Source organism: Streptomyces sp. CB02056 (assembly GCF_001905545.1).
Taxonomy (GTDB): domain Bacteria; phylum Actinomycetota; class Actinomycetes; order Streptomycetales; family Streptomycetaceae; genus Kitasatospora.
This window is the reverse complement of sequence record NZ_LIPD01000005.1, coordinates 54810-248539: the sequence shown is the minus strand read 5'-3', so window position 1 is coordinate 248539 and position 193730 is coordinate 54810. Positions and strand designations below refer to the sequence as shown.

Genomic DNA, 193730 nt, shown 5'->3' with positions numbered 1-193730 from the left:
TCCCCCGGGCAGCGCGGTGTCCACGGAGTGCCGTCAGGCCGAGCCGTTCGGACGGCCCCGGGGGCGGGGCTCAGCGGGCGAGGACCGGGTCGAGTGGCGCGACCACGTGCGTGTGCGTGTTCGTGCTCGCGTTCGTGCCCGGGTGCGGGTTCTTGAAGCACTGGTCCGAGACCGTGGCCCCCTTCGGGTAGTGGCAGGCCGTCAGCAGGAGGCCGCCGCGCACCCCGCCCACGTAGCCGAGCTCCACCGGTTCGGCGGGCGTCGGATCCTTGGTCGGCTTGTTCAGGAGATCGGTACGGAAACCGTGCGCGGTGTCCAGGAGCTGGTAGACCCAGCCGCCCGCCTTGGCCTCGCTGACCAGCTCCTCCGCGTCCGACTTCGCGCGGAACCCCGGGACGGCCGCGCCGACGGCCAGGGCCTCCCAGCCGTGCTCCAGCACCGACGGCGTCGGCTTGTTCAGGACGTGCTCCTTGAACAGGCCCAGCCACGGAGCCGTCCCGACCCGCGGCTTGAGGCCCTCCCGGAAGGCGTCCTCACCCTGGAAGGGGTTCAGCGTGTCGGTTCCCACCGCCCAGGCGATCCCCTCCTCCGAGACCCACGGCAGGGCCCCGGCGTCCTGGGTGGGCCACAGGCGGGCCCAGTCGATCGTGACCGCCGCGACGTCCTGCGGCTTGTCGGCGCCCGAGGGGTCGTAGTGCGGGTTCGACTGGCACGCGCCCCCGTCCCTGGGGCAGGCGTCCTTGATGAACCGCGACTTGATGCCGCCCGGGAAGGTGATCTCCTGCTCGCCGCGGTACAGGCCGAACATGGTGGTGTACGTGCCGGACGCCTCCTGGTCGATTCCCCAGGGTGCGTGGACCTCGTAGATCCAGGCGCCGAAATCCACTGCCACACTCTGGTCCCGTGAGGCGCCCGAGAACACGGTCTCGGGCGTCGAACGGTCGACCTGGCTGACCCAGTTGTACTGGCGCTGGTCCTCGGATGTCTTCTCCCCCTGTGGTCGCAGCCCGTCGGCGAAGATGACCTCGGGGGTCCGGTTGGACCCCCGCCAGAGGACGTCCTGGTCCGAACGCCAGGTCAGTTTCGGTCGTGTCTCTTTCACCGGTGCGTCGGGATCGGCCGTGGTGTTCTTCCACTGGGTGTACCAGTCGTCGGCGAGCGGGGCGGGTACGGCCGGCAGCGGCTGGGCGGGGGCGCTGTGGGCCTGTGCCGGAACCGGTGTCCACCCGGCGGCCACCGCGACGACGACGGCCGCGACGACCTGGGCGATGCGACGGCCGGTGATGGTTGCTGCCATGTGCGGGCATCCTTTCGTTCGGGAGGCGTTGATCGGGAAGGTGGAGCCTCCGGACCGAATGGTGTGAAGACGCCGGGCGCGCCAATCCCGGCCGCCCGGCGCACCCTCCTTTCCGGGCACCCCGTACGGGCCACCCGGCGCACCGGGAGCCGGTCCCGACGGCGCGGCGGTATCCGTCGCCGGATGCGCGACCCGGTTCGAGGCGCCACCGGAGCGTGGTGCGAGCGGGGGCCGGGTACTACGGTCTCACCGGGTTGTCGCTGTGATGGAGGGCATCGCACATGCGCCTGCTGTTTTGGTCAACGGCCTCGGCCTGTACGGGTGTTGCGGTCGCGCTCGCGCTGTGGGCGGTGCTCGGGGACGCCGCCGGGGCCGAGCGGGCGAGCGCCGTCGTCGGGGCGGTCGTCGGACTCGCCGGGCTCGTCGCCTCGGTGTACGCGCTGCGGCGTAGCGGGCAGGACGACGACGGCGCCGTCCGGGCCGGCGGACGCGGTGCCGTCGCCGCCGGGGGGAGCGTGACGGGCAACGCGATCGGCGCCGACAGCAGGGTCACGGGGACGCTGGCGGCCCCGCGCGGGGTGTCCGGGCCGGGGCGGGCCGTGTCGGCCGAGGGCGAGGGAGCGGTGGCCGCGGGGGGCGATGTCGCCGGGAACGCGCTGGGCGAGGGCGGCGAGGTGGCCGGCTGATGCCGGGGTCGCGCTTCCGGCGGCGCAGGCCGCAGGACCCGGGAGAGCCGGAGCGGCCGGCCGAGCACGTGGAGGTGCGGGGCGGCGGGGTCGGTGCCGGGGCCGACGTCGCCGGCAACGCCATCGGCCCGCGCAGCTCGGTGACGAACAACTTCAACTACTACGGGCCGGCGGAGTCCGACGCCCACCCCGGCGCCCCGGCGTCGTCGGGCACCGCGCCGCTGCCCGACACCGCCCCTGACGAGCGCCGCTACCAGGTGTTCGTGAGCTCGACCAGCCTGGACCTGAAGCAGCACCGCGAGGCCGTCATCGACGAGCTGGTCAAGGAGGGGTACATCCCCTCCGGCATGGAACTGTTCGACGCGCGGGCGGAGGGCGCCTGGGAGGTCGTCGAGCGGGTGATCAACGACTGCGACTACCTCGTCCTCATCCTCGGAGCGCGGTACGGGGACGTCGGCGCGGGGACCGTCAGCTTCACGGAACGGGAGTACGACCACGCCCGCTCGCTGGACAAGCCCATCCTGGTGTTCGTCCACGCCGACCCCGTCGAACTGCACACGGACAGCTGGCAGCCGACGCCGGAGGACGCGCAGCGGCTGGCCGTCTTCCGCGAGAAGGTGCGGCGCGAGCGGCTCTGGAGGTCCTGGCGCACCGTCGCTGACCTGCGCAACGACGTCACCAGGGCGCTGCGGCTGGCGGTCCGGCACACTCCCCAGCCCGGCTGGGTCAAGGGCAATTCGATCGCGCACACCTTCTCCGCCGAATGGCAGAACCTGGTGGCCCCGGGGACGCAGATCGGTGTGGCCCGGATCAGCGTGGACGGGCAGGCCGGCAACGCCCTGAGCGAGAACCTCGGGAAGGCCTCGTCGATCGGGATCATGTCCACCAGCGGAAAGCGGCTGATCGAGATCCAGACGCCCTACCTGACGAAGGCGCTCGCGGCCGGCTCCCGGATCCGCGTCCTGGTGCCGACGCCCGACGGGCAGTTCCTCGCCGACGTCGACGAGTCCGAGTCGCTGTGGGACCAGCGCTCGCCGATCGCGGCCGAGGTGCGCGAGGTGGAGGCCCGGCTGCGGTCGATCGTGCGCGAGGCCGGGGCGCGCAGCACGGCCGCCGGATCGATCGAGATCGGGTTCTTCACCACGCACCTGCGGTCCACGATGATTCTCTGCGACCGGACCTGGGGATGGGTCACGCTGACCCTGCCGCCGGCGCGGGCCCCGGAGACCCCGTCCCTGGAACTGCGCGGGACGCGGGACTTCGGTCTGATCGACGCCTGCTGGAAGCACTTCGACCGGACCTGGGCCATCGTCGAGGAGCGCGGCGAAGTGAGGACGATATCGTGAGGCGGTCTGCGATGGACTTACGTGACACGGCGGCCCTGTCCCCTGCTACAGCGGGGCGGTGGCGCGAGCGGCTCTCCACGGCCCAGGCCTTCATGCGGGCCCGGCGCCACCTGCCGGGCGTGCTGATCGAGGTGGCCGCCCAGCACCCGCTGGCCGACCGGGCCGTGCCGGGCGAGGAGTTCGAGGCCCGGCTGCGGCGCGGCCACGAGCTCTACCGGGGCTACCTGGAGGCCGGGCGGCCGGTGGAGGTCTACGTGCCCGGCAGCCGCCACCGGCACCTCGGGGTGGAGGACGAGAACAGCCTCAGCCGGGCCGGCGGGGAGTTCCTGGAGAAGCTCGGCGTGCCGGCCCCGGCCGTGCGCGGCGACGACCTCAACGAGCGGTACAAGGGCGAGGCCGGCGTCTACGGCTCCGCCGACGAGTGCTTCGTCGCCGCCTCGTACTTCAGGGACGGGGAGTTCGGCACGCTCGTCTCGGTCTGCTCGCCGGCCCAGATGATGCGCAAGACCCTGCACTACCTGCAGTTCGGGGTCTACCCGCTGACCCACACGGCGCCGACGCCGGAGGGCTTCCACGACTTCCTCTACGAACTCCTGGTCGCCGTGCCCGAGGTCATGGGCACCGACGACACGCTCCAGGACCCCGGCTCGGACGGCGCCGAGCGCCTGCGCTCCGACCGCCGCCCCTCGGCGGGCTGACGTCCGTCGACGGCGGAGCGGGCGGCTGGAGCTGCGGGCTCCGGCCGCCCGTCCGCCGGTGGGGTCAGTCGGGGCCGGTGGTGAGGAGGAGGTCGCTGACGCGGTCGGGGCCGGAGGTGACGGTGACCCGGTAGAGGCCCGGGCGGGGGAGGGTGACGGCGGCGACCAGGGTCACGTCGCTGAGGAGCAGCCGGGGTGTGGCGACGGTCGCCCCGGTGGCCTCGTCGGTGATGCGGCAGGCGGCGTCGTCCGGTGACGCGCCGTGCACCATGAGCGGCCAGGGCTGGCCCGGGACGGTCGTCTCGGGAAGGGACAGGCCGAGGCCCGGGCGCTGGAGGGCGTGGCTGACCGGGCGGGGCCGCACGGCGGCCGGCCGCCGGTCGGTCAGGACGGACCGGACGAGCTCCAGGACGTGCGGATCGGAGCAGAGGGTGCCGTGTCGGCCGGACACGAACAGCACGGCGTTCGAGGCGGAGGGCGCGGCGGCGTCGCGCGGGACGAGGCCGTCCCCGCCGCGGTCCCAGCGGACGGCCTCACCGGACTCGCTCCGGTACGGGCGGCCGTCGTCGTGGGCGCGCGGTGCCGTCAGCACCGGTTCGAGGCCGTCCCCGGCCAACCGCAGGCCCTGCACGGTCGGTTGGCCGATGCCGACCACGGCGCGGGTGCGGGGGAGGAAGGCCGCGCGGGACTCCGCCGCCCGCGCCGCCATGGCGGCGGCGGCGAGCTCCGGATCGCCGCCGAGGCGGCGGACATCGTCGAGGTCCAGCCGGCGCAGCGCGTCGTCGGTCTCGACGCAGCGGAAGGTCGGCAGCAGGTCGTACACCCCCGGCAGGGAGGCGGCCAGCCCGGACAGCGGGCGCGGGAGAAACCGGCGGCGGCCGCCCAGCATCTCGGCGACCGCGGGGGTGCCGTGGAAGGGCGTGGCGATGGTGACCAGGTCGCGGGTGAGCGCCGCCAGCCGGGAATCGGCCGCCAGCGCCGCCCGGGCGACGAGTCCGCCGGTGGAGTGGGCGACGAAGACCAGCCGGGGTTCCTCGTCGGGCACCCCCGCCCGACGGCGGTGCGGGCTCGCGCGCCAGGCCGCCAGGTGGCGGTGGGCGGCCTCGGCCAGCAGACGCGCGTTCACCTCGGCGGAGAGCCGCCAGTCGTAGGGGAACGGCAGGACGGCGTCCTCGTGGAGGACGGTGGCGTGCAGGGCGTCCAGCAGGGGCTGGTAGGTCTCCAGGCCGCCGAGCGCCGAGAGCCAGGCCGGGGCGCGCAGCAGGCCGTCGGGGCGCAGGCGGCCGGTCCGGCCCGCCCGCTCGTCGGGGGTGAGGCGCAGCGAGGAGTCGTCGGTGAGGCTCAGCCGGAGGAGGGTGGTGGGTCTGAGGTCGCCCCAGACGTGCCGGCCGGTCTCGGTGTCGAGGAGCGAACTGCCCATGTGGCCGGGGAGGAGGACGACGGCGTCGTGGGTGGTGTCGCGGGCGGGGGCGGAGGGAGCGGCGAAGTCCACCTCGTGCCGGAGGTTCTCCACCACGGCGTTGTTCAGGGCCTCGGCGTGCTTGCCTCCCGCGCCGAGGTAGGTGTTGATGGCATCGCCGAAGTCCACGCTGGTGAGTGCGGGGCCCGAGGGTTCGGTGTCGGCGTCGTCCGTGGGGATTGAGACGTTGACGCCGGTGGCCCGGGTGAAGTCCTGGAGCTCCTCCGGGGTGAGGGATTCGAGCAGGGCGGCGTCGCCGCCGTCGGATAGGCCGACGCCGGACTGCCGGGCGGTGAGAGCGATCAACTCGGGCGCTTCGTCACCGACTTCGGCGGCAATGAGCCGGATGAGTTCAGGATCCTGAGCGACGTCGTGCAGGTTCAGGTCGTCGACGAGCGCGAGTGCGCGGACGCGCAGCTGCCGGGCGTCAAGTGAGTCGAGGGAACCGCCATCCCTGTGCAGACGCAGGTGGGTCACAATGATCCCGAGAGTGATCATTGTGTTCTGAATGACGTCTGCCGCCCGCAGGGCCTGGTTGAGTAGATCATGGGCCGAGCTGAAGTCTCCACGACTCATGGCACTGTGGGCACGCAGCGTGAGTACCGCTGCTGCGGTGACCGGAGTGGGGTCGGCGGCGAGGATGTCGTCTGACAAGGCGTCCACCTCGTCCCAGCGGTGCAGGATGGCAAGGGCCCTGATGCGCAAGCCGGAGGACCGGATGTGAGGTCGTTCCCGGAGGAGTGCCAACACCTCCTCCGGGCGGTCGTCCACGAGGAGCTGGTCTCCGGCCCGCACCGCCTGCCGGAGCCAGGTCAGGTCGTCGGCCTGCGCCCGGAGTTCCGCAGGGGCGATGTTCCCCATCCGCTCGGCGAGGTAGACCTGCGAACAGGGCGGCAGCTCGTCGTTGGCCGGCTCCAGCAGCCGGCCCGCCTCCTCCTCCCACCGGGCGTCCAGGGTCGCGGTCGGTTCGCCGAGGGCGAGCCGGTGGTACAGCTCCTCGACCCGGTCGCCGGCGTCCTCGTAGTGGGCGGCCGCCCGCCGGTGGATCAGCTCCACGACCCCGGCGTGGTCGCGGCGGAGCAGTGGCAGCATGACGGCGCGCACGTCGGCCCGGTGGAGGACCGCGTCCTGCCCCGGTACCTCCTCGACGAGGGAGACCTCGTCCCGGAAGCGGTGGAACAGGCCCCACGCGCGCTCCTCGTCCACGGCGCCGAGCCCGCACGGTTCGGCCAGGACGTGGCGGATGACCTCCGGCGTGACCTTCCGGACGATCAGGCCGGGGCTGGCGATGCGGCGCAGGTCCGGGTCCTCCAGGTGGTCGAGGATGCGCCGGTACAGCACGCCCTGGACGGTCTCGGCCTCCAGTTTCCGCCGGAGCTGGTCGTGCAGCGCCGGGTCCCGCAGGGCGTCGGCCTCGCGGCGGAGCAGGGCGGCGGCCAGCTTGAGGTTGAGCGGGCTCCGGCCGACGGTGTCGGTGACCAGGTCGAGGTCCTCGTCGGTGCGCCCGGCGAGTTCGGCGACCTGGCGGCGCAGGTATCGGCGGGCCGTCGGCGGGTCGAAGCCTTCCAGCGGGAGGGAACGGAAGCGGGGGTCGTCGACGGGCGCGCGGCCGGCGGCGATGACGCGCAGGTTCGGGCAGCTCCACCGCAGGTCGTCCAGGGCCTGTAGCAGGCGGCGCTGGGCGTACTGGCCGCGACGCTGGACCCGCTCGAAGGTGTCGAGGACGAGCAGCGGCGCCCGGCCGCCGTGGTCGGTCCCGAAGGCCGCCAGGAAGGTGCCGACCCGGTGGAGCAGCACGTCGGTGTCGTGGCGGCGTGAGGTCCGGCGCCCGGAGGAGGAGCTGCGGTCCCGCTCCGATCGGAGGTCGGCGGCGACGGTGCGGCGGAGGGAGTGCTCCAGGGTGTCGGCCCGCTCGCGCATGGCCGGTGCCAGCAGGGCGACCTGGCGGACGGCTTCGGCCAGGACGGTGAGCGGGCGTTCCGGCGCCAGCTCGGGACGCTCGAAGGTCAGGTAGACGTGGGCGACCGACTCCGCTCCGGCGCGGTCCAGGAGGAAGCGCGACAGCAGGGTGGACTTGCCGACGCCGCCCGGCCCGTGCACCAGGAGCCAGGGGGAGTAGCCGTTCTTGGCGTCGACGTAGTCGGTCAGCGTGCCGAGTTCGTCCTCCCGCCCGGTGAAGCTCTCGTCGGCGAGGGCTTGGAGCGGCTGCAGCAGCCGGGCCCGCTTGAGGTGGTGCTGCACCTCGTCGCCGGACGGCAGGTCGAGTCCGTGGTCGGCGAGGGCGGCCCGGGCGCGGGGGGCGTCGCGGAACCAGCCGACCACGGTGAGGGCCGCGTACAGTTCGTCGAAGTCCTGTGCCTCCAGCGGAGGGTTCCGCGCGGCGAGGAACCGTTCGGCCCAGTCGCGTGCGGCGTCGCCCTCCGTACGGGGTGCGGTGGCGAGGGTGGCCAGCAGGCGTTCCGGGCGGCCCAGGGTCTCGATGGTGTGGCTGCGGACCTCGGGGGTGAGCCGCCAGCGGCGGCCGTCCCGGGTGGTGACCCGTTCGCAGTCCTGGGTGAGGAAGTCCCGCAGGAGCGCGCCGGGTTCGGCCGCGTCCGCGCCCGGGGTGGTCGCCGCCAGGCTCTCGGCGGTGAACGCGCCCAGCAGGACGGTCCGTTCACGGTAGACGGCGTCGGGCATCGGGGCGAGGGTCTCGGTCACCGTCGTCAACATCCCTGGTAGAGGCTTCGGCCGAGGCCGGCGGCCGTGTGCTGGATCGCGGTGGTCAGGGGGAGCGGGCCGTCGGGGAGGCAGCCGTCGTGGCCGGTCTCGCTCAGCACCTTGGCGGCGAGGCCGCGGGCCGTGTCGGCGTCGATCGGGCGGCCGGCTTCCGCCGCGACCGTCCGGAAGAAGTCGTGGAGGTCCTCGATGCCGATCGGGCCCAGCTGTTCCCGGGCGGTGTACCCCTCGACGTCCGGCGGCAGCCAGCCGTCGTAGGCGAGCAGCACGATCCGCAGCCGGTCCGCCATCTCCTCCTCGACCACCGCCTGCACCAGCCGGACGACGGCGCGCAGGGCGGGTTCGGTGAAGCGGACGGACTCCGAGTCGTCGAAGACGAGCCAGTGCCGGGGCTGCGCCGGGACGGACCGCCGCTCCTCCCGCATCCGGCCCCTGAGCTGGCTGACCAGCCGGTCGGCCTGCTGGTCCTCGGAGGAGTGGTGGTCGATCCGCACGCTCCACTCCCGGAACTCGTCGTTGAGGAAGCCGGTGAGTTCGGCCACCCGGACCGGCTCGGTGTACTCGCTCATCCGGATCCGGCAGGGGTGGATCCCCTGGCTCGCGAGCACGTGGTGGATGAGGAACCAGGTGAAGGTCCGGCCGGTCCGCGGACCGCCTTCGACGGTGAGCACGCGGTGGCCGCGGTCGAGGACCATCTCCCGCAGCCGGGAGCGGAGGGACGTCCGGTCGAAGAAGGCGCGCTGCCGGTCGTTGATCAGCCCGTGGCCGAACGGGTCGGTGGTCTGTTCGGCGGGTCGCGAGGTGCGCTGCTCGGCGAGCAGGTACGCGAACACCGGTGAGGCGGCCCGGGAGTTCGGGTCCTCGGCGACGACCTCGACGAGCCTGCGCAGCCGTCCGGTCGCCGCGGCCTTCTCGACGATGTCCGGCCAGACGTCGAGCATCGCCCCCTGCCAGGCGATCTCGGCCTCGGCGATGCCGGCGCGGGCGACGACCTGCCGGGCCGGCTGCGGGAGGCCGTACGTGTACATGAGGGCCCTGAGCAGTTCCGCGGCTCTGGGGTCCTCGTTCGGGAACGCGTGCAGGTCCAGCAGTGCCACCGGCTCACCTCACCCCGGCGGCGGCCAGGCCCTCGGCCACCCGCTCGACCCGGAGGCCCTCGTTGCGGAACTCCGAGGCGCTGAGCCGCTGCCCGATGCGGACGTGGCCCCGGTGCAGGGCGACCAGCCGCCAGCGCTCGTCGAAGACGGGGGCGCCGGAGGAGCCGTACTCGGTGTCCGTCCAGTACTGCACGACCTGCTCGTCCACGTGCCGGACGACGTTGTGCCGGGCGGCGAGCTTCTTCACCAGGCCGTGCGGGTGCTGGATGATGCAGACCCGGTCGCCCTCGGCGACGGTGGCCCGGTCGGGGATCGGCACCACCAGGGCGTCCTCGGGCAGGGGCTCGGCGGCGCGGACCACGGCCCAGTCGCCCTCGGGCCGGCCGACGGCGGTGGCGGGGTCGCAGCGGACGGTGCGGTACCTGAGCTCCCGCCCGTCGAGGTCCTGCTCGTAGCCGAACCAGGCCTCGACCGCCTCGGCGGGCCGGCCGTCGGAGTACAGGACGTGGTGGTTGGTCAGCAGGAGGTCGGGCCCGATCCGGAAGGCGGTGCCGTAGCAGGACTGGCCGTCGGCGTGGGTGACCAGCAGGCGGCAGACGGCGGTGGCGAGTTCGGCGCCGCGGCGCAGGAACGCGACGTCCTGGAACCCGGAGGCGCGGAAGATCTGGCGTTCCAGCTCGTCCGGGTCCCGGAAGGCGGCCCAGGTGCCCGCCGGAAGCTCCGGTTCGGGGGCGGGGAGTACGGGCCGGGCGGCGAGCAGTTCGCGGATGCGGGCGGCGAGTGCCTGGTCGGGGCCCGCGGCGATCCGGTCGAGCAGGGGGCGGAGCTTCTCCTGTTTCCGGGCGACGGTGATGAGGTCGAACCAGACGAGGGACATCGGCTGGTCCCAGTTGACCTCGGCCGGGGCGATGCCCGCCTGCTGGGCCAGCTCCAGCACCGGGTTGACCCGGAAGTGGACGGAGGCGAGCAGGTCGCGGAGTTCGACGGCGCCGGGGTCGGTCCACCGGAAGGGGTAGCTGTCCAGGAAGTGGGTCGTTCGCGGTGCGGGGTTCGTCGTCACCATGCCCTGTGTGCTCGCTCGTCGGAGAGGGGGAAGTCGTGCTGCGAGGATCGTTACGGCTGGAAGGCCCAGTACGCGCCGTCCGGGTGCGGGACCCGGGCCAGCCCGTAGCGCTGGGACGGCCGGTGGCCGTGGCGCAGCAGCCCGTACAGGTCGGAGAGGACGGACCGGTGGTCGCCCGGGTAGGAGTGGCCCGTCAGGCCGGTGTCGAGCTCGGAGACGTCGACGGTGTCCAGGCCGGGCGCGACCACCACGCCCGGGCCGGCCTGGCCCGCCCGGGGGTGTTCGGCGAGGAGGCGGGAGGCGGCGAGCGCGCGGTCGTTGGCGGAGACGTAGAGGGTGCAGCCGCGCGCCTGGTTGACGATCCGGGGCACGAGCTGGCGGAACACCTCGGCGTCGACGTCGGGCGCGGTGAAGACGACCTGCCCGAGCCGGCCCGCGCCCTCGGGGAGCGCGGTGGTGTCCAGGTCGGCCAGCGCGTCGACGACCACCCGGTTGCCCATGCTGTGGGCGACGACGTGCAGTTCGTCGACGCCGGTGTCCGTCAGCACGTGCCGCAGGAACTCCTGGAAGTACGGGACGGCCCGGCGGGCGGCGTTGCCGTCGGCCGCGTAGTCGGTGACGGAGGCCTTGGACGGCCAGCTGTACAGCATGGGGAGGCCGGTGAAGTTCAGGTCGTAGGCGATCTGGGCGGCGCGGACGGCGGCGTCGGCGAAGGAGACGTTGTAGCCGTGGACGAACACCAGTGCCGATCGGGGGGTTTCGCCGTCCCCGGGGAGGTGGTGGCCATGGGCCCGCTCGGCGAACCCGGCGGCGGTGAGCGGGCTGACGTCGCCGAGCTGGGTGTCCCGGGCCGGGTTGGTGCGGAACCGCAGCCGCCACCAGCGGGGCTTCTCGACGGTGCCGATGCGGTGGTCGTCGGGGACGTTCACCAGGGCTTCCCCGTACGACAGTTGGCCGCGGTCGCCGCCGTAGGCCGCGCTGGTGCCGCTCCCGCCGGCCGGCGCGCGGTCGGTGGCGTAGAGGACGGGGACGAGCAGCGAGCGCAGCGCCGTGCCCCAGGAGGGCGGGGGAGCGTCCGGGCCGAAACGCTCCTGGCCTTCGACGAGCGCGTCGAACGCGGCGACGAGGAGGTCGCCCAGGGGCGGGTAGGCCTCGAAGGCGGCGGCCACCGCCTGGGCGGCCTCCTCGACGGGATCGGCCCCGTCGGCCCCTTCGGTCCCGGCTGACGGCACACCGCCGCGCGCGCTCTCCAGGGCGCGCAGCGCCACCAGGACCTCCGCCTCCAGGCGCTCGCGCTCGGCCTCGGACAGGCTGTCGGGCACCCTCGGCCAGACCCGGGCGACGGCCGGCTCCAGCACCTCCCACATGTCCACCATCGTCCCCCACCTGGCTTGTTCACGACGTACCCGACGGCGTGACAACGCGACAACACGTGTCGAACCGGATCGCTCGCATCATAGGTCGTGGAGGGCCGCGCGCGGGCGGTTCGCCCAGGTCCGGTGCCGGATCGGGCCACTGTCACGAACGCGTACCGGGGAGGATCTGAGGATGTATCAGAAATCGGAGCACGCCTGACGGTTGACAGGGCCGCGTGTTAGCTTCCGATCGTGTCCCCATCAACTCCGCTCCCGCTCCCGCTGGCCTTCGACACCGCCGGCCTCGAACCGCTCGACGAGGGCCGGTGGTTCGTCCCGGACACCTGGAACGACGTGGTGGTGCTGAGCGTGCGCGAGGCGCTGCCGCCCGCCCCCGTCTGGCTGGACGGGATCGAGGCGCTGCGGGTGACCCTGGCGCGCGGCCACGCCGCGGCCGGCGGCTCGCTGCTGGAGGCGGCGGCGGTGTCGCTGGGCGGTGTTCCGGCGCTCTACACCCTGGTGTCCGAACGACTGCCCGGCTCCCGCACCGGCTTCCGGTTCCGGGGCTCGTTCCTGCTCGCCAGGTCGACCGTCACCGCCGTGCTGACCGGCCAGTTCCAGGAGTCGGGCGTCACCGGCGTCCGCGAGTCGATGGTGCGCCTCAGGCTCGACCCGGCGGGGACGGACAGCGGCGGCCACCCGTACGACCCGGAGCTGCCGTACGAGCGCAGCCACGCCGCCGACTGGGACCCGATGTTCCCGAGGCACGCCCTCTCGCTGGCCCGGGCCTGGGCCCGGACGGTGTGCCGGACGGCCGTGGTGGCACCGGCGTTCGCCGCGCTGCCGCCGTACCGGGCCGCCTGAGGTGTCCGGACCGGCCGTCGGGGTTCCGGCGCCCTGGTCGGTCGGCGAGGTGGTCGCCGACCAGTACCGGGTGCTGCGGGTGCACACCGAGGGCGGCATGGGCGTGGTCTACCGGGTGCGGCACCTGGAGTGGGGCGTCGACCTGGCGGTGAAGTGCCCGCGCCCCGAGCTGTTCGGCACGCCGGAGCAGCAGGAGCGGTTCGTCCGCGAGGCCGAGACCTGGGTGTCGCTCGGCCTGCACCCGCACGTCTGCGGCTGCCACTACGTCCGCGTCCTGGACGGGCTGCCACGGGTCTTCGCCGAGTACCTGCCGGGCGGCAGCCTGCGGGAGTGGATCGACGACCGGCGGCTCTACGCGGGCGGCCCCGCCGAGTCCACGGCCCGCATCCTGCGCCTGGCGGTGGAGACCGCCTGGGGGCTGCGGCACGCGCACGGACGCGGCCTGGTGCACCAGGACGTCAAGCCCGCCAACGTCCTGCTGGACCTGGACGGCACCGCCAAGGTCACCGACTTCGGGCTGGCCCAGGCGCGGGCCACGGGCGGTGAACGGGTGTCCGGCGGCGGGATGACCATGGCGTACGCCTCGCCGGAGCAGGCCAGGCGCGAACCGCTGGACCACCGCACCGACCTGTACAGCTTCGCGGTCTCGGTGGTGGAGATGTTCACCGGCGAGGTGACCTGGCTGATGGGCCCGGTGGTCGGCGAGGCGCTGGCCTCCTACCGGTCGGGTGGCGGTCGCGGGTTCACGCCCGGCTCGACCTGGCGTCCGGAAGGGGACGGCCCGCCGCCGCTGCCGGAGCCGGTCGCCGAGCTGCTGGCCCGCTGCCTGCGCGAGCGGCCGGCCGACCGGCCCGCCTCGATGGCCGAGGTGGCCGACGAACTCGCCGACATCCACCACCGGTTGACGGGCCGGGCGATCGACCGCGGAGAGCCGCGCGAGGCCGAGCTGCGCGCCGACGAGCTCAACAACCGGGCCGTCTCGATGCTGGACCTGGGCCGCGTGCCGGAGGCCGAAGCCGCCTTCGGCGCGGCCCTCGCGGCCGACCCGCGCCACCCGGAGGCCACCTACAACTCCGGGCTGATGCACTGGCGGCAGGGCGGACTCACCGACGAGGACCTGCTCGCCGCCCTGGACGCGGCCAGGGCGGACGGCGGCGCCGCGCGGCTGGGGCCGCTGATCGACGCGGTGCAGCGCGAGCGCGGCGCCGTCGGCCCCGCCGCCGAGCCGACCACCTGGACCGTGCCCTGGTACGAGTACGAGCGCTGGACGGATTCGCCCTGGGACGGTGGCCGGACCCGGCGGGCGGCACCCGACATCGAGATCCGGCCCACCCCCGACGGCCGGCTCGCGCTCACGGCCTGCGACGGCGCCGTGAAGCTCTGGGAGGTGGCCACCGGCCGGTGCCTGCGGGAGCTGGACGAGCTGCGGCACACGGTGGACCTCGACGCCGAGGCACGGCGGGCCGTGGGCGTCGGCTCCGACGGCCTGGTCCGGCTGTTCGACCTCGGCGACGGCCGCTGCCTGCGGGTCTTCACCCCGTACTACCGGTCCGGCAGCACCACCGTCCGCTCGCTGCGGCTGCTCGCCGAGGCGGGCCTGGTGGTCGGCGGCACCAGCGACGGAACGGTCCTGGGCTGGGAGCTGACGACCGGCCGGGCCCGCTTCATCCTGGACGGCTTCTCGGGCGGCACCGTAGAGGCGACCGCGGACGGCCGGCTGCTGGTCTTCGACGGCCCCGAGGGAGTGGTCGCGGTGCGCGATCCAGCTGGCGCCGGTGAACAGACCCCGCTGCTGGAACGCCGCTACGCGCACGAACCGTGCTGTCTCAGCCGGGACGGCCGCACCGTGGCCGCCGCCGTCGGCGACGGGCTCCGGGTGCACGGCCCGGGCCCCGACGCGGAGATCGCCGCCGGCCACGGAGCCGGGCACCGCCTCGCCCTGAGCCCCGACGGGCGGCTGCTGGCCGGCGGGGGCCTGGACGGCGCGGTCCGCCTCTGGGAGCCGGACACCGGCCGGTGCCTGCGCACCTTCCGCGGGCACCGGGGCCACGTCGACGCCGTGGTGTTCCTGGCCGACGGCAGGCACCTGCTCTCCGCCGGGCGGGACGGCACCGCCCGACGCTGGCCGCTGCCCGAGCCCCACCCGGCCGCGGCCCGGCTCAGCCGCCCCCGTCGGCACGCCGAACTGGACGACCTGAGCAGCCGGCTGGCCGCGCTGGTCGAGCGGGCCGGGCGGGAGCACGCGGCCGGCCGCTGCGCCGCCGCCCTCGACCTGCTCATCCGCGCCCGGGCCCTGCCCGGCCACGAGCGCGATCCCCGGGTGCTGACCGCCTGGCAGGAGCTGGCCCGCGACCGGCGGGTGACCCGCACCGGACTGCGGGCGGCCTGGCCCGCCCGGGTGCTGTACGACGGCGCCTGGGGCGCGCCGGCCCTGGCACCGGACGGCCGGACGGTGGCCGTCCGGGTGTCCGGGGGCATCCAGCTGCTCGCTGCGGAGACCGGTGAGCGCGGGCCGCTGATCGAGGGCCTGTCGCGGGTGCACGGCAGGCTCCGCTTCACCGGTGACGGCCGGACGGTGCTGTTCGCGGGCGGCGACGGGACCCTGGGCTCCTGGTCCGCGGCGACCGGTGCCCGCCTCAGCTCGGCCCGGCTCGCCCTGGGCGCGGGGACGGCCTCGTTCACCGCGGACGGGCGGTTCGTCCTGGCCCGTGGCGCCGACGACGGGATCCGGCTGTTCGAGACGGCCACCGGCGCCTGCCGCCAGACCCTGGAAGGCGACCACGGCCGGGGGCCCAACCTCTGGGGGCCCGCGCTCTGGCTCTCCCCCCACGGGCGCACCGCCGTCACCGCGGGCCCGAAGCACTCCATCGGGCTCTGGGACGTCCCCACCGGCCGCCGCCTGCGGGAGTTCCACGGCCACACCGCCACCGTGACCGAGCTGCTGGTCGACGCCGACCGCGGACTGCTGCTCTCCGGCTGCGGCCAGGACCGCGCGATCCGCGTCTGGGACCTGCGCACCGGGGCCTGTCTGCGGGTCCTCGACGACCAGCCGGACGGCACCGGGGCGCTCCGGCTGAGCCCGGACGGGCGGTTCGTGCTGTCGCTCGGCAAGGACGACGGCGCGCTGCGGGTCTGGGAGCTCGGCACCGGCCGCTGCCTGCGGGTGCTGGCCGGCCGTCCGGCCGGCTTCTCCGGGGTCGAACCGGGCCCGGACGGCGGCTCGGCGGTGTGCGTCCGCGGTGACGGTTCCGTTCAACTCTGGTGCCTGGACTGGGAGCTGGCGGTCCGTCGGCAATCATGACGGGAGCGTCGAGGAGAGAGGGGAGGCCGTCGTGTGGTTCGGCCGTAAGCGCAACAAGAAGGCGTCCGAGAAGGCGTCCGAGAAGGCGTCCGCGAAGGCGTCCGGGAAGGCCGGGAGCGACCTGGCGCCGCTGACCCGGGCGATCATGGAGCTGAGCGGCGACCCGGGGCTGGACAGCCGGGTCGCCCGGCAGGAACGGCAGGCCCGGTCCGGCGATGCCGAGGCCCTGATCCGTCTGGGGGCCCGGCTGCTCGACGAGGGCCGTGACGCCGAGGCCGAGCAGCAGTTCCGCCGCGCCGCCGAGCTCGGCGAACCGCTGGCCATGCACAACCTGTCCGTGGTGCTGGGGAAGGCCGGCCGGGCCGCCGAGGCCGCGTCCTGGCAGCAGCGCGCCGCCGAACTCGACTGCGCTCCCGCCATGGTCGGCGCCGGCTTCCGCGCCGTCGACGAGAACCGCCTGGCCGACGCCGAGCGGTGGTTCCGCGGAGCGGCGGAACAGGGCGAGGACCAGCCCGCGTACATCCTGGGCGTGCTGCTGTCCGAGGCGGGCCGCACCGCCGAGGCCGAGCGGTGGCTGCGGGCCGCCGCCGACAAGAAGAACGCGGAGGCGATGTACTCGCTGGCGTACCTGGTGCAGGGGGCCGGACGCGAACCCGAGGCCGAGCTCTGGTACCGGAGGGCCGCCGACGAGGGGCACCCGCAGGCGATGAACAACCTGGGCACCGTCCTGCGCTACAGCGACCGGGTGGCCGAGGCCCAGGAGTGGTTCCGTCGCTCGGCGGAGGCGGGCGAGCCGATGGGCATGCTCAACCTCGGCGAACTGCTGGAGGCCGGCTCGCCCGAGCGGGCCGCCGAGTGGTACCGGCAGGCCGCCCGACGGGGATCGGCGAAGGCGCAGAGGCATCTGACGCGCATGGCGGAGCAGGGCCCGGGGCGGCCCGCATGAGCGAGGCCACGGTCGTCCTGCACCAGGTGGGCGGTCCCGGCACCGGCGACGAGCACGTCTTCACCGAGCGCACCACCTGCCTGCTCGGCCGTGCCGCCGAGTGCATGCCGCGGCTGCCGGACGACGAGCGCCACCGCACCGTCTCCCGGCACCACTGCCTGCTCGACATCAACCCGCCCGACATCCGGATCCGCGACTTCGGCAGCCTCAACGGGACGTACGTCAACGGGAGGAAGATCGGTCAGCGCGCCCGGAACCAGAGCCCGGAGGAGGGCGCGGCACTCGACCTCCCCGAGCACGACCTGGCCGACGGCGACGAGATCCGGATCGGCGACACCGTCTTCCGGGTCGGCCGGTCCGCCCCCACCCTGCGCCTGCGACCGGCCCGCTGCGCCGCCTGCGGCCGGGACACGGCGGACGAGGCCGACGGCCGGGACGGCAGCTACGTCTGCGCGACCTGCCGGGCCGAGCCCGGCATGGTGCTGCGGCAACTGCTCGCGCTGGCCCGCCAGGGCGGCGGGGCGGTCGCCTCGCTCGCGGACTACGAGCTGTCGGCCCAGCTCGGCCGCGGCGGGATGGGCACCGTCCACCTGGCCCGCCACCGGGGGACCGGTCGGGAGGTGGCACTGAAACTGATGCTGCCCAAGGTGGCGGCCAGCACCCGGGCGCGGGCCCTGTTCCTGCGCGAGGTCGCCGTCACCCGCACCCTGCACCACCCGAACATCGTCACCCTGCACGAGGTCGGGTTCGCCGGCGGCACCTTCTTCTTCACCCTCGAGTACTGCCGCGGCGGCAGCGTGGAGGACCTGCTGGGCCGACGCGGCGGGCGACTGCCGGCGGACGAGGCAGTACCGCTCGCCCTCCAGGCGCTGGCCGGACTGGCCCACGCCCACGCGGCCGGCGTGGTCCACCGCGACCTCAGCCCGGGCAACCTGCTGCTCGACCACGGGCCGGACGGCCGACCGGTGACGAAGGTGGCGGACTTCGGCCTGGCCAAGGCCTTCGACCAGGCGGGCCTCAGCGGCCTGACCCGCACCGGCACCACGGCCGGCAAGCCCTCCTGCATGCCCCGCCAACAGATCGTCAACTTCCGCTACGCCACCCCGGAGGTCGACGTCTGGGGGCTGGCCGCCTGCCTCTACAGGATGCTGACCGGCCGCTACCCCCGCCCGTTCCCGCCCGGCACCGACCCATGGCAGGTCGTCCTGCAGACCCCGGCCACCCCGCTGCGGGAGGTGGCGCCGCACCTCCCGCGCCGCCTCGCCGAGGTGGTCGACCAGGCCCTGCGGGAGCAGCCGGCGATCGGCTTCCCGGACGCCGCCGCCTTCGCGGCCGCGCTCCGGGAGGCGCTCTGACCGGCCCGCCCCCGACACCCGGGGCGGCCGCCGGGCGCGCTACCGCTCGTAGACCATCTCGGGGAAGCGCGGCGACGGGCCGTCCAGGAGGTGGTCGTCGTGGCCGCGCAGCCAGCGGTCGAAGAACGACGCGACGTACGAGCGGGTGGCCAGCACCGCGCGGTCCGGGGGAACGTCGCCGACGGCGCCGGTCAGGTCCGTCCCGCTGATCGCGCCCTGGCGGGCGAGCTGGGGCAGCAGGGACTGCGCGTCGGTGTAGGAGCCGTGGCGGGAGCCGGTGAGGGTCACGTCGGCGTGCCAGCCGGTGCTGTGCCGCCACAGGGCGTCCCAGCCGGGCTGCCGGTGGTAGCTGCCGGATTCGGGGTCCTGGGTGCCCATGAGCAGGAAGGGCCGGGTGAGGCCGTCCTCGGCGGCGGTGGGCAGGGGCAGCTGGACCCCGGAGCCGTCCGGGTTGGAGAAGTGCAGCTGGCCGTCGAGGTTGACGCCGGCCTTGAGGCGCGGATCGTCGTGCATGGTCTGGAGGGCCGCGGAGCCGCCGCCGGAGTGGCCGACCATGCCGATCCGGTCGAGGTCGAGGGAGGCGGCGAGGCCGGCCGGCAGCCGCTCGTCGTGGCGCAGCCCGTCGAGCCGGTCCAGGACGGAGCGGGTGTCGTCGACCCGGCTCTGCAGCATCCTGCGCAGGAGGGCGCTCATGTCGAGGCCGGGCTGGGCCAGCAGCGCGGGGAAGACGGAGGTGGCGAGGTCCCCGTCGGGGAAGGCGACCTCGGAGGCCTCGTAGGTGTGGTCGACGGTGACGACGACGTAGCCGCGCGAGGCGAGGTCCTCCACCAGGCCGGTGCCCCAGGTGCGCGGGTCCCCGAAGCCCGCCGAGTACAGCACGACGGGCCGCTTGCCACCGGGGAGGGCGGGCGCGTCGGCGCGGGCGTGGGTGCGGATGCCCGCCCAGTCGGTGCGGCCGGGCTCGAACCGGTAGTCGCTCTGGCCGACGCTCCCGGCGCTGCCGAAGTGCTCGGCGGCGGCGGGGACCATGTACGGCGCGCGGTCGTCGCCGGTGGCGGCCCGGGTGGTCGGGTACCAGAGGCTGATCATCAGCTTGCGGTGCTGCCCGGGCTTCCAGGGATCGTCCCGGCGGTCGTCCGTGAGCTGCAGGGACGTCGTGCCGACCGGGTACGGCCCGGTGGGCTGCGGCAGCCAGGCCCTGGCCTGCTGCCCGGCGCCCGGCCCCGGCGCCGCCACCGCGCCCGGCGCGCCGACCACGCCCAACGTCACCGTCGCCGCCAGCAGCACCGCCGCCACGGCCCGTCCTCGCCCGCTCATCGTGGTCTCCCCCTCGTTCGGTTTCCGTCGTCGCTTTCGACACGGGCGACGGTACGGGCGAGGCGGGGCGGACGCCGTCATACAGGGGTGCCAAGTCCGCTGTGCTACCCCGGTATGACGGTTTCCGGTGCCACCGGTACGTCCAGCCCCTCGGGTCGGGTACCCCTTACCGGCTGAGGATCGCCTTGACCTTGTCGGCGACCTGCGTCGCCTGGATGTCGCGGCCCTTCTCATTGGGGTGCAGATACCACGGGAGCGTCGTGTCGCCGAGCTTGACCAGGGAGGGCTCCAGCAGGCCGCCGATGCCCCGGTCGGCGCCGTCGCACGCCGTGTTGCCGCCGGTGTGGGCGTAGAGGTCCACGAAGTCGGCGCCGCCCTCGGCATCGGCGACGGCCTTCTTCATGACGTCGTCCAGCCGCTTCTGGATCTGGTCCAGGACCGGCAGGGCGTCCTGCGGGATGTCGGCGAACGGCAGCTCGGTCTGACCGGGGGCCGCGGTCAGGCACTTGGCGGTGTCCGCGGGCACGAGCCTGGGGTAGCCGACCAGGACGCGCTTCGCGTCGGGGGAGAAGTAGCCGATGCGGTCGAGCAGTTCCTCCAGCTCCCACCCGACTTCCTCGAACTGCCGGTCCAGCCACTGCTTTCCGTCTCCGGACGTGAAGAACTCGCCGCACGTCGCGGCCGGCACGTCCTCGTCCACCGGTGTTCCCGGCAGCAGGACCCCCTCATTGCCGCGGAGCTTGGCGGAACACTGCTTCAGGATGCGGTTGAAGCCCACCGTGTTGCCGCCCAGGCTGCCCACGACCAACTGGGTGTCGGGTTTGAGCGCGTCCTGCTGCGGCGGGACCTCGCCGAGGTTGAAGGGCAGCTCCTGCTTCTCCCAGAAGTGACGGACGAGGGCCCCTCCGCAGGAGACGTCCGACTGGACGTCGAGCGTGACGCCCTTGTCCGCGAGGAGCCGGGTGGCGACGGCGGGGTAGTTCTCCTTCGCCTGGAAGCAGAAGACCTGTGGGCTGTCCTCGTGGTTCAGGGGGGCGATGCCGTAGTTGGCGGTGTAGGAGTCGCCGAAGAAGACGGTCGGTACGGGGACGGCGGACGCCGCGCCGGCGCTGCCCGCCGGACCGGCGAGCGCCAGGCAGCTGCCCAGCGCGGCCGCGGCGGCGACCAGCCGCCGTACCACTGGAGTTCCCGTCGTCTTGCGCGTGGCCGAAGGCATGGCTGTGCCCTTTCATCGGAGCCGAGGTGAAGGAAACGGAACGATCCGTATTCATTCACATGCGGAGCGCGATGGTCCGGTGGATGCCGGCCGCAACCGGGTGTGTTCCCGCATCACCCCCTGGCGTGCGTCCGTCGAGCCTGGTCAACCAGGGGAGGCGCGGTCGACGGGTCCGAAGGCGATCGTCACCCGGACGGCGGAACCCGCCGGCCGCCACCCGGGCGGGGCGTCAGGCGGGGCGGCCGGTGACCTCGGAGACCGTGCCGTTGCCCGTCCCTGACGCCGTGCGGGGGAGGCGTACGGTGAACACCGAGCCGGTGCCGGGGGTGCTGGCCGCGTGGACGTCGCCGCCGTGGAGTTCGGCGAGTTTGCGGACGATGGCGAGGCCGAGGCCGCTGCCGCCGCTCTGGCGGTTGCGGGACTTCTCGGCCCGCCAGAACCGTTCGAAGACCAGCGGCAGGTCCGCCGGGGCGATGCCGTTGCCGGTGTCGGCGACCTCGATGAGCAGGGCGTCGGCCTCCGGACGGGTCCGCAGGGTGACGGTGCCGCCCGCCGGGGTGTGGCGGACGGCGTTGGCCACCAGGTTGCCGACCATCTGGCGCAGGCGTACCGGGTCGGCGGACAGCTCGTACTCGGCCGTGGCGGTGTCCGTGTCGACGACCAGGGTCACGCCCGACGCCTGCGCCAGGGCGCCGTGCGCGGTGGCGGCCTGGGTGAGCAGGTCCTCGGCGTCCACGGGCTCGCGGTGCAGGGCGAGTTCGCCGGCGTCGGCGGCGGCGAGGTCCCGCAGGTCGTCGATCAGGTGCTGGAGCAGCAGGGCCTCCTCCAGCAGCGAACTCGTCAGGGCGCCGTCGGCGGTGACGACGCCGTCCTCGACGGCCTCCAGCCAGCCGCGGATGTTGCTCAGCGGGGTCCGCAGCTCGTGCGCGATGTCGCCCACCATCGCGCGGCGCAGCTCCTCCAGCTGTTCGCGGCGCTCCGCCATGGCGTTGAAGGCGGCGGCGAGTCCGGCGATCTCGTCCCGGCCGGTCGCGGTCACCCGGGCGGAGAGGTCCCCGTCGGCCATCCGCCGGGCGGCCCGGGTGAGGGCGTTCAGCGGCCGGGAGAGCCGCAGGCCGACCGCCGTGGTGATCGCCACGGTGACGGCCAGCACCAGCGCGGCGACCTCGACGACCCGGCCGCGGTGGGGCGCGGACAGGACGGGGGCGGGCTCCGCCGTGCCGGAGGGCGCGCCGACGAACAGCAGCACGGGCGGAGCCACGTACCGGACGAGCTGCTGGCGACGGGAGTTGGCGAGGCAGGCGGAGACCACCTGCTCCTGCTCCCGGTCGAGGGACGGGGTCCATCGCAGGGACAGGGACAGCTGGACGGGCCGGATCCGCTGGCGCTCCAGGCAGGCGTTGACCAGCCCGGTGAGGTCGGCGAGAGCGGCGCTCTCGGTTTGGGTCGGCGCTTCCAGCACCTGCGGCGAGGCGCAGCGCGCGCCGGGGGCCTGGCCGCCGGGGACGTTCACCACGGGGTGCCCGGCGGCGTCGTCGGTGACGGTCGCCTCGACGCCCAGGGCCGACCGCAGGCAGTCGGCCCGGGTCCGGGCGGCCTCCTCCATGGCGGCGCGCTCGGCGGCCGTCATCCGGAACGGGCCCACGGCGCGGGCGTCGATCCGGTCGGCGGGGGCGTCGGGCAGCATGGCGAGGTCGACCGAGAGCGGGTCGACGGTGGTGGTGGGCGTACGGGGCAGGGTCGTTCGGCCGGCGGCGGTGTCCGGGGCGGCGGTGTCCGGGGCGGCGGTGGCCGAGGGGGCCGCGGCGGGTGTGGCCGCCGCCGAGTCGATGACCGGCTCGAAGCGCGGCGTGGCCAGCAGGATGCGCTGCCCGGTGTCGGCCGCGAGCCTCCGGACGGTCGGCTCCGCGCCCGTCCAGTCCGGGTGGGTCGCGGCGTAGCCGAGCAGTTCGTGGTAGATCCGGACCTGGTCCGCGAGGACCTGGTGCTGCTCCTGCCGGATCGCGCCCGTCGTGGTGCGGGCCGTCAGCCAGGCCGTCGCGCCGATGGAGCAGAGGGAGACCAGGGCGGAGAGGGCGAGCAGCCGGAGCAGCAGCGTCCGGCGGGGAGGGGCGTCACGACGCACCGTGCGGCTCCTCGGCGAGCTTGTAGCCGATGCCGTAGACCGTCAGGAGCCGGGTGGGGCGCCGTGGTTGGGGCTCGATCTTGCGGCGCAGGTTCATCACGTGGGTGTCGACGGTCCGGGTGGTGATGTACCGGTCGATGCCGTGCAGGTGCTCCAGCAGCTGGGCACGGGTGAAGACCCGGCCGGGCTGGGCGGCCAGCACCTCCAGCAGCCGGAACTCGCCGGGGGTGCAGCTGACGGGCCGTCCGTCGGCGGTGATCTCGTGGCGCAGCGGGTCGACGGTGAGGGCCCCGGTGGTCAGCACGCTCGGCGGCGGCGGGGCCGGCGTGGCCGGGGGCGTGGCGGAGTCCAGGGGCAGGGACTGGGGGAGGGGTCGGGAGCCGCGGCGCAGCAGGGCGCGGACCCGGGCGACGAGTTCCCGGGGGCTGTACGGCTTGGTGAGGTAGTCGTCGGCGCCGAGGTCGAGGCCGAGCAGCAGGTCCTCCTCGGCGGTGCGGGCGGTCAGCATCAGCACCGGGACGGCGGATTCGACGCGCAGGGCGCGGCAGACGTCGAGCCCGTCCATGACGGGCATCATCACGTCGAGGACCAGGAGCTGGGTCGGGCCTCGGCGGGCCTCCTCCAGCGCGGAGCGGCCGTCGTGGACGACGACGACGTGATGACCCTCCCGCTCCAGGTACAGCCGGACCAGGTCCGCCTGCTTGGGATCGTCCTCGGCAACCACGACGTGTGCGCACATGACCATGATCGTAAAGCGCCTTCGGAAGGCACCCCCCACCGGTTCGGGACGGCCTCCCGACAAGTTCCTGACATCTCCGGACCAGGGTGGGGGAATCCGCCGGGGCACGTGCCCCGGACCCTGCTGCGAAAGGCGCCCGCCTGATGCCCTCTTCCCGTCCGGTGTCCCTCACCGCCCGCGCCCTCGGGGCGGCCCTGCTGCTCTCCACCGTCCCCGCCGTCGCGGCGACGGCCGCCACCCAGGGGCCGTCCCCCGTCGCGTCCGCCGCCGCGCCGACCGTCACGGCGGCGGAGGTGATGCCGCACCTCCAGGCCCTGCAACGGATCGCGGACCACAACGGCGGCAACCGCGCGCACGGCACCCGGGGGTACGCGGAGTCGGTGGCGTACGTGAAGCGGGCGCTGGACCGGGCCGGCTTCCAGACGCAGCTGCGCCGCTTCTCCCACGACGGCAAGGACGGCTACAACCTGGTCGCCGACTGGCCGGGCGGCGACCCGAACCACGTGCTGCTCTCCGGCGCCCACCTGGACAGCGTCCCGATGGGCCCGGGGATCAACGACAACGGCTCCGGCTCGGCGGCCGTCCTGACCACCGCCCTCCAGGTCGCCAAGGCCGGGCTGAAGCCCGAGCGGCACCTGCGCTTCGCCTGGTGGGGAGCCGAGGAGGCGGGGCTGGTCGGCTCGGCGGACTACGTCAAGAACCTGTCCGCCGACGACCGCAAGGCCATCGATCTGTACCTCAACCTCGACCAGGCGGGCAGCAAGAACCTCCAGCAGTACCTCGTGGTGAAGGACGAGAAGAACGGCGGGGCCGCGGCCTTCAAGGCCTTCGAGAACTGGTTCGGCAGCCGGGGCTTCGCCACCTTCGACATCCCGCTGGACAGCTCCGACACCGAGTCGTTCGGGAAGGCCGGCATCCCGACGTCCGGCTTCAGCAGCGGCGTCTCGGACTGCCTCCACAGCGCGTGCGACGACCTCGCCAACGTCGACCCCGCGACGCAGGCGACCAGCACCAACGCGCTGATCGGCGTGGTGTGGCAGTACGCCACCGCCTCCGCCACGGCGCGACCCTGACCACCCGTCGTCTCCAGGAGCCACAGATGCGCGCACCACTGAGCCACCACCGCCGCAAGGCCGCCACCCTGGTCGCGGCCGCCACCGCCCTCGGCGTCGCCCTGACCGCCGTCCCCGCGGGAGCGGCCGGCATCGGGGACCCGTACTTCCCCGAGGACGGCAACACCGGCTACGACGTGGCGAACTACGACGTCCGGATCGCCTACGACCCGGCGCACCCCGACCGGTTGGACGGCGACACCACCGTCACCGCCCGGGCCCTGCGCCCCCTCGACCGCCTCTCCCTGGACCTGAAGGGCTTCCAGGTCGCCTCGGTCACCGTGAACGGCGCCCCGGCCAGGTCGTTCTCCCGCTCCGGCGAGCACAAGCTGGACATCGAGCCCGCCCGCCGGGTGGCCGGCGGCGCCACCTTCGCCGTACGGGTCGTGTACGCGGGCAAGCCCGACCCCGAGGGCTGGCACCAGCTGGTGTCCGGCGGCGTCAACGCGATGGGCGAGCCGCACGGCGCGACCTCCTGGTTCCCGTCCAACGACCACCCGTCCGACAAGGCCACCTTCTCGCTCACCGCGACCGTCCCCGACGGCTGGACGGCCATCGGCAACGGCCGGCCCGGCCCGACCACCGGCAAGGACGGCTCGACGACCTTCCGCTGGCGCGAGGACAAGCCGATGGCGACGTACCTCAGCACCGTCGCCATCGACAGGTTCACCGTCCACCGCTCGGAACTGGCCGACGGGACACCGGTCATCACCGCCTACGGCCCGGACGTGCCGATCGACGACGTGGCCAAGGCGACCGAGGCCCAGCAGCCGGAGATCATCGCCTTCCTGGCCTCCAGGTTCGGCCCGTACCCGTTCTCCTCCGCGGGCGCCATCGTCCGCAGCTGGACCAAGGAGTCGGGTACCGGCGCGCCGGACCTGGAGACCCAGAGCCGGCCCACCTACACCAACTACTTCTGGGACGCCGCGGCGGTCCACGAGATCTCCCACCAGTGGTTCGGCGACAGCGTCTCGTTCACCGACTGGCGCGACGGCTGCATCGCCGAATGCGTCGCCCAGTACGCCAACCAGCTGTGGGACGAACACCAGGGCAGCGACCTCGACACCGGCTTCTACGCCCCCACCGTCCAGGAGAACCGGAACAAGCCGGAGTTCTGGTCCACCAAGCTGTACGACCCGGGCCAGGGCAAGGAACTCGCCCCGGCCCTCTACTTCAAGGGCTCGCTGATGATGCACGCCCTGCGGCGCACCGTCGGGGACGACGCGTTCTTCGGCACCCTCAAGCGCTGGACCGCCGACCACGCCTACGGCAACGCCTCCTTCCCCCAGTTCGAGGCCCTCGCCGCGAAGGTCTCCGGCAAGGACCTCAAGGGCTTCTTCGACGCCTGGGCCCACGGCACGACGATCCCCCCGCAGCAGTACCTCTACCCGGGCACCCTGGCCCCGCTGGCCGGCCGGTAGGAGCCCGCTGACGACCGTGCCCGCGGAGGGGCTGTCCCGCTCGGGGACAGCCCCTCCCGCGTTGCGCGGCAGCCTGCTCCGGGCCGTCGGCGACGCCGAGGCCGGCACCCTCACGAGCATGGCTCCCTCGTTCGGGTGAAGTCGATCGAACACTCCTCTGCGGCCGAACGTAGTAGGGCATACCGCGGGTGACGGCGATGCCGGGTGCGTCAACTCCCGTGCGTGTCCGCGATGTCGTCGCGGGAGAGGGGAGTGGCTCATGGCGGTGCAGGACGGGCGGGGCGGGCGAGCGGTGTTCGGGGCGTCGGCCGGTCGGTCGCGCCGGATCGCGGGCTGGCGCTCGGTGGCGGTCACCAGCGCGTTGACGCTCGCCGGGGTTTCGTTGGGCCTGCCGGCGCCGGAGGCGGCCGCGGCCTCGGGCCAGCAGAGCTTCACGCGCTCCGGAAGGTTCACCGTGCCCGCGGGCGTCACCCAGGTCACGGCCTACGCGTGGGGTCCGGGCGGGGCGGGCGGGGCGGGCGGCGGCGGTGCCGGTGGCGGAGGGGGCGGTGGCGGAGGGGGCCTGTCCCTCGCCACGAACGACCGGGCCGGCGGCGGTGGCGGCGGAGGAGGGGCGGGAGGGGCCGGCGGGGGCGGTGGTGGTGGGGGCGCCGCGGGTTTCTACGTTCAGTGCACGCTCACCGTCAATCCGGGTTCCGTTCTGGAAATCGTGGTGGGGAAGTCGCGGGCGGTCGGCTCTCCCGGCAGGGGCGGAGCGGGCGGGCCGGGCGGGGCGACCGGCGGAACCCTGGGAAGCGGCGATGCGGGCGTCGCGGGCGCGTCGGGCGGCAGCGTGCCCGCTGTCACGACGGCCCGAGGCGAGTCGACGTACCTCGTACGGCCCAGCGACAGTCCTCTCTTTCCCGCTGTCGCCGCCGCGTACGGAACCCCGGGCGGCACCGCCAAGGCGGGTGTTGGGGCACGCGGTGGTACAGGGGGAGGTTCCGGTCGTGGTGGTAAACCCGCCGGGCTGGGAGGCCTGGGCGGGGGCGGAGGGCTGGGCGGCACCGCGGGGCCCGGCGGGTCGGGCGCCGGCGGGGCTCCCGTGTCGGGCGGCGCGCGCTGCGCGGGAAGCGATGTCCGGACGGTCGCCCCCGGAAAGGGGGCCCCGGGAACAGCCGGCTTGGCGGGGCAGCCCGGTGTCACCGGGGGGCCCGGCGCCATCAGGCACGGCGGCAAGGGAGAGATCGGTGGCGCCGCTGGTGGGGGCGGTGCCGGCGGCCAGGGGTCCGCCGCCGTCACCGGCGGTGTTCCCCTGCCTCCCGGGCTGAGTGCCGGCGGTGCGGGCGGCACCGGCGGTGCGGGAGGCCGGGGCGGGGGCGGAGGCGACGGCGACACCCCCGGAGGGAAAAGCGCCTTCCCCGGCGCTTCCGGGGCGCCGGGTGCCGCCGGGCAGAAAGGCGAACTCGGTGGAGGGGGCTATCTCGTCCTCAGCTGGTGACCCCGGACGGCCCGCGCACCGGGATCGCCGGTGACGGTCGCGCCGGGAAGGACGGTGCCGTCGAGGAGGCGGAGCCGGCCCGGCTTCGTCACAGGGCGGTCAGGGTGAGGGTGGTGGGGCCGCTGGCCCCGGTGATGGTGCCGCCGCCGACCGGGCACAGCTCCGGGTTGGTTCCGGTGAGGTCGGCGGCGTCCACGACCTTCACGGCGGTGTCGCCCGTGTACCGGCCCGCGCTGACGGTGCCCGTGTAGGTCGCGGCGGTGCCGGTGTCCTCCACGGAGGTCCAGTGCACGGTGCTGGTGCTCCGGTCGCTCCAGGTGATGGTCTCGTCGAAGGGGTTGAGCGTGTGGATCAGGTTGACGCAGGTCTCGCCCGGCTCGTCGGCCGTGGTCGCGCTCGTCCCGGGAAGGCCCGTCTCGCACGTCGCGTAGGAGTTCTGGGACGTGACGCTGATGTCCTGCGGCTGGTTGGTCAGCGCGGGCGTGAACTCGCTGGTGAACGTGCCTTCGCACTGCACGTCCACCACGCCCTGGGCGTGGGCCGGTGCACCGGCCGGGAGCAGCAGGAGTCCACAGGCCAGCGCCATGGCCCCGGCCAGGCGGCGGGGCAGCGGGAATCGGGACGGAACGGTGTTCATCGAGCCTCCAGGGGAGAGCGATCGGTCGGGGCTTGGCCGTCCGACCGGTGCGAGGGTGGTGATCGGTGCGGGTGCGCGGGGGGATCCGGTGCTCCGGTCGGCTTCCGGTGACGGGGGGCCATGAGCACCGCCGCCCCGCGCCACGCGCGTGACTGATCGTGTACTCACCGTGTGTGCCTACTGGCCGCCGCGCAAGCCCGGACGGCCGGTCGGATGCCGTTCACGAGGCGGGTTCGGGTCAGGCGGGTGGGCTGTTTTCTGCCACATTGGTCTCTACCATTGCCCCGAATCCGGGATTCCGGAAGGCTCGCCGCCGAGCGCCGGGAAGCGGACTCCGGCGTTCTCGCCCGAGGGAGGATCCACCGAGATGGCATTGCGCACAGCGGTTTCCACCATGGCCCTGGCCGGACTGCTGACGGTTGCGGGCGGCCTGGCGGCCGCTCCCGCCGCCCAGGCGTCCACGACGAGGACGACCGGATACACCTACATCGGCATGTACCCGAGCGGCGCCGCGTGCGACGCCGCCGGCCGGGCCTACGTGGCCCGCGGGGAGGCGGTCAGCTACTTCTGCGACGTGGCCCCGACCACGGCCCGGCTCTCGGTCTGGTTCTACTGAGACCGCCTGCCGGGTGCCGTACGGGGTCCGGGGTGACGTCCGCTGCGGCGGGTGTCCGGCGGTGTGACTCCGGCTGAACCGGCAGGTCCGGGTGAGCAGTCGGGGGCGTTCGCGGCGGAGTTCTTCGCTCCGCCGCGGCGCTCGACCTCCGGCGGTGGGCCCGCCGCCGGAGCGGCAGCCGTACCCCCTGGCCGTTTGCCTGTTCGGGTGGCCTTTTACCATCGTGTCGGATTCTCCGACGGACGGTGCCGCCCGCTCGGCCGCTGCGGCCGGGGGCTCGCCGTCCGACACCCACACGGCACCACGACTCCACCGCAGACGCTGGAGTCGTGCATCTAGGAGGAACGTTCATGCAAGCCCGGAAGATCGGCGCGGTCGCCGCGACAGCGGTGGCAGTCCTGGCGGCCCGCGACCTCGTCCAGAAGAGGCACGCGCTCCTCCGGAACTTCCCGGTGGTCGGCCACGCCCGCTACCTCCTGGAGACGATCGGGCCGGAGCTGCGGCAGTACATCGTGACCTCCAACGAGGAGGAGCGCCCCTTCAGCCGTGACCAGCGCACCTGGATCTACGCGTCGGCGAAGGAGGAGAACAACTACTTCGGCTTCGGCACCGAGGTCGACGTCGAGCACGTCCAGGGGCACGCCTACCTGAAGCAGCGCACCTTCGCCGGTGCTCTCCCCGACGCCCACGACCCGCAGGCACCGCTGCCCTCGGCCAAGGTGCTGGGCGGGCCGCGCGGCCGCGCCAAGGCCTTCCGGCCGGCCAGCGTGGTGAACATCTCGGCGATGAGCTTCGGCTCGCTCTCCGGCGCGGCCGTCACGGCGCTCAACAAGGGGGCGGCGCTGGCGGGCACGATGCACAACACCGGCGAGGGCGGCCTCTCGCCGTACCACCGCAACGGCGGTGACCTCGTCCTCCAGCTGGGGACGGCGTACTTCGGCTGCCGCGACGAGAACGGCGCCTTCAACCTCGACAAGCTCAAGGAGGTCGTCGCCGGGGCCCCGGTCAAGGCGATAGAGATCAAGCTCTCCCAGGGCGCCAAGCCGGGGCTGGGCGGCATGCTGCCGGGCGCGAAGGTGACCCCGGAGATCGCCGGGATCCGCGGCATCCCGGTCGGCCAGGACTGCGCCTCCCCGTCGCGGCACACCGCGTTCGGCGACGTCGACTCGATGCTGGACTTCGTCGAGCTGATCGCCACCGAGACCGGCCTGCCGGTCGGGGTCAAGAGCGCGGTGGGGGAGCTGGGCTTCTGGCAGGAGCTCGCCACGCTGATGGCCCGCGGCGACCGCGGGGTCGACTTCGTGACGGTCGACGGCGGCGAGGGCGGCACCGGCGCGGCGCCGCGGATGTTCGCCGACTCGGTGTCGCTGCCGTTCCGGATGGGCTTCTCCCGGGTCTACGGCACCTTCGCCGAGCTGGGGCTGACCGACGACCTGACCTTCATCGGCTCCGGCAAGCTCGGCCTGCCCGAGAACGCCGCGGTCGCCTTCGCCCTGGGCGCCGACATGATCAACGTGGCCCGGGAGGCGATGCTGTCGATCGGCTGCATCCAGGCGCAGAAGTGCCACACCGACAAGTGCCCCACCGGCATCGCGACCCAGAACGCGTGGCTCGCCCGCGGCCTGGACCCGACGTCGAAGGCCGACCGGGCCGCCGCCTACCTGCGCACCCTGCGCAAGGAGCTGCTGAAGGTCTCGTCGGCCGTCGGCGTCGCCCACCCGGCGCTCATCACCGCCGACGACATCGAGATCCTGAACGGCGACTACGAGGCCCGCACCCTGGCCGGCGTGTACGGCTACAAGGAGGGCTGGGGCGAGCTCGGCCCGGAGCTGGCCGAGGAGATCACGGCGCTGATGACCGCCGGGCCGACCGTCTGACCGACCCCCGTCGCCCGCCCGGTCAGGGGACCGACGGCCGCCCTACCGGCGGCGCCGGTCGGTCGGCCGGGCGGGCGAAGTGGTGCTGGAGGCGGGCGTGGCGGAACTGGTAGACCGCGCCGGCCTTGCGCAGGACGCCCCGCTGATGGGCGTCCTCCAGGAAGGTCATCGCCGCCGGGGGCAGGTGTCCGGTCAGCGGCAGCCAGATCCGTGCGAGGACCGTCCACTGGCCCCACGCCGTCAGGCTGAGCGCGATGCCGAGCCCGCCCCCGAGGGCGGTGAGGACCCCGAATCTGAGCCCGTCCGCGACGTTCCACACGAGGCCGATTCCCCACAGGGAGCTGTCGAGGAACTCGACGGTCAGCCTGCCCCCGAGCCCGACCACGACTCCGAGCGGTGGTGCGAGCATGAGCCACTGCAGGAGCAGGGTCCTGCGGTTCAGGGCCAGCAGGTCGCGGGGGTCGGGTGCCGACTCGATGGCGACGGGGGCTTCGCACCAGGCCATCAGCCCGCCCGCGAGCGCGCCCGCGAGGCCGAACAGGAACCCGTAGAGCGGTGCGTTCACCAGCCCGACCCGGAGCCATGCCGGGTGCCCCGAGAGGAGGGCACTGGCGAGCGCGGTCAGGAGCGCGATCCCGGGCCCGACGGCCAGGCCCGCCGCGAGCCCGATCCCGGCCCGCGCGAGGATCTCGGGACCGGACCTGGCCGCCAACCTCCCTGCTCCGCCGAGGCGGAACCGGATGCGCGACGGCTCCAGCGCCCCGCCCCGGAAGACGTACCCGATCCCGTGCACGAGGGCGAAGACCACGGCGGAGGGGAGAGCGTTGACCAGGGCGTCCACGACCATGGTGACGAACCCGTCCACGAGACTGGGCCCGAGGCCCTGCGCCGACCCGATCTCGACCAGGGCGGCGGTGATCCCGTCGAAGGGCCCGATGAGGACCGCGACGCACACCCCGGTCACCAGCCCGGTGAGGAGCATGCGCGGCACCAGCCGCATGGTGGTGCCCAGTTCCCACCACGCGAGGTCGGGCGTACGCCGCTGTTCGAGGTGCCGGGCGAGGAAGCGGAGCCACCGGGACACCCGCTCCGGATCCCGGCGCCGGTTCTCCCCGGGCCACCTGCGTGCCGCCTTCCGGCCGAGGAGGGGCGGCGGCGGAGGACCGGTGGGGTAGACCGACGGGACCAGGGAGTCCAGCAGGTGGCTCTCGACCGTCCCGGCGGTGGGGAAGCGCTCCCGGTCGGCGAGCTCCCCGGGGTCCCGGCCCGAGGCCGGGCGCCGGTAGGCGGTGCGGCGCAGCCACAGCATCAGCGGAACCGTCAGGACCTCGGCCGCGGGGCAGGGCGGGTCCCCGGTCAGCGTGTCGGTGAGCGGGCGCCAGCGGTCCTCGTGCTCGCGTGTGGCGGTCCTGAGCAGGTACCGCGAGACCTCCTCGGCGGTCAGCGGTTCGGCCTCGACCACGGCGGCCTCGCCGAGCACGGCCTTGCCACGGGCAGCTGCGGCGAAGTCACCGGTCCGGCAGGTCAGGACCAGGGGATCGCCGTCCTGGAGCGCGGAGTCGAGTGCCGCCAGCGCCTCCGGCCGCTCGGCGACGGGCAGCTCGTCCAGGCCGTCGAGTACGGGCAGGACGCGTTGATCGCGGCGGAGGGCGCCGACCGTCTCCGGGTCCAGCTGGGGGTACTCGTGCAGCAACTGCCGTTCCAGCCACGTGTACAGGTGCTCCGCCCGTGGCCGCCAGGAGGCGAGCGGCAGCAGGACGGGCACGGGATCCCGGTCCTCCATCCGCAGCAGCAGCTCGATGACCAGCAGCACGGCCAGGCTGGTCTTTCCGCTGCCCGCCCCGCCCAGCACGACCAGCCTGCGCTGTGGCAGGCGCCGGAACGTCTCGACGAAGGACGCCAGGTCCGTGGCGTCGCCGTCGACGGGGGCTCCCGGCGGAGGGGAGCGGTCACCGGCCTCTCCGGGGTACCGGGCGCGCCAGCGGACGGGGATCCGCTCCGACCCGTGCAGGCCGCGCAGACGGGCCTCCTGCCGCCACTGCGCCAGCACCACTTTCCCCAGCGTCTCCGCTGCCGCCTCCACCGGGTCGGGGGAGAGTACCGAGAAGTAGTTGTTCTGGACGTTGTGGTGGCCCACCACCACGCCGGCCGGGCCGTGGATGACGATGGCCGGCTCATCGTCCGACGGCTGCGCATCGGTCACGGGGAGCCGAAGTGGTTGTCCTGTCGGCCGTGGTCGCCCATCACGATCGCGGTCGGCCCGTTGAAGGTGTTCCCGCTCAGCGCGGGCCCGCCGTGGCCCGGATCGGCGGCGTGCAACGCCTCGACGGCCTGCCGCAGTGTCGCGGCGAACGCGGCGTCCTGAGCGGCGGCGGTCCCCAGGGACCGCTCCAACTGCCGCCGGGTGTGCGGGGTCGGCTCCGTCAGGCCGGCGTCGGCCTCCTCGGTCATCCAGTCCAGGGCGGGCTCGTCGTCCAACCGGGAGACCACCACCTCGTGCAGCCGGTCCATCCCGGCGTCCAGCGCCTGGTCGACCTCCGCGTCCATCCGGCCCGCCACCCGCCGCGCCTTGCGCACGGCCCATGCGAAGAGATAGCCGACTGCCAGCTCCGCGCCCACCATGTTCGCTCCTTCCGCAGGACACGTTCCTCGGTGCGTCGACCCTAGCCCGACGGGTCCGGCCGCGTGGCGCAAAGCCCAAACCCCTTTCCCCATAGGGCGGTTGCCGGATTTCCGTCTTCCGACTTCCGGCGTCCGCGCGCGGGGGCGCGGCGGTGCGGCGCGCCCCCGGGAAATTGGTCCAGACCTTAAATGGTCCAGACCTATTGACGGGCCCTGCCGCTCCTCCTACGATCCGGACCGGCACAGCCCCACATGTCCCCCACCTCACCCAAGCCGGGCGTCGCGCCCCCACGCGTCGGTCATGTCCATGGCGCTCGGCGGGAAGGGAGCACCACATGTTCCGTCGAAGGCCGAGTCGTCCACGCCCGCAGCAGGCGCCCGTGGAACGCGCGTCGCAGGCCCCCCGCACCGGCCGCGCCCGGCACGGGTCGAGCGTCCTGACGCGTTCCCTCGCCGGGGTGAGCGCCGCCGCCGTGATCGGCGCCGGCATCGCCGTGGCGGGCACCGTCACGGCCGGCGCCGCCACCCCCAACCTGGTGTCCAATCCCGGGTTCGAGAACGGGCTCTCCGACTGGACCTGTTCCGGCGGCTCCGGCGCGGCCGTCGGCAGCCCGGTCCACTCCGGCGCCTCCGCGCTCCAGGCCACGCCGACCGGCCAGGACACCGCCCAGTGCACCCAGACCATCAGCGTGCAGCCCAACTCCCAGTACACGCTGAGCGCCTACGTCCAGGGCAGCTACGTCTACCTGGGCGCCACCGGCACCGGCGTCACCAACGCCTCCACCTGGACGGCGAGCAGCCCCTCGTACAGCCAGCTCAGCGTCGGCTTCACCACCGGGGCGAACACCACCTCGGTGACCGTCTTCCTGCACGGCTGGTACGGGCAGCCCGCGTTCTACGCGGACGACGTGGTGCTCACCGGCCCCGGCGGCAGCAGCCCCAGCCCCACCCCGACCACCGCGCCGCCGACCAGCACGCCTCCGACGACGACACCGCCGACCAGCACTCCGCCCACCACCACGCCTCCGACGACGACGCCGCCCACCACGACGCCGCCGAGCGACACCTGCCCCACGAAGCCCAAGCCGTCGGGCAAGGTCATCCAGGGGTACTGGGAGAACTGGGACGGCGCCCTGAACGGTGTCCACCCCGGCATGGGCTGGGTCCCCATCACGGACAGCCGGATGGCCGCGCACGGCTACAACGTCATCAACGCCGCCTTCCCGGTGATCCTCTCGGACGGCACCGTGCTGTGGCAGGACGGCATGGACAGCAACGTCAAGGTCTCCACCCCCGCCGAGATGTGCCAGGCCAAGGCGGCCGGGGCGACGATCCTGATGTCGATCGGCGGCGCCGCCGCGGGCATCGACCTGAGCTCCAGCACGGTGGCCGACAAGTTCGTGGCGACCGTCGTCCCGATCCTCAAGAAGTACAACTTCGACGGCATCGACATCGACATCGAGACCGGCCTGTCCGGCAGCGGCAACATCAACACGCTGTCCGCCTCCCAGGCCAACCTGATCCGCATCATCGACGGCGTACTGGCCCAGATGCCCGCGGGCTTCGGCCTGACGATGGCCCCCGAGACCGCGTACGTCACCGGCGGCAGCGTCAACTACGGGTCGATCTGGGGCGCCTACCTGCCGATCGTCAAGAAGTACGCCGACAACGGGCAGCTGTGGTGGCTGAACATGCAGTACTACAACGGCAGCATGTACGGCTGCTCCGGCGACTCCTACCAGGCCGGCACCGTGCAGGGCTTCACCGCGCAGACCACCTGCCTGAACAACGGCCTGACCATCCAGGGCACCACCATCAGGGTGCCGTACGACAAGCAGGTGCCCGGCCTGCCGGCCCAGCCCGGCGCGGGCGGCGGCTACATGGACCCGGGGTCGGTCGGCCAGGCGTGGAACGCCTTCAGCGGTTCGCTGAAGGGTCTGATGACGTGGTCGATCAACTGGGACGGCTCGAAGGGCTGGAGCTTCGGCGACAACGTCAAGCGCCTCCAGGGGCATTGATCCCCGGCTGAGCTGACGACGGCCTCCCGCGGTCCGGGCCGTGGGAGGCAGTCGTCAGCCGGTGAAGCGGTCGGCGTGCCGCCGGACGACGCGGCCGGCGGCCCCGGTGGCCAGGATCGGTCGCACGGCCCCTCCGAAGGGGTCCGGACCGGCCCGGCCGGTCGTCAGATGGTGGCGGTGTCGATGACGAAGCGGTAGCGGACGTCGCTGGAGAGGACCCGCTCGTACGCCTCGTTGATCCTCTCGGCGCCGATCAGCTCGATCTCGGCCGCCACGCCGTGCTCGGCGCAGAAGTCCAGCATCTCCTGGGTCTCGGCGATGCCGCCGATGCCCGAGGAGCTCATGCTGCGGCGCCGGCCGCCCAGCGCCCGGATGTCGACCTCCAGCGGCTCCTCCGGGAGGCCGACGTTGACCATCGCCCCGTCGGTGCGCAGCAGGGAGAAGTAGGCGGCGAAGTCGATCGGCGCGGAGACGGTGTTGAGGATGAGGTCGAAGGTGCCCGCGAGGCTCTGGAAGGTCGCCGGGTCGCTGGTGGCGAAGTAGTGGTCGGCGCCCAGCCGCAGGCCGTCGTCCTTCTTGCGCAGCGACTGGGACAGCACGGTGACCTCGGCGCCGAGCGCGTGGGCTATCTGCACGCCCATGTGGCCGAGCCCGCCGAGGCCCACCACGGCGACCCGCTTCCCGGGGCCCGCGTTCCAGTGCCGCAGCGGGGAGTAGGTGGTGATGCCCGCGCACAGCAGCGGCGCGGCCTTGTCCAGCGGCAGCGCCTCGGGGACGCGGACCACGTAGTTCTCGTCGACGACCACGGTCTTGGCGTAGCCGCCGTACGTGGGCCGGCCGTCCTTGCCGACGGCGTTGTACGTCCACACCGGGCCCTCGTCGCAGTACTGCTCCAGGCCGGCCCGGCAGTTGTCGCAGGTGCGGCAGGAGTCGACCATGCAGCCGACGCCGACCCGGTCGCCGACCGCGAAGCCGGTGACGCCGGGGCCGACCTCGGCGACGACGCCCGCGATCTCGTGCCCGGGCACCATGGGGAAGACCGCCCGGCCCCAGCCCTCGTGGGCCTGGTGGATGTCGGAGTGGCAGATGCCGGCGAAGGCGATGTCGATCAGCACGTCGTGCTCGCCGACCGCGCGGCGCTCGATGGTCGTACGTTCCAGCGGGGCCTTGGGGGCCGGCACGGCGTAGGCGGCGACGGTGGTGGTCATGGGAGTTCGTACCCTCTCTGCGGATGGAGCCGGGCCGGTCGGGTCGGACGGACCGGGACGGTCGAACAGCACACCCACGGTACTCCTGGGGCCGGTGCGCCCTGCTGGGGCGGTGCCCGCTCCGGGGGGTGACCGGCACGGGTCGGAGGGCCGCCGGTTGTTCGGTGTTTTGTTCAATGACCGAGCGCCGAACCAGAACAACCCCGGTGCGCTACACCGGTAGCGCACGCCACACCCGTGCCGCACGTGGGACCAGGGCCGCAACAGCGGCGAAGGCCGGAAGGGTTCACCAGATGACGACGCTCTGCATCGCGAACAACCGCACCGAGGAGATGGTCGGGGACCTCGCCGGGACGCCGCCGGCGGAGCTGCTGTTCGCCGGGTGCGGGGCGCAGCGGATGCTCTGGTGGGCCGAGGACGGGGACGTCCTGGTGCTGCCCTGCGGCCCCGACCCGGAGTACCTGGCGTACGTCACCGGGCTGACCGGCGTACGGGCCGACAGCCTGGCCTTCGTGGTGCCGCCGCCCGGCGCCCACGGCGACCAGGTGCTCACCGCCGACCGGCTGGCCGACCCGGGCTTCCGCGCCGAGCTGCGCCGCGCGCTGGACGGGCGCACCGTCGACGAGGTGCTGGCCGTCTCGCCGAACGGCGCGGTGGCCGAGCTGGCGGAAGCGCTCGGGATCGCGCACGCCATGCCCGGCCGGCCCTTCGCCGCGCAGGGCGGCAACGCCCTGGTCAACAGCAAGGCCGGGTTCCGGGCGCTGGCCGCCGGCGCCGGGGTGCCTATCCCGCCCGGGCGGGTGGCCGGCTCGCCCGCGGAGGTCGAGGCCGCGATCGAGGACCTGCTGGCGCGGGGGCACAGCGTGATGGTGAAGGTCGAGTACCAGGCGGGCGGCCTCGGCAACGAGATCCTCGCCCGGGACGAGAAGGCGGAGCCGGTCGGCGCCGAGCGGGTGGTGCCGCTGCCGGACCGGGCGGCGGTGGCCGCGTACGTGGCCGAGCGGTGGACCTGGCTGACCGGCGGACGCGGCCAGCGGGTCGTGGTGGAGCGGTACTTCGCCGACTCGGCGCCGCTGTACGCCGAGTTCGTCATCGGGGACACGGGCGCCGTGCTCTCCGGCTGCGGCGAGATGGTCATGCGGCCGGTGGTGGTCGGGGAGATCACCCCGCCGGTCACCCCGGACGCCGGCACCCGGGACGAACTCGTCCGCGAGGCCGCCCGGCTGTGCGAGGCGCTGCGGGTGATCGGCTACCGGGGCACGGTCAGCGCGGACGCCGTGCTGACCCCCGAGGGCGAGATCTACTTCCACGAGACCAACGCGCGGCTCACCGGCTCCAGCCACCTGCACCACGCCTACGCCGGCCGCCTGCTGCGCCCCGAGCACCGCGGCTCGCGCCACCTCCTGGAGCTGGCCGGCCTCAAGGTGCCGTCCTTCGCCGAGGCCGTGGCGGCGATCGGCGCGGCCGGGCTGGCCTTCGACCGGGAGCGCGGCACCGGCGTGCTGTTCAGCTCCGACTTCGGGCCCGCCGACGGCTCGGTGATGTACTGCGCGGTCGCCGAGGGCCCGGAGGCCGCCCGCGCCCTGGAGGGCGCCCTGCTCGCGCTGTTCGCCGGATGAGTCCCGACCTGGAGGAGAACGGAATGATGCGCGCCGCGCTGATCCACCGCTACGGCGGCCCGGAGGAGCTGAGCGTCGAGACGGTGCCGGAACCGGAGGCCGGCCCGGGCCGGGTGCTGGTCGACGTCGCCCTGGCCGGGCTCAACTACGCCGACCTGGAGTGCCGCACCGGCGAGTACCTCAGGTTCCCGCTGCCGGCGGTGCTCGGCGTCGACGTGGTCGGGCGGCGCCGGGAGGACGGCCGGAGGGTCGTCGCGCTGCTGCGCACCGGCGGCGGGTACGCCCACGTGGCCGCGCCCGAGGCGGCGCACACGGTGGAGGTGCCGGACGGCGTGGACGACGAGCAGGCGCTGGGGTTGCTGGAGCAGGGGGCGACGGCCTACGGCGCGCTGACCCTGGCCGGGCGGCTGCGGCCGGGCGACGCCGTCGGGGTGAGCGCGGCCGCCGGCGGGGTCGGGCACCTGGCGGTGCAGCTGGCCAGGGAGCTGGGCGCGAGCCGGGTGGTCGCCCTGTCCTCCACCCCGGAGAAGCGGGAGTACCTGCTCTCGCTGGGCGCCGACACCGTGCTCGACCCGGCCGACCCCGACCTGGCCGGGCGGCTCGCGGAGTCGGGCGGGCTGGACCTGTTCCTCGACTCGGTCGGCGGCCCGGTGCTGCGCGCCGGGCTGGCCGGACTGGCGCCCTTCGGGCGGCTGGTGTCGGTCGGGGCGCGCGGCGGGGTGGAGGACGCCTTCACGATGGGCGAGCTGACCGAGCGCTCGGCGGGCGCCCAGGGCTTCTGGCTCAAGCACGTGCTGACGGACCGGGCGCTGTTCGAGGGCGTCGCCGACCACCTGTTCCGGCTCGCCGCCGAGAAGCGGGTGGTGGCGCGGATCGACCGGACCGTCCCGCTGTCCGGGGTGGCCGGGGCGCACTGGGCGATGGCCGCGCGGGAGACCATCGGCAAGGTGCTGGTGGACGTCCACCGCGAGGAGTGAGGGCCGGGATCAGCGGAGCGCCTCCTCCGCCTCGCCCGGGGCCAGCGGCAGGCTGGCGGCCACCCGGTAGCCGCCGGTGGCGAGCCCGCCGGTCTCCAGCGTGCCGCCGTGCAGCGTGACGCGTTCGCGCATGCCGATCAGGCCGTGCCCGGACCGGGCCGCCGCCCCGGCGGTGGCCCCGCCCGCGGCCCCGGCCGGGCCCGTCCCGGTGCCCGCGCCGTCGTCGCGCACCTCGACGGTGACCCGGTCAGGACGGTACGTCAGCCGGACGTGGGCACTGGCCGGGCCGGCGTGCTTGCGGGTGTTGGTGAGGGACTCCTGGACGATCCGGAAGACGGTCAGGCCCACCGTCGGAGGCAGCGGTCGCGGGCGGCCGCTGACCTCGAACTCGGTCGGCAGGCCGGCCAGCCGGGACTCGTCGACGATGCGGTCGAGGTCGTCGGCGCCGGGCTGGGGCGGGCTCGGCACGGTCTCCGGATCCTCGTCGGCCCGCAGGACGTCGAGGAGCTGGCGCATCTCGCGCAGGGCCATCCGCCCGGAGGACTCGAGGGTCACCAGGGCGTCGCGGACCACCTCGGTGTCGCCCCCGAGGTTGGCCCGGGCGCCGCCGGCCATCAGCTGCATGGTGGTGATGTGGTGGGCCACGATGTCGTGCAACTCCCGTGCGATGCGGCGTCGTTCCTCGGCCACCGCACGGTCGGCGAGCAGCCTGCGATGGGCCGCCACCTGCTGCTGCCAGCGGTTGACCACGACGGCCGTGCCGACCACGACCGCGACCGCGAGAACGGCGGAGAGGACGTTCGCCCCCGTGGGGAGCCGCCCGTGGCTCTGGTTCAGCAGCGTCACCACCGCCGTCGCGCCGGACATCAGCGCCGTCACCGCGGCGGTGCGGACCCTGGCCACCGAGTACAGGGCCACCGAGAGGGCGAAGCCGAAGTGGGTCGACGGCGGTGCGGAGAGGTTCTCCGCCGCGCCCAGGGCCAGTACGGCCGCCAGCGCCGACACCGGGTGGCTGCGCCGGAAGAGCAGCGGCAGGGCCGGCAGCACGATGAGGACGACGCCGAGCGCCGTGGCACCGCCGCCTCCGGGCCCACCGTCGCCACTCACGCTGCCGAGCGAGTAACCGACCAGGTCCAGGGCGGCCGCGGCGACGGCGACCAGCGCGTCGTCACGCGTCCACGGCACCGCGTCGCCGCCCTTCGGCCTGTCGGCGCCCGGCAGCCTGTCGGAGGCCGGCGGCCCGCCGGAGATCGGCTGCTCGGGGTGTCGGCGCCGGCGCATCTGTGCGTCTCCCTGCTCGTGGCCCGCCGGACCGGTGCGGCGCGGCCGGGCTGTGGTGATCGACCCATTCTGGCACCGGCCGACCGGCCGCGACGGGGCCCCTGAGGCGGGTCCGGGACCGGGACCACGGTCCTGGTCCCGGACGGCTGCCGGACCCTGGGGCCCCGCCTCCGTTCATCCTGTGCCCGGACGAATCCGGGGGGTGCCGCGTGATCGTCTGGAGACCGGCCGGGAACCCGGTGCCGAGTCCACCCGCAAGTCGACACGCAGGAGAACACTTTGATCCGCGCCCTGACCGGATTCTCGACGAGAAACCCATGGAAGGTCATCGCCCTCTGGACGGTGCTGGGTGTCGCGCTGACCGCCCTGAGCGGGGCGCTGATCTTCCGCGTCACGCAGACCCGGGTCGGCGACTTCCTGCCCGCGAGCTACGACTCGGCCGCCGCGCTGAAGATCGCCGAGGACAGGTTCGGCGTGAAGCCCGACGCCGACACGGTGACCGTGCTGGTCGCCCGCTCGGACGGCGGCCCGCTCAGCGCCGCGGACCACCAGCGGATCGGCACCCTGGCCGAGAAGCTGGGCCGGCAGCGGGTCACCATGCCGAAGCCCAAGGAGGAGGACGGGCCGTCCTTCCTGGCGCGGGACCACTCGCAGACCCCCGCGGTCTCCCCGGCGATGGTGGCACCGGACAAGAGCTTCGAGCTGCTCTCCGTCGGGTTGGTCGGCAACCCCGAGGAGCCGGGGATGCAGGACCTCTTCCGGGCCTTCCGGGACTCGGCGCGGGCCCAGTTCGACGACGCTGGGCTGCGCACCGGTTTCACCGGCGGCCTGGCCGGCACGGTGGACACCAAGGACGACGGGAAGACCATGGCGAAGGTCATGGGAGCCCTCACCATGGGGCTGATCGTACTGCTCAACGTGCTGGTGTTCCGCAGCGTGCTGGCGGCCCTGCTGCCGCTGCTCGCGGTCGCCCTGATCGGTGGCGTGGCACTGGGCGCGGTGGTCGGCGCCGCGATGCTCACCGGGATCAGGATCGACCCGAGCACCCCGTCGCTGATCCAGGTGGTCCTGATCGGCATCGGGATCGACTACCTGCTGTTCCTGCTGTTCCGCTTCCGCGAGCAGCTGCGGGCGCGACCCGAAACGCCCGTCCGGGTCGTGGCCGCGGAGGTCTCGGGGCGGGTGGGCACGGCGATCACCTCGGCGGCGCTGACCATCGTGGCCGCCTTCGCCACGCTCGGGGTGGCGAGCTTCGGGCAGTTCCGGGTGCTCGGCCCGGCCATCGCCGTCTCGGTCCTGGTCATGCTGCTGGGCAGCCTGACGCTGATGCCCGCCCTGCTGGCGGCCTGCGGACGCGGGATGTTCTGGCCCTCGCGTGCGCTCCAGAGCCGGCCGCGCGAGGGCGTGTCGGCCCGGCTGGGCGGCCTGGTGGCGCGCCGGCCGCTGGCCCTGGCGGTGGCCTCCGTCGCCGCACTGGGCGCGCTGGCCCTCGGGACGGTCGGGATCAGGATGGACTACGGCCAGGGCGCCGAAGGCCCGCGCACCGCCGCCGCCGCCACCGCGGCGGAGATCTCCCGCGCGCTGCCGGCCGGTGTGTCGGACCCGACCACCGTCTACCTCACCGCCAAGGACGGCGGCACGCTCAGCGCGGACCGGTTCGACGGCCTGTCCCGCGCGCTCGGCCAGGTCGCGGGCGTGGGACAGGTGGCGGGGACCGCCCTCGCCGACGACCGGCGGGCCGCCCGGATCGACCTCTACCTGACCGCGGACCCGCAGTCCCAGCAGGCCCGTGACGTGGTCTCGGGGCCGCTGCGGGCCGCCGTCGCCGCGCACACGCCCGCCGGGACGACGGCCCACGTCGGAGGCACCCCGGCGGTCTTCGCCGACATCTCGAAGGCCGTCGACCACGACCTGCGGCTCGTCTTCCCGGTCGCGGCCGCGCTGATCGCGCTGATCCTGCTGATGCTGCTGCGCAGCCTGCTGGCGCCGGTGGTCCTGATGGTCTCCGTCGGCCTCTGCTTCGCGGCCACGCTCGGCGCCTCGGCGCTGCTCTTCCAGCACGGCCTGGACAAGCCGGGCGTCAACTTCACGCTCCCGCTGGTGCTCTTCCTGTTCGTCGTCGCGCTCGGCACCGACTACAACATCCTGATCAGCGACCGGATCCGGGAGGAGATGGAGCAGCCGGGGCCGGCCCGCGCGGCCGTGGCCCGGGCGGTGCGGCACACCGCCCCGGCCATCGCGACGGCGGGCCTGGTGCTGGCGGGCTCCTTCGCCACCCTCGCCGCCACCCCGGCGAGCCGTCAGGTCGGCTTCGCGCTGGCGCTCGGCATCCTGCTGTCCGCCTTCCTGCTGTCGGTGGTGCTGGTGCCCGCGCTGGCCGCGCTGTTCGGCCGCGGCATCTGGTGGCCGGTCCGCCCGGGGCGCGCCGCGGCCCGCCGCCACCCGCAGGACGGGGCGTACGAGCCGGAGCCGGACATGGGCTCCGCCCCGGACCCCTACCGGCTGACGCCGGGCCGCTGAGGGCGCCCGCCGGTAGCTCCGCACCCGATCCGGACCGGACGTCCGGAGGCACCGGGCCCGACGGCTTCAGCCGCCGGGCCCGGTGCCGCGCCACGACGGGGCACGGCGTCAGTACCCGGCGACCTCGTCCAGGCCGTGGCCGCGCAGCGGGACGAGGAAGCTGCGGTCGAACACCACCACGGGCTCGCCGGTGGACTTCGTCCCGGTGGTGCGGCAGCTCACGATGCCCTGCCCGTCGCGGCTCTTGGAGAGCCGCTTGGCGAGGGTCTCGGTCTCCGCGTAGAGGGTGTCGCCGGTGAACACCGGGTGGGTCATCCGGATGTTCTCCCAGCCCAGGTTGGCGATGGTGCGCCCGCTCGTCGAGCGGGCGGTCATCCCGCCGACGATGCTGAGCGTCACCAGGCTGGAGACGATCGGCTTCCCCCAGGGGGTGTGGGCGCTGTAGGCGGCGTCGATGTGCAGCGGGGCGTCGTTCATGCTCAGCATGCTCATCAGCACGTTGTCGAGCTCGGTGACGGTCCGTCCGGGGCGGTGCTCGACCACCTCGCCGACCTCGAACTCCTCGTAGTAGCGCCCGACCACCTCGCGGTAGCGGCGCTCGCCGATCCGCCGGTAGCCGGCGGGTTCGGTTCCTTCCATGGCGGTTGCTCCCGGGTCCTAGAGGTCGGCGGTGAGTTCCTTGACGTGGCCGGCGAACTCGCGGATCAGCCGCTCGTCCATGTCGGCGCGCAGCATCAGCCGCAGTCCGGCCTCGCCCTTGGGCACGATCGGGAAGAACACCGCGGAGCTGTAGAAGCCGCGCTCGAAGAGCTGGGCGGACAGTTTGACCGCCCGCTCGGCCTCCCCGACGTCGACCCGGCGCACCGGCAGGCCGTTGCCCGCGAAGGTGGTCGGCAGCAGCTCGTCGAAGAGCTCGATGTTGCGGGCCAGCGCGCCCTGGAGCTCGGCCAGTTCGGGGGAGCGGTGGATGGCGGCGCTGGCCAGCGAGGCGCCGACCATCGGCAGCGGGATGTTCTGCGACCAGCCGATCGGGCCGGCGTGCCGGTGCAGGAACTCGAACTGCTCCCGGTTGCCGAGCATCGCGACGCCGCCGCTGGTGCCGAAGGCCTTGCCGAGGCTGGCGGTGATCACCGTCAGCGGGTTCATCTCCAGCCGGGAGCGGACGTAGCCCTCGCCGCGCTCGCCCGCGATGGACAGCGAGTGGGAGTCGTCGATGTAGAGGAACAGCCCGTAGCGGTCCTGGAGTTCGAGCAGCCCGTCGAGGGCCGCGGTGCCGCCCATCGAGTAGGCGCCGTCGGCGACGTAGGCGACCCGCGGGTACTTGCGGCAGATGTCCTCCAGGTAGTTCAGGTCGTTGTGCGGGCAGGTCAGCACCAGCGACTCGTCCGCGCAGATCGGCTTCATGTACGCCATGCAGAAGTGGCAGAAGCGGTCGAAGACCATCACCCGGGGGCCGCCGCCGCCCTGGCAGGTGCCGTCCAGGTGGCCGGAGGCGATCAGCGGCAGGATGCCGGCGGTGAGCGTGGTACAGGACGCCCCCGGCAGGATGTTCGCGCCGAACAGCTCGCCGAGCTCCTCCTCCATCCGCACCAGCAGGTTGTGCCGGATCCTGGTGGTGGAGAGGACCAGTGAGGTGCCGCGGGCCTCGGTCAGCGCGTCCACCGCGCCGGCCAGGACCGCGGGGTGGTTGTTCAGGCCGAGGTACGAGCAGGAGACCATGTTGGCGAACTCGTGGCCGGTCTCGCGGACCGTCAGCCGGTTGTTGGACTCCGAGTCCACCGTGACGCCGATCAGGCCGTTGGCGGCGGCCGCCTGCCAGACCGGGTCGGCGCTCGCCAGCATGGCCTCGGCGTTGCGGTACCGGCGCGGGCCGAGGATGGATTCTTCGGTCATCGTCACTTCTCCGTCGTGTGGTTCGGGGTGTCGGTGGGCGCGTGGTGCTGCGGGTCGTGCGGCCCGCCGGGCCGGGGCGGGTCGAACTGCTCGATCAGGCGCTGCGAGGCCTCGAAGAACGGCATGCCGACCATCACGCCGTCCACCACGGTGACCGAGCGGCCGTTCTCCAGGCCCGCCGCGACCACCCGGCGGGCGCGTTCCAGCAGCTCCTCGTCGGGGCTGAACGTCGCGTTGATCAGCTCGAGTTGGCGCGGATGGACGGCGATCTTGCCGCTGAACCCGAAGTCCCGGGCGAGCCCGGCCTCCCGGCGCAGCCCGTCGAGGTCGGTGACCTCGAAGAACGGCGCGTCCATCGCCTCCACCCCCGCGGCGCGGGCGCTGTTGACCACCCGGGCGCGGGCGTGGGCCAGGGCCTCCCAGGAGAGCCGGGCGCCGACCGCGAAGGCGTAGTCGGCCGAGCCGAAGACCAGCCCGCGCAGCCGGTGCCCGGCGGCCGCGACGGCGGGCGCGTTCTCGATGCCCAGCGGGGTCTCCACGACGGCCAGGAACTCCGTCTCCGGGCAGTCCGCGCCGAGCGCGCCGGCGGCGATCTCGATGTCCCGGGGGGACTCCGTCATCGGGATCAGGACCAGGTCCGGTTTGACCCGGTACCGGGCGATGGCGATCAGGTCGCGCAGACCGTCGGGCCCGGACAGGGTGTTGATGCGCACCGCGCTGCGCGCGAGCTTGGTGGACGGGAGGGCGAAGAACTCCTCGGCGAGCCGGCGGGCCTCCTCCTTCCGGGTGGGTGGGACCGAATCCTCCAGATCGACCATGGCGATGTCGGCCCCGGACTGGTGGCTCTTGGTGTACCGCTCCACCGCCATCGCGGGTGTGGACAGGAGGGAACGGCAGTACCGCGTGAACCTCATGGATGTCTCCGAAGTCAGCGAGGGCTGCGGGTTCCGGTTCTATCCCACCGGCTTTGTTCGGCGCCGTACGGCTGGACATTGAACATCAACTCGGAACAACCGACCCGTACGCACCATTGTTTGACGCCAACGGTCCTGTGCATGATGAATCAACGGGGGGATGGACACGAGGCGCACGCGGCGCGTGTGGCGCGTGGGCACTCAAGGTTTCAGGACACCGCTTCAACGGAGAAGGGGGGCCGTCGTGCCGCGTCGGGAAAGTCCACTGGACCCCGGGGACGGGCCGCTGCTGCGCTTCGCGGGCGATCTGCGTGCCCTGCGGGAGCGCGCCGGACGTCCGCCGTACCGTCAACTCGCCCTGCGGGCGCACTGCTCGGCGGCCAGCCTGTCGGTGGCCGCGGGAGGGCGGCGGCTGCCCAGCCTCGCCGTCACCCTCGCCTACGTGCAGGCCTGCGGCGGGGACGTGCGGGAGTGGCGGCACCGCTGGCAGCTGCTCGCCGCCGAACTGGCCGCCGAACAGTGCGCCCGGCGGCGCGCCCAGGACGTCGGACGGGCCCCCTACCCGGGCGCGGCCGCGTTCGAGGCGGCCGACGCCGAGCGGTTCTTCGGCCGCGAGGCGCTGCTGGACCGGCTGGTCGCCCTGCTGGCCGAACGACGGCTGGTGATCGTCTCCGGGCCGTCCGGGGCGGGCAAGTCCTCGCTGGTCAGAGCCGGTCTGCTGGCCCGGCTCGGCGCGCCCGCCGCCACCGGTGCCGTCACCGGCGCCACCACCGGGAGACCCGGGGCCGGGGGCGGAGCGGGCCGGCCCCCGGCCGACGGCGGTGTCCCGGTGGCGCTGCTGACCCCCGGTGAACGACCCATGGAGGCGTACGCGCTCGCGCTCGCCCGGCTCGGGCAGCGGGCCGGGGAGACGAGGCGCGGCGGGTCCGGACCGACGGCCGGGGACCCGGTCCTGGTGGTCGACCAGGCCGAGCAGCTGCGCACCCGCTGCCGGGACGCCGCCGAGCGGGCGCGCTTCCTGGACGCGCTGGTGGCGACCGCCGCGGGCGATCCTGACGGGGCGTCGGACGGGCTGCCGGTGGCGGCGCCGGCCCGGTGCCGGGTGGTGCTGGTGGTCCGCTCCGACCAGTGCGGCCCGCTGCTCGCCGAGCACCCGGGGCTGGCCGAGGCCGGCCGCCACGGGGTGCTGCCGGTGGGGCGTCCGGCGCCGGACGAGCTGCGCCGGGCGATCACCGAACCGGCGTTACGGGCCGGCTGCACCGTCGAGGGCGCCCTGCTGGCCGTCCTCATCTCGACCGCCGCGCAGCAGCCGGGCGCGCTCCCGCTGCTGTCCGCGGCCCTGCTGGAGACCTGGCGGCGGCGCAGCGGCAACGCGCTCACCCTGGCCGGGTTCCAGGCCACCGGAGGGTTCGAGGGCGCGCTGGCCCGGACGGCGGAGGCGCTCTACAACGGGCTGGACGCGCCCGACCAGGCGCGGGCGCGGGCGGTGTTCCTGCGGCTCGGCGGGGAGCTGCTCGGGGCCGGCGAGGACGCCGCCGGCGGTCCGGCGGCCCTGGGCGACGGGCTGGCGCCGGGCGGTGGGCCGCTGCCCGGCGGTGAACTGGTGCCGGGCGGCGACGAGGGCACCCGCAAGCCGGCCCGGCGGGCCGAGTTCGACGATCCCGGTGTGCCCGAGGTGATGGAGCGGCTGGTCCGGGCCCGGCTCGTGGTGGTCGACCGGGACACCGTCGAACTGTCCCACCAGGCGCTGCCGCAGGCCTGGCCCCGGCTGCGGGACTGGTTGGCGGAGGGCCGGGAGGCGCTGGGGGAGCAGTGCCGGCTCACCGCGGCCGCGCGGGGCTGGGCCGCCGCCGACCAGGACCCGGAACTGCTCTACCGGGGCGTCCGGCTGGAGGAGCTGGTGCGGCGGGTGGCGGCCGGCGAGCTGGCCGCGGCCGGGGTCGAGCGGGCCTTCCTGGCGGCCTCGTCCCGGGCGGCCGTCGCCGACCGGCGCCGGGCGCAGCGCCAGAACCTGGCGGTGGCCGGGGTCGCCGCGGCGGGCGGGGCGCTGCTGGCCCTGGCGGGCGGGAGCCGGATCCGCCGGGCCTGGCGGTGGTGAGCGCCGGTCCGGCGAGCGGGGCCTCCCACCGGTGTTGATCAGCGTCGGAGGGAGCGGGTCGAACAACGGGCGGCCGGTCGGCGGGGTGTTCCCGGTGCCGATCACGGTCCTTGCGTCGCCGTCGGTCGTCCGGGTAGCTTGACGATCGATCCCGGCCCTTCGTAGCGGCGAACTCGGTTGCCCCGCCGGTGATTTCCCGTACGCCGCGGCCGGCCGGAGCCGGTCCGGCGCATCCGTCCGCACGGTTCCAGGCCGTCGCCTCCGCCGTCGTCTCCGTGTTTCCCCCAAACCCGTGTCAAGGGAGAGTCATGTCCGATTCGGCCCGTCCGGTCCAGAGCTGGGACGAGTTCACCACACTGCGGGAGATCGTGGTCGGGACCGCCGTCGGCGCCCGGCTGCCCGAGCAGACCGAGCCGTCCTCCTGGCTGTCCTGCTTCCCGAAGACCAACGCCGCCGACCTCGCCTCGATCGAGGCCGGCCCCTACTCGCGGCAGGTCGTGGAGGAGACCGAGGAGGACCTGGACGACCTGGTGGCCACCCTGCGCGGCCTCGGCGTCACCGTCCACCGGCCCGATCCGGTCGACCACGCGGCCGAGTTCGCCTCCCCGCTCTGGAACGCCGACGGCGGCTTCCACTCCTACTGTCCGCGGGACCTGACCCTGGTCGTCGGCGAGACGCTGATCGAGGTGGCGAGCCCGATGCGGCAGCGCTACTTCGAGGCCTTCGGCCTGCGCGGACTCTTCCAGGACTACCTGCGCCGCGGCGCGCGCTGGCTGGCCGCCCCCCGGCCGCAACTGGGCGACGAACTCTTCGAGTTCGACGAGGCGGGCCTCCCGCTGCTGGGCGAGGCCGAGCCGGTCTTCGACGCCGCGAACGTGCTGCGGCTCGGCCGGGACGTGTTCTACCAGGTCTCCCGCAGCGGCAACGAACTCGGCCTGCGGTGGCTGGAGTCCACCCTCGGCCTGCTCGGCGACGGCGGCCTGCGGCTGCACCCGCTGCGCGACATCTACGGCTACACCCACATCGACAGCACCATCGCGCTGCTGCGCCCGGGCCTGGTGCTGCTCAACCCCGAGCGGATCAGCCCGGAGACCGTCCCGGAGCCGCTGAAGGGCTGGGACGTCCTGTGGTGCCCGCCGGCCGAGCCCACCGGCGACGCGCCCGAGCACGCGCTCAGCGAGAGCTGGATCAGCATGAACCTGCTGATGGTCTCCCCGGACACGGCGATCGTCGAGTCCGAGCAGGAGGGCCTGATCAAGCTGCTGGAGCACGCCGGGATCACCGTCCTGCCGCACCGGCTGCGGCACTCCCGGGTGCTCGGTGGCGGCTTCCACTGCGTCACCCTGGACACCCGGCGCGACGGCGGACTGGAGGACTACCTGTCCTGACCCGCCGCCGCTCAGGGCTTGCGGGCCAGCGCGCAGGAGATCAGCCGCTCCCACACCGACAGGTCGCCCTCGTCCGCCGGCACCCCGCCGGTGCCGGCGGGCTCCGGACGCCACAGCGGGCAGGGCACCAGCCCCGGTTCGAGCAGGTCGAGGCCGTCCAGTAGGCCGAGGATCTCCTCGTCGGTGCGCCAGCGGCCGCGGCCGAAGCTCTCCCGCAGCTTCCGTTCGGCGCGCCGGCGCTCCTCCGTCCCGGCGGAGGTCCTGCCGGAGTTCCCGACGGATTCTCCGCCGGAGTTCCCGACGGAGCGGAAGTGCGAGACGTAGACCAGGCTGCCCGAGGGCACCCGGTCCACCCACCAGCGCACCAGGTCGGCGGGCCGCTCGGCGTCGTCGAGGTGGTGCAGGACGGCGCTGAAGACGACCCCCACCGGCTCGTCGAAGTCGATCAGCCGCCGCACCTCAGGGTGGCGGCGGATCTCCTCCGGCTCGCGCAGGTCCGCCCGGACCAGCGTGGTGCGGGGGTCGGCGGCCAGCAGGGCACGGCCGTGGGCGAGCACGGTCGGATCGTTGTCGACGTAGACGACGCGGGCGCCGGCGTCGTGCCGCCGGGCGGCCTGGTGCACGTTGTCGGCGGTGGGCAGGCCGCTGCCCAGGTCGACGAACTGGCGGACGCCGTCGCCGGCCATCGCGCCCACGGCGCGGATCAGCGCCTGCCGGTTGGCGAACGGCAAGGCCACCGAGCCGGGCAGCTCCCGGAGGAAGAAGTCGCCGACCTCGCGGTCGGCGGCGAAGTTGTCCGTGCCGCCGAGCAGGTAGTCGTAGACCCGGGCGATGCTCGGCTTCGACCGGTCGATCCCGGCAGTGCTGTCGTCGGTCATGGGAACCTGCCCGTCCCTGGGGTCCGTTGTCGCCTCGATCGTAGGAGAACCGTCGCGCCCCGGCCCGTCGGCCGGGCGGGGACCCTACGGCCGTGTTCCCGGGGCGTCGCGGGTCCGCAGGGCGGCGGCCAGGAGGTCCGCCACCAGGGCCGCGGTGGGATGGTCCGGGCCGACCGCCCCGGTCAGCCCGGCGAGAGCGGCCCGGTACCCCTCGACGGCCCGGTCCAGGTCGCCGGAGGCCTCGTCCACCCGGGCCAGCGTGGCGCGGCTGCCGAGGGTGTCCGGATGGTCCGGGCCCAGCAGCCGGGTGCGCTGCTCCAGCACGGTGGTGATCAGCGACCGGGCCCGCTCCAGGTCGCCGGCCGCCCGGCAGGCCGACGCGAGGTTGTTCCGGCTGAGCACGGTGTCGCGGCTCTCCGGGCCGAGCAGGCGCTCCTGGGCGGCCAGCACCTCCTCGAACCGGAGCACGGCCCGGCGGTGGTCGCCCAGCCGGTGGTGGACGGCCGCGAGGTTGCCGCGGCTGCGCAGCGTGTCGGGGTGGTCCGGGCCGAGCACCTCCAGGCGCAGCCGGAGGGTCTGTTCGAACAGGGGGAGCGCCAGTTCCGGCTCCCCGGCCGCGGCGTGGGCGGAGGCCAGCATGCTGAGGCTGACCAGGGTGTCGGGGCTCTGCGGGCCGAGCACGCCGGTGCGCTGGGCCAGGACCGTCCGGCAGAGGTCGAGGCCGGTCCCGACGTCACCGGTGGTCAGGCAGAGGTAGGCGAGGTTGCTGCGGCTGAGCAGGGTGTCCGGGTGCTCCTCGCCGAGAGCGGCCGCACGCCGCGCCAGGACGTCCCGGTAGATCCGCCCGGCCGGTTCCAGGTCGCCCGCCGACTCGTGGGCGTAGCCGAGGTTGCTCAGGCAGCTGAGGGTGTCGGGGTGCTCGGGGCCGCAGAGCTCCTCCAGACCGGCCAGCGCCTCCTGGTAGAGCGCGACCGCCCGGCGGTACCGCCCCACGTTCTCGTACGCCCCGGCCAGGTTGTTCCGCAGCCGCAGGGCGTTGATCCGGAGCATGCCCGGGGGCAGGTGCTCGTCGCCGGTGACCGCGGCCTCCCGGCCGAGCAGGCCTTCGTAGATCGCGATGGCCTGGTCGGCCCGGCCGAGGGACCCGTGGGCGCCAGCCAGGTCGCTGAGCAGGCTGAAGGTCCTGGGGTGGTCCGGGCCGAGGGCGTCCCGGCTGTCGGCGGCGGCCCGCTCGTACTCCTCGACGGCCCGCTCGGCCCGCCCGCAGGCCTGGTGGGCGTCGGCGAGGCTGCTCCGGAGGTTGAGGGTGGTCAGGTGCCCGGGGCCGTGCACCCGCAGGCTCCGCTCCAGGAGCGGTTCGAGCAGGCCGAGGGCCTGCTCGGGGCGGCCGGTCGCGAGGTGCACCCGGGCCAGGGCGGAGCCCGCCACCAGCGCGAACTCGTGGTCGGGCCCGAAGCCGTGCCTGATCTGGGCGTCGTACGCCTCGTACAGGGGCAGCGCCCGGACGCTCTGCCCCTCGGCCTCCAGGAGCAGGGCGGTGGCGGCGTAGAGGGTGAACACCGCCGGGTCGCTGTCGTCCCCCGGGTCGGTGGCGGCCAGGGCGCGGACCTGGCCGGCCAGGCGGGTCAGCTCGGCGGTGTCGCGCTCCTGCTCCCTCCCGGCCGGGTGGACGGCCGCCAGCACGGCCCGTTCGGCCTCGCGCCGGCCCCGGGGAGCGCCGCCCGGAGGGCGGGCGGCGAGGGCTTCCGCCCGCAGCGCGCCCTGGACCAGGCGGTGCACCCGGACGTCGCGCCAGGCGTAGCCGATCATGCTGTAGGCGTGCAGGACGCCGAGTGCGTCGTCGGCCGCGAGCTCGTCCGGGGCGAGCCGGGACACCAGGTCGCGCGGGCAGCCGTCGGCGTCGAGCCAGGCCAGGGCGTGCAGCACGTCGGCCGCGACCGGGTCGTCCCCGGCGACGGCCGCCAGGGTGACCTGCCAGACCCGGGCGACGGTGCGCTGCGGGTCGCGGCGGGTCGGGGCGCCGGACGGTCGGAGCCCGAGCCGGCGGCGGTAGCCGGCGACGGTGGTGCGGGTCCGGCGCAGGTAGGCGCCCGCCTGCTCCAGGGCGAGCGGCAGGCCGCCGAGTTCACGGGCCAGCTGCCCGGCCTTCCAGTGCGACCCGTCGGATCCGTCCCACTCGGCGACCCAGGACCACAGCAGCTCGGTCGCCTGCTCGTGGGGGAGCACGTCGAGGGCGAGCAGCGCGCCGTCGGAGGCGGCGCCGAGAGTGTCCCAGTCGTCGGCGAGCCGGGTGGTGACCAGGTGGTGCCCGCGGGTGAGGCTGCCCAGGAACGGTTCGAGCAGTGCCGGGTCCTCGACGTCGTCGTACACCAGCAGCCAGCCGGTGTGGTGTTGGAGCCAGGCCAGTGCCCAGGCCGCCAGCTCCGGCGGCCGCGCGGTCCCGGCCCAGGCGGGGCTCAGCCGCCGGGCGATCCCGGTCAGGGCCTCCTCGACGCCGCCCGGGGAGGAGGCGTCGATCCACCAGACCAGGTCGTACGCCGTGCGGAAGCTCTGGGCGTACTGGAGTGCCAGGGTGCTCTTGCCGACCCCGCCCAGGCCGTGCACGACCACCGCCGCCGCACCGGGCCCGGGCCGTTCGGCGGTCAACGCCTCGCGCAGCGCGGCCAGTTCCCGTTGGCGGCCGGTGAAGCGGGCGTTCGGCCGGAGCAGGTGGACCAGCCCGCCGGCCGGGGTGTCGGCCGCCGAGCGCAGCGCCTCGGCGGGCAGCACGACGGTGGTGGTCTGGGTGACCATCACACCGTCGTTGCTGCTGTTGATGTTGGAGATCTGCCCGGCACCGTGGAAGTGGTGGACGGACGACGTCACCGGGCGCCGTCCCCGTGGACGACCGTCCTGGTGCTCATCGTGCCCTCGTTGGTACCGGTGTTGACGATGGAGCCCTGGCCCGACACCACGACGGTGACCGAGGAGGGCTCCGGCCGCGGCAGCGCGGCGGCCAGCTCCGCCAGCAGTTCGGGATCCTGGCGCAGCGTGCGCCGAACGGCCTGCCGCAGCGCCGCCTGGGCGTCCGGGTTCGCGCAGTCCTGCACCGCGTCGGCGACGTCCGACTCCAGCGCCTCGCGCTGCCGCTCGTCGCGCCGGCGCCACACCCGCTGGAGGATGCGGGTGCCCAGGCCCACGGTGGCGCTCGCGGCCGCGTCCTCGGCCCGGGTCAGCACCGAGTCGCCGTACGCGGCGAGCGCGGCGCCGATCGGCGGGCCGGCCAGCTCCATGAACGCGTCGAGTTCCATGGCTCCCCCTCGAAGTCCCGTGCCGTGGCGGCCGGACGGAGTGAATCGGCCACAGCGTAGGGAACCGGCGGCGGCGGTGGGCCCGGTATACGCGAAACGGTCGGTCTCGATCCGGTGTCGGTGGGCCGGCAGTGCCGGACGGCGGAGTTCCGCCCGGGAACATCGCCACCACACCGCGCAGTTGGGACGGACGGGTCCGCCGCCCTGGTCGGGTGCCGGGGCCTGCCCGTCACCCCGGCGGCTGGGCCGGGCCGGCGCCCCGGGCGGGATATCGGGAGCGGCCGCCGGTCTCCGTGACGCAGACTGGGGCGAGTATTTTTCACACCGGAGGATGGATTTTCATGGCTGACCGGCCTTTGACGCTGATGGCAGTGCACGCCCACCCCGACGACGAGGCGAGCGGGACCGGGGGTGTGCTGGCCCGGTACGCGGCGGAGGGCATCCGCACGGTGCTCGTGACGTGCACGGACGGCAGGTGCGGCGACGGCCCGGGAGGGGTCAAGCCCGGCGAGGACGGGCACGACCCGGCGGCCGTCGCCGCGATGCGCAGGAAGGAACTGGAGGCCAGCTGCGAAGTGTTGGAGGTCGGCCACCTGGAGCTGCTGGAGTACGCCGACTCCGGGATGATGGGCTGGGAGAGCAACGACGCGCCCGGCTCGTTCTGGAACACGCCGGTGGCGGACGGTGCCGCCCGGCTCGCCGAACTGATGCGGCACTACCAGCCCGACGTGGTCGTCACCTACGACGAGAACGGGTTCTACGGCCACCCCGACCACATCCAGGCCCACCGCATCACGGTGGCGGCGCTGGAACTGGTCGACCTGTCGCCGAAGGTCTACTGGACGACGGTGCCGCACTCGGCGGTGCGGCGGTTCGGGGAGGTCATGCGGGAGTCCGGCCCCGACGGGGAGCAGTCGGAGCCGGTGGAGCCGGTGGAGGCTGCCGAGCTGCCCGAGATCGGCCTGCCGGACGAGGAGATCAGCACCTGGGTGGACACCACCGCCTTCGGCGGCAAGAAGTTCGACGCCCTGGCCGCGCACGCCAGCCAGGGGGACAACATCTTCTTCCTGCGGATGGGCAAGGAGCGGTTCACCGAGCTGATGGGCGTGGAGACCTTCGTCCGGGTCAGGGACACCACCGGCGCGGCCCTCCCGGAGAACGACCTCTTCGCCGGCCTGCGCTGACCACCGGGGCAGTGGTGTGCCGGCGGCGGGGCGGATCGGCCCCGCCGCCGGCACGGTACGGACGCGCTGTCCGTGGGTGGGCCCCGTCAGAGCAGCACGCTGGCGGCGATCGGGGCCACCGTCTTGACGATGTCCCAGAAGCTGTCGGCCTCGACGCCGGAGGCGTCGCCCAGGGCGCCGCCGCAGCGGCGGGTGCGGTCGACCGGCGGGGCCAGTCTTGGGAGCTGCGGGGTGGGGGACCACGCCCGGCGCTCCTCGCGCACGTCTTCCATGGTCATGGTCGTTCTTCCCTTCGTGTGTGCCGGGACGGCGGGTGAGGGTCAGTACAGGCCTCCGATGACGGGGGGCGGTGGCGGCACGCAGCCGGGGGTGGGGGCACCGCCGCAGACCCAGGGGGCCGGGTCCGCGAAGCTGGGGCCGTAGAGTCCCCCGGGGCCGTCCATGATCAGTATGATCGCGGTCCCGGTGGGGTCCGCGCCCGCCTCGTCGGTGTCGGCCACGGCGCCGGTCGGTGTCGAGTGGCCGGTGAATCCGACGATCACATGGGTGGCCGACATGGTCGAGTGCAGGCCTCCGCCGACATCGACGGTTCTCCTGTACACGCTCAGATAGGGGTCGTACCCGACTGTGCGGTCGATCGGTGGCACCTGGGGCGGCGGCTGCTCGTACATGGTCCTGTCTCTCCTGTCCGGTGCTCCGGTGGCCCGCCGTGCGTGGCGGTGTCACCGGGCGGGGTGGCCGGCGGCGGACCGTTCGGGGCCCGTCGCCGGCGCGGGTGCCTCATCACGCGGGGTACCTCGTCAGAAGAAGTTCGGGATCGAACTCAGGACGCCGCCTGCGAGCTTGGCCCAGTCGATGTCGGCTTCGACGCCAGGGGTGTCGCCCAGGGCGCCGCCGGTGCGGCGGGTGCGGTCCACCGGCGGGGCCAGCTTCGGGATCTGCGGAGTGGGGGACCACGTCCGCTGCTCCTCACGGAATTCTTCCTTGGTCATTTCTCCTCATCCCTTCTCGTCGTGCTGGTTGCACTCCGACGTTCGTCGGGCCCGTCGGGGCGGGCCGTCAGAGGGCGGCGTAGCACATGCTCCGGGCCGGGCCCGTGAGTTCGGCACAGGTCGACCGGGCCGGTGTGACACCCGGGCCCTCGGCCGGCCGGCCGGCTTCGTCCCGGCCGTCCCGGCGGACCGGTGCGGCGAGGACCGGCAGCCTGGGGGTGGGCCTGGGGGGTGCTGCGGGGGTTTTCATGGTCCGCCTCCTCCTGGAGGGTGGCGTGGGGGCGTCCCGTCGGCGGGGGCACCGTCGGTGGCGGGTGCTCAGGACTCGAGGAACTGGTGGGCCGGCGCCAGGGTGACGGGGAACTCGTCGCTGACGTCGATCGTGAACAGCATGCTGACCCGCGCGTGCCGGTCGTCCTCGGGGTCGAAGAAGGTCACCTTCACGTCCTGGCAGTCCGATCCCATGCGGCAGTACGGGCTCTTCTCGACGGAGATGGTGTCGATGCAGTAGAGGGAGACCGGGCTGCCGGGCTGCGTCACCGTGCTGGGGATGCTCTGGCCCAGCAGCATGGCCTTGCTGATCGGCCCGGCGACCGAGAAGGCGTTCGTCCCGGCGGAGTTCAGCGCCCGGTCGGCGGAGGTCTGCCCGAGGTTGCGGAACTGGTAGTAGACCTTGTCGAGGAAGGCGTCCATGGTCTTGCGGACGTAGTCCTTGTCGATCGTCAGCGACTCGTGCTCGGCCTGGTCCAGGACGGCCTGCACCACGGCGTCCACCAGCTGCTTCTGGTACCAGATGTAGATGCCGCGGCTCTTGACCTCGACGACGGGCACGATCTGTCCGGAGAACAGCCGGACGGTCCGGTCGGTCAGCCGACCGGGTATCGAGATCCGGGAGATGTAGCCGTCCTCGTCCTGGGAGTACTTGTACTGGCCGAGGTACGCGTCCCGGAACGACCGGTAGACCGTGGACACCGGCGGAGCGGGCGCGGCGAGTGCCAGCAGGGCGTCGGCGAGCTTGGACCGGTCGTTGACGATCGCCTCCACGTCGTCCTTGGACCCGAGCTGCACCAGCGGGTTGCTGGTCCAGTCCATGCCGGCCGCGGGCTCGGCCTCCATCGCGTAGAGCGGCGTGCTGTCCAGGTTCAGCGTCCACGTGACCTTGTCGGAGGCCCACGGGTTGGCGGTCAGGTACCGGTGCAACTGCTCGGCGTCGTAGGGGTTGGCGGGCAGTTCCTTCGTCACGCCGGTCTGGCCCGCGACCGCCTGTTCGACAGGGTCCATCAGCTGGCGGAAGCTGTCCCGGCGGGCCTCGGTCAGGAAGTCCACGCCGACCTGGCCGATCGCGTACACCAGCGGGCGGTTGTTGGTGGAGGCGCAGGAGGGCCGGACGCCGCCACCCGACGGTGCGCCGCCCGACGGTGCGCCGCCCGACGGTACGGACCCCGACGGTACGGCCCCCGGCAGCCCGGCCCCCGAGGGCCCGCCGCCCTGGCACGCGCAGGGGGCCGCCGGGGCCTGGCCGAGCGCCGTCGCGCCGGTGGGCGGCGCGGGCGCGGCCGGGGCGGGCGCGGGCGGGGGTACTGGCGGCGGGACGGCGATGGCGCCCGTCACCCCGGCGGGGGCTCCGGCCGGGGTGACGGCTTCGTACGGTGCGCTCTGTGCGGCCGGGACGGCCTGGGCCGCGGCGGGCGCCTGCGCGACCGGGGCGGCCTGCGCGGACTCTGCGGTGGCGGCGGGAACGCTCTGGGTGTCCATGGTGCTGGCTCCCTCGTGCGAGTCGTAAGGGGAGGTCCCGAGCAGTGCGGGTGCGCCGGCCGTGGCGACCCCGACCTCGGGGGAGAGGGTGGTGCGGCGGGCGCCGTCCGCCGTGTTCCCGGCTCGGGCCGGATCTTCCGTCAGGTCTCCTCGGGTGATCAGCTCGTACGCCCGGGCCGCGTCCAGGTGGCCGGTCAGCCGCCGTCGGCACTCCGGTGCCTCGGCGGGTGCGCAGGGTGCGGAGCGCGCGCCCCGCAGCAGGGCCTGGCCGGCCGCCCGGGGGTCGGGCGGGAGGCCGGCCCGGAGCCGCGCGGCGACCAGCAGGGCGGCGACCCCGGAGACCAGCGGGGTGGCGAAGCTGCTGCCGGTCAGGGCCGCGGTCCCGCCGCCCGGGGCAGCGCCCTCGATGTCGCTGCCGGGGGCGAGGACGCCGTGGGCGGCGTACGCGGAGCCCCAGTTGCTGATGTCGAGCGGCTCGCCGTCCGGCCCGGCCGCGCCGACGGCGAGCACCGTCGGGACGGCGGCCGGCACCTGGGCGCAGTCGCAGCCGTCGTTGCCGACGGCCGCGACCACCAGGACCCCGCTCTGGTCGCACAGCCGCAGCGCCCGTTCCAGCATGGGGTCCGGCTGGGCGTCCCCGCCGGGGTCGCCACCGCTGATGTTGATGATCTGCGCCCCCTCCTGCACGGCGCGTTCGACGGCCCGGGCCAGGTCGAGCTGGGGCACCCGGCCCGCGCCCGCGTCCGTGAAGACCGGCAGGATCAGCCCGCGGCAGTGCGGGGCGATCCCGGGCAGCGGGCTGTCGGGCCCGCCGAAGAGCAGGCTCGCGACGTGGGTACCGTGCAGCGACATCGGCCCGGTGCCGGCCGGTTCGGAGACGAGCGTGTCCAGCCGGGTGAGGTCCGCGCCCTCGAAGCAGGGGTGCGAGAGGTCGACGGGGCCGTCCAGGACGGCGATGCATACCGCCGGGTCGCCGAGGAGTTCGCCCTCGGGGGCGCGGACGTCGCCCAGGACCGATCTGGCCTTCATGCGGCATCGCCTTTCCCGTGTCGGGCGGGGGCACCGGGTGCGCCCCGCCGGGCGGTGTGTACGCCGCGGCCGGACGGTTCGCACCGCGCTGGGAGGTGGTCGCCGGTCGCTCTGCTGCGAAGGCCCCGCTGCAGGTGGTGCCAGTCAACGGGCCGACCGTCGCGGGCGTGTGCCGGGGGCCGTCGCGAACGGCGGGCGGGCGGCGTCGCGGGCGCGTCGCGTCCGCGTGCCGGAACCGGTGCGGCCGTCCCGCCCGCTACCGGCCGGTGGCGGTACGCACGGTGACCGCCGTCCGGGCCGCGGACCGGAGCGGGTGCCCGCGGTGAACCGGCGGCCCCTTCAACACCCGTTCGGTGGCGGCCCATTGGAGTGTCGGACGGCCGGCGGCGGGGCGCGGCCGTGACGGTCGGCGACGGTGGCCGCGACGCCCGGGCGGCGTCAGCGTGACGCCGCCGCAACGTCCCTGCGACGCGGGCGCGACGGTGATCCGGGGCCGGACGGACACGACCGTGACGGGCCGGGGCCGCAACCGTGGCTCGCCCGAACGGGTGCGGGTGACGGCGTGACGCGACAGAGTGGGGGTGTGTTGTGGGACGGTCCGCGCATCGAACTGCTGCGGGGTTTCGAGGCCACCGGTGAGGGACACCGCATCGCCCTCCCGGTGAGTGCGCAGCACCTGCTGGCCTTCCTCGCCCTGCACGACGGCGGTGTGCCGCGCGGCGCGGTCGCCGAACGGCTCTGGCCGGACTGCACCCAGCGCCGCGCGGCCGCGAACCTGCGCACCGCCCTCTACCACGCGAGGCTGCGCGGGCGGGCGATCCCGGTGGAGAGCCCGGGGCAGTGGCTGCGCCTCGCGCCGGCGGTCCGGGTGGACCTGCGGTACGCGCGCCGCTCGGCGCGCCAGGTCGTGGCCGGGCTGGACCGGTTGCCGGTCAGCTGCGACGCCATCGTGGACGACCTCGCCGCCGAGCTGCTGCCGGGCTGGGAGGAGGAGTGGCTGACCCTGGAGCGCGAGCGCTGGGACCAGCTGCGGCTGTACGCCCTGGAGGGCCTGGCCCACCAACTCTGCGACGCGGAGCGCTACTTGTCGGCGCTCCAGACCGCGCTGGCGGCGATCGCCATCGACCCCGTCCGGGAGACGGCCCACCGGATCGTGGTCGAGGTGCACCTCGCCGAGGGGAACCTGGCCAGTGCGCTGCGCTCCTACCAGCACTACCGCTCGTTCCTCCAGCGGGAGTTGAACGTCGCCCCGTCGCCGAAGATGACCGGCCTGGTGCGCAACCTCCAGCGGATGTGACGGCCCGGCGCGGCGCGCGGGTCGCTACAGCCCGCGCAGCACGGAGAGCAGCAGGTCGACCTCCTCCGGGGAGTTGTAGACGTGCAGGCTGACCCGCACCGAGCTCTCGCTCTCGCCGGCCCGCGCCTGGCAGTGGCCGTCGGCGCGCACCATCAGGCCGTGGCTGGCGAGGATGAAGCCCAGGTCGTTGGAGCCGATGCCGCGGTGCCGGAAGGTGACGATGCCCTCGCGCCGCTGGACCTCGGAGTCGGCGGCCAGGCTCCGCTGGCAGCCGAGGACCTCGTACGGGGCCAGGGTCCGCAGCCCGTCGGTGAGCCGGGCGGCCAGCGCGCTGTTCCACCGCCGGATGCGGTCCGGCCCGGCGGCGTCGAGCCAGTCCAGGGCGGCCTCCAGGCTGGCGATCCCGGCGGTGTTGGGTGTGCCGGCCCAGCCGCCGGGGGTGAAGGCCGGGCCCCGGGTGTTGCGGGCCCACACCGCGCCGGTGCCGGGCAGGGCCAGCGCCTTGTGCCCGGAGAAGACCACGAAGTCGACGTCCAGGGTGCCGACGTCCACCGGCAGGTGGCCGACGCTCTGCGCGGCGTCCAGGCAGATCGGCACCTCGGGCCCGACCGCGGCCCGGATGCGGTGGACGTTCATGTCGGCGCCGTACACGTGGTGCACGTGGGTGGCGGCGACGAACGCCGTGCGTTCGGTGACGAGCCGGGTCAGCGCCCGGTGGTCGTAGTCCTGCGAGGCGGGGTCGTACGGCAGTTCGCGTACGGCGACGCGCACGCCCCGGTCGGCCAGCAGCTGCCGGGCCTCCAGCCAGGGCAGCGCGTTGGCCTCGTGGTCGGCGAAGGGCACGATGATCTCGTCGCCGTCCCGCAGGTGGTGGGGGAGCCAGTCCCGGGCCACCGCGCGCAGCCCCTCGGTCGCGCCGCTGACGAAGTGGACGCCGGAGCGCTGCCGGGGGGCCGGGTCGCCGAGGAAGCGGGCGACCCGGGTGCGGGTGCGGTCGACCAGCGCGGTGGTGGCGTTGGCCCAGGTGTAGGTGCCGCGGCCGGCGTTGGCGTTGGCGGTGGTCAGGTAGCGCTGGACGGTGTCGAGCACCGCCCGGGGCTTCTGCGAGGTGGCCGCGCTGTCCAGGTACGCCTGGTCGGGGTGGCCGGTGACGATGGGGAACTGGTCCCGCAACGCGCGGTGCCAGTCGTGGAGTTCGCCGAGGGTTTCGTCGGGGGTGGTCATGGCCGGCCCCGCTCAGTCCCGGACCAGCGGCGCGCCCGCGTCGCGCCAGGCGATGACGCCGCCGGCCAGGCTGCGCGCGTCCCGGTGTCCCATCCGGGTGAGCAGCGCCGCGTAGACGGCCGACTTCTCGCCGACCGGGCAGGCCAGCAGCACCGGCTGCCGGGTGCCGAACGGCAGGCCGCCGTGCAGGAGTTCGTCGAACAGCTCGTCGACGATGTTGACCGAGCCCTCGATGTGCAGCGCCGCGTACGCGGCCGGTCCGCGCAGGTCGACCACCAGCGGCCGCTCCTCGGCGATCCACTTCCGGGCGGCGTCGACCTCGACGACCCGGGCGGCGGCCAGTTCGGCCGGTGTCACGGTGGCCACCGTGTTCGGCCGGGCGGGCTGGTTGAACAGCTCGGGCCGCCGTTTGCGGATGTAGCTCAGGTAGCTCTCCACCCGGTCGCAGACGATGAACACGGCGGTGCGCCGCTCGCCCGAGCCCCGCTGCGTCAACTCCTCGTCCACGGAGCGGAGGTGGCGCAGAGCGCCGAAGAAGGCGCCGCCGCCGGTCGGGCCGGCCGGCAGGCCGCAGCGGCGCACCAGGGTGAGCATGCCGTCGATGGCCTGGTCGGCGGTCACCGTCGCGATGGTGTCGTAGGTGGCGGGGTCGAACAGCCCGACCTCGTGCACCTCGTCGATGGTGCGGATGCCCGGGATGAAGTCGGACTTGTGGGCGACCAGTCCGAGCACGTCGACGGCCGGGTCGTGGGCGCGCAGCACGGCCGCCACGCCGGTGGAGGAGCCGGCGGTGCCGACGCAGGCGATGAAGTGGTCCGGGGCGCGGCCGTCGAGGTCCCGGACGATCTCGGGGCCGGTGCCGGTGAGGTGGGCGTCGAGGTTGAGCCGGCTGTAGTACTGGTCGGTGTGCAGGTAGCCGGACTCCGCCTCGGAGAGCATCCGGTGGATGCGGGTGAGCGGGTCGTCGGTGTCGGTCGGGTCGAGGCACTCGGTGCGGCCGGGCAGCTCCTCGATCTCCGCGCCGAGCAGCAGGAGCAGGTCCTTGATCTCGGGGACCCGCATCCGGTTGGTGACGCTCTTGAACGGCAGTCCGTGCAGGCCGGCGATGAGCGCGAGCGCCTTGGCGGTGTTGCCGCTCGACAGTTCCACGACGGTGTCGCCGCGCTCGACGGCGCCGGGGATCGCCTCGCGGGTCATGTTCCAGGCGGCGCGGTCCTTGACCGAGCCGAAGGGGTTGAGCAGTTCCAGCTTGGCGTACAGGTCGATGTGCCGCAGGCCGGTGACCGCCGGGTCGATCCGGACCAGCGGGGTGTTGCCTATGGCGTCGGTGATGCTGTCGTACCTCATGCGTGTCCGTCCCCCCGGTGTTCCGCGCCCGCCGTCACGTCGACGGGCCAGTACTGCTCGTCCAGGCGCCACCGCCAGGCGCCGTCCTGCCGGTACGCGGCGACCTTGCGCGCGACGGGCTGGCGCAGCGCCGAGCCGGCGCTGAAGTCCATCAGGTAGCCCGCGGTGTTGGCGAAGGCGAGCAGGTCGCCGGGGGCGGGGAGGCGGGGCAGGAAGACCGTCCGGCGGGTGATCAGGTCGGTCTCCAGGCAGAGGTTGCCGATCAGGTACACCCCGACCGGGCCGTCCGGCGAGTCCGGGCCCTCCGAGCCGTCCGGCGCGGCCGGGGAGCCGGGGCGGGGGACCAGCAGCGGGTCCATCAGCACCCCGTGCTCCTCCAGGCCCACGTCCCGGGCGTTCATCTCCAGCCGCACCAGGCGCTCGCCGGCCGGGGTCTGCCGGACCTCCAGGACGCGGGCGAGCGTCGCCCCGCACTGGTCGGCCAGCGCCCGGCCGGGCTCCACCGCCAGGTCGTAGAGGTTCTCCAGCAGCAGCGTGCCGAGCGGCCGGCCGAGCGTGGGCGCCGGGGTCGAGAGCAGCTCGTCCAGGTAGGCCTCGGCGGCCACCGGGCGGTGCGCCGGGTAGAGGCCGAGGGCGCCGCGCAGCCGGCCGGACTCGGCGCGCAGCCCGTAGCCGTGGCCCTGCCAGGTGAGGGCGGGGCGCTGGCCGAGGACGGCGTCGGTCAGCTCGCTGGTGTACCGCTCCCACTGGGCGGCGTCCGCCAGGTAGCTGACGCCGAACCCGCCGCCGATGTCGATGGTGCGGGGGTTCAGGCCCCGGCGCCGGCACTCGTTCAGCACGGTGACGCAGGTCTCCAGGGCGACGGCCTTCTCCGGCACGCCGGTGGTGTCCAGGTGGTAGGCGACCCCGGTCGTCTCGACGGCGTCCCGGTGGCGCTCCAGCGCGTCGAGCAGGCCGTCGAGTTCGGCGACGTCGGTGCCGAACCGGCTCGGCCGGGTGAGCACCGTGGTGCCCGGCGCCCGGAAGCCCGACAGCCGCGGCATGACGGGCACCGGGGGCAGGGCGTGCGCGCGCACCAGGCCGGCCAGGGCGTCGAGTTCGGCGCGGGAGTCCAGGTGGACGGTGGCGCCGGTGCGGGCCGCCAGCCAGAGGTACTCGCGGTTCTTCGGGCCGGTCGCCATGATCCGCTCGGGCGGGCAGCCGGCCCCGAGCACGTGCTGGAGCTCGGCGAGCGAGGCGACGTCCAGTCCGGCGTCGGTGGCGGCGAGCCGGCGGACCAGGGCGCTGGAGCGGTTCGCCTTGTGGGCGAAGTGGATCCGGCCGGTGAGGCGGTGCTTGCGGTAGACGGCCCGGAAGCGTGCCAGGTTGTCCGCGATCTGCTCGGGCAGGAGCAGGTTGAGGGGGGAGCCCAGCGCGTCGGTCAGGGTGTGCAGGAGGTCGCGTTCCGCCAGGAGGGACCGGAGCGGGGGCTCCAACCGTGGTTCGAGATACAGCGGTGAGGACCGCATGCGAAACCAGCTCTCCGTGAGAAGTCGGCGTGAGGCGTGCGCGGCAGGGACGTCGGCGACCGAGGGAAACGGTAACTGTTTCCCTGGGTGATCAACAGGGCGCTTTCTGTCACGCCCTCGCAAAGACTGTGCCCATGCGGAACCCGGCTTCCCGCATGGGCACTTGGGGCGGGGTCAGCGCAGGGCCACCAGGACGGAGCTGGTGCCGTACTGCCACACCGGTCCGGCCTGGCGGAAGCCGGCCTCCCGCAGCAGTTCGCCGTGCCGGGCGGCCGACAGGCCGTTGCCGGGGCCGTCGGTCGGGGGCAGCTGCCGCTCTCGGGCCGTCAGCAGGTCGGCGAACTCGGGGACCCGCCCGGCCGCGGCCCACCACTGGGACCAGTCCTCGGCGGCGCCGGTGCCCTTGCGCTGGGCGCGGCGGCGGCCGATCGCGAGGGCGAGTTCGGCGAGCGGCGGCTCCTCGGGGATGAGGTGGTCGCCGTTGACCAGGACGCCGCCGGGCCGCAGCGCGCCGGCGAGGTCGCGGTAGATCCCGAGCAGGGCGTCCGGCGGCGGGTAGTGCAGCGCGGTGGTGGAGACCACGGCGTCCAGCGGGCGGTCGAGGGCGAGGTCCCCGATCCAGCCGGGGCGGCCGATCAGGGTCTCGACCCAGCGCGCGACGCGGGGGTGCCGGGCGCGGCCGAGGGCGAGCAGCAGCGGGTCGATGTCGACCGCGATGATCTCGGCGTGCGGCAGGCGGGCCGCGACCCGTGCCGACAGCGAGCCGGGGCCGCTGCCGAGGTCCGCGACGAGCGGCCGCGCGCGGTGGCCGACGGTCTGTTCCAGTACGTCGGCGATGACGGTGAACCGCTCCTCGCGCTCCACCGCGTACCGCTCCTGCTGGCGCTCCCAGCGGTCCACCCAGGTCCCGGCCAGAGCGGCGTCCACTCGCATCCCGACTCCCGCCGTGTCCGTGCGCATTCGAGGCTTCGCCTTCCGCCCATGTTTGTCATGTTCACCAGGCTCCGCAACCGGTCCGGCGCGGGCCCGGCGGATCGTGCCCGGCCAGCGAAACGATATCCGTTTTCATGTGAAGGTTTCCACCCGGTGCACCCGCAGGACGCTCGCAGGACCGCCACGGCGCGGGCCGCTGCTGTTCCGCCGGAGTTCAACCGGGCGCACCTGACGGCGCCCGGTCAACCCCCTAGGTTCCCTGGGGAACCGCGAGAAGGAGCCATGACGGAAAACCAACCTGCCGTACGCGCACGGGCACTGACGAAGTGTTTCGGCGACGTCGTCGCGCTCGACGCCGTCGGACTGGAGCTCGCGCCCGGGCGGATCCACGGACTGGCCGGGCCGAACGGCGCCGGGAAGACCACGCTGCTCGGGCTGCTGCTCGGACTGGCCGCCGCCGACGAGGGCGACCTGGAGGTGCTGGGCAGACCGGTCGGCCGGGCCCGGCCCGCGCCGCCCGGGGTGGCCGGCTTCGTGGACGGGCCCGGGCTCTACCCGTCGCTGACCGCACGGCGGAACCTGGCCGCGCTGGCGACGCTGCGCGGGCAGGACGGCCGGGCCCGCCGGATCGACGAGGTGCTGGCCGAGGTCGGGCTCAGCGACGTAGCCGACGACCGGGTGCGGGGCTTCTCGCTCGGCATGCGGCAGCGCCTCGGACTGGCCGCGGCGCTGCTCACCGAACCCCGGCTGCTGGTGCTCGACGAGCCGTCCAACGGCCTGGACCCGGCGGGCAAGCAGCACGTGCACGGGGCGCTGCGCCGGCTCGCCGCCGACGGCGTGACCGTGGTGCTCTCCAGCCACCGGATGGACGACCTGGAGGCGCTCTGCGACGAGGTCACCATCCTGGCGACCGGACGGGTCCGCTTCTCCGGTCCGCTCGGCGAGCTGGCCGCGGACGACCGCGCGCTCGACCACCGGCTGCTCACCTCCGATCCGGCCGCCGCCCGGCGGGTGGCCGCCCGGGTCGCCGGGGTGCGGGTCGCGGCGAAGGCCGGGACGGGACGCGCGGCCGGGGCGCTGGTGGTGCGCGCGCCGGGCCCGGCCGTCGAGGAACTGGTCGCGGCGCTGGTGCGGGCGGAGGTCCGGGTGCGCGAGGTCGCCCCGGTGGTGCCGCCCCTGGAGGCGGCGTTCCTCGCCCTGACCGAGCAACAGGAGGACGGACGATGAGCGAGCGCGGCGAGGGAGTCGTCGAGCGGGGCGGGCGGACGAGCACGGTCACGGCCGGACGCGCGGCGGCCGCCGCCGGGGTCGCCCCCGGGGCGCGCCCGGTGCCGGTGGGCCGGGTGTACCGCTTCGAGCTGGTCAAGCTGCTCTCGCAGTGGCGGATCAGGCTGCTGGTGCTGGCCTGCTGGAGTACGCCGGGCCTGTTCACGGCCGCCGTCGCCCAGCAGGGGACGCTGCCCTCCGACACCCTGTTCGGGCGCTGGATGCACGCCACGGGCTGGGCCGGGCCGCTGGTGGTCCTCGGCTTCGCCGGTTCGTGGGCGCTGCCCCTGCTGACCTCGGTGGTCGCGGGCGACGTGTTCGCCGCCGAGGACCGGCTCGGGACCTGGCGGCACCTGCTGGTGACGGTCCGCTCGCCGCGGCGGATCTTCGCGGCGAAGGCGCTGGCCGGCGCCACCGTGATCGTGCTGCTGACGGCCGGCCTGGCGGCGTCGAGCACCGTCGGCGGGCTGGCGGCGGTCGGCGACGAGCCGCTGGTCGGCGTGGACGGTCACCTGCTGGCGCCGTCGGACGCGGCCGTGAGCGTCCTGCTGGCCTGGGCGTGCGCGCTGGCGCCGACCCTGGCCCTGGCGGCGCTCGGACTGCTCGGCTCCGTCCTGCTGGGCCGCTCGCCGATGGGGCTGCTGGTCCCCGCGCTGGCGGCGGTCGCGATGCAGCTCGCCCAACTGCTGCCGCTGCCGGTGGCGCTGCGCCTCGCCCTGCCCGGGTACGCCTTCGTCGCCTGGAACGGGCTGTTCGCCGACCCGGGCCGGCTCGACGAGCCGCTGATCGCCGTCGCGGTCGCCCTGCTCTGGGCCGCGGCTGCCACCGCGGCGGCCTACCTGCTCTTCGTCCGGCGGGACTTCACCACCGGCAGCGAGGACGGGGTGGGGCGCCGCACGCTCCTCGCCGGGGTGCTGCCGCTGGCCGGGCTGCTCGCGCTGACCACCGGCGCGCTCGCGGTGGCCACCCCCTCCAGCGGCTCGGGGATCACGCAGGCGAAGGTGCAGCAGGAGGTCGCCACCGTGTTCGCGCACCTGTACCGGCTGCAGACCGAGCAGCTGCACCGCCCCGCCGTGACCGAGGCCGACCTGCGGGCCACCGCGGACTGCCGGCGGGGCGACGGCCAGGTCGAGCCGGAGGGCCCGGGCAACGACTGGCGCTGCGTGGTCACCTGGCACCTGCCCGGCACGGACGCGCCCGGGACGGCGGTCTACCAGCTCGACGTGGCCTCGGACGGACGGCTGACGGCCGACGGCGACGGCCCGAAGGAAGTGAACGGCTACTTCCTGGTGCGCACCCCGACCGGGGACGCGCCGAACCCGCTCTGGCAGTTCGACGGCCAGGTCGCACTGCTTACTTCCCCCACCAGCACGACGAACTCAACGAAGGGCTGACGCCATGCAGGTAACGCGTCGTCGACGCAGCCGGAACGCCCACGTGGTCCTCCTCGGCCGCCGGGTGGGCCGCAAGGCCGCACTCGCCACCGCCTGTGTCACGGCGGTGGCCGTGGCCACCGGCACGGCCTTCGCGAGCACCCACCAGTTCGACGAGGACCAGGTCGGCCAGACCACCGAGAACGGGCTGGTGATCTCCAGCGACCAGTACCTCGCCCCGTACGGCAGCCGTCAGGTCCTGGACAACGGCAAGATCATGGGCTCCACGGTCAGCCCGGACGGCGCCCACCTGGCCGCCGCCGTCACCGACGGCGACGCGGCGCTGGTCGTGGTGGACCTGAAGACCGGCAAGGTGAAGCAGCGCGTCGGCACCAACAAGGCGGACGAACTGCGCATCCCCAACGGCTCGGTCGGCCAGGAGTCCCCGGTCTACTCGCCGGACGGCAAGCAGCTGTGGCTGGGCCAGCTGGACGGCTACACCCGGTTCACCGTGCAGCCCGACGGCACCCTCGCCGCCCCGGTGGCGGTGAAGATCCCGGCGGACGGCGAGAAGCACGCGCTGGCCTCCGGGGCGGTGTTCTCCGCCGACGGCTCGACGGTGTACGCCGCCGTCAACGGGCAGAACCGGGTGGTCGCGATCGACGCGGCGACCGGCGCGGTCCAGCGGAGCTGGACGGTCGGCAACGCGCCGCGCGGCGTCGTCCGGGTCGGCGGGAAGCTGTACGTCTCGAACGAGGGCGGGCGCACGGCCACCGCCGGGGACACCACGATCAACTCCTACGGCACCCAGGTCCCGGCCGACCCGGCGACCGCCGCCACCACCACCGGCACGGTCAGCGTGATCGACCTCGCCGACCCGGCCGCCGCCGTCGGCACCATCGCCGTCGGCCTGCACCCGACCGCGCTGTACTCGAAGAACGGGGTGCTGTTCGTCGCCGACACCGCGAGCGACGAGGTGTCGGTGATCGACACCGCGCACGACAAGGTCGTCCAGACCGTCTCCACCAAGCCGTGGCCGGAGGCCTCCGTCGGCTACGAGCCCACCGCGGTGACGCTCACGGAGGACGGCCGGCTGCTGGTCACCCTCGGCCGGGCCAACGCGGTGGCCGTCTACCGCTTCGCCGGCGCGCAGGAGCCGGTGAGCTATGTCGGCCTGCTGCCCACGGACTACTTCCCGGCGGAGGTCGCCACCGTCGGCTCGGAGGTGATCGTCTCCAACACCCGTGGCATCGACGCCCGGCGGCCCAACAGCACCGGCGCCCACAAGACCCACGACACCACCTCCAGCCTCACCCGGTTCACGCTGCCGAGCGACAAGGTGATCCGCGCGCAGACCGCCAAGGTGTTCCAGCAGAACGGCTGGACGAACAACGCGGTCAAGCTCGCGAACGGCCACAAGGCGAAGGAGGAGGTGGTGCCGAAGCGGATCGGCGACCCGTCGCCGATCAAGCACGTCTTCCTGATCGTCAAGGAGAACCGGACCTACGACCAGGTCTTCGGCGACGTCGCCGAGGGCGACGGCGACCCGAAGCTGGCCCAGTTCGGCGCCGCCGTGACGCCCAACCAGCACGCCCTGGCCGAGCAGTTCGGGCTCTACGACAACACCTACGACATCGGCACCAACTCCGCCGAGGGCCACAACTGGCTGATGCAGGCGGACAACCCGGAGTACACCGAGTCCTCGGCCGGCGAGTACGAGCGCAGCTACGACACCGAGGACGACGCCCTGGGCCACCAGCGCTCGGGCTTCCTGTGGACGGGCGCGCAGGCGGCGGGGAAGACCGTGCGCGACTTCGGCGAGTTCCACCAGTTCCTGGACAAGCCCGCCGACGCCACCTGGCAGAACCTGTACTGCGACGCCAGGACCATGGACGCGACCGGGCAGGGCAGCGCCTACGCCCTCAAGTCCTCCTCGCCGATCCCCTCGCTCAACAGCGTCTCGGTGCCCGGCTTCCCGAGGTTCGACACCGACGTGCCGGACCTGTACCGCTACCAGGTCTGGAAGCAGGACTTCGAGCGGAACGGCCCGGCGAACCTCAACATGCTCTGGCTGTCCAGCGACCACACCGGCGGCCCGGCCAGCCCGGCCGCGCAGGTCGCCGACAACGACCTGGCGACCGGGCGGATCGTCGACGAGATCACCCACAGCCCGTACTGGAAGGACTCGGCGATCTTCGTCGTCGAGGACGACTCCCAGGCGGGCCTCGACCACGTGGACGGCCACCGCGCCCCGATCCAGATCATCAGCCCCTGGGCGCAGCACGGGGCCGTGGACAGCCGCTACTACTCGCAGATCACGATGGTCCGCACCATCGAGCAGATCCTCGGCATCCACCCGATGAACCAGAAGGACAGCGCGGCCAGCCCGATGACCGGGGCCTTCACCGACCGGCCGGACTACACGCCGTTCACCGCGGTGCCCAACCGCACCTCGCTGACCGACGGCCTCAAGACGCCGCCCTCCTGCGGCCTCGACGTCCCCGGGGAGCAGGACCTCCGGGCGGCGGCGCCGGTCACGACCGCGCCGCCGGCCGCGCAGCAGCCGGTCGTGGACCGGTGGGAGGCCTGGAAGTCGCACCAGCGGCTGACCGGCCCGAACGCCGTGGCGGACCACGCCAACCCGGCGCAGATGGAGCACCTGGTCTGGTACCAGACGCACAACTGGACCGCGCCGTACCCGGGGGAGAGCACGATCCTCGCGCCGGACGACGTGCCCGGCGCCTACCTGCCCTCGCCGGAGAGCGACGGCTGATCCCGCCGCGCCCGCACCGGGCCCCGGGCCGCTTCCCCGGCCCGGGGCCCGCGCGTCAGGCGAACAGGACGGTGGACGCCGCCGGGACGGCCAGCGAGCCCGCCCGGCGGGGGACGCCCGTGGCGGCGTCCAGGTCGAACCAGGTGACGTCGCCGGAGTGCTGGTTCGCCGCGTACAGCCGGGTGCCGGTGGGGCCGAGCACCAGGTCGCGCGGCCAGCGGCCCCCGCAGGGCACCGAGGTGACCACGTGCGCCCGCTCGCCCGTCGCGTCGAGGGCGAGCACCACGATGGTGTCGGTGCCGCGCTCGGCCGCCCACAGGAACCGGCCGTCGGGGGAGACCACCGGGGCCGACGGCGAGACCGGGCCCTCGACGCCGTCCGGGAACAGCGGGACCTCCGCGACCGGTTCGAGCGCCCCGGCCGCCGCGTCCCAGCGGCAGACCGTCACGACGGGGCGCAGCTCGCCGAGCACGTACGCGTGCCGGCCGGAGGGGTGGAAGGCGAGGTGCCGCGGCCCGGTGCCGGGCGGCAGCGCGGTCTCCGCGTGCACGGTGAGTTCCCCCGTCGCCGGGTCCAGGGCGAGGACCCGCACCGCGTCGGTGCCGAGGTCGACGGCGAGCACCCAGCGCCCCGACGGGTCGGGGAGCACCTGGTGGGCGTGCGGGGCCCGTTGGCGGTCCGGGTGCGGCCCGCTGCCCCGGTGGCGCAGCACGGTGGCCGGGGGCCGCGGGGTGCCGTCGTCGGCGAGCGGCAGCACGCTGACGCTGCCGGAGCCGTAGTTGGCCGTCAGCAGGTGGCCCCGGCTGAGGCTCAGGTGGGTGGGGTGGTCCCCGTCCACCGGGACGGGGGCGCCGAGCGGGCGGGGCACCGGGGCGGCGAGGTCGTGGGCGGTGGCGGCGCCCGGCTTCGTCTCGGAGACGGCGTAGAGCACCGGGCCGCCGGCGGCGAGCCCGAGGGCGAGGTAGGACGGGTCGACGGCCTCGACGACACCGGTGGCGGTCAGCGCCCCCGAGTCCGGATCCAGCGATGCCAGGACGATCCCGCGCCCGCCCTCCGAGGTGAACGACCCGATGAAGGCCCGCTCCGCGCCGCTGTCCGCCACCGCAAACCTCCGTCGTCCACCGTCCGCCGTCCGGGCTCGAACGCTAGCAGGTGCGGGGTCCGGGCTCTTTCGCCGGAGAGCGCTTTTTCACTGGAAAGCACCGCTGCCGGAGCGGCCGGATCGCGGACCGGCCCGATCCCCGGGAACGTGGGAGCCGTTGGCCGCGCGGCCGGGTCGCCGTCGGCCCGGCGGTCCGCACCGGGACGACGCCCCTTCGACCACCCCCCTTGGCGCTGCGGAAGCGAGGCGGCATGTACGACCCCGACCCACCGTTCCGGCCGGTCCGCCGCCGGAACGGCTACCCGCCGCTGGAGGACCTCGGCCTGATCGGCAACGGCGCGACGGCCGCGCTGGTCGGCCTGGACGGCGCCGTCCCGTGGCTGTGCCTGCCCCGCTTCGACTCCGAGCCGCTGTTCTGCGGCCTGCTGGACCACGCCCGGGGCGGGCACTTCACCCTCGCCCCGGAGGGCCTGGTGGAGGCCAGGCAGCGCTACGAACCGGACACCGGCGTGCTGGTCACCGAACTGCGCGGCCCCACCGGCCTGGTGCGCGTCACCGACGCGCTGACCCTGCGCTCCGGCGCCGACCTCACCGACGACGCGCCGGCCGACCGGGGCGAACTCGTGCGCTCGGCCGTGGTGCTGGACGGGACGGTCCGGCTGCGGGCGGAGCTGGAGCCGCGCGGCGGCGCGCAGGCCCGCGCCCTGTTCAGCGGACTGGAGGTGCGCCCGCACCGGCGCCCGGACCTGCGGCTGCACCTGCGCTCCAACCGCCCGCTGACCGGTCTGCACAGCACTTACGAACTGCGGCAGGGCGAACGCCTGGACCTGGTGCTCTCCTGGGGCCGCTTCCACCGCCACCACCGCTTCGACACCGACGCGACGCTGAAGGCCACCGCCGAGGCCTGGCGCCGCTGGATGGGGCACTTCGCGTACGACGGTCCCCAGGAGCCCCTGGTCCGGCGGGCCGCGATCACGCTGAAGCTCTGCGACGACTGGGCCAACGGCTCGCTGGTCGCCGCCCCCACCTCCTCGCTGCCCGCGCCGATCGGCGGGATCCGCAACTGGGACTACCGCTACAGCTGGATCCGCGACGCGGCGTTCGCCGTGTTCGCCCTGCGCCGGATCGGCTTCGGCGGCGAGGCCGACGCCTTCCTCGGCTGGGTCCTGGACGCCTTCGAGACCAGCCGGCGGCCCCGGATCATGTACGACCTGCGCGGCGGCCCGGTGCCGGACGAGGTCGTGGACGGCGAACTGGAGGGCTACCAGGGCTCGGCCCCGGTGCGCTGGGGCAACGGCGCGACCGACCAGCGCCAGCACGACGTCTACGGCGAGATCCTGGACTGCGCCCACCAGTGGCTGCGCTCCGGCGGCGAGATCCAGCCCGCGCTCTGGGCCGGCCTGGCCGAGCTGGCCGACGCCGCCCGGCAGGCCTGGCGGGAGCCGGACCAGGGCATCTGGGAAGTGCGCAGCGAGGGCCGGGTGTTCACGTACTCGGCGGGCCTGTGCCAGGTGGCCCTGGACCGGGCCGCCCGGATCGGCGAGCGGCTCGGCCGGTCCGACGGGCCGGACCGCTGGCGCGCCTCGGCCGAGGAGCTGCGCCGGCTCGTCCTGGAGCAGTCCTGGGACGAGGAAGCCAAGACCCTCAGCGCCCACCTGGACGGCGGCGGCACGCTGGACGCGAGCCTGCTCGCGCTCCCGCTGCGCCGGGTGGTGCCGGCCGGCCACCCGCGGATGGTGGCGACCGCCGCGGCCGTCGCCGAGCGCCTGTCGGCGGGCGGCGGGCTGCTCTACCGCTACCTGCACGAGGAGTCCCCGGACGGGCTGCCGGGCGACGAGGGCGCCTTCGTGCTGTGCAGCTTCTGGCTGGTCGACAACCTGGTCGGCCAGGGCCGGACCGACGAGGCCGGGGAGCTGTACGCCTCGCTGTGCTCCCGGGCGAGCCCGCTGGGGCTGGTGTCCGAGCAGATCGACCCGTCCACAGGAGAGTTCATGGGCAACTTCCCCCAGGCGTTCAGCCACATCGGGATCATCTCCAGCGGCGTGAACCTGGCCCGGGCGAGGGCGGGGGGACGGGCATGATCGACCGGCTCGCGATCCTCGGCGCGACCGGGGACCTCAGCGCCCGCTTCCTGCTGCCGGCGCTGGCCGCGCTGCGGGCGGCGGGGCACACCGGCGACGCGCTCCGGGTGACCGGGGCGAGCCGGGAGGACTGGGACACCGGGCGGTACCGGGCGTGGGCCGCGGAGCGGCTCGACCGGCACGGCGGCGCCCTCCCGGCCGGGGCCGGGGAGGCGGTGGTCTCCGCCCTCGACTACCGGCGGGCCGACGTCACCGACCCCGCCGACGTGGCCGCGGTCGTCGCCGGGGAGGGGCCGGTGGCCGTCTACCTGGCCCTCCCGCCGCAGCTCTTCCCCGCCGCGGTCACCGCCCTGCACGCGGCGGGCCTGCCGGAGGGCAGCCGGATCGTGCTGGAGAAGCCGTTCGGCGAGGACCTGGCCGGCGCGCGGGAGTTGAACCGGCTGCTCGCCGAACTCCTGCCGGAGCGGGCGGTGTTCCGGGTCGACCACTTCCTGGCCATGACGACCGTCCAGAACGTCCTCGGCAGCCGGCTGGCCAACCGGGTGCTCGAACCCCTCTGGAACAGCACCCACATCGCCGAGGTGGACATCACCTGGGACGAGACGCTGGCGCTGGAGGGCCGGGCCGGGTACTACGACCGGGTCGGGGCGCTCAAGGACATGGTCCAGAACCACCTGCTGCAACTGCTCTGCCTGGTGGCCATGGAACCGCCGCTCACGCTCGGCGAACGGGACCTGCGCGACCGGAAGGTGGACGTGCTGCGCTCCGTACGGCCGCTGACCGAGCACGACGTGGTGCACCGCACCCGGCGGGCCCGCTACCTGCCGGGCCGGATCGGGGACCGCGACGTCCCCGCGTACGCCGAGGAGGAGGGCGTGGACCCGGCGCGCGGCACCGAGACCTTCGCCGAGGTGGAACTGGAGCTGGACAGCTGGCGGTGGGCCGGGACGCGGTTCCGGCTGCGCAGCGGCAAGGCCCTGGGGGCGGACCGCAAGGAGGTCGCGGTGCACTTCCGCCCGGTGCCCCACCTGCCGTTCGGCCACGGCGGGAGGAGCCACGGCGGGAAGGGCTCCGGCGGGGAGGGCCACGGCGGGGAGGCCCGGCCCAACGTGCTGCGGTTCGAGCTGGAGCCGGAGGGGCTGGCCCTGGACCTGACGGGCGTCGGCGCCCACGCCCACGAGCTCGTCCCGCTCTCGCTGACCGCGCGGATGGAGCCGCAGGACCTGCCCGCGTACGGGCGGCTGCTGCTGGACGTCCTGAACGGCGATCCGGCGCTGTCCATCCGCGGCGACGAGGCCGAGGAGGCCTGGCGGGTGCTCGAACCGGTGCTGTCCGCCTGGGAGCGGGGGCTCGTCCCGCTGGACGAGTACCCGGCGGGCTCGCAGGGGCCGCCGCCGCACTGGTGGTAGCCGCGCCGGTGCCCGGGTGACCGGCCGGTGAGGGGGGCCGGTCGGCCGGGGCCCGGGCGCTCGGGCCCCGGGCAGTGCCACTCGCGGCCCGCCCGGTGAATTCCGTCGCATTCCGGCACAGCAATCCCAGGCATCACAGTCACCACATTCGTCACAGGCGCCCGGTAAATCACTCGGCTATTTCGACGAATGACTGTTCGAGTGGCTGGTGGGATCCGAACCTCATATTTTCGGCCAAAGAATTCGCGCCCGTTCTCGGGCGTTCCGGGCGCGGCCGGGAGTCGCACCTGGGATTTTGGCGTTCCGATTACCGACGGCGGTCGCTCTCCGTTCAATCGGAAGGGGTTGCGAGCGGCTGACCCGCCGTGAAGACTGTTGCGCGTTCGTCGTCCGGACGTTCGGGACGACAGGGATTGTGCGACTCCCCGACCGTGTCGGCGCGTTCCGCGCGGCGGTTGCGGGGGTGGATCGCCAAAAGGGGGAATGGGCATGCCGGGTACGGCCGTTGCGCAGGTGGGGGCCGGGAGAGCGGCCGGCCGCCGGGGGACGGTTTTCTGTTCGAACGTGCCGGCGGGGTAAGAGTATTCGGAGGCTCGCGGTTCACCGCGATCCGGTCCGCCGTTCATCGCGCGGAGGGAAATCCGGATCGTATTCGCACCGCCCGGTCCGGGCGCGCCGACGTGACCGCGGAACGGCTCCGCGAGGGCGGGTGCGGTGCCCGGCCGCGGGCGTCCGGGGATTCCCGTTCCCGGGGCCGGACGGCCTCCGCCGGCCGGGCCGACGCCGATTCCCCCCGTTCCCGCGCGTCCTGAAGCAGGCGACGACGGCCGGGAATTCCCGCTGTGCCGCCTCCCAATCCGCGATTCCACCGCGGGCGCCCGGCGCGCCCGCACCCGAGATCCAGTCAACGGGAGTTCCGCCATGCCGTACGCCAGTCCGGCGCCCGCCCGCGAGCGGTCGCCGCTCCTCCTGCGCGGCGAGCTGCAGCACCGGCTCGACACGCTCGCTCGCGCCCACCGGGTGCCCGGCGCCCAACTGGTGCTGGACACCGGCCCGGAGGCCGTCGTCCTGCACACCGGGGTGGCCGACACCGGCACCGGGGCACCGTTCACCGAGGACACCGCCGTTCCGGTCGGATCGCTCACCAAGCCCTACACGGCCGCCCTGGTGATGCTGCTCGCCGACGACGGTGACCTCGACCTCGACGAGCCGGTCGCCGAGCACCTTTCGGAGTTCCGGCAGCTGCCTGAAGTAACGATTCGTCACCTGCTGAGCCACACCGGCGGACTGCCCACCGGACCGGACTCCGACGCCGCCGCCCGCACCACCGCGACCCGCTACCTGTCCGCCGTCTGCACCGCCCCGGACGCGCTGTTCCCGCCCGGGACGGACTTCTCCTACTCCAACGCCGGCTACGTCGCCGCCGGGCGCCTGGTCGAGACGGTGACCGGGATGCCCTGGCACGAGGCGGTGCGTGCCCTGCTGCTCGAACCCTTCGGCACCGGGCCGGTGTTCGTCGACACCGCCGCCCCCGGACGGCCGGTCGCCGCCGGGCACGCGCTCAACGCCGCGACCGGCCTGCCCCGGGCCGTCCGGCAGAACCTGGCCCCACTGGAGGCCCCGGCCGGCGCCCTGCTGGCCAGCGCCGCGGACCTCGCCGCGCTCGGCGCCGCCCTGGTCGGCCGCGCCAAGGTGCTGCCCCCGGACACCGCCGAGCTGATGCGCCGCCCGGAGCCCGGCGCCCGGCCGGGAGCGCTCGCCGACGGCTGGGGTGCCGGCGCGGCGCTCTACCGGCAGGACGGGCGGCTGTGGTGCGGCCACGACGGCAACGCCATGGGCACCTCCTGCCATCTGCGGGCCGACCCGGACAGCGGCCTCGTGGTCGCCTTCACCGGCAACGCCGGCGCCGCCACCGCCCTCTGGCGCGAACTCGCGTCAGACCTGGAGGAGTTGGCCGGAGTACGGGTGCCCGCGGGGATCGAACCGGTCGGCGCGGGCGGACCCGTGCTGCTCGCCGCCCCGGCGGCCCTGGCCGAGTGCGCGGGCGACTACCGCAACGGCGCCATCCGCTACCGGGTCGAGCCGGCCGGCGCCGGACCGGCCACCCTCTCGGTCGACGGCGACCTCCCGATCCCACTGCGCTGCTACGCCGACCTCTCCTACGACCTGATCGCCCCCGACACCGGGCGCCCCGAACCCGGCGGGCGCTTCCACCGGGACCCGGCCACCGGCCGGATCGACCGGGTGCAGGTCTCCGGGCGCACCGCCCGCCGGGCCGCCGCCGACTGAGCCGACCGGCCCGGCCGCCGTACGCCCACCCCCGCACCGACCCCACCCCCCCCGCACCGAACCCGCACCGTTCCCCGGGTCCGAGGGCCGGCCACCGCCTGCCCCGCCGCCCTCGTCGTCGCCCCCCTCGGAAGGACCTTCCGCCATGGCCGACCGGCCTGCCCAGCCCGTGCGCCCGACCGCCCCGCCGCAGGCGCCGGCCGGTGGCACCACCGCACCGTCGGCGGCGCCCCGGACGCTGGACGCCCTGTTCGCCGCCCAGGCGGCCCGTACGCCGCACGCGCCCGCGCTGACCGACGGGCGGCGCAGCTGGACCTACCGCGACCTGGCCGAACGCGTCGAGCGGCTGGCCCGCGACCTGCGCCGGCGCGGCGCCGGGCCGGAGCGGACGGTGGCCCTGGTCCTGCCGCGCTCCATGGAGCTGGTCGCCGCCGAGCTGGCCGTCGTCCGGGCGGGCGCCGCCTTCCTGCCCGTCGACCCGGGCTACCCCGCCGAGCGGCGGGCGCTGATGCTCGCCGACGCCGCCCCCGCGCTCGTCCTGGACGACCCGGCCGCCGTCCGCGCGGCCCTGGAGACGGAGCGCCCCGAGGACCGGGACCACACCGACCTCCCGGCCGCCGACGGCACCGACCACCCCGCGTACGTGATCTACACCTCGGGCTCCACCGGGACGCCCAAGGGCGTGGTCGTCACCCACCGGGGGATCGCCGGCTTCACGGCGGCGGCCGTCGAGAACTACGCGGTCGGGCCGGGGGACCGGGTGCTCCAGTTCTCCTCGCCCAGCTTCGACGCCTCCGTCCTGGAACTGTTCGTCTCCGTCCTCACCGGCGCCACCCTGGTGATCCCCCCGGACGGCCCCTGGCTCGGGGAGGAGCTCGCCGCCGTCCTGGACGGGCAGCGCATCACCCACACCCTGATCCCGCCCGCCGCCCTGGCCACCGTCCCGGCCGGCGCGGGCCGCCACCTGCGCACCCTGATCGTCGGGGCCGAGGCCTGCTCCGCCGAACTCGTCGACCGCTGGGCGCCCGGGCGGCGCATGGTCAACTCCTACGGCCCCACCGAGGCCACCATCGTCGCCACCTGGACCGGCCCGCTCACCGCCGGCACCGGCGCGCCCACCATCGGCGGCGCCCTTCCGCACGCCCGGGTGTACGTGCTCGACGAGGCCATGCGGCCCCAGCCGACCGGCACCGACGGCGAGCTGTACCTCGGCGGCGAGGGCGTCGCCCGCGGCTACCTCGGCCGCCCCGGCCTGACCGCCGCCCGCTTCGTCGCCGACCCCTTCGGCCCGCCCGGCGCCCGGCTCTACCGCACCGGCGACCGGGCCCGGTTCACCGCCGACGGGGAGCTGGAGTTCCTCGGCCGGCTCGACCGGCAGGTCAAGGTCCGCGGCTTCCGGATCGAGCCGGGCGAGATCGAGGCCGCGCTGCGCGCCCACCCCGCCGTCGACCAGGCCGTGGTCGTGGTCCGCGAGGACGAACCGGGCCGCACCCGGCTGGTCGGCTACGCCACGCCCGCCGACCCGGAACTGCCCCCGGACCCGGCCGCGCTGCGCACCGCGCTGGCCGCCGCGCTGCCCGCCCACCTGGTGCCCGCCGCCGTCGTGGTGCTGCCCGCCTTCCCGCTCACCCCGCAGCTCAAGATCGACCAGCGGGCGCTGCCCGCGCCCGCCCGGCAGGGCGCCGCCGGCGGGCTCGCCCCGCGCACCGAACGGGAGCGCGCCCTGGCCGCCGTCTGGGCCGAGGTCCTCGGCCTCGACGCGGTGGGGGCCGAGGACGACTTCTTCGACCTCGGCGGCGACTCCGTCCTCGCCGCCCGCACCCTGGCCCGGATCACCGAACGCCTCGGCGTCCGGCTCACCCTGCGGGACGTGTTCACCGCCCGCACCGTCGCCGCCCTCGCGCCGCTGCTCGACCGGCCGGCCGCCGCCGCGCCCACCGGGCCCGTCCCGCCCGCCCCGCGCGGGGAGCCGCTGCCGCTCTCCAGCGCCCAGCGCCGGCTCTGGTTCCTGGAGGACCTCGCCACCGGCGGCACCGGCAACCACACCGGCGTCGCCCTGCGGCTGCACGGCGACCTCGACCGGGAGGCCCTCGGCCGGGCCCTGCGGCGGCTCACGGCCCGGCACGACGCGCTGCGCACCACCGTCACCGCCGTCGACGGGCGGCTCGAGCAGCACGTCGCCGAGCGGGCCGACCTGCCGCTGCGCACCGAGGACCTCGGCGCCCTGCCCGCCGGGGAGCGCGCCGAGGCGGCCGACCGCCTGCTCGCCGAGGAACTGGAGCGGCCCTACGACCTGGCGCGGGGCCCGCTCAGCCGGGCGCTGCTGGTCCGGCTCGCCGCCGACGAGCACCTGCTGCTGTTGGCACAGCACCACATCGTCACCGACGGCTGGTCGGTCGGCGTCCTCACCCGCGAACTGGCCGCCCTCCTGCGGGCGGAGGCCACCGGCGAACCCGACGGCCTGCCCGCCCCCGCCCTCCAGTACCCCGACTACGCCCACTGGGAGCAGCACCGCCCGGCCGACCACGCCCCCGAACTCGCCTACTGGAAGCGCGCCCTGGCCGGCCTGCCCACCCTGCGGCTGCCCACCGACCGCCCCCGGCCCGCCGAGCGCGCCGGCCACGGCGCGGCGCACCGCCACCACCTCCCGGCCGAGCTGGTCGACCGGCTGCGCCACCTCGCCGCCGGCCGCGGCACCACCGTGTTCACCCTGTTCGCCGGGGCGTCCGCGCTGCTGCTCTCGCGCCACTCCGGCCAGCGGGACGTGGCCTTCGGCACCGTCGTCAACGGGCGGGAGCGGCGCGAGCTGGAGGAGGTGACCGGCTTCTTCGTCAACACCGTGGTGCTGCGCGGCGACGTGGACGAGCGGGCCACCGTCGACCGCTTCGTGGAGTCCATGCGCACCACCCTGCTGGACGCCTTCGCCCACGCCGAGGTGCCCTTCGACCGGGTGGTCGAGGAACTGGCCCCGCCCCGCGACCCCAGCCGCACCCCGCTGGTCCAGGTCGCCGTCGTCCAGCAGACCCCCGCCGCCCCGGCGCCCGCCGGCGGGCTGCGCTTCACCGACCACCCGCTGCCCCGCCCGGCCGCCCGCTTCGACCTGGTGCTGGAGTTCACCCCCGACGAGGCCGACGGCGGCTGCACGCTGACGGTCGAGTACGACACCGACCTGTTCGACCGGCGGACGGTGACCGCGCTGGCCGCCCACCTGCACCGGCTGCTGGCCGGGATGGCGGACGGGCCGCGGCGCACCCTCGCCGAGCTGCCGATGATCCCCGAGGAGGAGCAGCGCGCGCTGCTCGCCTCCCGGAAGCCGCCGCGGGAGCTCCCGGGCACCGACCCGGCCCGGCCGTCCGGGTGGAGCCGGGTCCACGTCCTCGACCGCGCGCGGCGCCCCCAACCCGTCGGGGTGCCCGGCGAGTTGTACCTCGCGGGCTACCTCCCGGACCAGCCGGACGAGCGGCTCGTCCCCGACCCGTACGGCGCGCCGGGGGAGGCGATGTACGGCACTGGGGAGCTGGTGCGGTGGACCGCCGACGGCGGACTGGAGCACCTCGGCCGGGTCGAGGAGCGGGCGAAGCCCCGCGGCGGGGAGACCGACCCGGCCCCCGCCCCCGCCGCGGCCGCCCCCCGCCACGTCGCCCCCCGGACCCCCGCCGAACGCGCGCTGGCCGGCATCTGGGCCGAGGTGCTGCGGCTGGAGCGGGTCGGCGCCGACGACAACTTCTTCGACCTCGGCGGCGACTCCATCCTCGGCATCCAGGTGGTGGCCCGCTCCCGGCAGGCCGGACTGGCGGTGACCTCCCGGGACCTCTACCGCCACCAGACGGTCGCCGCGCTCGCCCTGGCCGCGGAGGACGCCGAGGCGCCCGCCGCGCCCGCGCCGGTGGCCGCCACCGGGGAGGCCGTGCTGACCCCGATCCAGCGCTGGTGGTTCGAGCGGGCCGCCGGCCGGGCCGGCCACTTCGCCCAGGCCGTCTCCCTGCTGCTGCCCGGCGACCTCGACCGGGCGGCCCTGGAGGAGGCCCTGAACGACCTGGTCGCCCACCACGACGCGCTGCGCTCCGCCTTCACCGCTCCGGACGGCGCCGGCGCGGTGCGCTGGCGGATCCAGGAGCCGACGGCCCGCACCACCCTGGCCCGGCACACCGGCCCCGAGCAGGACACCCCGCACTTCGGCCCGTACGACCTGGCCGGCGGCGCCCCGCTGATGCGCGCCGTCCTGCACGAGCGCGCCGGGGGCCGGCCCCCGGTCCTCCACCTGGCCGTCCACCACCTGGTGGTCGACGGGGTCTCCTGGCGGGTCCTGCTGGAGGACCTCGACACCGCGTACCGGGCCCGCCGCGAGGGCCGGGACGGCGCGGCCGCCCTCCCGGCGAAGTCCTCGCCGCTGCGGCAGTGGGCCGAGCGGCTGAGCGCCTTCGCCGCCGGGGGCGGCTTCGAGGACGAGTCCGCGTACTGGGCCGGGGCCGTGCCCGGGCAGTCCGACGACGAGCCCGGGAAGCCCGCCGCCGAGCCGTTCCCCGCCGAGCCCTTCCCCGCCGAGCTCGACGGCCCCGACAGCTACGCCACCGAACGCTCCGTCACCGTCCGGCTGAGCCCTGCCGACACCGCCGCCCTGCTGCGCACCCTGCCCGACACCTACCGCACCCAGGCCAACGACGTGCTGCTGAGCGCGCTGGGCCGGGCGCTGTGCGGGGCGAGCGGGCTGGAGCGGGTCGTGGTGGACGTCGAGGGCCACGGGCGCGAGGAGCTGTTCGCCGACCTCGACCTCGGCCGTACGGTCGGCTGGTTCACCACCCGCCACCCCGTCGCCCTGGCCGTCCCCGCCGGGGCCGGCTGGGACGCCGTCCTCAAGCAGGTCAAGGAGCAGCTGCGTGCCGTCCCCCGGCGCGGCCTCGGCTTCGAGGCGCTGCGCCACCTCGGCCGCCCCGGCACCGCGCCCGAGGTGCCGGCCGCCCGGATCAGCTTCAACTACCTGGGCCGCATCGCCCTGCCGGACGACCCGGACGGGCTGTTCCGCGGCACCTTCCGGCCGCTGGAGCTGGACGCCGACCCGGCGGTCGAGCGCCCCCACCCGCTGGAGGTGGTCGGCCGACTGGACGGCGACGCGCTGGAGTTCACCTGGTTCCACTCCGCCGCCGTCCACGGCAGTGCCACCGTCGAGACGCTGGCCCGGCGCTTCGCCGAGGAGCTGGCCGACCTCGCCCGCCACGCGACCACCCCCGGCGCCGCCGGGCGCACCCCGTCCGACTTCCCGCTGGCCCGGCTCGACCAGCCGGCGGTGGACCTGATCACCGGCGCCGACCCGGGCGCGGTGGAGGACGTCCTGCCGCTCACCCCGACCCAGTCCGGCATGCTCTTCCACGGCCTCGCCGAGGAGGACAGCGGCGCCTACTTCCAGCAGCTGGACTTCGTCCTCGACGGGGTGCCCCACCCGGCCCGCCTCGCCGAGGCCTGGCAGTGGGTCACCGACCGCACCGCGGTGCTGCGCGCCCACGTCCGCTGGCAGGAGGTGCCCGAGCCGCTGCTGGTGGTGCACCGCCGGGTGGCCGTGCCGGTCGGCCACCTGGACTGGCGCGCGCTGCCCGAGGAGGAGCGCCGCACCCGGCTGGCCGAACTGCTGGACCGCGACCGGGCCCGCGGCCTCGACCTCGCGCGGGCCCCGCTCCAGCGGCTGCTGCTGATCCGCCTCTCGGACAGCCGGGTGCGGGTGCTCTGGTCGTTCCACCACCTGGTGCTGGACGGCTGGAGCCTGTTCCAGGTGCTCTCGGACGTCTTCGCGGTGCACGCCGCCCTGGCCGCTCCCGGAGCGGAAGTCCCGTACGGCACCGTGCCGGAGCGCCGGCCCTACCGCGACTACCTGGCCTGGCTGGGCGGGCGCGACCACGCCGAGGCCGAACGGCACTGGCGCACCCGCCTCGCCGGGCTGGTGGAGGCGACGCCGCTGCCGTACGACCGCGAGCCGGTGCAGAGCCACCGCGCGGAGTCCACCCGGGCGGTGCCGTTCACCCTGCCCGCCGCCGCGACCAGGGCGCTGGAGGACCTCGCGCGCGGCTCCGGGCTGACCCTCAACACCCTGGTCCAGGGCGCCTGGGCGGTGCTGCTGGGCCGCCAGGCCGGGCGGGCCGAGGTGGTGTACGGCACCACCTCCTCCGGGCGCCCGCCCGAGCTGCCCGGCGTCGAGTCGATGACCGGCCTGTTCATCACCACCCTGCCGACCCGCACCACGGTGCCCGCCGAGGGCACCCTGCTGGACTGGCTCCAGGCCCTCCAGCGGGAGCAGAGCGAGGACCGGCGGTACGGCTTCGTCCCGCTCACCCGGATGCGGGCCGGCACCGGACTGCCCGAACAGACCGGCCTGTTCGACAGCCTGGTGGTCTTCGAGAACTACCCGGTCGACGAGGACGCGGCCGACGCCCACGGCCTGCGGCTGCGCGACCTGGACGGCATCGAGACCACCAACTACCCGCTCGCCCTGCTCGCCTACCCCGGCCCGGAGCTGTCCCTGCGGCTCTGCTACGACCCGCGGCTGTTCGACGAGTCCACCGTGCGGCGGCTGGCCGGCCAGCTCACCGCCGCGCTGACCGGCCTGCCCGCCGGCGCCCACCGCCCGCCCGCGCGGCTGCCGCTGCTGACCGCCGAGGAGCGGCACCGCGTCCTGGTCGACTGGAACGCCACCGCCGCCGAGCAGCCCGCGGCCGACATCGCCGAGCTGTTCGCCGAGCAGGTGCTCCGCACCCCCGGGGCGGTCGCCCTGGAGGCCGGCGAGCAGCGCCTCACCTACCGCGAACTGGACGCCCGGGCCGCCGAGTTGGCCGGGCACCTGGCCGCGCACGCGGTCCGGGTGGAGCAGCCGGTCGGGGTGCTGATGGAGCGCTCCGTCGAGCTGGTCGTCGCCCAGCTGGCGCTGGTCCGCACCGGCGGCGTCTTCGTGCCGCTGGACGGCCGGGCGCCGCGCGAGCGGCTGCACCGGATGCTGGCCGAGGCGGGCGCCGAGCTGCTGCTCACCGACGCCCGCTGGGCGGAGACCGCCGCCGAGCTGCGCCCCGCCGAGCGGGTGCTGCGCGTCGACCGGCCGGACCGCACCGGGGTGCCGGCCGCGCCCCCGGCGGCCGTCCACCCCGACAACGTCCAGTACCTGATGTTCACCTCGGGCTCCACCGGCACCCCCAAGGGCGTCGCGGTGCGCCGCCGGGACGTCGCCGCGCTCGCCCTGGACCGCGCCTTCACCGGCCACGACCGGGTGCTGGTGCACTCCCCGCACGCCTTCGACGCCGCCACCTACGAGCTCTGGGTGCCGCTGCTGCGCGGCGGCACCGCCGTCCTCGCCCCGCCGGAGGACCTGGACGCCGCCGCCGTCCGGCACGCCGTCACCGAGCAGGGGGTGACCTGCCTGTGGCTGACGGCCGGGCTGTTCCGGCTGCTCGCCCAGGAGGACCCGGGCTGCCTGCGCGGCGTCCGCGAGGTGTGGACCGGCGGCGAGGCGGTGCCCGGCGCCGCCGTCCGCAAGGTCCTGGCGGCCTGCCCCGGCCTCACCGTGGTCGACGGCTACGGGCCGACCGAGACCACCACCTTCGCCACCCGCCGGGCCTTCCGCGAGGGCGACGAGCTGCCCGCCTCGCTGCCGATCGGCCGCCCGCTGGACAACACCCGGGTGTACGTCCTGGACGGCGCGCTCCAGCCCCAACCGCCGGGCATCACCGGTGAGCTGTACATCGCCGGGGCCGGGCTCGCACGCGGCTACGCGGGCCGCCCCGGCGAGACCGCCGCCCGCTACCTCGCCGACCCCTTCGGCCCGCCCGGCGCCCGGATGTACCGCACCGGCGACACCGTCCGGTGGAGCGCGGACGGCGAACTGCACTTCGTCGGCCGCGCCGACGACCAGATCAAGATCCGCGGCTTCCGGATCGAACCCGCCGAGATCGAGGCTCGGCTCACCGCCCACCCGGCCGTCGCCGAGGCCGTGGTCTCGCTCCACCAGGACGCCGGACGCAAGCGCCTCGCCGCCCACCTGGTGCCGGCCGAGGGCGCCGAGCCGCCCGCCGCCGCCGAGCTGCGCGCCCACCTGGCCGCCGACCTGCCCGACTACATGCTGCCCGCGGCCTTCGTTACGCTGCCCGAACTCCCGCTCACCGCCAACGGCAAGGTGGACCGCCGCCGGCTGCCCGCCCCCGACTGGTCGGCGGCGGGCGGCGACCGCCCCCACCGCGCCCCCGGCACCGACCGCGAGCGGCTGCTCGCCGCGATCTGGGCCGAGCTGCTCGGGGTCGAACGGGTCGGGCTGGACGACGACTTCTTCCTGCTCGGCGGCGACTCCATCCTGAGCATCCAGGTGGTCTCCCGGGCCCGCGCCGCCGGCCTCGGGCTCTCCCCGCGCGACCTGTTCCGGCACCCCACCGTCGCCGCCCTGGCCGCAGCGGCCGGCAGCGCCGTCACCGTCGCCGGCACCGAACCGGTCGGCGGCGAGGTCGGCCTGACGCCGATCCAGCACTGGTTCCTCGACCCGAACCCGCCGTACGCCCACCACTTCGACCAGTCCCTGGTGGTGGAGGCCCCCGGCGCCGTCGACCCCCGGGCCCTGCGCCGCGCCCTGGCCGCCCTGTGGGCCCACCACGACGCGCTGCGCTCCCGCTTCACCCGCGCCGAGGACGGCACCTGGCGGCAGCACTGCGCCCCCGCCGAGGAGGCCGCGCCCGAACTGCTGGAGGTCCACGGCCACGGCGCCGAGGAGGCGGTGACCGCGGCCGCCCACGCCTCCTTCCGGCCGGCCGACGGCCCGCTGCTCACCGCCCGCCTGTTCAGCGGCGACGCGGACCGCCCCGACCGGCTGCTGCTGGCCGTCCACCACCTGGTGGTCGACGGCGTCTCCTGGCGGGTGCTGCTGGAGGACCTGGAGACCGCCTACCGGCAGGCCGTCGAGGGCCGCCCGCTGCGGCTGCCCGCCCGCACCAGCTCCGTCCGGGAGTGGGCCCGCCGCCTGGCCGCGCACACCGCGGCCGGCGGTTTCGACGGGCAGCGGGACCACTGGGCGGCCGCCGCCCGGGCCTGCGCCACCCCGCTGCCGGTGGACGGCGACGGTACCAACACCGCCGCCGACCTGCGCGAGGTGACCGTCCGGCTGGACCGCGACCGCACCGACGCCCTGCTGCGCCAGGTCCCCGCGGTCTACCGCACCCGGATCGACGACGTGCTGCTCACCGCGCTCGGCCGGGTGCTCGCCGACTGGACCGGGCGCGGCACCGTCGCCGTCGGCCTGGAGGGCCACGGCCGCGAGGACCGGCTGTTCGACGGCCTCGACCTGTCCCGCACGGTCGGCTGGTTCACCTCGCTCTTCCCCGTCGCCCTCGACGTCCCGGCGGGGGACTGGGGCACCGCCCTGAAGGCCGTCAAGGAGCAGCTGCGGGCGGTGCCCGACCGCGGCCTCGGGTACGGCGCGCTGCGCCACCTCGCCGGGGACGCGGCGCTCGCCGACGCGCCCGCCCCCGGCGTCGCCTTCAACTACCTGGGCCGCTTCGACTGGTCCGCCGACGGCGCCGCCCTGGTCCGCGCCGTCCCCGGCGGCCTCGGCGGCGCGGAGGCGCCCGGCACCGAGCGCCCCCACCTGCTGGACGTGGTCGCCCGGGTCGAGGACGGCGAGCTGGAGATCGGCTGGTACTACAGCGCCGGCCGGCACCGCGCCGACACCGTCACCGGGCTCGCCCACGCCATGCGGGGCGCCCTGGAGGAGATCGTCGCCCACTGCGCCGAGCCCGGCGCGGGCGGCCGCACCCCCGCCGACTTCCCGCTCGCCCGGCTCGACCAGGCGGCCGTGGACCGGATCGCCGGGGACGGCCGAACGGTCGCCGACGTCTACCCGCTGACCCCGATGCAGGCCGGGATGCTCTTCCACAGCCTGCTCGACCCGGACGGCGACACCTACGTCAACCAGGTCCAGCTGGTGCTGGACGGGGTCACCGACCCGCACGCGCTGGCCGAGGCCTGGCAGCGGACCGCCGACGCCAACGCGATCCTGCGCACCCGGCTCAGCTGGCAGGACGGCGCCGAACCGCTCCAGGTCGTCCAGCACCGGGCCGCCGTCCCGGTCGCCCACCACGACTGGACCGGCCGCCCCGCCGAACAGGTCGAGCGGGACACCGCCCGGCTGCTCGCCGAGGACCGGGCGGCGGGCATCGACCTCGGCGGCGCGCCGCTGCTGCGCCTCGCCCTGATCCGGCTGACGCCGACCCGGGTCCGGGTGGTGTGGACCTTCCACCACGTGCTGCTCGACGGCTGGAGCGCCGCCCAGGTCTTCGACGAGGTGTGCGAGCGCTACGCCGCCCTGACCGCCGGACGCCGGCCCGCCCCGGCCGAACGGGCGCCCTACGCCGACTACCTGCGCTGGCTGGCCGGCCAGGACGGGGCGGAGGCCGAGCGGTACTGGCGCGACACCCTGGCCGGCTTCCCCGCCCCCACCGAACTGCCCCGGGACCGCCGCCCGGCCGGCGCCCACCGCGCCTCCTCCTCGGCCTCGGTGCGGGTCGCCCTCGGCGCCGAGCTGTCCGAGCGGCTGCGCGACACCGCCCGGCAGGCCGGGCTGACCGTCAACACCGTGCTCCAGGGCGCCTGGGCGCTGCTGCTCTCCCGCTACGGCGGCGGGGACGACGTGGTGTTCGGCACCATCGTCTCCGGCCGGCCCGCCGAAGTCCCCGGCGTCACCTCGATGGTGGGGCTGTTCATCAACGCCCTGCCCACCCGGGTGCGGATCGACCCCCGGCGCCCGCTGCGGGAGCTGCTGCGGGAGGTCCAGGACCACCAGTCCGAGGCGCGCCGGCACGACGCCGTCTCGCTGGCCCAGCTCCAGGGCTGGAGCGAACTGCCCGGCGGCACCGCCCTGTTCGACAGCCTGGTGGTCTTCGAGAACTACCCCTTCGACGCCCAGTCGCTGACCCGGCACGGCCTCGGCGTGGAGACCGAGCAGGTGCTGGAGCCGACCAGCTACCCGCTCAGCGTGGTGGTCGCGCCCGGCGAGTCCATCGAGGTCGGCCTGGACCACGACCCGGCCCTCTTCGACGCCGCCACCGTCGAGGGGCTCGGCGCGGGCCTGCGCACCCTGCTCGCCGGTATGGCGGCCGGCCTCGACCGGCCGGTGGGCGAGCTGCCGCTGCTGGACCCGGCCGAGGGGCGCGCACTGGTGGCACGCCTCGGGGGAGCGTTCACCGAGGCATCGGACGGCACCCTGCCCGAGGCCTTCGCCCGGCAGGCCGCCCGCACCCCCGACGCCCCGGCGGTCCGCTCCGGCGACGAGCAGCTGACCTACCGGGAGCTCGACGAGCGCTCCAACCGGCTGGCCCGGCTGCTGATCGCGGCCGGGGCCGGCCCCGAGCGCTTCGTCGCGCTCGCGCTGCCCCGCACCGTCGAACTCGCCGTGGCACTGCTCGCGGTGCTCAAGAGCGGCGCCGCCTACCTGCCCGTCGACCCTGGCTACCCGGCCGAGCGGATCGCCTACCTCTTCGAGGACGTCCGGCCCGACGCCGTCGTCACCGGCACGGCGACCGCCGACCGGCTGCCCGACGGCCCGTCCACCCGGATCGTGCTGGACGACCCGGCCTGCCGCGAGCGCCTGGCCGCCGCCCGCGCCGACGCCGTCCGCGACGAGGAGCGGCACGGCGCCCTGCGGCCGGAGCACCCCGCGTACGTCATCCACACCTCCGGCTCGACCGGCCGCCCCAAGGGCGTGGTGGTCGCCCACAGCTCGGTGCTCGCCCTGACCGACTGGGCCGCCGCCGAGTTCGCCGACGGCGGCCTGGCCCACGTGCTCGCCGCCACCTCGCTCAACTTCGACGTGTCGGTGTTCGAGATCTTCGCGCCGCTGCTCTCCGGCGGCCGTGTGGAACTCCTGCGCGACCTGCTGGCGCTGGCCGAGCGCCCCGGCCCCTGGCGGGCCGGCCTGCTCAGCGCGGTGCCCTCGGCCCTCGGCGGACTGCTCGCCGACGGCGCCGTGCGGCTCGCGGCGGACACCGTGGTGCTGGCCGGCGAGGCACTGCCCGCCCGCACCGTGCGCCAGGTCCGCGAGGCCGTCCCCGGCTGCCGGGTGCTGAACGTCTACGGCCCCACCGAGGCCACCGTCTACGCCACCGCCCACACCTGCGACCCCGCCGACCCGGACCGCGACCCGCCGATCGGCCGCCCGGTCGGCGGCGCCCGGGCCTACGTCCTGGACGAGCGGCTGCGCCCGGTGCCCGTCGGCGCTCCCGGGGAGCTGTACCTGGCCGGCACCGGCGTGGCCCGCGGCTACCTGCGCCGCCCCGGCCTGACCGCCGCCCGCTTCCTGCCCGACCCGTACGGCCCGCCCGGCGCCCGGATGTACCGCACCGGCGACCGGGTGCGCTGGAGCGCCGACGGCGGCCTCGACTACCTCGGCCGCGCCGACGACCAGGTCAAGGTGCGCGGCTTCCGGATCGAACTCGGCGAGGTCGAGGCCGCGCTGGCCCGCCACCCCCGGGTGACGGCGGCCGCCGCCCGGGTGGTCGACCAGGACGGCCACAAGCGGCTGGTCGGCTACGCGGTGCCGCGCGACGGCGCCCTGCCCGACCAGGCCGAGTGGCGGGCCTTCCTCGGCGACACCCTCCCCGGCCACCTGGTGCCCGCCCTGGTGGTGCCGCTGGAGCGGCTGCCGCTCGGCGCCACCGGCAAGCTGGACCGGCGCGCCCTGCCCGAGCCGGTGTGGGCCGCGCCCGCGACGGAGGCCGGCCGGCCCCCGCGCACCGACACCGAGCGCGCCCTCGCCGCCATCTGGCGCGAGGTGCTCGGGGTGCCCGACGTGAGCGCGGACGACAACTACTTCGCCCTCGGCGGGGACTCCATCCTCGGCATCCAGATCGTCTCGGCGGCCCGCCGGGACGGCCTGGCGCTGACCCCCCGGCACCTGTTCGCCCACCAGACCCTGGCCGAACTCGCCCGCGCCGCCGAGCGCTCACCGCGCCCCGAGCCCGCCGCCGACCAGGGCGCGGTGGTCGGCGAGGCCCCGCTCACCCCCGTCCAGCACTGGCTGCTGGACACCCTGGACGGCGACCCGGCCCAGCTCACCCAGTCCGTCTCCTTCACCCTCGCCCCGGACACCGACGAGGAAACCCTGCGGGCCGCGCTGGCCGCCGTCCTGGACCACCACGACGCGCTGCGGCTGCGCTACGAACCGCTCGCCGACGGCCGGTGGCGCCAGCACGGCACCGCACCCGGCCAGGCCCCCGAACTGCGCCCGCACGAGCTGCCCGCCGCCGAGGGTGAGCAGCGCGCGACCGTCCTGCGGGACCTCGGCGAGCGACTGGCCGAGGGCTTCGACCTGGCCGCCGGACCGCTGCTGCGGGCCGCGCTCTGCCGCTTCGCCGACGACCCCCGCCCCGTGCTGCTGCTGGCCGCGCACCACCTGGTGGTGGACGCGGTGTCCTGGCGGATCCTGCTGGAGGACCTGGAGCGCGCCCACAACGCGCTGAGCGCGGGCGAGCGGCCCGACCTCGGCGCCAAGAGCACCTCCTTCCGGGCCTGGGCCGAACGGCTCGCCGCGCACACCGCGGCCGGCGGCTTCGACGCGGAACTCCCGTACTGGCAGGGCCTGGTGGACGACGACCTGCCGGTTGACCTGGACGGCGCCAATACGGCCGACACCGAGGAGTCGCTGACCTTCGCCCTGGACGCCGAGTCCACCCGCCGGCTGCTCCAGGACGTCCCGGAGGCCTACCGCACCCGGGTCAACGACGTCCTGCTCTGCGCCCTCGGCCGGGTGCTGGCCCGCTGGACCGGACGCGGCCGGGTGCTGGTCGCCCTGGAGGGCCACGGCCGCGAGGAGCCCTTCGACGGCGTCGACCTCTCCCGCACCGTCGGCTGGTTCACCACGATGTACCCCGTCGCCCTGGACGTGCCCCCGGACGCCGACCCCGGCACCGCCCTGAAGGCCGTCAAGGAGAGCCTGCGCGCCGTCCCTGGCGGCGGCCTCGGCCACGGCGCCCTGCGCCACCTCAAGCCGGAGCCGGGCCTGGCGCTGCCGCGGATCGGCTTCAACTACCTGGGCCGGCAGGACTGGACCGCCACCCCCGGCGGCCTGCTGCACGCCCCGGCCGGCCCGCTCACCGGCGGCATGGACCGCACCGCCCGCCGCCCCCACCTGCTGGACGTGCTCGGCCTGGTCGCCGAGGGCCGGCTCTCCTTCACCTGGTCCTACTCCCGCGCGGTGCACCACAGCGGCACGGTCGCCCGGCTGGCCGCCGAACTGCTGGACGAGCTGCGGGAGCTCGTCCGCCACTGCGCCGAGCCCGGCGCCGGCGGCCGCACCCCCTCCGACTTCCCGCTGGCCGGCCTCGACCAGGCCGGCGTCGACCGGCTGGCCGGCACCGGACGGGAGGTGACGGAGATCCAGCCGCTCACCCCCACCCAGACCGGCATGGTGGTGCACGGCCTGGACGAGGCCGAACACGGCCTCTACGTCGAGCAGATCACCTTCGTCCTGGACGGCGCCCGTGACCCGGGCCTGCTGGCCGCCGCCTGGCAGCACGTCGTCGACCGCACCCCGGTGCTGCGCACCTCGGTGGCGCTGCGCGACGTGCCGGTGCCGCTCCAGGTGGTCCACCGGCAGGCGGTGCTGCCGGTCGCCGAGCACGACTGGAGCGAGCTGGGCGAGGCCGAGCGCGCCGCCCGGCTGGAGGAACTGCTCGCCGAGCAGCGGGCCCGCCCGCTGGTGCTGGACCGGCCCCCGCTGCTGCGGCTCGACCTGGTCCGGCTCGGCCCGGAGCAGGTCCGGGTGGTCTGGGCCTTCCACCACGTGCTGCTGGACGGCTGGAGCGTCTTCCACGTCCTCGCCGACGTGCTGGCCGCCCACGCCGCCCTGGCCCGGGGCGAGCGCCCCGAGCTGCCCGAGCGCCGCCCCTTCGCCGAGTACGTCCGCTGGCTCGCCGCCCGCGACACCGGTGCCGCCGTCGAGCACTGGCGCGGCGTGCTGGCCGACCTCGCCGCCCCCACCCCGCTGCCCTACGACCGCCGGCCCGCCCAGGGCGACACCGCCCGCTCCGGCGACTGGCTCTCGCACCGGCTGGACGAGGCCGCGACCGCGCGGCTCCAGGAGTTCGCCCGCCGCCACCGCCTCACCCTCAACACCGTGGTGCAGGGCGCCTGGGCGCTGCTGCTGTCGCGCTGGAGCGGGGAGCAGCGGGTCTGCTTCGGCACCACCGTCTCCGGCCGGCCCGCCGACCTGGCCGGCTCCGACGGCATCGTCGGCCTGTTCATCACCACCCTGCCCGCCCGGGTCGCCGTCGACGGCCGGCAGCCCTGCGCCGACTGGCTGCGCACCCTCCAGGAGGAGCAGGCCGAGGACCGCCGCTTCGACCACCTGCCGCTCGCCCGGATGCACGGGCTGAGTCAGGTCCCGCCGGGCACCGAGCTGTTCGACAGCCTGGTGGTCTTCGAGAACTACCCGGTCGGCGACGCCACGGCCGGCGCGTACGGCCTGCTGGTACGCGACCTGGACGCCCGGGAGGCCACCAACTACCCGCTCACCGTGGTCGTCTCGCCCGGCGAGCGGCTCGCCGTGGAACTCGGCCACGACCCGCGCTTCCTCGACCGGCGGACCGCCGGGCGGCTCGCCGACCAGCTGCTGCACACCCTGAACGCGCTGGCCGCCTCGGACGGCGCCACCCCGCTGGACGGGCTCGACCTGCTGCCGCCCGGCGAACGGGAGCGGCTGCTGCACGGCCCCGCCCGCCCGGCGCTCGCCCCGGTGCCCCCGGCGACCCTGCCCGCCCTGGTCGAGGCCGCCGCGGACCGGTGGCCGGAGGCCGTCGCGCTGAGCGCGGACGGCCTGGAGCTGATCTACGCCGAGGCCGAGGCGCACGCGAACCGCCTCGCCCACCGGCTGATCGCGCGCGGCGCCGGCCCCGGGGAGACCGTCGCCCTGCTGCTGCCCCGCTCGGCGGACACCGTGCTCGCCGAACTGGCGGTGGCGAAGACCGGCGCCGCCTTCCTGCCCGTCGACCCGCACTACCCCGAGGAGCGGATCGGGGCGATGCTGCGCGACGCGGCGCCCGCGCTGACCCTGGACGCCAAGGAGGTCGCCGAGCTGCTCGCCGCCGACCCCGACGGCGCCCCCGGCCACCGCCCCACCGACGCCGACCGCACCCGCCCGCTCGACCCGGACGACCCCGCCTACGTCATCTTCACCTCCGGCTCCACCGGCACCCCGAAGGGCGTCGTGGTCACCCACCGCGGCCTCGCCGCCTTCGCCGCCGCCGAGGCCGCCCACTACCAGGTGGCCCCGGGGGACCGGGTGCTGGCCTTCGCCACCCCCAGCTTCGACGCCTCCGTGCTCGAACTGTGCCTGGCCCTGCCGCACGGCGCCCGGCTGGTGGTGCCCGAGCCCGGACCGCTGCTCGGCGCCCACCTGGCCGGACTGCTCCGGGCGGAGCGGATCACCCACACCCTGCTGCCGCCCGCCGCCCTCGCCACCCTGCCGGCCGACACCCCCGGCAGCCTGCCCGCGCTGAAGACCCTGATCGTCGGCGCGGAGGCCTGCGGCCCCGACCTGGTCGCCCGCTGGGCCCCGCACCACCGGATGGTCAACTCCTACGGCCCCACCGAGGCCACCGTCGTCGCCACCTGGTCCGCGCCGCTCACCGCCGACGGCGCCGCCCCGCCGATCGGCCGCCCGCTGCCCGGCACCGGCGCGTACGTCCTGGACGCCCGGCTGCGGCCGGTGCCCGACGGCGTCCCCGGCGAACTGTGGCTGAGCGGACCGGCCCTGGCCCGCGGCTACCTCGGACGCCCCGGGCTGACCGCCGCCCGCTTCACCGCCGACCCGTACGGGCCGCCCGGCGGCCGGATGTACCGCACCGGCGACCTGGTGCGCCGCGACCGCCACGGCGAACTGCACTACCTGGGCCGCACCGACCACCAGCTCAAGCTGCGCGGCCACCGGATCGAGGCGGGCGAGGTGGAGGCCGTGCTGGCGCGCCACCCGGCCGTCCTGGACGCGGTGGTGAGCATCCGGGAGGACGAGCCCGGACTGCCCCGGCTGGTCGCCCACCTGCTGGCCGCCCCCGGCGCCGAACCGCCGACCGCCGCCGAACTGCGCGCCCTGGCCGCCCGCGCCCTGCCCGGCCCCATGGTCCCCACGGCCTTCGCGGTGCTGGAGCGCTTCCCGCTCACCGCGAGCGGCAAGACCGACCGCGCGGCCCTGCCCGCCCCCGACCCGGCCGAGGCCGAGCCGGCCGGACGGGTGGCCCCGCGCACCCCCACCGAGGAGGCGGTGGCGGAGATCTGGGCCGAGGCCCTGCGCACCGCCGTCGGCGCCACCGACGACTTCTTCCAGCTGGGCGGCGACTCCATGCGCGCCCTGCTGATCGCCTCCCGGGCCAACGACGCCTTCGGCGTCACGCTCACCCCCCGCGACGTGCTGGTCTCCCGCACCGTGGCCGCCCTGGCCGACCTGGTGGAGGACCTGGTGCTCAGCGAACTCGAAGCCGCCGCGCTGGACGGCCCCGACGAACCCGCCGCCCCCGGCAGCCCCGACGATGACGAACGGTGAGGACCCGACGACCATGACGCCTTCGACGCCTCCGACGCCCTCGAAGCGGGACCGCGCCGCGGCCCTGCCCGCCGACCTGCGCGAAGCCCTGCGCCGGCGGCTGGCCGGCCGGTCCGGCGGCGACGGGGCCGCCGCCGAGCGGGCCATCCCGCGCGCCGACCGCGGCCGTCCGCTGCCGCCGTCCTTCGTCCAGCAGCGGCTCTGGTTCCTCGACCGGCTGCGCCCCGGGGACCCGCGCTACAACAGCGCCGTCGCCCTGCGCTTCACCGGCGAGCTGGACCGCACCGCGCTCGCCGCGGCGCTGACCGCCGTGGTGGCGCGCCACGAGGCGCTGCGCACCACCTTCGCGGAGAGCGACGGCCGGCCGGTGCCGACCGTCCGGGAGCCCGGGCCGGTGGAGCTGCCGGTCCGCGAACCGGCCGAGGGCGAGAGCCTGGACGCCGTCCTGCTCCGGGAGTACTCCCGGCCCTTCGACCTCGAACGGGGGCCGCTGCTGCGCGCCCTGCTGGTCGCCGAGGCGCCGCACGCCCACGTCCTGCAGCTGACCGCCCACCACATCGTCACCGACGGCTGGTCGATGGGCGTCGTCCTGGACGAGCTGTGCACCGCCTACGAGGCCCTGGCCCGTGGCGCCGACCCCGCACTGCCCGAAGTCGCCGCCCAGTACCCGGACTTCGCGGCCTGGCAGCGCGAGCAGCTCGCCGGCGACCGGCTGGAGCGGCAGCTCGCCCACTGGCGGGAGAAGCTGGCCGGCGCCGTGCCGTCCGACCTGCCGCTGGACCACCCGCGGCGCGGCGAGGAGGCCGGCCCCGGCGGCCTGCACACCTTCACCGTCCCCGCGCCGCTCACCGCCCGGCTGCGCGCCCTCGCGACCGAGCAGCAGGGCACCCTCAACACCGCGCTGGTGGCCGGCACCCAGGCGCTGCTCGCCCGCTGGTCCGGCCAGGAGGACGTCACCGTCGGCTCGCTGATGGCCGGGCGCACCCGCACCGAGCTGGAACGGGCCGTCGGCTGCTTCGTCAACACGGTGGTGCTGCGCACCCGGGTGGCGCCCGACGCCTCCTTCCGCGAGCTGCTCGCCGCCGCCACCGAGACCGGCAACGACGCCCTCGCACACGGCGACACGCCCTTCGAACGGATCGTCGAGGTGGTCGGCGCGCCCCGCGAGGCCGGCCGCAACCCGCTGTTCGACGTCCTGGTGCTGCTGCACCCCGCCCCGCCCACCTCCGGGGACCGGCCCGGACTCGCCACCGCCCCGGTCACCGTGCCCCGGCAGGCCGCCACCTTCGACCTCAGCGTGGAGTTCGTCCCCGACGGCGAGGCGCTCACCGGCGTCCTGGAGTACCGCGCCGACCTCTTCGACGCCCCCACCGCGGGCCGGATGGCCGAGCAGCTGCTGCGCCTGCTGGAGGGCGCCGCCGCCGAACCGGACCGCCCGCTCGCCACCCTGCCGCTGCTCTCCGCGCGGGAGACCGAGCAGGTCACCCGGGGCTGGAACGCCACCGAGCTGCCCGTCGAGGCCGTCGGCCTGCCGGAGCTGCTCCGGCGCCGGGCCGAACGGACCCCGCACGCCCTGGCCCTGGTCGCGGGGGAGGAGCGCCTCGACTACGCCGAACTGGACGCCCGCGCCGAACGGCTCGCCCGCCGACTGGCCACCACCGGCGCCGGCCCCGAACGGCTGGTCGCGCTGCGACTGCCGCGCACCGCCGACCTGGTGGTGGCCGTCCTCGCGGTCTGGAAGGTCGGCGCCGGCTACCTGCCGCTCGACCCGGCGCTGCCCTGGGAGCGGGTCGTCTACGTGCTCGAGGACGCCGGGCCGGCCCTGTTCCTGGACGAGGACACCCTGCGCGACCTGTTGGGCAACGACGACCCGGTCGACGTCGTCCTTCCCACGCCGGACCTCGCGACCCCCGCGTACGTGCTCTACACCTCCGGCTCCACCGGTCGCCCCAAGGGCGTCAGCGTCCCGCACCGCGCCCTGGCCCACCTGCTCGCCGCCCACCGGGCCGGCTTCGTCGCCGACGCGGGCGGCGGCCCGCTGAACGTCGCCCTGACCGCCTCCTTCTCCTTCGACACCTCGCTGGAGGGCCTGCTGCTGCTCGCGGACGGCCACCCGCTGCACCTCGTCGACGAGACCACCCGGATGGACCCGGCCGCCCTGGTCGAGTACGTCGTCCGCCACCGGATCGACTTCCTCGACCTCACCCCCTCCTACCTGCGCCAACTGCTGCCCGCCGGGCTGCTCGACGACCCCCGCCACCGCCCCCGGGTGCTGATGCTCGGCGGCGAGGCGGTCGCCCCCCGGCTCTGGCGCGAGCTCGCCGCCCGCCCGGAGACGGCCGCCTACAACTACTACGGCCCCACCGAGTGCACCGTCGACGCCATCGCCTGCCGGATCGACGGCGGGGACCGGCCGCTGATCGGCCGCCCGCTGCCCAACGTCCGCGCCTACGTCCTGGACGGCCGGCTCCAGCCCGTGCCGCCCGGGGTCAGCGGTGAGCTCCACCTGGCCGGCGAGCAGGTCGCCCGCGGCTACGACGGCCGCCCCGGCCTGACCGCCGCCCGCTTCACCGCCGACCCGTACGGCCCGCCCGGCACCCGGATGTACCGCACCGGCGACCTGGCCCGCTGGACGGCCGACGGGCGCCTGGAGTACCTCGGCCGCGCCGACGACCAGGTCAAGGTGCGCGGTCACCGGATCGAACCCGGCGAGATCGAGGCGGCCCTGCTGGAGCTGCCCGAGGTCCGCGCCGCCGCCGTGGCCGCCGTCCCCGACGCCCACGGCCACCACCGGCTGGCCGCCTACCTGGTCTTCGCCGACGGCGCCGCCCGCCCCGCCGCCGACCTGCGCGCCGCCCTGCGCCGGGTGCTGCCCGACCACCTGGTGCCGTCCTCCTTCACCGTGCTCGACGCCCTGCCGCTCGGTACCAGCGGCAAGCTCGACCGCCGCGCCCTGCCCGCCCCCGAAACCGACGTCCGGGAAGGGGAGTTCACCGCCCCGCGCACCCCCGAGGAGGAGACCCTCGCCGCCATCTGGGCCGAGGTGCTGGGCGTGCCCAGGGTCGGCGTCACCGACAACTTCTTCGAACTCGGCGGCGACTCGATCCTGAGCATCCAGGCCGTCTCCCGGGCCCGCGCGGCGGGCCTGCGGATCGGCTCCCAGGACGTCTTCCGCCACCAGACCGTCGCCGACCTGGCCGCCGCGGCCCGCACCGCCGAGCCGCCGGCCGCCCCCGCGCCGCGCCACCACCAGGACGGGCCCGCCCCGCTGACCCCCGTCCAGGAGTGGTTCTTCGCCGCCCACGGCCCGCTGCGGCACTTCACCATGTCGATGCTGCTCGACCTGCCGTACGGGCTGGACGAAGCCGCGCTGGACCGGGCGCTGGGCGCGCTGGTGGCGGCCCACCCGGCGCTGCGCACCCGCTTCACCCGCACCGGGGACGGCTGGCGGCAGGAGCCGGCCGCGGACGCCGGAGCGCTGCTGACCGCCCTCGACCCGGCCACCGGCCCCGCCGGCGACCGGGAGGCGGAACGGGAGGCGGCCGCCGAGGCCGCCCGCGCCGAGCTGGACCCGGCCACCGGGGCGCTGCTGCGCGCCGTCCTGTTCCGGCCCGCCGAGGGCGCCCGGCCCCAACTCCTCCTGACCGCCCACCACCTGGCCGTCGACAGCGTCTCCTGGCGGGTCCTGCTCGCCGACCTGGCACAGGCCTACCGGCAGGCCGCCGAGGGCCGCACCCCCGACCCGGCGCCCGAGCCCACCGCCTTCACCGACTGGGCCCACCGGCTCGCCGAACTCGTCCGGACCGGCGGCCTGGACGCGGACCTGCCGTACTGGACCGCCGAGACCGCCGCCCCCGCCGGGCCGCTGCCCGTCGACCTGCCCGGCACCCCCACCGCCGGCTCGGTGCGCACCCTGCGCCACCGGCTCGACCGGGCCACCACCGAGGCGCTGCTGCGGAAGGTCCCCGAGGCCTACCGGACCCAGGTCAACGACGTGCTGCTCAGCGCGCTGGGCCGGGCCCTCGCCGACTGGACCGGCACCGGGCGGGTCGCCGTCGCCCTGGAGGGCCATGGCCGCGAGGACCTCTTCGACGGCCTCGACCTCTCCCGCACCGTCGGCTGGTTCACCACCCAGTACCCCGTCACCCTGGACCTGCCGGAAGGGACGGACTGGGCCGCCACCCTCAAGCGGGTCAAGGAGCGGCTGCGCGCCGTGCCCAGCCGGGGGCTTGGCTACGAGGCCCTCGCCCGGCTCGGCTCGGCCGCCGCGCTGAGGGACCGTCCGCTGCCGCAGGTCTGCTTCAACTACCACGGCCAGTGGACCGCCCCCGAGGGCGGCGACTTCGCCCCCGCCGGGCAGGCCCCCGGCCGCGACCTCGCCCCCGACGAGCCGCTGGACCACCTGCTCGACGTCTCCGCCGTCGTCGCCGACGGCGAGCTGGAACTCACCTGGCACTACAGCGACCGGGTGCACCGGGAGGAGACCGTCCGGGCCCTGGCCGAGGCCACCGCCGCCGCGCTCACCGGCATCGTCGAGCACTGCGCGAGCCCCGGCGCCGGCGGCCGCACCCCCTCCGACTTCCCGCTGGCCGGCCTCGACCAGGCCGCGCTGGACCGGCTGGTCGGCGACGGCCGGGAGGTGACGGACCTGCTGCCGCTCACCCCGCTCCAGGAGGGCATGCTCTTCCACCGCCTGGTCGGCGGCGAGGACGACGTCTACCTGGACCAGGCCGCCCTGCTGCTGGAGGGCGTCGCCGACCCGCACGCCCTCGCCCTGGCCTGGCAGCGGGTCGCCGACCGTACGCCCGCGCTGCGCACCTCCGTGGTCTGGGAGGGCGTGCCCGCCCCGCTCCAGGTGGTGCGCCGGGGCGTCCGGCTGCCGGTGACCCACCTGGACCTGCGGGCCGTCGACCCGGCCGAGCGCGCCGAACGGCTGGAGCGGCTGAAGGCCGAGGACCTCGCCCTCGGCCTGGACATCGCCACCGCCCCGCTCACCCGGCTCACCCTGGTCCGGCTGCCCGAGGCCCGGGTCCAGCTGCTGTGGACCTCCCACCACCTGGTCCTGGACGGCTGGAGCCTCGCCCAGGTGCTCACCGACGTGTTCGCCGAGTACGCGGCGCTCACCACCGGCGCCGCCCCCGCCCCGGCGGTGCGCCGGCCCTTCGCCGACTACGTGCACTGGCTGGCCGGGCAGGACGCCGGGGCCGCCCGGGCCCACTGGCGGTCCGTCCTGGACGGCTTCGCCACCGCCACCCCGCTGCCCGCCGACCGGGCGCGGCGCGAGGCCCACCAGGCCCGCTCGGCGGGCAGCCTCAGCGCCGCCCTGTCCGAGCAGGTCTCCGAGCAACTCGCCCGCACCGCACGGCAGTCCGGGCTGACCCTCGGCACCGTGGTGCAGGGCGCCTGGGCGCTGCTGCTGTCCCGCTACAGCGGCGAGCCGGACGTGCTGTTCGGCACCACCGTCTCCGGCCGGCCCGAGGAGCTGCCCGGTGTCGAGTCGATGATCGGCATGTTCATCAACACCCTGCCCACCCGGGTCCGGGTGGACGGCGAGCGCACCGCCGCCGACTGGCTGCGGGAGCTCCAGGCGGACCAGGCCGAGGCCCGCCGGCACTCGGCGGTCTCGCTCGCCGAACTCACCGGCTTCAGCGACGTCCCCGCCGGCAGCGCGCTGTTCGACAGCATCGTCGCCTTCGAGAACTACCCCTTCGACGACGCCCGCGCCGCCGGCACCGGAGTTCGCCTGGCCGAGGTCTCCTCCCGGGACGCCACCAGCTTCCCGCTGGTGCTGCGCGCCTACCAGGGCGGGCAGGTCGGCTTCGACCTCGCCTACGACCCGGAGCTGTTCGACGCCGCGACGGTGGACGCCCTCGCCGGGCGGCTGCGCCTGCTGCTCACCGAGCTGGCCGCCGGGCTGGACCGCCCGCTGCGCGCGCTGGCCTGGACCACCGAGGAGGAGCGCCGCCGGCTGCTGGTCGACTGGAACGGCACCGCGCAGGGCCGGCCCGCGCGCACCCTGGTCGACCTGTTCGAGGAGCGGGCCGCCCGCACCCCGCGGGCCGAGGCCGTCACCTGCGGCGGGGAGCACCTCGACTACGCCGAGCTGGACGCCCGGGCCGACCGGCTCGCCCACCGGCTGGCCGGGCTCGGCGCCGCCCCCGAGCGGTACGTCGCCCTGGCGCTGCCCCGCACCGCCGAGCTGGTGGTGGCCGTCCTCGCCGTCCTCAAGACCGGCGCGGCCTACCTGCCGCTCGACCCGGGCCTGCCCGCCGAACGCCGCGCCGAACTGCTGCGCGACGCCGCCCCGGTGGCCCTGGTCACCCTGGAGCCCCCGGCCGATCCGACCGGCGTCGAGGTCCCCGTCCTCGCCCTGGCCGACCCCGGGGTGCGCGCCGACCTGGCCCGCCGCCCGGCCGGCCCGCTCGGCGCCGGCCACCGCCCGCTGCCCGACAGCCCCGCCTACGCCATCTTCACCTCCGGCTCCACCGGCCGCCCCAAGGGCGTCGTGGTGCCGCACGCCAACGTGGTCCGGCTGTTCGAGCAGACCCGCGAGCTGTTCGGCTTCGGCGCCGAGGACGTCTGGACGCTCTTCCACTCCTACACCTTCGACTTCTCGGTCTGGGAGCTGTGGGGCCCGCTGCTGCACGGCGGCCGGCTCGTCGTGGTGCCCGAGGACACCGCCCGCTCCCCGGAGGACTTCCTGCGGCTGCTCGCCGAGGAGCGGGTCACCGTCCTCAACCAGACCCCGTCCGCGTTCCACCAGCTGGCCCGCGCCGACGCCGAACTCCCGGACATATCAGCCCGCTTGGCGCTGCGCACGGTGGTCTTCGGCGGCGAGGCGCTGGACGTCACCCGGCTCGCCGACTGGTACCGGCGCCACCCCGAGGACGCGCCGCGCCTGGTGAACATGTACGGCATCACCGAGACCACCGTGCACGTCACCCACACCGCGCTGAACCTGGCGACCGCCACCGCCGGCGGCCCCGGCCCGATCGGCACCGGCATCGCCGACCTGCGGCTGTACGTGCTCGACGGCGACCTCGCCCCGGTGCCCCCGGGCGCCGTCGGCGAACTGTACGTGGCGGGCGAGGGGCTGGCCCGCGGCTACCTCAACCGGCCCGGCCTGACCGCCGGCCGCTTCCTCGCCGACCCCTTCGGCGCCCCCGGCACCCGGATGTACCGCACCGGCGACCGGGCCCGCTGGCAGGCCGACGGCACCCTGCGCTACCTGGGCCGCGCCGACCAGCAGGTCAAGATCCGCGGCTACCGGATCGAACCCGGCGAGATCGAGGCCGCCCTCCAGACCCACCCGGGCGTCGCCCTGGCCACCGTCGGCGTCCACGAGGACGCCACCGGCACCCGCCGGCTGGTCGCCCACCTCGTCGGGGAGGACCCGGCCCGGCCGCCCGGCGCCGCCGAGCTGCGCGCCCACCTGGAACGCCTGCTCCCCGCCTACCTGGTGCCCGCCGCCTACGTCCCGCTGGCCGCCCTGCCGCTCACCCCCAACGGCAAGCTGGACCGGCGCGCCCTGCCGGTGCCCGGCCCGGACGGCTTCGCGGCCGGCCGCGAGCGCACCGCGCCCCGCACCCCCGCCGAGCGGCTGGTCGCCGAGGCCTGGGCGGAGGTCCTGGACACCGGCGCGGTCGGCGCCGAGGACGACTTCTTCGCCCTCGGCGGGGACTCCATCCTCGCCGTACGGGTCACCGCCCGGCTGCGCGCCGCCTTCGGCGCCGCCGACCTCTCGCCCCGGGTGCTGTTCACCCACCCCGTGCTCGCCGACCTGGCCGAGGCGCTCGGCGCCCCGCGCCCCGGCGCCGCACCGGCCGTCATCCCCGCCGCCGACCCGGCGGCCGACGCGCCGCTCTCCTACGCCCAGCAGCGGCTCTGGTTCCTCGACCGCTTCGAGCCCGGCAGCACCGAGTACACCTCGCTGTCCGTGCTGCGGCTGCGCGGCGCCCTCGACCGGGCCGCGCTGGGCGCCGCCCTGGACGCCCTGGTCGAGCGGCACGAGGCGCTGCGCACCACCTACGCCGAACGGGACGGCCGGGCCCGGCAGGTGGTGCGCCCGCCGCACCCCGTCGAGCTGCCCTGCGCGGACGTCCCGGCGGCGGAGCTGGACGCCCACCTGGAGCGGATCGCCACCGCCCCCTTCGACCTCGCCGAAGGCCCCGTGCTCCGCGCCCACCTGGCCCGGACGGCCGCCGAGGAGCACGTCCTCGCCCTGGCGGTGCACCACATCGCCACCGACGGCTGGTCGATGGGCGTACTCGGCCGCGACCTCGGCGAGCTGTACGCCGCCGCCCTCGAACGGCGGAGCCCCCGGCTGCCCGCGCTGCCCGTCCGGTACACCGACTACGCGGCCTGGCAGCGCACCCGCACCGCCGCCGCCGAGGCCGACCTCGACCACTGGCGCCGGGCCCTGGACGGCCTGGCCCCGCTGGAACTGCCCACCGACCGGCCGCGCCCGGCGGTGCGCACCCGGGAGGGCGCGCTGACGACCTTCATGCTGCCCGCCGAGCTGACCGCCCGGCTGCGCGAGCGCGGCCGCGAGGCCGACGGCACCCTCTACACCGTCCTGCTGGCCGCCTGCCAGGTGCTGCTGGCCCGCTGGTCCGGGCAGCGCGACGTCGCCGTCGGCACCGTCACCTCCGGCCGCGAGCAGGGCGAACTCCACGACGTGGTCGGCATGTTCGTCAACACCCTGGTGCTGCGCGGCGACATCCGCCCCGAACTGACCTTCCACGAGCTGCTGACCGCCGCCCAGCACACCGTGCTGGACGCCCTGGCCCACCAGGAGGTGCCCTTCGAACGGCTGGTGGACGCCCTCCAGCCGGAGCGCGACACCAGCCGCACCCCGCTGTTCCAGGTGATGGTGGCACTGCACAACCTCGGCGCCGAGACGCCCCCGCTGCCCGGCCTGACGGTCGAGCCCGTCACCCCGCCGGTCCGCAGCGCCGCCTTCGACCTCTCCTTCGACTTCGCCGAGCACGACGGCGGCCTGACCGGCTACCTGGAGTACAGCACCGGGCTGTTCGACGCGCGGACCGCCGAGCAGCTGGCCCACCGGCTGACCACCCTGCTGGCGGCCGTCGCCGAGGCGCCCGGGACGGCCGTCGGCGAGCTGCCGCTGATGAGCGGGGACGAGCGGCGGCAGGTGCTGGGCCAGGGCCGGGGCGAGCCGCTGCCCGGGCCGGACACCACCTTCACCGCCCTGTTCGAGGAGCAGGCCGCCCGCACCCCGGACGCCACCGCGCTGGTCGCCCGGGACGCCACGCTGGACTACGCCGCCCTCAACGCCCGGGCCAACCGGCTCGCCCGCCACCTGGCGGCCCTCGGCGCCGGCCCGGAGCAGGTGGTCGCCGTCCGGCTGCCGCGCACCTCCGACCTGGTGGTGGCGCTGTTCGCGGTGCTCAAGGCCGGGGCCGTCCTCCAGTTCGTCGACCCGGACCTGCCCGAGGAGCGGGCCGCCCTGCTGCTGGCGGACACCCGGCCGCGCACGGTGCTGACCGAGCGGGACCTGCGCGAGGTGCCCTGGGACGCCCTGCCCGGCCACGACCTGACCGACGCCGAGCGGACCGCCCCGCTGCGGCCCGGGAACGCCGCCTACCTGATCCACACCTCCGGCTCCACCGGCCGCCCCAAGGGCGTGGTCGTCGAGCACCGCCAGCTGGTCAACCTCTGCCGCGACCACCGGGAGGGGATGCTCGCCCCGCACACCGCCGACGGCGCCCGGCTGAAGGTCGCCCTCAGCGCCTCCCTCTCCTTCGACACCAGCTGGGAGGGCCCGCTGCTGCTGGTCTCCGGCCAGGAGCTCCACCTGATCGACGAGGACGTCCGGCTGGACCCGCAGGCCTTCTGCGCCAGGATCGTCGAGCAGCGGCTCGACGTCGTCAACGTCACCCCCTCCTACCTGCGCGAACTCACCGCCGCCGGACTGTTCGGCCCCGCCCCGCACCACCCCCGGCTGCTCCAGCTCGGCGGCGAGGCGATCCCCGCCGCCACCTGGCGGGAGCTGGCCGAGGTCCGGGCCCGACTCGGCGTCACCGTCTACAACCTGTACGGGCCCACCGAGTGCACCGTCGACGCCGCCTACGCCCGCTGCGCCGACCACCCCGGGCGCCCGGTGATCGGCCGGCCGGGCCGCGGCGTCACCGCCTACGTGCTGGACGGCGCGCTGCGCCCGGTGCCGCCCGGCATGCCGGGGGAGCTGTACCTGGCCGGACGGCAGGTCGCCCGCGGCTACCTCGGCCGGCCCGGGCTCACCGCCGGCCGCTTCCTCGCCGACCCGTACGGCGCCCCCGGCACCCGGATGTACCGCACCGGCGACCTCGCCCGCTGGGACGCCGCCGGGCAGCTGGAGTTCCTCGGCCGGGCCGACGACCAGGTCAAGATCCGCGGCTTCCGGATCGAGCCCGGCGAGGTCGAGGCCGCCCTGCTGACCCACCCCGACCTCGCGGACTGCGCCGTCGCCGCCCGCGAACAGGGCGGCCGCACCCTGCTGGTCGGCTACCCGGTGCCGGCCGGCGACCGGGTGCCGCCCGCCGAGGAGCTGCGCGCCTGGCTGCGGCGCACCCTGCCCGACCACCTGGTGCCCACCGCCTTCGTCCCGCTCGCCCGCGTCCCGCGCACCACCAGCGGCAAGACCGACCGGCGCGCCCTGCCCGCCCCGCCCGCCCAGCCGGACCGCACCACCCCGTACGTCGCCCCGCGCCCCGGCACCGAGGAGCGGCTCGCCGCGATCTGGGCCGAGGTGCTGGGCGTGCGGCGGGTCGGCGCCCGGGACAACTTCTTCGCGCTCGGCGGCGACTCCATCCTCAGCATCCAGATCGTCTCCCGGGCCCGCGCCGCCGGACTCGCCCTCACCACCAAGGACGTCTTCCGCTACCAGAACGTCGCCGAACTCGCCCTCTGCGCCGGGGAGTCGACCGTACGGACGGAAGCGGAGGAGGCCGAGCCCGCCGAGGCCCCGCTCACCCCGATCCAGCACTGGTACCTCGACGGGCGCCGCCCCGGCGAGGCGCTGCGCTTCACCATGACCCAGCGGCTGGTGCTGGCCCCGGACACCGACCCGGCCGCGCTGCGGCAGGCGGTGCTCGCGCTGGTGGAGCACCACCCGGCGCTGCGCACCCGCTTCCGCCACGGCGAGGCCGGCTGGCACCAGGAGGTCCGGGAGCAGGCGCCGGACGGCGTCTTCACCCACCACTGGACCGTCCTGGAGACGGAGGTGCAGCGGGCCGCCGAGGAGGCCCAGCGCTCCCTCGACCCGCTCCAGGGCCGGATGCTGCGCGCCCTGTACTTCGACGGCGGCGCCGGCCGGCCCGGCCAGCTCGTGCTGACGATCCACCACCTGGCCGTGGACGGCGTCTCCTGGCGCATCCTGCTGGCCGACCTCGAAGCCGCCCACCAGGCCGCCCGCGGCGGCGCGCCCGTCCGGCTGCCGGAGCCGGGCACCTCCTACACCCGGTGGGCCGCCCGGCTGGAGCGGCACACCCGCTCCGGCGCCCTGGACGGCGACACCGCGTACTGGACCCGCACCGGCGAGGCCCCGGCCGGACTGCCCGCCGGGCGCCCGGGCGCCAACACCCACGGCAGTGCCGCCACCGTCACCGTGACGCTGGACGAGGCGACCACCGGGGCGCTGCTGCGCCGCGTCCCGGAGGTCTACCGCACCCAGGTCAACGACGTCCTGCTCAGCGCCCTCGGCCGCACCCTGGCCCGCTGGTGCGGCCGGGACACGGTGCTGATCGGGGTGGAGGGCCACGGCCGCGAGGACCTCTTCCCCGACCAGGACCTCTCCCGGACGGTCGGCTGGTTCACCGCCGAGTTCCCGCTCGCCCTGCGCGTCGACCCCGAGGCCGGCTGGCACCGCACCCTGCGTTCGGTCAAGGAGCAGCTGCGCGCCATCCCGCTGCGCGGACTCAGCCACGGCGCGCTGCGCCACCTGCTCCCGTCCGCCCTCCCGGAAGGCGCGGCCGCGCCGCAGGTCGGCTTCAACTACCACGGCCAGTGGGACACCCGCACCGGCGCCGACGGGCTGCTGCGCGGCTCGCTGCCCCCGGCCGGGCGCGACACCGACCCCGACGAGCCCCGCCCCTACCTGCTCGACGTCATCGGGGCCGTCCAGGACGGCCGGCTCGAACTGGGCTGGACCTACCCGGCGGAGGTCTACGAGGAGGCCGCCGTCCGCGCCCTCGCCGAGCAGACCCTCCAGGCGCTGCGCGAGCTGGCCGAGCACTGTGCGGGCCCCGGCGCCGGCGGCCGCACCCCGTCCGACTTCCCGCTGGCCGGCCTCGACCAGGAACGGCTGGACGGCCTGGTCGGCGACGGCCGCGAGGCCGCGGACCTGCTGCCGCTGACCCCGCTGCAGTCCGGCATGCTCTTCCACGGCCTGGTCGACGAGGACGGCGCCTACGTGGACCGGATCGCCGTCCGGCTGGCCGGCGTCGGCGACCCGGCGGCCTTCGCCGCCGCCTGGCAGCAGGTCGCCGACCGCACCCCGGCGCTGCGCACCGCCGTGCACTGGCGCGGCCTGCCGCACCCCGTCCAGCTGGTCGCGCGCCGCGCCGCCCTGCCCGTCCGCCACCTCGACTGGCGCGCCCTGACGCCCGAACGGCGGGCCGAGGAGACCGAGCGGCTGCTCGCCGAGGAGCGGGCCGCCGGCCTGGACCTGGGCACCGCGCCGCTCACCCGCCTCGTCCTGGCCGCGCTGCCCGGGGAGGAGGTGCTGCTGCTCTGGTCCACCCACCACGTGATCCTGGACGGCTGGAGCACCGGCCAGCTGCTCACCGAGGTCTGCGAGGAGTACGCCGCGCTGACCGGCGGCCCGCAGGCGCCCCGCCCCGTCCGCCGCCCGTTCGCGGACTTCCTGGCCTGGCTGCGCGAGCAGGACGGGCGGGCCGCCGAGGAGCACTGGAGCGCCGCGCTCGCCGGGTTCACCGAACGGACCGCGCTGCCCTACGACCGCCGCCCCGCCGGCGCCCACCGGGCCCGCTCCACCGCCGCCGTCCACCGCGTCCTGGACGAGGCGGCCTCCGCCCGGCTGCGGGAGAACGCCGCCGCCGCCGGACTGACCGTCAACACCCTGGTCGAGGGCGCCTGGGCGCTGCTGCTGGCCCGCTACGGCGGCACCGCGGACGTCGTCTTCGGCACCACCGTCTCCGGGCGCCCGGCCGAACTGCCCGGCGTCGAGACGATGATCGGGCTGTTCATCAACACCGTGCCCGCCCGGGTCCGCATTCCGTCGGGCGGCGTGCTGCCCTGGCTGCGCGACCTCCAGGACCGGCAGAGCGAGGGCCGCGGCCACGACCACCTGGCGCTGACCCGGATCCAGGGCCTGAGCGAACTGCCCGCCGGGGAGCCGCTGTTCGACAGCATGCTGGTGTTCGAGAACTACCCCGTCGACGAGTCCGCCGCGGACCGCACCGGCGTCCGGGTGGTCGAGGTGCGCGCCGACGACGCCACCACCTTCCCCTGGTGCCTGCGCGCCCACCTGAGCGGACAGCTCGCCTTCGACCTGGCGTACGACCCCGCGCTCTTCGACCAGCGCACCGCCCGGGACGCCGCCGACCGTCTCGCCCTGCTGCTGACCGCCCTCGCCGACGGCCTGGACGGCGACCTCGCCGCACTGGACCCGCTCACCCCGGCCGACCGCGACCTGCTCGCCTCCTGGCACGCCACCGCCCGCCCGCCGGAGCCGCGCAGCCCGCTGCGGGTCTTCGCCGAACAGGTCCGCCGCACCCCCGACGCCCCCGCCGTGCGCGAGGGCGGGCGCGAGCTGGACTACCGCGGGCTGGACGACTGGTCCGACCGGCTGGCCGCCCGGCTGCTCGCCGACGGCCTGGCCCCCGAGGACCGGGTCGCCCTGGCGATGGACCGCGGCACCGAACTCGTCGTCGCCCAGCTGGCCGTCCTCAAGGCCGGCGGCGCCTACCTGCCCGTCGACCGGCGCGCCCCCGAGGAGCGCCGCCGCACCCTGCTGGAGCGGGCCGGCGCGGCCGCGACCCTGACCGCCGGACAGGTCGCCGCCGCCCGCGACGGAGCGGCCGCCCCGGACCTGCCGCCCGCCGACCCGGACCGGCTGGCGTACGTGATGTACACCTCCGGCTCCACCGGCGAGCCCAAGGCCGTCGCCGTCCGCCACCGCGACGTGGCCTCGCTCGCCACCGACAGCCGCTTCACCGGCGGCCGCTGCGCCCGGGTGCTGCTGCACTCGCCGGTCGCCTTCGACGCCGCCACCTTCGAGGTCTGGGCGCCGCTGCTGAACGGCGGCTGCGTGCTCGTCGCCCCCGACGGGCCGGTGGACGCCGCCCTGCTGCGCCGCCTCGCCGGCCCCGACGGGCCGACGGCGCTCTGGCTCACCGCAGGGCTGTTCCGGCTGCTCGCCCAGGACGCGCCGGACTGCTTCGGCGGCCTGCGGACCCTGTGGACCGGCGGCGACGTGGTGCCCGCCGCCGCCGTGCGCCGCGTCCTGGCGGCCTGCCCCGGGCTGACCGTGGTGGACGGCTACGGGCCCACCGAGACCACCACCTTCGCCACCGCCCACGCCCTGTCGGACGCCGCCGCGGTGCCCGACACCGTCCCGATCGGCCGCCCGCTGGACGACCGCCGGGCGCACGTCCTGGACGCCCGGCTGCGGCCCGTCCCGCCGGGCTGCGCGGGCGAGCTCTACCTGGCCGGCGAGGGCCTGGCCCGCGGCTACCTGGGCCGCCCCGGCGCGACCGCCGCCCGCTTCCTCGCCGACCCCTCCGGCCCGCCCGGTGCCCGGATGTACCGCACCGGGGACCTCGCCCGGCGCCGCCCGGACGGCACCGTGGAGTTCCTCGGCCGCGCGGACGACCAGGTGAAGATCCGCGGCTTCCGGGTCGAGCCCGCCGAGGTGGAGGCGGCCCTGGCCGCCCACCCGCTGGTCGCCGACGTCGCCGTGGTCGTCCGCGAGGACCGGCCCGGCGCCCGCCGGCTGGTCGCCTACGCCGTCGGCACCGACGGCGCCCCCGACCCCGGCGAACTGCGGGAGTTCGCCGCCCGCGCCCTGCCCGACTACCTCGTCCCGGCCGCCTTCGTCCCGCTCGATGCCCTCCCGCTGAGCCGCAACGGCAAGGTCGACCGCGCCGCCCTCCCGGCCCCCGAGGAGCGGCCCGGCGGGCGCCGCGAGCGGGTCGAACCGCGCACCGCGGCCGAACGCCGCACCACCGAGCTCTTCGCCGAGGTCCTCGGCATCCGCCCGCCCGGCACCGACGAGGGCTTCTTCGACCTTGGCGGCGACTCCATCCTCAGCATCCGGCTCGCCGCCCGCCTCACCGAGGCCTTCGGCACCGAGCTCGGCCCCCGCGCCGTCTTCGACCACCCCACCCCGGCCGGCCTGGCCCGGCTGCTCACCGAGGAGTCCGCCGCCCCGGCCCGCCCGCCCGTCGTCCCGGTGCCCCGCACGGGCGCCGCCCCGATGTCCCACGCCCAGCAGCGCCTCTGGTTCCTGGAGGAGTTCACGCCCGGCGTCTCCGAGAACGTCGCGCTCGCGCTGCGGCTGCGCGGCACCCTCGACACCGGCGCCCTCGGCGCGGCCCTGGACGCCCTGACGGCCCGGCACGAGTCGCTGCGCACCACCTTCGACAGCGTCGACGGCCACGGCGTCCAACTGGTCCACCCGCCGCACGCCGTGCCGCTGCCGCTGCACGACCTCTCCGGGCGGCCCGCCGACGAACGGCCGCGGGCCCTGCGCGACCTGCTCGCCGCCGACCGCGCCCGCCCCTTCGACCTGCGCCGCGGACCACTGCTGCGCGCCACCCTGGCCCGGCTGGCCGACCGCGAGCACGTGCTGGCGCTGACCCTGCACCACATGGTCACCGACGGCTGGTCCACCGGCGTGCTGCTCACCGACCTGGCCCACCTCTACCGCGCCGAACTCGGCTCCACCGGAGCCGAGTTGGCACCCCTGCCGGTGCAGTACGCCGACTACGCCCACTGGCAGCGCACCGCCGGGGCGCCCACCGGGGACCAGCTCGCCTACTGGAAGGGCCAACTGACCGGCGTGGTCCCGCCGCAGCTGCCCACCGACCGGCCCCGGCCCGCGGTGCGCACCGCCAACGCCGCCAACGCCGCCACCGTCCGGCTGGAGCTGCCCGCCGACACCGCCCGCCGGCTGGCCGAGGTCGGCCGGCGGCGCGGCGCCACCCTGTTCACCACCCTGGTCGCCGCCGCCCAGGCCTACCTGGCCCGGCTCTGCGGGGACAGCGACATCACCGTCGGCACCATCACCTCCGGCCGGCACCGGCCCGAGGTCCAGCGGCTCGTCGGATTCTTCGTCAACACCCTGGTGCTGCGCTCCCGGGTCGAGCCCGGACAGCCCTTCGACGCCCTCCTCGGCGAGGTGCGGCAGACCGTCCTCGACGCCTTCGCCCACCAGGACGTGCCCTTCGAGAAGGTGGTCGACGAAGTCCAGCCGGTGCGCGACACCAGCCGCAGCCCGCTGTTCCAGGTCCACGTGGTGCTCCAGAACGCGCCGTCCGCGGAACCCGACCTCCCGGGCCTCGACGTGACCGGCATCGAGCCCGACGCCGTACGGACGCCCTTCGAGCTGGTGCTGGAGTTCGTCGAGACCGCGAGCGGCGCCCTGCACGGCCTGTTCACCTACGACACCGACCTGTTCGACCCGGCCACCGTCGAGCGGATGGCCGGCCAGCTCGCCACCCTGCTCACCGCCGTCGCCGAGGACCCGTCCCGCGCCGTCGGCGCGCTGCCGCTGGCCGGCCCGGAGGAGTCGCCCGCCGAGCCGCACGGCGGCTTCCGCCCCGTCCCCGAGGCGACCCTGCCCGAGCTGTTCGAGCGCCGGGCCGCCGCCACCCCCGGGGCACCGGCCCTGCTCGACGGCGAACGGGAGCTGAGCTACGCCGACCTCGACCGGGCCGCCAACCGGCTGGCCCACCAGCTCATCCGGCGCGGCGTCGGCCCCGAGCGGCTGGTCGCCCTCGCCCTGCCCCGCTCGGCGGCCATGGTGGTCGCCCAACTCGCCGTCGCCAAGGCCGGCGGCGCCTTCCTCCCCGTCGACCCCGACTACCCGGCGCCCCGGCGGGAGTTCATGGTCCGCGACGCCGCCGCCCACCTGCTGCTCGACGACCCGGCCCAGGTCTGGGCCGCCGAGGGCCCGGACACCGCGCCCACCGACGCCGACCGCACCAGCGCCCTCACCCCCGCCCACCCCGCCTACGCCGTCTACACCTCCGGCTCCACCGGAACGCCCAAGGGCGTCCTGGTCACCCACCGCGGCCTCGCCGTCTTCGCGGCCGCCGCCGCCGAGCAGTACGCCGTCGGCCCCGGCGACCGGGTGCTCCAGTTCGCCTCGCCCAGCTTCGACGCCTCCGTCCTGGAACTGTGCATCTCGCTGCTCTCCGGCGCCGCCCTCGTCACCGGCGAGGAGGGGCCGCTGGTCGGCGAACGGCTCGCCGAGGCCCTGACCGCCCGCCGGATCAGCCACACCCTGATCCCCCCGGCCGCCCTGGCCACCCTGGAACCCGAGACCGCCGCGGCCCTGACCGGGCTGCGCACCCTGGTCGTCGGCGCCGAGGCCTGCCCGGCCGACCTGGTCGACACCTGGGCCCCTGGCCGGCGCATGGTCAACTCCTACGGCCCCACCGAGGCCACCGTCGTCGCCACCTGGACCGGCCCGCTCGCCCCCGGCAGCGGCAGCCCCGCGATCGGCCGCCCCAGCGGCGCCACCCGCGCGTACGTCCTGGACACCGCCCTGCGGCCGGTGCCGCCCGGCGTCACCGGGGAGCTCTACCTGGCCGGCCCCGGCCTCGCCCGCGGCTACCTCGGCCGCCCCGGCCTCACCGCCCGGAGCTTCCTCCCCGACCCGTACGGCGCCCCCGGCGAGCGGATGTACCGCACCGGCGACCTCGCCCGCCGCGCCGCCGACGGCCAGCTCCGGTTCGCCGGCCGCGCCGACGAGCAGATCAAGCTGCGCGGCTTCCGGATCGAACCCGGCGAGATCGAGAGCGCCCTGCGCCGCAGCCCCCTGGTGCGCGACGCCGTCGTCACCGTCCGCGCCGACGGCCCGGGCGGCGGCCGGCTGGTCGGCTACGTCGTCCCCGCCGACGCCACCGCCGGCGCCCCAGCCCTCGACCTGCGGCTCCACCTCGCCGAGACGCTGCCGCCGCACCTCGTCCCCTCGGCCTTCGTCGCGCTGGAGCGGCTCCCGCTCACCCCCAACGGCAAGCTCGACCGGCGGGCCCTGCCCGACCCCGGTCCCGCCCAGGCCGCGGCCGGCCCCGGCCGGGCGCCGGAGACCGACCTCGAACGCCGGATCGCCCGGATCTGGGCCGACGTCCTCGGCCTCGACGAGGTCGGCGCCGACGACAACTTCTTCCTCCTCGGCGGCGACTCCATCCTCAGCATGCAGGTGGTCTCCCGGCTGCGCCGCGACGGCCTGCACCTGGCCACCCGCGACCTGTTCAGCCACCAGACGGTGGCCGAACTGGCCACCGTCGTACGCACCGCCACCGAGCGCGCCGACGACGGCCCGGTGACCGGCGGCGTCCCGCTCACCCCCATCCAGGAGTGGTTCCTGACCACCCCGCGCGCCGCCCACCACCACTTCAACCAGTCCACCCTGCTCGAACTCTCCGCCGACCCCGACCCGGCGGCGCTGCGCACCGCGCTCGACGCCCTGCTGGAACACCACGACGCCCTGCGGATGCGCTTCACCCGCGACGAGGCCGGCTGGCACCAGTTCAACCCGCCGCCCGCCCCCGCCGAGGACCTCCTGGTCCACCACGACCTGACCGGGCAGGACGCCGGGGCCGCCGACGCGGCCATGGCCAAGGCCGCCGACGAGCTGCACGCCGGCTTCGACCTGGCCCGCGGCCCGCTGCTGCGCGCCGCCCTGTTCACCGGCCACCCGGAGCACCCGGCCCTGCTGCTCCTGGTCGCCCACCACCTGGTCGTCGACGCCGTCTCCTGGCGGGTGCTGCGCGACGACCTGGAGAGCGCCCACCGCCAGGCCGTCCAGGGCGGGCCGGTCACCCTGGGGGAGCGCGGCACCTCCTACCGGGAGTGGGCGCAGCGGCTCGCCGCCCATGTCGCCGAGGGCGGCCTGGACCACGAACTCCCGTACTGGGAGGAGGCGGTGAGCGCCCGGGCGGCCCTGCCCGGCAGCCCGTCCGGGACCGGCGGTCCGTCCGATCCCGGCGGTGCCGAGACCGCGGCGGTCACCGTCGAACTCGACGAGGCCGACACCGAGGCGCTGCTGCGCGCCGCCCCCGCCGCCTACCGCACCCGGGTCAACGACGTGCTGCTGGCCGCCCTCGCCCTCGCCCTGGCCCGCTGGAGCGGGCAGCAGCGGATCGGCCTGGACCTGGAGGGGCACGGCCGCGAGGACCTGCTGGACGGCGTCGACCTGTCCCGTACGGTCGGCTGGTTCACCACCGTCCACCCCGTCACCTTCCACGTCCCCGACCCGGCCGAGCCCGGCCCGGACCGCGACTGGCGGGCCCTGGTGAAGTCCGTCCGCCGCCAGCTGCGCGCGGTGCCCGGCAACGGCCTGGGCTTCGGCGCCCTGCGCACCTTCGGGACGCCCGAGGTCCGCGAGCGCCTCGCCGCCGGCGGCCACGGCCAGGTCGTCTTCAACTACCTCGGCCAGTGGGACGCCCGGCCCGAGGCCGCCGGCGACGGCCTGGTCCGCGCCGAACTCGGCTCCTTCGGCCAGGACCACGACCCCCGGGACGGCGGCTCCCACCCGCTGGAGGTGGTCGGCGCGGCCCAGCACGGACGCCTCGCCTTCACCTGGCACCACCGGCCCGCCGTCCACGACACCGGGGCCGTCCGCCGGGCCGCCGAGGACTTCGCCGCCGCCCTGCGGCAGATCGCCCGGCACGCCCGGGAAGGACGGTGACGACCCCGCCCACCCGTACCGACCCCGCCCACCCGTACCGACCCCGCCCACCCGTACCCACCCGTACCGACCCCGCCGAGACCGACCGACGATGACGAAGGAGCCCGACATGGACGAGAACACCCGCTACCAGGTGCTGCGCAACGACGAGGAGCAGTACTCCCTCTGGCCCGCCGACCTCGACGTCCCGGCCGGCTGGCAGCCCGTCGGCACCGAGGGCACCGAGGCCGAGTGCACCGCCTACGTCGACGAGGTGTGGACCGACATGCGCCCGAAGAGCCTGCGCGAGCGCATGGAGAACGCCCGAGCCTGACCGGCCGCGGGGACGGGGCCGCCGGCCGCGCCGACCGGCCCCGCCCCATGGCTGCCGCACCACCGAACCACCACGACCCAAGAGGAGAGCGGCATGACCCCTCAGCTGCGCACCGAGCACCTGGAGTTCATCCCCTACCGGCCCGAGGACGAGGACGCCTTCGTCTCCCTGCTCCGCAACGCGGACGTGTGCCGCTGGATGGGCCAGGACCTCGTGCCCGAGCCGGACATCCGCACGCTGTTCCGCGCGATCCTGACCGACGTCTACCCGCAGCACCTCTTCGACATCTGGGGCCTCTGGCTGGACGGCGCGTACGCCGGCCACGCCGAGGTCAAGCGCACCGGGAACGTCGACGGCCACGAGCTGGTCACCGCGCTGGCCCCGGAGTTCTGGGGCCGGGGCCTGGGCGCCGAGGTGGTCCGCGGCCTGATCCGCTACGCCGGCGACGAACTGGGGCTCAAGGAGGTCTACGGCATGGTCGGCGCGGAGAACACCCCGAGCCTGGCGATGTGCCGGCGGCTCGGCTTCCGCCACCTGCGCGACGTGGTCGGGGACGACGGCTCGGTGACCAAGCTGCTCGCCGTCTCCACCACCGACCCGGCCTGAGCCGCCCCGGGCCGCGGCGCGCCCGGCCGTACGGTGAGGGTGCCGGAGCCGCCGGCACCGTCGCCACCAGGAGGCCGCCGTATGCGGGACCGACCGACCGCGGGGCTCGACCTGCCGCCCGAGGACCGGGCGGGCGCGCCGGTGACGGGCTGGACCCGTCGGCACTGGATCGCCGTCGCGGACCACCTGCTGGCGTCCCTGCGGCCCTACCGCAGCCCGCTCGGGGCGCGGATCTCGCCGCCGGGGCGCGGCAGCTGGTCGGGCGGCGACACCGACGGCCTGGAGGGCTTCGCGCGGACGGCGGTGCTGGCCGCCGTCCGGTTGGCGGCCGGCGACGAGCCGGCGCGCGGCCGCCTCGGAGAGCTGGCCGACCAGGTCACCGCCGGGCTGCTCGCCGGCACGGACCCCGGCGGGCCGGAGAGCTGGCCGGCCGTCACCGACTACTCCCAGCAGATCGTCGAGGCCGCGTCGCTCGCGGTGGCCCTGCACGAGTCCCGCCCGTGGATCTGGGAGCGGCTGACCCCCGGTCAGCGCGAGCAGGTGGCGGGCTGGCTCGGCGGGACGGTCGGCCGGGGCGTCCGGGAGAACAACCACGTGCTCTTCCAGGCGGTGGTCGGCGAGTTCCTCGCCTCCGTCGGCGCCGGGCACGACCGGTCCGAGATCGAGGACCGGCTGGACCGGATCGAGCCGTGGTACTCCGGCGACGGCTGGTACCTGGACGGGCCGGAGACCCGCCACGACTACCGCTCGGGCGGCCCGCGGGAGTTCGCCGTCGGCCCGGAAGCGGCCTACGACGCCGGCCGCCGCTTCGACCACTACAACGCCTGGGGGTTCCACCTCTACCCGCTGCTCTGGGCGCGGATCGCCGGGGAACGCGCCGGGGCCAGGGCGGCGCTGTACCGCGAACGGCTGCACCGCTTCCTCGCCCAGTACCGCTGGCTGTTCGGGCCGGACGGCGCGGTGCTCCACCAGGGTCGGTCGCTGAGCTACCGCTTCGCCTGCCTGGCCCCGTTCTGGCTCGGGGCGCTGGACGGCGCGACCCCGCTCACCCCGGGGCAGACCCGCCGCCTGGCCTCCGGCGTGCTGCGGCACTTCACCGAGCGGGGCGCGCCCGACCCGCGCGGCCTGCTCCCGCTCGGCTGGTACGGGGAGCAGAGCGCGGCCGCCCAGGTCTACAGCTCGCCCGGCTCGCCGTACGCGGCGGCCATGGGGTTCCTGGGGCTGCTGCTCCCGGCCGGCCACCCGGTGTGGACGGCGCCCGAGGAGCCGCTCGCGGGGGAGCGCGCCGACCTGACGGCCGCGCTGCCCGTCCCCGGCTTCCTCGTCCACCGGACCGCCGCCGACGGGCTCGTCCGGGTGCTCAACCACGGCTCCTGCTACCTGACCGCCCCGCCGGCCGTCGAACGCGACGAGCCGCACTACGCCAGGCTCGCCTACTCGACCCGCACCGGGCCGGTGATCGGCCCGGAGGCGCCACGGATCGACAACCACCTGGCGCTGCTCCTGCCCGACGGCACCGCCACCCGCCGCGAGCGCATCCACCGGCTCGCCGTGACCGACCGGTACGCCGCCTCCTGGCACCGGCCGCTGCCCCCGGGCGGGCCCGTCCCCGGCGCGGCCCCGCCGCCCGTGGTGAGCGTCTCGGTGCCGGCCGGGCCCTGGGAGATCAGGGTGCACGGCCTGCGCCGGCCGCCCGGCTGGGGCCTGCGCGAGGGGGGCTACGCGCTGGCGGCCGAGGCGGAGCCGGAGACGGTCTTGCGGGAGCTTCCGGGCGCGGCCGTCCGGACGGCACCCGGCGCGAACGGGCCGGGGCTGGTCAGCGCGGTGCTCGGGCTGCACGGCTGGACGGCGGCGGAGGTGCACCGCCGCGAGCGGGCGAACGCCTTCGGCCACCGCTGCGCCGTTCCCCTCCTCGTGCTCCCGCCCGCTCCGGCACGGGTATGTGACGAATCGTCAGAACGGATCGAGGTGGTGGTCGGCGCCGTGCTGCTGACCGGCGCGCCGGGGGCGCCCCCGGCACCGGAGGTGACGGTCCGGGTGGCGGGCACCGAGGTTCGACTGACGTGGCCGGACGGGCGGGAACTGCTGGTCCGCCCGGTCCTGCCGTGGCAGGCTCCGGTCGACCGCGGTCCGGCGACCTGAGTTCAGGGCCGCCGAGGTCGCCTCCGAGGCCTGGGGGTCAGCGGTTCTTGAACTCCTCGATGGCGGTCCGGGTCGCCTGCCCCATCGCCTCGCTGCCGGCGTGCCCGGAGTCCTCGATGATGTGAAGCCGTGCCCCCGGCCACGCCTTCGCGAGCTCCCAGGCCGTCTGCACCGGGCAGCCCATGTCGTGCCGGCCGTGGACGAGCACACCCGGGATGCCGGCCAACAGGTGGGCGTCGCGCAGCAGTTGGTCCTCCTCCAGCCAGGCGCCGTGGCTGAAGAAGTGGGCGCAGATCCGGACGAAGGCGATCCGCGCGTCCACCTCGCGGTCGCTGTACATGCCGGGCGAACCGTTGGGCTCGTTGGAGACGACCGCGTCCTCCCAGGCGAGCCAGTCGGCGGCGGCCTTCTCCCGGACGGCGCGGTCGGGGTTCTCCATCAGCCGCGCGTACGCCGCCAACAGGTCGCCGTCCCGCTCGTCTTCCGGGACGCCGTCGCGGAACCGGTCCCACGCCTCCGGGTGGAACCGCCCGGCACCCCGGTAGAGCCAGTCGATCTCGGCCCGCCGGGCCGTCGTCACGGCCGGGATGACGATCTCGGTGACCCGCCCTGGATGCCGCTGCGCGTAGGTCAGGACGAGGGTCGACCCCCAGGAGGCGCCGTTCAGCAACCACCGCTCCACGCCGAGGTGTTCGCGCAGCCGCTCCATGTCGTCGATCAGGTGCCGCGTCGTGTTCAGGCTCATGTCCGCCGCCGGGTCGCTGGCGTGCGGGGTGCTGCGGCCGCAGTTGCGCTGGTCGAAGCGGATCACCCGGTAGCGCTCCGGGTCCCAGGCCCGGGTCGGCCGCTGCGGCGCCCCCGCGCCCGGGCCGCCGTGGACGTTCAGGGCGGGCTTGCCGTCCGGGTTGCCGAGCTGCTCGTAGTAGAGGCGGTTGCCGTCTCCGGTATCCAGGAACCCGGTGTCGTACGGCTCGGTCGGAGGATAGAGGTCAACCATGACCGCCGATCGTACGCGGGGGCCGCAACGGGCGGAAGGCACCGCTGGCGCTCCGCCCCGGGGCCGGTTCGCACTCGACTGGCTTCGGGTCAGGTCCGCTTGCGGCTCGCGATCTCGTCGGAGAGCCGCTGCACGTGGGCGGGGTCCGCGTCCCGGGCAAGGGCGACGTAGTGGTCCATGACGGCCGGCCGGTAGCGCACGGGAAACGTCTGCCCCGGGGCGAGTCGGGTGATCTCGGTGATCGTGAGGTTCTCGTCCGCGATGCCGCGGAACGAGATGCCGTCGGCGGTCTCCACGTCGAGCATCAGGGCCACGCGTGGGCTGCCGCCGCTGCTGATCTCCCGCCAGTCGACGAGAACGCCGAGCGCGAGCGCCCCCGTACGCAGTTCCGCATTGCGCTTCCGTGCGTCCCTGCTCAGGACCGGGTTCGGGGCGATGCCCGGGAAGTCCGGCCCGACGCCGAGCGCTTCCCGACTCAGGTCGGGCCTGAGCCTCGCCGCCATGTCGTTGAGCTTCTTCTCCGAACCGAACATCCTGTCCCCTCCCTCACGCCGGTGCCGGAATCCCGGCCCGGCGCTTCGCGTTGGCCGCGATTGTACGTCGCGGCCGTTCCCGGCCTCCGGCGCATCACCCCGCCCCGACGGGGTCACCGTGGACGCGACACATCAACATGCGAGCTCACCAGTCTCGACCCCCGAGGACCGGAGGCCTCAGCGGGGGCCGCATCGGCTCGCGGCCCTCGGCGAGGGTGCGCTGTCTGGTGACGGTGACCGGCATTCATCCGAACAGGTGGTTTGAATGTGCCGTGATCTAGTGGGCGGGGTTCCGCACCGCACACTCGACGAGCCCCCCCGGCTTGGGAGGGCGTCGTTTTCAGCGGCACGTGAAGGGGCTCGAATGATGCACGGGATCCGCCTCGCCCTCGCAGGGGTGCTGGCAGCCGGCGCGGTGTTAGCGGCAGGGCCGTCCGCCGGGGCGGTGGACGGGCCCGCCCCGGCAGTGAAGATCGTGGCCTCCGCCTGGTCGCAGGACGGGTGGATCGCCAAGGCCACCTGTCCCAGCGGCTACGGCCTGGTCGGCGGCGGGCAGGACGCCAACCTCTACGCCAACGCGACCTTCAAGACGGTCGTCGACAGCGTCGAGGCCAACGGGCCCGCCCCCGACAGCGCCAACACCTGGATGGTCCAGGCCAGCAGGGGCCAGGCCCGCGCCTTCGCCGTGTGTGCCCAGGGCGCGCCCGTGCCCACCGTCGTCGCCTCCGACTGGTCCCAGGCCGGATGGATCGCCAAGGCCACCTGCCCGGCGGGCCAGCGTCTGATCGGCGGCGGCCGGGACACCCGGCTGGAGACACTGATCAACGGGGACGTCAACGACGACATCGAACTCAACGCCCCCGACGCGACCGTCTCCGACACCTGGTCCGCGCAGGCCAAGAAGGGCCAGGCACGCGCGATGGCGCTGTGTGCCGCCGGAGCCCCCGCGCTGACCATCGTCGCCTCCGACTGGTCCCAGGCCGGGTGGATCGCCAAGGCCACCTGCCCCAGTGGCTACGGGCTGGTCGGCGGCGGCCAGGACGCCCGCATCGGCACCAACTTCACCGGCGCGCTCAGCGACGGCGTCGAGGCCAACGGGCCCGCCCCTGACAGCGCCAACACCTGGATGGTCCAGGCCAAGAGCGGCCAGACCCGCGCCTACGCCATGTGCGCCCAGGGCGCGCCCGTTCCCACCGTCGTCGCCTCCGACTGGTCCCAGAAGGGCCAGGTGGCCCGCGCCACTTGCCCCCAGGGCACACAGATCGCAGGCGGCGGACGGGACAGCCGTCTGGGCCTCGACGGTTTCGGCGCCATCGACGACGAGATCGAGCTGGACGCCCCCGACCCGCAGAACGCCAACTCCTGGACAACCCGCTCCCACATCGGCCAGAGTCGCGCCCTGGTCATGTGCAGGGCCTGACCAAGCCCACCCTCCGCCCCTCTGTGACACCACTCCGTCAACAGGAGCGGCGCCGCAGAGGGGCGTTCCGGTGCGGAGGCGTAGCCACATCTCCGCCTCCGCGCTCAGCCGCCGCCTCGCCGCCCACCACATCCCCGTGAGGCCGGGTCGCACCACTGCGCTGGTCCAGCTCGCCCAGGACCTGCCCCCGACCGTCCTCGCCCCGACGCCGAAGCCGCCGGGAAGGCGTCCTTCCGGCACAAGGACTGACCCCGGCCCGCCTCTCCGCCCCGCGGGATTCCCCGGGTCGTGATCCCCGTGCGAGGCCGGCGCCAAGGCGTTCACCGGGCGTAGTCGACCTCGGGGAAGTCGGGGGAAGGGCCGTCGAGCAGCCGCCCCTGGTCGCGGAGGTGGAGGTCGAAGAAGGCTCGCGGGTAGGCGCGTTGGAACGCCTGCGCCCGGTGCCCGGGAATCGTCCCGACGTCTTCCTCCAGATCGGACGCCGACCTGCCCAGGAGAGGGGCGATCAGCGGCAGGATCAGCACGTCGTCGCCGAACGACTGGTGCGCGGCTCCCCGTACGGTCAGGTGCAGGCGCCAGCCGCGCAGGTGCGACCAGAACGCGCGCAGGGCGGGGTTGTTCTCCATGCCGCCCTTGCCGGGGGTGTCCACGACCAGGAACGGACGGTCGAGCCCGGCGTCCACCACCGGGCCCGCCGCGCCCCCGTCCAGGCTCATGCCCGCCGTGATCCGCCCGTCGGTGAGCATCGTCGCGGCGGTGGTGGCGCCGCCCAGGGAGTGGCCGAGCATCCCGACGCGCCGCGGGTCGAGCGCCCCGCGCAGGCCGGCGGGCAGCGGGGTGCGGCAGACGCCGGGGTGGCCACCCGCGCGGAGGACGGCGAGCCGGTCCAGGACGAAGCGGATGTCGTCGGTACGGACCGCGAGGGCCTTGGCGTAGTCGCTGATCCCGCCCGTCGGGTTCGTCTCGACGCGTCCGCCGGGGAAGGCGACCGCCGCCGCGTCGTAGGTGTGGTCGACGGTGACCACCACGAAGCCGTGGCTGGCGAGGTCCTCCACGACGCCGGTGCCGAACGACCGTGACGCGTCGGCGCCGGGGGAGTAGAGCACGACGGGCAGGGGGCCGGGTGGGCCGCCGACGGGAGCGCCCTCGTGGCCGTGGGTGGCTCCCAGCCGTACCCGGCCGGGAGGCAGGCCGAGGATGCTCAGGTACCGGTCGGCCGCCGCCGGAGGCATCCAGGGAACGGTGGGGCGGTCCGCGCGGCCGCGGGCGGGGTACCAGATGCTGATCATCAGCTCACGGCAGGGGCGGGAGGGCACCCAGGGGTCCGGCCGCGTGGTGTCGGCCAGGTGCAGCGCGACCGTACCCAGCGGGTACGGGCCGTTCGGGGCGGGCAGCTGGAACCGCACGGGTTCCTCCTGCCCCGCTTGCGCGACGGCCGCCGGCGCGAGCGGACCCGGGATCAGGGCGGCGGCCAGTGCGGCGCCCGAGGACAGCAGTGTTCTCCGATTCATGCGTTCCACTGTTCCGGCCGACGAGCCGGGCGGCTTCGCCCCCGGGGAGGAACCCGGTGTCAGCCCAGGAGGGTACGACGGGCATCGGTCGTGCGGATGACTCAGCCCGTGAGATGACGTCCTCCGGGCTGACGGGCCCTGGGCCCCGCTTGGATAGCGTGGCCGGCATGGGTGACGGTGAGTCACGGCCGCTGGTGGCCGGACGTCTGCGGGACGGACAGTGGCAGGGCGTGGACACGGTCGCGGCCGTGCTCCTCGCCCTGGCGTTCGGCGTGAGCGAGACGCTGAGCGGTGGCTGGGGCGCGGGGGCCGTGGCGGCGGTGGTCTGGCTGCCGGTCGCGGTACGGCGCAGGTGGCCCGTCCGGGTTCTGTACACGGTTCTGGCCGGAGCGGTCCTCGCCGTGTTGTCCACCGGATGGGAGGCGTCCTGGGTCCCGGTCGGGACCGCCCTGTACACGGTGGCGGCGCGGGAACCGCGGCGCCCGTCCGCGACGGCGCTCGGCTGCTCGCTGGGCGCCGTCGCGGCGGCCATGGCCCTCGGGCCGCGACCGGTCCCGGCCTCCGAGGTCGCGGGGGGCGTCGTCTTCGCGTCCCTGATGATGGCCCTGCCCTGGCTGGTGGGCACCGCGCTGAGGGAGCAGCGGTCGTACGCGGAACTCGCCGCCCGGCAGGCCGTGACGGACGAGCGCCTGCGGATCGCCCGCGAGCTCCACGACGTGGTGGCCCACCATCTGACCGTCATCACGGTCCGGGCCGAGGTGGCCCGCGCGGTGGCCTCCACCAACCCGGAGGAGACCGAGCGGACCCTCGCCCTGGTCGGGACGGCGGGCCGGACGGCGCTCACCGAGATGCGCCGCATGCTCGGCGTGCTGCGCTCACCCGGTGACGGAGCCGAGCTCGGGGCCGCCCCCGGTCTGGCGGACCTGCCCGCGCTCGCGGCCGGCGCGGGCCCGCGCGTGGAGCTGTCCGTCGACCCGGATCCACCGCTCCCCCCGGGGGTGGAACTGGCGGTCTACCGGATCGTCCAGGAGGCCCTCACCAACGTCGTCAGGCACGCGGGATCGGCGGACTGCCGGGTGAGCCTGTCCCGGGTGGATCCCGAGGCGGTCGAGATCGAGGTCGTCAACGACGCGCCGGCCCGGCTCCCGCACCGGCTCCCGTTCCGGCGTCTCGGCGGCGGGCACGGACTCGTCGGGATGCGGGAGCGGGCGGCCATGTGCGGCGGGACCTTCTCCGCCGGCCCCCTGGAGACGGGCGGGTTCCGGGTGCACGCGCGGCTGCCCTGCGGATCGGAGGCGGCACGGTGAACCCGCCGGTCCGGGTCCTCATCGCCGACGACCAGGCGCTGTTGCGGACGGGCTTCCGCCTGCTCATCGAGAGCGTGCCGGACCTCGCCGTCGCGGGCGAGGCCGCCGACGGGGAGCAGGCCGTCGAACTCGCCCTGCGGCTGCGGCCCGACGTCGTGCTGATGGACATCCGGATGCCCGGCATGGACGGTCTGGAGGCCACCCGGCGCATCTGCGCGGACCCGGACGCCGTCGGCACCCGCGTGCTGGTCCTCACCACCTTCGACCTGGACGAGTACGTGTACGCGGCACTCCGCGGCGGAGCCAGCGGGTTCCTCCTGAAGGACATCCTCCCCGCCGACCTGCTGGCGGCCCTGCGGGTGGTCGCCGCCGGCGACGCCCTGCTCGCGCCCGCCGTCACCCGCCGGCTGATCCGCGAGTTCGCCGGACGCCACGAGCCGCGCCCGCGGCTCGCCCGGGAGCTGGCGGGCCTGACCCCACGGGAACGGGAAGTCCTCCGACTGGTGGCCCGGGGACTGCCCAACCGCGGGATCGCCGAGCATCTGGGGCTGAGCATCGCGACCGTCAAGACCCACGTCCGGCGGCTGCTGGCCAAGCTCGACGCCCACGACCGGGCCCAGCTGGTCGTCATCGCCTATGAGACGGGCGTGGTCACCGCGGGTGGGAACCCCCCGTCCACGGGCTGACGCCTCACCGGCCGGGACGGTGGACCTGATCTTCATCAAGAGCTCCGACCCGTTCCTCGCAGCCGACCACGAGCACCGTCGACGTGAGGACCTTCCCGGCGGCCGGGCCCGGGGGCCTGTCGTCACACGAGTCCGGCGATGCGCACGAGGTCCGCCATGTAGAACGTGCCGGGGTCCTTGCCGAACGTCGGCTTCCACGGGTTCGCCGAGTTCCTGCTGTTGTGGCTGAGGTACGAGCCCGGGTCGGCCTTGATCAGTGCGGCGATCACCTCGCCGACGATGGCGCTGCCCAGGGTGCCGAGTTTGAGGCTGCCCACGTCCGACTTCTCCTCGAGCGCGCCCTCGCCCAGGACGTAGTACCAGGGCGGTACGTGGTCGAAGTCCTGCAGCCCGAAGTCCTTCGGCGTGTAAGGATCGTGGCCTGAGCTGTACTTCGCGTACACCTCCTTGGCGAGGTCCTCCCCGGAGGGCAGCCCCTTGGTGCCGTCCTTGCGGACGAAGGAGTTCGCGCGGCGCAGGTTCCGAATGGCGATGGAGAGCAGCGGCGAGTAGAGCTGGCCCTGGTACGGGTTTCCGTCCGGGAGCCCTTCCTTCTCCGTGGAGTCCTCCAGCCACGTCAGGGGGCTGTCGATGGGCGGCGGCATCTGGAGGAAGGCGTGGATGATCTTCCTGTCGAACCTCTTCGCGTACTGGGGTTGCTGCGTGGCCCCCGGGATCACGAAGAACTGGTGCCAGTCGATGACCTGTTCGGTGCGCAGCGGTGAGAACGGTCTGCGGAAGTTGAAGAGGTGGCCGGTCGTGGTGTTGTTGAGGCGGTACTCCTCGACCGGCAGCGAGTGCAGCCGGTAGGCGGCGGTGGTGAATTCGAGGGGCAGTGCGACCGGCTTGTCCTGCGGGGGGTTGAAGAGGAGGAAGGGGGCTTCCTTGTTCTCGGCCACCGCCTTGACCTTCGCGTACACCGAGTCCTTCACGATCCTGGGAAGCCAGTCGTTGAGGATCATCCACTGGTAGTGCCAGACGACCTGTTGCTTGGCCGTGTCGAAGAGGGCGACGTCCGGGACCGAGCCCTTCAGCATGTCGACCACGGCGTTGTGGAACAGCATGAAGGCGTGGTGGATCTGGATCGAGATGATGGTGTTGTCGTTGCGCGGGTCGGCGATGACCGGGACGCCCTGGGGGTTGCGGGGCACGTCGTAGTCGCGGTTCGGGTCGATCCAGAACTTTCCGACGTCGAGGTTGTCGTAGAACGCGAACGACTGGGTCTTGGGACCGAGTCCGTAGACGTGGGAGAGGTCGACCCTGGCGCTGCGGAAGTTCGTCGTGTCCCCGATGGTGTTGCTGTCGAAGGTCACGTCGGCCTGGAAGGTGATGTTGTGGTCGAGGAACTGGCCGAGGTAGGTGTAGCCCGCCGGGATGCCGGCCTCGGCCGGGGCCGTCGACGGCTTCGGCGGCTTCGCCAGGTACTTGTCGTCGATCTTCTCGCCGAGTTCGGCGCACTGCCGCTTGTCGAACGGGAGCGGGGGGTTGAGGTCCATCTGGCCGCCGGGCGCGCCGAGTTCCTCGATCAGATCGTCGCCGGGCACGTACCCGTCCAGTGCGGGGAACAGCCACGTGTACGTGCCGGTCTCCACCACCGTGTCCCGGAACGCGACCGGGGTGTGCGGCTCCGCGGGGCGGGTGCCGTCGCCCAGGTCCAGGCGCAGCGGACAGCCGTGGCCGGTGAAGGTGGGGTCGGCGACCCGGAGGCCGTCCGGATTCAGCGCTGCTTGTCCGTCGTGGCCCAGGAGTTGGTCGAGGAGCCGGGCGCGGGCCTCCTCCCGTCGGGTGGCGACGTCGTCGGCGGGCGTGTCGGCCGTCGTGGTGTCCGTGGTCATCGGAGGACTCTTCCTTCCGTCGTCCGGGTGACGGCGCCGGGGGCGCTCTCACCCGGGGGCTTCACGGCCGACTCGGTCACGGCCGCTCCGCACGCATGCCCGCACTCCGCCGTGCGGGTAACCCCGGCCGCCGAACACCACCGCAAAGGCCCGGTGCCTTGACCCGGGCAGCCCGCCCGGGGTGGTGGGCGGTCACCTGTCGGCCCACGATCGGACCGGACACGGCACTTCGGTCCGGAGTTCCTCGGGGCGTGAGCCCGCGGGCCGGTCGCTCCGGGTAGTCGTGCCGCACCGGGTTGCGATCGTGGACGGGATGGTGTGCGCTGGGAAGTGTGCGAACCGTTGGCCGGCCGGGCCGGACCCTCGCTCCGGGCCCCGGCGGCGCCGAAAGCGGGACGAGGGCGAAGGAGGCGACGGACACCTCGAACGGGGGCAAGCCGGCCGTGACGGACTGACCGGCCGGCGGTCAGGATCCGCAGGGCGAGTCCGGAGATCAGATCATGGGAATAGAATTCACGGTCGTCGATGCCGTCCCATATGAGCACGGCCGCAGCACGGAGCCATTGATATGGCATGGTACTGCCACCTTCAGTCACCCCGTGAAGAATGCCGAAGCCGCTATCCAGGCGTTCTCCCTTGAATTCCTGAGGGGGCCCTACAATCCCGGTGAAGCCCCCTACGGCAAGGAGCACGTCGATTGCTCCGTGGGGAAGCTGACCGGTAATACCGCCGCGGTCCAGGTGACATTCCTGCTGCGTCCGCGGGACGCCGGCCCCGACTACAACTTCCAGGCCTCGGCGCGGATCCTGGTCATCGCCGAGACGGGTGGGATGTAGCGGGAAACGGGAAGGGAAGACAGTGGCCGGAGTGAGTGTGGCGCCGATCATCCAGGTCGAGCAGTGCCATTTCGAGTTTCCGCGGTCCAGCGACGCATCCGTCAGGACCCTGACGCAGCAGTTCTCGTTCGAGCAGTGCGTCAACAGGGTGGTCGCCTTCGTGTCCGGCTACTCCGGGCACTACACCGATGATCCGAACCTGAACATCGGAAAGATCCATGTGAAGGTGGAGGCCAGCCTGGAGGACGCCCAGAAGGGTGGGGTCCTGGTGACGTGTGAATGGGCATTCGATCCCCAGGACAGTAACTACCCGTCGGCCGGGGAGGTCTGGGCGACCGTGCTGGGCTGGTGAGCGGTGTGGAGACCGGAGGCAGCGGCGGCCGGCTGGACGTGACGGCCGAGGACGTCCCGGCCGACCCGGGTTCCGTGGTCACCGCCGCGTTCCGGGTGGTCGACGCGCGGGAGGGGGTCGCGGGAGCGGACCTCGTCCTCACCGCCGATCCGGGGCTGACATTCGAGGAGGACGTCGTGGGGTTCAGCCGGAACGGAGGCCGGCCGGGGACCTTCCGGGGCGAGCGGTCGCCGGGGAATTCCACCCTGAGGTGCGCGGGCGCCCACCTCGACGTCTACGACAGCGGGGACCGGATCGACCTCGATGTCGCCGTCCGCGTCGGCAGCGGGCTCTCCTCCGGCGATCCCAAGGTTCGGCTGGCCATCACGAGCCCGCCGGACTGCCCACCGGAGACCTACGGGTCCGGAGACGTGACCGTTCACGTCAAGCGCCTCGTTCCCCGCATCGACAGGGTCGACCCCCCTGATGTGGAGGAATGGGGGCCGGTCACTTTCGAGGGCAGCAATCTCGGCCTGGTGCGCTGGGCGGTATTCGCGGACGAAGACGGCAGGACGGTCATCACGGATGCCAAGGGCGGCGATGTCGGCTACCTGGCGACGTCGAGGCGCCCGCCGGGGCTGGCCAACGGGCGCGGAAAGGTCTGGCTCTCCACCGCCGATACGCAGAACGAGATCGCGCCGGGCAACACGAGCAACAGTCTGGACATCGTCTTCGAGAATCCGTAGCGGCATCGCGTGTCCCGCCGGAGCGGGTTTCTCCCGGGCCGTGCGCAAGGGGGAGTGCTGTGCCCACGTCCCGGCAGGGTCATTTTATCAATGATTCGTCAGCGAATCATCTTGGTGGTGATGTTGTTGATGCATCTCCGTGAAACCGTGTTTCCCGACCGAACGGGGTTGCCCGACCGTCGTTGGGCTTTTAGATTGGATTCAGGTCTTGCTCCACCGGGGCTAATTCCGACCGACGGCACACGTGAGAGAAGAGGAGGCGAGACAGGATGGGCATGCACATTACCACCGTTTACCCGACCCAGGTCGAGGCGGGCGGACCGGTTCATCTGGAGGGCAGTGACCTCGGCCTGGTGCGCTGGGCAGTGTTCACGGACGAAGACAGCAAGCACAGCCTGACCGTGCCCGCGAATGGGGTGGACGTCGGCAGGGCGGCAGACTCGGTATGCCCCGACGGTCTGAATACGAGTGAGGGGACGATCGCCCTCTCGGACGCCAAGACGAAGGACAAGGTCAATTCTTCGAACACCAGCAATTCGGTGCCCCTCGGCTTCGTCGGGCGGTGACACCGCGCGCCTGCGTACGAAAAGCGCAGGAGCGACACGAATCCGCCCGCCATCCTGTGATGACGGGCGGATTCGACCTCGGACCCGTGTCCAAGGCATCGGCAAGCCGAGGTGCTCGTAGAACCGCGCGTACGCCTCGCTAGGCCCGCCGGAGTCCGAGGGCCGCGCGGATGCGGCCGACGACCGCCCGCAGGACGGCGAGGTCGTGGGTGCCGGGCAGGGGCGGGGCTGGTTCGCCGCGCTGGGTGGCCCGGTGGCTGTCGAGGAGGTGCTGCTGCAGTGCGTTCATGCCCTCACCCTGCGCCCGGCGCGCCCCTCCCGTCCCGCCGATTGACGGTACTGGTCAAACGACGGGACGGCGCCGCCGCCCGATCCGGCACCATGGTGGGGTGAGCGTGACCATTGACATCACCGGACTGCCGCACGAGCGGATCATCTTCTGCCCCTCGCCGCTGGCCGAACTCGGCAACGCCCTGCACGCGCTGGCCGAGCCCGCTCACCACCCACGCCTGCACGCCTGGACGACGGCGACCTCCGCCACTCTCGAACCGGAGCTCGCCGACCGGCTCGTCGAGGCCGACTTCATGTGGCGCTCGACCCGCTCCGACTTCCTGATGCCGCCCCGGCCCCGGGAGACGCTCGCCGAGGAACTGGACGACCTCGACCAGCTGGACGACGAGACCTTCGTCGGCTCGGCCCTGGAGATCTCCTGCAACAGCAGCCGCTACTCGCAGGGCATGCCCTCGCCGCTGACCGACGGCCGGTCGCGGCGCCGCGCGCTCGACCTCGCCGCCGCGCGCGGCCCGCGCCAGGCGGCCTTCGTCGAACGGACGCTCGCCGACCCCACCGGCACCCGCGCCTGGATCCGGCGCCTCCTGGAGGACTGCGACCGGGCGTTCTTCGCCGACGCCTGGCGCCGCGTCCAGGTCCAGCTCGCCGCCGACGCCCGGCACAAGACCGACCTGCTGCGCCGCAAGGGCCTGGCGGAGGCGCTCGCGGCGACCTCCTCCGTACTGAGCCTGGAGGAGGACGGGCACGGCACCCGCATCGTCGTCGACAAACTGGTGCACGGCCGCACCGAGGCCGGCAGCACGGGCGTCACCCTGCTGCCGACCGTCTTCGGCTGGCCGCACTTCTTCGCCCTGTACGCGCCGGGCTGGCAGCCCGTGATCCAGTACCCGGCCGCCGCCCACGAGGTCGGCGGCGCCGAGTCGGTGGAGACGGTGAAGCTGCGCCTGGAGGCGCTGACCCACCCGATGCGGATGAACCTGTGCCGCCACCTCGCGCGCGGGGCGTACTCGACGAGCGAGCTGGCCGACTCACAGGACATCACCGCACCGGAGGTCTCCCGCCACCTCGCCGTCCTGCGCAAGGCCGGGCTGCTCACCACCCGCCGCCGGGGCCGCTACGTCCTCCACCAGCTCGACCTGTCGGTCGTGGCCCGGATCGGCAGCGACTTCCTGGAGTCCGTCCTGCGCTAGCTGTACTGACCACGGAGGTCAGGCCCGGGCGGCGCCGACCAGCGGGCGGTGGCAGGCCACCGTGCGGCCGGGTGCCACTTCCCGGTGGCGGGGCTCCTCGGTGGCGCAGCGGGAGTCGGCCAGGGGGCAGCGGGTGCGGAAGCGGCAGCCGCTGGGCGGGGAGGGCGGGTCGGCGGGGAGCAGGCCGGTGTCGCGCAGCGGGCGGCCGGGTTCGGGGACGGCGGCGAGCAGGGCGGCGGTGTAGGGGTGGGCCGGGGCGGCGAGGACGGCCTCGGTGGGGCCGCGCTCGCAGACGCGGCCGAGCTGGAGCACGGCCACCTCGTCGCTCACGGCCCGGACCACGCCGAGGTCGTGGGAGATGAACAGGCCGGCCAGTCCGCGCTCCTCGGTGAGCCCGCGCAGCAGGTTGAGCACGGTGGCCTGGGCCGAGACGTCGAGCGCGGAGACCGCCTCGTCGGCGATCAGGACGCGCGGCCCGGCGGCCAACGCCCGGGCGATGGCGACCCGTTGGGCCTGTCCGCCGGAGAGCTGGTGGGGCCGGCGGTCGCCGAACAGGGCGGGCGGCAGGCCGACGGCCTCCAGCTGCCGGGTGACGGTCTCCTCGCGGTCGCGGTCGCGGGCCGGATCGGGGTGGGCGTCGAGGGGCTCGGCGACGAGGTCGCGGACCCGGCGGCGCGGGTTGAGGGAGGAGAGCGGGTCCTGGAAGACCATCTGGAGGCGGGGCCGGACGGCCCGCAGGGCGCGCGGGGAGAGCGCGGCGAGGTCGGTGCCGTCGAGGGTGACGGTGCCGGTGGTGGGCGGGGGCAGCCGCAGCAGGGCCTTGGCGATGCTGCTCTTGCCGGAGCCGGACTCGCCGACCAGGGCGAGGGTGCGGCGCGGGTACAGGGCCAGGTCGACGCCGCTGACGGCGTGCAGCGGGCCGGAGCGGGTGCGGTGGACGACGCTCAGGCCGGTGGCCTCCAGGACGGGCTGTCCCGGTGTGGCGGCGTCGGGGCCCACGGCTTCGGGGGAGGTGGTCATGCCGCGGGCTCCAGTTCGTCGGGCGAGGGTACGTCGGCTTCGGTGAGCGGGAAGTGGCAGTCGGCGGTGTGGCCGTCCGCCGAGGCGTGGGTGGGCGGCGCGGTCGTGGTGCAGAGCTCCGTCGCCCGTTCGCAGCGCGGGGCGAAGGGGCAGCCGGGGGTGGGCCGGGTGAGGTCGGGCGGCGAGCCGGGGATGGCGGGCAGGGTGCGGCGCAGCGGCCCGGTGACCCGGGGGACGGAGCGCAGCAGGGCCGCGGTGTAGGGGTGCCGAGGGGTGCGGGTGACGGCCTCGGTGGGGCCGGTCTCGACGATCCGGCCGCCGTACATGACGGCGATGCGCCGGGCCCGCCCGTACAGCAGGCCGATGTCGTGGGTGATCAGCAGGGTGGCCAGGCCCCGTTCGACCCGGTGCTGGTCGAGCAGGTCGAGGACGGTGCGCTGGACGGTGACGTCGAGGGCGGTGGTGGGTTCGTCGGCGAGCAGCAGCGCGGGTTCGCCGGCCAGGGCGGCGGCGATGCCGACGCGCTGGCGAAGGCCGCCGGAGAGCTCGTGCGGGTGGGCGCGGGCCCGCCGGGCGGGGTCGGGGACGTCGACGGCGGCGAGCAGTTCGGCGGCGGTGCGCAGCCGTTCGCGCCGGGAGAGGCGGCGCCGGTTGGTGATCGACTCGGTGACCTGGTCGGCGATCCGGACCACCGGGTTGAGCGAGGTCATCGGGTCCTGGTGGACCATGGCGATGCCGGTGCCGAGCAGTTCGGCGCGGCGGGCGGGGGTGGCGGCGAGCAGGTCCTCGCCGTTCAGCCGGATCTCGCCGGTGGCGACGGCCCGGGTGGTGCGGGACTCGACGCCGAGGACGGTGCGGGCGAGCACGGACTTGCCGGAGCCGGACTCGCCGACCACGCCGAGGCACTCGCCGGCCGCGATGCTCAGGCCGACGCCGTGCAGGACGTGCAGGGCGCGGCCGTCGGGGGTGTGCAGGACGGTGTCCAGCGAGCGGACGTCGAGGACGGGGGCGGAGGTCATCCGCGCACTCCCTTCGTGGTGGGGCGCTTCGGGGCGGTGGGCTTCGGGGTAGTGGGCTTCGTGGCGGTGGGCTTCGCGGCGGCGGGAGCGCCCGAACGCAGCTGCTCCCCGAGGTAGTTGAGGGCGAGGACGGTCAGGCAGAGCACCGCCGCGGGCGCCAGCGAGATCCACGGCGCGCTGCCGAGCGCGGTGCGGCCCTCGGCGATGATGCCGCCCCAGGAGGGCTCCGGCGGGCGCAGCCCGAAGCCGAGGAAGCTGAGCGAGCCCTCGGCGACGATGGCGACAGTGGTGGCGGTGAAGGCGAAGGTGAGGGCGACCGGCACGACGTGCGGGACGATCTCGCGGCGCAGGATCCGCAGCGGGGCGGTGCCGATCATGCGGGCGGCCTGGACGAAGCCGCGCTCGCCGAGCGAGAGCACGACGGCGCGCACCACCCGGGTGAAGTGCGGGACGGTGAACAGCCCGATCAGGGTGCCGATCACGGTGAGGCTCGGGCCGCGCAGCGAGACCGTGATCATCACCAGGATCAGGCTGGGCACGGACATCAGCAGGTCGGTCGCGAAGCCGATCGCCTTGTCGACCGGGCCGCGGAACCAGCCGGCGGCGAGGCCGAGCGCGCCGCCGCCGAGCAGGCCGACCAGGATGGTCAGGGCGGCGACGGTGAACGAGGCGCGGGCGCCGGCGACGGTGCGTTGCAGGACGTCCCGTCCGGCGGCGTCGGTGCCCAGCCAGTGGCCGGGGCCGGGGGCGGCGGAGGGGTGGGCGAAGTCGCCGTGCAGCGGGTCGAAGCCGGGCAGCAGGGGAAGCAGCAGGGCGGCGAGGGCGACCAGGGCCAGCCAGGCCGCGGCGGCGAGCACACCGGCCGGGGGCCGGCGCCGGGCGGTGCGGGCCTGACCGGCGGTCACAGCGACGGTCTCGGCGGTGCTCAAGGGCTCAACGGTGCTCATGGGCGATCCTCGGGTCGATCGTGCGGTACAGCAGGTCGACCGCGAAGGTGGCCGCGACCACGCCGAGGGCGCTGACCACCACGACGGCCTGGACGACCGGGAAGTCCCGGCCGGCGATGGCGGCGGAGGCCAGGCTGCCGACGCCGGGCACCGCGAACAGCGACTCGACCAGCACCGACCCGCCGAGCGAGGTCCCGATGCCGATCCCGATCAGCGTCACCAGCGGCAGGCTGGACGGCCGCAGGGCGCGGCGCAGCAGCAGCCGGGTGGTGCCCATGCCGCGGCTGCGGGCGGCGGCGATGTACGGCTGGTCGAGGGTGTCGAGCAGTTGTCCGCGCAGGGTGCGGGTGAACACGGCGGCCTCGGTGAGGCCGAGGGTGAGTGCGGGCAGCACCAGGTGGCGGAGGTTCTCGGCCGGGTCCTCGGTGAACGGGGTCCAGCCGGTGGCGGGCAGGACGCGCAGCTGGACGGCGGCGATCCAGATCAGCAGCAGGCCGAGGGCGAAGCCGGGGACGGCGAGCCAGCCGAAGGTGCCGGCGGTGGCGATCCTGTCGAAGGTGCCGCCGGGCCGCCAGGCGGAGAGCAGGGCGACGGGCACGGCCAGGCAGAGCGCCACCAGCTGGGCGGCGAGGAAGAGTTCGAGGGTGACGGGGATGCGGTCGGCGAGTTCGGTGGTGACGGCGGCTCCGGTGGACAGCGAGTGGCCGAGGTCGCCGTGCAGGGCGTCGCCGATCCACTGCCAGGTGGCGGCGAACAGGTTGCGGTCCAGGCCGAGCCCGGCCTCGTAGGCGGAGATCTGCTCGGGGGTGGCGGTGGGGCCGAGGGCGGCGACGGCGGGCGAGCCGGGCATCAGGTGGGGCAGGGCGAGGGCGGCGACGGTGACCAGCAGCAGGACGGCCGCGGCGCGGCCGACCCGTCCGCCGTACCGCAGGGCGGTCCGGGTGCCGGGGGTCATCGCTTCACCCACAGGGTGGCGGGGGAGACGTTGAGGACGGTGCGCTTGGAGAGGTCGGGCAGGCCGCCGACCTTGGCGGTGGAGAGGAAGCCGACGGTGTTCTCGGTGAGGAAGGCCATCGGCGCCTCGTCGACGACCCGCCGGGCGGCCTGGCCGTAGGCGGCCGAGCGCTTGGCGGGGTCGGTCGAGGCACGGCCCTCGGCGATCGCCTTGGCGGCCTCCGGGTCGGTCCAACCCATGAAGTTGTACGGCGAGTTCGGCAGGTAGAGGCTGCCGAGCGCGGTGTCGGTGTCGCCGAACATGCTGGTGATGAAGTCCAGCACCTGGAACTTGCGCTGGAGCATCGCGGTGCCCAGGCTCGCGTTGTCCATCGGCTTGATGGTCATCCTGATCCCGGCCTCGCCGAGCATCTGCTGGAGCACGGTGGCGCGCTGCTGGGCCTCGGGGCGGCTGTCGACGAGGTAGTCGAAGGCGAGGTCGGGGTGGCCGGCCTCGGCGAGCAGGGCGCGGGCCTTGGCCGTGTCGTGGGCCGGGTACGCGCCGGCGGTGCGGTACGGGGAGCGGGAGCCGATCGGGCCGTCGGAGACGGCGCCCTGGCCGAGGAAGACGACCTTCTCCAGGGCCTCGCGGTCGATCGCGTACTGCACGGCCCGGCGGACCCGGACGTCGTCGAAGGGCGCGGCCTTGGTGTTGAAGACGACGGTGCTGGTGGAGCCGGGCCCGGTGGCGGTGCGCAGCCCGTCGGCGGCGGCCTGCTTGAGCTGGCCGGGCGTCTCGGTCCAGATCAGGTCGGTGTCGCCGGAGCGCAGCGACTGGTAGCGGCTGTCGGCGTCGGACAGCACCCGGTAGACGAGCTTGTCGGCGTGGCCCTTGGTGCCCCAGTAGGCGGGGTTGCGGGCGAGGGTGACGGAGACTCCGGGCTGCACGCTCTCCACGGTGTACGGGCCGGAGCCGACGGCGGGGGAGTCGCCGGCCGGCGCCTCGGAGACGTACCCGAGGGAGCGGGTGAACAGGTTGGGGAAGGCGGCGTCGGGGGCCTTGAGGGTGAAGGCGACGGTGGTGGGGCCGGTGACGGCGGTGGTGGCGATGGCGGCCGCGTCGAGGGCGCAGGCGCACTTGCTCTCCGGCTTGGCGAGCCGGGCGACGTGGTCGGCGACGGCCTGGGCGTCCAGCGGCTTGCCGTCGCTGAAGGTCACGCCCTCGCGCAGGTCGAGGGTCCAGATCGTGGCGTCGGTGTTGGGCGTGAAGGACTTGGCGAGGTACGGCTGGACGGTGCCGTTGTCGCCGTTGACCATCAGCGGGTCGTACAGGGCGTTGGCGAGGACCATCATCGGCATCTGGATCAGGGTTCCGTCGGCCGGGTCGAGCTTGGCGAACGGCCGGTCCAGGCCGATCTTGAGCGTGCCGCCGTCCACGGCCGGCCCGTCGGCCGCCGCGCCGGTGTTCCCGGCGGCGCCGCCGGTGCCGGACAGCGCGTCGTCGGAGGCGGAGCAGGCGGTGAGGGTGAGGGCGGCGGCGAGGGCCGCCGATGCCAGGAGGTAGTGCCGCTTCATGGTTCCTCGGTTCGGGGGAGTGGGGGCGGCCAGGGGGAGTGCGGCCGCCGACGCGACACACCATTCCGGAAGTGGCAGGACTGCCAAAAGGCAGTTGTGCAAATTCCGGATGACGAAACCCGGAAGAGTCGGCGCTCGCCTTGAGCGGGCCCGGCCGGACGTGGTTCCGTACTCATGGCCGCCCCCTCGGCGGCCCCACCCACCGACACGACCGACACTCAACTCACCGAACGGGAGCGGAAGAACGATGCAGGGGACGGACACCGCGGCGGAGCAGGGCATGCGCGACCGGAAGAAGGCGCGCACCCGCGACAGCATCCGCAGCGCGGCGCTCGACCTCTTCGAGGAGCAGGGCTACGAGCGCACCACCGTGGACCGGATCTGCCGCCGCGCCGACGTCGCCCACCGCACCTTCTTCCGCTACTACCCGGCCAAGGAGGCGCTGCTGTTCGGCTGGGACTTCGGCCAGGTCGTCCTCGACGCCTTCGCCGCCGCCCCCGCCGAACTCCCGCTCTGGGCCGCGCTCGACCACGCGCTGACCGTCACCGGCGGACGGCTGGAGGAGCCCGTCGAGCACACCGAGCGCCGCCGCCGGCTGCGCCGGGGCCTGCTCGACGTGCACTCCGTGCGCAACTACGCCCTGGTCGTCATCGACGCCTTCACCGAACGCACCGTCACCATCGCCGCCGAGCGGCTCGACGTCGACCCGGCCACCGACCTGCGTCCGACCGCGCTCGGCGCGATGTTCGGCGGCATGGTGCGGCGCCACGTCCTGATCGGTTCGGAGAGCGGCACCCTGACCGACTGGGTCAGGGCCTACCGGGACGTGCTCGCCACCGCGGGCTGACCCGACCCCGTACCCCGTCACTCCCGGGCGCGCCGCCGGCCGCCCGGACGGCACCGCACGCCCTCTTCCCCTTTTGCACACCCTCCCGCACGACCCGAAAGGCCTCCGCATGTCCCTGGTCAACTTCCGCGACCCCGCAGCGCTCGCCGACCCCGCGAGCCGCTGGATCCGCCCCGGCGCCCTGTTCCGCTCCGCCCAGCCCTTCCCCGCCGCCGACGCGGCCGTCGTCGCCCAGCTGGGCGAGCACGGCATCACCACCGTCGTCGACCTCCGGGGCGAGGCCGAGACCGGCCCCGAGGACTGGGCCGCCGCCGAGGCCGCCGGCATCGCCGTCGTCGCCGCCCGGATCGAGCCGACCAACGACGAACTCGCGCGGGCCATGCGGACCATGACCACCGCCGAGGACCTCGGCGCCTTCTACCTGCTGATGGCCGAGTCCGCGCCGCGGGCCCTCGCCGCCGCCGTGGAGGCCACCGTCCGCCCCGGCGGGGTGCTGGTGCACTGCGCCGCCGGCAAGGACCGCACCGGGCTGCTCACCGCGCTGCTGCTGGAGCTGCTCGGGGTGCCAGCCGAGGAGATCGTCGCCGACTACGCCCGCACCAACGAGGCGATCCAGCAGATCTGGGCCGGGCTCGCCGACCGCAACCGTGCCGCCCTCAACGAGGTCGAGGCCGGCCGGATGGTCGTCCCCGCCCCGCTGCTGGAGGCCCCCGCCGGGGCGATGAGCGCCTTCCTCGACCTGGTCCGGGCCGGGCACGGCGGCGCCGCCGGCTTCCTGGCCGCCTGCGGGGTCACCGCCGAGACGATCGAGGCCTTCCGCGCCAAGGCCGCCGCGTCGAACACCGCCGAGGTGACGGCATGCTGACCGTCCTGCACCACACCGACGGCACGCCCTTCCGCGACCTCAACCACAACGGCACCATGGAGCCCTACGAGGACCCGCGGCTGCCCGTCGAGGAGCGGGTCGAGGACCTGCTGGCCCGGATGACCCCGGAGGAGAAGGCCGCGCAGATGCTGCACGGCCGGATGCTTCCCGGCGACCAGGGCCCGTTCCCCTCCGGCGCCGGCCTGATCACCGAACGCGGCCTCACCCACTTCGCCATGATGGCCGTCCCCGACCCGCGCGCGATGGCCGCCTGGAACAACCACGTCCAGGACCTCGCCGCGGCCGCCCGGCTGGGCATCCCCGTCACCCTCTCCTCCGACCCCCGGCACGGCTTCACCGCCAACCCGGCCACCGCCCACACCGGCGGCGGCTTCAGCACCGGCCCCGAGCCGATCGGCCTCGCCGCCACCGACGACCCCGACCTGGTGCGCCGCTACGCCGACCTGATCCGCCGCGAGCTGTGCGCCGTCGGCATCCGGGTCGCCATCCACCCGATGGCCGACCTCGCCACCGAGCCCCGCTGGGCCCGGATCAGCGGAACCTTCGGGGAGGACCCGGAGCGCGCCTCGCGGATGATCACCGCCTACATCGAGGGCCTCCAGGGCGGGCCGATCGGCCCGGACAGCGTCGCCTGCATGACCAAGCACTTCCCCGGCGGCGGCCCGCAGGCCGGCGGCGAGGACTCGCACTTCGCCGCCGGACGCCGACTGGTCTACCCCGGCGGCGAGTTCGAGACCCACCTGCGGCCCTTCGAGGCGGCCTTCGCCGCGGGCACCGCGCAGATCATGCCCGCCTACGCGATCCCGTCCGGCAGCGGCCTCGCCGAGGTCGGCGCCAACTTCAACCGGGACGTCATCACCGGCCTGCTGCGCGGTCGTTACGGCTTCGACGGCGTGGTCTGCACCGACTTCAACGCCATCACCGGCATGGACGTCCCCGGCGTGGTCACCCTGCCCCCGCGGCACTGGGGCGTCGAGGAGCTGTCCGTCGCCGAGCAGGTCGCGCTGACCCTGGACGCGGGCGCCGACCAGCTCGGCGGCGAGACGGACCCGGAGCTGATCCTGGCGGCCCTCCGCTCCGGCGCGGTCACCGAGGCCCGGCTGGACGAGTCCGTCCGCCGCATCCTGCGCGACAAGTTCCGCCTCGGCCTCTTCGACGACCCGTACGTCGACCCGGACGCCGCCGCCGAACTGGTCGGCGCCCCGGAGGGCCGGGCGCTCGGCCTGGAGGTCCAGCGCCGCTCCGTGGTCCACCTGGCCGGCGAGCCGCGCACCGCCACCCGGCTGTACGTGGAGGGCGTCGACCCGGCCGTCGCCGCCCGGTACGGCACCGTCGTCGAGGACCCGGCGCGGGCCGACCTGGCCGTCATCCGCCTCGCCACCCCGTACGAGCGGCGCGAGGGCCTGCTGGAGCGGCACTTCCACAGCGGCTCGCTGGAGTTCGAGCCGGCCGAGGCCGACCGGCTCGCCGCGCTGGCCGCCGTCGTCCCCACGGTCTTCGCGGCCCAGCTGGAGCGGCCCGCCGTGCTCACCCCGCTCGCCCCGCACGCGGCCCTGCTGATCGGGGAGTTCGGCGCCGCCGACGAGGTCGTCCTGGACGCCGCGCTCGGCCGCGCCCCGATGACCGCGACCCTGCCGTTCGACCTGCCCGCCTCGGACGCCGCCGTCGCCGCGGCCCGCGAGGACGTCCCCTTCGACACCCGCGCCCCGCTCTTCCGCCACGGCCACCGCGCCGGCGCCGGGAGCTGAGCCGTGACCGCCGCGGGGCCGGTGCCGGCCCCGCGGCGGTCACGGAGGCGCTGTCAGATCAGGCGGTGCGCCCGGAGGTCGGCCACGTACTTGGTGATCAGGTCCGGTGACAGCCGGGGGATGTCGTTCCCGTCGCCGAGGGCCGCGGCCCGGACCGCCGCCCGGAACCGGTCCGCCGGCAGGGCGGATCCGGCGACCGGCTGGGCCGGCTCGGCGAAGGCGTGCAGCAGCGGGAGCAGCGAGTGCTGCCGCCGGCGGTCGGGCAGGCCGTGCAGGGCGGTCTCGAAGCGCTCGATCCACTCGGCGTGGTCCTGGACGCGGGTCAGGGGGTGCCCGGCCGCCGCCAGCCAGTCGACCACGGTGTCGAGCGAGATGCCGTCGTCGTGCGGGTTGACCACGTTGTACGTCCGGTAGCCCTCCCGTGCGTCGTCGCCGAGCGCGGTGACGGCCCGCGCGGTGAAGTCCACCGGGAGCGCGTCGTAGTGCGGGCGGCCGTCGCCGGTACCCCGGGCGTAGAAGCTGCCGGGTGCGACGCCCGTCGCCAGCAGGCTCAGCACGAGGCGGGTGAAGACGTCCGGGACGTTGAGCTGACCGCGGTAGCGCGGGTGCGCGAGGATCATGTTCGAGCGGAAGACGGCGACCGGCAGGCCGAACCTCTCGTGCGCCTCGCGCAGCAGCACCTCGCCGGCCCACTTGCTGGCCGCGTAGCCGTCGGCGTAGTCACCGTCGAGGTCGCGTACCCCGCCGGCGGTGCGGATGTCCGCCCACTCGTCGGCGGCCGCCGCGTTCCCGAAGACGACGGCGACCGTCGACAGGTAGGTGAACCGCTTGGTCCGGGAGGTGACCGCGAGCCTGATCAGTTCGGCCGTTCCCAGCACGTTGGGGCCGAAGAGCTGGCCGTAGGGCAGGACGTGGTTGACCTGTGCCGCCGGGTGGACGATCAGGTCCACGGTGTCGGCCAGCCGCTGCCAGGTCTCCTCGTCGAGTCCGAGACGCGGCTCCCCGATGTCGCCGGCAACCACCCGGAGGTGCCGGGCGGCGGCCGCGCGGTAGCGCGCCACGAGGTCCGGGTCGCCGCTGTCGAAGGCCGCGTCGAGCCGGGCCCGGGCCTCCTCGGCGCAGGAGCCGCGGACCACGCACACCAGCGTGCCGCCGCGCTCCGCCACGCGCTCCAGCCATTCGAGGCACAGGAAGCGGCCCAGGTAGCCGTTGGCGCCGGTCAGCAGGACGGTCCGGGCCTCGGGCAGCGGACCGGCCGGCCTCCGCCCTTCGGCCTGCTCGACGGTCCGCGGGTCGAGGAACGCCTCCAGCCGCAGCTGGGCCGCGTCGAGCCGCGTCGCGTCCGGGCCGTGGACGCTGTCGGCGGTGGGACGGCGGTGGTCCGCCGCGAGCGCCCGCTCGACGTGATCGGCCACCTGCCGCAGCGAGTTGACCGGGTTGACGATCACGTCGACCGGGACGTCGACGTGGAAGATCTCCTTCATCAGCTGGGAGAAGGACAGCGCCGTGAGGCTGTCGCCGCCGAGTTCGAGGAAGCGCGTGTCGGGCTCCACGACACCCTCGTCCAGCCCCAGGAGCGCCTGCGCGGCCCGGAGCACGGTCGCCGGCAGCGGCTGGTCGGTGCCGGCCTGACGCAGCGTCCGGAGCTCCTCGGCCTCGCGGTCGGACAGCTCGGTGTACAGCGCTTCGAGACGCTCGCCGTACCGCTTCGTCAGGGCCGGCCGCAACGGCTTGCGCACCCCGGAGAGCAGCCCGTTCTCCTGGGTGAACGGCTCGGTCTCGACGAGCAGGTCCCGGGGGATCTCGTAGGAGTTCAGCCCCGCCCCGGCGGCGGTCTCCCGCAGGGACTCCCGCAGGACCGCCCTGAGGCGCCGGGCGTCCCCGTCGACGCGGTCGAGGGCGTCCCGGGTCGGCACGACGACCGCGAGCAGGTAGGCGCGGGCGCCGCTGCCGTACAGGAAGACCTGCCGGACGGCCGGGCTGCCGGTGAAGAGCGCCTCCAGGCGGGAGACGGCGACGAACTCGCCCTGGGACAGCTTGATGACGTTGGAGCGGCGGTCGACGTACCGCAGTTCGTCGGGGCCGAGCCGGGCCATGATGTCGCCCGTGTGGTAGAAGCCGTCCTCGTCGAAGACCTCGGAGGTGGCGTCCGGGCGCCGGAAGTACCCGGGGACGAGCCGCTCGGACCTGATCAGCAGTTCGCCCCTGGGGTACGGCGTGTCGGTGCCGAAGTATCCCAGCTCGGGCACGTCGACCAGCTTGTGGTCGGTCACCGGCGGGCGCTGCACCCGGCCGTCGAGGAAGACGACCCCGCCCTCCGTCGACCCGTAGCCGTCGATCAGCCTGACCTGGAAGCAGTCCTGGACGAAGGCCGTCGTCTCGGCACTCGGCGGGGCCGAGGCGCTGACGGCCGACAGGAGGCGGCCGCCCATGACCTCCTCCCGCAGCTCCGCCATCACCTGCCCGGCGCTCACCTGCTCGGCCGCGTCGCCGCCGGTCCCGGCCCGGCGGGACAGCTCCGCCCGGTAGTGCTGGAGGAGCAGGTCGGAGATGCGGGGCACCATGAGCAGCTCGGTGGGACGGACCAGGGAGAGGTCCTCGAGGAGCGTCGACAGGTCACTGGACGCCGCGAAACAGGCGAGGCCCCCCTTGGCGAGCGTCCCGAACAGCGCGCCCCTGCCCATCACGTGGCTCAACGGCAGGAAGTTGAGCACGATGGCGGGCCGCACCGGCCGGCCGGGCACGTAGTCGAGCCAGAAGCTCCGGACCAGACGCTCGGTGTACACGGCCCCCTTGGGGGTGCCGGTGCTTCCCGAGGTGTAGATCAGCGAGCTCAGCGTGTCGGGCGCCGACCCGTCAGGGACCCGGGGGAGCGGCGGCAGCGCCCTTCCCCGCTCGACGGTCGACGCCAGCGTGTCCAGGGCCACCCCGCGGCCCAGCGCCGCGAGCCGGGTGCGCGCGGACTCCAGTGCCTCCTGGTGGGCGGTGGCCTCGGGCCGGTGGCCGATGACCACGATCCTGCCCAACGAGGCGGCGTTCGCCGCGAGTTCGAGCGCGACGTCCAGCTGGTCGACGTCCACCACGAGCAGGCGCGGTGCGGTCTGCTCGACGACGGGGGCCAGGTGCGCCGCCGCAGCCCCCGACTGGAGCGGGACGGACACCGCACCGGAGCGGACACAGGCCAGGTCCGCCACGGCGTACTCGGCGCTCGTGGGCCCGAGGAGGGCGACGAAGTCGCCGGGGCCCAGCGGATGTTCGGGGTGGTGGCGCCACTCGGAGGCCACCGCGCCCACCCGCTCCCGGAGTTCGCCGTAGGTGAGCGTGTCGAACCGCGGCAGGAGGCGCAGCGTGGTGCGGCCCGTCTCCGGGTCGGTGACCGGCTCGGTGGCGCGCTCGCCCAGGGCGGGACGGTCGGCGTAGGCCTCCAGCACGGTGGCCACCAGTTCGGCGAGCGGCAGGTCGGGGCGGCGGATCGTCTCGGTGACGGCGTCCAGGGGCGCGGTGTCACGGAACTGAGGGTCGGTCGCGTACAGGTGGGCGCTTCGTCGGTCGGTACGCGCGTCGAGTTCGTCGGCGGGGAGGTGCGAGAGGGACACGAATGATCTCCTATGCAGCCGAGAAAATCCTGTTCAGGTGGACGGTGGTGCCGTTCGTACGGGGTGATCGGATCAGTCGGGAGGGCTGCGGGCTCAACGCTCCTCGGCCGCACGCGAGTCGGCGATCTCGTGGTCGCGGGTGAGCCGGACGATCGCGGCGGCGGCCTCGCGGGCGCCGCCCTCGTCCCGGGTCTCGATCGCGTCGACGAGCCGCCGGTGCAGGCCCCCGTGCTCCTCGGCGTGGGCGGCGTTCCAGGTCGGGCCCCCCAGGTGCGAGGTGAGCGCCGTGCCGAGGTAGTCGTACACCTCGATCAGCAGCTCGTTCCCGCTCGCCCGGACGACGGACCGGTGGAAGAGCGCGTCGACGTCCGTGGCCGCGGACGCGTCCTCGCCGGCGGCGGCCGCCTCGGCGTCGGCCAGCAGCTCCCGCAGCTGCCGCACCTGCCCCTCGCTGCGGCGCAGGGCCGCGGCGCCCGAGGCGTACTCCTCCAGAACGGTCCGCAGCTCCAGCACGTCGTCCCGCTTCGCGGAGCCCGCCCGCCGCACCATCACCGACTGGAGCTCGCTGGCGGAGCGCACATAGGTGCCGTCACCGGCTCTGGGCTCCAGCAGGCCGAGGTGCACCAGCGCACCGATCGCCTCCCGCAGCGTGCTGCGCCCGACCCCGAGCTCCTCGACGAGGGCCTGCTCCGGCGGGATCCGCGTCCCGACCGGCCAGCCCCCCGTCTCGATGTGCGAGCGGAGGCTCTCCACGAGCTGGGCGGACAGGCTGGCCGTGCGCCGCGGCGCGCTGATGCGTGTCATGGGAGGACCATATACAAACATCAGACATTTGAACATCGTCTCTTCGGCCCGGGGCCCCGGGTACGGAGCGTCACTCCTGGTAGCAGCACCCGCCGTACTCGTCGCAGTCGTACTCGATCCCGCCGTCGGAGCTGTGGGTGCGGCTCAGCCTCCGGTCGTCCACGGGGCAGATCGGGACGAAGGACGGATTGACCTGGAGGAAAGTCGAGTCCTTCAGGGAGAATACGGAATTGACGACGTCGAGGCCGTGTTCGCGGATCCCCTGCTGAATGAAGTCGAATGCGTCGTAGACATGGCCGCAGCCGCACGTGATCGGGGTGCACCTGAAATTCTTCACCCTGACGCCCAGCTCCACCCTGATCCTTTCGGTTTCCTCGGGGGATATCGGGCGGAGTCCTGTGCGGCGGGTCCGCTCCGGAGTCCAGAACCGCTCCTTGACGAGCGCGGCCTGGGCGCGGGTCAGGTAGAACGAGGCCGTGGTGCCACTCGTGATCGTGGCGAGGACGATGTCCGCGACGGCTTCGTCGTTCGCTGAGGTCACCACCTTTCCGGTGGCGACCATTCTGTCGATTTCCGCTAGCAGCTTCATGGTGTCCACTTCCTTATTGTCAGTATGCGACCTCCCGCAAGTGCTCACAAGCACCAGGAGAATTACCGGCCGGCCGGTAAACGGGTTGCGGAAATCCCGGACGGGGTGTCAGATTCCGGCTATGACGATTGTGCTGGGAACGCCGACCGCGGGCGGGGTGCGCGAGGCCATGGGCGCGCTGCGGGAGTGGCAGGACGACGGAGCGCCGATGCAGCTGCACGCGGGGGACATCGGCTGGAACTGTCGGTTCGGCACGGCTGAGACGGCCGCGGTGGTGCGGACCTGGAGCCGGGGCGGGCGGATCCTCGCCGTCGGGATGCTGGACTCGCCGACGGTGCTGCGGATGACGGTCGCTCCCGACGCCTTCCGGGACGAGGACCTGGCGCGGCGGCTCGTCGAGGACGTCTCGCTGCCTGAGCGCGGCGCGCTGCCGGAAGGCGCGGTGTCCGTCGAGGCGCCGCCGGGCCTGCTGCTCCACGACCTGCTGACCGAGGAGGGCTGGGGCGTCGACGAGCCGTGGACGCCGCTGTTCCGCGACCTCGCGCAGGCGGTGGAGGACCCGGGCGTACGGATCAGGGCGATCGGCCCGGAGCAGGCGCAGGACTTCGCCGACGTTCTGCGGTCGGCGTTCGGCACCTCGCGGCCGACGCGCGCGTACTGGCACGCGATGTCGGCGGGGCCGTTCTTCGCCGACGCCCGCTGCCTGGGCGCCTACGACGACCGGGGCAGCCCGGCGGCGGTGGTGACGGTCTGGTCGGCCGGCCCGGGGAGGCCGGGGCTGGTCGAGCCGATGGGCGTCCACGAGGACCACCGCGGTCGCGGCTACGGCCGGGCGATCACCCTCGCCGGGGCGGCCGCGCTGCGGGAGCTGGGCTCGTCGAGCGTTCGCGTGTGCACACCGAGCTCCAACCTCGGTGGCGTCGCCACGTACCGGGCGGCCGGGTTCGAGGCGCGGCCGGAGATCGGCGACCGGATCCGCAAGGCCTGACGCCGCTACGGCCGGGGCCCTTCGGCCGAGGCCGACGCCGGGGGCGCACCCGACCTGACGGCCGCCGAGACCAGCTGGGTCCGGGCGTGGGCCGGTTCAGCGGTCCGCCGCGGCCTGCCGCAGGGCGCGGTGGCTGGGGGAGCCCTCGGCCGCGGTCAGGACGACGAGTTCGAGATTGTGGGTGCCGGGGATGACGTAGGCGGTGTAGTCCAGGTCGAGCTGGCCGGCCCGGGGGTGGTGGAAGCCGTGGCTGCCGGTGGCCGGGCCGCGGACGTCGTGTTCCTCCCAGAAGGCGGCGAACCGGCTGCTGCGCGCCGTCAGTTCGGCCACGAGGCGGTTGCCGCGTTCGTTGTGGGGGTCGGCGGCCAGGGCGTGGCGCAGGCGGTGGACGTTGCCGCGTGCCGTCTTCTCCCAGTCGGTGAGGAGTCGGGGTGCCCGGGGGTCGCAGAAGACGAACCAGGCGAAGTTGCGCTGCTCGGGCCGGAGTTCGGCGTAGTCGAGGAGCAGCCAGGCCTCGGCGTCGTTCCAGGCGAGGATGTCGCGCATGGGGGTGACCACGTGGGCGGGCCACGGGGTGATCGAGGCGAGGAGCCGCAGGGTCGCCTCCGGCACGTCCGGGGCCACGGCGGCCGGGCCCGCCTGGTGGACGGGGTTTCCGGTGGCGAGGTGGTGGAGGTGGCGGCGGGCGTCGGCGTCGAGCTGGAGGGCGGTGGCGAGGGCGTCCAGGACCTCGGGGGAGGGGCGGCGCTGACGGCCCTGTTCGAGCCGGGTGTAGTACTCGGGGCTGATGCCGGACAGGGTGGCGACCTCGGCTCTGCGCAGTCCGTTCAGCCGGCGGGTGCTGGTGCGGGGCAGGCCGGCGGCCTCCGGGGTCAGTCGGGCCCGGCGGGTGCGCAGGAAGTGGGCCAGTTCGGGGAGTGCCGCTGATGGTGCCATGCGGCGAGTATCGGTCGCCTGGCGGCGCGGGGGGTAGCCCTGCCAGGGCCACCCCCGGCGGGGCCTGCCCGCGGCGGTGTCTCGTCGCGGTGCGCGCGGCGGCGCAGAGTGGCTGCCGGGGGCGCCGCGCGACGCGGGCGGCCCTGGTCGCCGACGGGCCGGTTCCGGTGTGTCGGCGCGTTCGCGCGTCCGTCGTTCCCGGTGCGCGTCCTTCGTCCTTGGAGTCCGTCCATGCCCGCACGTCCCGGCGAACCGTTCTCGCCTGCCCCGCCCATGCCCGTACGGCCCGTACGGCCCGGGGGACCGGAGTCCGCCGGGCCGGGGCCCGAAGCCCCGCCGTCCGTCCGGTACGCGCCCCTGGCGGTGCTGAGCGCGGCGGCGGGCCTGGACGCCGGTGGTGTCGCCGTCCTCAACAGCGCCCTGCCCTCGGTGGGCGCGCGGTTCGGAACCTCGGCGCAGAACCTGTCCTGGGCGGTGACCGGCTACGCCCTCGCGTTCGCGGGACTGCTGCTGTGCGGCGGGGCGATGGCGGACCGGCTGCGGCGTCGGCGGGTGCTGGTCGGGGGCCTGGTGACGGTGGCGGCGGGCGCCGCGCTGGCGTTCGCGGCGCCCGCGTTCTGGGCGGTCGTGGTGGGGCGCGTGCTGCAGGGCGCGGGGGCGGCGATCACCATGCCGGCGGCCACCGCCCTGCTGACCTCGGTCTATGCCGACGGGCCGATGCGTTCGCGCGCGCTGGGCGTGTTCTCCGCCGCGCAGGCGGGCTGTTACGGGGCCGGTCTGGTCCTCGGGGGCGTGGTCACCGGCGCCTTCGGCTGGCGCTGGGTGTTCGCGCTGCAGGCCCTGGCGGCGGCGGTCACCGCCGTCGCCGCCGTGCGGTGGCTGCCACCGGGTGAGCGGCACCGCCGGGGCTCCCTGGACGTGACGGGGGCCGGGGCGCTGGTGGCGGCGATCGCCCTGACCGTCTTCAGCGCGGACCTGGCTTCCCGCCCCGGCGGCGGCCCGCTCGCGGCCGCGCTGCTGGCGGCCGCCGTGGCCGGGGGTTGGCTGTGGTGGCGCCGCGGGCGCACCCGGGGCGGGGACGCGGTCCTGCTGGACCGGGACCTTCTGCGCACGCCCGGCGTGCGGACCGCGGCGGTGGTGGCCGGCGCGTTCTACTTCTGCGTCACCGGGTCGCTGTTCCTGCTGCCGCTCTACCTCCAGCAGGTGCGCGGCATGCCGCCGGCCGTCTCGGGCCTCGCGGTCCTCCCCGTCAGCCTGGCCGTGGCCGCGGCCGCCCTAGTCTCCGGGCGGCTGATGAGGACCCGCGGACCGCGCCCGCTGCTGGCCACGGGCCTGCTGCTCACCGCCGGCGGCGTGCTGCTGTGGTGCGCGGCGGGGGAGCACAGCCCGTACCTCGGACCGGTGCTGGCCGGCCTGGTCGTCACCGGCATCGGGCAGGGCCTGGCCTTCCCCGCCATCACCGTCACCGGCCTGCGCGACGTGCCGGACCAGGCCCACGGCACCGCCTCGGCGGTCACGGCCACCGCCCTGCAGATCGGCAGCGGCATCGGCCCCACCGTCCTCGCCGGCATCGCCCAGAGCGTCGGTGCGGCGGGCCACGGCGAACTGTCCCTGGGCGGCCACCACCTCGCCTACGCGGCGGCGGCCCTACTCCTGCTGCTCGTCGGCCTCCCGGCCACGGCCCGTCTCGGCAGGCGGGGCGGCTGACGGTGCCACGGTGCCGGGCGCCGAGTGCCGGGTGAACCCGAGGGGAAGGCCCCGCCCCAGCGCGGTGAAGTCTCGGTGGTCGTGACCCGGGATTTGCATGAACCAGTCAACAGGGCTGTCCGTCAGTGTTATGTTACCCGGCGGTTCGAGAGTCTGTGCGACGACTCCGAGCTGTGCGTCCCGCCACAAGTCACCACTGCCTCAGCACCGTTGACCCCGAAGGGACCCTCCACGTGACCGTGCGCAAGCTGACGCTGTCAGCCGCGGCGACAACCACCGTGCTCCTCCTCTGCGGCGCCGCCCTCACCGGGGCGGCGGCCTCACCGGCCGCCGCGAGCACCACCGCGACCACCTCGACGACCGCGCCCTCGACCACCGCGCCGACCGCGCCCACCGACCCGTCCGCCTCGTCCGCCGACCCGAGCACGTCGGCGACGCTGGCGCCCCCGACGTCCGGCACGGCCGCGGCCACGGTGGCGGCCCCGGCGCAGGGCAGCGCGCCGGCGACCGCCACCACCGCTCCCGTCCTCGCGCTCTCCTCCTTCGACCCGAACAGCGGCACCGCCGTGCTCGCACCGGCCACCGCCGGTCCGCAGTCGCTGTCCGCCCAGGCCACGGCCGCTGACGCCGCGTCCGCCGTCCAGCCCGGACAGCTGATCGACAGCCCGCCCACCCCGGCGGCCCCGCACGGCGCGCTGGTCGCCGTCACCGGTGTGCAGTCGACCGCCGACGGGAAGGTGGCCGTCACCACCCGCCCGGCCACCCTCCCCGAACTGCTCGGCGGCACCAGCACCAACCTGCGCAGCGCCGTCAGCCCGAGCAGCTTCGAGGTCCACCCGCAGATCGGCGGCGTCAAGGTCGTCACCGACTTCGGAGCGACCTCCGGCCAGGGCTCGGTCTCCGGCAGCCTGGGGCTGAGCGCCGACGCCACCGTCCCGCTGCCCGACGGCAGTTCGGCGAAGCTGTCCGGCTCGGTCTCGCTCCACCCGGCGATCGACTTCTCCTACCAGGGCGGCCTCGGCCTCATCGACCCCCAGCAGGCCCGGGTCGGCTTCACCCTGGGCGCGCACGCGGACTGGCGGGTCAGCGCGAACCTCACCGCGAGCACCGGGCCGGTCCGGATCCCGCTCGCCACGTACAGCGCCAGCCCCGTGGTGATGGTGGGCCCGCTGCCCGTCGTGATCAACCTGGCCTTCACCCTCTCCGCCGACGTCAGCGCCGACGGCACCGTCACCCTCGACGCCGAGCAGGCCTACGACGGCCAGTGGGGCGTCCACTCCGACTACGTCAAGGGCCCGGGCTGGACCACCACCACCGACCCCGGGAACTCCACCGTCTCCCCGCTGCGCCTCGACCTGAGGGGCTCCGCCTCGGCGAAGGCCGGCCTGCTCGCCGAAGGCTCGATCGCCCTGTACGACACGGTCGGCGTGAAGGCCTCCATCGAGCCGTACCTGCGGGCCGCCGTCAACGGATCCGTCGTCCTCGACGGCACCAGCACCACGCCGACCGTCAACGGCACGGCCGCCCTCTACGGCGGACTCGACATCAACGGGGCGCTGATGGCCCGGCTCGCCATCCTCGGCACCCCGATCCTCGAGGCCGACCTGCCCTTCCTCGCCTTCCACCGCGAATGGCCGCTCGTCTCGGTGGGCGCCGGACAGTCCCCGGTGCCCCTGGTGAACTGGACCGCGCTCAGCGCCGGCCTGTTCGACGACAACCGCTCCGCCTACCTCAAGACCCGGCCGGACTGGGACCCGCGCGCGCTCAAGGCCTCCTGCCCGGACGGCACCCGGCTGATCGGCCTCAGCCACGGCGGCGACAACGGCCTGTGCACGGACGTCACGAAGCCGGACCTCTGGGACGCCGGCCACGCGTACGTCGTCGACCACGGCGGCACCTACGTGACCACCGACTGGGCACCCGGCTACGCCAAGGCCCAGTGCCCGGCCGGCTCCGTCCTCACCGGCTACAGCCGCAACGGCCGCACCATGGGCGCGCTCTGCGCCAAGTCCGCGGCCCCGCTGGGGACATCGACCCGCACGCTCTGGTTCGACAAGGGCGACAACCGCCCCACCGCGGCCGCCGGCGGCGACTTCTCCTACGGCTTCGCCAAGGGCCAGTGCGCCAACGACGAGGTCGCCGCGGGCCTGGCCTACACCCAGCCCTGGTGGCAGCTCTGGGCGGCCCGGCCCTACGCGCTGCTCTGCCAGAAGCTCGCCTGACGGTGCGGACGTGACGTGGTGATGCCCGCCGGGGCATCACCACGTCACCCCGCTGTCCTGTGTTCGGGGCGGGCACGACCATCACGGTGATCGACATGTACGGCAAGGTGGTCTCCCTCAGCCCGTAGAAAGAGGGAGGGACGGAGATGGCGATCTCCTACAGCCTCGACCTGGTGACCACGTGGACCACGGCCGAGGTCGCCCGGAGCCTCGCCGACGCCGCCCGGCCGATGCGGCTCTTCGATGCCACCGCAAGCATCGACACCCTGCTCGGAGACGGCGCGCTCACCGTGCACGGCACCTGGATCCGGGTGACCCCTTGCAGGCCCACTCCCTGGGGGGACCCGCGGATCGGCGGCCGCGTCTTCACCCCGACCGTCTCGGTCGCGTTCCGGCTGGGCAAGCACACCGACATCCCCGGCCAGCAGGACGACATGGCCCGCCTGACCGACGGCCTCCTCGCGCAGGTGCCCGGTGACGCGGTCCTGCACCTCGACTACGAGGACGTCTGGCTGGTGCGCCAGGACGGCGTGCTGGCCCTCAGCGAGAACCCCGACATGTGGCCGCCGAACCGCCTCGCCGCCGTCCCGGGGCCGTACCGCCGTCGGACACACGAGTTCACCGACTGGGACTGAACCCCGTGGGATCGAACTGAAGGAGTGCCATCACTCCAGGGGTGCAAAGCGCCCGAAGATCACCCGTTCGAGTGAAGATCCAGAATCGAGCAAACCGAACTGACTGGCCGTCATCGACGATGCATGCGGAACAGGTCGTTCAGCGCTCCGCTGGTTCGGCGAGGGCGACCTGCGTTCGTACGCATCGTGTGCACTGAGGGGATCCACGTCATGAGTGAGCTGGTCAACGCCACCGACCCGGGTATCGACGTCAACGGCACGGCATGGGGCAAGGGCGCGGCCGAGAAGACCTACCAGGCCAACGGCTTCGACCCGGCCCGGGAGGACAGCAAGCTTTCCTACACCCCGCGCCGTGCGGCGAAGACGGTCTTCAACACCTACCAGGGCGGCAACGGCCTGACCCTGTCCGGGTACGTGGCCGCCGACGCCGCCCACGACTCCCGGTACGGCACCTCCGCCGCCGGCACCGGCGTCGACTACCGCCAGGGCGGGCCGGGCGCGGATATCGCGCGCATCCCCGCAGACGCCTTCGACGAGATCGTCATCGGCGGCGTCGGCATCATCGGCGACGAGGGCGAGCGCAAGGACGCGATCGACCGCGCCGCCCGCGACTTCAAGCTGGCCGGCCAGCGCGGCCGGGCCACGTTCACCGACAGCCTCGGCGCCGTCCTCGCCTCCATCGGCTACGGCTTCGACGGCGCTCCCAGCGGTGACGCCGCCGCCGACTTCACCCAGGACAAGGCCCACGGCCTGCTCGGCACGGTCGCCGCCCTGGCGAAGAGGAACCCGAAGCTGAAGGTCGGACTCGACGTCGGCGGCTGGGAGTTGAGCGAGGCCTTCCACCACATCGCCAAGGAGGCGAAGTCCCGGGAGGCGTTCGCCGACTCCCTCGCCCGGATCTTCCAGGCCTTCCCCATGTTCACCGCCCTCCACCTCGACTGGCAGTACCCGGGCGCCACGGGCAACGCCGCCAACGCCTACGGCCCCGAGGACCCGGAGAACTTCGCCCAGCTCATCCGCGCGGTCAAGCAGAAGCTCCCGAACGCCACCATCGCCATCAGCGCCCCCGCGGCCGTCTACAAGATCAAGGACATGAACATCCCGCTGCTCGTCGCCTCCGGCGCGCAGCGCATCAACCTCCTTGCCTTCGACCTCTTCGGCACCCCGTGGGCCGCCGGCCTCGGGCACCACGCCCCGCTGCGCCACGACCCCAACGACCCCGAGGGGAACAGCGTGGACGCCGCCGTGACGTACCTGGTCGAGGAGCTGAAGGTCGCCCCGGGCCTCATCCACCTCGCCTGCGCCACCCACACCCGCAACGCCCAGCGGGCGACGGTCAGTGCGATCTCGCCGCTGCGGGGCGCCTACGAGCCGAACTGCGACGGCACGACGGTCGGTTCGTTCGAGTCGGGCAAGAGCGAGCAGGCGGACGTCCTGCGCAACTACCTCGACCTGGAGGGCGGCAAGGGCCGCAACGGCTTCACCCTGTATACCGACACCCGCGCCGACGCCGACTTCCTCTACAGCGAGCAGAGCAGCGTGTTCATCTCCCTGGACACCCCGCGCAGCGTGAAGGCCAAGGCCGAGTACGCCCGCGCCAACAAGCTCGGCGGCCTGTACGCCTACCGGGCCGACGGCGACACCGGCCTGCTCGCCAACGCCGCCCGTGAAGGCCTCGGCCACACGGTGACCGCCACGGTCGTCGACATGAAGCCCCTCTACGTCACCGGGCGTAGCTGACCCACGCGCCGCCCGCTCAGGAGTGGGCACTTCACACAACGAGAGGGCCCAGCCGCAACCAGCGGCCGGGCCCTCTTCGCGTCCCGTGGAACCCCAGGCGCCGGGTGGCCGCCCGGTGGCAGCCGGCCGGGTTCCCCGCGCTGCTGCGGCCACCACGTCCTCACCCGTAGGGCTCATGGGCGAGCCTCGGCACGGTGCCACGAGGCTCGACGAATACGGGTTGTCGAACCTGCGTCGGGTGGGTTCTACTCGCGTGGAGCGAGCGTCCGTCCGCTCACACCGGAGCCAGCCAAGGGGGTACCTGTTGAACGATGTTCCGGATCTCGGGCCGATGCCCCGGCGGGTCACCGTCAGTGCCGAACAGGCGGGGCGGCTCGTGGCCGAGCAGTTCCCGCAGTGGGCCGCACTGCCTGTGACGGCTGTGGAGAACGGCGGCTGGGACAACCGGACCTTCCACCTGGGCGAGGACATGGTGCTCCGGCTGCCCAGCGCGGAGGAGTACGCCCTGGCCGTGGAGAAGGAGCACCGCTGGCTGCCCGAGCTGGCACCGGCTCTCCCGCTGCCGATCCCGGTGCCGCTGGCGAAGGGGAGTCCTGGTGCGGCCTTCCCGTTCGCGTGGTCGGTCTACGGGTGGATCGACGGCACGCCCGCGACGTTCGAGTCGGTCGTCGATCCGATCGGCTTCGCCGGGAGCCTGGCTGGCTTCGTCGCCGCGTTGCAGGGCGTCGATGCCTCGGAAGGGCCGCAGCCCGGCAAGCACAACTGGTTCCGTGGCGCGACGCTGCGGACGTACGAGGCGCAGGCGCTCGGTGCGCTGGACGGGCTGCGCGGCCACGTCGACGTCGCGTCGGCGCACGAGCTGTGGACTCAGGCGCTCGCGGCGCGGTGGGACGGGGCCGACGTCTGGTTCCACGGCGACCTCGCCAAGGGAAACCTGCTCCTCGAGGACGGACGGCTCGCCGCCGTCATCGACTTCGGTACGTGTGGCGTGGGGGACCCGGCTTGCGACCTCGCGATCGCGTGGACCCTGCTCTCGGCCGACGGCCGCGACCTGTTCCGGAAGCGGCTGGGCGTCGACGACGCCACGTGGGCGCGCGGACGCGGCTGGGCGCTGTGGAAGACGCTCGTCTCGTGCGCCAACAGCCTGGGCGAGGACGGCGCCGACGCCCGTGACGCGCGCCGCGTGCTCTCGGGGATCCTCGCCGATCGGGGCTGAGGGGTCGTAGGGGCGGTAGGGGCGCGCTGGAAGACAGCGCGCGGCCGGGGGCGGGCGGCCGTCAGACGGGCGGGTTGGGGCGGGTGAGGCCGCGGTCGTAGGCGAAGATCACGGCCTGGACGCGGTCGCGGGCGCCGATCTTGGCCATCACGCGGCTGACGTGGGTCTTGACGGTCGACTCGGCGAGCACGAGGCGGCTCGCGATCTCGTTGTTGCTCCAGCCCTGGGCGACGGCGACGAGGATCTCGCGCTCGCGGTCGGTGAGGGCGTGCAGCCGGCTGTCCTCGACGGGGGCGGCGCCCGGCGGCCGGGTCGGCAGGTGGTGGGCGTAGGCGTCGAGGAGGCGCCGGGTGATGGCGGGGGCGACGACGGCGTCGCCGACCGCGACGGCGCGGATCCCGGAGAGCAGCTCCTCGGGGCGGGCGTCCTTGAGGAGGAAGCCGCTGGCGCCGGCCCGCAGGGCGGAGTGGGCGTACTCGTCGAGGTCGAAGGTGGTCAGGACGAGGACGCGGGAGCGGCCGCCGGTGGCGACGATCCGGCGGGTGGCCTCGATGCCGTCCATGCCGGGCATGCGGATGTCCATGAGGACGACGTCGGGCCGCAGGTCGGCGGTGAGCCGGACGGCCTCGGCGCCGTGGGCGGCCTCGCCGACGACCTCGGTGTCGGGTTGGCTCTCCAGCAGCATGCGGAAGCCGTACCGCTGCAAGGGCTGGTCGTCCACGATGAGGAGGGTGGTCACGCGGGGCCGCCTGTCGGGTCGGGGGTGAGGTCGAGTACGGCCTCCACGGTCCATCCTGCCCCGGGCCCGGGGCCCGCCGTGACGGTGCCGCCGTACAGGGCCGCGCGTTCCCGTATGCCGGCGAGGCCGTGGCCCTCGCGGGGCGGCCGGCCGGGGGCGGACGGCGGGGGGCCGTCGGGCGGGCCGCTGTCCCGTACGCGCACCCGCAGCCGGTCGTCCCCGGAGGTGAGCGTGACGTGGGCCCGGGTGCCGGGGCCGGCGTGCTTCAGGGTGTTGGTGAGCGACTCCTGGACGATGCGGTAGGCCATCAGCTGGACCCCGCGGTCGAGGGCGTCGAGGTCCCCGGCGGCCGTGTACACCACCTGGGGGCCGGCCGCGCGGATGCGGGCGCACAGCCCGTCGACGTCGGCGATGCCCGGCTGCGGGGTGAGTTCGGCGTCCTCGCCCTGGTCGCGCAGGACGCCGAGCATCCGCCGCAGCTCGCCGAGCGCCTGGCGGCTGGTGTCGCCGATCAGCAGCAGCGCCTCGCGTCCGCGCTCGGGGGAGGCCTCGGCCGCGTAGGCGCCGCCGTCGGCGAGGGTGACGATGACGGACAGGTTGTGGCCGATGATGTCGTGCATCTCCCGGGCGACCCTGGTGCGCTCGGTGACGGCGGCCAGCCGGCTGCGCTGGTCGCGCTCGATCTCCAGCCGGGCCGCGCGTTCCCGCAGCCCGGCGAGCTGGGCGCGGCGGATCCGCACCGCGATGCCGAGGGCGACGGCCGCCGTCGCGGCGCTGAACAGGAAGAACAGCGCGTCGCCGACGGGCAGCCCGGAGGACACCTCCGCGGCGACCAGGGTGCTCGCCGCGGCCATGGCCGCGCACGCCCAGGCCAGGTGCCGCAGGCTCCCGTGCAGGGCCAGGCTGTAGAGGGCGACGAGCAGGGCGGCGTCGGCCCGCAGTGCCGCGCCCGTGGACCACTGGACGACGAAGACGGTCATGATGGCCGCGAACGCCGCCGTCGGGCGCCGCCGGCGCCAGAGCAGGGGCAGGACGAGGCCCGCCTGGAGGGCGAGGGTCGCGGCCAGGGGCAGCCGGACGAAGTGGATCCGGTGCTCGCGCGCGTGGTCGGCGTCGCCGTGGAGGAGGTCCGGGAGGCCGAACGCCAGGAGGACCACGACGACCACGGCGGTGTCCAGGACCCACGGGTGGGCGCGGTCGGCCTGCCGGACCCGCTGGCCCAGGCGGGCCAGGCGCGCGAAGGCCGGGTGGGAGGGGAGCGGGTCGGGCACGGGCGGCGGCGCGGACGGGACCGGTCCCCGGGTGTCGAGGTGGCTCACGGTCGTCACCTGTCGTACGAGGGAGGGGCGGGGCTGCGGCACCCGGAGGACCGGGTGCCGCACCGGAGTCTCTCAGACGTCGCTGCGCACGAGTCGCACCGCTGCGCCGGCCAGGGCGAGCACCGTCCACAGGAGGAAGACCGCCAGCCCGGCGGCGGGCGACAGGGTGGTCGAGTCGTGGTGCAGGGCGAACATCGCCTCGCCCGCGTGGCTGGGCAGGTACGGGCTGATGTGGCTCTGCCAGGACGTGGGGAGCAGCGAGACGAGGCCGGGGACCAGCATCAGGGTGGCCACCAGGACGGAGATGCCGCCGGCCACGGAGCGCAGCAGCGCGCCCAGGGCGACGCCGATCACGCCGACGAGGGCGAGGTAGAGGCCCGCGCCGAGCAGTCCGCGGACGGCGCCGGCGCTGGAGAGGTCCATCGCCACGCGGGTGCCGGACAGGATGCCGCTGTCGGTGAGGAAGGCGACGAACACGCCGACGGTGCCGAGCAGCAGGGCGATCACCCCGTACACGGCCGCCTTGGACCAGAGGACCGGCAGGCGGCGCGGCACGGCGGCCAGGGTGGAGCGGATCATGCCGGTCGAGTACTCGCCGGCGGCGATCAGCACGCCGAGGACGCCGAGCGCGAGCTGGGCGAAGTTGGTGCCGAACAGGGACAGGCTCAGGGTGGTGGCGTCGGAGAAGTCCCGGTCCAGGTGCCGGCCGGAGTCGAGCCTGGACTTGAACTGGACGGCGGCGATCAGGCCGAACGCGACCAGGAACAGCAGGGCCAGGCCGAGGGTGATCCAGGTGGAGCGCAGGGACCACAGCTTGGCCCACTCCGAGCGCAGCACACGCGCGGCGGTGACCTTGTAGACGGGGCGCTCGGGCCCGGGGCCGGCGGGCGTGGCGGTCTGGCTCGGTGCGAGGGTGCTCATGCCGCGCTCCTCGGGGTCTCGACAGTGGCAGTGGTGGTGGTGCCGTGGTACTCGACGGCGTCCCGGGTCAGGTCCATGAACGCCTGCTCCAGGGAGACCGTGCGGGTGGCGAGTTCGAACAGGGCGATGCCGTGCGAGGCGGCGGTCAGGCCGATCTCGCGGGCGGTGCGGCCGGTGACGAGGAGTTCCTCGGAGCCGGAGCGGCCGGAGATCTCCACGCCGGGGCCGGCGAGCAGGGTGCGCAGCCGGGCCGGGTCGGCGCTGGCCACCGTGACGGCGTCGCCGCCGGCCTCGCGGACCAGGTCCTGGACGGTGGTGTCGGCCAGCAGGCGGCCCCGTCCGACGATGATCAGGTGGTCGGCGACGAGGGCGACCTCGCTCATCAGGTGGGAGGAGACGAAGACGGTGCGGCCCTCGGCGGCGAGCGAGGTGAGGAGGTTGCGGATCCACAGGACGCCCTCGGGGTCGAGCCCGTTGACCGGCTCGTCGAGCATCACCGTCGCCGGGTCGCCCAGCAGGGCGGCGGCGATCCCCAGCCGCTGGCCCATGCCGAGCGAGAACGCCCCGGCCCGCTTCCGCGCCACCGACCGCAGGCCGGTCAGCTCGATCACCTCGTCGACGCGGCGGCGCGGGATGCCGTGGGTGTGGGCCTGCGCCATCAGGTGGTTGAACGCCGAGCGGCCGGGGTGGATCGACCTGGCCTCCAGCAGTGCGCCGACCTCCTGGAGCGGAGCGGCGTGCTCGGCGTAGCGGCGGCCGTTGACGCGCACCGAGCCGCCGGTCGGCGCGTCCAGTCCGACGATCATCCGCATGGTGGTGGACTTGCCCGCCCCGTTGGGCCCGAGGAAGCCGGTGACCGTACCCGGCCGGACCGTGAAGTCCAGCCGATCGACGGCGGTCTTCTCCCCGTACCGCTTCGTCAGCTGGTGCGCCTCGATCATCGCTCACCCTCAACGTTCGTGGGCCGGGTCGTCCCGGCCGCCGGTACCTTCCACGCTAGGTTCGACGGCGCCGCGATCCGTGGTACCCGGGGCCGATCATCGCCGGGGCCGTAGTACCGGGGTACCGTGCGCCCGTCCGCCTCCTGGCTCAGCCCGCCCGCCGTCGCGCTCAGTCCAGGCCCCGCCCCCGGCGGAACCGCTCGGTGAGGGCGTCCGGGGCGATGAGCGGCGCCGGGTAGTCGGCGCCGTGCAGCCACGGGCGGTGGACGGCCGGGCCGGGCAGGTGGGCGAGCTCGGGGACCCAGCGGCGGACGTACGCGCCGTCCGGGTCGTAGCGGTCGGCCTGGCGCAGCGGGTTGAGCACCCGGTTGGGGCGGGTGTCGGTGCCGGTGCCGGCGACCCACTGCCAGTTGAGCTGGTTGTCGGCCACGTCCCCGTCGACCAGCAGCGACAGGAAGTGGGCGGCCCCGATCCGCCAGTCCAGGTACAGGGACTTGGTGAGGAAGCTTGCCGTCAGCAGGCGGGCGCGATTGTGCATCCAGCCCTCCTCGGCGAGCTGGCGCATCCCGGCGTCGACGATCGGGTAGCCGGTGCGGCCCTGCCGCCAGGCTTCGGCCTCGCGCTCGTCCCGGTGCCAGTGGTCGTCCCTGGCCCGGTAGTCGCGGTGGGCGGCGTCCGGGCGGGCGGCGAGCACCTGGTGGTGGAAGTCCCGCCAGGCGAGCTGCCGGACGAAGGCCTGCGCGCCCTCGCCGTCGTGCCGCAGGGCGCGCTCGACGAGTTCGGTGGCGGAGAGGCAGCCGAAGTGCAGGTACGGGGAGAGCCGGGAGGTGGCGTCGGTGGCGAGGTCGTCGTGCACCCGCGCGTACGCGTCGACGTCCCAGCGCCGCCACCGCCGCCTGGCCGCGCTCTCACCGCCGGGCGGCAGCGCGGGCGAGAGCGGTGCGGAGGGCGGGAGGCTCTCGCCGCCGATGCCGTCCGGGGTGTCGAGCGCCCGGGGCGCGCCCAGCACCGTGCGGCGGGGCGTCCGCTGCCAGGCGCGGTGGTACGGGGTGAAGACCGCGTAGTGGTCCCGGCCGGCCGGGGTGATCCGGCCCGCCGGGACGACCGTCAGCGAGGCGTCGTGGACGTGCAGGCGGTCGCCGAACACCTCGCGCAGCCGTTCCTCCCGCCGGTGCGCGAAGGCGCTGACGCCCGCGGCGACGTGCACGGTGGCGGCACCGGCCTCGGCGGCGACCCTGGCCGCCTGCTCGGCGGGCTCGCCGCGGCGCACGACCAGCCGGGAGCCGATCCGGCGCAGCGAGGCGTCCAGGTCGGCGAGGCAGTCGGCCAGGAATGCCAGCCGGTTGGGCGCGGCGAACCCGGCGCCCTCGACGGCGGGGTCGAGGACGAACAGCGGCACGACCCGGTCGGCCGCGGTGTGGGCGGCGTGCAGGACCGGGTTGTCGTGCAGCCGCAGGTCCTGGGTGAACAGGGCGATCGATACGGTCACGGGTGGGCCTCGCAGGTGGTGCCGACGTCGGTGTCCCCAGCTTTCCACCCGGACGTCCGGAGCCGTCGGCGGTGCGACGCGGTACGACGAGGTACGACGAGGTGTGCCCACCGTGCGGCGTGGTGCGCTGGGGTCGCCGCGTGAGAGGCTCGCCCCCATGGAACAGCGCGTACTCGGCCGGACCGGCCGCCCCGTCTCGATCGTCGGACTCGGCACCTGGCAGCTCGGTGCGGACTGGGGGGATGTCCGGGAGGAGGACGCCCTCGCCGTGCTGGAGGCCTCGGTGGAGGCCGGCGTCACCCTCTTCGACACCGCCGACGTCTACGGCGACGGCCGCAGCGAGCGGCTGATCGGCCGCTTCCTGAAGGACCGCCCGGACGCCGGGGTGTTCGTCGCCACCAAGTTCGGCCGCCGGGTCGAGCAGCGGCCCGAGCACTACAACCTCGCCAACTTCCGTTCCTGGGCCGACCGTTCGCGGGACAACCTGGGGGTGGACCGGCTCGACCTGGTGCAGCTGCACTGCCCGCCGACGCCGGTCTACTCCTCGGACGAGGTGTTCGACGCCCTGGACACCCTGGTGGCGGAGGAGCGGATCGCCTCGTACGGGGTGAGCGTGGAGACCTGTGCGGAGGCGCTGACCGCGATCGCGCGCCCGAACGTCGCGAGCGTGCAGATCATCCTGAACGCGTTCCGGCTCAAGCCGTTGGAGCGGGTGCTGCCCGCCGCCGAGGCGGCCGGGGTGGGCATCCTCGCCCGGGTGCCGCTGGCCTCGGGGCTGCTGTCGGGCCGGTACGACGAGCACACCGTCTTCGCGGCGGACGACCACCGCACGTACAACCGCCACGGCGAGTCCTTCGACCAGGGGGAGACCTTCTCCGGGGTGGACTTCGCGACGGGCGTCGAGGCGGCGGCGGAGTTCGCCGGGTTCGCGCCCGAGGGGGTGAGTTCGGCGCAGGCGGCGCTGCGCTGGGTCACCCAGCAGCCGGGGGTGACGACGGTGATCCCCGGGGCGCGCAACGTGGCGCAGGCCCGGGCCAACGCGGCGGCCGCCGACTCGGCGCCGCTCCCGCCGGCCACCCTGGCCGCCGTGCGCGAGCTGTACGACCGGCGGATCCGGGCGCAGGTGCACGGCCGCTGGTGACCGGAAGCGGCGGCGGGCGCCGGTGAGGGGGCGGCGGCGTCAGGGCCGTCCGCCCCGCTGCCCGCTGTCCCGCCGCTCTTCCGCCCGCTGCTCTCCGTCCCGCTGCTCTCCGTCCCGTTGGGCCCGGGCCGGGGTGCGGTCGCCCTCCCCGGAACCGCGTCGGCGCAGGAACCACCAGACGGCGAGGGAGACGACGACGAGCGCGCCGATCACCAGGGCGAGGACCCGGCCGACGGTGCCCTCGACCCGCGTGTAGGCGGCTCCGGCGAAGTAGCCGAGCAGGGTGAAGCCGACGCCCCAGAGGAGCCCGCCGAGGGCGTTGAACAGGACGAAGCGGCGGTAGGGCATCCGGGACATGCCGGCCAGGGTGGGCACCATGGCGCGGAAGAAGGCGACGAACCGGCCGAAGAAGATGGCGGCCGGCCCGCGTCGGCGGATCAGCTCCTGGGCCTGGTCGACCCGGTTGGCGTGGCGCCGCATCGGGCGGGTGTCGAGGATCCTCGGGCCGAGGTGGCGGCCGATCTCGTAGCCGGCGGTGTCGCCGAGGACGGCCGCGCAGACCACGGCCAGGACGAGCCAGCCGACCGGGGCCCTGCCCTGGTGGGCGAGGAACCCGCCGAGGACGGCGGCGGTCTCGCCGGGGAGGAAGAAGCTGAAGAAGAGGGCGTCCTCGGCGAACACGAGGGCCGCGACGACCACGCACACGACCGGGCCGGACAGGCCGCTCAGCCAGTCGGTGATCGAGTGCATCGGCCACCCCGTTCGGGATCGGCGCCCCTCTCCGCTCCAATGTAGTGCCTGCCGCCCGTCGGGGGCGCGGGGCGAGGTCGGCCGTCATGGCCGCCCCGGTCCGGACCGGGGCGGCCACGTGGCCTACCGGTAGGCGGGTGCCGGGCGGTCCGGGGCCGGGACCCGCGCGTCGCACCCGCCGCCGAGCCCTCGCGCGACGCGCTTCACAGGTCGTTCCAGAACGAGCCGAGCAGGGCGGCCGTCTCCTCGGTGCGCTCGATCTGCGGCAGGTGACCGGTTCGCGGGAAGAGGTGGGTACGTGCCCGGGGCAGGGCGGACGCGGCGTTGAGGAGATGGCGGGCGGGGAGGATGCGGTCGTGGGTCCCCCAGACGACCAGCGTCGGGAGGTCGAGCGCCGAGACCTCCGTCAGCAGCTCCGTCCGCCAGCCGGGACGTACGCCGCGCCAGGAACCGAGCTCGCGGGCCACTTGCCGCAGCGTGCGGGCGGCTCCTTCGCGGCGGGCGAGGGCGAGTGCGGCGGCTGTCCGTTCGGGGGTCGCGAAGGCCGGATCGTGGAAGAGGGAACGCTCCGCGAACTGTGCGTTCCCCTCGGTGGGGCGCAGGAGAAACCGCCAGAGCAGCGGCGGGTCGAGGACCCGCAGCGCCCAGGTGACCTCGCGGCCGAACCCGGCGCTGTTGAGCAGTGCCAGCGAGGACACGCGCGCGGGGGCCTGGACGGCGAGCCGCATCGCGATGGCGCCGCCGAGGGAGTTGCCGACCACGTGGACGGCGGAGGTGAGGCCGAGTCGGTCGAGTGCCCGCTCGACGTGCCCGGCCAGCGAGGGGAGCCGGCAGTCCGGCAGGGGCTGGGACCGGCCGAACCCCGGGACGTCGATCGCGATGAGCCGGTGGCCGGGCAGGGCCGCCTGGAGCGGTGCCCAGTCCGCCAGACTGCGGTCCAGACCGTGCAGCAGGAGCACCGGGGGGCCGCTGCCCGTCGCGGCGTAGCGGACGGTGCGTCCCGCGACGTCGATGACGTCGGTGGGGGGTGTGGTGGCCGTCACTGGTGGCATGTCCTGTCTCCTGGGTCGCGGTTCACGGGGCCGGGGTCACGTCGATGACCACGCCGTCGCGGGGGCCGTCGTCGCCGGGAAGGTCGGGCACGTGGCGTGCCAGGTCGAGGAAGAAGCGGTCGGCGTCGATGGCCGTCTCCGGCGGGTGGACGCCGGGGCGGCCACCGGTGCCGTCCAGCAGTTGCGCGAGCCCCAGCGCCAGGGGCAGGCCGGTCGCCTCCGCCATGTCGTCGATCAGCGCCGAGGCGCCGGGCGTGTCGGCGAGCCGGGCCAGGACGGTGACGCGGCGGCCGTCGCGGGTGCCCGTGGCGGCGGCGAAGAACGGTGGCAGTGACCCGGGTCCCTTGCGGGTCATGGCACCCGCGGTGGCCCGCAGCGCGCGGCCCACCGTGGGCTTGGCGAGTGCGGCCGCCGCGGTCTCGTTGGTGAGTCTTCCGGCGTCGATGTCGCGGCGCAGGACGTCGAGGTAGGCGAGTGTGCCCGGGGTGACGACCATGAGGTTGGCGGCCTCGCCGGCCGGTCGGAAGCTGCGGTGCAGGGTGACCGGCTCGGGGTGGCCGACGGTGTAGGCCGTGCCGGTGCGTCCGGCGGACACGGAGAGCGCGACCGGCTGGAGCGGCCGCCGGTGGACGAGCCGTCCGCCGCTGACCATCGCGACCTTCCCGCTGATCTGCTCCATCCAGTGCACGGCGGCCGCGCTGGGGCGCCCGTCGGGGTCGCTGAGCTGCTCGTCGTCCCCACCGCCGCCGGAGACGTCGACGGGCCAGGCGGTGTACAGGTCCTGGACCTGGTCCAGGTGCCGGACGGCACGTGTGGCCAGCAGGTTGCTGACACCGGGGCTGGCGCCCATGCCCACCACCGCACGGACCCCGGCGGCCCGGGCCTCCTCGTCCAGGCCGAGCATCCGCAGGGTCGGCTCCCAGTCGTCGCAGATGTCCAGGTAGTGGGTGCCGGTCGCGATCGCGGCCCGCAGCACGGTCAGGCCGAAGCGGTAGTACGGCCCGACGGTGTTGAGGACGGCGTCCGCGCCCTCCAGGGCGGCGTGCAGGGCGCGGCCGTCGGTGACGTCCACCGTCAGCGCCCGCATCGGCGCGCCACCCGTGCCGCCCTCGTCGAGCCGGCGCACCAGCGTCCGGGCCGCCTCCGGGTTCCGGTCGGCCACGACGATCTCGGTGACGCCGGTGAGTCCGGCGGCCACGCGTACCGCCACGGCGCCCATCGCTCCGGGGCCTCCGAGAGCCAGAATCCTCATTCGCCACTCCATCTATCGTAAGAGTTACGATCGTTATGTCTACGATAGCATTCAGTTCGAACAGTCTTCGGCCGGAGGGGAACCATGACCGACCCGCACACCACGAGCCCGGCCCCGCGCGAAGCGGCCGGCGCCTCACCCGGACACGTGTCCGTCGTCATCGTCGGCGCGGGATTCGCGGGCCTCGGCACGGCCATCCGGCTGCTGCGGGAGGGCCACCGCGACCTGCTGCTCCTGGAGCGGGCCGACGAGGTCGGCGGCACCTGGCGGGACAACGCCTATCCCGGCTGCGCCTGTGACGTGCCCTCGCGCCTGTACTCGTTCTCGTTCGCACCCAACCCCGCCTGGAGCAGGCGCTTCGCGCCCCAGGAGGAGATCGACCGGTACCTGAAGCACTGCGTCGGCCGGTACGGCCTGGCGCCCCACCTGCGGCTCGGCTGCGAACTGCGCCGCGCCACCTGGGACGCCGAGCGGCTGCGCTGGGAGCTGGACACCAGCGCCGGACCGCTCAGCGCCGGGCTGCTGGTGATGGCCCAAGGGCCCCTCTCGGAGCCGGCCGTCCCCGCGCTGCCCGGCCTGGCCGGCTTCACCGGAGAGGCGTTCCACTCCGCCGGGTGGCGGCACGACCTGGACCTGTCGGCCAAGCGGGTGGGCGTGATCGGCACCGGCGCGAGCGCCGTCCAGTTCGTCCCCCACCTGCAGCGCACGGCCCGGCAGGTGACCGTCTTCCAGCGCACGCCGTCATGGATCGCCCCGCGCCGGGACCGGCCGGTGCCGGCGTGGCAGCACCGCCTGTTCCAGCTGTCCCCGACGGCGCAGCGACTGGCGCGGGGCTGGGAGTACCTGGCACGGGAGGCGACGCTGCCGGCCCTGCTCGGCAACCGCGCCATGTCCGAGCTGGGGCGCCGGGAGGCCCTGGCCCACCTGCACCGCCAGGTCGAGGACCCCGAGCTGAGGTCCAAGCTGACCCCGGACTACGCGCTGGGCTGCAAGCGGGTCCTGCTCTCCGACGACTACTACCCGGCACTGGTGCAACCCAACGTCCGCGTCGTCACCGACCCGATCGCGAGCATCGGACCGGACACGGTCCTCACCACCCCGCGCGGAGGCACTCCGGCCGCGTCCGCCGGCACCGCATCCGCCGGCACCGCGCATCCGGTGGACGTCCTGGTCTTCGGAACCGGATTCCGGGTCACCGACGCCTCCTACGCGAAGCACGTCATCGGCAGTGACGGACGGTCCCTGGACGAGGTCTGGCAGGGCAGCCCGCAGGCACACCTCGGCACGACCGTCGCGGGATTCCCCAACCTGTTCCTGATGGCGGGACCCAACACGGGCGTGGGACACACCAGCCTCATCCACATGATCGAGTCGCAGATCAACTACCTCCTCAGCACCCTGCGGCTGATGCGGAGCCGCGGTCTGGGCTCCGTGGACGTGCGCGCGGAGGCGCAGCACGCGTACAACGCCGAACTGGAGGAGCGGATGGCCCCCACGGTCTGGGCCGCGGGCGGCTGTTCCGGCTGGTACCAGGACCGCACGGGCCGTGTCACCACCATCTGGCCCGCGTCGACCTGGCGGTTCCGCCGCCGGACCCGGGCCATCGACCCGGACGAGTACGTCCTGACGGCGCCGCGCGTCGCCCCGGACCGGTCCGGCTCCGACGGGCCCGTCCGCGCGGGCGCCGGTGAAGCGCAGCCGGGGTCATGACGGGTTCACACCGCCGCCGGGCGAACGGCTGCGCCCGCGGCCACCGGAGACTCCTGTCCTGGGAGACGTCGGTGGCCGCGCCCCGTACCCCCGCCGCCCGGCTCGTCGCCTTCGAGGCGTCGAGCACCCTGCTCTTCGCGGTGCCGATGCTGGTGGTCACCACGTCAGGCCGGTCCAGCGTGCCCGAATGGGCCCAGTTGCTGGGGCTCGCCCTGCTCCTCACGATGATCGCGGCGCTGGTGCACACGTGTCGGCTGACCACCGCCGAGGGGCTGCGGCTGGTCACCGGTGGGGCCGCCGGGCAGGGCGGGCGGGCGGCCGGGCGGCTGCGCCAACAGGCCGGAGCGGAGCGGCGGTTGGCGTGGCTGCTGGTCCTGTATCCGGCCGTGCTGGCGATCCTGCTGCCCGTCCCCGACACCTGGGTGCGTTTCTGGTTCTGGTCCACGGTGCTGCTCGGCCTGTCCGCGATGCTCTCGCTCGGCTCGCTGCTGCGCGGCGCGGGCCACCCGGACCGTCGGCACGGAGGACTTCCGACGCCCCCTGATCCGACGCCCCCTAATTCGGTTGACCCGGTCGCGCGGCCGCGCTGAACTTCGGGAGGCGCCGCACCAAGTGGCGCCGGCAACACGGGGAGGCAGCAGCACCACATGGAGATCCGTTCCACGACCGACCAGGACCTCGACGCGTTCGTCGCCACCTTCCACACCGCGCTGGGGCGCTTCTCGGACACCCCCGGCGCGGACGGCGGCGGGGTCTGGTGGGCCGCGACCGAGATGGACCGCAACCTGCTCGCCGTGACGGCGGACGGGCGGCCCGTCGGCACCGCCGGTGCGTACACCTTCGAACTCACCCTGCCCGGGCAGGTCGTCGTCCCGACCTCCGGAGTGACGGCCGTCGGCGTCCTGCCCACCCACCGGCGCCAGGGCGTGCTCACCGCGATGATGCGGCACCAGCTCGCCGAGCTGCGGGGCCGGGGGGAGTTCCTGTCGGTGCTGCTGGCCTCCGAGGCCGGGATCTACGGCCGGTTCGGCTACGGCCCGGCGACGTACACCCAGCGGCTGACGGTGCAGCGCCGCCAGGCCGCCTTCGCCGCGCCCCGGGCGGCGCGGCCGACGGCCGGGGCTCAGGCGGGCGGCTCGGTCGAGCTGTTCAAGCGGGCCGACTGCGGGCGGATCCTCGAGGAGGTCTACGACCGCTACCGCCGCGCCCAGCCCGGCGCGCTCTCCCGGCCGCGCCGCTGGTGGGAGCTGGGCGCGGGCCAGGTGCCGACCGCCCCGACGGCGCGCCACGTCGCCGTCCACCGAGGCGCCGACGGAACGCCGGACGGGTACGCCAGCTACTCGATGGACGGGGACACCCTGACGGTCGACGAGACCATCGCCGTCGACGACGCCGGCTACACCGACCTCGCCCGGTTCGTGCTCGGCCACGACCTGGCCGCCCAGGTCGTGCTCAAGCACGTCCCGGCGGAGCACCCGCTGCGCTGGCAGCTGGAGGACTTCCGCGCCGTCCAGCCGGGCGGCGAGACGGACTGGCTCTGGGTACGGCTGCTGGACGTCCCGCGCGCGCTGACCTCGCGCGGCTGGTTCACGGACGGCGAGCTCGTCCTGGACGTCGACGACCCGTTCCTCGGCGAGCACCACCGCCACCTGCTGACCGTCCGGGACGGGAAGGCCGAGTGCGTCCCGACCGACCGGGAGCCGGACCTCTCCCTGGACATCCGGGACTTGGGCGCGGTCTACCTCGGCGGCACCGCCCCGAGCGCGCTCGTCCGGGCCGGGCACGTCCTGGCCCACCGCCCCGGCGCGGCCGCCCTCGCCGACGCCCTGTTCCGCGCCGAGCGCACGCCGCACTGCCTGCACTGGTTCTGATCCGGCGGCCGCCACCCGCGACAGACACCGAACGCCGGTCCCCGCCCAACCAGGGCGGGGACCGGCGTTCGGCTTTTTCGGAGCGGGACACCCAGAACCGCTCGTGGGGGCGGCCCGGTTGCCCTCAGGGACCAGGCGGGTTGCCCTCAGGGGCAGATCACAGCAGGTTACGGGCGGGTCGGTTTGGTTCGGACGGGTGCACGATGCAACAGTGTCCGTCGGGTATTGACATGGTCACGAGACGTGAGGGGGACGTGGGGGAGGAGCGGGAATTCGGAGACGAACGGCCTGGAAACGCTCAGTTTCCTTGCCGGATGTCGCTCAGGGTCCCGCTGACGTTGAGGAGTTCGTGGCACGTGGGCGCCTGCTTGCCCGAGGCCGGGGTGCCCGGCACCTCGCAGGTCACGTTCGCGGTCACGGCCTGGTCCTCGGGGACCTGGAGGGGAGTCACCCAGTGGTAGTCCTGGTTGCGGAAGGTCTCCAAGGCGATCGTGGTGATGGTCGTGTTGCCGGCCATGATGGTCACCAGCCCCTGGTCGCCCTGGAAGTTGGCGACCACGAGGTCGGTGATGTCGAAGACCTTGCCGTGCGGCACCTGGTAACTGCCGGTCTTGGCGGTTCCGGTCTCGGTCACGACGTCGATCGCGGCAGAGCTCTGCTGGCCGGTCCCCGGCACCGCCAGGCCGCCCGGACCGCCCTGGCTGCCCGGGCCGGTGGTCGGCTTCCCGGCGCCCGGCTTGGTCTGGCCGCCCGGGGTGCTCCCGGTGCCGGGGCTGCCCGGTGTGTCACCGGCCGGAACGCCGGCGGGCGGGGCCGGGGTGGCGATCTGCTGGGCGACGGCCTTCTCGGCCGCCTGCTTGGCGGAGCTGCGCACCGCCGGGCGGACCAGGGCGAACCAGGCCAGCAGCAGCGCGATCAGTGCCGCCAGCAGCGCGAGCAGCCACTTCGGGAAGATCGGCAGCTGGAGGAACTCGCCGTCCAGCAGCGGCTTCTGGACGGGCGGCTGTGCGGCCTCCGGCGCCTTCTCCTCCTTCGCGTCCTTCCCGTCCTTGCCGGGCTTGCCGTCCTTCGCGTCCTTGCCGTCCGCCCGCTCCTCCGGACCCACCGTCACCTCGAACGGCCAGGTCGCCTGCTTGCCGAACCAGATCAGCTTGCGGGTGCGCGCCTGCACCCGCACCTCCCCGGACTCGCCGGGCTCCAGCCGCAGCTTCTCCGGCGTGACCCGGAACCGCAGGTCCTCACCGGCCTGCCCCGGAGTGAACGTCACACCGGTCGGAGCGTTGCCGAGGTTGCGCACCGAGGCCCGGTAGCGCCCGCGCAGCCAGCCGCGGCGACGGCGCGGGGCCAGCGCGGCCTGAAGCTCCTGGAACGGCGTCACGGTGACCGTGGCCTCCGGCACCGTCACCAGGTCGGGGCGCTCGACCGGCAGCACCCGGATGCCGAGCGGGAACTCGCCGGCCCGGGTGGCGGGGGAGCGCGGCGGGGCCAGCCGGACCGTCACGGTCTCGGAGGTCCCCGGGTACAGCGAGACCCGGGCCGGCTCCACCTTCGTCCAGCCGGCACAGTCGCCGACCACCTCGAACGTGTAAGCCTCGACGATGTCGAGGTCGTTGCGGACCGTCAGGGTCGTGGTGGCCACGCCACCGGGGGCCACCGTGAGTGCTGGCAGGCCGAGTTCGGCGGATGTGGTCATAGCGTGACGGTAGGGCCGTACCGCGCCGGAGAAGAGGGCCGTACGGGCAAGCTGGGGGCCACACCCCTTGCCCGTACGGACCGACCGGAGACCCCGCCCGGTCCCGTCGCGGGCCCGGCCCGGCTCCACGTGACCCGCCCCCAAGCCCCCGGCCGGCACCGCCCCGCGGCGCCCGGCCGTCACCCTCGCAGGCACTTGCAGAATGGAGCAGTTCGATGACGTCGACCGATACAACCCGTGAGGAAGCCGTCACAGCCCGCCGCACCACGGTGGCACCGAAGCCCGCCGGCGCCGCCGTCCCGCGCGTACCCGCCCAACTCCGCGGCAGGCCCAGCCAGGTGCGGGTGGCGGTCTACGCGGAGGACCTCATCCTGCAGACCGGCGTGGTCCAACAGCTGCGCCAGCGGCCCGAGGTCGTCCTGCTGAACGAGAGCGAGGCCGGGCAGGCCGAGGTCTCCCTGCTGGTGGTCGACGCGCTGACGGAGACGGTGACCGAACACCTGCGGCGGCTGCGCCTCGCCACCACCGGCCGGATAGGCCTGGTGGTGGGGCACTTCGAGGCCGGCGGGCTGCAGACCATCGTGGAGAACGGGGTCGCCGCCGTGCTGCGCCGCTCGGAGGCCGACCAGGACCGGCTGGTGAACCTCATCACCGCCCTGGCCAACGGGGAGGGCGTGATGCCCGGCGACCTGCTCGGCGAACTGCTCGACCGGATCGGCATCCTCCAGCGCACCATGCTCGACGGGCGCGGCCTGACCCTCTCGACGTTAACTGCACGGGAGGCGGAGATGCTGAAGCTGGTGGCGGAGGGCTTCGACACCAGCGAGATCGCCGCCAAGACGTCGTACTCGGAGCGCACGGTGAAGAACGTGCTGCACGAGATCATCACCCGCCTCGGCCTCCGCAACCGGGCCCACGCGGTGGGCTACGCCATGCGGCGCGGGCTGATCTAGCGGCAATGACGGTGCCCCGCCCGGGTGGGCGGGGCACCGCGTGGAGCGGAGGAGTTCACGCGGGGGACATGACCTCGTAGAGGTTCCCGGCTTCGTCGGTGAAGTACAGCCCGCGAGGGCACAACGGGTGGTCGATCCGGCCGTTGCCGGGTTCGCGGGGATCGTCGCCGTAGGGCACCTCGGCCTCGCGGAGCCGGGAGAGGATCCCGTCGAAGGAGGCCGGGTCCACGTCGAAGGCCAGATGATGGCCGACTGGGTCCTCGACGGTCATGAAGTCCAGGGTGAGGGAGTCGTTGACCCGCACCGGCGCGAAGTGCCGGTCGGCGCCCTGGTAGTCGAGGCCCATGACGGAGGCGAAGAAGCGGGCTGCCGCCTCGTTGTCGACGGCCGGAACGATGGTGTGGTTCAGGGATATGGGCATGTGAGCCTGCCTCTCTGTGGGGTGATCAGAGCAGCCCGAAGTCGAACTCGCCGGTGGCGACGGCGGCGAGGAAGGAGGAGTGGGCCGCGCGGTCGAAGGCCAGGGCGGGGCCGGACGGGTCCTTCGAGTCACGGATGTAGGAGACCGGCTCACCCAGGGCGAACTCGACGCAGTTCGTGGACTCATTGCTGTGTGATGACTTGCGCCAGACTGCGGCGATGGTGGCTGCGTTCGGGATGAACGTCATGTGAGCTTGTCTCTCTGTTCGATGATCAGGGCGAGGGAGTCGTCGAGGCCCAGAGCATCCGCTCGGATGGCGTCGAACTTCGCCGAGTACAGCGCCACATCGGCGGCGTCCTCGACCCAGAGGTCGTTCAACGCGCCCTCCACGAGGACGACGTCGAGATCCTGCCGTTGCGGAAATCCGAGGATGGAGAAGGCACCGCCCATGCCATGGTGCGCAGGTGCACCAATGGGCATCACCTGGATCTTGACGTTGGGCTGGCTTGCTCTGTCGGCGATCCTGGCGAGTTGCTCAGCCATGACCTTCGGTCCGCCGACTCCGGACCGGATTGCGGCTTCGTTTATCACTGCCCACAGCGCGAGCGGTTCGGCTCGGGTCAGCGCGCTCTGGCGTGCCATGCGGACATCGACGAGTGCCTCGACGTTGACTCCAGGGCGGAGAGTGAGCTTCCTGATGATCTCGCGCGCGTAGGCGGGAGTCTGAAGAAGACCTGGGATGAAGAAGCCTTCGTAGGAGCGCATCGATGAGGCGCTTGCCTCCAACGAGATGAGGTTGCCAAGCGGCTCTCCGATGTCAGCGCTGTAGCTTTGCCACCACATTCCGCGCTGTGCGCCGCGCTTGGCCAGATCCACGAGCGCGTTGATCAACTCGTGGTCCTCGCACCGGTAGAGGGCGAGGAGTCGCTTGACGTCATCGACCTTGGTGGCACCCCGGCCGTTTTCAAGGCGGGACAGCTTCGGCTGGCTCATCCCGCTCAGCGCTTCGGTGACTTCCTCATGCGAGAGGCCGGCTTCCTCTCTCCGGCGGCGGAGTTCGGCCCCGAGTTGCCTCCGCCGAACCGTCGGACCTGTTGCTCCGCCCATCCCCGCCCTCTCTGAGCTTCAGTGGACCAGTCTGCCTTCCCGGCGGGCACGTTCGCCACCGGCTATGGCCACTGTAGGGGCCCTGCTGGGCGTTCGATTTGAATATATCCAAAACATCATGACGAGTTGCCAAACACAGACGCCTGGCCCCATGCTGTGTGTGACGGGCTGCACACTGACAGCAATTGCTGGATGCTTCGTCGTGTGCACACGTCGCGATCGCACTCCGGGTCGACTCCCCTGACTGATCATCGGTCGCTCGGAGTCATCTCTCGACTCCCATGGAGGTTTCTTCGTGTCTCCCCTTGGACTCCCCCCTGACTGGTCGGCCGCGCGCGAAGAGTTGCGCGAGCTCACGGCGCGCGCCGGGTGGGACGCCGACCTGGTCGCCGATGCCGAGGTCGCGCTCCTCGAACTGTTCGTCAATGCCTGGCGCCACGGCGGCAGTGCGGCGCCGCTCGTCGTCATCGCGCTGCTCGACCACGTGCTCCGGGTCTCGGTCAGCGACGGCAGCCCCATCGTCCCGATCCGGCGGGACGGCTCCGACCTCCTCGCCGTCTCCGGCCGGGGCCTGCGTCTCGTCCGCTCGCTCACCGACCGCTTCGGCACGGAGTCCCGCAAATCGGGCAAATCCGTCTGGTTCGAGCTGGACGCCGCCGCGTGACCGCCGACCACCGCCGCCCGACCGGGCCGGCCGACGCGATCATGCGCACCTACACCGAGCCGGAGGTCGCCTCCCTGCTCGACGAACTCCAGGAGCGGGGCCGCAAGTTCGGCCTCCTCTGGCCCGGCGCGGCCACGGACCACGTCGGGGTCGACGGCCGCGTCTCGGTCCGCTTCGGCACGGCTCCCGCCAGTACCGTGCTCAACCTCCTCGCGATCCTCCGGCACTACGACAGGACCGAGGCCCCGTGCGACTCCTGATCGACCTCGCCCTTCCCCTTCTCCTGCTCCTCGCCATCGCCGTCGTCGGCCGCGGCGCGGTCGCCGTCCTGCGGATGCCCCACCGCCCGGATGAACGCGCCGCAACTCCCAGCCCTGGCCGAGACCGCCAACCGGTGGCCTGAAGCCCGACCCGCCCACGCCGCCCGGCCGGACCCGCCGGGCGGCATGGGCGTGCGTGCAGGAAGTAGGCCCGGCCGACTTCCTGCGCATGGTGCTGCTCGGGTTGAACTCGGAATGCCGGTCGTCCAGTTGTCGTGAGGCCCAGCCGGTAGGTTCTCGGATCCTGTGCCAGTTCCTGACCATGCTGGGCGGGGGCGGGGCATCGCCTTTCTATGGCCTGCTGCCTTTGCAGTCATGTCGGCTCTTCACGATGGACCCTCACGGGGAGCCCGGCCGCCCTCGGGGGTTCACGTTTGCCGGCGGCCCGTCTCACCGAAGTGACCTGTTCCTGCACATCATCGAGGCGGGGTGCTCCGACCTGGTGCTTCTCGGCATCACAGGTCCCCTGGCGGGCCGCGTCGTCACCGGAAACGCTGACGGCTTCTGGGGCCCCAACGTCTCGTCGGCCACGGACTTCCTGGCCTGGTACGAACGCTGGCTCGACCACATGCTCGCCGGGCGCGACAACCGCAACCTGGAACTGACCTCACCCGCCCTGAGGGCGCCGGTCGACCGCATCGAGAGGCGGCACCGCGATCGCGAGGATCTGTCACAACTGTGAGGATCCGAAGCTGCGCCATCCGGCCGAGACCGGGGACGGAGTCACAGGTCGCATGGTTGCCCGTATGACACGGAGGCCGAGAACCTTCACAACCATGACGGCCGGGCCGGGTCGCGACCGTACGGACCGGAGGGCTCCGAGCTCTACCGGGCCGACCCGGCCGCGGTGCCGGACTTCCGGACGTGCTGTGCAAGGAAGAGGGCCGCGCGGTCCAGAGCCCGGTCGGCCTCGTCGAGCACGCCGGCGAAGGACTGGAACACGTGGGGTACGTCGGCGGTGATGTCGAGGACCACGTCCACTCCGGCCGCGCGGGCGCGGGCGGCCATACGGGTGGAGTCATCCAGGAGCAGTTCGTTGGTGCCCGCCTGGAGGAGCATCGGCGGGAAGCCCGTCAGGTCGGCGAGGACGGCGGGGCTGAGCAGGGGCTGGTGCGGGTCGGCTCCCGCCAGGTACATGGCCCCGGTGTGTTCCAGGTTCTCGCGGGTGAAGATCGGGTCGATGCCCGCCTTGGTGTCCATGCTCTCGCCCGTCCTGGTGGCGTCGAGGCCGGGGGAGAAGGCCACGATCGCGGCGGGCAGCGGGAGGCCGGCGTCGCGGGCGGCGAGGCAGGTGGTGACGCTGAGGCCGCCCCCGGCGGAGTCCCCGGCGAACGCGATGCCGGCAGGGTCCTCGCCGCTGTCGAGGAGGGCGCGGTAGGCGCCCAGCGCGTCCTCGATCCCGGCCGGGAACGGGTGCTCGGGGGCGAGCCGGTAGTCCAGCGAGTACGCCCTGAACCCGGTCCTGGCCACGAGGTTCCCCGTCAGCGACATCGCCGTCTCGGGGGAGCCGGACACCCAGCCGCCGCCGTGGAAGTACAGGATCGTCCCGGTGCGTGTCCCCTCGCCCAGCTCGTCGCCCGGCTCGACGTACAGCGCCGGTCGGTCGCCGAGCGTCGTCCGCGTGGTGCGAAGGCCGTCCGGGACGATCATCCGGGCCATCAGCGCTTCGAATCCGACCCGGATCTCCTCGACCGACTGGGGGCCGTCGGGCCGGGGCTGCCGCAGCATCGCGTCGACCTGTGCGCGCTGTTCCTTGCTCATGGTGGCTGCTCCTGTCGCAAGTGGCTTCTTCGGCACTATATGCCGAGGCATCTAACGTAGACTATATGCCATGGCATCTAAAGTGACCGGCGAGACGGTCGACCTCCCGAGCTTCTTCGCCGACCTCGTCCGATGCGAGACGCGCCTGTACAACGCCCTCAACGACCGTCTCCGCGAGCGGCACGGGATCGTCACGTCCCAGTTCGAGTTCCTGCGCCACCTCCGCGACCACCCCCGGGCGCGGGTGGCGGACCTGGCGGCCGAGTTCGCCGTCGGCATCGGGTCCACCAGCAAGGGCGTCGACCGCCTGGAGCGGCAGGGCTGGGTCGCCCGCGTGCCGAACCCCTCGGACCGCCGGTCGTCACTGCTGGAACTGACCGACGACGGCCGTCAGTTGGTCGACGCGGCGGAAGGGACCTTCACCGAGCGCCTGGCCGAGCTGACCGCGGACGCGCTCAAGACGTCCCCCGTGGCGGCCGCCGCGCAGGCCCTCGCGGAGCTGCGTTCCGCCCTGGAACGCGACCAGATCGGCATGCCCACGGGCTGAGGCCGTCGACCGGCCCGGGCGCGGTGAGGGGCGGTGCCCGGTCGGGAAAATCACTGGCCGCCGCTTGCCGACGGTGGTCATACTGCCGCGATGGATCCAGTGACGCTTGAGACCGACCGTCTGCTGCTCCGGGCCTTCACGCCCGCCGACGTGGACGCGGTGTACGAGGCCTGCCAGGACAAGGACATCCAGTTCTTCACCCCGGTGCCGGTGCCCTACCGGCGTGCGGACGCGGAGCACCTGGTCGGCGAGCGGCTGCCCGCCCAGTGGGCGGAGGACAAGGACTACACCCTCGGCGCGTTCCGCAAGGACACCGGAGCCCTGGCCGGCCTGTACGGCCTGAGCCTCAGGCGGCGCGGCGTCTGGGAGCTCGGCTACTGGGCGGTCAAGGAGCAGCGCGGACGCGGGTACTCGGTGGAGGCCGCCCGGGCCCTGTGCGACTGGGGCTGGGCCACGATCGACGTGCACCGCATCGAGTGGTGGGCCATGGTCGGGAACACCGGCTCGCGTGCCGTCGCCGAGAAGCTCGGCTTCACCGTCGAGGGGACCCTGCGCAACCGTGACTACGCCAACGACGGCCAGCCGCACGACTGGTGGGTGGGCGGGCTGCTGAGGCCCTGACACCCGGGCGGCGGTGTGTTCTGACGGTGCGCCAGGATGGCCGCATGGCAGATGAAAAGATCACCCCGCGCACCATCGCCGACCACCACCTCGACCAGGTGGCCGCACACGACCCGCTGGAGGCCGCCTGGTTGGGCCTGCACCCCGGCGACGAACGGCAGCCGGACCTCTCCCCGGAAGGGTTCGAGGCACTCGCCGACATCGCCCGGCGCACCCTCCGTACGCTCGACACCGCACCCGTCACCGAGGACCCCGCCGACCGGGCCTGCGCCCGGCTGCTGCGGGAGCGCCTCACCGCCGAACTCGCCCTGCACGACGCGGGCGAGAACTTCCGCCAGTTGCGCAACATCGGCGCGCACGTGCACCACGTGCGGGAGATCTTCACCTACATGCCGACCGTCACCGACGACGACTGGGCGGCCGTGGCCGGACGGCTGCGCAACGTGCCCGCCGCGCTCGACGGCTACCGGGCGACGCTCACCGAGGGGATGGCCCGGGGCCTGTTCGCCGCGCCCCGCCAGGCGGCCGTGGTGATCGACCAGCTCACCGCCTGGACCGGTGAGGCCACCGACCAGCGGGCGGGCACCGGAGCCGGGTGGTTCGCCGACTTCGTCGCCCCCGGCCCCGACCGGCTGCGCGGCGACCTGGACGCGGCCGCCGGCCAGGCCACCGCCGCCGTCGCCGGGTTCCGCAGCTGGCTGCGCGACAGCTACGCCCCCGCCACCGCCGACACCCCGGACGCCGTCGGCCGGGACCGCTACCGGCTCGCCGTACGCCACCACACCGGCGCCGACGTCGACCTGGACGAGGCCTACGCCTGGGCCTGGAGCGAGTTCCACCGGACGGCCGCCGAGATGCGGGCCGAGGCGGGGCGCGTGCTGCCCGGGGCCGGCGCCCTCGACGCCATGGACCACCTGGAGCGGCACGGCCACCGGGTCGCGGGCGAGGAGGGGATCCGCGACTGGCTGCAGCAGATCATGGACGGGGCGATCGAGGCCCTCGACGGCACCCACTTCGACATCTCCGGACCGGTGCGGAAGGTGGAGTCCCGGATCGCCCCCGCCGGAAGCGCCGCGGCACCGTACTACTCCGGCCCCAGCCTGGACTTCAGCCGGCCCGGCCGCACCTACCTGCCCACGCTCGGCCGGGACGCGTTCCCGACCTGGCAGCTCGTCAGCATCTGGTACCACGAGGGCGTCCCCGGCCACCACCTTCAGCTCGCCCAGTGGGTCGCCGTCGCCGACCGGCTGAGCCGCTACCAGAGCACGCTGGGCATGGTCAGCGCCAACGTCGAGGGCTGGGCCCTGTACGCCGAGCGCCTCATGGACGACCTGGGCTTCCTCACCGACCCCGCCCACCGCCTCGGCTTCCTCGACGAGCAGATGCTGCGCACCATCCGGGTGATCATCGACATCGGCATGCACCTGGGCCTGCCGATCCCCGCCGACTCGGGCTTCCACCCCGGCGAGCGCTGGACCCCGGAGCTCGCCACCGAGTTCATGGCCACCTACAACGGCAGCCCCGCCGACATGCGCGGCAGTGAGATCGCCCGCTACCTCGGCTGGCCCGGGCAGGCCATCGGCTACAAGCTCGGCGAGCGCGCCTGGCTGGAGGGGCGGGAAGCCGCCCGCCGCCGGCAGGGCGCGGCGTTCGACCTCAAGGCCTGGCACATGAAGGCGCTGTCGCTGGGCTCGCTCGGCCTCGACGACCTGGTCGACCACCTCGCCGCACTTTAGGCCGGCGGCGGAGGCCCGCACGGGAAGTCGGCCCGGCCGACTTCCCGTGCACGGCGCCGGCGGTCTGCCCTTTGGGGACAGGAGGTGCTTCCCCCGCCAAGGGTGCCCGGGCTCTGTCCCCGGGCACCCGGGCCCGGGAGACTGCGGGGGAGACCGCCCCTGCAACCTGTGAGGTCGAGCCGTGATCGGCGCCACCGCCACTCCCCGCTCCGCCCGGCGGCCGGCCCGGGCCGCCCTCGCGGCGCTGCTCGCGCTCGCGACGGCCCTGGTGACCCTGGCCGGCGCCGCCCCCGGCGGGCAGGGCGCCGCCGCGGCCCCGGCGGCCGCGGTCGACCCGGCGGCCGGGCGGATCGTCTTCGCCGGCACCGACCACCGCGGCCTCGGCCGGGTGACCGGCATGACGGACAGCGCCCCGTTGTTCGGGCCCGGCCCGATCCACTTCGACCGGGACCCGTCCGCCCGCGGCGGCGAACTCGTCTTCACCAGCCTGCGGGACGGCCCGCTGCCCCAGGTGTACCTGCGCGACGCGGCCGGCGCGGTGCACCGCCTCACCACCGGCATGGACACCGCCCACCCCGCGCTCGCCCCCGACGGCAAGGGCGTCGTCTTCGAGGCCCTGGAGCCCCGGCCCGGCGACGGCGGCACCCGGCACGTCCTGTGGGCCGTCAACCGGGACGGCAGCGGGCTGCGCCGGATCACCGAGGGCGCGGCCGACGAGACCCACCCGACGGTCTCGCCCGACGGCAAGTGGATCGCGTACTCCTGCGACGGCGAACCGTCGCACCGTCAGATCTACCTGCGGCCGTTCGAGGGCGGCGCGCCCGTCAAGGTCACCAGCGTGACCAGCGGGGACGCCGTGGACCCGGCCTGGAACCCGGTGAACGACGACGCCCACCGCAACGAGATCGTCTACACCCGGGACGAGGGCGCCCAGGGCCGCACCCTGGTCCTCACCTCGCCCACCGGCGGAGAGAAGGCCTTCTTCCCCGGCACCGGCTCCACCTGGAAGACCGGCTCGGCCGGCTGGCTGGCCGACGGCAGCGGGGTGCTCTTCCTCAGCGCCGACCTGCTCGACCCCAACGACCCGACCCCGCAGCCCGACCCGTCCCGGCCGCCGGTGGTGAACCTCTACCGGGCGCTGACCTGCAACTGCGAAGCGCCGAAGGTGCTCTACCGCGCCAACCGGCTGATCGCCACGCCGACCTGGCTGGGCACCCAGACCGAGGGCGGCCCCGTCGTCGAGCAGACCAGCGCCTCCGGCGCCAACGTCGCCGACGTCGAGGACGTCCTCCCCGACGGCTCCGACCCGCGCGACCTCGGCATCAGCGTGCTCCGCGAGGACCCGGCCGCCGCCGACAACACCAGCACCGACCCGGGCGCCGACCCGCTGTTCCATCCCCGCCCCGGCTTCGACCCCTGGTACGAGCGCCAGACCTACACGCCCGACGGCCGCCGGATCGTGGTCACCCGCTACGAGGACGGCCCGGCCGGGCGGATCCAGCGGATCTGGACCGCCGACGGCGACGGCGCCGACCCGCAGCCGATGAACCTCGCCGGACGCGGCCCGAACGACCGCGACACCGACCCGTCGATCTCCCCGGACGGCCGGCTGATCGTGTTCAGCCGCAGCACCCCGGCCACCGGCCAGGACCCGGCCCGGCCCGGGCGGGTGCTGGTCGCCGAGGTCGCCACCGGGAAGATCGTCGGCACCGTCCAGCCGCCGGCCGGCCAGCAGGGCGCCTCCGACGGCCAGCCGTTCTGGTCCCCCGACGGCAAGCTGATCGCCTTCTCCCGGACCGCGGTGGTCAACGGGAACGCCGGCAACCTGCACGTCTGGACCGTCACCGCCGACGACCTCACCCGGCAGACCGACCTCAGCCGGACGGCCTGCCCGGGCAGCTGCGACGTCATCGACGACAGCCCCGCCTTCGCCCCCGACGGCCGCCGCATCGCCTTCAACCGCAAGGCCGGTGACGGCGGGAACAACCAGCAGGACGGCATCGTCGTCACCTCGCCGACCGGCGAGGACTGCACGGTGGTCGTGCCCACCGGGCTCGGCCAGGGCGCCTGCACCCGGCCGCTGCCCGACCGCCCCACCACTGGGCCCTTCCAGCCCCGCGACGTCGCCTGGACGGCGAACAGCGCGCAGCTGGTCCTGACCTCCCGCCGCGCCGCGCCGCCGAACTCACCGGAGGGGCTCAAGGTCTACGACTTCGCCAGCGCGAAGCTCACCGAACTCGACTGGCGGCTGCCGGGCCGCCAGAAGGAGCCGGCCGTCCAGCAGTCCGTCGACCTGGCGGTCAGCGTGCCCGAGCGGACCCCGGCCGTCCCCGTCGACGGCAGTACCGAGGTGACCGTCACCGTCACCAACAAGGGCCCCGCGCCCTCACCCGGCACCGCCCTCACCGTCTCGGTGCCGACCGGTGCCCGGCTCGACAAGCTGACCACCCCGACCGGGACGTGCGACGCGGCCGCCCTGCGCTGCGAACTCGGCACCCTGACCCCGCGCCAGGTGGTCCGGATCAAGGCCACCCTGGTCGGCACCCAACCCGGCGTCCCGGACTTCGGCTGGACCGTCACCGGGACGGTCGTCGACCCGTACCCCGACGACGACTCCGCCCGGACCTTCCTACCGGTGCTGGAACCGTCGACCCCCTCGCCGAGCCCGACCCCGACCCCCTCGCCGACCGCGACGCCCACCCCGACACCCACACCGACCCCGACGCCCACACCCACCCCGACCGCCACACCCAGCCCCGCACCGCCGCCGCCCCCGGCGCCCGCCCCGGCCCCGCCGCCGCAGGCCGGCCCCGACATCACCGTCGGCGCCCAGCCCAACCCCGGCTACGTCGGCGGCCGCGTGACCGTCAGCTACACCGTGCGCAACACCGGCCAGGCCCGCGCCACCGGACTGCGCCTCACCCTCGGCCTGCCCGCCGGCGTGCCCACCGGGGCCCTGCCCCCCGGCTGCCGCAACGGCACCTGCACGGTGAGCGACCTGGCCCCGGGCCGCAGCGCGGTCGTCCGGGTGGTGCTCTCACCCGTCGCGGCGCTGGACACCACCATCACCGCCGAGCTCACCACCACCGGCACCGACGCCACCCCCGGACCGCACCGGGCCGGCACCCCGCTGCGCATCCTCCAGCCCCGCATCGTCGCGGTGCCGCCGATCGGCAAGCCCGGCTTCGTCACCTCGGTGCGCGGCGTGGACTTCCCGCCCGGCGCACCCGTCCGGTTCACCTGGCAGCCCGGCATCACCGCCGAGGCCGCCCCCACCCGCCCGAAGGGCGACGGGACCTTCGCCGGCCAGCTGCTCATCCTCCCCAAGGACGAGACCGGGCCGCGCACCATCACCGCCGAAGGCCCCGGATTCTCCCCGGTGACCTGCCCCTTCCTCGTCGTCGAGGGCAGCATCGGCCCGCCCGGGGAGGTGGAGCGCCGGTGATCCACGAGGTCGACGAGGCGCTGCGGCAGCTGCTCGCCGAGACCGGGCTGCCCGAACGAGGCATCGAAGTCGTCTTCGACGCCCCCACCCGGGACTTCGCCGCCCGGCGCAACGCCCCCACCGTCAGCGTCTTCCTGTACGGGCTCCGCGAGGACACCGGCCGCCGACAGGCCGGCACCGTCGCGGAGCACGACGCGGACGGCCTGGTGACCGGCCACCGCCCCGCGCCCCGCTGGTTCGAGCTGGCCTACCTGGTCACCGCCTGGACCAACCGGCCGCAGGACGAGCACCGGCTGCTCGCCGAGGTGCTGCAGTGCCTGACCGCCACCGACACGCTGCCCGCCCGGCTGCTCACCGGCACGCTCGCCGAACTCGGACTGACCGTCGGACTGGACATCGCGGGACGCGACACCGGCCTGCCGTCGGTGTCCGACGTCTGGTCCTCGCTCGGCGGGGAGCTGCGGCCCTCCGTCGACCTGCGGGTGCTCGCCCCGCTGCCCGGCGGACGCACCCCGGCCGGACCGCCCGTCACCGAGGGGCTGGTGCTGCGTGCCGGCGACACCACCCCGGCGGGCCCGCCGCCCGCCGACGGCCCGGGCCGCCGGCTGCGCTACCAGGACGCCACCGACCCCGGACCGGACGGCTTCGCCGCGCCCCGCGACCGCGGGCTGCCGCCCGGCCGCCGGCCTAGGGGCAGGGCGCGATGAGCGTGGACCTGGACGAGGGGCAGGACGCTGTGAGTGTCGACCTGGACGAGGCGGTCGACGGTGCGCCGCCCGGCCACGACCACCTCTGGGAGCGGCTGCACCGGGTCGAGCAGCGGGTCCGCGCCGCGGTGCGCGAACGCCGCGCCGACGACCCCGACCCGGACGACCCGTACCGCGGCCAGTACCTCGGCCCGGACGCGGTGGAGCGCATCCTGGCGGCCTCCGCCACCGTGCACCGCGCCGCCGCGGACCCCGGCGACGGGCCCGCGCCGCCGCCCGGCTCCCGGCTCGGGCGGCTCACCGCCGCCTTCGGCCTGCTCCCGGTGGACCTCGACCTGCTGCTGGTGGCGCTCGCCCCCGACCTCGACTCCCGCTTCGAACAGCTCTACGGCTACCTCAACGACGACCTGACCCGCCGCCGGGCGACCATCGGCCTGGCCCTCGACCTGTGCGGACTGCCCGGCGCCGGCGCCGGCCGCTTCCGGTTCTCCGCCCGGTCCCCGCTGGTCGCCGGCGGCCTGCTGGAGATCACCGAGCCGGACCGCCCGCTGCTCTCCCGCACCCTGCGCGTCCCCGACCGGGTGACGGCCCACCTGCTCGGCGACGACGAGCCGGACGGCGCGCTCGCCGGGCTCGCCCACCGCGCCGGTCCCGGGCCCCGCCTCCAACGGCCGGACGAGCGGCTGCGCGCGCTGGCCGCCGACGGCGGACTGGTGCACCTGCTGGACCGGGGCGGGCACGCCGGCCCGCTCGCGGTGGCCGCCCTCGCGGCCGACGGCCCGCCGCCGCTGGTGGTCGACGCCGCCGCGCTCGCCGCCCGCCGGCCGGAGGGCACCGTCCGGGTGCTCGCCCGCGAGGCGCGGCTGGGCGGGGGCGGCGTGGTGCTCGGACCGCTGGACCGGCTCGAACCCGAACGGCCCGAGCGGGCCGCGCTGTTGCGCGAGCTGTGCGCGGAACTCGACGGCGTCCCGCTGGTCGTGCACGGCCCCCAGGTCTGGGACCCGGCCTGGGCGGCGCGGAGCCCCGTGGTGGTCACCGTCCCGCCGCCGGAGGAGCACGACCGCGCCGGGCAGTGGGCCCAGGCGCTGGGCGGGCAGCCGGGCGGCGAGCTGAGCGAGGACCTGGCCGAGGCCGTCGCCGCGTACCGGCTGGACCAGGAGCAGGTGGCGCGCGCGGCCTCGGTGGCGGCCCGGACGGCGGCCGCCGAACGCCGCCCGGTGCGGGCCGAGGACCTGCGGACGGCGGTGCGGGCGCAGAACGGCGCGGGCCTGGCCCGGCTCGCCCGCCGGATCGAACCCGCGGTCGGCTGGTCCGACCTGGTGCTGCCCGCCCCCACCGCGGGCCGGCTGCGCGAACTCGTGCTGCGGGCCCGGCACCGCGACCAGGTGCTCGGGAGCTGGCGGATGCGCCCGGGCGGCGGCCGGGGCAACGGGGTGGTCGCCCTGTTCGCCGGGGAGTCCGGCACCGGCAAGACGATGTCCGCCGAGGTGGTCGCCGCCGAACTCGGCATGGAACTGTACGTGGTGGACCTCGCCACCGTGGTGGACAAGTACATCGGCGAGACCGAGAAGAACCTGGAACGCATCTTCACCGAGGCCGCGCAGGTCAACGGCGTCCTGCTGTTCGACGAGGCCGACGCGCTGTTCGGCAAGCGCTCGGAGGTCAAGGACGCCCGAGACCGCCACGCCAACGTCGAGACGGCCTACCTGCTCCAGCGGATGGAGTCCTTCGACGGCATCGCGGTGCTGACGTCCAACCTGCGGGCCAACCTCGACGAGGCGTTCACCCGCCGGCTGGACGTCATCGCGGAGTTCCCGCTCCCGGACGAGGCGCAGCGGCGCCGGCTCTGGGACCGCTGCCTGGGACCGCTGGTGCCCCGCGGCGACGACCTCGACCTGGACTACTGCGCCCGGAACTTCGAGCTCACCGGCGGCTCCATCCGGGCCTGCGCCGTCTCCGCGGCCTACCTGGCCGCCGGGACGGGTGCCCCGCTGGGCATGGCCCAGCTGGTCTCCGCGGTGGTCGGCGAGTACCGCAAGCTCGGCCGGCTGGTGCTGGCGAGCGAGTTCGGGCCGTGGCTGGGCGTCCTCGGCGACGCGGGGCACGGCTGAGCACCTCACGCGTGGCCGGCGGGCACGGCCGAGCACTTCCGGGGCGGCGGAGGCCGGTGGGTACGTACGGCGGTGTCCGCCGGGGGCAGCGGCATTGCCCCCGGTCCGGCACCTGGGGACATGTCCCCAGGTGCCGCCCGGGCAGCAGACTCGGGGGCGAATGACCGGCGAAAATGCAGGGCCAGCCGAAGGAGCGCGTATGCCGTCGTACCTCACCCCGGGCGTGTACGTGGAGGAGGTCCAGTCCGGTGCCCGGCCGATCGAGGGCGTCGGCACGGCCGTCGCCGCGTTCGTCGGCTTCGCCGAGACCGGCCCCTTCCACGAGCCCACACTGGTGACCAACTGGGACCAGTACGTCCAGCGGTTCGGCGGCTTCACCGAGGGCACCTACCTGGCCCACTCGGTGTACGGCTTCTTCGCCAACGGCGGCGGCTCCGCCTACGTCGTGCGGGTCGGCGACCCGGCCCGGCGGACGCCCGGCGCCGCCCCCGCCGTCACCGCGGCCCCGCCGGTCGAGATCGCCGGCTTCCTCTTCTCCGCCCTGCCCGGCGCGGGCGGCGAGGTGTCCGTCGAGGTCGTCGACGCGGAGGGCGAGAACGTCCCCGACGACCGGTTCCGGCTGCTGGTGCGCCGGGGCGCCGAGGTCGTGGAGACGTACGACGTCTCGACCCGCAAGAGCACCAAGGGCTACGTCGTCACCCAGCTGCGCGAGTCGAAGCTGGTCGCCGTCGCCGAACAGCCCGGCACCGCGCCGAGCCGCCCCGAGCGCCGCGGTCACGCCCTGGCCGCCGCGCCCGCGCCCGCCGCGGCCCCGGCCGGCCGGCTCGACCCCGCCGAGTACGTCGGCGACGCCGCCGCCCGGACCGGCTTCGGCGGCCTGGAGGCGATCGACGAGATCACCATGGTCGCGGTCCCCGACCTGATGAGCGCCTACCAGCGCGGCGACCTCGACGACGAGGGCCTGCGCACCGTCCAGCTGGCGGTGATGTCGCACTGCGAGCAGATGGGCGACCGGATCGCCGTCCTGGACCCGCCGCCCGGCCTCAACGCCCAGCGGATGCGCACCTGGCGCAACGACGAGGCGGGCTTCGACTCCCGCTACGCCGCGCTCTACTACCCGTGGATCAAGGTGTTCGACCCGGCGAGCGGCCGCAACGTGCTGGTCCCGCCGAGCGGCCACGTCGCCGGGGTGTGGGCCCGCAGCGACGCCGAGCGTGGCGTGCACAAGGCGCCCGCCAACGAGGTCATCCGCGGCGCGGTGGACCTGGAGCTGCGTCTCAGCAAGGGCGAGCAGGACCTGCTGAACCCGATCGGCGTCAACTGCGTCCGGGCGTTCCCCGGGCGCGGCATCCGGATCTGGGGCGCTCGCACCCTCTCCTCCGACCCGGCGTGGCGCTACCTGAACGTCCGCCGGCTGTTCAACTACCTGGAGGAGTCCATCCTCCTGGGGACCCAGTGGGTGGTCTTCGAGCCCAACGACGACCGGCTGTGGTCCAGCATCCGCCGGAACATCACCGCGTTCCTCACCGAGGAGTGGCGGCGCGGGGCCCTGTTCGGCCAGACCGCGGCCGAGGCCTTCTACGTCAAGTGCGACCGCGACAACAACCCGCCGGAGTCCATCGACCTCGGCCAGGTGATCTGCGAGATCGGCGTCTCCCCGGTGAAGCCCGCGGAGTTCGTGGTGTTCCGGCTGTCCCAGTTCTCCGACAGCACGAGCCTCGTCAACGAATGACCGGCCGGCTCGGTCGGCACCACCCCTCCGTGCCGCTCCTCGGCACCCTCGGCACCCCTCGCATCGGAAGGTGACACAGACCCATGGCTGAAGGCGATCCGCTCTCCACACACATATTCGGCGTCCAACTCGGCGGCTACAACGTCGAGTCCGTCAAGGAGATCAGCAACCTGACGGTCGAACAGGACGTCGTCGAGTACAAGCAGGTGACCCAAGAGGGCAAACTGATCGTCCGCAAGCAGCCCGGTGCCCGGCTCCCCGGCGAGGTGACCATCACCCGCGGCCTGGACAAGAGCGGCGCGTTCACGGACTGGATCAAGGAGACCCTCAACAACGGGGCGATCAACACCGCGCGGCAGAACCTCACCATCGAGGTCAAGGACACCACCGGTGCCACCCTGCGGCGCATCCAGCTCCTCAACGCCTGGGCAAGCCGCTGGGAGGGCCCGACCCTCAGCGCCGGCGAGTCCAGCGCCGCCACCGAGACCGTGACCATCGTGTTCGAGGAGATTTCGGTCGAGTGAGGCGCAAGATCGGCCTGGAGGAGCTGCTGGAACGGGCTCCGGCCCCTCAGAACACCGCGCCGCAGCAGCAGGCCCCGGCGGCAGCGGCGGCGGCGCAGCCCCGGGGGCGGGTGCCGCACACCGAGTTCGAGTTCGAGCTGCCGATCGGGTACGTGGACGACGACGGCACCGTGCACCGGCACGGTGCCATGCGCCTGGCCACCGCCCGTGACGAGCTGATGCCGCAGATCGACCTGCGGGTCAAGGAGAACCCGGCCTACCTCAGTGTGGTGCTGCTCAGCCACGTGATCACCCGGCTCGGCGACCTCACCGACGTGCACGCCGGGATCGTCGAGCGGATGTACGCCACCGACGTGGCCTTCCTCCAGGACCTCTACCAGCGGATCAACAGCGAAGGCCACACGCGCGCCGCGGTGACCTGCCCGCACTGCGACGGCGCCTTCGAGGTCGACCTCGCCGGTGGGCGCCTGGGGGAATCGTGACGTACGCGCCTGCTCGGCTGTACGAGGAGATCGCGTACATCGCGTACCACTTCCACTGGCAGCGGGAGGACATCCTCGACCTGACCCACCGCGAACGCGGGCAGTGGGTCAGGGAGATCGCCCGGCTCAACACCCGCATCAGCGAAGGCGGGTGAGCCGGGTGGGGCTTCGGGACTGGATCGGCCGGCGTCGGGGCGGCGGCGGCGACGCCGCTGTCGGCGATAGCGGTGCTGACGGCGCGCCTGGCGGTACGGGCGAGGTCGTTCAGCGGCGACCGGCGGCCGGGGACGGGGGCTGGCGCGCGGTCGCGCCGCTGGTCCCGACCCTGGCCGGGCCGGGCCACGGCGTCAGCGACGGCCTGAGGTTCCGGTCCCGGCTCAGCGCGTGGCAGGACCCCTCGCTCTGCGGGCCGCTCGGCCACGCGGTCCTCCCGACCGCGCCGGCCGGCATCCTGCGGGCGGTGGCCGGGCCGGGCTCTCCGGCGCCCGTCCGCACGGGCGGGGACGAGCTCGTCGTGCCGGTCCTCCCGAGGGAGTCCGGGGCGGAAGAGCCCGTGGAGAGCGGGGAGCCGGCGACGGCCCGGCAGGCCCGGCCGGTCCAGCGGTCCGTCCGGCTGCGGCGGCTTCCGGTGCGCTCGGGGCCACGTCCGGCACGTACGGGCAAGGCCGACGGCGGTTCGCCGGGGCCTGCGGCCACGGCAGCCGGTTCGGCGGAGCACGGTGAGCCGAAGTCCGGTGGGGTGCGGGGGAGTTCGCCTCGTCCTGCGGTGTCGGCGAATGATGCCGGGACGCCCGGTGGGTCGGCTCCTGCCGGGGTGACGCCCGCTGCGGGCGCCGCCTCCTCGCGTCCCTACGGGGCCGAGCGTCCGGTCCGTCCGCGTTCCGTCAGCGCACCGTTGACCGTCGCGCGGCGCCCCCGGGCCCTGCCCGTGCGCCCGGTGACGGCCGTCCCGGGGGCGGTCGGCAGGCGGGATGCCGTCGCCGAGCCGTCGAGCCGGGCCACGGAGGCGCCGCCGCCACTCGCGGAGGCGACGGCCGCACCCGCCGACGGCTCGCGGCCGTCCGCGAACCCCGAGGCTGTCGTACGGACGTCGCCGGGTGCCGCCGCTGCGCCCGCGCGAAGTGCGGGGAGCGAAGGGGTGGTCCAGCGTGCCGCCGTGTCGGGTGGTGGCGCGGCCGCCCGCCCGGTCCTCGGCGCACCCCTGACCGCGCTGCCCGCCAGCGCCTCGCCCCTGGCCACCGGCGGCCCCCGGGCCGTTGACGCCCCTTCGGGTGCGCCGGCCATGCCCGTTGTCTCCGCCGCTGACCCGGGGCCCACCGGCTCCGAGGCGGGCGGGACCGATGGTGCCCGGCCGTCCGGCGGCGGGGGCCGTGACGCCGCCACCACCCCTGCCCGCCGTGCCCGTACGGCCGCCGGGTCGGGGAACTCGGCACCGGTGCGGCCCGACCGTGGGTCCGCCGGGAGCGCATCCGTCCAGCGCGCGCCGTCCGGGACCGGCGCGCCCGCACCCTCGTCGTCGCCGACCCCGGGTCGTGCCGCGTCGGCTCAACCCGGTTCGGCCCCTGCCCGCAGGGGTGGGACCGCCGAGGGCACGTCTGTTCAGCGCGTTCCGTCCTCGCCGACTTCCGGTCGTGCCGCGCCAACCCAGACCGGTTCGGCCCCCGCCCGCAGGAGCGAGGCCGTCGAGGGCGCGTCCGTCCAGCGTGCGACGTCCGCGCCCGCGCCGTCAGCACCGGTTCCCGGTCGTGCCGCGTCGGCTCAGCCTGACCCGGCCTCCACCCGTCGGGGCGGGACCGTCGAGGGCACCACGTCCGCGCCCGCGCCGTCAGCGCCGACCCAATTCGACCCGGCCCCTGCCCGCAGGAGCGGGACCTCCGAGGGCACGTCCGTCCAGCGTGCGACGTCCGCGTTCGCGCCGTCAGCGCCGACCCAGCCCGACCCGGCCCCTGCCCGGACGCGCGGGGGCCTGGGCGCGCCGCTCGACGCGCTGCCGCCGACGGCCGCCGTGGCGGGGGGCGCCGCTCCCTTGCTCGGCGGGCGCCGACCGGTCCAGCGGATCACGCCTCCGGCGGCAGGCCAGGCCGTCCCTGCCGTCACCTCGACGGTGACCGGTGAGGGGCTGCCCGTGCAGCGCGCCGTCGGGCAGCCCGGCGACAGCCCGGCGGAGCCCAACTCCCTGTCCCGGAGCGGTGATGGCGGACGATCGGCGGGTTCGACCAGCCCGGCTGCCGGCACCCACGGTGCGCACCCGCAGGGGGAACACAGCCATCGCGGACCGGCCGCCGGACGCCCGGCGGCCTCCGACACCCGGCAGGGGACGACGGGCACCGCCGCCGCCTCGCCGTCCGGCGGCGGCCCGGAGCGGCGGCCGGGTACCTCCGCGCAGCCGATCGTCCCCGGCGCCCGGCCCCGCCCTGCGGGCGCCGCGCCCGCAGGTGGCAGCGGCCAGGTGGTTCCCGTGACGGTTCCCGCACGTCCGGCTTCCGGCGGTCTGGGCGTGCAGCGCGCCGTCCAACTCATCGGCCAGCGGCGCGGGTTGCTCGGCGATCGCCGGATGACGGTCGCCCTCGCCACTCCGCCGGCGCCGCCCGCGACCGGCACCTCCGCGCCCACCGGCGCGGGCACGGCGCCCGCCAAGCCCGTGGTCCCGGCCGTCTGGCCCAACGCGCTCGCCTCCCGTACGGACGGCGGAGCGGCGGCCGCGCCGGCCGCGGGTGCTCCGCAGCACGCGCGTGCGCAGGTGCGGCGCCCGTCGGGCACCGGGGACGGCAGCGGCACCGCCGCCAGGACGTCGGCCCCACAGGCGGGCCCGGCGAGGTTCGGCCCCCCGGCGCGGTTCAGCGCCCCGGGAGCGGCCGGCTCCGATGCGGGGTCGTCGCGCGGGGTCGTGGCTGCCGTGCAACGCGCGTTCTCCCGGCGGTCGTCGGACCGGGCCGCGGAGCACCCGTCAGCGCAGGCAGGCACCGGTCCGACCGCAGCCGGACCCGCGAACCCCTCGTACGCCTTGCCCGACCGACCCCGTGAGGTGGTCCCGAACCCGAGCGCCCCGGCGTTGCAGCGTTCCGCCATGCCGACGTCGGCAGGCCGCCCGAGCCCCGGCGCCCCCGGTACGGCGTCCACGACGGCGGCGGCGACCGCCCCACGCCCGCCGGTCGTCCGGCTCAGGCCCGTGATGGCCGCGCCGGTCCAGCGCCTCCCGGCGACGTCCCGGCCCCCGCAGCCGTCCCCGGCGCAGCAGCCCGCCGTCCCGGCCGCCACCGGGCCCTCCGGCGCACCCGCGCTCGTCGTGTCACGGGCCCTGCCCGCCGGGCACGCCACCACCGCCACCAGGGCCGCCAACGCCGCGCCCGCCCCGCCCGCCCCACCTTCGCCCGCCACGGCGCGGCTGTTGCAGCGGGTGGCCGAGCAGAACGGCCTGACCGGGGTGCCGCTGACCGCCGTACCGGCGCGTACGCCCACCACGGTGCAGCGCGCAGCGCCGTCCCCGGCCGCCTCGACCGCCGCGACCACCCCGGGGAGCGCCCCCGGCGGACCGCCCGCCGCGTCGTCCGCCGACCCCGCCGACCTCGACGAACTGGCCCGGCGGCTGGTCGAACCGGTCGGCCGGCTGCTGCGCACCGAGTTGCGCAGGGGCCGGGAGCGCGGCGGCAAGCCGTACGACCTGCGCCGCTGAGCGCGGAGCCGGAAACGCACACCAGAACGACGCGCACCAGCCGGACGGCCGCCAGCAGGCCGCGACGACGTGACCGGAAGCAAGGGAGCAGGGAGCCGAACCGATGACCGACACCATCTTCGCGACCAGTGTGTTCTTCAGCCTGACCATCGGCGGCAACGACCTGGGTGAGTTCACCACCTGCTCGGGACTCGGCGCCCAGGTCGAGATCGAGCAGTACGCGGAGGGCGGCAACAACGGCTTCGCCTGGCAGCTGCCGGGCCGCATCACCTGGACGAACATCACGCTGACCCGGGCGGTCACCGCCGATACGACGAAGATCGCCCGCTGGCTGTCCGAGATCGTCCGCAAGGTCGAGCCGAAGGACGGCGAGATCGTGGCGCTGCGGCCGGACCTGAGCCGGATCGTCGGCTGGCAGGTGCTCGGGATCGTCCCGGTGCGCTGGGAGGGCCCGTCCTTCGACCCGGCCAACTCCCAGGCCGCGATGGAGACCCTGGAGATCGCCCACGCGGGCCTGCGCCCCTTCTGACCCGACCACCCGCCTACCCAACCCCCGCCCGACGGCCCGACCCACGGAAGGAGCACCAGGATGTCCCCAGCGGTCCCCGCGAGCGTCACCCGGGCCCAACTGACCATCATGGAGCCACCGTCCACGGTCGGCGCGCAGCCCGGCGGCACGCTCGCGCAGCTCCGGCTCCAGTTCAACCCGGCGACCCTGGTGCTGCGCAAGACCACCGAGTGGCGGCGCACCCCGTCCCGGATGGCGGGCGAGTCCGCGCTGCCCGAGTTCGTCGGCAGCGGTCCGCGCTCGCTCTCCCTCGACGTGTTCCTGGACTCCACCGCGACCCACGACAACTCGGTGGAGCGGGCGGTGGAGCAGCTGATGACGGCCTGCGTGCCCACCCCGGCCAGCCTGGCGCGCAAGACCCCGGCCAGCCCGTGGATCCGGCTGGACTGGGGCACCCTGAAGACCACGTCGTTCAACGGGGTGCTGACCGGCCTCTCGGTCACCTACTCGCTCTTCGACGTCGATGGGAAGCCGCTGCGGGCGGTCTGCTCGCTCACCATCGACGAGGCCAGCGTCGACCCGGCCGGCCAGAACCCGACCTCGGGCTCGCCGGAGGCCCGCAGCACCCACCGGGTGATCGCCGGCGACAGCCTGCCGCTGCTCGCCTGGCGCGCCTACGGGGACGCCACCGCCTGGCGCACCATCGCGGAGGCCAACGACATCGACGATCCGCTGGCGTTGATCCCGGGCGCCGAGCTGATCGTGCCGGGGATCGAGGAGCTCACCCAGAGCGGCTCCGCGCAGGGGGTACGGCCATGACCACGCCCGAGGCCCGCGGCGGCCGCTCCTTCGCCGCCGACCCCGTCGTCGAGGCGCCCGGCCCGCTGCCGCCGATCTGGGCGACCCAGCTGGTCTCCTGCGACATCGAGGAGAGCGTCGGCCTGCCCGACACCGCCGTGCTGTCCTTCCGGGACGCCGACCACACCTTCCTCTCCGCCACCGGCATCACCATCGGCACCCCGCTGAAGGTGTCCGTGGTGACCGTCCAGGGGAACACCCGGGCGCGGCTGTTCACCGGCGAGGTGACGGCGCTGGAGCTGGAGGTGGACACCACGGGCTCGTACACCGTGGTGCGGGCCTCGGCCGTCACCCACCGGCTGATGCGCGGGCGCCGGGTGAAGGCCTTCCGGAACATGACGACCGCCGACATCGTCCGCGAGGTCGCCTCCGGAGCGGGCCTGACCTGCGGGCGGGTCGACTCCTTCCCGGTCGTCCACCAGCAGCTCTCCCAGGCCAATGTCCCGGACTGGGAGTTCCTCCAGTTCCTGGCGCAGGAGAGCGGTGCCCAGGTGCGGGTGGACGACGACGGGAAGCTGGAGTTCGTCAAGCCCGACCCCGCCTCCGGCGCGCCGGCCCCCTCCACCCCCGCGCCGCAGAACCCGCTGGTGCTGGAGTACGGGCGCAACCTGCTGGAGCTGCGCGGTGTGCTGACCGGCGCCGGAGGGGCGGACACCGTCGAGGCGCGCGGCTGGAACGTCACCACCAAGAGCGCCCTGGTCGCCACCGAGCCCGCGGTGACGTCGCAGACCGTGCAGCCGGGGATGAGCCCCTCGGCGGTGACCTCCGCCTTCCCCGGCCGGGCCCGGCTGACCGTCGCCGACACCCCGTACCGCACCCAGGCGGAGACCGCCTCGGTGGCCCGGTCGCTGGCCGCCTCGGTGGCGGCCGGCTTCGGCGAGCTGGAGGTCGTCGCCGAGGGCAACCCGCGGCTGCGGGCGGGCACCGCGGTCGCCCTGGGCAACGTCGGCGCCGCCTTCTCCGGTCGCTACACCGCCACCGGGGTGCGCCACCTGCTCGAACCGTTCCGCGGCTACCGGACCACCGTGGTGGTCAGCGCGGCCCCCGACCGCTCGCTGGCCGGGCTGACCAGCGGCGGCAACGCGCCGCCGCGCGGGCCGCGGATACCCGGCCTGGCCGTCGCCGTGGTCACCGACGTCCGGGAGCCGGGCGGCGGTCAGCGCGGCTGGGTGAAGCTCAAGTTCCCCTGGCTGGACGACACCTACGTCTCCGACTGGGTGCGCACCGTGCAGTGGGGCGGCGCCGGCGGCGGCGGGGTGGTCAGCCCCGAGGTCAACGACGAGGTGCTGGTCGGCTTCGAGCAGGGCGACCTGGACAGCCCGTACGTGCTGGGCGGGCTCTACAACGGCGTGGACCGGCCCTCCCCGCACGACGTGCCGCTGGTCGACACGGGCTCCGGCAAGGTCAACCGCCGTTCCGTGGTGTCCCGTTCGGGCCACCGGATGGAGCTGCTGGACGTGCCGGGCGGCAAGTCCGGCGTCCGGCTGGCGAGCGGCGACGGCAAGCTGGAGGTCAAGCTGGACCAGCAGCGCGGCGAGATCGTGCTGACCGTCCACGGCCTCGGCGGCGCGGCCGGCAGCACCGTGCGGCTCTCCCCCTCCGGCATCACCCTGGACGCGGGCACCGGCACGGTGGACGTGCGCGGCGGATCGGTCACCGTCCGCGGCACGACGGCGGTCACCGTGGAAGGAGGCGCCGAGGCGGTGCTCAAGGGGGCCATCGTCCGGATCAACTGACGTATCGTCACAGAGAATTGGCAGTAGACGAGTGCCCCACGACCAGCGGGCACCATCCGAAACGGAGACCGCACATGCCCCCCGCAGCCCGGACCGGCGACCTGACCGATCACGGCGGCGCCCTCACCACCCCGCCGCCGGGCGCCCTCAAGGTGGCGACCGTGCTGATCGGCGGCCGCCCCGCCGCCGTCGTCGGCACCGTCCACGCCTGCGTCGTCCCCCCGCACCTGGCGCTGGGCCCCGGCGACGTGGTGCTGCCCTCCCCGGGCGCGCTCGCCGGCGGAGTGGTGCTGATCGGCGGCCTGCCCGCGGCGCGCGTGGGGGACAAGACCACCTGCGGCGCCACCGTCACCGTCGGCGCGTTCAACGTGCTGATCGGCGGCGCCATATGACGGGCAGCTTCATCGGCCGCGGCTGGGCCTTCCCGCTGCGCGTCAACGCCACCGGCGGCATCGCCCTGGTGGAGCGCGACCGCGAACTCGCGGAGGCGATCCGGCTGATCCTCGGCACCGCCCCCGGCGAACGGCCGATGCGCCCCGAGTTCGGCTGCGGCATCCACGAGTACGTCTTCGCCACCGGCGACAGCAACACCGCCGGGCGGATCGCCCGCGAGGTGCGCATCGCCCTGGAGCGCTGGGAACCGAGGATCGAGGTGGACGACGTGGTGATCGCCTTCGACAGCGTCGAGGAGGGCACCCTCTACATCGACGTCCACTACACCGTGCGGGCCACCAACGACCGCCGCAACCTGGTCTTCCCCTTCTACACCATCCCGGAACACCCGAACTCGGCCGAGGGGTCTGCGAACTGATGGCCCTGCCCTCCCCGAACCTGGACGACCGCCGCTTCCAGCAGCTCGTCGACGAGGCCAAGCGGTACGTCCAGCAGCGCGCCCCCGAGTGGACCGACCACAACGTCTCCGACCCGGGCGTCACCCTGATCGAGACCTTCGCCTACCTGGTGGACCAGCTGCTCTACCGGCTGAACCGGGTGCCGGAGAAGAACTACGCCGCCTTCCTCGACCTGCTCGGCATCCGGCTCTTCCCACCGGCCGCGGCCCGGGCCGAGGTCGACTTCTGGCTCTCCGCCCCGCAGACCGAGACCGTCCTGCTGCGGGCCGGCACCGAGGTCTCCACGCTGCGCACCGAGACCGACGAGGCGGTGGTCCTCTCCACCGCCGAGGACCTGCCGATCGTCCCCAGCTCGCTGGATCGGCTGGTCACCGTCTCCGCCTCCGGGGAGCAGTCCGACGGCACGGCCCGACTGGCCGACGGCGCGGACGTCCGGTGCTTCCAGCAGCGCCCGGTGGCCGGGGACGCCATGCTCTTCGCCCTGCCGGCCGTGGTGCCGCGCTGCATCCTGGTCGTCCGGCTGGACAGCCGGGTCGAGGGCGTCGGCGTCGACCCGCGCCAACCGCCGCTGGCCTGGGAGGTCTGGGACGGCGCGCGCTGGATCGCCTGCGAGACCGGCAGCGACACCACCGGCGGCCTCAACCGGCCCGGCGAGGTGGTCGTCTTCGTGCCCGCCGGGCACACCGCCTCGGTGGTCGCCGGACGGCGGGCCGGCTGGCTGCGCTGCCGGGTCACCGAGCCGCAGCCGGGCCAGCCGTTCTACTCCGAGTCGCCCACCATCCGCCGGGCCGAGGTGTTCACCGTCGGCGGCACCGCCACCGCCGTCCACGCGCAGACCGTCACCGACGCGCCGCTCGGCGCCTCGGAGGGCGTCGCGGGCCAGCGCTTCCGGCTCGCCCGGCCCCCGGTGCTGCT

The 193730-nt window shown here is 74.7% G+C and carries 128 protein-coding genes (1 of these 128 only partly in view); 72 read left to right on the top strand and 56 right to left on the bottom strand.

Annotated features, from left to right (window positions below; all coding sequences use genetic code 11):
- Positions 1-70: 70 nt before the first annotated feature.
- The gene (locus AMK13_RS16145; RefSeq protein WP_074002794.1) at positions 71-1297 is read right to left on the bottom strand and encodes a scabin-related ADP-ribosyltransferase; all 1227 of its coding nucleotides are present in this window, start codon (positions 1295-1297) and stop codon (positions 71-73) included.
- Positions 1298-1578: 281 nt separating this feature from the next.
- On the opposite strand from AMK13_RS16145, the gene AMK13_RS16140 reads away from it, so the two are divergent.
- From AMK13_RS16140 to AMK13_RS16130, 3 genes are read left to right on the top strand one after another with little or no spacing between them, the layout of a single operon-like run.
- Positions 1579-1983 carry a hypothetical protein gene (locus tag AMK13_RS16140; protein WP_074002793.1) on the top strand — a complete coding sequence of 135 codons (405 nt, stop codon included), beginning with the start codon at positions 1579-1581 and terminating at the stop codon, positions 1981-1983.
- A complete protein-coding gene (locus AMK13_RS16135; RefSeq protein ID WP_074002792.1) occupies positions 1983-3329 on the top strand; it encodes a DUF4062 domain-containing protein in 1347 nt (448 codons plus the stop codon). The genes AMK13_RS16140 and AMK13_RS16135 overlap by 1 nt, the downstream gene beginning before the upstream one ends.
- A gap of 11 nt (positions 3330-3340) precedes the next feature.
- Positions 3341-4027, top strand: a complete 687-nt coding sequence (locus AMK13_RS16130) for a hypothetical protein (RefSeq protein WP_143204550.1) — start codon at positions 3341-3343, stop codon at positions 4025-4027.
- 64 nt (positions 4028-4091) lie between these two features.
- Here the strand turns inward: AMK13_RS16130 and AMK13_RS40965 are convergent, their stop codons facing one another.
- The 4 genes from AMK13_RS40965 to AMK13_RS16105 are packed head-to-tail and all read right to left on the bottom strand — an operon-like array spanning position 4092 to position 11740.
- Positions 4092-8186 carry an AAA family ATPase gene (locus AMK13_RS40965; protein WP_158077706.1) on the bottom strand — a complete coding sequence of 1365 codons (4095 nt, stop codon included), beginning with the start codon at positions 8184-8186 and terminating at the stop codon, positions 4092-4094.
- Positions 8187-8191: 5 nt separating this feature from the next.
- Positions 8192-9301 carry an effector-associated domain EAD1-containing protein gene (locus AMK13_RS16115; RefSeq protein WP_074002790.1) on the bottom strand — a complete coding sequence of 370 codons (1110 nt, stop codon included), beginning with the start codon at positions 9299-9301 and terminating at the stop codon, positions 8192-8194.
- 4 nt (positions 9302-9305) lie between these two features.
- A complete protein-coding gene (locus tag AMK13_RS16110; RefSeq protein WP_074002789.1) occupies positions 9306-10364 on the bottom strand; it encodes a trypsin-like peptidase domain-containing protein in 1059 nt (352 codons plus the stop codon).
- Between the two features lie 50 nt (positions 10365-10414).
- Positions 10415-11740, bottom strand: a complete 1326-nt coding sequence (locus tag AMK13_RS16105) for an alpha/beta hydrolase (protein ID WP_074002788.1) — start codon at positions 11738-11740, stop codon at positions 10415-10417.
- Between the two features lie 231 nt (positions 11741-11971).
- Between AMK13_RS16105 and AMK13_RS16100 the strand changes: the two genes are divergently transcribed.
- From AMK13_RS16100 to AMK13_RS16085, 4 genes are read left to right on the top strand one after another with little or no spacing between them, the layout of a single operon-like run.
- A complete protein-coding gene (locus tag AMK13_RS16100) occupies positions 11972-12583 on the top strand; it encodes a hypothetical protein (protein WP_074002787.1) in 612 nt (203 codons plus the stop codon).
- 1 nt (position 12584) lies between these two features.
- Positions 12585-15884: a WD40 repeat domain-containing serine/threonine-protein kinase gene (locus AMK13_RS16095; RefSeq protein WP_074002786.1), complete on the top strand. Its 3300-nt coding sequence runs from the start codon at positions 12585-12587 to the stop codon at positions 15882-15884.
- Between the two features lie 31 nt (positions 15885-15915).
- Positions 15916-16830 carry a tetratricopeptide repeat protein gene (locus AMK13_RS16090; protein WP_074002785.1) on the top strand — a complete coding sequence of 305 codons (915 nt, stop codon included), beginning with the start codon at positions 15916-15918 and terminating at the stop codon, positions 16828-16830.
- A complete protein-coding gene (locus AMK13_RS16085) occupies positions 16827-18185 on the top strand; it encodes a protein kinase domain-containing protein (protein WP_074002784.1) in 1359 nt (452 codons plus the stop codon). The genes AMK13_RS16090 and AMK13_RS16085 overlap by 4 nt, the downstream gene beginning before the upstream one ends.
- Positions 18186-18224: 39 nt before the next feature.
- On the opposite strand, the gene AMK13_RS16080 is transcribed toward AMK13_RS16085, so the two are convergent.
- From AMK13_RS16080 to AMK13_RS16065, 4 genes are all read right to left on the bottom strand, one after another.
- The gene (locus AMK13_RS16080) at positions 18225-19502 is read right to left on the bottom strand and encodes an alpha/beta hydrolase family protein (RefSeq protein WP_074002783.1); all 1278 of its coding nucleotides are present in this window, start codon (positions 19500-19502) and stop codon (positions 18225-18227) included.
- Between the two features lie 166 nt (positions 19503-19668).
- On the bottom strand, positions 19669-20718 hold the full coding sequence (locus AMK13_RS16075) for an SGNH/GDSL hydrolase family protein (RefSeq protein WP_074002782.1): 1050 nt from the start codon (positions 20716-20718) through the stop codon (positions 19669-19671).
- 229 nt (positions 20719-20947) lie between these two features.
- A complete protein-coding gene (locus tag AMK13_RS16070; protein WP_074002781.1) occupies positions 20948-22843 on the bottom strand; it encodes a sensor histidine kinase in 1896 nt (631 codons plus the stop codon).
- Positions 22833-23582 carry a response regulator transcription factor gene (locus AMK13_RS16065; RefSeq protein ID WP_074002780.1) on the bottom strand — a complete coding sequence of 250 codons (750 nt, stop codon included), beginning with the start codon at positions 23580-23582 and terminating at the stop codon, positions 22833-22835. Before AMK13_RS16065 ends, AMK13_RS16070 begins: the two co-directional genes overlap by 11 nt.
- A gap of 143 nt (positions 23583-23725) precedes the next feature.
- Between AMK13_RS16065 and AMK13_RS16060 the strand changes: the two genes are divergently transcribed.
- Positions 23726-24655 (top strand): M20/M25/M40 family metallo-hydrolase, encoded by a 930-nt coding sequence (locus AMK13_RS16060; protein ID WP_074002779.1) that lies wholly within the window; start codon positions 23726-23728, stop codon positions 24653-24655.
- Between the two features lie 26 nt (positions 24656-24681).
- Positions 24682-26115: a M1 family metallopeptidase gene (locus tag AMK13_RS16055; RefSeq protein ID WP_074002778.1), complete on the top strand. Its 1434-nt coding sequence runs from the start codon at positions 24682-24684 to the stop codon at positions 26113-26115.
- Positions 26116-27683: 1568 nt separating this feature from the next.
- Here AMK13_RS16055 and AMK13_RS16050 read toward each other — a convergent pair.
- Positions 27684-28232, bottom strand: coding sequence for a hypothetical protein (locus AMK13_RS16050; RefSeq protein ID WP_074002777.1), 549 nt, complete (start codon positions 28230-28232; stop codon positions 27684-27686).
- Positions 28233-28599: 367 nt separating this feature from the next.
- Between AMK13_RS16050 and AMK13_RS16045 the strand changes: the two genes are divergently transcribed.
- Both AMK13_RS16045 and AMK13_RS16040 read left to right on the top strand, forming a co-directional pair.
- Positions 28600-28848: a hypothetical protein gene (locus AMK13_RS16045; protein ID WP_049651741.1), complete on the top strand. Its 249-nt coding sequence runs from the start codon at positions 28600-28602 to the stop codon at positions 28846-28848.
- 350 nt (positions 28849-29198) lie between these two features.
- A complete protein-coding gene (locus AMK13_RS16040; RefSeq protein WP_074002776.1) occupies positions 29199-30725 on the top strand; it encodes an FMN-binding glutamate synthase family protein in 1527 nt (508 codons plus the stop codon).
- A gap of 22 nt (positions 30726-30747) precedes the next feature.
- Here AMK13_RS16040 and AMK13_RS16035 read toward each other — a convergent pair whose 3' ends face one another.
- Together AMK13_RS16035 and AMK13_RS16030 are read right to left on the bottom strand one after the other, a co-directional pair.
- Positions 30748-32928, bottom strand: coding sequence for an NACHT domain-containing protein (locus AMK13_RS16035; protein WP_074002775.1), 2181 nt, complete (start codon positions 32926-32928; stop codon positions 30748-30750).
- On the bottom strand, positions 32925-33347 hold the full coding sequence (locus AMK13_RS16030; protein ID WP_074002774.1) for a hypothetical protein: 423 nt from the start codon (positions 33345-33347) through the stop codon (positions 32925-32927). The genes AMK13_RS16035 and AMK13_RS16030 overlap by 4 nt, the downstream gene beginning before the upstream one ends.
- A gap of 458 nt (positions 33348-33805) precedes the next feature.
- Here AMK13_RS16030 and AMK13_RS46420 point away from each other — a divergent pair, with 458 nt between their 5' ends.
- The gene (locus tag AMK13_RS46420; protein ID WP_241852900.1) at positions 33806-35365 is read left to right on the top strand and encodes a carbohydrate binding domain-containing protein; all 1560 of its coding nucleotides are present in this window, start codon (positions 33806-33808) and stop codon (positions 35363-35365) included.
- Between the two features lie 164 nt (positions 35366-35529).
- Here AMK13_RS46420 and AMK13_RS16020 read toward each other — a convergent pair whose 3' ends face one another.
- Positions 35530-36573, bottom strand: a complete 1044-nt coding sequence (locus AMK13_RS16020; RefSeq protein WP_049651744.1) for an NAD(P)-dependent alcohol dehydrogenase — start codon at positions 36571-36573, stop codon at positions 35530-35532.
- A 293-nt stretch (positions 36574-36866) separates the two neighbouring features.
- Between AMK13_RS16020 and AMK13_RS16015 the strand changes: the two genes are divergently transcribed.
- Together AMK13_RS16015 and AMK13_RS16010 are read left to right on the top strand one after the other, a co-directional pair.
- Entirely contained in the window at positions 36867-38192 is a 1326-nt protein-coding gene (locus AMK13_RS16015) for a peptide ligase PGM1-related protein (RefSeq protein WP_074002772.1), read from the top strand.
- Positions 38189-39169: a quinone oxidoreductase family protein gene (locus tag AMK13_RS16010; RefSeq protein WP_241852899.1), complete on the top strand. Its 981-nt coding sequence runs from the start codon at positions 38189-38191 to the stop codon at positions 39167-39169. Before AMK13_RS16015 ends, AMK13_RS16010 begins: the two co-directional genes overlap by 4 nt.
- 9 nt (positions 39170-39178) lie before the next feature.
- Here AMK13_RS16010 and AMK13_RS16005 read toward each other — a convergent pair whose 3' ends face one another.
- Positions 39179-40450, bottom strand: coding sequence for a sensor histidine kinase (locus AMK13_RS16005; RefSeq protein ID WP_079272172.1), 1272 nt, complete (start codon positions 40448-40450; stop codon positions 39179-39181).
- 279 nt (positions 40451-40729) lie between these two features.
- On the opposite strand from AMK13_RS16005, the gene AMK13_RS16000 reads away from it, so the two are divergent.
- Positions 40730-42970, top strand: a complete 2241-nt coding sequence (locus AMK13_RS16000; protein ID WP_074002771.1) for an MMPL family transporter — start codon at positions 40730-40732, stop codon at positions 42968-42970.
- Positions 42971-43078: 108 nt separating this feature from the next.
- Here AMK13_RS16000 and AMK13_RS15995 read toward each other — a convergent pair whose 3' ends face one another.
- Genes AMK13_RS15995 through AMK13_RS15985 form a run of 3 tightly spaced genes read right to left on the bottom strand, consistent with a single transcriptional unit; the run spans position 43079 to position 45777 of the window.
- Positions 43079-43609 (bottom strand): MaoC family dehydratase, encoded by a 531-nt coding sequence (locus AMK13_RS15995; RefSeq protein WP_049655810.1) that lies wholly within the window; start codon positions 43607-43609, stop codon positions 43079-43081.
- A gap of 18 nt (positions 43610-43627) precedes the next feature.
- Positions 43628-44863, bottom strand: a complete 1236-nt coding sequence (locus AMK13_RS15990) for an 8-amino-7-oxononanoate synthase family protein (RefSeq protein WP_198959360.1) — start codon at positions 44861-44863, stop codon at positions 43628-43630.
- 2 nt (positions 44864-44865) lie between these two features.
- Entirely contained in the window at positions 44866-45777 is a 912-nt protein-coding gene (locus AMK13_RS15985; protein WP_063780272.1) for an HpcH/HpaI aldolase/citrate lyase family protein, read from the bottom strand.
- A gap of 244 nt (positions 45778-46021) precedes the next feature.
- Here AMK13_RS15985 and AMK13_RS45900 point away from each other — a divergent pair, with 244 nt between their 5' ends.
- Positions 46022-47875: an nSTAND1 domain-containing NTPase gene (locus tag AMK13_RS45900; protein WP_074002769.1), complete on the top strand. Its 1854-nt coding sequence runs from the start codon at positions 46022-46024 to the stop codon at positions 47873-47875.
- A 308-nt stretch (positions 47876-48183) separates the two neighbouring features.
- Positions 48184-49263 (top strand): scyllo-inosamine-4-phosphate amidinotransferase, encoded by a 1080-nt coding sequence (locus AMK13_RS15975; RefSeq protein WP_049656002.1) that lies wholly within the window; start codon positions 48184-48186, stop codon positions 49261-49263.
- Positions 49264-49274: 11 nt separating this feature from the next.
- Here the strand turns inward: AMK13_RS15975 and AMK13_RS15970 are convergent, their stop codons facing one another.
- From AMK13_RS15970 to AMK13_RS41850, 3 genes are all read right to left on the bottom strand, one after another.
- Positions 49275-50141 carry an SAM-dependent methyltransferase gene (locus tag AMK13_RS15970; protein ID WP_074002768.1) on the bottom strand — a complete coding sequence of 289 codons (867 nt, stop codon included), beginning with the start codon at positions 50139-50141 and terminating at the stop codon, positions 49275-49277.
- Positions 50142-50225: 84 nt separating this feature from the next.
- Positions 50226-53006: a tetratricopeptide repeat protein gene (locus AMK13_RS15965; RefSeq protein WP_074002767.1), complete on the bottom strand. Its 2781-nt coding sequence runs from the start codon at positions 53004-53006 to the stop codon at positions 50226-50228.
- Positions 53003-53431 carry a hypothetical protein gene (locus tag AMK13_RS41850; RefSeq protein WP_074002766.1) on the bottom strand — a complete coding sequence of 143 codons (429 nt, stop codon included), beginning with the start codon at positions 53429-53431 and terminating at the stop codon, positions 53003-53005. The genes AMK13_RS15965 and AMK13_RS41850 overlap by 4 nt, the downstream gene beginning before the upstream one ends.
- A 341-nt stretch (positions 53432-53772) precedes the next feature.
- On the opposite strand from AMK13_RS41850, the gene AMK13_RS15955 reads away from it, so the two are divergent.
- Complete coding sequence (locus AMK13_RS15955; protein WP_074002765.1) at positions 53773-54615, top strand: PIG-L family deacetylase; 843 nt, start codon at positions 53773-53775, stop codon at positions 54613-54615.
- Positions 54616-54701: 86 nt separating this feature from the next.
- Here AMK13_RS15955 and AMK13_RS15950 read toward each other — a convergent pair whose 3' ends face one another.
- The 4 genes from AMK13_RS15950 to AMK13_RS15935 all read right to left on the bottom strand — a co-directional run bounded on the left by AMK13_RS15950 (position 54702) and on the right by AMK13_RS15935 (position 58391).
- Positions 54702-54893 carry a hypothetical protein gene (locus AMK13_RS15950; RefSeq protein ID WP_074002764.1) on the bottom strand — a complete coding sequence of 64 codons (192 nt, stop codon included), beginning with the start codon at positions 54891-54893 and terminating at the stop codon, positions 54702-54704.
- Positions 54894-54935: 42 nt separating this feature from the next.
- Positions 54936-55286, bottom strand: a complete 351-nt coding sequence (locus AMK13_RS15945) for a hypothetical protein (RefSeq protein WP_074002763.1) — start codon at positions 55284-55286, stop codon at positions 54936-54938.
- A gap of 129 nt (positions 55287-55415) precedes the next feature.
- Positions 55416-55607 carry a hypothetical protein gene (locus AMK13_RS15940; RefSeq protein ID WP_074002762.1) on the bottom strand — a complete coding sequence of 64 codons (192 nt, stop codon included), beginning with the start codon at positions 55605-55607 and terminating at the stop codon, positions 55416-55418.
- 318 nt (positions 55608-55925) lie between these two features.
- A complete protein-coding gene (locus AMK13_RS15935; RefSeq protein WP_074002761.1) occupies positions 55926-58391 on the bottom strand; it encodes a S8 family serine peptidase in 2466 nt (821 codons plus the stop codon).
- A gap of 562 nt (positions 58392-58953) precedes the next feature.
- Between AMK13_RS15935 and AMK13_RS15930 the strand changes: the two genes are divergently transcribed.
- Positions 58954-59688 carry an AfsR/SARP family transcriptional regulator gene (locus tag AMK13_RS15930; protein ID WP_143204549.1) on the top strand — a complete coding sequence of 245 codons (735 nt, stop codon included), beginning with the start codon at positions 58954-58956 and terminating at the stop codon, positions 59686-59688.
- A gap of 24 nt (positions 59689-59712) precedes the next feature.
- On the opposite strand, the gene AMK13_RS15925 is transcribed toward AMK13_RS15930, so the two are convergent.
- The 4 genes from AMK13_RS15925 to AMK13_RS15910 form a co-directional block, all read right to left on the bottom strand.
- Positions 59713-60912 carry an aminotransferase class V-fold PLP-dependent enzyme gene (locus tag AMK13_RS15925; RefSeq protein ID WP_074002759.1) on the bottom strand — a complete coding sequence of 400 codons (1200 nt, stop codon included), beginning with the start codon at positions 60910-60912 and terminating at the stop codon, positions 59713-59715.
- A 12-nt stretch (positions 60913-60924) separates the two neighbouring features.
- On the bottom strand, positions 60925-62259 hold the full coding sequence (locus AMK13_RS15920; RefSeq protein ID WP_049656011.1) for a pyridoxal-phosphate dependent enzyme: 1335 nt from the start codon (positions 62257-62259) through the stop codon (positions 60925-60927).
- Entirely contained in the window at positions 62256-63767 is a 1512-nt protein-coding gene (locus AMK13_RS15915) for a Y4yA family PLP-dependent enzyme (protein WP_074002758.1), read from the bottom strand. The genes AMK13_RS15920 and AMK13_RS15915 overlap by 4 nt, the downstream gene beginning before the upstream one ends.
- A 174-nt stretch (positions 63768-63941) precedes the next feature.
- Positions 63942-64700: a class I SAM-dependent methyltransferase gene (locus AMK13_RS15910; RefSeq protein WP_049656014.1), complete on the bottom strand. Its 759-nt coding sequence runs from the start codon at positions 64698-64700 to the stop codon at positions 63942-63944.
- A 282-nt stretch (positions 64701-64982) separates the two neighbouring features.
- Between AMK13_RS15910 and AMK13_RS15905 the strand changes: the two genes are divergently transcribed.
- Genes AMK13_RS15905 through AMK13_RS15895 form a run of 3 tightly spaced genes read left to right on the top strand, consistent with a single transcriptional unit; the run spans position 64983 to position 70112 of the window.
- The gene (locus AMK13_RS15905) at positions 64983-65927 is read left to right on the top strand and encodes an ABC transporter ATP-binding protein (protein ID WP_074002757.1); all 945 of its coding nucleotides are present in this window, start codon (positions 64983-64985) and stop codon (positions 65925-65927) included.
- Positions 65924-67360 (top strand): ABC transporter permease, encoded by a 1437-nt coding sequence (locus tag AMK13_RS15900; RefSeq protein ID WP_074002756.1) that lies wholly within the window; start codon positions 65924-65926, stop codon positions 67358-67360. Before AMK13_RS15905 ends, AMK13_RS15900 begins: the two co-directional genes overlap by 4 nt.
- 4 nt (positions 67361-67364) lie before the next feature.
- Positions 67365-70112 carry an alkaline phosphatase family protein gene (locus AMK13_RS15895; protein ID WP_074002755.1) on the top strand — a complete coding sequence of 916 codons (2748 nt, stop codon included), beginning with the start codon at positions 67365-67367 and terminating at the stop codon, positions 70110-70112.
- 55 nt (positions 70113-70167) lie between these two features.
- Here the strand turns inward: AMK13_RS15895 and AMK13_RS15890 are convergent, their stop codons facing one another.
- Positions 70168-71214: a lactonase family protein gene (locus tag AMK13_RS15890; protein ID WP_074002754.1), complete on the bottom strand. Its 1047-nt coding sequence runs from the start codon at positions 71212-71214 to the stop codon at positions 70168-70170.
- Positions 71215-71465: 251 nt separating this feature from the next.
- Between AMK13_RS15890 and AMK13_RS15885 the strand changes: the two genes are divergently transcribed.
- The 8 genes from AMK13_RS15885 (at position 71466) to AMK13_RS15850 (ending at position 117484) form a co-directional block, all read left to right on the top strand.
- Positions 71466-73295: a glycoside hydrolase family 15 protein gene (locus AMK13_RS15885; protein WP_074002753.1), complete on the top strand. Its 1830-nt coding sequence runs from the start codon at positions 71466-71468 to the stop codon at positions 73293-73295.
- A complete protein-coding gene (locus AMK13_RS15880; protein ID WP_074002752.1) occupies positions 73292-74704 on the top strand; it encodes a glucose-6-phosphate dehydrogenase in 1413 nt (470 codons plus the stop codon). Before AMK13_RS15885 ends, AMK13_RS15880 begins: the two co-directional genes overlap by 4 nt.
- A 921-nt stretch (positions 74705-75625) precedes the next feature.
- Positions 75626-76993: a serine hydrolase domain-containing protein gene (locus AMK13_RS15875; protein WP_074002751.1), complete on the top strand. Its 1368-nt coding sequence runs from the start codon at positions 75626-75628 to the stop codon at positions 76991-76993.
- Positions 76994-77138: 145 nt separating this feature from the next.
- Complete coding sequence (locus AMK13_RS15870) at positions 77139-94541, top strand: non-ribosomal peptide synthetase (protein ID WP_074002750.1); 17403 nt, start codon at positions 77139-77141, stop codon at positions 94539-94541.
- A 13-nt stretch (positions 94542-94554) separates the two neighbouring features.
- Complete coding sequence (locus AMK13_RS15865) at positions 94555-114423, top strand: non-ribosomal peptide synthetase (protein ID WP_107418752.1); 19869 nt, start codon at positions 94555-94557, stop codon at positions 114421-114423.
- A gap of 109 nt (positions 114424-114532) precedes the next feature.
- A complete protein-coding gene (locus AMK13_RS15860) occupies positions 114533-114736 on the top strand; it encodes an MbtH family protein (RefSeq protein WP_049649584.1) in 204 nt (67 codons plus the stop codon).
- Positions 114737-114829: 93 nt separating this feature from the next.
- Positions 114830-115342, top strand: coding sequence for a GNAT family N-acetyltransferase (locus tag AMK13_RS15855; RefSeq protein WP_049649583.1), 513 nt, complete (start codon positions 114830-114832; stop codon positions 115340-115342).
- Positions 115343-115423: 81 nt separating this feature from the next.
- Positions 115424-117484 (top strand): DUF2264 domain-containing protein, encoded by a 2061-nt coding sequence (locus AMK13_RS15850; RefSeq protein ID WP_074002748.1) that lies wholly within the window; start codon positions 115424-115426, stop codon positions 117482-117484.
- Positions 117485-117521: 37 nt separating this feature from the next.
- On the opposite strand, the gene pip is transcribed toward AMK13_RS15850, so the two are convergent.
- Together pip and AMK13_RS15840 are read right to left on the bottom strand one after the other, a co-directional pair.
- Positions 117522-118481, bottom strand: a complete 960-nt coding sequence (gene pip / locus AMK13_RS15845) for a prolyl aminopeptidase (RefSeq protein ID WP_074002747.1) — start codon at positions 118479-118481, stop codon at positions 117522-117524.
- Positions 118482-118570: 89 nt separating this feature from the next.
- Positions 118571-119014, bottom strand: coding sequence for a hypothetical protein (locus AMK13_RS15840; protein ID WP_049649580.1), 444 nt, complete (start codon positions 119012-119014; stop codon positions 118571-118573).
- Positions 119015-119378: 364 nt separating this feature from the next.
- On the opposite strand from AMK13_RS15840, the gene AMK13_RS40955 reads away from it, so the two are divergent.
- Positions 119379-120434, top strand: a complete 1056-nt coding sequence (locus tag AMK13_RS40955) for a hypothetical protein (protein ID WP_143204548.1) — start codon at positions 119379-119381, stop codon at positions 120432-120434.
- Between the two features lie 320 nt (positions 120435-120754).
- On the opposite strand, the gene AMK13_RS15830 is transcribed toward AMK13_RS40955, so the two are convergent.
- Complete coding sequence (locus AMK13_RS15830; RefSeq protein WP_074002746.1) at positions 120755-121945, bottom strand: alpha/beta hydrolase family protein; 1191 nt, start codon at positions 121943-121945, stop codon at positions 120755-120757.
- Positions 121946-122112: 167 nt separating this feature from the next.
- Here AMK13_RS15830 and AMK13_RS15825 point away from each other — a divergent pair, with 167 nt between their 5' ends.
- Together AMK13_RS15825 and AMK13_RS15820 are read left to right on the top strand one after the other, a co-directional pair.
- Complete coding sequence (locus AMK13_RS15825; protein WP_079272168.1) at positions 122113-123252, top strand: sensor histidine kinase; 1140 nt, start codon at positions 122113-122115, stop codon at positions 123250-123252.
- Complete coding sequence (locus AMK13_RS15820; RefSeq protein ID WP_074002745.1) at positions 123249-123938, top strand: response regulator; 690 nt, start codon at positions 123249-123251, stop codon at positions 123936-123938. Before AMK13_RS15825 ends, AMK13_RS15820 begins: the two co-directional genes overlap by 4 nt.
- Positions 123939-124060: 122 nt before the next feature.
- Here the strand turns inward: AMK13_RS15820 and AMK13_RS15815 are convergent, their stop codons facing one another.
- Complete coding sequence (locus AMK13_RS15815; RefSeq protein WP_074002744.1) at positions 124061-125812, bottom strand: peroxidase family protein; 1752 nt, start codon at positions 125810-125812, stop codon at positions 124061-124063.
- A gap of 599 nt (positions 125813-126411) precedes the next feature.
- Between AMK13_RS15815 and AMK13_RS15810 the strand changes: the two genes are divergently transcribed.
- From AMK13_RS15810 to AMK13_RS15795, 4 genes are all read left to right on the top strand, one after another.
- Positions 126412-126648, top strand: coding sequence for a hypothetical protein (locus AMK13_RS15810; protein WP_143204547.1), 237 nt, complete (start codon positions 126412-126414; stop codon positions 126646-126648).
- 37 nt (positions 126649-126685) lie between these two features.
- Positions 126686-127000 carry a hypothetical protein gene (locus tag AMK13_RS15805; RefSeq protein WP_074002743.1) on the top strand — a complete coding sequence of 105 codons (315 nt, stop codon included), beginning with the start codon at positions 126686-126688 and terminating at the stop codon, positions 126998-127000.
- Positions 126997-127725, top strand: coding sequence for a hypothetical protein (locus AMK13_RS15800; RefSeq protein WP_143204546.1), 729 nt, complete (start codon positions 126997-126999; stop codon positions 127723-127725). Before AMK13_RS15805 ends, AMK13_RS15800 begins: the two co-directional genes overlap by 4 nt.
- Positions 127726-127994: 269 nt before the next feature.
- Positions 127995-128291, top strand: a complete 297-nt coding sequence (locus AMK13_RS15795) for a hypothetical protein (RefSeq protein WP_074002741.1) — start codon at positions 127995-127997, stop codon at positions 128289-128291.
- A 139-nt stretch (positions 128292-128430) separates the two neighbouring features.
- Here AMK13_RS15795 and AMK13_RS44070 read toward each other — a convergent pair whose 3' ends face one another.
- Entirely contained in the window at positions 128431-128580 is a 150-nt protein-coding gene (locus AMK13_RS44070; protein ID WP_198959359.1) for a hypothetical protein, read from the bottom strand.
- Positions 128581-128686: 106 nt separating this feature from the next.
- Between AMK13_RS44070 and AMK13_RS15790 the strand changes: the two genes are divergently transcribed.
- A complete protein-coding gene (locus AMK13_RS15790; RefSeq protein WP_049649569.1) occupies positions 128687-129772 on the top strand; it encodes a DUF5937 family protein in 1086 nt (361 codons plus the stop codon).
- A gap of 18 nt (positions 129773-129790) precedes the next feature.
- On the opposite strand, the gene AMK13_RS15785 is transcribed toward AMK13_RS15790, so the two are convergent.
- From AMK13_RS15785 to AMK13_RS15765, 5 genes are read right to left on the bottom strand one after another with little or no spacing between them, the layout of a single operon-like run.
- Entirely contained in the window at positions 129791-130792 is a 1002-nt protein-coding gene (locus AMK13_RS15785; RefSeq protein WP_074002739.1) for an ABC transporter ATP-binding protein, read from the bottom strand.
- Positions 130789-131811, bottom strand: a complete 1023-nt coding sequence (locus AMK13_RS15780; RefSeq protein WP_074002738.1) for an ABC transporter ATP-binding protein — start codon at positions 131809-131811, stop codon at positions 130789-130791. Before AMK13_RS15780 ends, AMK13_RS15785 begins: the two co-directional genes overlap by 4 nt.
- On the bottom strand, positions 131808-132758 hold the full coding sequence (locus AMK13_RS15775; RefSeq protein WP_107418751.1) for an ABC transporter permease: 951 nt from the start codon (positions 132756-132758) through the stop codon (positions 131808-131810). The genes AMK13_RS15780 and AMK13_RS15775 overlap by 4 nt, the downstream gene beginning before the upstream one ends.
- On the bottom strand, positions 132745-133713 hold the full coding sequence (locus AMK13_RS15770) for an ABC transporter permease (RefSeq protein WP_074002736.1): 969 nt from the start codon (positions 133711-133713) through the stop codon (positions 132745-132747). The genes AMK13_RS15775 and AMK13_RS15770 overlap by 14 nt, the downstream gene beginning before the upstream one ends.
- Positions 133710-135266: an ABC transporter substrate-binding protein gene (locus AMK13_RS15765; RefSeq protein WP_074002735.1), complete on the bottom strand. Its 1557-nt coding sequence runs from the start codon at positions 135264-135266 to the stop codon at positions 133710-133712. Before AMK13_RS15765 ends, AMK13_RS15770 begins: the two co-directional genes overlap by 4 nt.
- A 247-nt stretch (positions 135267-135513) precedes the next feature.
- Here AMK13_RS15765 and AMK13_RS15760 point away from each other — a divergent pair, with 247 nt between their 5' ends.
- The 3 genes from AMK13_RS15760 (at position 135514) to AMK13_RS15750 (ending at position 138747) form a co-directional block, all read left to right on the top strand.
- Positions 135514-136113 carry a TetR family transcriptional regulator gene (locus AMK13_RS15760; RefSeq protein WP_074002734.1) on the top strand — a complete coding sequence of 200 codons (600 nt, stop codon included), beginning with the start codon at positions 135514-135516 and terminating at the stop codon, positions 136111-136113.
- Between the two features lie 109 nt (positions 136114-136222).
- Positions 136223-136978 (top strand): tyrosine-protein phosphatase, encoded by a 756-nt coding sequence (locus AMK13_RS15755; RefSeq protein WP_074002733.1) that lies wholly within the window; start codon positions 136223-136225, stop codon positions 136976-136978.
- A complete protein-coding gene (locus AMK13_RS15750) occupies positions 136972-138747 on the top strand; it encodes a glycoside hydrolase family 3 protein (RefSeq protein ID WP_074002732.1) in 1776 nt (591 codons plus the stop codon). The genes AMK13_RS15755 and AMK13_RS15750 overlap by 7 nt, the downstream gene beginning before the upstream one ends.
- A gap of 53 nt (positions 138748-138800) precedes the next feature.
- On the opposite strand, the gene car is transcribed toward AMK13_RS15750, so the two are convergent.
- The 3 genes from car to AMK13_RS15735 all read right to left on the bottom strand — a co-directional run bounded on the left by car (position 138801) and on the right by AMK13_RS15735 (position 143745).
- A complete protein-coding gene (car, locus tag AMK13_RS15745) occupies positions 138801-142343 on the bottom strand; it encodes a carboxylic acid reductase (protein ID WP_241852898.1) in 3543 nt (1180 codons plus the stop codon).
- 93 nt (positions 142344-142436) lie between these two features.
- Complete coding sequence (locus AMK13_RS15740; protein ID WP_074002731.1) at positions 142437-143147, bottom strand: FadR/GntR family transcriptional regulator; 711 nt, start codon at positions 143145-143147, stop codon at positions 142437-142439.
- A 70-nt stretch (positions 143148-143217) separates the two neighbouring features.
- On the bottom strand, positions 143218-143745 hold the full coding sequence (locus tag AMK13_RS15735; protein ID WP_074002730.1) for a hypothetical protein: 528 nt from the start codon (positions 143743-143745) through the stop codon (positions 143218-143220).
- Positions 143746-143857: 112 nt separating this feature from the next.
- On the opposite strand from AMK13_RS15735, the gene AMK13_RS15730 reads away from it, so the two are divergent.
- The gene (locus AMK13_RS15730; RefSeq protein WP_074002729.1) at positions 143858-144724 is read left to right on the top strand and encodes a GNAT family N-acetyltransferase; all 867 of its coding nucleotides are present in this window, start codon (positions 143858-143860) and stop codon (positions 144722-144724) included.
- A 96-nt stretch (positions 144725-144820) separates the two neighbouring features.
- Here AMK13_RS15730 and AMK13_RS15725 read toward each other — a convergent pair whose 3' ends face one another.
- Positions 144821-145660 carry a helix-turn-helix domain-containing protein gene (locus AMK13_RS15725; protein ID WP_074002728.1) on the bottom strand — a complete coding sequence of 280 codons (840 nt, stop codon included), beginning with the start codon at positions 145658-145660 and terminating at the stop codon, positions 144821-144823.
- A gap of 231 nt (positions 145661-145891) precedes the next feature.
- Between AMK13_RS15725 and AMK13_RS15720 the strand changes: the two genes are divergently transcribed.
- The 5 genes from AMK13_RS15720 (at position 145892) to AMK13_RS15700 (ending at position 153180) form a co-directional block, all read left to right on the top strand.
- Positions 145892-147367 carry an MFS transporter gene (locus AMK13_RS15720; RefSeq protein WP_079272166.1) on the top strand — a complete coding sequence of 492 codons (1476 nt, stop codon included), beginning with the start codon at positions 145892-145894 and terminating at the stop codon, positions 147365-147367.
- A gap of 233 nt (positions 147368-147600) precedes the next feature.
- The gene (locus AMK13_RS15715; protein ID WP_074002727.1) at positions 147601-149589 is read left to right on the top strand and encodes a hypothetical protein; all 1989 of its coding nucleotides are present in this window, start codon (positions 147601-147603) and stop codon (positions 149587-149589) included.
- A gap of 146 nt (positions 149590-149735) precedes the next feature.
- Positions 149736-150224 (top strand): SitI3 family protein, encoded by a 489-nt coding sequence (locus AMK13_RS15710; protein WP_074002726.1) that lies wholly within the window; start codon positions 149736-149738, stop codon positions 150222-150224.
- A gap of 210 nt (positions 150225-150434) precedes the next feature.
- Positions 150435-151964 carry a glycosyl hydrolase family 18 protein gene (locus AMK13_RS15705; protein WP_074002725.1) on the top strand — a complete coding sequence of 510 codons (1530 nt, stop codon included), beginning with the start codon at positions 150435-150437 and terminating at the stop codon, positions 151962-151964.
- Between the two features lie 331 nt (positions 151965-152295).
- Entirely contained in the window at positions 152296-153180 is an 885-nt protein-coding gene (locus tag AMK13_RS15700) for an aminoglycoside phosphotransferase family protein (RefSeq protein WP_107418750.1), read from the top strand.
- 61 nt (positions 153181-153241) lie between these two features.
- Here the strand turns inward: AMK13_RS15700 and AMK13_RS15695 are convergent, their stop codons facing one another.
- The 5 genes from AMK13_RS15695 to AMK13_RS15675 all read right to left on the bottom strand — a co-directional run bounded on the left by AMK13_RS15695 (position 153242) and on the right by AMK13_RS15675 (position 158589).
- Positions 153242-153919, bottom strand: a complete 678-nt coding sequence (locus tag AMK13_RS15695; RefSeq protein WP_074002723.1) for a response regulator — start codon at positions 153917-153919, stop codon at positions 153242-153244.
- A complete protein-coding gene (locus AMK13_RS15690; protein ID WP_074002941.1) occupies positions 153916-155190 on the bottom strand; it encodes a sensor histidine kinase in 1275 nt (424 codons plus the stop codon). The genes AMK13_RS15695 and AMK13_RS15690 overlap by 4 nt, the downstream gene beginning before the upstream one ends.
- A 120-nt stretch (positions 155191-155310) precedes the next feature.
- Positions 155311-156159 (bottom strand): hypothetical protein, encoded by an 849-nt coding sequence (locus AMK13_RS15685; protein ID WP_074002722.1) that lies wholly within the window; start codon positions 156157-156159, stop codon positions 155311-155313.
- Positions 156156-157100 (bottom strand): ABC transporter ATP-binding protein, encoded by a 945-nt coding sequence (locus AMK13_RS15680; RefSeq protein ID WP_049649773.1) that lies wholly within the window; start codon positions 157098-157100, stop codon positions 156156-156158. Before AMK13_RS15680 ends, AMK13_RS15685 begins: the two co-directional genes overlap by 4 nt.
- 169 nt (positions 157101-157269) lie before the next feature.
- Complete coding sequence (locus tag AMK13_RS15675; protein WP_074002721.1) at positions 157270-158589, bottom strand: cryptochrome/photolyase family protein; 1320 nt, start codon at positions 158587-158589, stop codon at positions 157270-157272.
- Positions 158590-158746: 157 nt separating this feature from the next.
- Between AMK13_RS15675 and AMK13_RS15670 the strand changes: the two genes are divergently transcribed.
- Entirely contained in the window at positions 158747-159730 is a 984-nt protein-coding gene (locus AMK13_RS15670) for an aldo/keto reductase (protein WP_074002720.1), read from the top strand.
- A gap of 39 nt (positions 159731-159769) precedes the next feature.
- Here AMK13_RS15670 and AMK13_RS15665 read toward each other — a convergent pair whose 3' ends face one another.
- The 3 genes from AMK13_RS15665 to AMK13_RS15655 form a co-directional block, all read right to left on the bottom strand.
- Complete coding sequence (locus AMK13_RS15665) at positions 159770-160480, bottom strand: DedA family protein (RefSeq protein ID WP_079272163.1); 711 nt, start codon at positions 160478-160480, stop codon at positions 159770-159772.
- A 203-nt stretch (positions 160481-160683) separates the two neighbouring features.
- Entirely contained in the window at positions 160684-161532 is an 849-nt protein-coding gene (locus AMK13_RS15660; RefSeq protein WP_107418749.1) for an alpha/beta fold hydrolase, read from the bottom strand.
- Positions 161533-161554: 22 nt separating this feature from the next.
- Positions 161555-162784: a saccharopine dehydrogenase family protein gene (locus AMK13_RS15655; RefSeq protein WP_074002718.1), complete on the bottom strand. Its 1230-nt coding sequence runs from the start codon at positions 162782-162784 to the stop codon at positions 161555-161557.
- A gap of 84 nt (positions 162785-162868) precedes the next feature.
- Between AMK13_RS15655 and AMK13_RS15650 the strand changes: the two genes are divergently transcribed.
- The 3 genes from AMK13_RS15650 (at position 162869) to AMK13_RS15640 (ending at position 166365) form a co-directional block, all read left to right on the top strand.
- Positions 162869-164494, top strand: coding sequence for a flavin-containing monooxygenase (locus AMK13_RS15650; RefSeq protein WP_074002717.1), 1626 nt, complete (start codon positions 162869-162871; stop codon positions 164492-164494).
- Between the two features lie 71 nt (positions 164495-164565).
- Complete coding sequence (locus AMK13_RS15645) at positions 164566-165084, top strand: hypothetical protein (protein WP_074002716.1); 519 nt, start codon at positions 164566-164568, stop codon at positions 165082-165084.
- A gap of 57 nt (positions 165085-165141) precedes the next feature.
- Positions 165142-166365 (top strand): GNAT family N-acetyltransferase, encoded by a 1224-nt coding sequence (locus tag AMK13_RS15640; RefSeq protein WP_074002715.1) that lies wholly within the window; start codon positions 165142-165144, stop codon positions 166363-166365.
- Positions 166366-166663: 298 nt separating this feature from the next.
- On the opposite strand, the gene AMK13_RS15635 is transcribed toward AMK13_RS15640, so the two are convergent.
- The gene (locus AMK13_RS15635) at positions 166664-168058 is read right to left on the bottom strand and encodes a COG1470 family protein (protein ID WP_198959358.1); all 1395 of its coding nucleotides are present in this window, start codon (positions 168056-168058) and stop codon (positions 166664-166666) included.
- A gap of 215 nt (positions 168059-168273) precedes the next feature.
- Between AMK13_RS15635 and AMK13_RS15630 the strand changes: the two genes are divergently transcribed.
- The gene (locus AMK13_RS15630) at positions 168274-169011 is read left to right on the top strand and encodes a response regulator transcription factor (RefSeq protein ID WP_079272162.1); all 738 of its coding nucleotides are present in this window, start codon (positions 168274-168276) and stop codon (positions 169009-169011) included.
- Between the two features lie 55 nt (positions 169012-169066).
- Here the strand turns inward: AMK13_RS15630 and AMK13_RS15625 are convergent, their stop codons facing one another.
- Genes AMK13_RS15625 through AMK13_RS15615 form a run of 3 tightly spaced genes read right to left on the bottom strand, consistent with a single transcriptional unit; the run spans position 169067 to position 170539 of the window.
- Positions 169067-169432: a VOC family protein gene (locus AMK13_RS15625; protein WP_074002714.1), complete on the bottom strand. Its 366-nt coding sequence runs from the start codon at positions 169430-169432 to the stop codon at positions 169067-169069.
- Between the two features lie 25 nt (positions 169433-169457).
- Entirely contained in the window at positions 169458-169679 is a 222-nt protein-coding gene (locus AMK13_RS15620) for a DUF397 domain-containing protein (RefSeq protein ID WP_074002713.1), read from the bottom strand.
- Positions 169676-170539 carry a helix-turn-helix domain-containing protein gene (locus tag AMK13_RS15615; RefSeq protein ID WP_074002712.1) on the bottom strand — a complete coding sequence of 288 codons (864 nt, stop codon included), beginning with the start codon at positions 170537-170539 and terminating at the stop codon, positions 169676-169678. The genes AMK13_RS15620 and AMK13_RS15615 overlap by 4 nt, the downstream gene beginning before the upstream one ends.
- 295 nt (positions 170540-170834) lie before the next feature.
- On the opposite strand from AMK13_RS15615, the gene AMK13_RS15610 reads away from it, so the two are divergent.
- From AMK13_RS15610 to AMK13_RS15595, 3 genes are all read left to right on the top strand, one after another.
- On the top strand, positions 170835-171203 hold the full coding sequence (locus AMK13_RS15610; protein ID WP_074002711.1) for an ATP-binding protein: 369 nt from the start codon (positions 170835-170837) through the stop codon (positions 171201-171203).
- Positions 171200-171463 (top strand): hypothetical protein, encoded by a 264-nt coding sequence (locus AMK13_RS15605; protein ID WP_074002710.1) that lies wholly within the window; start codon positions 171200-171202, stop codon positions 171461-171463. The genes AMK13_RS15610 and AMK13_RS15605 overlap by 4 nt, the downstream gene beginning before the upstream one ends.
- Before the next feature lie 196 nt (positions 171464-171659).
- Positions 171660-172205, top strand: a complete 546-nt coding sequence (locus AMK13_RS15595; protein WP_198959357.1) for a hypothetical protein — start codon at positions 171660-171662, stop codon at positions 172203-172205.
- 143 nt (positions 172206-172348) lie between these two features.
- Here AMK13_RS15595 and AMK13_RS15590 read toward each other — a convergent pair whose 3' ends face one another.
- A complete protein-coding gene (locus AMK13_RS15590; protein WP_074002708.1) occupies positions 172349-173284 on the bottom strand; it encodes an alpha/beta hydrolase in 936 nt (311 codons plus the stop codon).
- Positions 173285-173354: 70 nt separating this feature from the next.
- Between AMK13_RS15590 and AMK13_RS15585 the strand changes: the two genes are divergently transcribed.
- The 17 genes from AMK13_RS15585 to AMK13_RS15510 all read left to right on the top strand — a co-directional run.
- On the top strand, positions 173355-173831 hold the full coding sequence (locus AMK13_RS15585; RefSeq protein WP_074002707.1) for a MarR family winged helix-turn-helix transcriptional regulator: 477 nt from the start codon (positions 173355-173357) through the stop codon (positions 173829-173831).
- 90 nt (positions 173832-173921) lie between these two features.
- On the top strand, positions 173922-174452 hold the full coding sequence (locus AMK13_RS15580; protein ID WP_074002706.1) for a GNAT family N-acetyltransferase: 531 nt from the start codon (positions 173922-173924) through the stop codon (positions 174450-174452).
- Positions 174453-174496: 44 nt separating this feature from the next.
- Entirely contained in the window at positions 174497-176188 is a 1692-nt protein-coding gene (locus AMK13_RS15575; RefSeq protein WP_074002705.1) for a DUF885 domain-containing protein, read from the top strand.
- 184 nt (positions 176189-176372) lie between these two features.
- Complete coding sequence (locus tag AMK13_RS15570; protein ID WP_074002939.1) at positions 176373-179633, top strand: DUF11 domain-containing protein; 3261 nt, start codon at positions 176373-176375, stop codon at positions 179631-179633.
- Positions 179630-180340: a DUF4255 domain-containing protein gene (locus tag AMK13_RS15565; RefSeq protein ID WP_074002704.1), complete on the top strand. Its 711-nt coding sequence runs from the start codon at positions 179630-179632 to the stop codon at positions 180338-180340. Before AMK13_RS15570 ends, AMK13_RS15565 begins: the two co-directional genes overlap by 4 nt.
- Positions 180337-182451 carry an ATP-binding protein gene (locus AMK13_RS15560; RefSeq protein ID WP_079272160.1) on the top strand — a complete coding sequence of 705 codons (2115 nt, stop codon included), beginning with the start codon at positions 180337-180339 and terminating at the stop codon, positions 182449-182451. Before AMK13_RS15565 ends, AMK13_RS15560 begins: the two co-directional genes overlap by 4 nt.
- A gap of 199 nt (positions 182452-182650) precedes the next feature.
- Positions 182651-184183, top strand: a complete 1533-nt coding sequence (locus tag AMK13_RS15555; protein WP_074002703.1) for a phage tail sheath family protein — start codon at positions 182651-182653, stop codon at positions 184181-184183.
- Positions 184184-184266: 83 nt separating this feature from the next.
- Positions 184267-184707 carry a phage tail protein gene (locus AMK13_RS15550; protein ID WP_049660364.1) on the top strand — a complete coding sequence of 147 codons (441 nt, stop codon included), beginning with the start codon at positions 184267-184269 and terminating at the stop codon, positions 184705-184707.
- Positions 184704-185189, top strand: coding sequence for a hypothetical protein (locus AMK13_RS15545; RefSeq protein WP_074002702.1), 486 nt, complete (start codon positions 184704-184706; stop codon positions 185187-185189). The genes AMK13_RS15550 and AMK13_RS15545 overlap by 4 nt, the downstream gene beginning before the upstream one ends.
- Positions 185186-185344, top strand: a complete 159-nt coding sequence (locus AMK13_RS44065; protein WP_181970396.1) for a DUF6760 family protein — start codon at positions 185186-185188, stop codon at positions 185342-185344. Before AMK13_RS15545 ends, AMK13_RS44065 begins: the two co-directional genes overlap by 4 nt.
- A gap of 2912 nt (positions 185345-188256) precedes the next feature.
- Positions 188257-188862, top strand: a complete 606-nt coding sequence (locus AMK13_RS42860; RefSeq protein WP_143204545.1) for a hypothetical protein — start codon at positions 188257-188259, stop codon at positions 188860-188862.
- 103 nt (positions 188863-188965) lie between these two features.
- Positions 188966-189391, top strand: coding sequence for a phage tail protein (locus tag AMK13_RS15535; RefSeq protein ID WP_049657629.1), 426 nt, complete (start codon positions 188966-188968; stop codon positions 189389-189391).
- A gap of 60 nt (positions 189392-189451) precedes the next feature.
- Positions 189452-190189: a CIS tube protein gene (locus AMK13_RS15530; RefSeq protein WP_049657627.1), complete on the top strand. Its 738-nt coding sequence runs from the start codon at positions 189452-189454 to the stop codon at positions 190187-190189.
- Complete coding sequence (locus tag AMK13_RS15525; RefSeq protein ID WP_074002700.1) at positions 190186-191964, top strand: VgrG-related protein; 1779 nt, start codon at positions 190186-190188, stop codon at positions 191962-191964. Before AMK13_RS15530 ends, AMK13_RS15525 begins: the two co-directional genes overlap by 4 nt.
- Before the next feature lie 74 nt (positions 191965-192038).
- Positions 192039-192356: a PAAR domain-containing protein gene (locus tag AMK13_RS15520; RefSeq protein WP_074002699.1), complete on the top strand. Its 318-nt coding sequence runs from the start codon at positions 192039-192041 to the stop codon at positions 192354-192356.
- Entirely contained in the window at positions 192353-192775 is a 423-nt protein-coding gene (locus tag AMK13_RS15515) for a GPW/gp25 family protein (protein WP_074002698.1), read from the top strand. Before AMK13_RS15520 ends, AMK13_RS15515 begins: the two co-directional genes overlap by 4 nt.
- A protein-coding gene (locus AMK13_RS15510) for a putative baseplate assembly protein (RefSeq protein WP_074002697.1) crosses the window boundary here: on the top strand, positions 192775-193730 show its start. The gene runs 1006 nt beyond the window's last position; 956 of the gene's 1962 nt are visible here — the first part of the coding sequence; it begins with the start codon at positions 192775-192777; the stop codon falls past the right edge of the window. Before AMK13_RS15515 ends, AMK13_RS15510 begins: the two co-directional genes overlap by 1 nt.

Coding starts and splice junctions, on each gene's coding strand:
- AMK13_RS16105 (WP_074002788.1), bottom strand. CDS start 11,740: ATGGTGGACATGTGGGAGGTGCTGGAGCCGGCCGTCGCCCGGGTCTGG.
- AMK13_RS15900 (WP_074002756.1), top strand. CDS start 65,924: ATGAGCGAGCGCGGCGAGGGAGTCGTCGAGCGGGGCGGGCGGACGAGC.
- AMK13_RS16020 (WP_049651744.1), bottom strand. CDS start 36,573: ATGACCACCACCGTCGCCGCCTACGCCGTGCCGGCCCCCAAGGCCCCG.
- AMK13_RS15925 (WP_074002759.1), bottom strand. CDS start 60,912: ATGACCACCCCCGACGAAACCCTCGGCGAACTCCACGACTGGCACCGC.
- AMK13_RS15520 (WP_074002699.1), top strand. CDS start 192,039: ATGCCCCCCGCAGCCCGGACCGGCGACCTGACCGATCACGGCGGCGCC.
- AMK13_RS40955 (WP_143204548.1), top strand. CDS start 119,379: ATGATGCACGGGATCCGCCTCGCCCTCGCAGGGGTGCTGGCAGCCGGC.
- AMK13_RS15720 (WP_079272166.1), top strand. CDS start 145,892: ATGCCCGCACGTCCCGGCGAACCGTTCTCGCCTGCCCCGCCCATGCCC.
- AMK13_RS15625 (WP_074002714.1), bottom strand. CDS start 169,432: ATGCCCATATCCCTGAACCACACCATCGTTCCGGCCGTCGACAACGAG.
- AMK13_RS15885 (WP_074002753.1), top strand. CDS start 71,466: ATGTACGACCCCGACCCACCGTTCCGGCCGGTCCGCCGCCGGAACGGC.
- AMK13_RS15995 (WP_049655810.1), bottom strand. CDS start 43,609: ATGGAAGGAACCGAACCCGCCGGCTACCGGCGGATCGGCGAGCGCCGC.
- AMK13_RS16080 (WP_074002783.1), bottom strand. CDS start 19,502: ATGAGCGGGCGAGGACGGGCCGTGGCGGCGGTGCTGCTGGCGGCGACG.
- AMK13_RS15640 (WP_074002715.1), top strand. CDS start 165,142: ATGGAGATCCGTTCCACGACCGACCAGGACCTCGACGCGTTCGTCGCC.
- AMK13_RS42860 (WP_143204545.1), top strand. CDS start 188,257: ATGCCGACGTCGGCAGGCCGCCCGAGCCCCGGCGCCCCCGGTACGGCG.
- AMK13_RS16010 (WP_241852899.1), top strand. CDS start 38,189: ATGAGTCCCGACCTGGAGGAGAACGGAATGATGCGCGCCGCGCTGATC.
- AMK13_RS15860 (WP_049649584.1), top strand. CDS start 114,533: ATGGACGAGAACACCCGCTACCAGGTGCTGCGCAACGACGAGGAGCAG.
- AMK13_RS15920 (WP_049656011.1), bottom strand. CDS start 62,259: ATGAGGTACGACAGCATCACCGACGCCATAGGCAACACCCCGCTGGTC.
- AMK13_RS15750 (WP_074002732.1), top strand. CDS start 136,972: ATGCTGACCGTCCTGCACCACACCGACGGCACGCCCTTCCGCGACCTC.
- AMK13_RS15560 (WP_079272160.1), top strand. CDS start 180,337: ATGAGCGTGGACCTGGACGAGGGGCAGGACGCTGTGAGTGTCGACCTG.
- AMK13_RS16075 (WP_074002782.1), bottom strand. CDS start 20,718: ATGCCTTCGGCCACGCGCAAGACGACGGGAACTCCAGTGGTACGGCGG.
- AMK13_RS15665 (WP_079272163.1), bottom strand. CDS start 160,480: ATGCACTCGATCACCGACTGGCTGAGCGGCCTGTCCGGCCCGGTCGTG.
- AMK13_RS16135 (WP_074002792.1), top strand. CDS start 1,983: ATGCCGGGGTCGCGCTTCCGGCGGCGCAGGCCGCAGGACCCGGGAGAG.
- AMK13_RS15850 (WP_074002748.1), top strand. CDS start 115,424: ATGCGGGACCGACCGACCGCGGGGCTCGACCTGCCGCCCGAGGACCGG.
- AMK13_RS15650 (WP_074002717.1), top strand. CDS start 162,869: ATGACCGACCCGCACACCACGAGCCCGGCCCCGCGCGAAGCGGCCGGC.
- AMK13_RS15755 (WP_074002733.1), top strand. CDS start 136,223: ATGTCCCTGGTCAACTTCCGCGACCCCGCAGCGCTCGCCGACCCCGCG.
- AMK13_RS16005 (WP_079272172.1), bottom strand. CDS start 40,450: ATGCGCCGGCGCCGACACCCCGAGCAGCCGATCTCCGGCGGGCCGCCG.
- AMK13_RS16060 (WP_074002779.1), top strand. CDS start 23,726: ATGCCCTCTTCCCGTCCGGTGTCCCTCACCGCCCGCGCCCTCGGGGCG.
- AMK13_RS15975 (WP_049656002.1), top strand. CDS start 48,184: ATGTCCGATTCGGCCCGTCCGGTCCAGAGCTGGGACGAGTTCACCACA.
- AMK13_RS15615 (WP_074002712.1), bottom strand. CDS start 170,539: ATGGGCGGAGCAACAGGTCCGACGGTTCGGCGGAGGCAACTCGGGGCC.
- AMK13_RS15550 (WP_049660364.1), top strand. CDS start 184,267: ATGGCTGAAGGCGATCCGCTCTCCACACACATATTCGGCGTCCAACTC.
- AMK13_RS15555 (WP_074002703.1), top strand. CDS start 182,651: ATGCCGTCGTACCTCACCCCGGGCGTGTACGTGGAGGAGGTCCAGTCC.
- AMK13_RS15780 (WP_074002738.1), bottom strand. CDS start 131,811: ATGACCTCCGCCCCCGTCCTCGACGTCCGCTCGCTGGACACCGTCCTG.
- AMK13_RS16145 (WP_074002794.1), bottom strand. CDS start 1,297: ATGGCAGCAACCATCACCGGCCGTCGCATCGCCCAGGTCGTCGCGGCC.
- AMK13_RS15865 (WP_107418752.1), top strand. CDS start 94,555: ATGACGCCTTCGACGCCTCCGACGCCCTCGAAGCGGGACCGCGCCGCG.
- AMK13_RS16110 (WP_074002789.1), bottom strand. CDS start 10,364: ATGGTGACGACGAACCCCGCACCGCGAACGACCCACTTCCTGGACAGC.
- AMK13_RS15875 (WP_074002751.1), top strand. CDS start 75,626: ATGCCGTACGCCAGTCCGGCGCCCGCCCGCGAGCGGTCGCCGCTCCTC.
- AMK13_RS16055 (WP_074002778.1), top strand. CDS start 24,682: ATGCGCGCACCACTGAGCCACCACCGCCGCAAGGCCGCCACCCTGGTC.
- AMK13_RS15795 (WP_074002741.1), top strand. CDS start 127,995: ATGGGCATGCACATTACCACCGTTTACCCGACCCAGGTCGAGGCGGGC.
- AMK13_RS15740 (WP_074002731.1), bottom strand. CDS start 143,147: ATGACACGCATCAGCGCGCCGCGGCGCACGGCCAGCCTGTCCGCCCAG.
- AMK13_RS16065 (WP_074002780.1), bottom strand. CDS start 23,582: ATGTGCGCACACGTCGTGGTTGCCGAGGACGATCCCAAGCAGGCGGAC.
- AMK13_RS15870 (WP_074002750.1), top strand. CDS start 77,139: ATGGCCGACCGGCCTGCCCAGCCCGTGCGCCCGACCGCCCCGCCGCAG.
- AMK13_RS16130 (WP_143204550.1), top strand. CDS start 3,341: ATGGACTTACGTGACACGGCGGCCCTGTCCCCTGCTACAGCGGGGCGG.
- AMK13_RS15705 (WP_074002725.1), top strand. CDS start 150,435: ATGAGTGAGCTGGTCAACGCCACCGACCCGGGTATCGACGTCAACGGC.
- AMK13_RS15955 (WP_074002765.1), top strand. CDS start 53,773: ATGGCTGACCGGCCTTTGACGCTGATGGCAGTGCACGCCCACCCCGAC.
- AMK13_RS15770 (WP_074002736.1), bottom strand. CDS start 133,713: ATGACCCCCGGCACCCGGACCGCCCTGCGGTACGGCGGACGGGTCGGC.
- AMK13_RS15700 (WP_107418750.1), top strand. CDS start 152,296: ATGCCCCGGCGGGTCACCGTCAGTGCCGAACAGGCGGGGCGGCTCGTG.
- AMK13_RS41850 (WP_074002766.1), bottom strand. CDS start 53,431: ATGGAACTCGACGCGTTCATGGAGCTGGCCGGCCCGCCGATCGGCGCC.
- AMK13_RS15855 (WP_049649583.1), top strand. CDS start 114,830: ATGACCCCTCAGCTGCGCACCGAGCACCTGGAGTTCATCCCCTACCGG.
- AMK13_RS16030 (WP_074002774.1), bottom strand. CDS start 33,347: ATGGTGGGCGCGGAGCTGGCAGTCGGCTATCTCTTCGCATGGGCCGTG.
- AMK13_RS15590 (WP_074002708.1), bottom strand. CDS start 173,284: ATGAGCAAGGAACAGCGCGCACAGGTCGACGCGATGCTGCGGCAGCCC.
- AMK13_RS15945 (WP_074002763.1), bottom strand. CDS start 55,286: ATGTACGAGCAGCCGCCGCCCCAGGTGCCACCGATCGACCGCACAGTC.
- AMK13_RS15940 (WP_074002762.1), bottom strand. CDS start 55,607: ATGACCAAGGAAGAATTCCGTGAGGAGCAGCGGACGTGGTCCCCCACT.
- AMK13_RS15815 (WP_074002744.1), bottom strand. CDS start 125,812: ATGACCACGGACACCACGACGGCCGACACGCCCGCCGACGACGTCGCC.
- AMK13_RS15830 (WP_074002746.1), bottom strand. CDS start 121,945: ATGAATCGGAGAACACTGCTGTCCTCGGGCGCCGCACTGGCCGCCGCC.
- AMK13_RS15725 (WP_074002728.1), bottom strand. CDS start 145,660: ATGGCACCATCAGCGGCACTCCCCGAACTGGCCCACTTCCTGCGCACC.
- AMK13_RS15880 (WP_074002752.1), top strand. CDS start 73,292: ATGATCGACCGGCTCGCGATCCTCGGCGCGACCGGGGACCTCAGCGCC.
- AMK13_RS15670 (WP_074002720.1), top strand. CDS start 158,747: ATGGAACAGCGCGTACTCGGCCGGACCGGCCGCCCCGTCTCGATCGTC.
- AMK13_RS15620 (WP_074002713.1), bottom strand. CDS start 169,679: ATGACGTTCATCCCGAACGCAGCCACCATCGCCGCAGTCTGGCGCAAG.
- AMK13_RS15530 (WP_049657627.1), top strand. CDS start 189,452: ATGTCCCCAGCGGTCCCCGCGAGCGTCACCCGGGCCCAACTGACCATC.
- AMK13_RS15895 (WP_074002755.1), top strand. CDS start 67,365: ATGCAGGTAACGCGTCGTCGACGCAGCCGGAACGCCCACGTGGTCCTC.
- AMK13_RS15935 (WP_074002761.1), bottom strand. CDS start 58,391: ATGAAGGCCAGATCGGTCCTGGGCGACGTCCGCGCCCCCGAGGGCGAA.
- AMK13_RS15915 (WP_074002758.1), bottom strand. CDS start 63,767: ATGCGGTCCTCACCGCTGTATCTCGAACCACGGTTGGAGCCCCCGCTC.
- AMK13_RS15910 (WP_049656014.1), bottom strand. CDS start 64,700: ATGCGAGTGGACGCCGCTCTGGCCGGGACCTGGGTGGACCGCTGGGAG.
- AMK13_RS15825 (WP_079272168.1), top strand. CDS start 122,113: ATGGGTGACGGTGAGTCACGGCCGCTGGTGGCCGGACGTCTGCGGGAC.
- AMK13_RS15775 (WP_107418751.1), bottom strand. CDS start 132,758: ATGAGCACCGTTGAGCCCTTGAGCACCGCCGAGACCGTCGCTGTGACC.
- AMK13_RS15760 (WP_074002734.1), top strand. CDS start 135,514: ATGCAGGGGACGGACACCGCGGCGGAGCAGGGCATGCGCGACCGGAAG.
- AMK13_RS15905 (WP_074002757.1), top strand. CDS start 64,983: ATGACGGAAAACCAACCTGCCGTACGCGCACGGGCACTGACGAAGTGT.
- AMK13_RS15535 (WP_049657629.1), top strand. CDS start 188,966: ATGACCGACACCATCTTCGCGACCAGTGTGTTCTTCAGCCTGACCATC.
- AMK13_RS15990 (WP_198959360.1), bottom strand. CDS start 44,863: ATGACCGAAGAATCCATCCTCGGCCCGCGCCGGTACCGCAACGCCGAG.
- AMK13_RS15840 (WP_049649580.1), bottom strand. CDS start 119,014: ATGTTCGGTTCGGAGAAGAAGCTCAACGACATGGCGGCGAGGCTCAGG.
- pip (WP_074002747.1), bottom strand. CDS start 118,481: ATGGTTGACCTCTATCCTCCGACCGAGCCGTACGACACCGGGTTCCTG.
- AMK13_RS15525 (WP_074002700.1), top strand. CDS start 190,186: ATGACCACGCCCGAGGCCCGCGGCGGCCGCTCCTTCGCCGCCGACCCC.
- AMK13_RS15685 (WP_074002722.1), bottom strand. CDS start 156,159: ATGAGCACCCTCGCACCGAGCCAGACCGCCACGCCCGCCGGCCCCGGG.
- AMK13_RS15575 (WP_074002705.1), top strand. CDS start 174,497: ATGGCAGATGAAAAGATCACCCCGCGCACCATCGCCGACCACCACCTC.
- AMK13_RS16040 (WP_074002776.1), top strand. CDS start 29,199: ATGCAAGCCCGGAAGATCGGCGCGGTCGCCGCGACAGCGGTGGCAGTC.
- AMK13_RS15785 (WP_074002739.1), bottom strand. CDS start 130,792: ATGACCACCTCCCCCGAAGCCGTGGGCCCCGACGCCGCCACACCGGGA.
- AMK13_RS16045 (WP_049651741.1), top strand. CDS start 28,600: ATGGCATTGCGCACAGCGGTTTCCACCATGGCCCTGGCCGGACTGCTG.
- AMK13_RS15710 (WP_074002726.1), top strand. CDS start 149,736: ATGGCGATCTCCTACAGCCTCGACCTGGTGACCACGTGGACCACGGCC.
- AMK13_RS44070 (WP_198959359.1), bottom strand. CDS start 128,580: ATGAACGCACTGCAGCAGCACCTCCTCGACAGCCACCGGGCCACCCAG.
- AMK13_RS15730 (WP_074002729.1), top strand. CDS start 143,858: ATGACGATTGTGCTGGGAACGCCGACCGCGGGCGGGGTGCGCGAGGCC.
- AMK13_RS15985 (WP_063780272.1), bottom strand. CDS start 45,777: ATGAGGTTCACGCGGTACTGCCGTTCCCTCCTGTCCACACCCGCGATG.
- AMK13_RS15765 (WP_074002735.1), bottom strand. CDS start 135,266: ATGAAGCGGCACTACCTCCTGGCATCGGCGGCCCTCGCCGCCGCCCTC.
- AMK13_RS15970 (WP_074002768.1), bottom strand. CDS start 50,141: ATGACCGACGACAGCACTGCCGGGATCGACCGGTCGAAGCCGAGCATC.
- AMK13_RS16015 (WP_074002772.1), top strand. CDS start 36,867: ATGACGACGCTCTGCATCGCGAACAACCGCACCGAGGAGATGGTCGGG.
- AMK13_RS15630 (WP_079272162.1), top strand. CDS start 168,274: ATGACGTCGACCGATACAACCCGTGAGGAAGCCGTCACAGCCCGCCGC.
- AMK13_RS15635 (WP_198959358.1), bottom strand. CDS start 168,058: ATGACCACATCCGCCGAACTCGGCCTGCCAGCACTCACGGTGGCCCCC.
- AMK13_RS15585 (WP_074002707.1), top strand. CDS start 173,355: ATGGCATCTAAAGTGACCGGCGAGACGGTCGACCTCCCGAGCTTCTTC.
- AMK13_RS15515 (WP_074002698.1), top strand. CDS start 192,353: ATGACGGGCAGCTTCATCGGCCGCGGCTGGGCCTTCCCGCTGCGCGTC.
- AMK13_RS16140 (WP_074002793.1), top strand. CDS start 1,579: ATGCGCCTGCTGTTTTGGTCAACGGCCTCGGCCTGTACGGGTGTTGCG.
- AMK13_RS15655 (WP_074002718.1), bottom strand. CDS start 162,784: ATGAGGATTCTGGCTCTCGGAGGCCCCGGAGCGATGGGCGCCGTGGCG.
- AMK13_RS15660 (WP_107418749.1), bottom strand. CDS start 161,532: ATGCCACCAGTGACGGCCACCACACCCCCCACCGACGTCATCGACGTC.
- AMK13_RS15580 (WP_074002706.1), top strand. CDS start 173,922: ATGGATCCAGTGACGCTTGAGACCGACCGTCTGCTGCTCCGGGCCTTC.
- AMK13_RS15950 (WP_074002764.1), bottom strand. CDS start 54,893: ATGACCATGGAAGACGTGCGCGAGGAGCGCCGGGCGTGGTCCCCCACC.
- AMK13_RS16085 (WP_074002784.1), top strand. CDS start 16,827: ATGAGCGAGGCCACGGTCGTCCTGCACCAGGTGGGCGGTCCCGGCACC.
- AMK13_RS16050 (WP_074002777.1), bottom strand. CDS start 28,232: ATGAACACCGTTCCGTCCCGATTCCCGCTGCCCCGCCGCCTGGCCGGG.
- AMK13_RS15680 (WP_049649773.1), bottom strand. CDS start 157,100: ATGATCGAGGCGCACCAGCTGACGAAGCGGTACGGGGAGAAGACCGCC.